Origin of the sequence: Nonomuraea africana (genome assembly GCF_014873535.1) — a bacterium.
Classification (GTDB): Bacteria; Actinomycetota; Actinomycetes; order Streptosporangiales; family Streptosporangiaceae; genus Nonomuraea; species Nonomuraea africana.
Map to the genome: position 1 here is coordinate 5,139,425 of NZ_JADBEF010000001.1, position 225,937 is coordinate 5,365,361.

A 225,937-nucleotide genomic window follows, 5' to 3' on the forward strand; every position below is an offset into this window, starting at 1 on the left:
CTTCGCCCCCGCCAGGCCCGACCGGCGTGAGTGGCTGATCGGCCTCATGGAGGGCGTCGAGGACATTCCCGGCACCGCCCTCTCCGAGGGGATCGCCTGGGAGTGGGAGAGCTTCCCCGAGTTCCTCGACGCGCTGGAGCGGCACCCCCACGTCCTCGACATCGGCACTCAGGTGCCGCACGGCGCGCTGCGCGCGTACGTGATGGGAGAGCGCGGCGCGCGCAACGAGCCCGCCTCGCCTGACGATGTCGCCAGAATGAAGCAGCTGGTCAAGGAGGGGATCGAGGCCGGCGCGCTGGGGTTCTCGACGAGCAGGACGCTAGCGCACAAGGCGATCGACGGCGAGCCGGTACCGGGCACGTTCGCGGCGGAGGACGAGCTGTTCGGCATCGGCGAGGCGCTGCGCGAGCTCGGCAGAGGCGTCTACGAGATCGCACCGGCCGGAGCGGCGGGCGAGGACGTCAACGCGCCAATGAAAGAGGTCGCCTGGATGAGCAGGCTGGCCGAGGCGATCGACCGGCCGGTGACCTTCGCGCTGCTGCAGATCGACTCGGTGCCCGACCTGTGGCGTGAGCTGCTGCGCGAGTCGGCCAAGGTGCCGAGGCTACACCCGCAGGTGGCCTGCCGGCCGTTCGGGATGCTGATCGGCCTGGAGGCGCTGCACGCCTTCGCCGATCACCCCTCATATCAGGAAATTTCCACCTTGCCGCGCCACGAGCGTGTCCACCACATGCGCGACCCCCAGGTCAAGCACCGCATCCTCAACGAGGTCCCGCAAGAGGAGGACATGCTCGCGGCCCTCTGCCGCGGCTTCACCGACCGCCTCTATCCGCTGAATCCAGAAAATCCGGACTACGAGCCGCACCCCAACACCTCCGTCAAGGCCCAAGCCGAGCGCCAGGGCCGCGAGCCGCTCGATCTGCTGTACGACCTCATGATGGAGGACGACGGCCAGGCGATCTTCCTTCTGCCGATACTCAACTACGCCAACGGCGACCTGGATCCCCAGCGCGAGATGCTGCTGCACCCGCAGGCCGTGCTCGGGCTCGGCGACGGCGGCGCGCACTGCGGCTTCATCTGCGACGCCTCCATGCCCACCACGATGCTCTCCCACTGGGCGCGCGACCGCTCGCGCGGTGCGCGGCTGCCGCTGGAGCACGTCGTCAAGCTGATGTCGCGCGACACCGCCCGGCTGTACGGCCTGCACGACCGCGGCACGATCTCCCCCGGTATGAAGGCCGACCTCAACCTCATCGACTTCGAGCGGGTCGGCAACTACCGTCCGCGAATGGTGCACGACCTGCCCGCGGGCGGACGCAGGCTCATCCAGCGGGCCGACGGCTACGTCGCCACCTTCGTCGGCGGCATCCAGACCTTCTCTCACGGCGAGCACACCGGGGTACTGCCCGGCCGGCTGATCAGGGGCGGAGCATGAGCGAACTGTTCAGGACCACGGAAGCGGCGATCGCCGACAGGAAGGACATGGCCGGGCACCGGACCGGCATCGACCTGCTCGACGGCGACATGTACGCGGACGATCCCTGGTCGCTGTACGCCTGGCTGCGCGAGCACTCCCCCGTCCACTACGACGAGGCGAACGACCTGTGGGGCATCTCCCGCCACGCCGACATCTCCGCCATCGAGCGCGATCCCAAGCTCTGGACCAGCACCGGGGGCTACCGTCCGCAACTGCCGTCCGACCCCTCCATGATCGGCATGGACGACCCGCAGCACGCTGAGCGCCGACGCCTCGTCTACCGCCGCTTCACCCCGCGCTACGTGCACGAACGCTACGCCGAGCGGATCAGGGCGGTGGTGGTCGAGCAGATCGGCCAGGCGCTGGAGGAGGGCACGGTGGACGCGGTGCCCGCGCTGGCCGCGCCCCTGCCCGCCCGGATGATCGGGTGGCTGCTCGGCTTCCCCGACTCCGACTGGCCCAAGCTCAAGCACTGGTCGGAGACGACGATCGCGGCAGGGGGCGGCCTGCGCTACGTCACCCACGAGGCCGCGGTGGCCGCCGGCGAGTTCGGCATGGCCGTACTCGACCTGGCCGCCGAGCGCCGCACGTGCCCGCACGACGACCTGATGTCGCTGTGGTCGGCGCGGCCTGACTACGACGACGAGCACCTGGCCAACGAGGCGCTGCTGCTGCTCGACGGCGGCGCGGAGACCACCCGCACGGTGATCGCCACCGCCATCGACGCGCTGATCAGGCACCCCGACCAGTGGCGGCTGCTGCGCGAGGACCCGTCGCTGGTGGAGAACGCGGTCGAGGAGTTCATCCGCTGGACCACGCCCATCCTCAACATGTGCCGCTCCGCCACCCGCGACACCGAGCTGCACGGCCACACCATCAGAAGGGGCCAGCAGGTCCTGCTCATGTACGGCTCGGCCAACCGCGACCCGGCGGTCTTCGCCGACCCCGACGTGTTCGACGTGACCAGGAAGCCCGGCGGCCACATCGCCTTCGGCCTGGGCACGCACTTCTGCCTCGGCGCGGCGCTGGCCAGGCTGGAGCTGAAGATCTTCTTCGAGGAGTGGGTGGCCAGGGTCGACTCGGCCACGTGGGCCGACGCGGAGGGGCCGCGGCTGATGCGCAACTCGTTCGTGCGCGGCGTCACATCCTTCCCGATCGTCCTGGAGGCGCGGTGATCAACCTCGCGGACGTCTTCGAACGCGCCACGGACGCAGTGCCCGACCGGCTCGCGCTGGTCGCGGGCGAGGTCCGGCTGACCTACCGCGAGTTGGACGAGCACGCCAACCGGGTGGCGCACTGGCTCCAGGTCCAAGGGGTACGGCCGGGCGAGCACGTGGGCATCCTGTCCTGGAACCGAGCGGAATGGCTGGAGAGCATGATCGGTTGCTTCAAGGCCAGGGTGGCGCCGGTCAACGTCAACTACCGTTACGTCGAGCGGGAGCTGACCCATCTGCTCGGCGACGCCGACTGCGTGGCGCTGCTGGGCGAGGCCGACCTGCTGGCCAGAGCACCTTTCGACGGTCCCGTGCTGGCCTTCCGCGAGCCGTACGAGCGGGCGCTGGCGGGCGTGCCGGGCGGCAGGGACTTCGGGCCGCGGTCGGGGGACGACCCGTACATCCTCTACACCGGCGGTACGACCGGGCTGCCCAAGGGCGTGTTGTGGCGTTCGGAGGACATCTACCTCGCGGCGATGAGCGTCTACTCGGGGCCCATCGAGGATGTTTCGGAGTTGCGCTTCGGGCCCGAGGGGCTGCGCTTCCAGGTGCACGCGCCGCTGATGCACGGCAACGGACAGTGGAGCACCTGGATCTGCCTGTCGGCGGGCGGCACGGTGGTCCTGTGGACGGGGCGGCACTTCGATCCGGCCGCGGTGCTGGAGCTGGCCGAGCACGAGCGGTCGCAGGTGCTGTCGTTCGCAGGGGACGGCATGGCCAGGCCGGTCGCCGACGAGCTGGGGCGCCGGCCGTATCGTCGCGGGCTCCTCAGCTCCGCATACAAGCTGGAGGTCTTCTCGGTGGGGTCGGGAGGGGCCCCGCTGTCGGCGACGACGCGCGAGAGGATCCGCGCGGCGCTGCCCGACGCGATGATTGTCGACAACTACGGCGGGTCGGAGACGGGCGCGGTAGGGGCCGCCGCCGAGGAGGAGCGCCCCAGGTTCGCGCTGGGTCCTGGCTTCGCCGTGCTCGGCCCCGATCACCTGCCGGTACGGCCAGGCGAGCAGGGCGTGCTGGCCAGAGCAGGAAACATCCCGCTCCGCTATTACAAGGATCCTGTGAAGTCGGCGAGCACCTTCGTCACCGGGCCGGACGGCACCCGCTGGGCGCTGCAGGGCGACCACGCGATCCTGCAGGAGGACGGCACCGCGCTCATGCTGGGCCGGGGATCGATGGTGATCAACACCGGCGGGGAGAAGGTGTTCCCCGAGGAGGTGGAGATCGCCGTGCGCAGCCACCCGGGAGTGTATGACGCGCTGGTGGTCGGTACGCCCGATCCACGGTTCGGCCAGCGGGTGACAGCAGTGGTCGCAGGTGAGGTGACGCTGGAGGAGCTGGCCGAGCACTGCCGCGGGCGGCTCGCGGGCTACAAGATCCCGCGAGCGCTGCGGATCGTGCCCGAGATCAGGCGGACGCCCGTAGGCAAGCTCGACTACGCGTGGGCGCGGACGTTGTTCGCGTAGTCCTTCAGCGTGATCGAGTCGTGGAGGCGGAGGCTCGAGGCGTTCAGCCAGGCGGCGGGTCAGCGGGGGTGGGAAGGCCGTTGATCAGCCGGGGTGCCAAGAACGCGGCTACCTACGCGACCTGCGCGTATTCGAGGATCAGCCCACCGAGACGGTCACGTCGGATGACCTTGATATCGCCGGCCCTGGCTGCGGCGCTTGAAGGTCCAGCGCCGCCGTACCAGATCGGCGTGCCAGCTCAGCAGCGTGCCCAGCGTCACGAACGACCCCGGCGTGGGAGGACGACGTCGGCGTCGTGGCCGCGACTGTCGCGGCCCTCGGTATCGGCGCCCTTGGTGCTTCGCGAGTCGCTGATGCCCGCCGCCGGCTCGTCCTCCTGGCCAGCCGGGCGACGTGCCTTGAACGCGCAGTTCGGCCAGCAGCACCGGCCTGCTCCCCCACACCCGGCGCTGGTCTACATGCCAAGGTCAGCTGTTCCGCCGCGCGCTGACGGCGCGTATCTTGGTCGAGCCGCGGAAGCGTACTGGGTACATAAGATTCTCGGGGGCGTCGCCGGTCGGCACGAGCGCCAGGGCTGGCGACTCCACAACGATCCACCACTTGTCGGGAACGCATTTCTCCGGAATCGCACGTCGGGTGTGCCGGAGGGACGCTGCCCCGTCTTCCGCGTTGATCGTCTTGCTCGCCCACCTTTTCCTGGTAGGCCTTAAGGACCAGCGCCTGGATCGCGGCCCGGTTCATCCGTCTCTCAAGGTCGCCGGCCCTGGGCGCGGCGACCGCCTCCCGTCCCCGGGCGATCAGAGCACGCAGGCCGGTTGGGCGAGGGGGTATGTCCGGCCAGGTCTCGGGCAGCGGTTGCAGCAGTAATCGCAGCACCATGTGAACACGGTAGCTCCAGGCAACGACAATCGATCTTGTCTCGGCAGTCCGGTGCTAACTGACGCGATTTCCGGCCTCGACTGAGATTTTCCCCGCGCCCAACAGTCCCGACATGTCGCCGAATCTCCGGCATGTGATCATTTGTCTATGAGTAAAGTCACCGGACCCCCGATCGCGCGGGTGGACGTGGTGCGCGACACCCTCCACGGCATCACGATCGAGGATGCCTACCGATGGATGGAGGTGGGCGGCGAAGAGTTCCGCCACTGGCTGGACGGTCAAGCCAGGCACGCCCGCCAGGAGCTGGACGCCCTGCCACGCCGGTCGGAGCTGCTGGCCCGGATCCGCGAGCTGGGCGGCGCGCTCACGTAGGTCTCGGATCTGGCGATGGCGGGCGACAGGATCTTCTCCCTGGTGCGCGAGCCGGATGCCCGCGTGCCCGTGCTGATGGTGCGCGAGCCCGACGGAACGAGCAGGGTCCTGTTCGACCCGGACACCCTGCCCGGCGAGGCGCACCACGCCATCGACTGGTACGTCCCCTCCCCCGACGGCCGGCACGTCGCCTGCGCCGTCTTCCCCTCCGGGTCGGAAGACAATGCCATCCAGGTGATCGACGCCGACTCCGGTGCCCTCCTGGACATGATCCCGCCCACGACACGCTTCGCCTTCCTGAGCTGGCTGGAGGACGGCCGGACGTTCGTCTATCACCGCTACGCGGAGCAGCACCTGTTGGACAGCCGTACCTTCCTGCATCAGCTGGGCACCGACCCCGCGCAGGACGCGGTGGTGCTTGCGCGCGGCCTCAATCCCCACATCGAGTTGACCTCGCGGGACCGGCCTTTCCTGGTGGTGCCGCCGCGAGGCGAGTGGATGCTGGCGATCGTCTCCCACGGCGCGCTCGGCCCCGGGACCACTGAGTACCTGAGCGACTGCACGGTGTACGTGGCGCCACGGACCGGACTGGCCAACCCGGCGACCTGCCCGTGGCGGAAGGTCGCGGGCGTGGCCGACGGCGTGACCGCCTTCGCCACCAGCCACGACACCCTCTACCTGGTTTCCCATCGGGACGCGCCGCGCTCCCGCGTGCTGGCCGTTCCGCTTGCCGAACCAGATATGTCCAAAGCCCGGGTGGTCGTGCCCGCGGGCCGGCGTGCGGTGGAGGCGGTGCGGGTCGTGGGCGACCGGCTGCTGGTGCGCGATCTCGACGGTGGTGTCAGCCGGGTACGGCACGCGCCCCTGTCCGGCGGCGAGCCCACCGACCTCCCGATGCCGGGGGACGGCGCCATCCTGGAGTGGACCACCCACCCCGAGCGGCCCGAAGCCCTGCTGCTGGTGGCCGGCTGGACCGACGCGCCTCGGCTTTACCGCTACGACGGCCAGACCCTCCAGGACACCGGGCTCGCGCCCCGCTCACCGGTGGACTTCGGTGACGTGCAGGCCCGCACTCTGCACGTGCCCGCGCGGGACGGGACGCTGATCCCGCTCACCGTCATCCACCACAAGAACCTGAAGCTGGACGGCGACAACCCGGCCGTGCTCACCGGCTACGGCTCTCACGGGATCCCCGACCTGCCACAGTTCCATCCCGAGCTGCTCGCCTGGTACGAGCGTGGCGGCGTCTACGCAGTCGCCCACCTGCGCGGCGGCGGTGCCTACGGCCGCGAGTGGCACGAGGCCGGGCGCGGCCCGCGCAAGGAGGCCACCATCACGGACTTCATCGACTGCGCCGAACACCTCATCAAGCTCGGCTACACCCGTCCGGGACGGCTGACCGCCGAGGGCTCCAGCGGCGGCGGCATCCCCACCGGCGGCGCGCTGGTGCGCCGGCCCGAGCTGTGGGCGGCCATGGCGATCCAGGTGCCGACGGTGAACGCCACGCGGAACGAGTTCAGCGAGAGCGGGCCGATCAACGTGCCCGAGTTCGGCAGCATCACCACCGAGGAGGGCCTGCGCGCCCTGCTGATCATCGACGCCTACCTGCGGGTTCGCGACGGCGTGCCATACCCGGCGGTGCTGCTGACCACCGGCCTGCGCGACTCGCGGGTGGCGCCGTGGCAGCCGGCGAAGCTGGCTGCTCGCCTACAGGCGGCCACGGCCTCCGGCCGGCCGGTGCTGATGCGCGTCGAGGAGCACGGCGGGCATGGCGCCGGCTCCACCCGAGACCAGGAGCACGAACTGCTCGCCGACGTGCTGGCCTTTGTCCTGCACGCGTCCGACGGGTCATGATGACGACAGACATGTCGGGTACGGCACGCGCCCTCGGCCACGTCGCCGCCCTGTCCTCCGGCGGCCGCTCGATCCAGCCTGCGCGTGACGCGGATGGTGCCTGGTGACTCACTGACATTAAGTCCGCGCAATCCACTGACATTTTCGGGCTCTGGCCCACTTTCGATGATCAGTGACTCAGGGTGATGCTGAGCGTGAGCGGGACGTCAGTGGCCCTGGGCGTCGAAGACGGTCCTGGAGAAGTCGCGGGCGGCGAGGTGGTCGCGGCGTATTCCCCAGGTGATGTGCGCCCCGTCGCCCCAGATCATGTGCGGCGTCTCATCCAGCTGAAGGAGCAGCACCCACTGGCGGGCTTCGGCATAGAACGACTCCTCGTCGTACCAGCCCGCGCCTTGACGTTCGGCGGCTACGGCCTCGAACGGTGACTGCAGGACCATGGCGTGGCCGCCGACCTGGTGCCGTGAGCCGTGGTGGCGGTGCCCATACTCGCCGACCACTTCCATGAACTCGCGTCCGGCTGCCACATGGTGCCACACCGCCGGAATCACCGCCGAGCCGCCGCCGAAGGCTTGGGCGAGCTCCGGCTGGACGTTGTCCGGCCAGGTGAGCACGGTCTGCGCGGTAAGCAGTTCTTCCGGGTGGACCCAGCCTTCGGACTGTCGAAGCGTGGGCGTCCCGGCAGGCACGTAGATCACGGCATCGCCGTCCCCGCCGAACGCGACGAAGAACAGCAATGTGCCATCCTCAGGCAGCTCGATGTCGACCTCATAGGCGGCCAGCTGTGCACAGTCGAGAGTGGCGACCAGCGACAGCGGACGCGAGTCCGGACCGACCGGCCAGGACAAGCCGTCCGGCAGGTCCGCGGCTCCGCCCAGCCGCCCGACCACCGGCTGGCCATCCTGAGCAATCGATAGCTGGATTGTCGGGCGCAGCAGCGCGAGCAGCCGGTCGGCGGTGTCAGTGGGTAGATGGGCTCGGGCAAGATCGGCGAAGTTCGTCATGCTCGGGGATCATGCCATCGCGCACCGACATTCAGACCGCGTGAGGATCTTCCGTCCGCCCCTACATCAGGGTGAGGCCAGTGAGGGACTCTAGCGCGCTTCTCTGTTGGGTCGCGATCTTGTTACGAGGGCCACACGGAGGCAGCCGCTCGTCAACGATCTGGCTTGTCGAGAACCCGATCATCAACGAGCGGCCGTGAGGTTCATTGTGCTGCATGCCCGGCGGGCGAGGATGCCTGCTGCCTTCGTTGTTCTGCCCTGCTCTCAGGGAGGCGGATGTCCTGGAGGTTGAGGACGTCGGTGACACCGTGCTGATCGCGGCGCGCACCGTGGCCGCCAAGGCCTCGTGCCCGGAGTGTGGTCTGCCCTCGGCCCGGGTGCACAGCCGGTATCGCCGGACCGTGTGGGATCTGGCGACGTGCGGGCGGCCGGTCAAGGTCGAGTTGGAGGTGCGCCGCTTCTTCTGCGGCGAGCCCTCTTGTGATCGAAAGATCTTCACCGAGCAAGTCGACGGGCTGACCCAACGGCATGCCCGTCGCAGCACCGACCTACGCGCGCTGCTCACCTCAATCGCCATAGCGCTGGCCGGACGAGCCGGCGCGCGCATGGCCTGCTTGATCGGCGCGCCGATCAGCCGATCCACACTGCTGCGGATGGTGCGGGCATTGCCTGATCCGGAGGTCGGGCAGATCACCGTCCTGGGTGTCGACGACTTTGCCAAGAAGCGCGGAAACTCCTACGGCACCGTGCTGGTGGAATGGACACCCATCGTCCCGTCGATCTGCTGGACGGCCGAACCGCCGAGGACTTAGTCGCTAGTCGCTAGTCGCCGTTCCGCGGCGGACCGAGCGGGGCCTCGGTGCTGTCGACGAGCTCGCAGGGTGCCACCGGCCCGTTCGAGACGCGGGACCATGACCCGACGACGGTCCCGCCACCGTCGAGTTCGCTGATACTAACCTCCAGCACCCCCGTCTGGCCCTCCTCGATGACGGACGGATCGACCCTGAAGACCGGCTTTCCGTATTCGTGGTCGGACGGGCCGAGGAGGAACTCGACATCGGGCCCCCAGTCCTGGCTACGGGGCTGCGGCGAGCACTTCTTCCCACGGGGGATGTAGTCAACGACGATGTCGACCCCGCGTTCGCGCAGTGAGCCCGCCAACGCCTTGGCATCCTTGAACTCGTTGATCTCGATCGTGATCGTCCCGTCCGGGTTGTCGGTCACGGCGTAGGCGGGACTTCCGCCACCGAGGACGGCGGGCACGGCGACCGCCAGCGCGGCGGCGGCCGCGAGTGCGGGGGCCAGGACGGCGGGCCGCAGGAGCCGCCGCTTCGGCTTGACGTCGTGGTGGATCTCGGTCATGACGAACTCCTTGAGGTGCAGCCGCCGGGCCGCCGGAAGATCGCGCTCCTCCGGGAGCGGCAGCAGCCGGGCCAGTTCGTCCCGCTCGTCTGCGTTCATCGGTCGTCCTCCTTCGCGGACCGGACCGCGGGACCGCGGTCACCATCTACCTGTCTGCGGCCAGGTGGCGGTTCCCGCCTTCGCTCGGCGAGTTTCTCCAGCTTCTTGCGCGCCCGTGACAGCCTGGAGCGCACCGTGCCCACCGGGATGCCCAGCGCCTCGGCCGCCTCGGCGTAGTCGAGCCCCGACCACACGCACAGTGCGAAGACATCCTGTTCCTGGCAGCGCAGAACGCCGTACGCCTCCTGGATCGCGACCAGCCGTTCGACGTCGTCGATGCGGCCGATCAGCTCGTCGGCGAAGTCCGGCACCACCTCCGACCGGGGCAACCGGACCAGCACGTCGTCGTACCTGCGGGCGGCCCTGCGAAGGTTGCGCGCGACGTTCGTGGCGATGCCCAGCAACCAGGGCCGCACCGACCCGCCGTCGGCGTCGAGCCGCCCGCGCAGCCGCCAGGCCTCCAGGAACGTCAACGACACCACGTCCTCGGCCGCCGTCCAGTCCCCCGTCAGCCGGAAGGCATGGTTGTACACCGATCGGGCGCACTCGTCGAAGAGCTCTTCGAACGCCGCCGGATCCCCGTCACGTACTCGGGCACGTATCGACATGTCCACACATAGGGACTGTCCGCAGTGCGCCCCGAGTTCCCGCTACATCCACTCCGTGATCGGGACGTGGTGGTGCCGATGGAAAAAAATCGGGCCGCTCACATGCGACCCGATGACGACTCAGCCGAGCAAGGTGCGCGCCCACCGTGCATCCAGCGCGGCCGCGTCGACGCCGACGAGAACATTGGCCAGCAAGCCGTCACCGAAGAACCGGCGGATGCTCATCGGAGGCACCCGAGGCCGCAGGCACATACTCGACCTGCTTGGCATAACACGCCCGCACCGCCTCCTGTCAATCCCCTGAAATCGTGGAGACTTGGTTATGCGGCGACGGTCTCCTGAAGCCTCTCCCTGGCCGCTATACGAGCGGTCATGATCTGCTGTTCGTAGACGATCGGGGGGAGCCCGTCAGCGGCGCTGTGTCGGCGGCGGGCGTTGTAGAAGTCGGCGATCCACGTCGCGATCTTCAGACGGGCTTCGGCCCGGGTGTGGAAGCGGTGCCGGTGGACGTATTCGATCTTGAGGGTGGAGTTGAATGCCTCAGCGGCGGCGTTGTCGAGCGCGCAGCCGACCCGGCCCATCGACTGGATGACGCCCCAGTGCCGGCACGCGGCCTGGAAGCGGGCGGCGGTGTATTCGCTGCCGCGGTCGGTGTGGAAGATCACCCCGTCGACGTTCCCGCCGCGGGTGACGGCGGCCATCTGCAGGGAGGCGATGGTCAACGCCGCGTCGTGATGCTCCGACATCGCGTAGCCGAGCATCCTGCGGGAGAACAGATCCTCGACGGTGGCCAGGTACAGTGTGCTCGTCCGTGACGATCTCGGTCACATCGCCGCACCACAGCACGTCCGGTGCGATCGCGGTGAACGTGCGCCGTACCAGGTCGGTGGCGGCGGGCCGTTTGCCCTGCCGGGTCAGCGACCGGCGTTTCTTCGGCGCTCTGCCGGCTAAGCCAAGCTCGGCCATGCGCCTGGCGACGGTGTTCTCCGAGATCCGCCATCCTGTTCGTGCAGGTCACGGGTGATGCGTGGGCTGCCGTAGGTGCCGCCCGAGGCGGTGAACTTCGCCTCGATCACCGCGTCCAGATCCGCGCGGCGCTGCTGACGGGCCGTCGGCGCCCGATCGCGCCACTTGTAGTACCACACCTGCGAGACGCCCAAGGCCCGGCAGGTCAACGCGTGGGGCACGCCGTAGTCGGTCTTCTGGGAGCTGATGAAGGCCGCCACGTCTACCGGCCCATCGCCTCTCGAACCCACAAGACCACCGAGCGTTTGAGGACATCCCGCTCCATCTCCAGCTCGGCGCGCTCCTTGGCCCACTCCGCCCGCTGCCTGCGCAGCCGGGCGAGCTCCTCCCGCTCGGATTCGGCCAGCTCCCCGCTGCCGGCGTCTTGCTCGCGGGCCAGCCGGTCCATTTGCACCCAGTTGGCCAGCGTGCCCGCGTTGATGCCCAGATCCTTCGCGACTTGAGCGATCGGTTTCCCTGTCTCCCGGACGATGCGGACCGCGCCCGCCCGGAACTCCGGCTCGAACCTGCGTCTGGTCTCTCCCACGACCCAACCTTCTCCTTAGGTCAGATCTCCACGCTAGAAGGGGAAGGCCACACTATGTCCCGTATGTCCGGATCGCGGATGCGTAGTACGGCCAGGGTCAGGGCTTCTTCTTACCGCGGTTGAGGATGCGGGCGGGGATGTTGTGCTTGTGACACAGGGCGAGCAGGCCAGCGCCGTCGATCAGCTCCAGGGGCTTGCCGTTGGCGAACTTGTAGCTGTCAGGTCCGTAGCCAGATGTTGTGATCATGATGCCCTTGGTGGCGCCTTCATGTTGCACGGTTCCGTACAGGTCACGAACATGAGTGGGTTGGACGGTCTTGGTGTAGAGCTTGGCCTGGACGATGAACTTGCCGCTCGCGATGGGACGAGGATCGTAGGCAACGCAGTCCACTCCCCCATCGCCGCTGGCCTGATAGAGCTTGGTGTCGAAGCCCATCTTGGCGAACAGGTTCTGGATGAAGGATTCGAACTCCTTGGGGTGAAGGTCGAGCAGGTTGGGGCGTTTGTCGATGTCGGAGATGATGTCCACGGGATCGACAATGCGGGGGTCGGCCATGCTGAACGGCATGACAGGCTCGACGGGGACCAGTTCGTCCGGATGGGCGGAAACGTCGGCGTAGAAGTGACGGCGAACGCATTCGACGGGCTTGAACTTCGGTTCGTTGAGCACCAGCGCGGCGAACTGTTCCCGGGTCGCCCGCATGGTGATCAGGTAAGGCTCGATCTGCTGACCTGTCACCGGATCGACAGTGCGAACCAGACCATTGAAGACGATCGTGGTGATCAGTTGGCCTCGGTCGGCGTCGAACACTTCACGCAGCGTGCGCAGGGCGATCTGCGAGATCACGCGCTGATAGATCTGGCGAGCCTCCGGTACAGGCCGGAGAGTGGGCTCTACAACTTTGCGCGACTTGATGTGCTTGTAGAGCTTGTGCTCGGGGATGATCTCCGGCAGCGGCAGATACCACTCGACCGCGAGCAGGGACGACTCGGGAACGTAGCCGGTTCTGCGCTCGGTGGGGAAGCCATCTGGGTACGGGGACGCTTGCAAGACCAGATCCATGTACTCGCTGACCGCATGACGGTCGCCAGAGCGCAGCCCGGCCTCCATCGCATCAACCCTGGAGTTGTACTCGAAAGTTGTGCGCTCGACTTCAGCGACCTTCTGCTGATGACTGCGACGGGCTTCGACCACCTGCCTTTGTCGCTGCGTCTCGCGCTGCTGATGGTCGGACTGGGCCCGGGCGAAAGCTGCCTCCGCCTGCTGCAGTTCTGTCTCGTAGCGCTGGGTCGCGCCGAGTTTGCGCTGCAGCCAGCCAGGAGGGGCCGGAGCGAAGGCCTCCCACAACGGAGCCGGTTCGGGAACAGCGAGGCGGCCCAGGTCGAGCGGGGGCACGTCCGGGCTGCGGCGTAGGGAGGCAAGGTGAATGCGTGGATCCCGGCGCAGGGACGAACGCAGGAGCGTCTCCAACTCCTCGATGCGCGCTTCGAGGCGGCGCGTGCGATCGGCCGCCTCCGCATCACGCGCGGCCGCCTCAGATTGCAGTTGCTGTTGTTGCTGCGCCTTGCGCTCACGCTCTCGCTTCTGCCGAGCTTGCTCGGCCGCACGTTCCTGCCTGCGCCGCTCGGCTTCCCAGTCTCGAAAAGACCCCGACGAACGAGAACCTCGAGCCACTCCGCACCTCGCCGATTCCGGTGGACAACAGGGCTCACCGCTCGAACGTTAACCCGGCAGGCTGGCCGCGACAACGGCTTGATAAACCCTGTGCCGAAGTGACCTCAGCGTCACCAGAGCGCACAATGCAAGGCCAACTCCGTCCATCGGCCCGCCGTGCGGGACCCTACGTCAGGGGGTGTAGTCGAGCAGAGCCGGCGGCCAGCGCGCCTCCTCGTCCACCATGGCCTGCGGCTCGTAGGTGCGCAGCTCCAGCACGAGGTCCTCGACGCACCAGTAGGCCGCGTCGGGATGCGCGTCCTTGCCGCACCACAGCGCGCACTCCCAACGACCCGGCTTCGGACGCGCCGCCTGACGCCTTCAGAATGCGCGAGTCCTGCTTCAGGTGGCGAAGATGATCCGCTTCGAGCGATTGGCGTCCATGATGAGATCCGGGTGCCCTCGGTAGAGGGCGCGCAGGCACTTGAGCCCGACCGCGAGCAGGAGTTCCCCGCCCCGGAATGAGGGGACGGGTGCGCACCGCTGACCAGCCCATATCCACCGGATTTGAGCTGGCGTCACATCTAGAGGCGTAACGACACCGGTTTCTCGCGTATACCTTCTCGTCTCGCTCACCGGGCCCGGCCCATCCGGTAGTGCTGGGCCGACCCGACTTTGTCGAGGCTGCTCCCGCCCTCCCCAGCGATTCCAGGGTTGGGCTGCCTCCAGCTTTGCTCCGCCACCACGACGACAAAGCAACGGCGGTCTTTCACCTCCGTACGGACAGATCAGCGCTTCGTGGCGCACTGGGGCTGGTGACATGGGCGTTACCGGCACCCCAACAACCGGCCGTAAGCGCTCACCCACCGTCGCACGGCTCGACGAAGCTCCCGCCGGCCAGTCGCTCCCTCATGCTGACCAAGCCAGCCGTCGAATCCTCCGCGATCTCCGCGCAGGCATCCCGGAGCGGATCGCCGCTAAGCCCCGCGACGTCCATGAACAGCGCCCCGCCTTCGGCGCTCACCGCCAGCACCGTCCCGCCGTCCCCGCTCACCATCGCTGATCCTGGCGATTCCTTGACGTCGTACATCGTGAGGTAATCCATGTCCAGTTCCCCCACTCCGGCGACTTCGGCGACCTTGACGGGCCGCGCCGGGTCCGCGATCCGCGATCCGCGATCCGCCACAGCGTCGCGCTCCCGGCGCCGTCTGTGGTCAGAGCGACTTGCCCGTCCGAGGAGAGCGAGACGCCATCCACCTCCTTGGCCACGGGATTCACCAGCTTGGGCCGGGCCGGGTCCGATAGGTTCCAGAGCTGGCCACCGATCATGGCCGTCCGGCCGTCCGCACTGAGGTCGAGCCCCTCCCCGTCGACTCCTGTCCGCGGGATAGCGCCGACCCGGACCGGACTCCTCCGATCGGCCAGATTCCAGATATATCCGCTGCCTCGGCTGATCGTGACCGCGACCCGTCCGTCGTCGCTCAAGGCCACCCCGCCGATCCACGAGCTGTGCCCCGGGAGCGTGGCCAGCTGTTTCCCGCTGGACAGATCCCACAAGAGCACGCTGCCACGCTCGTAGCCTGCCAGGACTGTCCTGCCGTCCGGAGCGAGCGCCACGCTCGCGACCATGAAGGAGTTCTGGCCCGGCACCTTGGCCACCCGCACCGGCCTGGCGGAGTCATCCAATTGCCACAGGCCGAGCGACCCGTCAAGAGCCCCGATGTGGGCTTGATCCGGTTTGACGGACATCTGAGATCAGGGGTTCGCCCCCGGAAGGATGTCCATCATGGAGAGCATGGGGAAGAAGAAGCGTCCTCGCCGCTCGTTCACGCCGGAGTTCAAGGCCGAGATCGTCGAGCTGTGCCAGCGCGGTGACCGCTCGATCGGCCAGGTGGCCAAGGACTTCGATCTGACCGAGACCGCCGTGCGTGACTGGGTCCGCCAGGCCGAGGTCGATACCGGCCGACGGGACGGGCTGACCAGCAGCGAGCGAGAGGAGCTGGCAGCACTGCGGCGGGAGAACCGCCGACTGCGTGAGGACGTCGACATCCTCAAGCGAGCCACGGTGCACTCAACCCATCAGCGCAACAGTGCAGCGAGTCTAGCGGCCGGGGTGTCGAACTCCAGGGTCTTGCGGGGGCGGGTGTTCAGCTTGTGGGCGATCCGGTCGAGGTCGTCTTGGGTGAGATCGGCCATGCTGGTGCCCTTGGGCAGATACTGACGCAGCAGCCGGTTGGTGTTCTCATTCGTGCCTCGCTGCCAGGGACTGCGTGGATCGGCGAAGTAGACCTGCAGCCCCGTCGTCGCGGCGAGCTCCTTATGGCCGGCTAGCTCCATCCCGCGATCCCACGTCAACGTCTTGCGGATCTGCTCGGGTAGCCGGGTCATCGTCGCGGCCAGGCCTTTGGTGACGGTGTGCATGTCGCGGCCGTCGAGCTGGACCAGGACGGTGAAGCGGGTCGTGCGTTCCACCAGCGTCGCGACTTGGGTCAGGCCTCGGCCCAGCAGCAGATCGCCCTCCCAATGCCCAGGGATCGCACGGTCGTCAACTTCCGGTGGCCGCTGACTGATCGGGATGGCGTCCTTGATCTGGGAGCGCCATTGTCCGGTGACGGTGTTGTGGATGTTTCGGCGGGTGGGCCGGCCCGAGCGCAGGTGCTTGGTCAGTTCCTTGGCCAGCACGCCACGGGCCTGGATGAACAGCGACTTATAGATCGTCTCGTGGCTCACCCGCATCCCCGATCCCGGCCGGTAGGTCTTTGCCAGATACCCGGCGATCTGCTCGGGTGACCAGTCTTGGGCCAGTTTCTCCGCGACGAGTTGCCGTAACGCCGGATTGCGTGCCAGGAGGCATCGCTTGGGACGCCGGGCTCGATCCCAGGAGCGGTCTTCGGCGTCGATGGCCCGATAGCGGGTGATGCCTTTGTTGCGGGCGATCTCCCGGCTGACCGTCGAGGCCGGCCGTCCCAGGCTGCGGGCGATCGAACGCATCGACTCGCCTCGCGCCAGGCCGCGGGAGATCTCCTCACGCTCGGCGAAGCTCAGGGTTCCAGGCCGCTTGCGCCGCAATGGCGGAACGTATCCGCCGTTGGATTTGAGGACCGTGAACACCGAGCCCGGCGGCTTGTCCAGTGCTCTGGCGATCTGGCTGATCGACTCGCCGGCCTTCCACCGGTCCCACAGCTCCCGCTTCTGCGCATCCGACATGCCCGGACGGCCCATCCTCGCCACGCAACACCTCCGCGATCATCATCCCGAATGGTGTTGCGCTGATGGGTTGAGTGCACCACGGCTTTCTTCGCGAAGGAGACCCGGTGAGCGTTCACCCGTTCATCGCGGCGGAAAAGCAGGGCGGCCACAACGTCAAACGGGCGTGTGAGCTGCTGGGAGTCTCCCGTGCCGCCTTCTACGCGCGCCGCCAAGCCGTGCCCGGTCCTCGCGCGGTGCGCGACAGGGAGCTCGGCGAGCGCATTACTCAAGTGCACCGCCACTCGCGTGGCACCTACGGCGCCCCTCGCATTCATGCGGTCTTGCAGGGTGAGGGTGAGCGGTGTGGCCTGCGGCGGGTGGCCCGGCTGATGCGCGCGGCCGGGCTGCGCGGCCGTCATCGGCGCCGCCGTCCGGTGACCACGATCGCCGATCCTGGTGCCGGAACCCGGCCCGATCTGATCGGCCGGAACTTCGATCCGGACGCGGCCGCGGTCGATACCCGCTGGTGCGGCGACATCACCTACATCCCGACCGATGAAGGCTGGCTGTATCTGGCGACCGTGATCGACATCGCTTCACGCCGGGTGGTCGGATGGGCCACCGCCGACCATCTAAGGACCGAGCTGGCGGCTGAGGCTCTCCAGATGGCTTGGTCGCGCCGCCGTCCCACTAAACCGGTGATCTTCCATTCGGATCGCGGCTGTCAGTACACCAGCGCCGGCTACGCCCAGCTGGCCGAGCGGCTGGGCGTCCGCCTGTCAGTCGGTCGCACAGGTCAGTGCTGGGACAACGCTCTGGCCGAGTCGTTCTTCGCGACGTTGAAGGGTGAGCTGCTGGCTGGGCGCGCCTGGCCCAGCCGGGCTGCCGCTCGCAGCGCGATCTTTGAGTTCATCGAGAGCTGGTACAACCTGCACCGGCTCCACAGCAGCCTCGGCTACGTTAGTCCCGCCGCTTACGAGGCCGCCATCGCGGCTTGACCACCACACCGACGGTGTCCGTCAAAGCGGAACAAGCTCAATGACCGCCTGTCGTCCGTCGGACGACACCTCCAGTGCGGTGGCTCTGGCCTCGCCCTCCAAGGGGATGCTCGCCACGAACGGGGCCTCCCGTTTCCGGCCCTCCTCTTCAATGGAGGCCTCCAGCGCCTCCTCATCAAGGCCAAGCTTCAGGGGGACCTCCTCCTGGATGGGAGAATCCAGGCTCCGCCAGGTGACCCCCTGGTCGACGATCGACATCAGGGCTGTCCGACCGTCGTCGCTCAACGCCATCGCCCGTATGGCCCCGGCCGGCGCGGCGACGCCACGGCGCCCGGACAGTAGGGTCTCCCCCAAGGCCGATCGGTTGAGCTTGTCCGGGTGGGCCGCCACCGCCGCCGCGCCCAGCACCACCGCAGAGGTCCGATCATCGCCCCTGGCTGCCACGCCGCGCAGCGCGAGCTCACGGGCCGAGGAAATGCCCCGCACATTCCACCACTTGCTCACCCCGACCACCGCCACCACCCCCACGGCGAGAAAGGCCACTGCCACGCCTATGGCAACCAGGCGCGCACCTCGGCCAAGCCGCCGCGATCGCACTTCGGGAGAATCGGTTTCCGACATCAGGACTCCAGCTCAGGGATGAAAGGTCCTATATAGCGGATCGTCCTATCCCCTGCCTACCGGATTCGCCGTGGCCCCTGGACCTATCGGCCAACTGCGTCATTTACTCGACCGCCCAGGACATCACGGACGCGGCCAACGCCATCGCCGCCGACGGCCACCCCGTCGACCTCGATGACCTGGCCACCATCTCGCCCTACATCACCCACGTCATCCGCCGGTTCGGCAACTGGATCCTCAACCTGACCCCGCCGGCCGCCAACCCCACCACCCGACTCGACCTCGAGTCCCAAGTCCTCTTCGCCCCATAACCGGCGGCTCGCTCGCCGCTGCGGGTGTTCTTCGGCACCGAAGGGCTGCGGATGACCCAGCAGGCCTACGCCGAGCGGCTCAAGACGTGGGCCGACTGGGAGGAGCTGTCAGCGGCGGCTCACTGACTGCTTGGCCTCCTGACTGTTCGGCCCGGACGCCCCTCGGCGTCCGGGCTGCGGTCAGCCACAGGCCGGTGAATACGGCGCAGGCCAGCGTCACGGCACCCGCCGCGAGGAAGGCGCTGTTGAGGCCGGATTCGAAGGAGGCGCCGCCGGACTCCCGCGTGTGGACGATCGCCCCGAGCACCGCCACGCCGAGCACCGCGCCGATCTGCCGGGTGGTGCTGCTGACGCCCGAGGCGAGGCCGCCCTCCTGCGGGCTGACCGCCTGGATTGCGGCCCCGGTCAGCGGCGACATGGTGAGAGCGAACCCGACGCCGACGACCGCCAGCCGCCACCACACGTTCCCGTAGCCGGTATCGGCGTGGACGAAGCCCAGCGCCAGCAGCCCCAGCCCGGCCAGCGCCAGGCCGATGCTGACGACGACACGGAAGCCGTACCTGGCCGCGAACCGGCCCGCGTACGGGCTGACGATCACCATGGCCAGCGAGACGGGCAGGGTCCGCAGCCCGGCGACCAGGATCGAAGCGCCCTGGACGTAGACGAAGAACTGGGAGAAGAAGAACGACGACCCCATCAGCGCGAACCCGACCACGACCATCGTCGTGTTGGACACCGTGAACAGCCGCTGACGGAACAGCCGGAGCGGCAGCATCGGCGTCGACACACGACCCTCGACCACGACGAACGCGGCCAGGAGCACCAGTCCGGCGGCGAAGCTGTCCAGGATCACCGGCGAGGTCCAGCCTCGGGAACCGCCCTCGATCAGGCCGTAGGTCACAGCGCCCACGCCCGCGACGGACAGGACCGTGCCGGGGATGTCGATCGGCGGCGCGCTCGGGTTGCGGGACTCCCGCAGCACGCGCAGCCCGGCCAGCAGCAGGACCGCCCCGATGGGCACGTTGACCAGGAAGATGGCGGGCCAGCCGAAGGACTCCACCAGGATCCCGCCCGCCAGTGGTCCGGCGGCCAGGCCGATGCCGCTGAACCCGGCCCACAACCCGATCGCTCTGACGCGCTCCCTCGGGGCGGGATACGCGGCGGCTAGCAGCGCTAGTGAGGCGGGGCTCAGCGCCGCGGCCCCGACGCCCTGCAGCACCCGCCCGGCGATCAGCCAGCCGATCGAGGGCGCGAGCGAACACACCACCGACGCGGCCGTGAACACCACCACCCCGGCCAGGAACACCCGCCTGCGGCCGAACCGGTCGGCGAAGACGCCGCCCGACAGCAGCAGCATGGCCACCAGCAGCACGTAGGCGTCGACGATCCACTGCAGGCCGGTCAGCCCAGTGTGGAGCCGCTGCTGCATGTCGGGCAGGGCGGCGCCGACGATCGTGTTGTCGAGCAGCACCATGAACTGACCTGCGCAGGTCAGGGTGAGCAACGCTTTCACGCACATCCCTCCTAAAAGCAGTTAATGACTGCGTTAATAGAGACTCTAACGCAAGTCTCTACTGCGTTAAGGTGGGGGTATGGATGAGCAGGGGCGGGCCAGGCGGCCCGGCGGGCGCAGCGCCCGGGTCCGCGCGGCAGTGCACCAGGCCGTTACCGACCTGGTCAGCGAGCGCGGCTACGGAAACTTCACCGTCGGCGAAATCGCGGCCCGCGCGGGCGTGGCCGACACCAGCCTCTACCGCCGGTGGGGCAACCTCCAAGCCCTGCTCAGCGATGTGCTGCTGACCCGGCTCAACGCGCAGGCGCCGATGCCTGACACCGGCAGCCTGGCTGGCGACCTGCGGACCTACGCCGCCATCGTGGCCCGCGAGGTCACCGGACCCGACGGCCTGGCGGTGGTGCGGCTGACCATCGCGCTGTCAGGCGAGGGTCAGCAGGGCCTTCAGGCGCGCGACGAGCTCCTGGCCGACCGCACCAGGCAGTTGCAGGCCATGCTCGACCGTGCCCGCGACCGCGGCGAGGACCCGCCCGACGCACTGGAGGTGCTGGACCATCTCCTGGCGCCGATCTACATGCGCGTCCTGTTCGGCGCGGGCCCGCTCACCCCTGACTACCTCGACGGGTTGGTCGACCGGTTGCTCGCCTGATCCAGTCCGTCGCGCTGTGGAACAGCCGCTACCTGTCGACCGCCGTCGACGAGCTACGCGCCCAGGGCGTCCCGGTCAAGGACGAGGACGTCGCCCGGCTCAGCCCCCTCGGCCACGCCCACCTCAACTGCCTGGGGCCGCTACGCCACCGCCTCCTTCGGCCCCACCCAAGGCCTGCGCGCGCTCGGGCAGATCCCCGACCTTCCCGACCCCGAGGGCGCCGAGGCGGGGAACGGGACCTGACCGCAAGGTCCGAGTCCCGCGACGTGTTCAGACCCCACTCAATCAACGAGCATGCCAGTGTCGCTGGCCGGTTGGTGAGGAGGCCGGTGAGGGCGGCCTTCGCGATGGCTTCCGCCTCGGTGGGTGTGAGGGGGGGCGTGGCCGCTGACGAGGCGGAAGATGATGGAGCCGAACAGGCGGTTATGTCGTCCCGCAGCCCGTTTCCGCCGTATTCCGGTGGCACCCGCTGGACGCGCTCGGCTCGGCGTGCGCGTGGTGGCGCGACCAGCACTGGCTGGCCGGCGATCCGCTGCGCCGCATCCGCCGCCGCGCCCGCACTCCCGACCGCACCCGCACCCTATCCCGTGCCGACGTCGAGACGCTGCTCACCCTGCCGCGCCTGGCCCTGCGCGAGCGCACCCTGTTCCGGCTGCTGCACGAGAGCGCCGCCCGCGCCCAGGAGGTCCTGGCCCTCGACGCCGGTGACCTCGACCTGCGCAACCGCCGCGCCCGGGTACGGCGCAAGGGCGGCGCCGTCGACGTCATCGTCTGGCGCACCGCCACCGCCCGGCTCCTGCCCCGACTGCTGGACGGCCGCCGCACCGGGCCGCTCTTCCTCACCGGCCGCCGCGCCCGCGTCGAACTGCCGCCCGGCGACCTCGACCCGGCTTCCGGTCAGGCCCGGCTGTCCTACCGGCGCGCCGCCGAACTCTTCGAGACCGCCACCGCTGGCCTGCCCGGCGGGCCGTACACTCTGCACCAACTGCGCCACAGCGCCCTGACGCACGCTGCTGAGGATGGCGCCAATACCTCCACCCTGCTGGCCTACTCCGGCCACACCTCCGTCACCTCCCTGGCCCGCTACGCCCGCGTCTCACCTGAGGCGTTGGCCCGCTGGCAGGAGGGCCGCGACCCGGCCAGCCGCCGCGGCGGACAGTAGCGGTACACGGCGTCGGCCAGAGAACAGGACCCGGGGGCGCTTAAGCCAGGCGGTGGGGTTCAACCCCCTTAGTCGGGACATGCGAGTTGGATGCAGGTTCGACTCATGCCGGGGCCGGCTCTTACATCAAATGCCCTTCAGCACACGATCAAGTGCCGCGCGGCCTGCAGGTCCCCAGCGCGGCTTGCCGCCGGGAAGGCCCCGATCTCCGTTCTGCCCCATGAGCATCAGGAAGAGGCTCTTCATAGCGGCCAGCCCGCGGGCGCGCCGGATCGCCGCCTCGTCCGCGTGCCCGTACGCGTCGAAGAACCGTGAGGCCGCGCCCGCGGGGAGCAGCACCCAGGCGGCGCCGAGGTCCCACGCCGGATCGCCGGCGAACAAGGCACCGAAATCGATCACGCCCGAGAGCGTCCCGTCCGAGACGACGACATTCGCGGGATGGAGGTCACCGTGCACCCACACCGGCGGGCCCTCCCACTCGGGGGCCGCGACGGCATCGGCCCAGACGGCCCGGACGGCGCGGACATCGCCGACGGCGTCGGGGTCAATGGCCTGCAAGAACTGCTCGAAGCCGCCCGTGCACCTCTTGGGGTGAGCGCCGAGGTCCGAACTGGCCGGGGCCTCGGCGGGCGCCTCCACATGGAGCGCCCTGAGGAAGTCCGCCAGTGTGTCGGCCGCGTGGGCGCCGCGGCTGATCGAGCCGTGGTCCAGCGGCTCGCCGGGAACCCACGTCATCACGGTCCAGTGCTTGGGGAAGCGCTCGGACGGTTCGCCGAACCGCACCGGGGTCGGCACCGGGAGCGGCAGGCGCGGAGCCAGCACAGGTAGCCACCGCCGCTCCTTGAGCTGGAGCTCCGGGGTGGGGTCCATGCGCTGCATGCGCACGGCCAGCTCGTCTCCGAGGCTGCGCCTGCCGAAAATTACATCCGCCCAGGTCATGGCCATGTGAGGACTTCGCGTGGCGGTGCGAGCTCCGGCCACCCAGAAGACGGAACGCGTGCGGCAGGATGATCAGCCGTGCTCCTTCGCCTGGCCTACCTCACCGTCACGAACACGTTCGCCGCGCTGCGGTTGCTGCCCATGGGCGATCGGGATAAGGACGTGGAGATACTCGCCCTGCGCCACCAGATCACCGTCCTTGAACGCCAACTCGGCGCCGACACCAGAGTGAGATTCGCACCCGAGGACCGGGCCTTTCTCGCCGCGCTCCTGACCTCGCTGCCCCGCGAGATCCTGCGCCGACTGCAACTCCTCGTCCGCCCGGACACCGTCCTGCGCTGGCACCGCGACCTGATGAAACGGCGTCACGCCCGTACCTGCCGGCCGAAGCGGCCTGGGCGCCCGCCCACGGTCCGCTCCATCCGCGCTCTCATCCTGCGCCTGGTTCGGGAGAACCCCGACTGGGGATATCGGCGAGTGCATGGTGAGCTCGCCACACTCGGCATCAAGGTCGCACCGTCCACGGTCTGGGAGATCCTCAAGCAAGAAGGCCTGGATCCAGCACCCAGCGGGCATCCACCACATGGGCCGACTTCCTGCGCTCGCAAGCCGACGCCCTACTGGCTTGCGATTTCATCGAAACCGTCACCTTAAACGGGCAGCGCCAGTACATCCTGGCCGTCATCGAGCACGCCGGCAGGCGCATTCGCGTGTTGGGCACCACCGCTCACCCGACCGCCGGCTGGGTGATCCAGGCGATCAGGAATCTCGTGATGGACCTGGAGGATGCGAACTGCCGGGCACGCTTTCTGATCCGTGACCGGGATGGGAAGTTCCCCGCCCTCATGGAGGAGATTCTGGCTGAGGCCGGCATCCGGACCGTGCTCACCGGTATCCGGATGCCGCGAATGAATTCCATCATGGAGCGATGGGTGCAGTCCTGCCGCCACGAACTCCTGGACCGCTGCCTGCTCTGGAACGAACGCCACCTGCGGCACGCCCTACGCGAGTACGAACTGTTCTACAACCGGCACCGAGCCCATCAAGCCCTGGCCCAAGCCGCCCCGCTGCGTACCGTCCCGGACCCGATCACGGATCCAGAGCGAATCACCGACCTGAACATACGCCGACGAGACCGGCTTGGCGGCGTCCTTCACGAGTACTCGCATGCCGCTTGACCTGCATGGATGGAATTTTCGGCAGGCGCACTGCTGGCCGGGGTTGAGGCGCCGTCGGGTGGATCTGATCGCCGCGCGGTGCCGCCGCAGCACACCGGCCAGGTAGCTCAAGGTCTGGGATGACAACGGCAGCGCGGCACGGTAGAACAGCACACAGGCCCCTGGTGGAGATGGTTGCTCTTGGTCGACAACCCTTCTACCAGGGGTCTTCCTGCTTCTGGATCAAGAACGATGATCCTCAACGAAGCCGTGACCTGCGGCGTCACGGTGGAATGAGCTCATTGATCCGGCGCCCCGCCGGGCCGGGCCGACCTGGCGGCAGTTCCTGACCGCTCAAGCCGACGCGATCATCGCGTGTGACTTCCTGGTGGTCGAGACGGTGCTGCTCAAACGGCTGTATGTGCTGGTCTTCATCGAGCACGGCACGCGAAGACTTACCTGGCCGGAGTGACCGCGCACCCGACCGGAGCATGGACGGTGCAGCAAGCCCGCAATCTGGTCATGGATCTGGGTGACCGCATTGCTGGGTTGCGGTTCGTGATCCACGATCGGGATCCGCTCTTCGCCTCCAGGGAGGTCTTCACAGCTGAAAGGCTACGGATCATCACCACCCTGCCGCGGACACCAAGAATGAACGCCATCTGCGAGCGGGTCATCGGCACCATGCGCCGCGAACTCCTCGACCGGGTCTTGATCCTCAGCGCACGCCACCTGGAGCTCGTGCTCCAGGAGTATCTGATCCACTACAACGGGCACCGGCCGCACCAGCCAGGCAACAACGCCCACCGGACATCGCAACGCAGCCCGCCCGGCACGTGACCGAACTCAACGACCTGCGCTCCATCCGTCGAAAGCCCGTCGTTGCAGGCACGATCAACGAATACCACCACGCGGCGTAACCGCAGCTCAGGTCACGCAACTCAATATTCGAGCGGCACACCCTACCTGGAAGCACTGCTGGCGGACTGCGCGGCGGCCGGCTTCCGCCCGGAGTTCGCGGTCGACGGCGAGGACTACGCCACCGCCCAGGGCTTCCTCGCCGCCGGTCTCGAGGTCACGCTGATCCCGCGGCTGGCCCTGCCCGGCCCTCATCCCGGTGTCGTCGTCCGTGAGCTGTCCGATCCGGCTCCGGTCCGTTCGATCCACACCGCATACGCGAGACGTCTCTCGGCCAGCCCGCACTCACCGCCCTCCTGAACGCCCTCCATGACCGCCCGCGAGAGGAGGGTTCATGAGCGCGCCCGGGCCGCCGAGTTCCTCGCCTGGACGAACCCGCCAGGGCCTGGGATTTCCGGTTACCGGGCAGAATTCGGGGTCGACGGCGCGCGTCTTACATGCCACCAGTTCTCCCCAGTCCGCCCGGCAACTCCTTTCGGTCATCCCGAGCTGTCGCATGCAGTCGAGAAATATGATGCCCAGCTCTTGACATGACAGAGGGGAGAGATCTCGCTCGACGCAACTCAGATAATCGGAGCTGAGAGCCGCACAGGTGGACGCTCCCGCACCGTCGACGTCGACGCGCGCACACCGGTCGACGACATGGAGAGCGCCCGCACAGATGATTTCTCCCCAGCGTCCGGATCCTTGCCGGCATTCGGAGACCATGACGCGTGCCTGCGTGCATCCGGGGGATGCCGAATGCACGCCGTGGCACCTCTCGAACACCGGCCGCTCGGCCGCCGCTGATCCGACCAGCGCCGCCATCAACAGGATGGTGGCGCCCAGCATGGCCAGGAGCGGCCGCACACCGCTCCTGGGTGTACTCGTCGATCGCATCGGAATCAATGACAATCAGGTTTGAACTTCGGGTTCAACACGCCCGTACCGCCAGATCGAGCAGAGTCCGTGTAGGTGACCCAGGCACCACAGCCCGGATACTGGTCGCGGAAATCGGAGAATTTACTGTTGATCCATTCTATGCCCTTTTGGATGATGGCGTCTCCGACCAGTCCGACGAGGCCGCAGATGGCTTCGGCCTTCTCGTTCTGCGTGACGATGCTACTGAACTCGCAAGGAGTGCCCAGCCCTCCCTCCCAGTCGCCCAGCACGTTCTGCATCAGCCACAGCTCAGGCGCATAGTAGTAGTCCGTGCAGTTCAGTACACGACCACCCGCCTGCGGCTCACACGGTTTGCTGTCCGGCTTGCCGTCGCAGTACTTGTGCTTCGGATTCGACAGACACCAGGCGAACTTCTCGGCAAGGCCTTCGCACTGCTTGGTGGTTCCCTTTTCTTTCGCCAGACACTCGGACTGGATCAGGCCGAGATACGCGCAGTCGGGTGCCGCGTGGCCCGCCTTCACGCGGTCCATGTACTGGTCGGCGACAGTTCCGCACTCATCGGCGGACTGCTCGAACCTCTTCTCCTTCTTCTTGGCGTTCCCGATTCCGCCCGTCGACCTGCAGCGCACATAGGTGTCCCGCTGTTTGTGACAGACGGGTTCGGCGTCCATGCCTTGCTGCCGGCAGTCCTCATACTCTCGGGTCGCCTCGGCGCAGACTCCCTTGTTGGGGCCGGTGTTGTCGGTTGTCCCTCTGCAGACCCCATACTCATGCGTGCCTTCTATGCAGATCGTCCGATCGATATCGCCCTTCCGGCATGCCTTGTAGCCGGGCATCGCCTCGTGACAGTAATCCGGCCCCTTGAGCGGGCGCTCGCTACAGGCCGTCTCGACCGCCTTGTTCTCGCATTTCTGGTACTTGCCAGACTTGAAGTAGCACTGGCTGAGCTGGCCGTACCCATCCTTGCAGGCATCAGTTGCGTCGCCGTATCCGTTGTACCCCTTCTTGCAGTCCTTGTAGAAGGTGGCGAGATCGTGCTCGTCCTCGCAGTCGAGCCCGTTCTTGTTCTTGAATTTCTGCTTCTTGCAGGCGGCGTATTCCTGCTTGGGCGTCAGGTCCTTCTTTTTGTTCGTCTTCGTGCTGGTCTTCTTGTTCGTGGACTTCTTCGCGTGACCGGTCGGGTCGGTGTTGGTGAGGGGGTTGTCGTTGGTGTAGGTGTAGCGGTTGAGCTGGACGCTGGGGTCGGGGTTCTGGGTGAGGGTGTCGCGGCTGATGAAGCTGCCGGTGTTGGGTTGGTACCAGCAGGCGGCCATGTTGATCTTGCCGGTGTTCGGGTCGGTGTAGCCGCCCTGGTAGCCGAGGGTGTGGGCGGCTCCGGTGCGCGTGATGACCTCCCCGAACGGGTTGTAGGCGACCGAGTCGATCAATGAGGTACCGGTGGCGGTGAAGGCCCCGACGAGGTCGCAGCGCAGGTCGCAGAACGCGAGCTGGGCGCCGACGCCGTCCGACAGGCCGAGGGTGCGGCCGAGGGCGTCCCGGCCGAACATCGCGGTCTTGGCGCCGGTGGCGGTGTCGGTGACGGTGACCAGGTTGTTGCCGACGCCGTCGTAGGTCATGCGCTGGGTCTTGCCGCCGTAGGCGCGGGTTTCGACCCGGTCGAGGGCGTCGTAGTCGTGCTGCACGCCGTCGTCGCTGACCAGGCGGTCGAAGGCGTCGAACTTGGTGATGCGCACCATGCCGCCGCCTTCCTCGGCCAGGGTGCCGCGGGCGGTGTAGGTGTAGGTCCGCCCGTCACCGGCGGTGAGGCGGTTGCGTTCGTCGTAGGTGTAGGTCTTGTCGCCGGCCTTGACGCGGTTGCCGGCGGCGTCCCAGCCGTAGTCGGTCTTGACCCCGTCGGGCCCGGTTCAGGAGGTGAGCCGGTTGGTGTAGGTGTTCTTGCCCGCGCCTGCAGTTCCGGCGGTGGTCTTGGACGTCATGTTGTCGTCCAGGTCGTAGCCGTACTCGATGGACGCGATCGGCGCCGCGGCCGGGGTGGTCAACATGTCCTTGGTGAGCCGGTTCAGACCGTCGTAGTCATACGTACGGCGAGCGCCGTTAGCTCCGTATGACATCCCGACCAGGCGGTTCGCCTTGTCGGAGCTGTAGCCGATGGTCGTGGCCGACACTGGGTCCACCGACTGCGTGAGCCGATCGGCGTCGTCCCAGCCGAAGGTGGAGGTGCCGGTGCCGTCGATGCGCTCGACCAGCCGCTTGTTGGCGTCGTAGGCGTAGACACTCTGGTCGCCGGTGGCCGCGCTGCTGGTCTTCAGTAGCAAACCGCGGTCGTTCAGCGTGAAGGTCAGGTCGTTGGCGGCGATCACTCGTCCGGCCAGGTCGTAGCCGAACGCCTTGGCCTCGGTCTCCGCCTCCGCGCCTGAGCCGACCTGCTTGACGAGCCGGTTCAGCTCGTCGAAGGTCCGCTCCCCTTGCCGGACCAGATCACGCCCGTGCCCTGTCCGGTGGCGGCCGGGTCGTGCTCGATCTCCGCGCCCAGCACCAGCTTCGACCCACCGGCATCGCTGACCTTCGCATACAGCCACGGCGTGACCGAAGCAAGCGTCCAGGAATCAGCACCACGCGTAGCCGGCACCGCACCCAGGCCGTTTCCCGCGGTCCCGCTCACCTCGACCGTGGCTGCCTGCCACTCCGACCACGGACCCGCCACCCCAGACGAAGTGGAAGTGCGCACCCGCCAGCGGACCAGTCACCCATCCTGCAACTTGCCCGACGACACCACCGGCGTCTGCAACCAACACCTACTCGACGTCGAACAACCCGACGTCGACAAAGCACTAGAAGCGGACCAGATCAGCCCCGCACCCTGCCCAGCAGCCGACGGATCATGCTCAACCTGCGCCTCCAGCCGCAACTGCCGCCCCTCCGGATCAACGCCATAGGCGATGAACGACGGCTGAGTCGACGGCAACGTCCACAACCCCGACACCGACTGCCCCGGGTAAGCCGACAGCTCCGACACCACGGGTAGGGATGAGGCGGATCGAGCATCGCCTGCGCTACGCCGGAAGGACGCGTTGCTGCTCAGTGCGGAGACTCTGCTGAGCCCCGCAGTTTGCGCTCGCACCCCAGGAGCCTGGGAATCGCCGGATTGCGCTTCCCAAGACAACGGAGGCGGAGAGTTCAGTTCGTTGGTCGCTGGCTTGTCGCTCACGCTAGGCATCTTCTCCAGTGGCAGCGAGCCCTTCGGCCGCTTGCTGTCGCCGGGCTTCCCTACGCCGTCAGGCTGCGTTGTCGCCGAATCCACGAGGTGAGGAAGTCCGTTGGCTGAGCCCGAACTCTGGCTCGGAACGGCCGTCGAGGAGCCAGAAATCGGTGACCTCGGGATGTCCAGCCGCGCCGGAGTGGGGTCGGCGGTGACCGCCATGGCTTCCAGCGCGAGGAAGCTGGGCAAGAGCGCAATCACCACGGCGGCAGCCGTACCGGCTATCCAACGTGAGGGACCGCTTCGGCCGAGCCCGAAGTGGCTCCGGCCCAGCACGCTCTCAGAGTGCGTTAGGTGAGCTGACGCCCTTTTCGTCGTTGCGGTTGGATGAGGTCTGCTGGTCGATGGGTCGCCGCTCGGTCTGTCGTCACGGCTGAGTGAACAAGCCGGGCTCGGTTTCGATGAGGATGCCGCGGCTGGTCAGGCGTTTGAGCTTGGCGCGGACGTTTTGGATGCCGTTGGGCGTCAGGGGCAGGTCCATCGCCAGAGCCAGGTCGCGGGCGCGCAGCGAGCCGCCGGTCTCGCTGAAGACGGTGAGGATCTGCTGGTAGTCGGGATGATCGAAGCCGACCAGCGGCGGCGCGTCCGGTTCGGCCGGAGCGGGGTCCGCTTCAGCGAGGGACAGGAGCGTCTTGCGGCTGATCCGCAGATGCTCGGCCTCCTGGCTGAGTTCACTGAGCCGCGCGGTCAGGGAGTCGATGTCGGTCTGGGTCTGCTCGATCTGGCGGGTCAGGGCCTGTTCGCGGGTATCGAGGCGGTCCAGAAGCCAGGTTCCGGGATCGGGCGGGCGGGCATCGGGCCTGGTCATGTCCACCGCCAGGACGGCGTCGAAGGGGTCAGACGCCGGGACATCACGTCCGTCATCGCCCAGTACACCCGTGATTCGGAACTCGATGGGAGATGTTCATAGTCGCGGACCAGGCGCCGGTGGAACATCAAGATCCCGTAGGTCTGCTCGACGACCCATCGTTTCGGCTGGGGCACGAAGCCTTTGTCGGCGGGGTTGCGTTCGACGATGTCCACGGCGATCCCCAGGCTGGCGCCATGGGCGACGACCGCGTTCTTGAATCCCTGGTCGACCAGCGCCTTGGTCACGGTTCCCTCGGTGACGGCGGCGACCCGGTCCAGCAGGGCGATCCCGGCGGCGTTCTCGTGAGCTGAGGCCGCGAGCACGACGACCGCGATGACCAGCCCCAGCACGTCTACGGCCAGGCCTCGTTTGCGGCCCGGCACCTTCTTGGCGACGTCCCGGCCGGTCGTTTCGGCGGGAACCCCGGCCGCGACGTGGACGCTTTGGGTGTCCAGCACGACCAGGCTCGGGTCGGCTAATCGCTTCTTCTGCTCGCGCAGATGCCAGCGCAACAGGTCGTGGATCGTCTTGTCGGTGCCGTCGTCGCGCCATTTGGCGAAGTAGTAGTACGTCGCGCCCTTGGGCGGCAGGTCATGGGGAAGATAGTCCCATTGGACGCCGGTTCGTCCCTGGTAGCGGATCGCGTTGACGATCTCCCGCAGCGCATAGTTGCCTTCGTGGCCGCTGACCGAGGGGTGCGCGGCCTTCCATGCCGTGAGGACCGGTTCGATCAACGCCCACTGAGCGTCGGTTAAGTCGCTCGGGTACGGCTGGCGCTCAGTCACCGCGCCATCCCAGCACAACTGGACCCGCAGACTGGCGGTAACACCACAAATCCACACGATCACATAACGACATCACGGATGGAGGCTCACGTAGGCACTCTCAGGGGCTCGAGGGCGGCTAGGACGAGGTTGAGGCCGAAAATGAACTCCTCCGCCGGGTCGAAGCCGGCAGCGACGAGCACCGCGGCGGACTCGTTGAGGTAGGGGAACTCGTCAGGAGGAAGCTGGGGCAGGAAGACATCCTCGGCCATGTCCGCGAACTCATCGGCGGTGTCGAACGGCAGGCTGGCTTCCTGCAGGGCGAAACCGTAGACGTAGCTGTCGAGCAACCAGTTGGCGTGCGTCGCCATCAAGACCGGGAAGCCAGCCCTCCGCAGGCAGGCGGTGACCGCTTCGCGGTGGCGGAGGTTCGAGGGCCCCGGCGATGTCCGCGACTCCATCAGGCCGATCGCCCACGGGTGGCGTGCGAGAACCTGTCGGGCGGATACCGCCCGACGTCGCATCGCTGACTGCCAGTCGGTCTCTTCAGGCGGGAGCTCGATCTCCTCGAACACGACGTCGATCATGGCGTCCAGCAACTCCTCCTTGCTCGCCACGTAGTAGTAGAGCGACATCGCGCCCGCGCCGAGCGCGCGAGCCAGCCGGCGCATGCTCAGCTCGCCGACCCCCTCGCGGTCGGCGAGCCGGACCGCCTCGACCACCACCCGCTTCTTGCTCAGCCCCGCATCTGACGCGACCTGGCGTCGTTCCCTCGCAGACAACGGGTCTCCTCGCTCCCTCGAACGGCTTGACAATCGTCCAGCGTACGGTCATGGTACAGCGTACGATCGTAGTACAGCGTACGACGTACGATGTACGAACCAGCGAGAGTCGTAGCTCGGACGTGAGGAGGCTTCTGTGGGAATCGAACAGCGATCGAGTGCCGGAGCACGCCTGGTGCCGGGGGCGAGTCCGGCCGGGGCGACGACGATGCGGGCCGCCGACCAGCACCGCTACGGCCTGCCCTCAGCGCTCGAGTCGTCCGAGGTCCGGGCTACCGCTGCCCGGTCGAGGCGATGTGCTCGTCCAGGTGGGCGCGGCCTCGGTACATCCCTGCCGCCACTCCGGCGGAGGGACCGCTCCTCTCGAAAGAAGAACCGATGACCATCCGAACGAAAACCCCGAACCTGCTCGACAACCCGCCGGTCCCCGTGCAGGCCAAGCTCGCCGCCGCGTGGACCAGCTTCATGTTCCTCTACATCTACGTCGACTACTTCCACCTCCACAAGCCCGGCGTCATCGACAACCTCCGCGCCGGCGTCGTCTTTGAGTTCGACATCAGCCCGACGTTGTTGACCATGATGCTCGCGTCCGTGGCGATCCCGGCCCTGATGGTGATGCTCTCCATGACGCTGCCCGCCCGGGTGAACCGCGCCACGAACCTCGTCGTTGCATTGCTCTACATCCCCTACTCGGCGGTCAACGCGGCAGGGGAGTCCTGGGACTGGGCCCCCTTCTACGGCCTCTCCATCGGAATCGAGGTGCTGCTCCTGGCCTTCATCCTGCGCTCCGCCTGGACCTGGCCTCGAACCCCCGCCGTCCCAGCCGGTCCCGCGACGACCGACCTTCGACAGGACCTCCGACAGTAGGTATCCGTGTAAAGCCCTACGGCGTGAAGCCCGCCGCCGCGGACACCGGGCCGACCGTGGCCAGCTCAGTCGCGGTATACGCAGAGAACCTGCTCACGAGCGGTCCGGTGTCCGCGCCAGCCGCGCCCGTAGGCCGAACGGCGGCTGACCGACCAGCAGACCTCATCCAACCAACCGCAACGACGAAAGGGGCATTAGCTCGCTTAACGCACTCTCACGACCCCGTGCACGCAGCATCGCCACGCCTCGCAATTCGTAAAGAAGAAAGCCCCGTGTCGACCCTGGTGAGCGCCATAAGCCGTATATAAAGACAGGCGCAGTTGTATCGGAATCTGGATCTTTCAACTAGGCCTTGACAATCCCGACATGACGATTACGCAGGCGCGGCTTGACCTACAGGGAAGTAGGCGCTGGTCACGGCATCAGCAGCGGGACGATAACCCCTTCAAAGTGACGCAAATCACATCAGTCCCAGGCGGCGGAACAGCGGCACGGTCATCTCGTGGCGATCAACGCCATGAGCACGAGCACGGTGAACGTACTCGGGCTGATGACCCGATGCTCAGCCCGGTGCTCAGCACTACGATCTCGGTCACTGCGCCTGCCGAAAACCCCATCCACGCAGTTCAAGCGGCATGTGCGCCGACATGAGGGTGGAGGTAATCGCGGGCAGAACGATAGAAAGCGGCACGTGCCGGCAGCGAGCGACACTTACCCAGGACTCTCATAATCCGTAGGTGCCGCATACCAAGTTGATGCGTCCGCCTATGTGGACCGCCTCCCAGAGCCGACCCCACCGACACCCAACGACCCCGGTCGAATCCCGAACGGGTAGGCCAGCCGTGCTCGGTCCGTGCTCGTCTGTCCCGGAACGGGGCGTCAGGACGCATCACAGACGGGCACCTAGGCGCAGAAATGTACAGCCTCACAAAGGCGATTCTCTTCAGCCTTGCGTTAGTGGTGCTATCAGCTCCTCCATACTGGTAATGATGAGATCAGCACCAGCGTTGGCAAGCCGCTCGTCCTTCCCCGGCCGGTTGGCATAGCCGACCGCGATCACTCCAGCGAGCTTGGATGCCTCGACATCCGTCACTGAGTCCCCAACCAGTAGGGCGGACGACGGATCTGCGCCCAAGCGAATAAGCGCCTGGTCAAGAAGATGAGGATTTGGCTTCATCAAGCGTGTCTACGACCTGCGCCACGCGTGCGTCTCGACCTGGCTCAACGCAGGCGTGCCCGCCACGCAGGTGGCCGAGTGGGCAGGTCATAGCGTGGAAGTCTTGCTCAGGATCTACGCCAAGTGCATCGTCGGTCAGGATGAGGCCGCCAAGCGGCGCATAGACGATGCACTCAACAATGACACTGATCCATGATCCGGAGTATGCCCGGAATCGTGGGCAAGCATTGGGCGCAGATCCCCGCAAACGATCAGTGAGAGCCATAGACAGCCGGACACACGAAACCCCCGCTGTGCCACATCAGTGCAGTTCAAGCGGGGGTTTCCGCTGGCAGTGAGAAGTAGGGCGGGTGGGACTTGAACCCACGACCCACGGATTATGAGTTGGCTTGATCAATGCCGTTTGCTGCCGCGCGGTGCCACGTTCTGTCACTCTGCCCGCGATTGTCCATGCCGTCGTGCCGGACTGTGACCGTGCGTGCTGGGTCGTGTCGCAGACATGCGAGCAACCGCCGTGCAACCACACGCCCTTGACCCACAGTTCTGGGACCGATTGTGAATCACCGGGCAGGTCAAGCTCCACGTGATGAGTCTCGGAGCGCTACAGGCTTCCCTCCTGTTCCTGCGTGGCAACCTCAACGTCCACCTTGGGAGTGCGTCGTCCTCGGACGATGGCCACCGATGCCAGCGACAGCAGCAGCCCTCCCCCGCCGATCGAGCCCGCGAAGCCGGTCAGCCCTGCCTTGTCGTGCCGCACGGCGACGATCTTCTGGACGGGAACACCACCGCCGATGGCCGGACGTTCGCGGTCTGCGCCGCCGCCTGCACCGCTGGTCGCGCCTGGATCGAATGGCTCCGTATCGGCCCCTCCCCTCACCTCCTGGGCCTGCGCCTCAACGACTGGACCGCCCTGCTTTGCTTCAGGCCGCGGTCGCCTACCTCACCGTCAACCGGCCGCGGTCGTCTACCCCGTCGTGAACCGGCCGCAGGCCATGCAACGCCTACTGCGTGCCGCCTCCTGGGACGCTGATGCCGTCCATGACGACCTGCGCGCCTATGCCGCTACTCCGCTCAGCGGTGCCCCGACTGGTCGGTAGGAAGGTGGCTGACGTCGTCTTCGAGGTCGGTGTGGGTGGGAAGGGTGTAGCGGCGGGTCGTGTCGAGTCGGGCGTGGCCGAGTAGCTCGGCGACGATGGCAATGTCGACGCCGGCGCGGAGCAGGTTGGTGGCCAGGGTGTGCCGCAGGGTGTGGGCGGACAGGGCGAGGGCACCTGCTTCGTCGACGATGTCGGCGTCGGTGGCGAGTTCGTCCACGAGCTGGTCGTCGGCGTCGAAGACGGTGGAGTCGGTCGTGCCGGACAGCAGGCCGTGTGCCAACGGACCGTAGACCAGCACGCCAATATCGTGCTCGGCCGCATAGGGCAGGATCGCCTCCTCGATGCCCCGGTGGAACGGGTGGCGGGGCGGCTGGAGCGTCTCCACGCGGCTGAATCATCCCAGCTCGCGCATCTGCGGGACGTCGTAGTTCGACACGCCCACGTGGAGGATCCTTCCCTCCGTGACCATCTCCGCCAGCGCCCCAGCGGTCTCCTCCGGCGGGGTGTGCGGGTCGGGCCAGTGCACCTGGTACAGGTCGATGTAGTCGGTCCCCAGGGCGTGCAGGCTGTACTCCACTCCCTCGCACAGCAACCGCCTGCCTGCGTCGCGTACCAGGCAGTCGCCTTCCAAGCGCAGCCCGCCCTTGGTAGCGACGACCACCTCCTCGGGCGCGCTCGTTCCCGCAGCTCCTGGCCCAGCAGCCGGTCGGCGGCGCCGGGCCGCACCCAGCCGCGGACGCAGCAAATCCGGCTCAGGCCGTGGCGCCCGTCCCGAATCTGGAGAATGTCGATCCGTAGATATGTCCATGCGGTCGGCCGTTATGCGGGCCAGCCTGTGGTGGCGCCCTGCGGGTCGGCCCAGCCGATCGTGTGGGAGAGCGGATGGGCGAAGGAGCCGGCGGCGCCGCCGTGGCCGAACAGGCCGGCCAGGTGTGCGGGCGCGTGATCACGGCTCGTACGGCGGAAGCCCCAGACGCGCGCGGATCTCGCGCTGCACCGAGACTTTCTCGGGCCTGGCGTCGACGGTGACGACGTACTCCTTGCGGCGGAACAGGTCCAGGACTGGGTTCGTCTTGTCGTGGTAGTCGCGCAGCCGGCTGGCGAGCGCCTCGGGCGTGTCGTCCTCCCGGGGCACGAGCTCGCCGCCGCACACGTCGCACCGGTCGCTCTCCTTGGGGCGATGGGCGATGAGGTTGTAGTCCATGCCGCAGCGGGCACACAGGCGGCGGGCCAGGACGCGCCGCCGTACCTCCTCCTCGGGCAGGTCGAGGTGCACGACGCCGTCGATGTCGTAGCTCTCCAGGAAGAACTCGGCCTGGCGGCGGTTGCGCGGGAAACCGTCGATGATGAACCCGTAGTTCCAGTCGTGCTGTTCCAGCCGGTCACGCACGACCTTCTCCACCAGGTCGTCGCCGACGAGCTCCCCGGCGGCCATCACGCGCCGGGCCTGAGCCCCGAGCTTGGTGTGGCTTTGCACGTGCCATCGGAAGATGTCGCCGACGCTGATGTGTGCCAGATCGAGGTCGCGGGCGAGCAGAGTGCTCTGGGTTCCCTTGCCGCTGCCCTGGACGCCCATGATGACGTACTTGCGCATGCTGCACTCTGACACATGGCCGGGCACTGACCGGAGGGGCAACCCGGCCTGCCGCCACTTGGCGACCGGGGCACCACCCGCTGCCGTGCGCCGGGGTGCGGCCGCACGCGGGGCTATAGCCGCGACATCGCCCCGTGCGCCGAGCCCCCCACGCACCGCGTCATCGACCCCACCGGAGAGGTGCGCGACGGGCAGGAGACCGACTGCGCCTGCTACCTACACGACCCCGAGCACCGCACCGATCCCATTGCGTCGGGGGCGTGCCTACCGCGATCTGGACCGCGTGCCATCGGCGATGACGTCGCGGGCGGACACCGCCGCAGCGCTGCTCATCACCGCGGGTGACAACCCTGACCGGCTCGCCAGCGAAGCCGCCTTCGCCGCCTTGTGAGGTGTCAACCCGATCGAGGCCTCCTCCGGCAAGACCGTCCGGCACCGGCTCAACCGCGGCGGCGACCGGCGCAGCAACAGCGCCCTCTACACCATCGTCGTGACCCGCCTCGGCCGTGATGCGCGCACCCGTGCCTACGCCGAACGCCGCACTAGCGAGGGCAAATCCAAGAAAGAGATCATCCGCTGCCTCAAGCGCTACGTCGCCCGCGAAGTCTTCCCGATCATCACAGAAGCACTCTCACCTGCGCGTACTCCGTCCGCTGCGGCTTGACAAGCATAGGGGCGTCATCCCGCTCCATCTCGAGCTCGGCGCGTTCCTTGGCCCATTCGGTCCGCTGCCTGCGCAGTCTGGCGAGTTCCTCCCGCTCCGACTCGGCCAGCTCACCACCGTTGGTGTCCTGCTCGCGGGCCAGCCGGTCCATCTGCACCCAGTTGGCCAGCGTGCCCGCGTTGATGCCCAGATCCTTAGCGACCTGCGCGATCGGCTTTCCTGTCTCCCGCACGATGCGCACCGCACCCGCCCGGAACTCCGGATCGAACCTGCGTCTGGTCTCTCCCACGACCCAACCTTCTCCTTAGGTCAGGTCTCCACGCTAGAAGGGGAAGGCCAGACTCGACTGCAGCCCCGATACGGACAGATCATTATGAACCAAGATCAGATGCCCTCTTAGGCAGCGCGCGGGCCTTGACCGCCAGATGATCGTTGATCAACTTCATATCGCCAACGCTAATCCGGGCTCTCCTTTCGCCGCCTCCGTCACTTGACTGATCCTGTCCCTGTCACACCAGCAGGCTGACTGTGATCAGTTCCTCACCCTGATCACCGGATACCGTGATCGTCACCTCCCACACGCCGTCCATGGTGAACACGTCCTGTGTGGCGACGAAGCGGCCGGGGTCGGGCTGGACGGTGCCGACCGGCGGCAGCGCGTGGCCCATGCCGGGCATGGCCGCCGCCAGTGTGACCGTGTCGGCCTTGCCCGAGGTCACCCGCACCTCGACACGATCGGCCGCCATGACGGTGACGGTGTAGTGCGTGCCTGCCGCATGCACGCTCTCGGGGCTGCCGCCGAACCAGCGCGAGGTGACGGCGAACAGCACACCCGCGATGAGCAGGCAGACGCCCGCGTACTTCATCGTTCCACGTCCATGGTGAAGGGCCTGGTGATGAGGCGGCCTCCGGCGGCGTACTGGACCCAGGCCAGGTAGCGGCCCGGTTCGGGGAGCGTGAGCGTGAAGTGCAGTGCGGAAGGACCGGCCGCCGTCCCGTGGGCGTGCGCCAGGTGGGCGCCGTCGCGGCTCCGGACGACCAGGTGGCCGGGCATGCCCAGCCAGGGCTGGATCGGCGCCTCCTCGCGGACCTCGATGGTCACCGGGCTTCCGGCGACCGGCGCGGCGGGGGTGAGGCGGGGTGTGATGCTCTCCTGCGCGTCCGGCTGTGCCGTACCGGAGACTTCGAAGGTGCCGGTGAGGAGCTGCCCGCCCGACTGCTGCCGCTCGATCTCGGCGTAGGTGAGGTAGCGGCCCGGTCGCGGGAGGCTCAGCCGTACCGCCAGGACACCCGGCGCGGTCCGCAACGGGTGCACGTGCCGGAAGACCGCGCCGTCCTGGCTGGTGACCACGAGATGCGCCGGGGCCTCGTGGTGGACGGCCAGGTCGTCCACCGGCCGTCCAGTGGAGCCGTCCGTCAGGCGTAGGGTCAGCGTGAAGTCGGTGCCCGTGGCAGGCCGGGCGGGCATTGTGGAGAACCGGCCTTGCGCGTAGGGCCTGCCGGACTCGGGTTGAGGTGGGGTGCCCTCCGGCTGGGCGGGCGGAAGGTATGGCAACAGCAGCATCACGGTGACCGCGACTGCTCCGGCAGCACTCGCACCGCTCACGAGGAGCCGAGACCTGCTTTTGGCGAGTATGCCGCCCACCAGCAGCAGCCCAGTAACCAGGAAGGCTCCGTCCATCACCATCGTCCAAGGAGCGCTGGCAGGCACCAGGACCTGGAACGGGATCACCGAAACCTCGTCACCGGCGCGCACATGAAGCTCATGCAGGCCGGCGTGGGTAACCCGCAAGGCGGCGGGATCCTGCCCGACTCCCACCGAAGCGGCCGACCTGCTTGCGTCGGTCAGCGAGCGCAGCTCCAACTCCAGCCTTGTGGGCTGTACGGCTTGCGCGCTCACCCGCAGCGGCGCCGGTACCTGTGAGACTCCCGCGATGACGAGCGTCACCTCGCCCGCTCTGAAGGTCTGCGTCACCCGCAGATCCGCTCCCGCCTGGACGACGTGCGCCTTCGCCGGGACGGTCAGCGACAGCACCAGCAGCGATGCGACAGCCAGAAGCCGGATCGCGCCATTGATCACCTTCATGAATCAAAACGCTAGGCAACCGCTGCTGCAGCCCGCCTCCGTCAGGTGACTGATATGCGCCGCACGCTTATCAGTCACGTGACAGAGGCGGCCATCGCCGTGATCTTCCTAGGGTTCCGGCTATGACCAAACGACCTGAACCCTATTCGGCGATCGTGATGGGGATCCTCGCCCTGGGCTTTTGCGCTTGGGCCTTGCTCACGCTGCCCATCCAGGGCGCGGTGGTCCTCGTGGTGGCCAGCGTGCTGGGCTGGAGCGGCTGGATGGCCTTCAGTTACGCCAGGCCGGTGAAGTCGAGGAGGGTGATCGCCGTCTACCTGTGCGCGGTGGGTTTCCAGCTCATCCACATGGCCGAGGAGTACACCGGCGGCTTCCCGCACGAGATCGTCGAGCTGTTCGACTCGCCTCGTGACTGGCCGGAGAAGGAGTTTCTGCTCGTCTTCGTTTTCGGTTTCGGCGCGCTGTACTTCTTCGCCGGCGCGGGCGCGCTTTACCGGATCCGGGTGGCCAACTTCTTCCTGTGGTGGTACGCCCTGGGCGCGGGCCTGCTCAACGGCATCGCCCACTTCGTCTTCCCGATCATCAAGGGCGGCTACTTCCCCGGCCTGTACACCGCCGGCGGGCACCTCATCATGAGCGGACTGCTGATCTACCTCCTCATCAAGGAGAACCGGCAGCTCAAAGCCGACGAACAGGCAGCTCAGCCGCTGCTGGTCAGGTAGCACCGAGAGGAGCAAGACAATGTCGAAGACCGTCCTGGTGACCGGCGCCTCCACCGGAATCGGCCGTGCCACCGCCCTGCTGCTGGTCCGCGAGGGCTTCACCGTCTACGCCGGCGTACGGAAGGACGCCGACGGCCAGGCCCTCGGCCCCAGCGTCACCCCCATCCAGCTGGATGTCACCGATGCCGGGCAGATCGCCGATGCCGCCGAGCGGATCGGTCATCTCGACGCCCTGGTCAACAACGCCGGCATTGGCGTCACCGGACCCCTGGAGTTCGTCTCCCTGGACTCGCTGCGCTGGCAGTACGAGGTCAACGTCTTCGGCCAGGTGGCCGTCACCCAGGCCATGCTGCCCAGGCTGCGCGCCTCCCGCGGCCGCGTGATCACCGTCGGCTCGGTCGGCAGCTGGATCACCCTGCCCTTCGGCGGCCCGCTGTGCTCCTCCAAGCACGCCATCCGCTCCCTCAACGACGCGCTGCGCATGGAGGTCAAGCCCTGGGGCATCCGCGCGGTCCTCATCGAACCCGGATCCATCCACACCGCCGCCGTCGACAAGCTCGAAGGCGAGGTCGAACCCCGCCTGGCCGCCATCGGCGAACAGGGCAGGCAGCTGTACGGCCAGGCCTACCGCACCATGACCACCACCGGACTCAAGGAGGAACGCTCCGGCTCCAGCCCCGACGTCGTCGCCCGCGCCGTCCTGCACGCCCTGACCGCCCGCAAGCCCCGCTCCCGCTACCCCGTGGGCAAGAAATCCAGGCTGATGAGCACCCTGGGCCGCATCGTCCCCCAGTACACCCTCGACCGGCTACGCCTGCGCGCCCTCGGCCTGTCCTGATCCCATTCCGAACGGAGCCCCACCATGCCACCACTCGCCGGCGCCGACGCCCTCACCGCACTCGACCCCGTCTTCGCCCAGCTCGCCGTCGGCGCGGGCCACAACCTGTGGGGCTTGGCCCATCTGACCATGCGCGAGAAGGCCTTCATCTGCCTGACCGCCGACCTGTGCCACCCCCACCTGGACCTACCGCTGGCGATGCACGTGCAGATGGCTCTGGCCAACGGCGTCGAGCCCGAGGCCATCCGCGAGCTCTACCGGCACCTGGCCCCGTACGTGGGCTACCCGATCGTGGTCACCGCCTTCCAACGCTTGACCGAGCTCGGCCTGCCCGCGGCGCAGGACGACAAGCCTGTCGAGCCCACCCCGCCGACCGGACCGCTCGCGCGAGCCGTACGCGCCCTGGAGGACATCGGCCCCGGCCTGGCCACCTTCACCGAGGACCAGCTCGCCCAACGCTGGACCCGCCCCCACCTCAGCATCCGCGAACGCGCGCTCGCCTGCCTGGTCGTCGACGTCTTCTACCAGACGCTCGGCCCATCCCTGCGCCTGCACGCCGAGCTGGCCAGGTCGGCCGGAGCCACCGACGAGACCCTGCGCGACCTGCTGCGCGGTGTGGCCGAATTCGGCATGCCACGAGCCTGGGCCGCCGCGCAGGCGCTGCTGCCGCAGCCGAGGGAGGGCGCATGAACGTGGTGATAGCCGGCGGTGGCCCGGCCGGGATGATGCTCGGCCTGCTGCTCGCCTGTGCCGGGATCGAGGTCACCGTGCTGGAGAAGCACAAGTACTTCCTGCGCGACTTCGGCGGCGACACCGTGCATCCCTCCACCTTGGAGGCGCTCGATCAGCTGGGCTTGTCGGAGCGCTTCCACCAGCTCGACCATCGCAAGGTCACCAGGCTCAACGTGCCGCTGGGCGGCGGGCTCGCCCCCATCGAGGCTTTCGCCGGGATGAAGGTGAAATTTCCGTACATCGCCTTCGTGCCGCAGTGGGACTTCCTCAACCTGCTCGCCGAGGAGGCCCAGCGCCATCCGAACTTCACCCTGCACCTGAGCACCCCGGTGCGCGACGTCGTCCGCCGGGTCGGCAAGGTCGTCGGAATTCGCTGCGAGGACGGCCGAGAGTTCCGCGCGGATCTGGTCATCGGGGCCGACGGCCGGAATTCGGCGGTACGGCAGGCGGCCTGGGATGGGTGCACGAACTCGGCGCGCCCATCGACGTGATCTGGTTCCGCCTGACCCGGCATCACGACGACCAGGAGAATCTGATCTTCCAGCTGGCCCGCGGCCGCGGCATGGTCGCCATCGACCGCGGCGAGTTCTGGCAGTGCGGCTACCTCATCGGCAAGGGCGGCTTCGACGCCTGGAAGGCTAGGGGCATCGAGGCCTTCCGCCGGGACGTGGCCGAGGTGGCCCCGATGTTCACCGACCGCACCGGCGAGCTGGCCTCCTTCGAGGCCATGGGCTTCCTGGAGGTGCGGGTCAACCGGCTGCACACCTGGCACCAGCCCGGGCTGCTGTGCATCGGCGACGCCGCGCACGCGATGTCGCCGGTCGGTGGGGTGGGCATCAACCTGGCCGTCCAGGACGCCATCGCCGCCGCCAACATTCTGACCCGCCCGCTTTGGACGGCACGCTCGACGACGCCCACCTGCCCGCCGTCGAGCACCGCCGCAAGTGGCCCACCGTCCTCACCCAGCGGGTGCAGGGATTCCTGCAGCGGCAAGCCTTCGACGACAAGCGCCAGGACGGCCAGCTGCCCGCCCTGGCCCGCTTCCTGATCCAGCGCACCGCCATCCCCCGCTACCGGCCGGACGCTTCCTCGCCTTCGGCTTCCGCCCCGAGCACATCCAGGAGGTCCCGAGATGACCGTCGCCATCTCCGGCGGCGGCCCGGCCGGACTGATGCTGGGCCTGCTGCTGGCTCGTCAGGGCATCGAAGTCACCGTGCTGGAGAAGCACGAGGACTTCCTGCACGACTTCCGGGGCGACACCATCCACCCGGCCACCATGGAGCTGCTCGACCAGCTCGGCCTGCATGACCGCTTCCACAAGATCCCTTACGGGAAGTTCCAGGACGTCGGCTTCGGCAAGGACCTGCAGATCGGCTCGCTGACCGAGCTGGGGTTGCGTTACCCGTTCGTGGCCATCGCCCCGCAGTGGGACTTCCTCAACCTCATCGCCGAGGAAGCCCAGCGCTATCCGGGTTTCACGCTGAAGATGCGGGCCGAGGTCGTCGATCCGCTGCCGGAGGGCGGGGTGCGCTACCGCGACCGCGATGGTGAGCACGAGCTGCGGGCCGACCTCACGGTGGCCTGCGACGGCCGCGACTCCCTGTTGCGAGCAAGGGCCGGGCTGCCGGTGCGGAACATCGGCGCGCCCTTCGACGTGGCGTGGTTCCGCCTGCCCAGGCGGGACCCTGAAGTCGAGGAGTTCTACTACCGGGTCGCGCCGTACAAGTGGATCGTCGGATTCGACCGTCGGACCTATATCCAGCTCGCCTACGTCTTCGACAAGAACAGGCGGGAGAAGCTGATCACCGACGGCATCGGGGCCTTCCGCGACGGCGTGGCGCGAGCCGTACCGGAGATCGCCGATCGCGTAGCGCTGCTGCGTTCCTGCAAGGAGGACGTGAGCTTCCTCGACGTGCAGGTCAACAGGGCCATCAGGTGGTACGGCAAGGGCCTGCTGCTGATCGGCGACACCGCTCATGCGATGTCCCCGATGGGCGGTGTGGGCGTCAACTACGCCATCCAGGACGCGGTCGGAGCCGCCAACATCCTCTGCGACGCGCTCAAGAGCGGCGGGCCGATGCCGGAGCACCTGCTGCGTGCCGTACAGAAAAGGCGCGAGCCGCCCATGGCGGTAATGCAGCGGCGGCTGGTCGAGCCCGCGCTGAGAGGAGAGGTCGCGAACGTGCCCAGGATGGCCACCCTGATGCGGCGCGTCCATCCGGTGCGCCGGGCCTTGATGCGGCTACTTGCAGTCGGACTCAGAAAAGAGAACATTCGATGAACGTCGTAATCGCGGAGCAGAGGCCATGACGGCGGTGGCCACGCCCGAACGCCTGGATCCCGCCCTGCTCAAGCTCGCTGGCATCGTGGTGGTGGGCGCGCTGGCCTCGTTGCTGAACACCACGATCCTCAGCGTCGCCATCGACGGCCTCGGGCGGCACTTCGACGCGCCCCTGCCGACGGTGCAGTGGGTGGCGACGGGCTACCTGCTGGCCATGGCGATGGCGATCCCGCTCACCGGCTGGTCGGTGCAGCGGTTCGGCACGAAGGCGATGTGGTTGTCGGCGCTGTCGCTCTTCCTCACCGCGTCGGTGCTGTGCGGCCTGGCCTGGTCGATCGAGACTCTGATTGCCTTCCGGGTGCTGCAGGGGCTGGCGGGCGGCATGATCCTGCCGCTGGCCCAGACGATCCTGGCTCAGGCCGCCGGACCGTCGCGGTTCGGGCGGGTCATGGCGCTGGTGGCGATCCCGGGCCAGCTCGCACCGATCATCGGCCCGGTCCTGGGCGGCGTGCTCATCGACGGCGCGGGCTGGCGCTGGGTTTTCTTCGTCAACGTGCCGGTGGTTGGCCTGGCGTTGCTGCTTGCCTGGCGCGCGATGCCCTCCAGCCGGCCGCAGGGCCGTCCGCCGCTGGACGTCCTGGGCCTGGTCCTGCTGTCACCCGGCCTGGCCGCCCTGGTGTACGGCCTGACGCAGATCGGCGGTGCCGGAGGCAGGGGCTTCGGCAGCACCGTGTCGGTCATCAGCCTGGTGGCCGGGGTGGGACTGGTCACGGTGTTCGCCCGGCACGCCCTGCGGACCAGGGCCGCCCCCCTGCTCGATCTCCGGCTCTTCCGCCACCGCTCGTACACGCTCGTGACCACCCTGACGTTCCTGTCCGGAGCCTCGATCTTCGGGCCGATGTTCCTGTTACCGCTGTATTACCAGCAGGTTCACGGCCTGACGACCGTCGAGACCGGGCTCATGCTCGCCCCCCAGGGGATCGGCACCGCCCTGTCGCTGCTGATCGCCGGGCGGCTCAACGACCGCATCGGCGCCCGTCCCCTGGTCGTGGTCGGGCTGGTCGTCACCGTCGCGGCGACGATCCCATTCACCCAGTCCGGCACCGGCGACCTCTTCCAGATCATCACCCTGCTGATCCGCGGCATGGGATTGGGTACGGCGGGCGTGGCCATGATGGCCGGCGCCTACCAGGGACTGCGTCCCGACCAGATCCCCGGCGCGACCGGCCTGACCAATGTCGTCCAGCGCGTCGGCGGCTCGCTGGGCACCGCCGTCCTGGCCGTCGTCCTCCAACGGGCCACCCAGGACCACGGCACCCCCACCGCGCTGGAAGGCGCCTTCGGCGAAACCTTCTGGTGGACAGTCGGCTTCGCCCTCATCGCCCTCATCCCCGCATGGCTACTGCCCCGATCACGACCGGCCCCGACCGGGCCAGGTGCGCGTGGTGGCCGCGGAGCGACTCACTAACTGCGTCGTCGAGTGCGACGGTGACGCTGTGAGCTAGATCACTCACCGTGTATGTCACGGTTCGCAGCGTCAGCCCCGTCCAGACCCATGAACGCTTCCCAACCGCACCAAAGGATCACCATGGTTGCCCCTGCCAACAACACACCTCAGAACACCATCGCCCAGCCGGTGCGCAAGCGGCGCTGGCGCCGCTGGCTGGCGGCTGCGATAGCGCTGCTGGTGGCCGCGATGCTGTTCGGCGCGTACGGCTGGCAGCCGGCCGAAGACGGCCGCGCTTTCCGCTCGCCGTACCTGGCCCAGGTCGGCTCACGCTACGCCGACACCCCGATGGCCCGCTTCCACTACGTCCAGGCCGGATCCGGCACACCGGTGATCCTGCTCTCGCCCGGCGGCACCTCGGTCATCGGCTGGAAGGATCAGCTCAACGTGCTCGCCCGCGACCACACCGTGTACGTGGTCGACCTGCCAGGCCAGGGCTACACCCAGCTGAAGGACTCCGGCTTCGCCTTCGACCTGGATGCCATGGTCTCCGCCGTCAGCGCGTTCATGGACGGCCTCGGCGTACGGCAGGCCGCCCTGGCGGGCAACTCCTGGAGCGGCGGCTGGGCCCTGACCTTCGCCCAGCGCCACCCCGACCGCGTCACCAAGCTCGCCCTGCTGGACGCCACCGGACTGGACCTGCCGGGCACCCTGATGTGGGAATCCCTGAAGCTCCCCGTCATCGGCGAGCTGGCCGTCAAGCTATCCACCGGCAAGTCCACCGTCCGCAGCCTGGCCGAGGGCATGATGGTCAACAAGCAGCGCCTCACCGAGCAACTGCTGGACGAGTGGTGGGCGCCGATGACCTTCCATGACAACATCCGCGCCACCTACCTGCTCGAACGCCGTCTGGACTGGGCACAGACCGAACGCGCCCTCCCCGCCACCAAGACCCAGACCCTGGTGCTGTGGGGCAAGCAGGACACCATCCAGCCCGTCGAACGCGCCCACCGCTTCGCCGAACTGCTCCCGAACGAACAGCTCGTGATCCTGGATGGCTGCGGCCACGCTCCCCAGCTGGACTGCCCGGACCCGGTCAATCGCCACCTCCAAACCTTCTTCGCCGACTCACGGTGACCGGCGGCACCACCCGCACCCGCTCCTCATCCACCGTGAACGGTACGGCGATGAACTCGGCCACCGCGCGCCGTGCCTGCTCGTCCCCGCCGAGGGCCACGGCGACCGATTCCGCCCATTCCTGCTCGCTGATCAGGCCGAGTGTGGCCGGCCCGAGGGCCGGGGGGAGCGACCTCCGGCTCCCGCAGGTCAGGCCGGTATCGCCGCGGCCGCTTCGGCGCGGGCGGGAACCGGACGCAGGATCTGGTCCAGGCCGGTGCGGTGCAAGATATGGGCGCATCGGCCCTGCGCTCCGGCCAGCACCAGCCGGGTTCCGAGCTGCCTGGCTCGCCGATACGCTCCGACCAGCGCAGCCACACCGTCGAAGTCGCAGAACGCCACCCGGGACAGGTCCACCACGACCACGTCGGGCCGGTCGGCCAGGACGCGTCCCATCTGGGCGAAGAAGTCGCCGACGGTCGCTGCCTGAAGTTCATTCACCCTGCAAGCCGATCACCGGGCACACCTCGGAGTGCCACATCCCGATTGTCAGTCCGTCCTTCTGACCCTGGCCGCGCTCCACCGGAATCACCTCGCGTGAACCCCTGCCCGGATTCGCGTCGATCATGTGCCGGACGCCTACGCTGCCCGCGACGTCTTGAGGCACCACGGGATGCGCTCCCGCATGACCCCACAGCAGGAACAGGAACTCGCCGGCGTGCTCGCCGCCTCGGGGTTCGGCGCCGGAAGCCTCCCAGCAGCCCACTTGGACGCCCTTACCACCGCAGTCCATCAAGGCGAGGCAGCTTGCGCGCCATGCTCGGCACGGCCACGAGCGTCATCAGTGGGCGCGCGCGGACATAGGAGCCATCCCGGCCGTGGTTGGGAAGCCCGCGGATCAACCACGGCGTGAGCCTGTCATCACGTGAACAGCTGGCCGCCGTTGACGTCGATCGAGGCCGCGGTGCGGGCGGCCACGACCACCCTGGCGCCCTCCTCGCTCAGCAGACCCGCCAGAGTCCGCCCCAGTCCCGGGCCCGCACCGGTCACGACCGCCACCTTGCCATCCAGCAGCACCCGCCTACCTTACCAAGCGTTTGCTCGACAAGCCGGGCGGCGCGGCGGGCCTCGTCCGCGTCGGCCGGTGCGCGCTCATGCCCGGGGGATCGCCACTCCTCTGACACGGCTGGCGGGCAGCACAGCCGCCAGCACCGCCAGCACGAAGCAGAGGGCGATCACTCCGGTGACCGGTTCCCACGGGACGTCGATGGGGACGGAACCGGCCAGCTGCACGAGCGCGGCGTACAACCCGAGCAGCCCGAGCGCGGTGGCGACGGCCGCCAGCACCACCCCCACCGCCACCACCAGCAGCGCCTCGCCCATGACGTACCCCAGGACCTGGCGCGTGGTCGCGCCGAGCAGGCGCAGCCCGCCGCGTTCCGCCGCCCGGTCGGAGGCCGCCATCAGCAGCGTGTTGACCAGCGCGATCACGGTATAGCTGAGCATGATGCCGAGCACGGCCAGCATGCCGAGGCGGCTGGCGGAGGCACGGCGGTCGGCGGCGGTCACGGCCCAGTCAGCCTTGGTTACCGCGCGGGCGTTGTGTCCCCGGGTGGCCCGCTCGAGTGCTTCCTGCACGTCGGCGGTGGAGACGCCGGGGCGCAGCTTCACGTACGCGGCCGAGGGCAGGGCGGAGAAGGCGTGCACCTCGGTGACGTAGGAGTCCGCGGTGGAGTCGGCGTCGAGGAGCGCGACGACCTTCAGCGTGGCCTGGCTGCCGTCGGCCCGCCACAGCTTCACCCGCTGCCCCAGGCTCAGCTCCCAGGTGAGGGAGACCGCGATCGTGTCGTCTCGCAGCTCCGCGAGCGATCCGGCGGCCACGGGCACCGACAGAGCGGCCGTGAGCGTGGCCGGATTCACGGCCTCGGCAGGCCGCTTGATGAGCTGGGTGCCCCCGCCTTCGAGTGTGTAGAGGCTGGTCGACGTCACGGGAGTGACGTCCGCGCCGCGGACGGCGCGCAGACTTGCCACGAGTTGCCGGTCCAACCCGGCCGCGCGGGTGGGCAGCACCAGGTAGTCGGCGCGTACGGGGGTGGTCTGCGTCGCCGCCTTGGTGGCGTCGGTCATCGCCGCGGCGCCGAGCAGGGTCGCCGCCAGCGCCACGGTGACCAGCACCGGTGCGGCCGTGGCAGCGGTGCGCCTCGTCGATGCGATGGCGCCGGCGGGGACCACGAGGGCGCCCGCGCCGCGCAGCCGTCGGAGCGGGGTGGCGAGCAGGCTCGTGACCGGCCGGACGAAGACCGGGGCGAGCAGCCCGACGGCGGCGATGAGCAGCATGACGATGGGCATGAACGTCTTGTTGTTGGTCGCGCCGGACGGGTCGCTGACGGCGTTGACGATCATGCTGGCGACCGCGGTCGCGAGCAGGCTGCCTCCGGCGATCCAGCGCCCGGCCGTCATGGCCCTAGGCTCCAGTGCCGCCTCACGCAGCGCCTCCGCGGGCCGCACCCGGCCCGCGCGCCGGGCGGCGACGATCACGCCGAGCACGGCGACCAGCACTCCAGTGCCGAAGGCCACGTACGAGGGCGCCGCGGAGGTGGAGGGCACCAGCCAGGCGGGCGCCATTCCGAGCGCGCTCAGCCGGTCCAGGATCGGTCGGGTGGCCAGCGGGCCGATCAGCGCGCCGAGCGCGGAGGCGGTGAGCGCGACAATGATCGCCTCCCCGTACACCATGCGCCTGACCTGCCTGGCCGTCGCGCCGATGGTGCGGAGCAGGGCGAACTCGCGCTGCCGCTGCCCGACCGCGAAAGCAAAGGTTGACGAAACCACGAATATGGCGATGAATGCCGCGAAACCGGCGGCAATGCCGACGATCGTGTTGGCGTTGTTGCGGGCCTGCTCGTCAGCCTCGCGGAACGGGTCGAGCAACGCCCGTTCTTGGCCGGTCAGCACCTTGACCTTGGTTGAGACCGCAGGGGTCGCGGCCTTGCCGGCGGCCGTCTCGGACGCGCCCAGGGCGGCGCGGACCTCGGCGGCAGGCCTCCACAGAGCCAGCGCGTCGATCCGCGGGGACAGCGCGGCTGCCCGGCGGTCGGTGAAGAACACGGTGTGCTGCGGGCCCGCGGCGGCCAGCCCCACCACCCGGTACGCCTGGGCCCCCGCCGCGGTCACCACGTGCACCCGCCGGCCCACCTGAGCGCCGCCGGTGACCACGATCTCGTCGTCCCTGGCGGGTGCCCTTCCCGACGACAATGGCTGCGGCGCCGTACGGGCGGCCGACCAGGGACGGCCAACGGCGGGCGGGCCGCCGGCGAGCTGGGCGGGAAAGACTCGATCCACCACGGCCCCGGGCAGGCGGGCAGCCAGCTCGGGAGCGAGCCCCCGTGGCTCGGCCAGCGGGGCGCTGCTCTCTCCCAGCCAGTTCTTCACGCTGAGGCGCTCATCGGGCACAACCACGACGGGCGCGGCGGCGTACCGCTGCGGAGCCCGGTCAGGCGAGGAGATGCTGGAGGTGAGCACCTGACCGAGCGCGGCCATCAGGGCCGCGCCGAGCGCCAAGGCGACGAACGTGCCCGCGAAGGACAACCACCGGGTACGCAGCGTGGACCACGCGATTGTCAGCACGATGCCTCCAACTGCAGCATCCGGGTGGCGATCAGCTCGGCGCTCGGGTCGTGCAACTCCCCGTAGACCCGGCCGTCGGCCAGGAACACCACGCGGTCGGCGTAGGAGGCCGCCACCGGGTCGTGGGTGACCATGATGATCGTCTGCGCCTGCCTGTCGACCAGGTCGCGCATCAGGCGCAGCACGTCGCGGCTGGTGTTCGCGTCCAGGGCGCCGGTGGGCTCATCGGCGAACAGCACGGCGGGGCGGCTGACCAGCGCCCGGGCGATGGCGACGCGCTGCTGCTGGCCGCCGGACATCTCGGCGGGGCGGTGGTTCATGCGCTCGGCCAGGCCCACCGCGGCCAGGCCGTGGCGTACCTGCTGGGGATCGGGCCGGCGGCCGGCCAGGCGCAGCGGCAGCGCGACGTTCTGGGCGGCGGTGAGCGAAGGCAGCAGGTTGAAGGACTGGAACACGAACCCGATCCGATCGCGCCGCAGCAGCGTCAGCTTCCTGTCGTTGAGCGTCGCCAGGTCCCGGCCGTCCACCACGACCCGCCCCGAGCTCGGCCGATCGAGTCCGGCGGCGCACTGCAGCAAGGTCGACTTGCCCGACCCTGATGGTCCCATCACAGCGGTGAACGTGCCGGCGCCGAAGCCGATCGACACGTCCTCCAGTGCCGTGACGCCGTGCGCGTAGTGTTTGGTGACCGCGATCAGATCGACCGTTTGCATGGGATTCATGGCTGACGACGCTATGAAGGTTCATAGCCGGGCGGTATCGGACAAGCGACTAGGATTCGTCGGGTGCTTCGAGGGCGGGAGTCTGATCAGCAGGCCATTGACGTGCTGCTCGATCAGGCGCGGGGAGGACATTCCGGCGTTCTGGTGATCGAGGGGGAGCCGGGGATCGGCAAGACCGCGCTGCTGGCGTACGCCGAGGAGCGCGCGCAGGACATGGACGTGCTGCGCGGTCTGGGCATCGAGACGGAGGCCGACATCCCGTTCGCCTCGCTGCACCTGCTCCTGCGCCGCCGGCTCGACCGCCTCGACACCCTGCCCGGACGCCAGGCCGCGGCTCTGGCGGGCGCTCTGGGCGTGGCGCCCACGAGAAGCGACGATCATTTCCATGTCGGCCTGGCGGTGCTGTCGTTACTGGCGGAGCTGGCCGAAGACCGGCCCCTGCTGTGTCTGGTCGACGATGCGCACTGGCTGGATCAGGCCTCGGCGCGCGCGCTGCGCTTCGCCGCGCACCGGCTGCACGCGGAAGGCATCGTGATGCTGTTCGGCACACGCGGCGGCTTCGACTCCGCGGGCCTGCCCGAACGACGGCTGACCGGCCTCAACGATCAGAGCGCCGCCCAGGTGCTCGCCGACGCCGCACCAGCACTCACCGGCCCGATGCGCATGCGGATCATCAAGGAGAGCGCGGGCAATCCGCTCGCGCTGCTCGAACTACCCCACACCACCGGCTTGCCGGCCTACGACCACAGCCCGCTGCCGTTGCCGGAGCGCCTACGTCTGGCCTACGCCGCCCGGATCGGCCTGCTGCCGCCGGACGCCCAGACCGCGCTGCTGGTCACCGCCTTGGCCGACGACGGCGATCTGGACGTGATCAGGAGGACGTGCGCCGAACTCGGCATCGAACCCGCCGCCCTGGGAGCGGCCGAGCGCTCCGGGCTGGTCAGGATCGCCGGACGGCACGTGTGGTTCGCCCACCCGCTCATGCGTGCGGCCTCCTTCCAGCTGAGCACGTACGACCAGCGGTCAGAGGTGCACAGGATCCTGGCCGGCCTCCTCGCGGACCGGCCCGACCGGCAGACCTGGCACCTGGCCGCCGCCGCCACGGGACCGGACGAGACGGCCGCGGGGGCTCTGGAGGAGATGGCCCGGCGGGCCAGGGACCGCGGGGCGAACGTCAGCGCCGCCGCCGCGTTCGAGCGGGCGGCGGAGCTGAGCGAGGATCCGGAGCTCAAGGGACGCAGGCTGCTCGCGGCCGCCGTGGACGCCACCGAGGAAGGACAGCTGCAACGAGCCCAGCAGCTCATCGAGGCCGCCACCGGCCTCGTGCCGGACGCGTCGGCCCGCGCCACGTTCCCCATGCTGCGGGCCAGGATCGCCTTCGGTCGGGGCGACCCGAACCTCGCCCACGACCTGCTGCTCAAAGGGGCGGCCGACGTGACCGCCGACGACCGCGCCGCCGCCGGTTTGATGGTGGTCGAAGCCGCACGCAACGCCCACAGGCTCGGCGACGCCGACCGGCTCGTCGAGGCCGCGGCCCGCCTACGCGCGCTGGACCTGCGCGCGGAAGACGACCTCGACCTCGCCAGGCAGTCCGCCCTGGGAACGGCACTGCTGCTGACCGAAGGCCCTGGGGCCGATCATGCGTGAGCTGGTGACCAAAGGCCGCCAGATCACCTCCGACATGCACTCACGCCGGATCAACGCCTCCTACTTCGCCCTCCAGACGGGTGACTTCCAGGCTGCGTGGGAAATCGCCCGCGCCGCCGCCGACGAATGCCGGGCCAATGGAGAGATCGGCAAGCTCGCCGTGCTCTACATCACGCTCGCCACCAGCGAGATCTTCCTCGACAGGTTCACGGACGCCATGGCGACCGCCAGTGAGGGACTGCAACTCACCGCCGAGACCGGCAGGCCGAGCCGGGCCGGTTGCATGCACGGCATCCTCGCCTGGATCGCCGCCGCCCGTGGGGACGCGGACCGGTGTGCCGAGCTGGCGACCGCCGCGCACCGCCACTACGACGCCAACGGGATCGTCAACGGACTGGCCTGGGCGCAGTGGGCGCAGGCGCTGCTGGATCTGGGCCAGGGCCGCTTCGCCGAAGCGCTGGACCGGCTGGAGGGCGCTCTGGCCGGGCCCGTGGGCCACCGGTTCCAGGCCGTTCACTTCGCTCCCGACCTGATCGAAGCCGCCGCCCGGCTGGGACTGCCCGCCGACGGGCCGCTGCGCCACTACGAGACGTGGGCCGCGGCCTCCGGCCTCGAGTGGGCCCAGGCCGTCGCATACCGCTGCCGAGCCCTGCTGGAACCCGATGGGGATCGCGCACACGAGTACTTCCGCGCCGCCGTACGACTGCACGCCGGCAGTGGCCGCCCTTGGGAGTCGGCGCGCACCGCGCTGGTCTACGGTGAACGCATGCGCAGGGAACGGCAGAAGAGCGCCGCCCGCACCCACCTGCGTGGCGCGCTCGAAACCTTCCAGCGCCTGGACGCCCGGCCTTGGGCGGAACGCGCCACAAACGAACTCCGCGCGGCCGGCGACACCAGCCTCTCCGCCGCCGGCGCCGATTCCCTCTCGACGCTGTCCCCGCAGGAACTGCAGATCGTCCGCCTGGCCGCCGCCGGCCGCACCAACAAGGAGATCGGCGCCCAGCTCTTCCTCAGCCCCAAGACCGTCAGCTACCACCTCTACCGCGCCTTCCCCAAGCTCAACGTGACCAGCCGGGCCCAGCTGGCCGGACTCGATTTGGGGGTCGTCCCGTAGGTCCGCGAGGCCTCCTGCGGGTCGACGCCGCCAAGGGCGAACGCAACGCCGCGCTTCATCCAGGCGGGGCAGCCGAGACAAGGTCCGGTTCACCATCGGCAGACTCGAGGCCCTTCTCTAGCTCTTCTGCGGGCACCCGGCATACCAAACCCCTGTAAGGTGCTCCTTATTACTGCACAAGGCTCGCAATAACGAAGGGGACGCATATGTCGGATCCATCGTTATCTGGGGTAGTTAGCCTCTTCCTGCAGGATCGTCCGGGGGACGTTTGCATGGGGGGTCGTTCGTGAAACACCCGGCCGCGCGACAACGCACCTGCAGCGACTGTTTCATGAGTTGTTGCAAAACGGCTGACACCCACATGAAACAGTCCGGGTCGCGAGCGACGACTCAAGCACGTGGAATCGCACGACTGCCCGATGTCCACCTGCGCCGCCCCCACGGGCTCCCCCATGCCGAACCGGCAAGGGCAAGTGGCGATCCAACTCGCCAAGGCACTCAACGTGCCGAGCCCTCCCGTACGGAGGCCGGGCTCGGTGTGGATCGGCAGACTCAGCGGCACGTCAAGTCGACGGCCAGGGCGGCCACCGCCGCGCAGAAGAAGAGGGTCCAGGGGGCGAAGTGGTGGTCGTCAGCCCGTAGGTGTGCTGCGAATGCGCCGAGGAAGTACAGTACGAGGCCGCTGGCGGCGAGCGTGCCCAGGATCGGTACGGCGATTCCGGCCAGCAGCCCCAGCGCCCCGGCGGCCAGCAGCACGCCCAACGGGCGTATCCAGGACCGGGGCACGCCCAACTTGTCCGCCTGGCTCTTGGGGTAGTCGTGGCTGATGAGGTTGGCGATGGCTGCCATGCCGTTGAGCGCCGCAGCGAGGAGCGTGATCGTGAGATAGACGGCGAACATCGAGGTTTTCCCTTTCCATGAGAACGATCGGCTGGTTGATCGCCTCACGGACGAGACGGCTGCCCAAGGAGTGACGGGTCACCGTGTGATCTGTGTTACAGCGCGACGCTGGTCAGCTTCTCCGGATTGCTGACCACATGGATCACCTCGATCGCCCCCTTTACCAGGTGGAAGGTGACCGCCAGCACCGGTGTGCGCCCCGCGTGGATGATGATTCCCGGGCCGTCGTTGACCTGGAATACCTGCGCCCGCGAGCCGTGCGGCCGGTGTGCCGACAGGATGAGGACGGCGCGGGCCACACGCTCGCGGCCGTGGATGGCTGTGCGGGGGGCGCCGGTGAATCCGCCGCCGTCGCTCACCATGGTCACATCCGGCGCCAATACCTCCATCAGGGCCTTCAGGTCGCCGCCGAGACAGGCTGCCAGAAACCGCTCGGTGGCCTGCCGCCTGGTCGCTTGATCGGTGTCATAGCGGCGGTGCCGCGTCTCCACCGCCTTCCTGGCGCGGAGCGCTATCTGGCGCACCGTCGCATGTTTGCGCCCGACGAAGTGCGCTATCTCGTGGTGGCCGTACCCGAAGGCCTCGCTGAGCACGAATACCGCGCGTTCCACCGGGGAGAGCGTTTCGAGCACCAGCAGCATCGCGGTCGACACCGACTCCTTAAGGAGCACGTTCTGCGCGGCATCCGAATCAGTCAGAATCGGCTCGGGCAGCCACGATCCCACATAGGACTCTCGGCGCACGCGTGCACTTCGAAGCCGGTCGATCGCCAGCCGGGTGGTCACCCGGACCAGATAGCCTTCGGTGTCCGCGACGGTCGCCACATCGACGCGGCTCCAGCGCAACCAAGCGTCCTGCACCACGTCTTCGGCTTCGGTGACACTGCCGAGCACCCGGTAGGCCACAGCGTGCAGCAGACTGCGGTGCTCGGCGAACGCCCGCTCGATTGGTGACGAGTGGACCTCTGGGCGGCCGTGCATCGCAGTCCTTCCTGTGCCGCGCCCTCATCTGGGCGTCTTGGCGCCTGCCGTCGGCGAGTTCTTACCAGCGGTCATGTGCTGCGTCTGCTCGGCCGATCGCCCGGGCGGCCGCGGCGGCGGGCCGCCGAGTTCATCATCGCCCGTGTCACGGCGTCGTGCAGCAACCGCAGTGGGGCGTAGTAGAGCGTGCGGGGCCAGCCCTTGAGCGTGACCGCGGTCGTCACGTGTATCAAGCCGGGTGTGACGCCGACCGTGACGGCGAAGCGCAGGTGCCGGTCCGGTCATCGGTGTCGATGACCGGCACGCCGTCGATCACCCGCTGACCGCCAGCATCGCCGGATCTCCGGGCGGGAGTCGCAGCGCTCTCGCGGCGAGCTCAGGCACCGCGAACAACCCTTTAACCCATGGTCGTCGAGCGGGACGAGGAAGTGCGTGGAGAGCGTTCTGGCAAGCTCGTCTGCGTCGCCGATCGTGCGGGACGTCCCGCCGTCGGCGCCCAGCCGGCGCAGCGTACGTGGCAGCAGGACCAAGGTGTGCCCGGCGATCGGCCGGGCGGCCACGAGCGTGGTGACATACGTCGACTCGGCGGAGGTGGACAGTTCCCGGGAGCGGGCGGCGAAGTCGGCGATCTCGCGCGGCTGCAGCCGGAAGTCGTAGGAGGCGATTGTCCCGCCGGGGTGGTGGTGGAAGCGCCAGGTGTCCGGATCGAGCCGCTCCAGCCGGTAGGTCAGGCTCCCCTGGGCGTGCGGCCCCTCGCGCAGCGGCAGCGGCTCGACGAAGCCGTCCCCGATGCCTGCTGAAGATCCTCGACCGGGTGGTCCGCCGTGCCCAGGCCGACGGTGACCTGCGCGACGACGTGGACGCCGGCGACCTGGCGCTGATGATGGCCCTGCTGCTGCGGCCGATCCCCGGCCTGCGTGCCGAGCTCACCCAGCGCAGCGTGGACCGCTACCTGGCGCTCATGCTCGACGGCCTGCGTGCCGGCCCGGACATCCAGCGCCTGCCCGACAGCGGCATCGGCCTGGCCGACTTCGGCGGCGCCTGATGGCCACCTTCACCAGTGGTCAGCCCTGATCCATCCGGGTCAGCGCGCCCCGCCGAACTCATCACGAGGTAGGACCCGGTGCCGGTCTCGATGAGGTTGCCGCCGAGGGTGAGCCGGTCACAGCCGCTACTCGTTCTACCGGCACCAACTCGGCGGGACCCGGCGCCCGCTCCGCGATCCCGGCACTGATGATGCAGACGAGAACGGGGATGACGAAAGCCCGACCGACCGCGAGCCGGCGCCGTTGTTGTCCGGGTCCAGCCCCACTCCGACGGTTGGGACGCCGACATCACCGAGGGAGCGGTAGATCTAGCACAACCTTTCTCTGGATCGCACGGACCTGAGCGGGCGGCCTACAGGCTGAGGCCGGACTCCAGGTGCGCCAGCGCCCGGTCGATCTCGGCGGGCCCGTCCAAACCGGGATTCTGTGCCCACTGCGCCCAGACCATGGCCACGACGCCGAAGACCGCGCCGATGGCGTTCCGTATCCGCGGGTCGTCCCCGGCACATCCGGCTCTGTCCGCCACGACGGCGCAGACCTCGCGGATCAGGCCCGGACTCTTGCGCAGGTTGGCGACCAACAGCTCGGGCACGGTGGCCGCGAACACCTCCCGCTCGTGCCCTGCGGCGATCTCTTCGGCGGACAGGGTGGCGAACGCCGCACGGAACGCGCCGCGCAGCACGGTGACCGGTGCGCCCGGCGGCTGTGAGGCCAGCGCCTCGACCAGAGGTGGGAAGCGGTCGAGCGTGACCAGGTCTTCCTTGGTCGGGAAGTAGCGAAAGAAGGTGGCCGGGGAAATCTCTGCCGCCTCGGCGATCTGCTCGACAGTGGTGGCGTTGTAGCCGCGCTCGCGGAAGAGCCTGAAGGCTTCGCGCAGGATCGTTTCCCGGGTCCTGGCCTTCTTGCGTTCGCGCAGCCCACTGTCAGTCATGCAAGAAATCTTACTCTACACCCAAGTGATGGTTTACTCTCTTTAGCGAGTCATTTCTCAAATTGGAGCGGGGGAACCTTGTCTGTTCGCAACGCCCGAAGGTGGTGGTCGCTAGGAGCCGCTCAACCTCGCGGTCCTCGCCGTTGGTCTTCCGGTCACCCTGCTCAACCTGCCGACCCTGGCCGACGCTCTGGGCGCCTAGCCGCGGATCTGCAATGGTTCGTCGCGGCCTTCCTGCTGACTGCTGCTGACAGGGCCGCCGGGCGACCGTTTCGGCCGCAAAAGGATGCCGGTCGGCGCTCTGGCGGTGTACGGGGCGGGTTCGGTCGCGGCCGCGCACGCTCCGGCGGCGGGCGACGCCTCCTCGCCGAAGGGCTTACCGGAAAGCGCGTCAATGGCTAGACGTCGCCTCCGGGCCACCTGATCGAACGCTTTCACCTATGACCACGGAGGTAGCCCGTTATGGGCGATGACATCAACGGCCTGCACCATGTCGGCCACATCGTGCGGGACATGGACCAGGCGATGGAGCGGTACCGGCAGCTCGGCTTCGCCGTGCCGGCGCCCGCCTATCCCGTCCTTCCGGCCGTCGGCGGAGGCCCCGCCGAGCCGTTCGGGGTGGCCAACACCCACGTGCACTTCCCCGGCAATTTTGTCGAATTGGTGACCGTCATCGACGACACCGGCCGCATGCCCGGCGAGGCGCGCCCCATCCCGCTGCAGGTGCCCGACGACAAGCTGCCAGGGCTGATGGCCGCCATCCGCGCCACCGCCGCGAACATCACATCCTTCCTCCAGCGCTTCCAGGGCGTGCACATCATGATCGCCGATACGCCCGACATCGACAGCGTCGCCGCACGGCTGACGGCCGTCGGCGTCAGCCACGGCGGCGTGCACAACATCCAGCGACCCGTCGAGACCAGCACGGGGACCAGGATGGAGCCTGCCCGCTACCTGGAGATCTCCGATCCCCAACTGCCTCCGGGGCGCGTGCCAGAAGGCAGGATCGGGTTCGCCGAGAACACGCCGGTCGAGGCGCCCCAGGACCAGCGGCACACCGACCACCCCAACGGCGCGACCGGGCTGGTCGAATGCGTGCTGTGCGTCGCCGACACGGCGTTGCCCGAGCTGGAGCAGCGCTACAGCACCTACTTCGGCCAGGCACGGGATGGCAAGGTGACGCGTTTCGACCGGGCGAGCGTCACCGTCGTGGCCGCATCAGCGCTCGCCGACCTACTGCCCGGCGAGCGTCCAGCGCCCCTTCCGGCGTTCGTGGCCTACGCGGTGTCCGTACGCGACATCGCCGCCACCGAGCGGCTCCTGCGCGACAACGACGTCCCGGTCACCCGAACTGGTCCCGAAGAGATGTTCGTGCCGGCCGACGCCGCGCTGGGTGTCGCGATCATCTTCCGTCAGGATGGCTGAGGCCACCTCCGCACACATGCTGGCCGAGTCGAGGTCCTGGCCGTCTTCGCAGCGCTGATGGTGGGCCCGGACCAAGGTGGGCGCGATCAGCGCATCCGCACTGACCGCGCTGCAGCGCGGCGACGGACCCGACGAGGTACGGAACGCCATGCGGCAGGCCATGGCCTTGGTGGCGCAATCCGTCACATGACCGCGTCCATTCCAGCCAGATTGGCTCGGTCGGTCCTCCTCCTCTCCGTCGTGGCCGAGGGCGGGTGAGCGCCTTTGCGTCAACACTGGTTACATTTCCGGACAACCGTTTTCTTGGAGTGCCATGTTGTACGGGCGTCAGGCGGAGCAGTCGGTCATCGGCGGGTTGCTGGAGGGTCGGTCCGGCGCTCTGGTGGTGCGTGGCGAGGCGGGCATCGGCAAGTCGGCTCTCCTGGAGTCCTCCGCAGCGAAAGCGCGGGCGCGGGTACTGCGGGTGACCGGTGTCGAGTCCGAGGCGGATCTGCCGTTCGCCGCCTTGCACCTGCTGCTGCGCCCGGTCGTCGATCACATTGAGGCGCTGCCGCCGCAGCAGGCGGAGGCGTTGCGCGGCGCGCTTGGTCTCGGTGGCGCCACCCGGGGCGACCCTTTCCTTGTCGGGCTGGCGACGCTCAGCCTGCTTGTGGAGCTGTCGGCGGCGGGCCCGGTGGTGTGCCTGGTTGACGACGCGCAGTGGCTGGACGGTGAGTCGGCCGACGCGTTGCTGTTCGCCGCGCGCCGCCTGCATGCCGAGCCCGTCGTCGTCCTGTTCGGCGCGCGTGAGGGCGACTTCCCCGCGCGGGGTCTGCCCGAGCTGCGGCTGGGCAAGCTGGACACCGAGGCCGCTCAGAAGCTTCTCGCCGAGCAGGCGGTGGATCTGCCGCCGGCCGTACGCGACCAACTGGTGGCCGAGGCCGGGGGTAACCCGCTGGCGCTGGTCGAGCTGCCACGCATGCTCACCGCCGAGCAGCGCAGGGGCGCCCTCGTCCCGCTGTCGTTCTCCCTCGGTACGGCGCAGCCGGTGACGGACAGGGTGCTGACCGGTTTCCGCGATCGGATCGCGGCGCTGCCCGACGCCACCCGCTCCTGCCTGCTGGTGGCGGCCCTCGATCACCACGACGAGCTGGACGTGCTCGCGCGCGCCGTCGGCCTGCTCGGAGCCTCGCTGGCCGACTTCGCCGAAGCCGAGCGAGCGGGCCTGGTGCGGGTGGGCTTAGGGGGCGTGGCCTTCCATCACCCGCTGGTGCGTACCGCAGTGCTGCTGGGCTGTGACATCGCCGCCCGGATGGCCGCGCACCGGGCGCTGGCCGAGACGGTCGACGACGACCGGCGAGCCTGGCACCTGGCCGCCGTCACCCGGCAACCCGACGAGGAGGTGGCCGGGAGAATGGAGGACCTGGCGCTGCGCGCACGACAGCGCGGCGGGCAGACGGCGGTGTCGGCGGCGTACGCACGCGCGGCCGAACTGTCTGCCGACCCCGCCGAGGCTGTACGCCGGTGGACGGCCGCAGCCGGGGCCGCGGCCGAGGCAGGCCTGTGGCAGCGCGCGGGTGAACTGGTGGACAGGGCGCGCCACCAGATCGGGACGACGACGCCGACAGGCACCGTCCTGGCAGAGCTCGCCTACGTGCGCGCGAAGCTGGAGATCGAGGCAGGCCGGCCGCTGCAGGGGGTGCGGCTGCTGCTCGATGGAGCCGAGGCAACCGACGATCTGAGCGTCAGGCTGTCGCTGCTCAGCATGGCGGGCTTCTACACCTGGGCCAGCGCGTCCCACCCCGACCAGGTCGCGCTGGCCAGACGTACCGAGGAACTGTGCCCGGACGGCGACGGGCTGGCCGCTATGGTGCGCACGATCAACCACGCCTTCCGCCTGATCCTCGAGGGTGACGCCGTGACCACGCTCACCTACCCCATGCCGGACCAGACCGAACGCATACCGTTCGAGGTGCGCTTCATCATCGCCTACCAGAGCATGGTCCGAGCCGACCTCGACGGCATGCTGGATGGCTCGGCCCAGCTCGTCGAGGACTGCCGGGCCGAGGGACGCCTGGGACGCATGCCCCAGGCCATGACGATCTTCACCATCGCGCAACTCCTCAGCGGACACCACCGCTCCGCGCGAGCCACCGTGGCCGCGGGTCTGGCCCTGGCCACCGACGTCGGCCAGCCGCAGTGGCGCAGCTACCTGGCGGGCGTGCACGCCTGGCTGTCGGCGGTCGCCGGCGCGCAGGAGGAATGCGTGGCGATGGCCGCGCAAGCCATCCGGGACGCCGACCACCGCAGGTGGATGCCGGGATCCTGCTGGGCCGAGTACGCCCTCGCGGCACTGGACTTCGGGCTGGGCCGCTACGATGCGGTGCTCGACCGGTGGGACCGGGCCATGTCCGGTCCCACCCGCCATGCCTTCCTGTGGCGGTATTCCTGGCCGGACTACATCGAGGCCGCCGTCCGGGTCGGGGATCCGCAGCGTGCCCGGGACCAGCTCCGTCGCTACACGGAGTGGGCCGAGGCCACCGGCCGGTCCAGGCCGCTTGCCGTACTGCACCGGGTCCGTGCGCTGCTGGCCCCGGACAGCGCGGCAGGCGGACTGTACGAACGAGCACTGGCCCTGCACGCCGAAGGCGACCAGCCCTTCGACGAGGCACGCACCCGCCTGGTCTATGGAGAGTGGCTGCGCCGCCACAAGCGCCGCGCCGAGGCACGTACTCACCTCCAGGCCGCCATGGAAGCCTTCGACCGGCTCGGCGCGACCCCGTGGGCTGCCCGCGCCACCGCCGAACTGCGCGCCACCGGACTCTCCCAGCCGGACCGCTCCCGTGCCGGAGATCCACTGGACGTGCTGACACCGCAGGAGCTCCAAGTGGTACGGCTGGCCGTCACCGGCGCATCCAACCGCGAGATCGGCGCGCAGCTGTTCCTCAGCCCGCGCACGGTCGCCTCTCACCTGTACAAGGCCTTTCCCAAGCTGGGCGTCTCCTCGCGCGCCGAGCTGGCCAGGCTGGAGCTGGCATAGGTCAGACCCGGCGGTAGATGATCGGCTGCGCGGCGATGCCGTTGGCCTTGAAGTTGGCCAGCACGAAAGTGCGGAAGGTGGGCCGGAAGATCAGGCTGGGCAGAAAGGTCCGCCAGTTCGGCCAACTCGCGTGGTTGACGAGCCCGTAGTCGGCGGGCTCACCCTCCACCGGCCGCATCAGCGCGGAGTTGGGCAGCGCGGTCTTGGCCTGGAACCACCCGGCGGTGTACTCCCACACCTTCAGCAGGGTCTCGCGGTCGTCGGCGTAGAAGTAGTTGAACAGGAAGCAGTGGTCCTGGCTGTGGTCCACGTCACCGAGCCGTCCAGCGTTGTCGGCCACGATCTGGTGGGTACGGCGGGAGGCCGCGCGGAGCGTCTCGGCGAGTTCCTGGTAGGCGGCACTCTCGCGGAGCTCCAGCGCGGCTTCCACGGACGCGGTGCGAATCAGCACGACGACGTCGAAGCGCGCCGGCCGGATGCCCCGGGCGGCCAGCACCTCCTCGCCCTCGCCGGGCGGCCGCAGGACCGCGCGGAACACGTTCGCCTCGCGTGCCTCGATCCCCGCGACCAGCGCCTTGAGCCGGGCGGCTAGTCGTGTGGGAGCAGACGCGAAGGGGCCACGCCAGGAGCCGACCTCGCCAGCCAGCATGACGAAGCCGTCGCCGGTTGCGGGCAACGCCTGGGCCTTGACGGCCAGATGGTCATTGATCAGCTTCATGGCGCCGACGCTAGCCAGAGGCCCTCGGGGATCGCCTCCGTCATCTGACTGATGTTCACCGGCCAACTACCGTGCTGATGCTGATCGTCTCCTGTTCCTGAGCCCCGGAACGGTGATGGACAGCTCCCACACGCCACCCATGACCAACACGTCCTTTGCGGCGACGAAGCGGCCGGGATCGGACTGGACGGCGCCGACCGGCGGCAGCGCGTAGGCCCAAGCTCCGACTTGACCGCTGCCATGGCGACCGTGTCGGCCTCGCCGGAGACCTGCGCGCCCGAGTCCTACTGCTCGATCTAGGCGTAGGCGGGATAGCGGCCAGCCCGGGGGAAGGCGCAATCGTACTCCCAACACGTCTCGGGGATCGGCCTGCGCCTGCGGCGTGGACACGACGAGGCGGCGATGCCGTCTCATCGGGAAGTGTCTGCGTAGGGTCTGGCGGCACAATCGGGACCCACCCCGCGCGCTCATGGCGGCCCTGCCGCCGAGGGGTGCGGCGCGCGACCTCCACGACCTGCCAGGCATTGTTCAGGTGACCGAGTTGGCCGCGAGCCACAACATGGTCGCGGAGCAGCCCGGCAACCTCGCCGATCTGATCACCCGGTTCCCCGCGAGCTCCAGGAAGGTATGAGCAAGCGCAGGCCTATGCGACTACTTCTCAAGCGGCTCGTCTGCCGCCAACAGAAATCCTGCGATAAGCGTCTCGACGAGGGCACGGGTGTCCATGCCAGGAACGCCGAGGGTGAGGCGGTCGAAGGTCACTCCGGTCAGCAGGGAACCCAGGGCGTCGAGCTGCTCGTGAGTGGCTTCGGGATGGATGGCGCGGAGCTGGGCGGTGCGGATGCGCAGGGTCACGGCGCGCAGTTCGCGCATCAGGGCGGCCAGCCGGGCATTGCGGGCGGCCTCCAGGGACAGCTCGAACCGGGCCAGGTACCGGTTGCGCGCCGGGCCGTCGCCTGCGTCGATGGCGGCTGTGAGGCTGTCGATAAGGCTGTCCCGATCCATTGGGGTCACCGGTGCGGCCTGCAGAGCGGCGAGCTGCTGGTCCAGGATCCGGTGGGCGATCGCCTCGTAGAGGGCGGCCCGAGTGCGGAAGTAGTTGGACGTGGTGCCTACCGGAACGCCGGCGGCCGCGTCGATGGCGCGGTGGGTCACCCCGGCCAGGCCGACCTCGTCGATGAGCCGCATCGCGGTGTCGGCCAGAAGCTCCCGTCGATCGCTCTCCCTCGGCATGCCCTTGACTCTACTACATTGTCCTACTACAACGTAGTACTACAAAATAGTAAGGAGGTTCGGATGACTAAAGTCCTGATCGCGGGCGCCGGCCCGACCGGGCTGACCCTCGCCGTGGAACTCGCCCGCCGCAGAGTCGACCACTTGCTGGTCGAAGCGGATCAGGCGCCCGCGATCGGATCACGCGGCAAGGGGCTTCAGCCACGCAGCCTGGAGGTGCTGGACGACCTGGGCGTGATCGACGAGATCCTGGCCAACGGCAGCATCGGCTTACCTCTGCGTCTCCACCAGGGAAACAAGCTCCTCGTCGAACTGGCCACCGCCGCAGGGCAGCGGCCGGGCGTGCCGTACCCCGACCTGGTGATGCTGCCCGAGTGGCGGGTGGAGCAGATCCTGCGCGACCGGCTGGTCGCCCTCGGCGGGAAGGTGCTGTACGGCGCCGCGTTGAACAGCTTCACCCAGGACGACGGCGGCGTCACCGCCACGCTGGCCAACGGCCAGACGGTCCGGGCCCGCTACCTAGTCGGCAGCGACGGCGGGCACAGCGCCGTCCGGCACCTACTCGGCGCGACGATGGACGGGCACACCCAGGAGGACCAGGTCTTCTTCGTCGGCGACGTGAAGATCCACGGCCTCGCCGCGGACGCCTCCTACGCCTGGTTCGGCGAGGACGGCTCCTACCTGGCCATCGCACCGCTGCCGAACGCCGACGGCGCCTGGCAGTACCAGGCCGGCGCGCATCCCGGGCCCGACGACGAGCCCACCCTGGAGCTGTTCCACGAGCTGTTCCGCGACCGATCCGGCCGCAGCGACGTGACGCTGACGGACGCGACCTGGCTGTCGCGATACCGCTTCAACGCCCGCATGGTCAGCAGCTACCGCTTTGGCCGCGTCTTCCTGGCCGGCGATGCCGCGCACGTGCACTCCCCGGCAGGTGGCCAGGGCATGAACACCGGCATCCAGGACGCCTACAACCTCGGCTGGAAGCTGGCCGCCGCCCTCACCGGCGCGCCCGAGGAGATCCTCGACAGCTACGGCGCCGAGCGCATCCCTATCGCCGCCAAGGTCCTGGCCGACAGCTCGCGCGGCTTCGAATCCATCTTCTCGCTCAAGGGCGTCCGCCGCTTCCTGCGCGACCACGTGCTCTTCCCGCTCGTCAAGCAGCCCGCCATCATGAACCGCCTGCTGGCCATGACCAGCCAGCTCGACCTCGCCTACCCCGACTCGCCCCTCACCGTCCCCGGCGGCCCGCGCCGCGGCCCCAAGCCCGGCGACCGCGCCCCCGACGCCCGCGGCACCACCCCCGCCGGCGCCCCGACCCGCCTCTTCGACGTCACCCGCGGAACGCACTGGACCCTCCTGGGCTTCGGACCGCAGACCACCCAAGCACTTTCCACCATCCAAAGCCCACACGTCAGAGTCCTGCAGGTCGTGGCCTCCGGGCGGGCGGACTTCCCGCAGGCCCTCATAAGCAAGGAGATGTCCCGGCTCTACCGCGCCCGCCCGGGCACCCTGCTCTTGATCCGCCCCGACGGCTACATCGCGCTTCGCACCGAGGAGCCCCGAATCGTGGACGCTTACTTCGACCGGATACTGCCTCCCACCCGCGCGGCAACCCCGAGCGCGACCTGATGTTGTACGGACGTCAGGCAGAACAGGCCACCGTCGATGAGCTGTTGGAAGCGCGCTCCGGCGCTCTGATCGTGCGCGGCGAGGCAGGCATCGGCAAGTCGGCGCTCCTGGACTACGCCGCCGCGAAGGCGCAGGCACGCGTGCTGCGAGTCAACGGCGTCGAGTCCGAGGCCGACTTGTCGTTCGCCGCCCTGCATCTGCTGCTCCGCCCGGTACTCGACCACGTGGGAGCGCTGCCGTCCCAGCAGGCTGAGGTGTTACGCGGTGCGCTCGGCCTCGGCGGCACGACCCGGGGCGACCGCTTCCTCGTCGGCGTGGCGACGCTCAACCTGCTCGTGGAGCTGTCGGCCGAGGGTCCGGTGGTGTGCCTGGTCGACGACGCCCAATGGCTGGACGGCGAGTCGGCCGACGCGCTGCTGTTCGCCGCCCGCCGCCTGCATACCGAACCCGTCGCCGCTCTGTTCACCGCCCGGGAGGGCGACGCGGCCTTCCACGCGCGAGGGCTAACCGAACTGTGGCTGGGCGAGCTGGACGCCGAGGCCGCCCGCGGCCTGCTCACGGAGCAGGCCGCAGACCTGCCGCCGGCCATACGCGACCAACTCCTCACCGAGGCCCGCGGCAACCCGCTGGCCCTGGTCGAGCTGCCTCGCATGCTCACCACCGAACAGCGCAGGGGCGCACTCAGCCCGCTGTCCTTCTCCCTCGGCACGGCGGGACTGGTGACCGATCGGGTGCTGTGCGGTTTCCGTGACCGGATCTCGGCGCTGCCTGGCGCCACCCGCTCCTGCCTGCTGGTGGCGGCCCTCGATGACCGTGCCGAGCTGGGCGTGCTCGCGCGGGCGATCGGCCTGCTCGGCGCCTCGCTGACCGACTTCGCTGAGGCAGAGCGGGCTGGCCTGCTCCGGGTGTGCCCGGAGGGTGTCGCCTTCCGCCACCCGCTGGTGCGTACCGCCGTGCTGCTGTCGTGTGACATCGGCGCCCGGATTGCGGCGCACCAGGCGCTGGCCCATGCCGTCGACGGCGATCGGCGGGCCTGGCACCTGGCCGCCGTCACTCTCCAGCCCGACGAGGAAGTGGCGCACGAGCTGGAGCGCCTGGCGCTGCGGGCCCGGCAGCGCGGCGGGCAGACGGCGGTCTCGGCGGCCTACGCGCGCGCGGCCGAGCTGTCCGCCGATCCCGCCGAGGCTGTACGCCGGTGGACGGCCGCAGCCGGGGCCGCGGCCGAGGCAGGGCTCTGGTTGCGCGCGCATGAGCTGGTCGACAAGGCGCTGCGGCTGGCCGAGGAGGAGGCGCCGGCGGGAGCCGTGCTGAGCGAGCTGGCCCAGGTCAGAGCGAAGCTGGAGGTCGAAGCCGGCCGGCCGCTGAACGGTGTCCGGCTGCTGCACGAGGGCGCCGAGGCGGCCGGTGACCCGTCTGCCAAGCTGTCGCTGCTGAGCCTGGCGGGCTTCTACACCTGGGCCAGTGCGCCCCACCCCGACCAGCTCGCGCTGGCCCGCCGCACCGCGGAACTGTGCCCGGACGGCGACGGGCTGGCCGATGTGGTGCGCACGTTCAACCGCGCCTTCCGCCTGATCCTCGAGGGAGACGCTGTGACCACGCTCACCTACCGGATGCCGGACCAGGCCGATCGCATTCCCTTCGAGGTGCGCTTCATCATCACCTACCAAGCCATCGTCCGCGCCGACCACGACGCCATGCTGGACAGCGCCGCACAGCTCGTCGAGGAATGCCAGGCGGAGGGACGCCTGGGACGCATGCCCCAGGCCATGACGATCTTCACCATCGCCCAGCTCATCAGCGGACGCCACCGGTCCGCGCGAGCCACGGTGGCCACGGGCCTGGCGCTGGCTTCCGACGTAGGCCAGCCGCAGTGGAGCAGCTACCTGGCGGGCCTGCACGCCTGGCTGTCGGGCGTCGCCGGCGCGCAGGAGGAGTGCGCCGCAATGACCGAGCAGGCGATCCGCGAAGCCGACCACCGCAGGTGGATGCCGGGAGCCTACTGGGCGGAGTACGCGCAGCTGATGCTCGACCTCGGAGCGAGCCGCTACGACGCGGTGCTCGAACGGATGGACCGGGCAGCGGCCGGCCCCACACGCCATGCCTTCCTCTGGCGATACGCCTGGCCCGACTACGTCGAGGCCGCCGCGCGAACGGGAAATCCCCAGCGTGCGAAGGAACCGCTGCGACGGTATGCCGAATGGGCGCAGGCCACCGGCCAGGCCAGGCCGCTTGCCGTTCTACATCGGGCCCATGCCTTGCTGGCCGCCGACCACGAAGCCGAGGAACTGTATGAGCGGGCGCTCGCTTTCCACATCGAGGGCGAGCACCCCTTCGACGAGGCACGCACCCGCATGGTCTACGGCGAGTGGCTACGCCGCCAGCAACGGCGCACCGAGGCGCGCGCCCAACTCGAGTCCGCCATCGAGGCCTTCGACCGGCTCGACGCCGCCCCATGGTCCGCCCGCGCGGCAGCCGAACTGCGCGCCACCGGCGCCTCCCTGTCCGACCGGGCCCGCGCCGGGGATCCACGGGCTGCGCTGACCCCGCAGGAGCTTCAGGTGGTACGGCTGGCCGTCACCGGGGCGTCCAACCGGGAGATCGGCGCCCAGCTGTTCCTCAGCCCCCGCACCGTCGCATCCCACCTGTACAAGGCCTTCCCCAAGCTGGGCGTCTCCTCCCGCGCCGAGCTGGCCAGGCTGGAGCTGGCATAGGTCAGACCCCGCGATAGATGATCGGCTGCGCGGCGATGCCGTGCGCAGCCGGAGCTTGCCCTCCTTACGCAGGAAGTGGAAACGCCAGCCGGACAGCGCGGCCGTCAGCGCGGCCGCGGCCTTCGGGGTCATCGGTTGCGTCCACGGACGTGGTGTACGAGTTTTCGCTGGTGACAGGCGTGGCGCCGTGAAATGAGGACGGCCATCGCGTGACGCTTCTATGTTTGTCAAGCCGCTCTCTTCCTCTGGCAGGCAGGTGGACCGCTTGTGAGGTCTTTCCCTGGGGTGAGCGCCGGCGGCGTCAGCACCGGCTCCAACGCCTGCCTGTTTCACGGGGCTCCGGCGCTGGAGTTCGTGCTCGGCCGTGCTGGGCGTGCCGACCGGACCGTCCAGGCCGCCGTTGACCGAGTCGTGGCCGCTCGGCTCGCCGCGGCCCGCCGGCGGCGAGCGTCGACCCGGCTGCCGACGCTGGCGGAGTTCGACCTCATCAGGGGACTCACCGGCCTGGGAGCGCTGCTGCTCACCCGCCCAGGCTCGCCGCCGCCGCTGCTGCACGAGGTGCTGACCCATCTGGTGACGCTGGCGGGCCTGGCCGAAGCCGATAGCCGGGGCCTGCCCGGGTGGTGGTCACCGGATAGCCCCACGCATGAGGAGATCGCCGGTGGCCACGCGAACAACGGTGTGGCACACGGCATCGCCGGCCCGTTGGCGCTGCTGTCCCTCGCCGCCCACCGCGACATCCTCGTGGAAGGCCAGACGACGCCATCGAGACCTGGACCAGCGCGGCGAGCTCGTCATCGGCGGCGTGAATCTCGCTGGTCAGGTCGCGGATGCGGCGGGCCAGGCGCTGCATGACCAGGCGACGTGTTCGCTCTTCAGGGTCGGTGGTGGCCGAGGGCCGCAGCGCCAGGCAGGCGTCGATCAAGGCGGTTCTGGTCAGGCCGCGCAGTCGCTGACGCTGCTGTTCGGGCGCGGTCAGCACGAGCGCCTTGAGCTGGTTGACCGCACCGGTGCGGGCATGGATGGCGCTTTCGCGGGTGACCAACAGCATGCGGACCGCCTCGCGCGGACCATCGGCGCGGGGCACGGCGGAATGCTCGCGGCCCAGCGCTTCGCGAGCGGCGCGACGGGCATCTAACGCATCGCTCTTACCGCCGACTCGGCGGGTGATGCGCTTGGGGCGGTCGGACTCGATAACGTGCTGTCCAGCCTGCCGCAACGCGCGGACCAGTCCGGCGCCGTGGCTGCGCGTGTCTTCGATCGCCCACACGATCCGCGGGCCGGGAGCGTGGTCGTTGGCCCATTGCGCTAACTGACGGTAGCCGTTGGCATCGGCCGTGATCGTGATGGCCGACAGCTCGCCACCGACCGGGTTGACCAGGCAGGCGCTGTGTGTGTCGCGGTGGGTATCGACTCCGATTACGGCGTCGACGGTCTGGGCCAGCATCGTCATGGCGGCTCCCGTGGTGATGGCGATCTGCCGGAACTACGGCGCCGGCCTGGTGGAGACACCACGCGGACATATCTGTGATGAGTCACGCCTCAACGGCGGACAGGCTTCTGATCAAGTCAGTGTGGTGGGCCAGGCGGGTGGTGGCGGTTCCGGGGACAAGTCAGGCGCAGGGCACACCATGGTGGCCAGATCCTTCGAGAGTCACCCGAGATCGCCGACACCGAGCCTGGCAGCGCTCCACCTCGCAGCGCCACTGTCAGACTCACAGATCCTTCGTGATTGCGGGTCAAGATCGAAGGAGAAAGAAAGCGATGGCCGTGAACAACAGTGTGGACCCTGCCGCATGGCTGGCTCAGCAGCTCGAGAGCGGGGATCCGGATCTGTTGCGATCCATGGTGAAGACCATGGCCGAGACGTTGATGTCGGCCGAGGCTGACGGCCTGTGCGGCGCCGGGTACGGCGAGCGTAGCGAGGATCGCATCAACCGGCGCAACGGCTACTGGTCCTGCGACTGGGACACCCGGGCCGGCACCGTGGCTGTTGCTTTGGAACACGATCTTCTGGAGCGGCGGTTCCGGTGGTCTGGATGGTCGTTGGATGGCCGGGTGGCGAGGGGTTTCCGGCGGGTTGATCGGGATCAGCAGTTTCTCCTGCCAGTGGATATGCGCGAGTGGCTTCCCGACGATCACGTGGGGTGGGTGCTGCTCGAGGTGGTCGAGCATCTGGACGTCAGTGAGCTGGAGGCTCGGTATGCGCAGGCCGGGCCCGGTCGCCGCGCCTACGATCCTCGGATGCTTCCAGGCGCTCGGTTCCGGCAGCGACCTGTCGTCCCTTCGCCAGGCGGCGAAAAACGGGGAGGCGTTCTACGAGGACAGCGGCCTCCCGGCGTCGATGGTCAAGGCCAAGGACGCGCGCACCTGGTACTCCTTCGCGGTCGCCTACGTCCACGCCTGGTGGCCCCATGCGGCGGCCAAGTCCCGCGAGGGCATGACGGACACCCTGGCGAACATCACGCCTGTACTCACGCACGACCTGTCCGGGCGTCCGGACGACGCGATCATCCGCCGTGCCCTACGCGAGTACGCTTTCGTCCCCGAGGACCGTCGCCCCGAGCCGACACCCGAGATAGCCGCTGCCATCCGCTGGCTGGAGGCGGCTTCGCTCCCACTGAGCGCCCTGGAAGATGCCAGGCACGTACGGGCGGTCCTGGAGGCGCTGGCGCTGCTCATGGACGGCTCAGCGGCGGCCACCTCGACCTACCGCCGCAAGCGGGCCGTGTTCCATCACGTGTTGGAGTACGCCGTGGAGCTGGAAGAACTTTCGGCAAATCCGCTGCACAAGGTGAAGCTTCGCAAGGCCAAGGTCACAGGCGATGTGGACCGTCGTTCGGTGGTCAATCCTCAGCAAGCCCGTGAGCTCCTGATCGCGGTCTCCTACGTCGGCCGCACCCGTGGTCTGATGCTGGTGGCCATGTTCGCGTGCATGTACTTCGGCGGCCTACGTCCCGGCGAGGCTGCCGGCCTCCGGATGAAGGACTGTTTGCTTCCAAAGCAGGAGTGGGGCGTGCTCACCCTCGAAAAGACCCGTCCCGAGAGCATCAAGCGCTACACGGACTCAGGCGAGACCCACGACGAACGCGGTCTCAAACACCGCGACGGCAAGGCCACCAGGCACGTTCCCATCCCTCCCGAACTCGTCGCTCTCCTGCGTGCCCACATCGAGAGACACGGCGTAGCGGAAGACGGTCGGCTGTTCCGCACGAGCACGGGACGCACCTTCTCCGGCTCGGCCATTTCCAATGTCTGGAAGGAGGCTCGCACCTACGCCTTCTCCCCCGACCAGGTCGGCTCGCCACTGGCGGCCAGGCCGTACGACCTGCGGCACGCGGCTGTCTCCCTCTGGCTTAACGCGGGCGTGCACGCACCTGAAGCGGCTGAGCGAGCCGGACATGGCGTCGATGTCCTGCTTCGCGTCTACGCCAAGTGCATCGACGGTCAGCGTGAGGTCGCCAACCGGCGCATACTCAAGGCTCTCGCCGCATGACAGTCCAGCCCAAAGGACCTTGGGGACTCCCCCCGAGGTCCTTCGTCATGTAGCCGGAAACCTGATGTCAACCTGCGGAAACGCCCCAAGATTCATTCCGTGTATATTCCGCGACCACTGGCATACGGCTGCTTTCGGCCGCCTTCCGCTGCATGGGTGGCGCACCCTGGATGAGGCAGAAACCCCAGCTCAGCGACGGGATCCCTGGTCAATCTGAGTAGGGCGGGTGGGACTTGAACCCACGACCCACGGATTATGAGTCCGATGCTCTGACCGGCTGAGCTACCGCCCCCTGCGCGAGTGCAGTCTCCCATATATTCGCGCGCTTGCCAGCATAGATCGCCCCCGTCCCCAGATGCCTTCACTCACCGCGAAACCCCTGCCGCAGACCGTTCCCGTCCCCCGGGAACCACTCTAAGGTCGTCCAGGTGGCGATCAAGCTGATCTACGAGACCCATTCGATCACCGTCGACAACGAGTCCGGCGTCGCGACCGGCTGGCTGCCCGGTGAGCTGTCCGACGCGGGCCGGGGCGAAGCCGTCAAGCTGGGCGAGCGCAGGCGTTCGGGCGTCGACGTGGTCTACAGCTCCGACCTGCGCAGGGCCGTACAGACCGCGCGGATCGCCTTTTCCGGCAGGGAGATCAGGCTGGACGCGCGGTTGCGGGAGTGCGACTACGGGCGCTACAACGGCAGGCCCGTCGCGGAGCTGGCGCCGCTCAGGCGGGCGCACATCCGGCGGCCGTGGCCCGAAGGGCAGAGCTACGAGGAGGTCGTGGCGGCGACGGAGGCGTTCCTGCGCGATCTGCGGGCGGAGTGGGAGGGGCGGACGGTGCTGGTCGTCTCGCACTCGGCCAACCGGTGGGCGTTGCAGCACCTGCTGGAGGGCGTGCCGCTGGAGGACCTGGTGGACGCGCCGTTCAGCTGGCAGCCGGGATGGGAGTACACGCTCTCGTGAGGCGCTGGTTGTGGCTCCCGGCGTTCGTGCTCTCGCTGATCCCCTACGCGGTCACGACCGGATCCCTCATCCTCTTGTGGACTCCGCGGCAATGTCCTGGCTGGGCTTTCTATCTCGACCTGCCAGGCGTCCGCGTTCCCGCTCCGCTGACGGTCGCCGTCGGGTTCGTGGTCTGGGCGGTGCTCGCGCACCGAGGGCTGCTGCGGTTAGGCAGGGTCGTCGGGTGGCTGGCGGCCGCGGGAGTCGGCTGGTCGTCGGTGGCCGCCCTGGGAGCCGCCCTCTACGACACGTCGGCGGGCGGGAGGTGCGGCGAGCTCTGGGGCAAGATGCTGAGCCCTCCATGGCAGGCGCTCGATGTCCTGATCGCCGTCCTCATCGTGCTGGCCGTGCGCACCGAGCGGGGCCTGGTGCTGCGTACGGCGTCAGCCGTCACCGCGCTGGTCTTCCTGGCCACGCTCCCCACGGGAGCGGCGGTCCTGCCCCGGGTCACTCCGGCGGAGGCGGAGGGGTGCGAGAGCGCCGAAGGCGAGCGGGCGTTCGTCTGCGCCGTCAGGGAGCTGCTCCCCGCCTCCTACGCGAGCCTTCCCGATCACCGGCTGGTCGCGGAGGGACGCACCTGGTGTGAGGTGATCATGCGTGACAGTCCCGAGGAGCTCTCCCGTGTCGGCGGGTCCATCGGGCAGTCTCTGTACTCCGGTTCGATTCCCGACGCGCTCACGGCGATCTGTCCCGAGCTCGGGCGGTGGAGGGCGAACAAAGAACTGCGCGAAGAAGAGGAGAACGACCGGTTCGTCACCGCCGCCGAGCGCCGCTGCGCCGGCCTGCCCCCGCACCGGCCGCTCGCCAGGACGGTAACCCGGGCGCGCGCGACGGCCGTCTGGTCGGACTACGGCGCGATCGAACTGGCCGAAGGCGAGATCGACGTCGCCGCCGCGCTGGACGACGCCTTCGAGAACGGAGTGGTGGGCACCTCGCCCGGACAGGTCGCCATCCTCACCGCCGACGAGGCCATGCACGTCTGCGTCGCCGTCGAGGTGTACGGCAGGCGGCCGCCGGTCGAGACCAGAGGCTGGCGCAAGGTGGTGGAGACGGGCTACACGAGCCGAAGCGGACGGCTGGCCTTCGACGACGAACGCACCGCGCTGAGCACGAACGGCCCAGGGCGCTACCGGCTGAGGGTCCACATGCGGATCCACGACGAGGAGGACGCGGGACAGGAGTTCCTGATCATGGTCTTCCCCGGAAAGGGCGGCGGGACGACTCGGTTGAAGTGAGCGGAATGGATGCCGGCCGCTCGTGGTTACATCCATCGTGGCCGGTGTGCCCAGTGTCCCCGGGCCTCACCTATTGCCTTCACGGAATACCGTTCGGCTGGAGCCGTGTTGCGCCTTTCGCCGAGAGGCGACCTGCACACCGGTTCGCACACGTGGAAACGCCCGTCCGATCTCCCGATCGGACGGGCGTTTTCGTTCGGCCGTCAGCCCGTATCGCTGGCGTTCCAGGTCATCGACTGCCATCGCACGGGGTCCAGGAAGCACCGGGATTTCGTCCACACCTCGAAGGGTGTCTCCTTCGCGAGATCCTCCCGGGCTCTCCTGTAGGCCTCACATCTGGCTTCGAGCTCCCGCTCCTCCTCTGTCATGCCCGGCATCCTGACCGAGAGGCGCGGCCGTCATCCGCGACTTGGCAGAACCTCGACCGTTCCGCGCTCGCCGTCGACCCTGACGCGGTCGCCGTCCCTGATCCGCATGGTCGCGTTGCCGGTTCCGACGACGGCGGGGATGCCGAGTTCGCGGGCGACGATGGAGGCGTGCGAGAGCGGCGCGCCCAGGTCGGTGACCACGGCGGCGGCGCGGGGAAACATCGGGGTCCAGCCGATGTTGGTCAGCGTCGTCACCAGGATCTCGCCCTGCTTCAGGCGGTCGCCGTCCTCGGGCCCCGCGATGACTCTCGCGGTGCCCTCGACCACGCCGGGCGCGCCGGGGAAGCCGGTGACCTCGTCGCCGGCCGCGACGGTGGCGCCGCGCGCGTCGAAGAGATCGGCCCGCCGGTCCGTGGACGCGGCCCAGCGCACGGGGTCGAAGTACCCCACGATCAGGGCGGGGTACGGCGGGAGCGCCGCGTAGCGCTCGTAGGTGGCCCGCCGTACCGCGACGCGGGTGGGCGGGGCGCCGCGCAGCACGTCCAGGATCTCCTCGACGGGCAGGAAGAACAGGTCGTCGCCGTGGCCGGTCAGCGCGCCCGCCTTCAGGACGAAGGCGCGCAGCGCCCAGAACGCGCGGATCACCTCCGAGCGGGTGGACTCGCGGTCGCGCACGACGGCGTTCCACCGGGCCACCCGCGCCCGCATCGCGGCCACCTTGCGCGGGTGGCGCCGGGCGAACTCGGCCCACGCCGCGTCGCGGGCGGCGGCCTGCCTGCGCAGCAGCGCACCGGCGTCGGCGTGGGCGCCGGCCAGGCCCGCGAGCTGCGCGTCGATCCAGGCGGGGTCCTCGCCGGGGCGAGGGAGCGAGACCTCGAACTCGTGCGGGCCGCGGTGCCCGTAGGCGCGGGCGAACTCGTCGCGGGAGATCTCGCCCCTGGCCAGCCGGTCGAGGCCCGTGACGGGGCCCAGGCTGGCCAGCTCGCCGTCGGCGTTCACACCGGTCAGCATGGCCTCGGCGGCGACCTCGCCCATCATCCTGCGCAGCTTGTCGCGGGTCCAGACGAGCGTGGCGCCGCCCTGCCGACCCGCCGCCTCGAGCATCTGGCAGGAGGTGGCGAAGTACGGCAGCAGCTCGCGCTCCCACAGCTCGGCCAGCTCGGCGGCGCTCCCGGCCGCGTCGATACGGGCGCGCAGTTCCTCGTTGCGCCGCCGGGCGGTGGAGAGGAAGCCAGGCATGTCCTTGAGGTTGGCCGCGACGCGCCGCCTGATGCGGACGGCCATGGGCAGGACGCTCTTGATGATCTTCCAGCGCGAGACGCCGACCATCGGCACGTCCAGGCCCGGCGGGATCCTGCCGAACACCTGCTCCACGGCGGCGAGCCTGGAGCCCATGCCGAGCGCCCTGGCGACGGAGACGGTGGCGCTGAGGTTCATGTAGAAGCGGCCGCCGATGTTGCCGACCAGGTCGAAGCCGGGCATCGTGGAGGCCGACATGGCCTCGTGGATGAAGATCTGGACGAACGACCAGGTGGCGGGCGTCATGACGTCGGGGATGGCCTCGCCGAGGTTGCCCGCGGTCCAGAGGTAGTCGCCCCTGCGGCTGTCGTTCCACTCCTCGACCTCCTGCTGGAGGCCGGTGACGGGACGGGCCTGGAGGATGAACAGCTCGCCGTCGCGCGCCGCCCACTCCACGTCCATCGGCGTGCCGTACAGGCGCTGGATGCGGTCGCCGAGGCCGGCCAGCCGTACGGCCTGCGCGTGGTCGAGCACGGGCAGGCGGCGCCGTTCCTCGGGAACCGGCTGCTCGGCCGTGCCGCCGGGGGTGCGGACGGTCATGACCGTCTTGTCGGCCACGCCCTCCTCCGCCACCCTGCCGTCCTTGATCACGAGGGAGTCGGGGTTGACCTGGCCGCCGACCACCGCCTCGCCGAGACCCCACGCCGCGTTGACGACGATCTCGTCATGGGCGCCGGTGACGGGGTTGGCGGTGAACATGACGCCTGCGGCGTCGGCCGCCACCAGCTCCTGGACGACGACGGCGAGCGCGACGTCGTCGTGCGACACCTGGTTGCGGGTCCGGTAGGCGATCGCGCGCTCGGTCCAGAGCGAGGCCCAGCACCGCCTGACCGCGTCGAGGAGGGCGGGGCCGCGGATGTTCAGGTAGGTGTCCTGCTGCCCCGCGAAGGACATGCCGGGCAGGTCCTCGGCGGTCGCGGACGAGCGGACCGCGACGGGCACGTCGTCACCGAGCGCCGCGTAGGCGGCCATGATGGCCTTCGCGCTCTCCTCGGGCATCGCGTGCCCGGCGAAGAGGCCGGCGATCGTCGCGGGCTCGTCCAGGCCGGCGAGGATGCGGTCGTGGAACGGCGCGACGAACTCGCGGTAGGCGTCGGTGGTGACATGGAAACCGTCCGGCACCGGCAGGCCGGCTCTGGCCAGGCGGGCGAGCGACGCGCCCTTGCCGCCCACGACCTCCAGTGCGGCGGCGGTGTCGCCGAGAGGCAGAACCCTCACGTCGGATACTCCTTGGTGCCGAGCGAGGCGCGCAGTTTGGCGTGCGCGACCTCCACGGCGGCGTCGAGGAAGTCTTTGGTCGCCCTGGCGATCGCCTGGGCGTCGCCGGGCGCGCCCGAGCCGACCGCCCCGCCGCCGACGTCGGCGACCAGCTCGGCCAGCCGCTCGTCCGGCAGCCTGACGTCGTCGGGCAGGTACCGCTGCGCGATCAGGAACCCGTAGAGCGTGGAGGTGAGCACGGTCAGGTGCTCGATGGCGGTGAGGTCGTCTCTCAGCGCCCCGTGCTCGCGCAGGGTGTCGAGGTAGACCTCGAACTGCCGGCCCAGCGGGAAGGCCGAGCCGCTCTCGCGCTTGCGCCGGGCCAGCTTGCCGAGCACCGCCGAGTCACCCAGCAGGCTCGCCTTCATCAACGGCCTGCGCAGCAGCTCGGCCGCCAGCCGTTCGAGCAGGTCGTGGTGGGTGGCGGGGGCGCTTTGCCGTACGTCGTCGAGCAGGCGGGCCCGTTCGCGGCGCAACAGCGCGGCGAACAGCGCGTCGCGGGTCTTCCAGTGGAGGTAGATCGTGCCCTTGGCGACCCCCGCCGCCCTGGCGACGTCGTCGATGGTGGTCTTGTCGTAGCCGAAGCGCAGGATCAGCTCGGCCGCGGCGTCGAGGATGCGATGCGCGCGCTCCAGCTGCCGCGCCGGATCCGCTGCCGGTCTCGCCATGCCCCTCCCGTCACTTTCCCTTAAGCCGTTGTTTGACCAAATATACACATTTGGTCATTCAACTGCTACTGCCTCGCGGCACGGCCCGGCGGCGTACCTTGGACGGGTGGCCAAGGCGTTCTGGATCGACCAGGAACTCGACAGGGACAGGGACGGCCGTTACGGCGCCCACGTCCGCAAGCACGTCGAGGAGTTCGCCGACTCCTTCGGCGACATCGCTCCCGTGACGTTCGCGTGCGTCGCCTGGCGGATGGCGGTGCCGCCGGCCATGTCGCCCGGTCACGTCCGATGGGACCGGCGCATCCTCGAGGCGAGCTGCGTGCGCAACACCTGGGACGGCACGCTCACCGCCGAGGTGCGCATGGTCTCCCCGCTCCCCGAGCAGCTGACCAGCTCGAGGGAGTGGTGGAGGGACAGGGGCTGGCGCGGCTGGCAGGAGATCTTCGGCCAGTTCGTCGAGCCGACCCAGGAGGACCTCACCCGCGGGCCGTTCGTGCGCGCCTCCCTCCTGGTGCAGGCGCCCATCCCGCTGGAAGAACTGCCGCCCGCCCCGCAGGGCCCGCACGACGGGGTGGAGGAGGCGGCGCACCGTGCGCTGGCGGTGCTCGTCAAGGAGCTCAACGCCCTGCTCGCGCCCGTGCTCGACCGGTTCTAGCCGCCCTTCACCCCGTCGACCAGCTCCCTGACGATGTCGAGGTGGCCGTTGTGCCTCGAGGTCTCCTCGATCAGGTGGCCGATCACCCAGCGCAGCGTGAAGAGGTCGCCCTGACGGCCCAACTCCCCTCGCTTCCCACCTGTCATTCTGGGTAGCTCCCAGCGGTATGAGGCCCGTCATCGTCGTGTTCGCGCTCGTCATGGCCGCCGGATGCTCCGTCGACACGGGCCCGCCCGCTCGTACCGCCGAGCGGTTCTCCGCCGCGGTGGCCGCGGGACGCGGCGAGGAGGCCTGCAGGCTGTTGGCCGCCAGGACCATGAAGAAGCTTCCCGACCCGGGCCAGACCTGCGGGGAGGCGCTGACCGAGCTGGCGCTGCCCAACGGTCCCGTGCTCTCGGTCTCCCTGTGGGGCGACGACGCCCAGGTACGGCTCAACGGCGACACCCTCTTCCTGCACCGCTACGACGGCGGATGGCGGGTCAGGGCCGCGGGGTGCACGCCCACGGGTGCGGGTCTCCCCTACGACTGCGAGGTGGAGGACTGATGCGCACCGTCTTCGTCACCACGCTTCTCATCATCGCCGTGGGTCTGAGCTGGTTCTTCGCGATGGGGCTGATGCACCGATGACACGCTTCATCAAGGAGAACTCCCTCTCGCTGTTCTTCCTGCTGATCTTCCTGCTCGCGCTGTTCGGGCAGGCGATCGCGGGTCAGGCCAAGTTCAACGACCAGCAGCTCGTGGACGACGGCCAGCCGGTCTCCGTGTGGCGGTACATCGCCTCGTCGGACTTCGCGGTGGACGTGGCCGAGAACTGGCAGTCGGAGTACCTGCAGTTCCTGCTGTTCATCCTGGCCACGGTCTGGCTGGTCCAGAGGGGCTCGCCCGAGTCGAAGGAGCTCGGCAAGGAGGGCGCCGAGTCCGACAAGGACCAGATGATCGGCGAGCACGCCCGGCCGGGCTCGCCCTCGTGGGCGACCGCGGGCGGGCTGCGCAGGGCGCTGATCAGCAACTCGCTCGGCTGGGTGATGGGGCTGGTGTTCGCGCTGTCGTGGCTGGCCCAGTCGGTGGCGGGACTCGCGGCGGGCAACGCCGAGCGCCTCACCGACCTGCGCGACCCGGAGAACTGGGGGTCCTACGTGATCGGACCCGAGTTCTGGAGCAGGACACTGCAGAACTGGCAGTCGGAGTTCCTGGCGGTGGCCTCGATGGTGGCGCTGTCGATCTACCTGCGTCAGCGCGGCTCGGCCGAGTCGAAGCCGGTCGGCGCGCCCCACGGCGCGACGGGAATCGAGGGCTGACCGGTGACCACGGCGACGACGCGGGAGCCTGGCGCGAACGCGCCGCGCCCGGCCAGGTCGAGGATCCCGTAGATCATCTTGGCCACGTAGACCTGCTCGAAGGCGGGGTCGAGCTCGGGAGAGAGCTTGGCGTAGCCGCCGAAGTGGTAGTCGAGGTTGAGATGCCAGTTGGTCATCACGCGGCCGTACGCCTCCCGCTGCAGCCGCGCCACCTCGTCGCGCAGGAAGCCCGCCCCCTTCAGCACGGCGAAGCCCAGCGCCCGCCGGCCGAGGGCCAGACCCGCCGAGATCCCCGCGAGCGTGCCGCCGGTGCCGACGGGGCAGCAGATCACGTCGTAGTCGAGGCCGATCTCCGCGGGCAGCTCCGCGCAGCCGCGCACCGCGGCCGCGTTGCTGCCGCCCTCGGGCAGGATCGTGACGTCGCCGAACCGCGCGCGCAGCTCGTCCAGCACCTCGGGGGTGTGCTTGCGGCGGTAGGCGGCCCGGTCGAGGTAGACCAGGCGCATGCCGCAGGCCCGCGCGTAGGCCAGCGACGGGTTGAGCGGCAGGTGCTCCTCGCCGCGCACGACGCCGATGGTCTCGAAGCCCCGCTCCATGCCCGCTCGGGCCAGCGCGCGCAGGTGTCCCGAGTAGGCGCCGCCGAAGCTGAGCACGCGGGCGGGGCCGAGGTTGTACCTGAGTTTGCGGGCCTTGTTGTCGTCGTGCTTGAGGAAGAGCCGCACCGTGCCGAGACGGGGATCCGTCACCTCTTCCATGGCGCTAGTCTACGGACGAACCGTTGTTGAGGAGTGTTCGATTATGCGCGTTGTTGAAGCTTTCCGTCAGGCGTACGACGCCGAGCCGACGACCGTGTGGCGCGCGCCGGGCCGCGTCAACCTCATCGGCGAGCACACCGACTACAACGACGGTTTCGTGCTGCCGTTCGCCGTGCCGTGGGGCATCACCGCCGCACTCAGCCCGCGCAGGGACCGCACGATCCGCCTGCTCTCGCTGCAGTCCCCCGGCGCGCCCGCGGTCATCTCCGACTGGGACAGTGCCCAGGGCTGGACCCGCTACGTCGTCGGTGTCCTGGCCATGCTCGGCGAGCAGGTCCAGGGCGCCGACATCGCCATCGACGGCGACCTGCCCGCGGGCGCCGGCCTGAGCTCCAGCGCGGCCCTCGAGGTCGTCATCGGCTCGGCGCTCAACGAGGTGTACGGCCTGGGCCTGACTCCCATGGAGATCGCCCTCCTCGGCCAGAAGGCGGAGAACGACTTCGTCGGCATGCCCTGCGGCATCATGGACCAGGCCGCCTCGGCGCTGTGCGAGGAGGGCAAGGCGCTCTTCCTCGACTGCCGCTCGCTCGGCTCGAGGACCATCCCGCTCGATCTCACCTCACGCGGGCTGCGAATCCTCATCATCGACACGGGTGTGCACCACGAGCTGGCCGACGGGCAGTACGCCAAGCGGCGCGCCGACTGCGAGTCGGCCGCCCGCAAGCTCGGCGTCGACGCCCTGCGCGACGTCACAGACCTGGCGGGCGCGCTGTCGCGGCTGCAGGGCGACGAGCGCAAGCGCGTCCAGCACGTGGTCACCGAAAACCACCGCGTCGAGGCGGTGGTCGGCCTGCTGCGCGCGGGGGCGATCGCGGAGATCGGCACGCTGCTGAACGCCTCGCACCTGTCGCTGCGCGACGAGTACGAGGTGTCGTCTCCCGAGCTGGACGTCGCGGTGGAGGCGGCGCTGCGCGGCGGCGCGCGGGGCGCCCGCATGACCGGCGGCGGGTTCGGCGGCTCGGCGATCGCGCTGGTGGCCGAGGAGCGGGTGGCGACCGTTCAGGAGGCGGTGCTCGCGGCGTACGCGGAGCGCGGCTGGAAGGAGCCCCGCTTCCTGCCCGCCACCCCCGCCGCGGGGGCGCACAAGATCTAGCGGAAGGGTCAGAGAGCGGGGAAGTCGGGGGCGCGGCGCTCGAGGAAGCTGGCCACGCCCTCCGCGAAGTCGGTGCGACCGAACGAGGCCATCATCTCGCGCACGGCGTTGGCCGCCGACTCCTCCAGCGTGCGGTTCCAGTCGCCCCACACCTGACGCTTGATGACGTCCATGGAGGCGGGCGAGCTGTGGCGGGCCAGCTCGCGGGCGTACGCCTGGGCCTCGGGGAGCAGCGACTCCGCCGCGACGGCCCTGTTCACCAGGCCCATCTCGAACGCCTCACGGCCGGTGAACACGCGTCCAGAGAGCAGCACGTCCATGGCGCGCTGCTGGCCCATGAGGCGGGGAAGCACCCAGGACAGGCCGTACTCGGCGACCAGCCCCCTGCGCGGGAAGGCGGTCGTCCACTTGGCCTCCTCGGCCGTGAACACCAGGTCGCACACCAGCGCGTGGACCATGCCGAGGCCCGCGCACGCCCCGTTGACCGCCGCGATGATCGGCTTGCGGATCGTGGTGGGAAAGGTGTTGGGCCTGGGATCGGGCTGCTCGGCGTAACTGCCGGCCTGGATCGCCGACAGCGTCTGGAAGTCCGCGCCCGAGCAGAAGCCCCTGCCCGCGCCCGTCACCACGATCGCCCGCACCGAGGGATCCTTCTCGGCCTCTTCGAGCAGGTCGAAGTAGCGGCGGCCCATCGCGTCGGTCCAGGCGTTCAGCCGCTCGGGACGGTTGAACGTCAGCGTCAGCACGCCTTCGTCGATCGACGACAGCACCAGCTCCGACATCGCGCCCTCCCGGTTCGTTACAGAACAACGTTCTACACCAAGCCCCGCCCGTTGGCCATACGAGAGCAGGGTCACGCTCCGGAGTGCCATGGTCACGGATTTTCCTGATTTGGGGGACAAAGAGGGTGAGCGAAGGTGAAGATGTGATCTGCTGCGGACTCGACAGGGGCGGCGTGGTGAGGACGCCGCCGGAGGAACGCGTCACCGACCCGGAATCGGTCCCGCGATCCGTGAACCGGAATGCGCTGGTTGCTGCGTGCTTACGTGGATGAGAGCTTTGCGTCCGTTCGATGTGCACACCGTCATGGAGAAGACCGTCGACTTCCGCGAGGCGGAGCGGTTCATCCGCCTCTTCCACGCGGAGAACCCCGGCGCCGGGGACGTGCAGGCGCGACTGCGGGAGGTGGCCAGGGACGCCGCGAGGTTCGGCACCTACACCCACACCGCGCAGGAACTGGAGTTCGGCGCCAGGGTGGCCTGGCGCAACAGCAACCGCTGCATCGGGCGGCTCTACTGGCGCTCGCTGAAGGTCAGGGACCGGCGAGACGTCTCCAGCGCCGAGGGGGTCGCGCTCGAGTGCGTCGAGCACCTGCGGGAGGCGACGGGACAGGGCCGGATCAGGCCGACGATCACGGTGTTCGCCCCTGACCACCCGGCCTGCCCCGGGCCGAGGATCCTGAACGAGCAGCTCATCCGCTACGCCGGCTACCTGCGCGCCGACGGCACGGTGGTCGGGGACCGGCGCTACGTGGCCTTCACCGAGCAGGTGCGGCGCATGGGGTGGAGGGGCGGCGCGGGGACCAGGTTCGACGTGCTGCCGCTGGTGATCCAGCCGGCCAAGGGACGCCCCCTGTTGTGCACGGTGCCGGGTGACGCGGTCATGGAGGTGCCGATCGTCCATCCGGCCTACCGGTGGTTCGAGGAGCTGGGGCTGCGCTGGCACGCCGTACCGGCGATCTCCAACATGTGCCTGGAGATCGGCGGCGTCTGCTACCCGTGCGCGCCGTTCAACGGGTGGTACATGGGCACCGAGATCGGGGCCCGCAACCTGGCCGATCACGACCGCTACGACCAACTGCCGGTGATCGCCGCGCGGCTGGGGCTCGACACCTCCAGCGAGCGCACGCTGTGGCGCGACCACGCGCTGGTGGAGCTGAACGTGGCCGTGCTGCACTCGTTCGAGGCGGCTGGGGTGACGATGACCGACCATCACACGGAGTCACGGCGGTTCCTGACCCATCTGGAGCGGGAGGAGCGCGCGGGGCGGGTCTGCCCGGCGGACTGGTCGTGGATCGTGCCGCCGCTTTCGGGCGCGGCCACTCCCGTCTTCCACCGCTACTACGACAACCGCCAACTCACCCCGCGCTACGCCGCCCCCCACACCTGACCTTTTTCTGATCGCCTTCCTCTGGTCTCCCTGGCCGCCGTCCCCCGGTTCCCACCGGCCCGTACGGCAAGCCCACCCCAGCGCCTCCGCCCGGCACGTGGTCCCCTCCGTCCAGGGGACGCTCCTCGAGCGCACGTGGCCTGGCGTGGCAACGGAAGGCCAAGGGCGTCACGTCGTCGCGCACCTGGAGCCCTCGACGCGCAGTCCGCTGAGACGGAGGGGAAGAAGGATAGGTCGACGGGTGTAGGGCGACGGCGGTCTGGCGGGGACGCCGTCCGAGAGGTCGCGAGAACGTCGGCGGGTCGGGCGTGGCGTGGCGGCGGAGTGGCCAGGAAGCGGGGGCGGGCCGCTCGCTCTGTGGCGGCGACGTCCGAGAGGGCGCAGAGGCGCGAGGACCTACGCGCCATCTGGTGGTGGCTCCCGGAAATCACCCTCGTCCTGCTGCTGATCGGCGGCTGGGTGTACCTGCAAGACCGGACCGACCCGATTATCACGGGTGTGGCCTACGGGAGCATTATCGCCGCCGTTGGTCTCTCCCCCATGCTCCGCCGCTTGGCGGTGGCCCTGGTCTGGTGCCTGATCGTCCGGCACCGCCTGCGTACCTGCTTCAACTCGTTCCTGCCCACCGACCGGCACGGCCACTTGCCGTTCATCGGGTGGGCCAAGCCCATCCCGGTCGGCGAACGCGTGTGGGTCTGGCTTCGTCCCGGCCTGTCCCTGGAGCAGATCGAAACCCAGCTCGGCAGAATCGCCGTTGCCTGCTGGGCCGCTTCGGTCACAGTGACCAAGGCCCGCACATCCAACTCCGCCGCCATCTACCTGGACATCAAACGCCGTGATGTCCTCGGCGGCCTGGTCGGCTCGCCCCTCACCGACGACCTGCCGACCACGTCCCGGCCCTACCTCGGCCGGTCAGCGCTGTCCCGGTTCAGCTTGATCTGGCTGACGTGCCGGAAATCGACGACACCGAACCCACTGAGCGTCCGGCCAAGAGAATGGCCGACCCCCGGCCGTCAACGGCGCCTCCGCCAAGACGGCTACCGACAACCCTGACCTCGACTGGATCTGACGCGTCGTCAGCTACCGGGAGGACATCTGACTCTCGTCCTCCCGGCGGCACCTCTCACTTCGTCCTGAACACGTAAGAGGTGACGCTGCCATGCATGCGGCTCTATCCGACCCATCACCCTGTCCGCCTCCGGCGACGCCCTCGACGACCAGGCCGTCGCCGCCTACCTCGCCAAGTACTCCACCAAAGGCACCGAAGCCACAGGCCACGCCTCCCGGCGACTCCCCCCGACACCATCGACCTGTACGCCAACCCCCACGGCACCCACCCCGAACGCCTCATCGCCGCCGCCTGGACCCTCGACCAAGCACCAGGCTGGACCCGACTGCGCAGGTGGGCCCACATGCTCGGCTTCGGCGGACACTTCCTCACCAAAGCCCGCCGCTGACGAACTCAAACGGCACCGAGCACGCCAGGCCGCTCAGAAGCGGGTCGCTGGCGAGGCGTGGCAGGAGCACGGTCTCGTCTTCACGCGCGACGACGAACCCTGCTCGATCCCATGCGCGTACTGCGTGGCCTGCGAGTGATCACGAAGAAGGCTGGCATCGGGAACTGAGACATTCCTTCGTCTCGATCCTGAGCGACGGGGACGTCTCGGTGGAACGTATCGCCGATCTTGTCGGCACTCGACACCCACCACGCAGACCGTCCACCGGCACCAGATCAGGCCGCTCATCGTGCATGGAGCTGAAACCATGGACGCCAGCAACGATGATCAAACCGGGTAGCGGCTCCCCTACTGGCTCCCGGTACGACTCAGGCCCCCTCCCTGCAATCCAGGAAGGGGGCCTGAGCTGTGTGTCCGTCAGGACTACGAAGCTCCCGCGATAGGACTCGAACCTATAACCTGCCGGTTAACAGCCGGCTGCTCTGCCGATTGAGCTACACGGGATCGGACTTTCGCGCCTTCCGGTCGGGCTGTTTGGCCCTTTCCGTTTGGCGCACGAATAGATTATCGCACATCCGGAGTGCGTGTCGCATCGTCATCGGGGTAGGCCCGGAGACAGCGGAGGTGGATTATGCGATATCGGGTGATGTTCGCTGTCGGTGTGGCTGTCGGCTACGTGCTGGGCAGCAGGGCAGGCCGCGAACGCTACGAACAGATCAAGCGCACGGCGCGGAGGGTCGCCGACAGCCCGACGGTCCAGGAGGCCGCGGGGCTGGTGGGGGCGCAGGTGTCCAAGGTGGCAGGGGCGGCGCGGTTGAAGGTCGGCGACAAGCTCGTCGACAAGATCCCGTTCCTGGGCAAGAACGGGCGGGTGGACGACCACCTCGACACCGGTACGGGCTGGCCCGAGTCCACGAAGGACAAGGAGACCGCCAAGATCGACGACACCGGCGTGCCGTACTAGGCGCACCGCGCGGAAGGGGGTCCGGAGGAATCCGGGCCCCCTTCTTCACACGCCCATGCTGCGCCTGAGGCCTTCCAGCGCCTGCTCGGCCTGGGCGCGCAGGCCCGGGTCGTCGGGGTCGAGGCCCTCGTCGAAGTGGAAGCTCCAGCTGAAGGTGTCCGCGCCCGGCGCCCGCCGGGCCACGAGGCGCACGCCGCCCCTGCCGGGCAGCTCGACGTACTTGTTGACCACGATGGTGGAGTTGACCCGCTCGCGCACCGCCTCCGGCAGCCGGTGCGGCGAGGCGACCCTGGCCGACAGGCGGCGCCCCTCCGAGGTGGTGAGCCGGAGCCCCTCGTCGTCCCACCCGGCCTGCTCCACCTGCTCCCACGGCACGCGCGTGCCGTCCGGCAGGAACAGCGCCTGATCGGTGGCGACCACGTAGCCGTCGGCGGCCTCGGCGAAGGTCAGGACCCGCTCCCCCCGTGCGGTGGCCAGGCCCTTGCGGACGGCGGAGGGCAGACGGCGGAAGATGCTCATGCAGCCAAGGTATCGGCGAGCAGGTCCAGGGTGAGCGCCGCACTCCAGGAGAAGTCCCTGCATCCCCTGCCGCTGCCGTCGAAGGGGTCGAAGCACTCGCGGAAGCCCGCCTGCCGGACCAGCCGCAGGGTGCCCGTGGTGAGCTGCTGCGCCAGGTGGGGCAGGTCGTGGATGGTGGCGGCGCGGCGCAGCAGCCAGTTGGTGTTGACCCACGACGGGCCGCGCCAGTAGCGGGTGCGGTCGAACTGCGGCGCCCTGATCTCGCAGCTGGGCACGGGATAGCCGGTCGCGCCCATGAAGCGGGCCGACTCGAGGATCTCCACCAGGGCGGTGACGATGTCGCGGGGCAACTCGGGGTCGAGCAGCGGGCCGAAGGCGGCCACGGTGGTGACCGGGATGAGCCGGCCGGTGCGCAGGTCGCGGGCGTGGAAGCAGCCGTCCCACAGCCGGTCCATCAGCGCGGACCTGATCAGTGCGGCCTGCTCGACGTGGGGCGCGGGGTCGAAGCCCGCCACGGGGGCCAGCGCGGCCAGGGCCTGGCAGGAGGCCAGCCAGACGCCGTTGAACAGGGGGTCCTCGATCGCGAACGGATGCTCGTCGCGCAGGTACTCCGCCCGATATCCGGCGTCGCGGTAGCGCAGGGCGAGCCAGACGTAGCGGTCGTGGTCGCTGGCGGGATGGCGCTCGTCGAGGCCGGGGGTGCGGTAGCCGTACCTGATCTCGGGGAGGGCGGCCAGCGGCTCGTCCCACGCGGGGCTGTCGTCCATGCCCGACTCCCACGGGTGCACGATCGCGGCGAGCCCGCCGCCGCCCAGGTCGCGGGCGGTGGCGAGGTAGGCGTGCTGGGCGGCCAGCGCGGGGAAGACCCGCCGGACATACCCCACGTCGGCGGTGTGCCGCCACAGCCGCCACACCGCCAGCGCGTGCAGGGGCGGCGCGGTCAGTCCCGACGTGAGGATGGCCGAGGGGGCGGCGGGGTGCTCCGACGAGCGCCAGACCGACGGCCCGGGAAAGTACGCCTCGGAGGTGTGGAAGACGATGTGCGGGATCATCCCGGTCGCCCACTGGCCCTCGAACAGGCCCTCCAGCTCGGCCATCGCCCTGGACGGCAGGCGCCTGGCCAGGCCGATGGCGACGAAGACGGAGTCCCAGCTCCACTGGTGCGGGTAGAGACCCGGGGCGGGCACGGTGGCCGACCCCATCCAGTTCGACTCGAGCACGTGCATGGCCTCGCGCCCGAGCGCGGCGTCATCCACCGCGGGCCGCGCTTCCATCTGCCCACTATGCGCCGGACTGTCCCTACCTGACCAGACTAGGAGCGACTGCGGTCCTCCGACTTGACCCACTTGGCGACGAACATCACCGCGAGGGCGACGCCGCCGATGATGAGTGCCCACTTCAGGAGCGTGAAGGCGAAGCCGAGGATCGGGCCGAGGAGCATGAGACCGACGATGACCAGAGCGACGATGAAGAGGATGCGTGCCATGTCACCCACGCTAGGGTCGCGGCGCTCGCGGCGACATGGTCTGAGCTCCGGATCAGGGAGAAGTCAGGGAGACCCTCTCAGGGTCAGGAACCTCCCTGGACATGTCCGACGTTGACCCGGTAAATGAGGGTTCGGGGGGTCACATTCGACGTTCACATTTCGACGGGGGAGACGTTGACGCAACCAGCCGGGCCGCCGATGAGCCGCGAAGGCGCCGACCACGCGCTGCGCACCCGCGTCGAGGAGCGGGACCGGATCTCCGGTGACCTGCTCGACCTCGAGTCGCACACCTCCTACCAGCTGCTCAAGACGACCGCGTTACGCGGGAAGACCCTCGCCAGGTGGACCGCCGCCCAGCAGGCCATGGCGCGGATGTGGTCGCTCTACGACGCCTACAGGATCGTGCTGCGCCAGGCAGAGGAGGTCAGGGCCCGCAGGGCCCGCCCCGGCCCGGCCGAGCTCGACGAGCTGACGTTCCTGCTCGCGGGCCCCTCCGTACGGCCGGCGGCCGAGGCCAGGCCCGTGGAGCAGCGCTCGTTACGCCCCGAGCAGGGCGAGGCGCTCAGCCTGGACGAGACCGTCGCGCAGATGGACCAGGCCTTCCGCACGGTGGGCAGCACGCTGACGGAGATCGACACCGCCTGGACCGCCCTGCTGCCCCGCCTCGAGCTGGCGGCGACCGCCCAGCGGCAGATCGCGCGGCTGACCGCCGCCCTCGGGGAGACCCCGTCAGGGACGGGGCACCAGGCCGAGCTCGACCGCCTCCGCTCCGCCGTCACCGCCGACCCCCTCGACGCCGCCTCGGCCGAGGCCGCCCTCGACAGACTCTGCGCCGCCCTCGACTCGCTGCTGGCCGACCTGACGCGCGCCGACGCCCTCAGACGCTCGTACGGCCCGCAGCACGCCGCTCTCCTCGAACTGGTCGACAAGGTCGGCGTCGCCGAGGCCGAGGCGCGCAGGACCCACACGGTGGTCGCCGCCAAGATCCTCTTACCTTCGTCCAGCCGGCCGCGCGCCGCCGCGGACCGCCTCTCCGGCGAGGCCGCCGCCCTGGACCCACCCACCGGCAGGCCGGGCCCCGGTTGGGTGGAGCGGGCCAGGCGCCTGGAGACGGTCGAGCGGGCGGCCGATGCGGCGCTGAACCGGGCCCGCGCCACGACCTCGGCGCTGCTGGGGCTGATGGCCCGCAGGGACGAGCTGCGCGGCCGGCTGCTGGCCACGCAGGCCAAGGCGGTCCGCGTCGGCCTGGCGGAGGATCCCGAGGCCACGGGGCGTTTCGCGCGGGCCAGACAGCTGCTGTGGACCGCCCCGTGCGACCTCAACCGGGCGGCGGAAGCGGTGGAGCACTACCAGGACGCGATCCACGGAGGGCCCCGATGACGACGTGCACGCGGCAGGACTGCGCGGGAACGATAGAGGACGGCTACTGCGACCTGTGCGGTCACCCGGAGAGCCCGCCCGCCGCGGCCGCCACGACGGGCTCCGGCTCGCCGATCGGCGCCAGCGGCGCCGGCTACTCGGGTGGCGGCGGCTACTCGGGTGGCGCTGTTCATTCGGGTGGCGTGCCGAGCGGGATGATGACGGCTCCGAGCGGTTCCAGGCCGTCGTCCGGCCGGCGGTCGAGGGGAGTGCTCGGTCACGGCCTGGTGGACGTGCCGCCGACGCCGTACCGCGACCCCGCCGACGCGATCATGGACAACCCCGAGGTCCCCGAGGACAAACGGGTCTGCTCCTCCTGCGGCAACCCGGTGGGCCGCAGCCGCGAGGGGGTGCCCGGCCGTACCGAGGGGTTCTGCCCGCACGACGGCACCCCCTACAGCTTCACCCCCAAGCTCGCGCCCGGCGCGCTGGTGGCGGGGCAGTACCGGGTGCTCGGCTGCCTGGCGCACGGCGGCCTCGGCTGGATCTACCTGGCCGCCGACGAGAACCTGGACGGCCGGTGGGTGGTGCTGAAGGGCCTGCTCAACGCCGCCGACACCGAGGCGCTGGCGGCGGCGGAGGCCGAGCGGAAGTTCCTCACCAGCGTCGACCACCCCAACATCGTCAAGATCTTCAACTTCCAGCGCCACGAGGGCGCGGGCTACATCGTGATGGAGTACGTCGGCGGGCCGTCCCTGCAGGACCTGCTCAGGGAGCGATTGCGCGAGGGGCACGCGCTGCCGGTGCGCCAGACGATCGCCTACACGCTGGAGATCCTCAAGGCCTTCGACTATCTGCACGCGAACGGGCTGGTCTACTGCGACCTCAAACCGGCCAACGTCATCCAGGTCGGACAGCAGCTCAAACTCATCGACCTGGGCGCGGTCCAGCGCATCGGGGCGGGTCTCGGCAGCTCCTACGTCACGGCCGGCTACCACGCGCCGGAGATCTCCACCCGTGGACCCTCGATCGCCTCCGACCTCTACACGGTCGCGCGGACGCTGGCCGTGCTGAGCCATCCGTTCAGCCCGGCGCGCGGCGGCGTGGAGCAGCCGCTGCCAGGACTCGAGGCGTGGGGCAACGAGTCCTTCCACCGCTTCCTCCTGCGCGCGACCGACCCCGATCCGGACCGGCGCTTCGCCGACGCGGCGGAGATGGCCGAGCAGCTCACCGGGGTGCTGCGGGAGATCAGGGCGGCCGAGGACGGCGTGCCGTACCCGGGACAGTCGGGTGTCTTCGGGCCCGAGCGGGTCGCGGAGGGCGTCACGGAGGTGTTCGAGCCGCTGGACCCCGCGGCGGCGGTGGCGGCGCTGCCCGTCCCGCTGATGGACCCCGCGGATCCCTCCGCGGGCCTGCTCTCCGGGCTGATCGCGCGCGATCCGCAGGACCTGCTGGCCGCCGTGGCGGCGCTGCCGGTCACCACGGAGACGCTGCTGACCAGGGCGAGGGTGGCGGCCGAGCACGATCTCGGCGAGAGCGCGCTGGAGGAGGCCGACCGCGAGCTGCCGGGCGAGTGGCGGGTGACCTGGTACCGGGCGGTGCGGGCGCTGGCCACGGGCAAGCCCGATCAGGCACTGTTCGACCGGTGCTTCAGCCTGCTGCCCGGCGAGCCCGCGGTGAAGCTGGCGCTGGGGTTCGCCCACGAGCTCGCGGGCGACCACGCGGCGGCGGCCCGCTGGTACCAGACGGTGTGGCGGACCGACCAGAGCTACGTCAGCGCCGCGTTCGGGCTGGCCAGGACCCGCCTGACGGCGGGCGACCACCAGGGCGCGGCCGCCGCGCTCGACCAGGTGCCCGCCTCCGCGAGCCAGCACGTGGCCGCGCAGCTGGCGCTGGTCGCGGTGACCGCGAGGCGTCCTGTGGCCGAGGTCGGGCCCGAGGAGCTGGTGGCCGCGGGCGAGCGCCTCGACCGGCTCAACCGGGTGGACGGCAGGCGGCGCGGCGAGCTCTCCGCCGAACTGCTGGAGGCCGCCCTGGAATGGATCGCGGCGCAGCCCGCATCGCCCTCCCCCTCCACCGTCGTGCTCGGCGCGCCGCTCACCGGCCGCGGGGTCCGGACCAGGCTGGAGTCGGTCTACAGAGAGCTGGCCAGGGCCGCGCCCACCAGAGCGGAACGGCACGCGCTCGTCGACCGCGCCAACGCGGTCCGGCCGAGGACGTGGCTGTGAACTGCCCGGCGTGCGCGGCGCCCGTCCTGCCCGGCCACGCCTTCTGCGAGCAGTGCGGCATCCGTCTGGAGGGCTTACCCCCCTGTACGGCCTGCGGCGGCGCCTTCGAGGAGGGCTATTGCGCCCAGTGCGGCCGGCGCGCGCCCGCCGCCTCCGACCACGTCGAGCTCGTCCTCGACTCCGGCTCGGCCGGGGCCAGCGACAGGGGCCTGCGGCACACCCACAACCAGGACGCGATGGCGCTCGGCGAGGCCGAAGGGCTCCAGCTGGCGGTGGTCTGCGACGGCGTGACGCAGTCGCCGCGCCCCGAGACCGCCTCGACGCTGGCCGCGCAGACCGGCGTGACGATCCTGGCCGAGGAGCTCAAGGCGGGCTCCACCCAGGAGAGCGCCACCAGGGCCGCCTGCGCCCGGGCCGCCCTGGCCGTCGCCGCCCTCGCCACCTCCCTCGACGACGCCCCGGCCTGCACCTACGTGTCGGCGGTGGCCGGGCCCGATCTGGTCACGGTCGGCTGGGTCGGGGACAGCCGCGCCTACTGGCTGCCCGACGACGGGCCCGCCGTCCTGCTGACCGACGACGACGTCGCCTCGGCCGGCGTGCTCACCGCCTGGCTGGGCGCCGACGCCAGGGACGCGGGGTGCAGGGCGCTGAGCTTCGTGCCCGACTCCCCTGGGCTGCTCATGGTGTGCACCGACGGGCTGTGGGGCTACCTCGACGAACCCGTCTCCTTCCGCGCCGCCGTCCCCCTGGAGGGGACGCGGGCGCTGGTCGAACACGCGCTCGCCTCGGGCGGACGCGACAACGTCACTGTCGTACTGATACCGGTCAGGAGAGCGTGATGAGTGATTTCACCCTGCAGGTGGACCAGCACAAGTACCTGCCGCTCGGGGGCAGGGAGGTGCACGCCATCCTCACGGTCACGGGCACGGTCGCGCAGGCGCCGCCCACGGAGGCCGCCGAAGTGATCATCATTGACACGTCGGGGTCGATGACCGGTGGCAAGATCAGGGAGGCCAGGCAGGCGGCGAAGGCCGCCGTGGACGCCCTGCGCGACGGCGTGGAGTTCGCGGTGATCTCGGGTGACACCTCGGCGCGCATGGTCTATCCGAGGGGACGGAAGCTGGCCAAGGCCGGCCAGAGCACCAGGGACAATGCCAAGAAGGCCATCGACACCCTCGACGCCAACGGCGGCACCTCGATCGGACAGTGGCTCCTGCTGGCCTGCGACCTGCTGGAGAGCAGGCCGGGCGCGATCAGGCACGCGTTGCTCATGACGGACGGCCAGAACAACGAGGGCGAGGAGGCGTTCGCCAGGGCGCTCAAGCAGTGCGAGGGCAGGTTCGTCTGCGACAGCCTCGGCGTCGGCGACGACTGGGTGCCCGACGAACTGCGCAAGGTCTCGAACGCGCTGCTCGGCGCCTTCGACTTCGTGCGCGACCAGAAGGACCTGGCGGAGTTCTTCACCAGGATCACCGAGGCGTCGATGGGCAAGACCGTCGCCGAGCTGGCGCTGCGGGTGTGGATCCCGAAGGACGCCACGCTGAAGTACATCAGGCAGGTCTCCCCCACCCTGCTCGACCTGAGCGGCAAGCGCACCCCGGTCAACCCGCTGACGGGCGACTATCCGACGGGGTCGTGGGGCGCCGAGGAGCGGGAGTACCACCTGTGCGTCGAGGTGCCGCCCGCCGCGCCGGGCCAGGAGATCAGAGCGGCGTGGATCAAGCTCGTCCGCCCGGACACCGGCGACGTCCACGCCAGCGGCAACGTCCTGGCGCACTGGACCGAAGATCTCGCTCTCTCGACGCGCATCAACAGGAAGGTCGCGCACTACACCGGGCAGGCCGAGCTGCACGAGCTGATCCAGGAGGGGCTGAGCGCGAGGGCGGCGGGTGACACGGCGACGGCGACCGCGCGTCTGGCCAAGGCGAAACAGCTGGCGGACTCCTCGGGGCGGGAGGACACGGCCCGGCTGCTGGCGAAGGTGGTGGAGATCGATCCGGGCACCGGCACGGCGCGGCTGCGCAGGCATGTCGAGAAGGCGGACGAGATCGAGCTGGACACCGGGTCCACGCGGACGAGCCAGCTCCGTCAGGAGGGCTGACATGACGCTGACGTGCCCTCAGGGGCATTCGTCGGGGGACGCCGAGTACTGCGACGTATGCGGCACCCCGATGCCCACTCCCCCACCCCAAGCCGCCACCCCCGGCTCACCCGGCAACCCCGGATCTCCCCCCGGGCCCCTGGCCTCCTCCCCCGAAGCACCCGGCTCGCTCTCCGGCCCTTCCACCTCCTCTCCTGGAGCGCCTGGCATCCCCGGCTCCTCCGCGGCTTCCGTCTCGCCGGGATCTGCGGCCGGCTCAGCCGAGACCTCCGCTGGGGCTGCTGGAACCCCCGATGTGTGCCCGATCTGCCAGACCCCCAGGAGCGGGCGGTTCTGCGAGATCGACGGGCACGACTTCGAGGCCCCTCCGCTGGATCCCGTCGCCCCGCCCCTGTGGGAGGCCGTGGTCGAGGCCGACCGTGTCCACTTCGACGAGGTCATCGCCCAGGAGGGCCCCGACGCCGGCACCGTGGTCTTCCCTCCCTACTGCCCCGAGCGCTCCTTCCCCCTGGTCGGACGGCAGGTGCGGATCGGCCGCCGCAGCAGGTCCCGCAACTCCTTCCCCGAGATCGACCTGGGTGAGCCGCCCGCCGATCCGGGGATCTCGCACCTGCACGCCGTCCTCATGGCTCAGCGGGACGGCACGTGGACGCTCGTCGACCCGGGCTCGGCCAACGGCACCATGGTCAACGGCAAGCCGCTCCAGATGAACGTCCCTGTGCCGGTCGGCGAAGGCGACCGCATCCACCTCGGCGCCTGGACGCTCATCACGCTGCGCCGGAGCGCGCCATGATGTTCCTGGCCCGCCGTACGGTGCCGGGTCGGATCAAGGTGATCTCCTCGGTCACCGTCGCCGCCCTCGGCCTGCTCTTCGCCACCCTCGCGTACGGCACCGCCGCCGCCCGCGAAGGGCTGCGGGTGATCGGCCACGACGCGGGACCGCAGGTGGTCGCGACGGCCGGGCTGTATCTCGGGTTGAGCGACATGGACGCCCAGGTCGCCAACGCGCTGCTGCTCGGCGACCGGCGGCAGGACGCCCTGGCCCGCTACGAGCGGCGGCGCGCCGAGGTGGGGAGCGCGCTCCTGCAGGCGCACACCCTCGCGGGAGCCGACGCCGCCGAGCGCCGCACGATCGCCTCCGTCCTCGAGGGACTCGGCCGCTACGAACGCCTGGCCGCCGAGGCCCTGCTCCTCAGCACTCTCGACACCTCCGGCTCCCCCGAGTCCGGCGACAGGGCGCTGGCCACCTATCGCCAGGCGACGGATCTCATGACCCGCGAACTGCTCCCCCAGGCGTACAACCTCACGCTGGAGAGCGGCACCATCGTCAGGCACGCCTACGAGGAGGGCCACTCCACCGTCGTCACCGTACGGCTGATCGCCCTGCTCTGCGGCGCGCTGGCGCTGGGCTGCCTGGTCTGGCTGCAGATCTTTCTGGCCCGCAGGTTCCGCAGGGTCTTCGGCCTCGCCCTCATGGCCGCCTCCCTCGCCACGGCGGCGTGCGGCATCGCCGGGGCGGTCATCATGGAGCGCGAGGCGGCATCGCTCGCCACCGCCAAGCGCGACAGCTTCGACTCGGTGCTCACCCTGGCCAGGGCCCGGGCGATCAGCAACAGCCTGCACGCCGACCAGAGCCGCTACCTGCTCGACGGCGTCCGCGCCGACACCTACCAGCACACCTTCTTCGACAAGTCGCAGTCGCTGGTCTATGTCACGGCCAAGAACCTGCCCGACTACCAGCGCGCCGTCGTCTCCCTCAAGGACGGCCGCTTCCTCGGCATGCTGGAGGGCCGGGACGTCACGACCGCCTGGCAGCGGTTCCAGCAGTCCGACCGGTCGCTACGCGCCCAGTCGGGCGCGTCGGCGATCGCCACGCTGACGGGTCCGGTGCGCTCGGCCTTCGACGCCTATGACGCCACCCTCGTACGGCTGGCGGACCAGCACCGCGCCACCTTCGCCAGGGCCATCGCGGACGGGGAGGGCGGGCTGAGCGGCCTGTGGACGCTGATCCCCGCGGGGATCGCCGTCATCGCGGGCGGCGTGCTGGCCGGGGTGTGGCCGCGGCTGAAGGAGTACCGATGACCCTGCTCCGCACCTCACGGCACAAGTCCCCACCGAACGAACTCAGCCGACCCCAGGACTTGGCGGTAGGGCGACGCCCGATCGGGTCCCCGAGCCCGCGTGGGAGGTCTCCAGACCCGCACAGGCACTCCACACACCGCGGCACCCCGCTGAGACAGGGTCCGCCCACCGGCCCCCCACGGGTCCATTCGCCCGGACAGAAGCTTTCGCCCTCTCGAGGGGAAACGTTGGATCGGTTCGCCAGTGGTCGAGGTCGAGGGTTCGTCCGGGCGGGGAGGGGCGCAGGTGACACGGATGCGGAGTAGCCGGTTCGGCAAGTCGTTCGCGGTGGGAGTGGCGGCCTGCCTGGTCGGGCTGCTCGCGGCCGGCGGGTGCGGCACCGGCGGGATGTCCTCGATCGTCGGCAAGGAGACCCTGGTCATCGGGGTCAGGTCAGACCTGCCCGGCCTCGGCCTGCGCACGGCGGACGGCCGGTTCGAGGGGTTCGACGTGGACGTCGCCACCTACGTGGCGGGCAAGCTCGGCGCCAAGACCAGGTTCGTCCCCGCGCTGGCGGCCGACAGGGAGAAGCTGCTGCTGTCCGGACAGGCCGATCTGGTGCTCGCCACCTTCTCCATCACCCAGGAGCGCAAGACCCGGGTCGCCTTCGCCGGGCCGTACCACCTGTCCTACCAGGACATCCTGGTGCGCGACGGCACCTCGGACATCGCGAACGTGCGCGATCTCAAGGGCCGCCGCATCTGCGAGGTGCAGGGGTCGAACGCGGCCCAGCGCGTGGTGGACGAACGGCAGATCGACGCGTCGGTGGTGCCGGTGGCGACCTATGACGAGTGCATGGCCATGCTGAAGTCGGGCCGGATCGACGCGATCAGCACCAACGACGTGATCCTCGCGGGGCTGGCGGCGCGCGAGGATGGTGGGGTCCGGCTGGTGAACACGCAGTTCAACGAGCAGCGCACGGGGGTCGGCATGCGCCGGGGAGACGTGGAGGGGTGCGAGCGCGTCAACCGTGCCATCACCGACATGTACCAGGACGGCACGGCGGCCCGCCTGCTCGACAAGTGGTTCGGCACGTCGGGCCTGACAATCGGCAAGGCAACGGTCCCCCAGTTCGAGGGCTGCTCATAGACCTCAGGATGCTCGCCAGAGGGGCGCGCCTTGCCCCCTGCGAAGGGTGGGGTGTGGGCTCGGGGGCGCCGTTGCGGCGGGGACTGTCGACGCCGACATACGGGCCGGCGGACGGAGAGCCGAGCACCGCACAACTGGCGGACAGCTGGGCACCCGCTGATGCGGACTGGCGGAGAGGTGAGTGACCGGCTGATGCGGACGTGCGGCGGGACAGGTCCCGGTAGGCCCGGGCCTGTCCCGCGGGGTGGCAGTCGAGGCGAGTGGTCAGTCGAGGTAGTCGCGGAGCATTTGGGCGCGGGTCGGGTGGCGTAGCTTGGCGAGCGTCTTCGACTCGATCTGCCGGATTCGCTCCCTCGTCACCCCGAACTCCCTGCCGACCTCCTCAAGCGTGTGCGGGTGCCCGTCGGCCAGGCCGAAGCGCAGCTGGATGATGCGCTGCTCCCTGTCGGACAGCGTGGCCAGGATGTCGTCGAGCTGGTCCTGCAGCATGATGAACGCGGCCGCCTCCATGGGCACCACCGCGTCCGCGTCCTCGATGAAGTCACCGAGGTCGGAGTCCTCCTCGCCGATCGGCGACTGCAGGGACACCGGCTCCTGGGCGATCCGCTGGATCTCCACCACGCGGTCGACCGGCAGGTCCATCTCGAGCGCGATCTCCTCGGGCGCGGGCTCACGGCCCAGGTCCTGGTGGAGCTGGCGCTGCACCCGAACCAGTTTGTTGATCGTTTCCACCATGTGCACAGGAATGCGAATCGTGCGCGCCTGGTCGGCAATGGCACGAGTGATCGCCTGGCGAATCCACCACGTGGCATAGGTCGAGAACTTGTAACCCTTGGTGTAGTCGAATTTCTCGACCGCGCGGATGAGCCCGAGATTGCCCTCCTGGATCAGGTCGAGGAACAGCATGCCACGCCCGACATACCGTTTGGCTATCGAGACCACCAGTCGGAGGTTGGCCTCGATCAGGCGCTGCTTGGCCCTGGTTCCCTGCCAGACCAGCTCCCTGAACTCGGGGAAGGCGAGCCTGGACACGCCCGCGGCGAGCTTGTCCTCGGCGAACAGCCCCGCCTCGATGGACTTGGCGAGTTCGACCTCCTCTTCCGCGGTGAGCAGCGGGACCCGGCCGATCTCGCGCAGATAGATGCGGACCAGATCGCTGGTCGGCGCCCGTTTGCCTACGTCCTCCTCATCGGGGCGGGCGGGCTCCTCGTCGCCCTGCGGCTCGAGAACCTCCACCCCGTTCTCGGCGAGCATCCGCACAACGCGTTCCAGCGCGTCGGACGGCAGCTCGGAGCGGTCAAGCGCGGCGGCTACGTCATCGACGGTTACGCTTCCGCGCTCTCTTCCTTTCGCGACGAGGTCCGCCACCTGGTCAACGGATGGCGGCCCACTTGGCAGCACCGATGTACCCACGGGACACAGTCTGCGGTATTGCTTCCATAAAATGGCAGACCCATTTTTGTCACTTGAGGTAAGGCATGCATCATTACCAAACCGAGATCTTATATGTGTTTGGCCAGAGTTTGATCAGGAAAGTAAACTCAATTACGCGATCGAGTTTGTCACGGGTGACGCCGATTGCGCATGAGGGCTGCGGTCCACCCAACTCGCCTGCACGCAGGGTAATCAGGCCATAGCATTCCGCACATGGCCTCCCTCTACCATGAGGCGCTCCACCGGATCTTCCAGGAGGACACCTCTCTTGTCGCCCGAGCCTTCGACCGGCTCCTGGGCGCCGCCATCCCCGAACCCCGCAAGATCAGCGTGGTCGACAGCGATCTCAACGAGTGCAAGGCGATCGTCCGTCGAGGTGACACGCTGCTCCTGGTCGAAGCTGATCCAGACCGCTACGTGGTGATCGTCGAGTCGCAGACGGAAACGGCCGACGACAAGCCCTTGGCCTGGGCGTACTACCTGAGCCACGCGGCGGCCAAGTACGACGCCCTGCCCGCACTCCTGGTGATCTCCCGCAGCCGTTCGACGGCCGGCTGGTCGCGCCAGTTCCACCGGCTCGGCCTGCCCGGCCTGCCGTCCCTCATCGTCTGCCCGCTCGTCCTCGGGCCGGACAACGTGCCGGTCATCACGGACCTGGCCGAGGCGTGCCAGGACGTCTCGCTCACGATCCTCACCGCGCTCATCCACGCTTGCGACAGCGAGGTGGGTGGCATACTGAACGTGCTGGCTCCGGCACTGAGCACGATCGATCCCGACATCGCGAAGGACCTAGCCGAGTTCACGGAAGCGGGTCTGCAAGGAACACCCGCCCAAGCGCTTTGGAGAGCCCTCATGTCCGCCATGACCTTCCCTTACCAGTCCGAACTCCGCTCCCTCGGACACGAGGAGGGGCGGGCGGACGAGGCGGCCAGGATGGTGCTTCGCGTGCTCGAACGGCGGGGCGTCGCCGTTTCCGACCAAGTCCGCGACCGCGTCCTCGACTGCACCGACTCGGCCGCCCTCGAACGCTGGTTCGACCGTGCCCTCGAAGCCACCACCGCCGACGAGATCTTCGACTGACGCGATCCAGCCAGTCACCACCCAAAGCCGCCCACCGCCCAGGGCGCGTGTGCCCGGTGGCCTGGACGCGCACGTGCACAATGGCCACTGTTCTCCGAGCAGGCGGCTCGGTGGTTCACCGAGGAGGGGCTAGCTGCCCGCCGCGCGGTCGCGCAGGACGCGGCGCTGCTGTTCGAGCGCCACCAGTTCGCCGAACAGCTTGTTGTACTCGGCCTGCTCCTCCACCGGGTTGAGCCGCTGCATGCGGGTCTTCGCCTGGTGAATGGCCCGGTCGACCGCCACCGCCTCGATGGCCACCAGCATGGCCGCGCCGTAGCGCTGCTCGGTCTCGGCGTCGGCCTGGACCGGCTCCACGGCGAACCTGGTGATCAGGCTGCGCGCCGCCTCGTCGGGGGCGTGCTCGATGAGCCGGTCGACCCACTCCCTGCCGCCGTGGCCGCCCGCCGAGGTGCCGCCCGCCGCCATGATGACGGAGTGGACGGTGACGTGGTCGGGCGTGGTGAACGCCTGGCTCTCCAGCGCGTCGAAGCGGGGCCCCAGCAGGGCCGGGCGCTGCACGGCCAGCTTGAGCAGCTCACCCTCGACCCTGACGTGCGGGTCGATCGGCGCCGCCTTGGGCGCGCGCTGGGGACGGCCCGCCTGCGCGCCGCCGACCTCGGCGATGCGCTGGATGACGAACCGCTCGTCCATGAAACCGAGCCAGCGGTCGAGGTCGATCGCGTAACGCTTGCGCAGCCCCGCGTCCTTGATCCCGGCCACGATCGGCGCCGCGGCGTCGAGCGCGGCGATCTTGCCCTCGTTGGTGCGCAGGTCGTAGCGGGAGATGGTGCTGCGGATGGCGAACTGGAACAGCGGCTCGCGGCTGGCCACCAGGTCGCGCACCGCCGCGTCGCCCTGCTTGACCCGCAGGTCGCAGGGGTCGAGCCCGTCGGGCTGCACGGCGACGTAGGTCTGCGTGACGAACTTCTGCTCGTCGGCGAAGGCCCGCAGGGCCGCCTTCTGGCCCGCCGCGTCGCCGTCGAAGGTGAAGATCACCTCGCCGGTCGTCGAGGACTGGTCGAGCAGGAAGCGGCGGAGCATCTTGATGTGCTCCTCGCCGAAGGAGGTGCCGCAGGTCGCCACCGCCGTCGGCACGCCCGCCAGGTGGCAGGCCATCACGTCGGTGTAGCCCTCGACGATCACCGCCTGGGAGCGCTTGGAGATCTCCCGCTTGGCCAGATCGATGCCGTAGAGGACCTGCGACTTCTTGTAGAGCGGGGATTCGGGGGTGTTGAGGTACTTGGGGCCGTCGTCGGTGTCGAGGAGCTTGCGCGCCCCGAACCCGATCACGTCGCCCGTCGCGTCGCGGATCGGCCAGATCAGCCGGCCGCGGAAGCGGTCCATCGGGCCGCGCCTGCCCTCCTTGGCCAGGCCGCCCTTGACGATCTCCTGCGCGGTGAAGCCCCTGCCGAGCAGGTGGCGGGTCAGCGCCTCCCACTCGTTGGGCGCGTAGCCCACGCCGAACAGCTCGGCGTCGGCCCGCTCGAAGCCGCGCTCGGACAGGAACCTGCGCCCGGGGGCGGCCTCCGGCGCGAACAGCCGCTCGACGTAGAACTCGGCGGCCACCTTGTGCGCCTCGATCAGCCTGGCCCGCTCGCCCTGGTCGCGCTTGGGGACGTAGCCGCCCTGCTCGTACTGCAGCTGGATGCCCGCCCGCTGCGCCAGCCGCTCGACCGACTCGTGGAAGGACAGGTGCTCGATCTTCTCGACGAAGGTGATGACGTCGCCGCCCTCGCCGCAGCCGAAGCAGAAGTACATCCCGCGCTCGGGGGTGACGTTGAACGACGGGCTCTTCTCGTCGTGGAAGGGGCACAGGCCCTTGAGGTTGCCACCACCGGCGTTGCGCAGCTGGATGTGCTCGCCGATGACCTCGGCGATCGGGGAGCGCTCACGCACGAGAGCGATGTCGACGTCACGGATCCTGCCTGCCACGCGGCGAGTCTAACCTCGCCCCCCGACACTTTCCGCCCATCCCCATCCCAGTGCTCCCACCCGCCGCCCCCTGCCTCTGCCATTGTTCACACCCGCGCCCCTCCATCCCGGCCTCTGCCGTTGTTCACCCGGTGCCCGTCCATCCCGGCCTCTGCCGTTGTTCACCCGGTGCCCGTCCTTCCATCCCGGCACCTGCTGTAGGGCGCCCCCGGCGTCCGTCCTTCCATCCCGTACGGCAAGCCGCCCCAAGCGCCTCCGCCCGGCACGGGGACCTGCCCGTCCAAGGGACGCTCCTCGAGCGCACGTGGCCGGGGCAGGCAACGGCGCCCGTAAACCAACCCCGTCGTGAAGCGACTCCGCCCCCTTCATCCGCGGCGCAACGCGGGACTGTACGGTTTTCGGTGTAACTCCTGATCAAGGAGAACGCACCTGATGAGTACTGTGATCCAGGCATCGACGGAGATCGACCTGGAGGACGCCGCGGTGGCGCGCAAGAAGCCGGACAACTCGACGGATCGGGAGCTGGTGGCCAAGCTGGTCGACCAGGCGCGGGCCGAAGGAGTCGAACTGGTCGGGGAGAACGGGCTGCTGGGCCGGCTGACCAAGCTGGTACTGGAGTCCGCTCTCGAAGGCGAGATCACCGACCATCTCGGCTACGACAAGCACGAACGCTCCGGCGGCGAGACGGGCAACACCCGCAATGGCAGCCGGGCCAAGACCGTCATCACCGACGTCGGGCCGGTGGAGATCACCGTCCCCCGCGATCGGGACGGCAGCTTCGAGCCGAAGATCGTGCGCAAGCGGCAACGACGGCTGTCCGGGGTGGATGAGATGGTCATCTCGCTGGCCGCCAAGGGCCTGACCACCGGCGAGATCTCCGCGCACCTGGCCGAGGTTTACGGCGCTGAGGTCTCCAAGCAGACCATCTCCACCATCACCGACAAGGTGCTGGAGGGGATGGCCGAGTGGCAGAACCGGCCGCTCGATGTCGTCTATCCGGTGATCTTCATTGACGCTATCCACGTCAAGCTGCGTGAGGGCCAGGTCGCCAACCGGCCGATCTACGTGGCGATGGCGGTCACCGTCGACGGCGAGCGTGACATCCTCGGGCTATGGGCCGGCGACGGCGGAGAGGGCGCCAAGTTCTGGCTGCACGTGCTGACCGAGATCAAGAACCGCGGCGTCGCTGACGCGCTGATGGTGGTCTGCGACGGCCTGAAGGGGCTGCCTCAGGCCATCGAGACCGTCTGGCCGCAGGCGGTGGTGCAAACGTGTGTCGTTCACCTGTTGCGCGCCAGCTTCCGCTACGCCGCCCGCCAGCACTGGGACGCCATCGCCAAGGCCCTCAAGCCCGTCTACACCGCCCCGACCGAGGCCGCCGCGCTCGAGCGCTTCTACGAGTTCGCCGAGACCTGGGGCGGCAAGTACCCGGCGATCGTGAAGCTATGGGAGGACGCCTGGGCCGAATTCGTGCCCTTCCTCAACTTCGACACCGAGATCCGCCGGGTGATTTGCTCCACCAACGCCATCGAGTCGGTCAACGCCCGCATCCGGCGGGCAGTCAAGGCCCGCGGCCACTTCCCGAACGAGCAAGCCGCGCTCAAGTGCGTCTACATGGCCATCATGAGCCTGGACCCGACCGGCAAGGGCCGCAAACGCTGGATCACCCGCTGGAAAGCCGCTTTGAACGCCTTCGCCATCACCTTCGAAGGCCGCCTGAACCCGACCACCCGATAACTAATCAAGATCGAGATACACCGTTAACTGGACACACCCCGCAACGCCTCACGTGCGGGATGTCGGCTCGAGGGCGGGGTGCTCAAAGGCGACGTGTCGACTCGAGGGCCGGGCCCTCGGGGGCGACGTGTCGACTCGAGGGCGGGATAGTCGAGCGTCTCCTCCGATGGGTGAGATCTCGACTTCCGGGAGGGGTCGCCGACGATGGGTGGGGTCGTCTTCTGGGAGGGGTCGCCGAGCTGCACCTTCCCTAACGGGCGGCGTAACGGTGGGAAGTGTCGCGCCCGAGGAGCGTCGACCGGGCAGGCGGGGCGCGGTGACCAGCGGTGAGCTTACGTTGGCTTGCCGTACGGAATGGAGAGACCACAGCAAGCCGGACCGGATGGCAAGACCACAGCACGCCGGACGGGATGGAGAGACAACGGCACGCCATGGGAGGGGAGAGACCACAGGAAGCCGGATAGAGCACCGCCGGATGGAGGGAGAGCACCGGTGAGCCGGACGCGGGGGGCCGTGGAGAGCCGAGACCGGGGATGGCCAGGGAGCGGGTGGATAAGTGGAAAGCGGTCATGGCGGCTGGCCCGGTCGGTTACAAAGGTAAAGGTTGTCATTGGATACGCTGACACAGGTGGAGATCATGCGATCGGGGCGTCTAAGTGCAGTCGTGGTCGGCGCCGTCCTGTTGGCCGGAGGATGCGGGCAGGCCACCGGTGTGGCGGGAGTGAGCATGAAGGCGCCGGCCGAGGCCACCGACCCCAGTGCCGCCCCGAGCGGCGCCGAGAGCGCGGCCCCGGGAACCGAGCAGCAGGCGGGTGTGCGGCGGCCCGCCGCCGCCGATCCCGTCAAGGTGCCGCCGCCGGAGGTGTCCAAGTACGACTACGCCTTCCCCGTCAAGGGCTGCGACACCAACTACCAGCGCAAGCTGCTCATCATCCCCAAGACGACCATCTGGGCCGCCAAGGGATGCTCGTTCGTCGCCCCCGTCGACGGGGTGATCGACGAGGTGAACCTGAGCAACCGCTGGAAGCCCTCCACCGACCTCGGCGCCGAGCGTGAGGGCCGGTTCGTCTCGATCATCGGCGAGGACGGCGTCCGCTACCTCGGCGGCCACCTCGACTCCGTCACCGAGGGGCTCGCGTCCGGCACGAAGGTGAAGGCGGGACAGGTTCTCGGCAAGATCGGCAACTCGGGCAACGCCCGCGACACCGCCCCGAACCTCTACTTCGCGATCTCGTGGAAGACAGGCCCCGCCTACTGGTGGGTGCGGCGCGGCATGGTCGAGCCGTGGGACTACCTCGACGCCTGGCTGAAGGGCAATCGCACGCTGTCTCCCAAGGAGGAGACCTTCAAGCTGCGCCGCAAGCTCGGCGAGACGCCCGCCTGCACCACGCTGTGCGCCGCCAATCCCGTCAGCCCGCCTGAGGAGAAGGAGAAGGAGCGCAAGAAGAAGCCGACCACTCCCACGGCCGAGCCGACCCAGCCGCCGCCCCTCAACGACACCGGAACGCTCTAGCCCATCGGCCGTCTCCACCGACGGCCGAGGATGGGGCCGCCTGAAGCCTGGCCCGTAGAGCGCGATGACGGGGTCAGGCCGAGGGCGGCTCTCAGAGCGGACACCGCAAGAGCAGGTCGAGAGACCACCGGAAAGCGCGCTACGAGGTGTCGTCGAAAGACCGGGCGAAAGAGCACGCCGCGAGGGCAGGATGAGAGACGGCACCGGAGGGCGCGCCCCTGACGTCTCGCCGGGGAAAGGCCCTTGAGGGCGCGTCGAGAGGCGGCGACCGGGTCAGGCGTGGAGCGAGTGATCAAGGGGAACAGGGCAGTTCGGTTGGTAGCAGGTCAGTCCGGTGGTGGGAGTGGGCTGCCGGAGCGGATGAGTTGTTGGATGTCGTCGACGACGTCCCAGACGTTGACGTTCATCCCGGCGATCACCCTGCCCTCGCGCAGCCAGTAGGCGATGAACTCCAGGCCCTCGCCCCTGATGACGACCTCGTCATAGCCCAGGGTGTCGCCGCTGAACTCCATGCCGAGCTCGAACTGGTCGGTGTAGAAGTACGGCACGCGGTCGTAGACGACCTCCAGCCCGAGCATCGACCTGGCCGCCGCCGGGCCGCCGTTGAGCGCGTTGGCCCAGTGCTCGACGCGCAGCCGCCGTCCGTACAGGGGATGGTAGGACTCGGCGACGTCCCCCGCCGCGTAGACGTCCGGGTGGGAGGTGCGCAGCGCGGCGTCGGTGCGGATGCCGTCGCCCACCTCCAGTCCCGCCTCACGGGCCAGCTCCACGTTCGGCGCGGCGCCGATGCCCGCGACGACCAGGTCGGCGGGCAGCCGCTCGCCGTCGCCCAGCCGTACGGCGGCTGCCTCGACCTCCTCGGCGGCGACGCCGAGCCGCAGGTCCACGCCGTGGCGGCGGTGGAGGTCGGCGAAGACCTCGCCGAGCTCGGGACCGAGGACCCGGTGCAGCGGACTGGGCTCGGGTTCGACGACGGTGACCTCGCACCCGGCCAGCCGGGCGGCCGCGGCGGTCTCCAGGCCGATCCAGCCCGCACCGATGATCACCACCCTGCCGCCCGCCGCGAAGCCCGCCTTGAGCGCCTCGCTGTCGGCCACCGTCCGCAGCGTGAGCGCGGCTCCCGGCAGCGTGCGGGCGCTGGCGCCGGTGGCGATGAGCAGCTTGTCGTAAGGCTGGCGGGCACCGTCGTCGAGGGTGACCTCGTGCGCGTCCAGCGAGATGCCGGTCACGGTGGTGCCGAGGCGCAGGTCGATCGCCTGGTCGGCGTACCAGTACGGCGGCTGGACGAAGATCTTCTCCCGCTCGCTCTTGCCCTGCAGGTAGCCCTTGGACAGCGGCGGCCGTTCGTAGGGCCGCTCGTTCTCGGCGCCGATGAGCACGACCTCGCCGGTGAAGCCCTCTTCCCGCAGTGTCTGCGCCGCTTTGGCCCCTGCGAGCCCCGCGCCGACGATCACAAAGGTTGCCATGTTCGGAGTATCGCCTCTCGGCCTCCCGAAGTCTGGACCGACGCACGGAAGACGGGGTCAGCGGGAGAGGCGGCGGTGCCAGGCGACGGCCGACGTGTCGGTGAGGGAGGCGATCTGGTCGATCACCACGCGGACCCTGGCGGCGTCGTCCTTCGCGCCGGTGAAGGCGGGTCTGAGGGCCGGCTCGAGCGTGTGGGGCGCGCCGAGCGTGATGAGCGAGGCCAGCTCCGAGATCAGCTCGCGCTGCCTGGCCTGGTTGGCGTGGTGGTCGTCGGTGGTCATGACGTAGTGCGCGGTGACGCCCTTGAGCAGCGCGCACTCCAGCCGCGTCACCCGCGGCACGACCAGGTCGGCGCGGTGGCGGTAGCCGAAGGCCTCCTTGGTCGCGGCCTGGGCCGAACGGCAGAAGCGACCGATGAGCCCGCTGGTCAGCGCCTTGAGCCCGGCCAGGTCGGCGAGCGTGGCCGCGAAGTGGCGGGGCCAGAGCGAGAACGAGAGCAGCCGGTCGAAGGCCTCCTCGAGCTCGGCGCAGGTGGCGTCTGGAACGTACCAGGTGCGGGTCAGCCGGCAGACGGCCTCGCGCTCGGTCGGCGAGCGCAGCGCCTCTGGGGTGACGTGGCCGGAGTGGAGCGCGTCCTCGAGGTCGTGGACGGAGTAGGCGACGTCGTCGGCCCAGTCCATGATCTGCGCCTCGAAGCTCACCCGCTTCGAGGGCGCGCCGTCCCTGATCCACTCGAAGACCGGCAGGTCGTCGTCGTAGACGCCGAACTTCCCGCCGCCGGCGCGCGGCCACGGGTACTTCACCGAGGCGTCGAGCGAGGCCCTGGTGAGGTTGAGGCCCGCGCTGCTGCCGTCGCTGGTGAGCACCTTGGCCTCGAGTCTGGTGAGCAGGCGCAGACTCTGGGCGTTGCCCTCGAACCCGCCGCAGGAGGCGGCCAGCTCGTCGAGCACGGTCTCGCCGTTGTGGCCGAAGGGCGGGTGGCCGAGGTCGTGGGCCAGGCACGCGGTCTCGACCAGGTCGGGGTCGACGCCGAGCGTGGCGCCCATCTCCCTGCCGACCTGGGCGCACTCGAGGGAGTGGGTGAGCCTGGTGCGCGGGATGTGCTGGCCGCCACCGAGCGTCTCGGCGGGCCCGACGACCTGTGTCTTGGCCGCCAGCCTGCGCAGGGCCGCGCTGTGGAGCACCCTGGCCCGGTCGCGCTCGAACGCGCCCCTGTCGGGGTTGCCAGGCGGTTCGGGAACCCATCGTTCCTGGTCATGGTCGGTGTATTGGCCCATAAGTGCTGTGAGTGTACCCACCCGCACCGCGAAGTCTCACTCCAGCTGGCTGTACCTCCGCCGCGGCAGGTGGCCGGATTCCGCTTCCTTGATCGTTTTTCTAGCGTCGTCGTCATGAGAATCAAGATGATGTTGTGGGTGGTGCTGACGGTCTGCCTGGCTGTCAACGTGGTGGCGGGCACGGTCGGGGGCGGGAACCTGTTGATCGGCCTGCCGTCGGGACTGATCGCGGTGGGCTGCGCCGCCGGTCTGGTCGCGCTCCACCTGAAGGAGCGGCGTTCGTGAACGACGTCGTCACCCTGGAGCGGGTCACCAGGTCCTACGGGAGTGTCACCGCGCTCGACGATGTCTCGCTCGGCTTCCCCCGTGGCCGGTTCGTGGCCGTGATGGGCCCGTCGGGCTCGGGCAAGAGCACGCTGCTGCACTGCGCCGCCGCGCTGGACACCCCGACGTCCGGCACGGTGACGATCGGCGGCGTGACGGTCAGCGGCCTGAACGAGACCAGGCGCACGGAGCTCCGCAGGAAGCGCGTCGGGTTCGTCTTCCAGTCCTACAACCTGCTGCCGTCCATCACCGTCGAGGAGAACCTCACGCTGCCGCTGCGGCTGGCGGGCGTCCGCCCGGACCGGGCGTGGCTGGCGGAGCTGGTCGAGAGGGTGGGGCTGGGAGGGCGGCTGCGGCACCGGCCGGCCGAGCTGTCGGGCGGGCAGCAGCAGCGCGCCGCGCTCGTCCGCGCGCTGGCCGCCCGTCCCGACGTCGTCTTCGCCGACGAGCCCACGGGGGCGCTCGACCTGCGCAGCGCGGCCGAGGTGCTGACGCTGCTGCGCCGGCTGGTCGACGAGCTGGGCCAGACGGTGATCATGGTCACCCACGATCCCGCCGCCGCCGCGCGGGCGCACGAGACGCTGGTGATGGCCGACGGCAGGGTGGTCGAACTGCTGTCGGCGCCGGCTCCCGAGGACCTCGCGGTACGGCTGACGCGGCTGAACGGAGCGCTCACGTGATCAGGACGGCGCTGGCCATGTCCGGCCTCGGCGGGCTCGTCGTGGCGTTCTTCGCGGTCTTCGGCGGCATGGCGCTGGTCACGGGGACCGGTGTGATCGTCGAGTCGGGGCTGCGGTCGGAGGTGCGCTCGCCGCGGCTGAGCGAAGCCGACGTGGTGGTCTCGGCACGGCAGCGGATTCCCCGGAAGGAGGACCTGTCCGTGGCGCTTCCCGAGCGTGCCACGCTGCCCGTGTCGCTCGTGGACCGGCTGGCGGGGCTGCCCGGCGTCGAGTCCGCCGTGGGCGACCTGAGCTTTCCCGCCGCGATCTTGCCCGGCGCGGGCGACCGTACCGGCCGGGCCGATCCGGCGGGGGCGGGGCACGGGTGGGGGTCGCTGGCGTTCACCGGCGGCCGGGCGGTCGGCGGCGTCCCTCCGAGGCGGGACGGCGAGGTGGCCGTGGCGGGCGCGCGCGTCGGGCAGGAGGTGCGGGTGGTCGCGGGCGGCCGTCCAGGCCGCTACCGGGTGACGGCCGTGATCGACGCGCCCGGCCTGTACTTCGCCGACTCCACGGCCGCCCGGCTGGCGGGAAGGAGCGGCAGGGTCGATCTGGTGGCGCTGCGCGCCGAGCCCGGCGTCACCGCGCAGGCCGCGGCGGACGCGGCAGGGCGGCTGCTCGGCGACCGCTACGAGATCTCCACCGGCGGGGCGCGGGGCGACGCCGAGCGCCCAGGCACCGCCGCCGCGCGCGGCCTGCTCATCGCGCTGCCGGCCTCGATCGGCGGGATCAGCCTGATCACGGTCGGGTTCGTGATCGGCGGCGGCCTGTCGCTCTCGATCAACAGGCAGCGCCGTGACCTGGCGCTGCTACGCGCGGCGGGCGCCACGCCGCGCCAGGTCAGGCGCCTGGTCGCGGTCCAGGGCGGGGTCGCCGCACTGGCCGCGCTGGCGCCGGGGGCCGCGCTCGGCTACTACCTGGCGGCCCGCCTGGGCGAGCTGCTGGCGGACACCGGCATGCTGCCGACCGATCTGCCCCTCACCTACGGGCCGCTGCCCGCCGTGGCCGCCGCCGTCCTGCTGCTGGGGGTGGTCAGGGTCGCGGCGTGGACGGCTTCGCTGAGGGCGTCGCGGATGCCGCCCGTCTCGGCCGTCGCCGAGTCGAAGGCCGAGCCGCGCGAGCCGTCCAGGGCGCGGACAGGGGGCGGCCTGCTGCTCATGCTGGGCGCGCTGGTGCTGTCGAGCGCGCCGCTGGTGGTGCGCACCGAGATGGCCGCCATCGGCCCGGCCACCGCCGCCCTTCTCGCGATCATCGGGCTGGCCCTGGCGGGGCCGCGGCTGGTCCAGGTCGTCACCGGAGCGCTGGCGCGGCGGCTGCCGCAGGGGCTGTCCGCGCCCCTGTGGCTGGCGATCACCAACTCCCACGGCTACGCGCTCAGGACGGCCGGCGCCGTCGCCGCCCTCGGCATGGTCGTCACGCTCGGGCTCAGCGTCGTGCTGACCCAGACCACGATCAGCCGGGCCAAGGCCGACGAGGCGCGGGCGGGCCTGGCCGGCGTCGCCTCGGTCTCCGCGCCGGGCCTCGGCGGCATCCCGCACGGCCTGCTCGACGACGTGCGCGCCCGGCCCGGTGTCACCGCGGCCGCCACTGCCTCGACGACCACGGTGCTGACCCGCTCGCTGGCCATCGGCGACGATCCCGAGCTCCACTCCAGGACCGCCATGGTCCTCGGCCCCGACGCGCACGGCGTCGTGGACCTCGGCGTGGTCGACGGCAGCCTGGCCGAGCTCAGGGGTGACACGGTGGCCCTCGACGCCCGCCTCGGCGAGGTCGGTGAGCGGCTCGACCTCCTCATGGGCGACGGGACGCCGGTGCGGGCGCGCGTGGTCGCGACGTACTCGCGGGCGCTCGGCTTCGGCCAGATCGTCGTCTCCCGCGACCTCGCCGCCGGGCACACGACCACGGGCCTCGACTCGGAGATCCTGGTCCGGCCCGCCACGGCGGACCTCGCCGCCCTGGTCGAGGCATGGCCGGGAGCAGAGGTGTCGAAGCGGGCCGCCACGGCGGTCGCGGGTGAGGCGTCGGCCCAGGGGCTGGTGAACATCGCGGTGCTGGCCGTGTTGATCGCTTACGTGCTGGTGTCCGTCGCCAACCGGCTGGTGGCCACGACCACGGGCAGAGGCGAGGAGCTGCTCGCGCTGCGGCGGCTGGGCGCGACGCCGGAACAGGTCAGGCGGATGCTGCGCTGGGAGTCGCTGGTGATCGCGCTCCTCGCGGCCGTCTCGGGCCTGGTGCTGGCCGGCGTGCCGCTGGCCTTGCTGAGCATCGGCTTCCTCGGCAGGCCGTGGCCCGCGGGGCCGCTGTGGCTGGTGCCGGCGAGCGTGCTGGTGGTCGCGATGGTGGTGTGGCCGGCGGTCAACCTTCCGGTCAGAAGGCGGCATCTCGCCCTATAAGGTCATCGGGGTGACCACCGCGTTCCGCGCCGTGCTGGCTTTCGCCCTGCTGGCCGGCTTCTACGTGCTCGTCGGCCTGATCCTGGCCGCTGCCGTCTTCTTCGACGTCCTGCTGTTCGTCGACTTCCACGCCAGGGGCATCCAGATCGCGATCGTGCTCACGCTCGCCGCGGGCGCCCTGGTGCGGGCGCTGTGGATGGTCAGCCGCAGGAGTCAGGGCGAGGAGCCCGGCCTGGCGGTCGGCAGGGACGAGGAGCCCGAGCTGTGGCGCACGGTGGAGGAGCTGGCGCAGCGGGTCAAGACCGCGCCGCCGGACGAGATCAGGCTGGTCGCCGAGGTCAACGCGGCCGTCTCCGAGGACACCCGCTTCCTCGGCCTGTCGTCGTCCAGGCGGCGCATGTACATCGGGCTGCCGCTGCTCCAGACGCTCACGGTGGACGAGGCGCGGGCCGTGCTCGGGCACGAGCTCGGGCACTACTCCGGCGCGCACACCCGCCTCGGCGCGCCGGTCTACCGGGGCAGGGTCGCGCTGATCGCGACCGTGCAGGGGCTCGGCAACCACCCGTTCATCCGGCGGCTGTTCCTCGCCTACACCAAGCTCTACCTGCGCATCTCCCAGGCGGTGTCGCGACGGCAGGAGCTGGAGGCCGACGCCTTCGCCGTCGCGATCGCGGGACCGGCCGCGATGGCGAACGCCCTCACGAAGGTCCGCGACACGGCGCACGCGTGGCACCTGTTCACCGAGAGCTACCTGTCGATGGCCGGCATCGCGGGCAACAGGCCCGCCTCCGTCTTCGGCGGCTTCCGCGCCCTCGTCGGCGACCCCGTACGGCAGGCGGAGCTGGCCAGGCTGGCCGAGCAGCCGGAGGAGACCTCCCCTTACGACTCGCACCCGAGCCTCGGCGAGCGCCTGGCCGCGATCGCGCGGCTGCCCGAGCCCGCGCACGTCCCCGACCCTCGTCCCGCCACCATGCTGCTGCGTGACGCCACGGTGGCCGCGCACGCGCTCGAGCAGTCCTTCTGGACGCGGGAGGCGCTGGCGATGCGCCCGGTGTCGTGGGAGGACCTGATCGCGCGCGGCATGTACACGGCGGTGAACGAGGAGGCGCTGCGTGACCTGGCCGTGGCGGGGCAGCGGGTGATGGGGGCGGCGCTGCCGTACCTCGACGCGACCTTCGAGGCGCTGGCCCGCGGGCAGCACGCCGCGCTGGAGGCCGAGCTGCTCGGGCTCGGGTGGAACCCCTCGGAGAAGCTGCTCGCGTCGGTGCTCGGCAGGGCGCTGGAGGCGACGCTCATCCAGCACGACCAGGCGCGCTGGGTGCTGTCCTGGTCGGGGCCGGCCAGGTTGCTGTTCGCGGACGGCGAGGAGGTGCTCGTGGCCGAGTACGCCGCCCAGGTGGTCGCCGACCCGTCCGGGGTGCCGGGGATGCGTTCGTGGCTGGCGGGCATGGGCGTGAAACCCGACTTCGTCCCCGCCTGAGTAGGCCCTACTCTGGCCCCGCCGCCCGGGGCGGCCGCAGCATGGGCGCCATGATGGGACGAATCGCGGCGGCCGCGCTCATCGGCTGGGTGATCACGTGGTGGGGCCCCGTCCACGCCGGCACCTCCCTGGTGGAGGCGTCGGGGACCTACGAGGAGGAGTGGTACCAGCGGCCCGTGGTCAGGGGCGAGCTGTTCACCTTCGCGGGCCAGTGCGGGCGGGTGACCGTGGAGATGACCTACCAGACCAACCCGGCCTACTACATCAAGCAGTGGCGCTCCTCCGGCGACGTCTGCTCCTATCCGGCCGCGAGCCAGACGACGCCGTTCGCGATCGAGTTCGACGCGCCGACCCCGTCCGTCGACACGATCACCGTCACCGTCTGCCGCTGGACCATGTGGGAGCCGGTGGCCTGTGGCGCTCCGTCGACCATCTACACCAGGCCCTGACCGCCGGACCCTCTAGGGAGGGCCCGGCGGGGCGGAGGTCAGCGGGTGTCGGAGGCGTTCTGCTCCAGGGCGGCGCGGGCCGCCTCCAGCCGGGCGACCGGGACCCTGAACGGCGAGCACGACACGTAGTCGAGCCCCGCCTCGTGGCAGAAGTGGACCGAGTCGGGGTCGCCGCCGTGCTCGCCGCAGATGCCCAGCTTGACGTCGGGCCTGGTCTTCCTGCCCTCCTCGGCCGCGAGCCTGACCAGGCGGCCGACGCCGTCCCTGTCGAGGGTCTCGAACGGGGAGACGCCGAAGATGCCCAGCTCGAGGTAGCGGGAGAAGAAGGAGGCCTCGACGTCGTCGCGGGAGAAGCCCCACGCCATCTGGGTCAGGTCGTTGGTGCCGAAGGAGAAGAACTCCGCGGCCTCGGCGATCTGTCCCGCCGTGAGCGCGGCCCTGGGCGTCTCGATCATGGTGCCGACGAGCGCCTCGACGCCGATCTCCGCCAGGATGCCGACCGCCTCCTCGCGTACCGCCTCGAGCTCCTGGACGGCCGCGACCAGCGGGATCATGATCTCGGGCCGGGCGCCCGGAACCTCGCGGGCGGCCTCGGCGATGGCCCTGACCTGCATGGCGAACAGGCCGGGGATGACCAGGCCGAGCCGTACGCCCCTGAGGCCGAGCATCGGGTTCCGCTCGTGCAGCCGCTTGACGGCGGCCAGCAGGGTGCGCTCCTTGTCCGAGGCCTCGCCCTTGGCCACCTTCACCGACAGGTCCACCAGGTCGGGCAGGAACTCGTGCAGCGGCGGGTCGAGGAGCCTGATCGTCACCGGCAGGCCGTCCATGGCCTTGAAGATCTCGATGAAGTCGCTCTTCTGGAGGGGTTCGAGCGCGTCGAGGGCGGACTGCCGCTCCTCGTCCGAGGCGGCGAGCACCAGGTCCTCGACGAGCTGGCGGCGGTCACCGAGGAACATGTGCTCGGTACGGCACAGCCCGATGCCCGAGGCCCCGAAGCGCCTGGCACGCGCGGCGTCCTCGGCGCTGTCGGCGTTGGCCCGCACCCCCAGGCGGCGCACCTCGTCGGCGTGCTTCATGATGCGGTCCACCGCGCGGACGAGGTCGTCCTGCGGGGCGGCGCCCTCGAAGTACTCGACCACCGCCGAGTCCATCACCGGCACCTCGCCGAGGAAGACCTCGCCCGTGGTGCCGTCGATGGAGATGACGTCGCCCTCGTTGACCGTGACCCCGCCGGGCGCGGTGAAGCTCCGCGAGGAGGTGGAGACCTCCAGTTCCTCGGCCCCGCACACGCACGTCTTGCCCATGCCGCGGGCGACCACGGCCGCGTGGGAGGTCTTGCCGCCGCGGGAGGTCAGCACGCCCCTGGCGGCGATCATGCCGGACAGGTCGTCGGGGTTGGTCTCGCGCCTGACCAGGATGACGTCCTCGCCCTGCCCCGCCAGCTCGATCGCGCGCTCGGAGGTGAAGACGGCCTTGCCCACCGCGGCGCCGGGCGAGGCGTTCATGCCCTTGGTGAGCAGCCTGCGCTCGCCCTCGGCCGAGAAGCGGGGGAACATCAGCTGCGCGAGCTGGTCGCCGGTGATCCGGGTGACCGCCTCGTCGATGCTGATGAGGCCCTGGTCGACGAGCTGGGTGGCGATGCAGAACGCGGCGGCGGCGGTGCGCTTGCCGACCCTGGTCTGCAGCATCCAGAGCTTGCCCCGCTCGATGGTGAACTCGATGTCGCACAGGTCGCGGTAGTGGTTCTCGAGCTTCTCCATGATCTGCAGCAGCTCGTCGTAGGAGCGCTTGTCGATGCGCTCCAGCTCCTGCAGCGGGATGGTGTTGCGGATGCCGGCGACGACGTCCTCGCCCTGGGCGTTCTGCAGGTAGTCGCCGTAGAGGCCCTGCTGGCCGGAGCCGGGGTCACGGGTGAAGGCCACGCCCGTGCCGGAGTCCTCGCCGAGGTTGCCGAAGACCATGGCCACGATGTTCACCGCGGTGCCCAGGTCGGCGGGGATGCGCTCCTGGCGGCGGTAGAGGACGGCGCGGGGAGCGTTCCACGAGTCGAAGACGGCCATCACGGCGAGGCGCATCTGCTCGCGCGGGTCGGCGGGGAAGTCCTTGCCCGTCTCCGCGCGGACGATGCCCTTGAAGGTCTCGACCAGTCCCTGCAGCTCTTCGGCCGACAGGTCGGTGTCCTGGCGGGAGCCCTTGAGCGACTCCAGCGCGTGCTCGAACAGGTCGCCGTCGATGCCGAGCACGGTCCTGCCGAACATCTGGACGAGCCTGCGGTAGGAGTCCCAGGCGAACCGGTCGTTGCCGCCCGCCTGCTTGGCCAGCCCGTGCACGGACTCGTCGTTGAGCCCGATGTTCAGCACGGTATCCATCATGCCGGGCATCGAGAACTTGGCCCCTGAGCGGACGCTGACGAGCAGCGGGTCGTCGGCCTGGCCGAGCTTCTTGCCCATCGCGGATTCCAGCGCCGCCAGGTGCTCGGCGACCTCCGCCTCGAGCCCGTCAGGCACCGCGCCCTCCGCGAGGTAGTGGCGGCACGCCTGAGAGGTGATCGTGAATCCAGGGGGGACGGGCAGTCCGAGATTGGTCATCTCGGCCAGATTGGCGCCCTTACCCCCGAGAAGATCCTTGAGATCCTTGTTGCCCTCGGTGAAGTCGTAAACGTACTTGGCCACCAGAACTCCTTTGTGAACGCCTCCGTTCCGGACTCTACCGATAAAGACCGACTTGAAACTGCACCCCTTGGTTAAGTCCACGTTTCACCAGGTCAAGGTTAGTGCACCGGTCTAATCCACTGAAATTCCATTGGTTTATACCAATTGGTGTAAACCAATTTCTTGAACCGCCAGGATATGGGGCGCACTATCGCGACCTGGCCTTGAAGGGCCTCCGCGCGCGCCGCCACGGCAGCGCGAGCCACCTGGACGCCCGGCCCGCCTTCTTGACCGCGCCGCCGCTCTGTCCCTCGCTGGAGCGGCGCCGCACCGGCGACCGCGGACGCACGACGTGCCCTGCTCGACCCACCGAGCAGGGCACGCTCCGCACCGCGCCGGGCGTCGCGATGATCGTCTTCTTCACGGTGCTCCGGGCGGCCGCGTGGACCGGGCCGGGAACCGCTAGCGCAGGCCCGCGCTCTTGAGGAAGTCCGTCAGCGGGCCGTCGTCGAGCTTGCCCTTGCGGCTGTCCTTGTACAGCTCGCGCGTGAGGTCGAGGATCTTCTCCTGCGCCCCGGACTCGTCGCCCGCGATCACCGCCTTGGCCGCCTCGCGGATCCGCTCGTGCGCCTTGGCGGCCGTCTTCGGGTCGATGCCGCCCTTGGCCTCCTGGAGGAGGACGGCCCGGTCGAACTGGCCGAGCCACTTCTGCCAGCCGCCGGAAGGCGTGTATCCCCCGCGCTCGTCGTCATCGTCATCGTCGTCATCGGGCGGCGGCGTCACCGCCTCCGTCAGCTTCCCCACGGTCTCCGAGGGCGCCGGCGTGGGCTCCGGCTCGGGCGCGGAGGTGACGGGCGTGGAGGCGACGGCCACGGGCGTGGACGACGGGTTGGGCGTGCCCGAGGGCCCGTTGACCAGCGTCACGCCGAGGGCCACCGCCGCGATCACCGCCACGCCCGCCACCACCTGCAGGACCAGCCGCCGGTTCGGCCGGCTCGGCCCGGCGGGCCGAGTGGGCCCGGCGGGCTCGGCCGTCCAGGCGCCGGTCACCGGCATCGGGGCGGCCCTGCGCAGGTCCGCCGTCGGCACGGCGTCGGGCGACGGCATGACGGCCGTCGGGTTCGGGCCGCTCGCGGGGAAGGCGAAGGCCGCGAAGGCCTGCCGTACCTGCTCGGCGTTGGCGGGACGGCCGGCAGGCTCCTTGGCCAGCATGGCCACCACGAGCCGGTCCAGGGCCGGCGGCACGTCGGGCCTGATCCGCGCGGGCGGCACGGGCGGCTCGAAGATGTGCTTGCGCATCAGGTCGGCGGCCCCGCCGGAGAAGGGCGGCTGCCCGCACAGCAGCTCGTAGGCGACGCAGCCGAGCGCGTAGAGGTCGGAGGCGGCGGTGCCCGCCTCCCCGTTGATCTGCTCGGGCGCGAGGTAGGCCGCGGTGCCGACGACGGTGCCGACCGTCGTGAGGCGGGAGGTCTCGCTGGCCACCTGGGCGATGCCGAAGTCGAGGATCTTGAGCGTGCCGTTGGCCGTCCTGTGCAGGTTGGCGGGCTTGATGTCGCGGTGGATCACTCCGGCCTTGTGCGCGGCGTCGAGGCCCGACGCGGCCTGGCTCATGAGGCGGCAGACCTCGGCGACGCCGTACCTGTGCCCGTCGGCCAGCTCCTCGGCCAGGCTGCGGCCCGTCAGCAACTCCATCACCAGGTAGGGACGGCCGTCCTGCTCGCCGGTGTCGAAGACGGTGACCACGTTGGGGTGCACGATCTGGGCCGCCGCCCGCGCCTCACGGGCGAACCGCTCGCGGGCGGCGGGCTGCGTCACCTGAGGGGCGAGAATTTTGACGGCCACCGCCCTGCCGGTCCGCGGGTCGTGTCCCCGCCAGACCTCGCCCATACCGCCGCGCCCGATCGGCTCGTCCAGCTGGTAGCGCCCGTCCAGCATTTCCGGCATATTTCCCGCCAATGGCTCAGATTCCTCGTATTTCCGAGCCAACCTATATGTTCGCGACACCCGCGAGGGGATTGATCGTCGGCACGGGGCTCTCGGCGCCCTCACGTGACGGCAGCCAGAGCACGAACGTGCTGCCCTCGCCCAGCTGGGAGAAGACGGCCACCCGCCCGCCGTGCGACTCGACGATCTGCCTGACGATGGCCAGGCCGAGCCCGGTGTGCCGGTCCCTGCGGCTGGCCTCGCCGCGCCAGAACCTGTCGAAGACGCGCGGCCTGTCCTCCTCCGAGAGGCCGGGGCCCACGTCGCGGACGGCCGTCCAGAGCCAGCCGCCCTCCCTGCCCGCCGCCACCTCGACGGTGCCGCCCGGCGGCGAGAGCCGTACGGCGTTGGACAGCAGGTTGGCCACCGCCCTGCGCAGCGCGTCGTGATCGCCCGTCATGCCCAGCTCGCCGCCCAGCGCGCGGGTCAGGGTGAGGTCGCGGGCCTGGGCCAGCGCGGCGTACTCCTCGGTGGCCTCGGCGGCCACCTGGGCCAGGTCGAGGTCGGTGTCGGCGAAGGCGGTCCCCTGGCGCCTGGCGCTGGCCAGCAGGTCCTCCACCAGCCTCGTCATGCGCGTGGTCGCGCGGTCCACGATGGTGACGGCGCGGGCCCGCTCCTCCTCGGTGGCCTCAGGTGAGGCCAGGACGGCGTCGATGTTGGTCCTGATGATGGTCAGCGGGCTGCGCAGCTCGTGTGAGGCGTCGTCGATCAGCTGGCGCTGCGCCCTGAACGCCTCCTCCAGCCGGTCGAGCATCGTGTCGACGGTGTCGGCCAGGTCGCGCAGCTCGTCTTTGGGTCCCTCGAGCCTGATCCTCCTGGACAGGTCGGTGGCCTGGATCTCGTCGGTGGTGCGGGTGATCGCCCGCACCGGGCGCAGCACCCTGCCCGACAGGATCCAGCCGATGAGGAGGCTGGCCACGAAGAGGAAGGCGAGCGTGGCGAGCGAGTAGTCGCGCAGGGTGGCCATCGTCTTGACGTTGATGGCGTTCTCGACCTCTTCGACGAAGACGACCTGGGCCTTGCCCACGTACTCTCCGTTGCTGCGGTAGGTCTTGGCGTACTCGGTGGTGTAGGGACGCTGCTCGGTCGAGACGGACACCGCGTAGTAGATGCCGCCGAGCACCACCGCGGCCAGCAGGAACAGCAGGGCCGAGTAGAGCACGGTCAGCCTGAACCTGATCGTGTGGATCACGCGTCCTCCCTCAGCCGGTAGCCCCTGCTGATCACCGTCTCGATCAGGCCCTCCTCCTGCAGCTTGCGGCGCAGGTTGCCGACCGTGACCCGGACGGTGTTGGTGAAGGGGTCGGTGTGCTCGTCCCACACGTGCTCCAGCAGCTCCTCGCTGGAGACCACGTGGCCCGGCTTGGTCATGAGGTAGTGCAGCACGCCGTACTCCTTCGGGGTCAGCGCCAGCGACCTGCCGCCGAGCGAGACCTCCATGCGCGCGGTGTCGATCCGCAGCGCTCCCACCTCGAGCACGGAGGTCCCGCCGGTCTCTCTGCGCAGCAGCGCCCGCACCCTGGCCAGCAGCTCGGGGAAGGCGAACGGCTTGACGAGGTAGTCGTCCGCGCCCTCGTCCAGGCCCCTGACCCGGTCGTCGAGGCGGTCACGGGCGGTCACCATGATGATCCGCACCCCGCTGCCCGAGGCCCTGGCCGTACGGCAGAGCTGGAACCCGTCGCCGCCCGGCAGGTTCAGGTCGAGCAGCACCAGGTCGTAGGTGTTGACCTGGAGCTTCTCGGACGCCGACGGGGCGTCGTAGGCGACGTCCACGGCATAGCCGGCGCGGACCAGGCCGACACGGAGCGCGTCGACCAGGTCCTCCTCGTCTTCGACGACCAGCAGTCGCATGCTGTGCACCCTAGTTTCGGATGATGCTTTCCGCGATGGGGGCGGCTCTGTCTATGGGAATCGCGAAACCGATCCCGATGTTCCCTCCGCCCCTGCTCGTGGCGATCGCGGTGTTCACTCCCACCACCTCTCCTCGAGCGTTCACCAGCGGGCCGCCGGAGTTGCCGGGATTGATCGAGGCGTCGGTCTGGACGGCCGTGCGCCTGCTGCCGCCGAGGCCCACCTCCCTGTCGAGCGCGCTGACGATGCCCGCGGTCACCGTGCCCGACAGGCCGAGCGGCGAGCCGATGGCCAGCACCTGCTCGCCGACGGCCAGCCGGCTCGACCTGCCAAGCCGCGCCGGGGTCAGTCCCGTGGCGTCGTCGACGGCCAGGACCGCCAGGTCCTCGTCGGCGTCGGCGCCCACGATTCTGGCGCCGAGCCTGCGCCCGTCGTTGAGCACCACCGTGGCTCTCGTGGCGGCGCCGATGACGTGGGCGTTGGTCAGGACGTGGCCGCGGTCGTCGACGACGAACCCGGAGCCGCCACCCCGCCCGGTCTCGACGGAGACGACGCTCGGCAGCACCTGGGCGGCGGTGGCGCTGAGCCCCTGCCCCTGCCCCTGTCCCTGAGACTGGCCCGGGCTCGGGGCCTGCGCCGCGGGGACGCGGGGCAGGGCCGCGGGGGCGGGCTCGGACCCTTCGATGAGCCGCGCCCCCGCGACGCCCGCCGCCCCGCCGGTGAGCGCGGCGACGAGCGCGGCGGTCACCAGGAGGCGGCCTCTGGGGGCGGCCGCCGCCCCGCCGCCCGCGGCGACGGGTGGCGGTGGCGGCCCCTGCCGGAACTCGGGCCGCGCGCCCGGACGGAAGTCGGGCCCGCGCGGCTCGCCCAGGCCGGTCATGGCGTGTTCCCTCATGGTGGTCATGGCAGCCTCGAGAACCACAGCATCGAGCCGATCGCCGCCAGGGCTGCGAGCAGCAGGCCCGCGCCGACGAACCAGGGCCAGATCTCCTGCCGCTCCATCCGGTAGCCGACGGAGGTGCCGATGTCGTCGTAGACCGCCTGCAGCTCGTCGCCACTGGCCGCCTCGTAGAAGCCGCCGCCCGCCGACCGGGCCAGCTCCTGCAGCGCGGGGGCGTCGACGGGCACCGGGATCTGGTTGCCCTGGATGTCGATGGTGCCGGTCTGCGTGCCGTACGCGATGGTCGTGACGGGCACGCCGCGCTCGGCGGCGGCCCGCGCGGCCTCGGGAAGCGGGCGGCCGGTGGTGTTGGAGCCGTCCGACAGCAGCACGATGTGCGCGGGCGGCGGCTCCTGCTCGGTGTCGAGGTCCTGGATGGCCTCCAGCGACGAGTGGACGGCCTCGCCGATGGCGGTGCCCGAGGCGGTGGTGAGCCTGCCGAGTGCGGCGAGCACCGCCTGCCGGTCCGTGGTCGGCGGCACGGCCACCGACGCCTGTCCGGAGAAGGTGACCAGGCCGAGGTTGAAACGCGGGGGCAGGCCCTCGACGAACTGCCGGGCGGCCTCGCGGGCGGCGGTGAAGCGGTCGGGCGCGACGTCCGTGGCCTCCATCGAGGCCGACACGTCGAACGCGACCATGATCGTCGCACGCTCCCTCGGCACCTGGACCTCCGCGGTCGGCCTGGCGAAGCCGACGACCAGCAGCACGAGCATCGCCAGCAGCGCCGCGGCCGGGGCGTGCCTGCGCCAGCCCGGGCTCTTGGGGGCGACCTTGTCCAGGAGGTCGAGGTTGCTGAAGCGGACGGCGTAGGCGCTGCGCCGCATGGACATCACGACGTAGGTGACGGCGATGAGCGCCACGGGGATGAGGAGCAGCAGCCAGAGGGGTGCGAGGAGACTCATGCCGCCTCCCCTCCCGGCCCGCTCCCCCACGGCCCGGGCTTCCCACTCCCTCGAACACCACCGCCCCCGACCCCGCCGACCACCCGCGCCCCCGGAGAGCTCTCGGGGGCGGGTCCGTCGACCGCTCGCGAACCCAGAGCGTCTGGACCATCGGGGAGCGCAGCGCCCCCAGAGGAATCTCGGCCGCCGATCGGGGTCAGCCGCGAAGCGGCGCCCGCCTCAGAGCCGGCGCGCGTGGCCGGGGAGCCGGGAGCGGGGGCCAGACGGGCGAGTCTGCGCTGGCGCAACACGTGCTCGACCAGGTCGCGCACCCAGTCCCCGTCCGTGCGCAGCCGCAGATGCGTGGCGCCCGTCCTGCGCAGCGCCGACGAGATGGCCGCGCGCTGGGCGGCAGCCGCCTCGGCGTACCGCAGGCGCAGCCTGGCGTTGCCCGTGGACACCTCCCTGCGCCTGCCGCTCTCGGGGTCGATGAGCGTCAGCACGCCGACGTCGGGCAGGGTCAGCTCCCGAGGGTCGACCACCTCGACGGCCAGCACCTGGTGCCTGACCCCCAGGCGGCGGATCGGCCTCTCCCACGTCTCCGGATCGTCGAGGAAGTCGGAGACCACCACGACGAGGCCGCGGCGCCGGACCACCCTGCCGAGCTGTTCCAGCGCCGCCCCCAGAGGCGGCTCGGCCACCCCGGGAGAGGTGCGCGGCAGCCCGAACATCGCCTGCAGGACCGCCATGAGGTGCGGCCGCCCCGTCCGCGCGGGCAGCCTGCGCACACCGCCGCCGTGCAGCAGGTGCGCGCCGATCCTGTTGCCGGTGCGCTGGGTCAGGAAGCCCACCGCCGCCACCGCGGCCAGCGCCAGCTCGCGCTTCTCCATCTTGGCCGTGCCGAAGTCCATGCTCGCGGTGGCGTCCAGCAGCGTCCAGATCTCCAGTTCCCTGTCCACGATCAGGTCCCTGACGTGCGGCGCGGTCGTGCGGGCGGTGACGTTCCAGTCGATGCGCCGCACGTCGTCACCTGCCTGGTACGGCCTGGCCTCGGCCGGCTCGCTGCCCTGCCCCGGCACCAGCCCCAGGTGCTCGCCCTGCAGCAGGCCGTCCAGGCGGCGGGTGACGACCAGCTCCAGCCTGCGCAGGGCCGGCTCGGCGGCCAGATACCCTCTCATGCCGCCTCCTGCTGCGGGGCGATCACGGGCAGCGGCACGGCCTCGACCAGCCTGTCCACGATCTGCCGCGCCGTCGTCCCCTCGGCGAGGGCGTCGAACGACAGCACGAGCCGATGCGCCATCACGTCGTGCGCCAGGACGCGCACGTCGTCGGGCAGGACGTAGTCGCGCCCCCTCAGCAGTGCGAGGGCCCGCGCCGCCGCCAGCAGCCCGAGCGTCGCCCTCGGCGAGGCGCCGAACGCCAGCGACCGCTCGACGTCCTGCAGGCCGTACCGCGCGGGCTCCCTGGTGGCGTGCACAAGCCGCACCGCGTACTCCGCGATCGCATGGTGGACGAACACCTCCTCCGCCCGTCGCTGGAGCGCGACGATCCGGGCGGGGTCGAGGACGGGCTGGGGAACGGGCGGGTCCACGCTCATCCGGTAGACGATCGCCAGCTCCTCCGACTCGCTGGGATAGCCCACGTCGACCTTCATCAGGAAGCGGTCCCGCTGCGCCTCGGGCAGGTGGTAGACGCCCTCGGACTCGATCGGGTTCTGCGTGGCCAGCACCAGGAACGGCGCGGGCATCGGGTGCGTGACGCCGCCGATGCTGACCTGGCGCTCGGCCATGATCTCCAGCAACGCCGACTGCACCTTGGCGGGCGCTCTGTTGATCTCGTCGGCGAGCACGAGGTTCGCCATGACGGGCCCGAGCTCGACGTCGAAGCTCTCGGTGGACGGGCGGTAGATCCTGGTGCCGACGATGTCGGAGGGCACCAGGTCAGGGGTGAACTGGATGCGCGCGAAAGACCCGCCGACCACGGTGGCCAGCGTCTCGGCCGCGAGCGTCTTGGCGATGCCGGGCACCCCTTCGAGCAGGCAGTGCCCCTTGGCGAGAACCGCGACCACCAGGCGTTCGACCATGTGGTCCTGCCCGACGATCACCCGCTTGACCTCGAACAGCGCCCGCTCCAGCAGATCCGGCTCGGTCATGGCGTGACCTCGTCCGGGCAGTCGTCGACCACGACCCTCAGTTCGAGCGCGGTGGGGTCAGAACCGGCGAACGACGGCGCGCTCCCCGTCATGACGAGCGCGACACCGGCCAGTACGACGGCCCCCACCTTCCAGCGTGATGTGCGTGCCATGGATCCTCATGTCCCTTCGTAGGTTCACGAGGAATGTCATCAAGACAGCGCGAAAACCGGCGTAACGCTCGTCTTTATCTGAATTTTCGGTGTCTCACGCGGAGCCTGGCTTTACCCGGTCTTTCGGCGGCGCGACCTACGATCCGGGGCATGATGTCACCCTTCAAGCGCTACCTCGCCGAGGAGATCGCACTCGACCACGTCGAAGGGCTCATCTCGCGCAGGGAGGCGCTGCGCAGGCTGGCCCTGCTCGGGCTCGGCCTGCCCGCGGCCACCGCGCTGCTGAGCGCGTGCGGGGCGGACGCGCCGGCCGCCGCGCCGAGCGCCGCCGCGGCCAGCCCCACTCCCAGCGCGCCCGCCTCGCCCGCGGGCCCTTCGCCACTGCCGACCGAGGCCGTCACCTTCGCGGGCCCCGAGGGCGCGCCCCTGCGAGGGGCCTGGGCGGCGGCGCCGAACGGCAAGGGCGCGGTCCTGGTCATCCATGAGAACCGCGGGCTCAACGACCACACCCGTTCCGTCGCGGGACGGCTGGCCGCCAGCGGCTACTCCGCACTCGCCCTCGACCTGCTGTCACGCGAGGGCGGCACCGACTCCTTCAGCGACACCGCCCAGGTCACGGCCAAGCTCGGCGAGATCCAGCCCGAGCGGTTCGTCGCCGACATGAAGGCGGCGCTGGACGAGCTGGCCGTCAGGGCGCCCGGCACCAAGCTCGGCATGGTGGGTTTCTGCTTCGGCGGCGGCATGACGTGGTTGCTGCTGTCGAACGCCGAGCCGCGCCTGGCCGCCGCCGTGCCCTTCTACGGCCCGCTGCCCGAGGGCGCCGACTTCACCGGAACCAGGGCGGCCGTCCTCGGGATCTACGCCGAGCAGGACGACCGGGTGAACGCCACCCGCGACGCGGCGCGGGCCGCGCTGGAGAAGGCGGGGCTCCCGCACGAGATCGTCACCTTCCCCGGCGTCGGCCACGCCTTCTTCAACGACACCGGCCAGCGCTACAACGCGCAGGCCGCGGCCCAGGCCTACCAGCGGGTCCTCGACTGGTTCGGCAGGCACCTGGCCTGATCACCGCGCTCACGCGTAGGTCGACACCGAGATCGTCCATCCCTGGCGGCAGACGTCGCCCAGCGGCTTGTCGTCGCAGCCGCGCACGCGGAAGGTGAAGTAGCCGTCGGGCCCGTGGAAGGAGGCCGACCCGCGGATCCGCTGGCCGGTGCGCTGCGTGTAGGTGCCGTTGGCCAGGTGCGTGGACCGTACGAGGATCTCGAAGTAGTCGTAGTGGAAGGGGTTGGTCGGGCCCCACCGGACGACGGCGTCGCCGCCCTTGCCGTAGCCCGCCACGATCATCTTGCCTCCCTGGTCGGGGGACCAGGCGATCTGCCCGTTGGCGAAGGTCTGACGGCGGCCGTTGCTGTTGGCGATGCCCTTCTCCGTGGCCTTGGGACAGCCGAACACGCCGTTCTCGCCGCCCATGGTGCGCCAGTAGTCGCCGATGAGGCCGTAGGGCTGGATCTCGCAGGCGCTCGTCTTCGCCTGGGCGGGGGCGGCCGCTCCCGCGAAGACGAGCGCCGCGGCCAGACCGAGGGTGACTGCTCTTCTCATGAGCGCAACGTAAGTCGGCCCCCACACGGCACACATGAGTACGGGGGTACTCAGAACGGACACCCGCCCTGCTCTGTGCGCTGTGTCTGGAATGATGCGCCTGGTGAACTTCGCACCCCCCGACAGCTATGACTGGACGCCGCCCAGGCCGGTGTCCGCCAGGAGGACAGAGCCCTTCGCGATCGTCGCGCTGATCCTCGGCGTGCTCGCGTGCTTCCCCATCGCCATCCCCTTCGCCGCCGCCGCGCTGGTGCGCATCAAGCGCTCGGGCGACGCGGGCCGGGCCCTGGCGATCGCGGGGCTGGTGATGAGCATCGTGTTCCCGCTGGCGGGCGCGGGCGTAGTGTACGGCGGGGTCAGACTCTACGAGTCCTTCGTCAGGCCCGACGGGTACGTCGCCGTTGACCACGCCGAGGTGGGCGACTGCGTCAACGGACTGCACGGCGCCGACTACTACCTGCCGCTGGTCTCGTGCGACTCCCCGCATGAGGGCGAGTTCCTGGGCACCGTGCTCGCCCGCGACGACGACAATGCCGAGGAGGGCTGCGCCGACCTCTTGGAGGACACGACGGCCGACGATGAGCTGAGCTTCCTCTACTTCGCCCCCGCCGACGGCCGCTCGCCTTGCTACATGGTGCACGGCGTCAGCGGCGGCAAGCTGGTCGGCTCGGGCGCCTCCGCGCGGCCCGCCCCAAAGGTGGAGGAGCAGATCGAGGGCAAACTCGTCCACGCGACCGCACTCCCCGAGGGAAGGTGCGCGAAGGAGCTGTGGGACGGCGACAAGGAGGTCCGCGTCGTCTCCTGCGCACAGTCGCACGAAGGCGTGCTTCGAGGGGTGTTCGACCTGTCGCCCGGCCCCTGGCCCGGCGAGGAGCGAATCGAACGGCTGGCTGCCGAGGGGTGCGAGGAGCGCTTCGGCGACCAGATCAAGGGCGAGCTGTGGGCCTACCATCCCGCCAGCTACCACTGGATCGACGAGCAGCGGGTCGCCTGTTACGACACATGAGAAAAGGGGGGCGGTGCGGCCGCCCCCCTTTTCTTCGCTCCAGCGTCAGTCGTTCAGGTGCCGGCGCAGGTAGGACTCGACCTGGTCGAGCGAGATGCGCTCCTGCCCCATCGAGTCGCGCTCGCGGATGGTCACGGCGTGGTCCTCGAGGGTGTCGAAGTCGACCGTGATGCAGAACGGCGTGCCGATCTCGTCCTGGCGGCGGTAGCGGCGGCCGATGGCGCCCGCGTCGTCGAACTCGACGTTCCAGCGCTTGCGCAGCTGGGCGGCGAGGTCCTTGGCCTTGGGCGACAGGTCGGCGTTGCGCGACAGCGGCAGCACCGCGACCTTGACGGGGGCGAGGCGGTGGTCGAGGCGCAGCACCGTGCGCTTCTCCATGACGCCCTTGGCGTTGGGCGCCTCGTCCTCGGTGTAGGCGTCGAGCAGGAACGTCAGCGTGGCGCGGTCGACACCGGCGGCGGGCTCGATGACGTAGGGCACGTAGCGCTCGCCCGTGTCCTGCTCGAAGAACGACAGGTCAACGCCCGAGGCCTTGCCGTGCGCGGTCAGGTCGAAGTCGGTGCGGTTGGCGATGCCCTCGAGCTCGCCCCACTCCGAGCCGGTGAAGTTGAAGCGGTACTCCACGTCGACGGTGCGCTTGGAGTAGTGTGACAGCTTCTCCTTGGCGTGCTCGTAGAGCCGGAGATTGTCCTTGTTGATGCCCAGGTCGGAGTACCAGCGGAAGCGCTCGTCGATCCAGTACTGGTGCCACTCCTCGTCGGTGCCGGGCTTGACGAAGAACTCCATCTCCATCTGCTCGAACTCGCGGGTGCGGAAGATGAAGTTGCCGGGCGTGATCTCGTTGCGGAACGACTTGCCGATCTGGCCGATGCCGAAGGGGATCTTCTTGCGCGCCGACTGCTGGACGTTGGCGTAGTTGATGAAGATGCCCTGCGCGGTCTCGGGGCGCAGGTAGGCCAGGCCCGAGTCGTCCTCGACCGGGCCGAGGTAGGTCTTCAGCAGGCCGCTGAACTGGCGCGGCTCGGTGAAGGTGCCCTTGTTGCCGCAGTTGGGGCAGGTGAGGTCGGCCAGGCCCCCGGCGGGCGGCTTGCCGTGCTTCTCCTCGTACGCCTCCACCAGGTGGTCGGCGCGGAAGCGCTTGTGGCAGGACTGGCACTCGGTCAGCGGGTCGGTGAAGGTCTCGACGTGGCCGCTGGCCTGCCACACCTCGGGGGCCAGGATGACGCAGGAGTCGAGGCCGACCACGTCTTCCCTGGCCTGGACCATCGACAGCCACCACTGCCGCTTGACGTTGTTCTTCAGCTCCACGCCCAGCGGACCGTAGTCCCACGACGCGCGCAGGCCTCCGTAGATCTCGCTCGACGGGTAGACGAGCCCCCGTCGCTTGGCGAGGCTGACGATCGTGTCCATGACGTCGGTCCGGCGTGCCATTGGCTGAATCTCTTTCCGGCTGGAGGTCGGCGAGTGGAATGATGAGATCCCAGCTTAGGGGACATCTGGCCGCCGCCGCGCGCGACTAATCGTCTCGCCCGGAAACGTACACATCCTCGAAGGCGCTGGGCTCGTTGACCATCAGGATCATGAGGGGGTACATCGCCATCCGCGCGGCGGACAGCGCGCGGCGATAGAAGCCCGCGCCCTCCCACTCGCTGACGAGCGCCCAGAGGTTCGGCTCGTCGACCGAACGGCACAGGCGTCCGCGCAGGTAGCCGGGCTGGGCCGCCAGCACGTCGATGATCTCCTGGCCTTGTTTGAGGAACTCTTGGGAGCGTGCCTCGGGAACGGTGTAGCGAATCAGTGCGAGCACGTGATCCAGGATGTCAGACAGAGGGCCTGTCCCGATGCGTCCTCTCGAGGATCCGGTGCTCCCGGCTCGCGCCCGGCCCCGGCCGCTCGCCGGACCTGCCGGGTTCCGTGGCGAGGCTTCAGCGGCGGGCGCGTGCCGCGCTAGGCTCGTGAGGTGGCCACTCGAAAGCCTCTTCCGCCCGGCGAGCAGTTCTTCACGCCGGGCGCCACGGGCCTGCGCAAGACCGTCGAACAGCGCAGCGCCCTGCCCCTCACCTTCCTGTTCACGCAGGTGCCGCGCTGGGTGGCGCCCGTGGTGCTGGTGATCCTGCTGCTGGCCGGGTTCGTGCTCGACAGCTGGCTGGGCGGCCTGGCCGTGCTGCCGGTGGTCGCCTTCGTGGGCTGGCTGGCCTATCTGTCGTGGCCCTCGCTCGGCGCGGGCGGCAAGCTGCTGCGCGTGGCCATGCTGACCTTCCTCGTCCTCGTGGTGGCCGACAGGTTCGGGGCCTTCTGATACCCAGGAGTGATCGGCGGATCCGACCTGCGCGTGACGCGGACGGTTCGCGGCGTCGCGTAGCGTCCAGAGTCATGCGGTTTCCCACACGAACGCTCCTCGTCGCGGCCGTCCTGCTGACGGTCTCGGGCGCGGGCTGCCTGCCGGGTTCCCAACCGCTCGACCTGCCCGCGATGACCGAGTCCGCGCTGGCCGAACGCTACGCCGCCACCAGGGCGGTCTCGGGCGGCGACCGCCGGCTGCTCGCCTACGACAGGGCGGGCGACGGCAGGGCGATCGAGGTGGTGGGCGACCTCGCCGCCGCCCGGACGGTGATCGTCTTCGTGCCCGGCACCGGATTCGGCCTCGACGACTTCGACGGCACCTCCGCCTCCCCCGCCGGCGCGGCCAGGGCGATCCACGCCAGAGCGGCCGCGCTCAGGCCGGGCGAGCCGGTGGCCGTCCTCGGCTGGCTCGGCTACGACGCGCCCGAGATGACCGACTGGCAGGTCGTCACCACGCTGCCGGCGGCCAAGGGCGCCATGGCGCTGCGCAGGCTCGTCACCGCGCTCGGCGGCAAGGACCGGCTCAGCCTCGTCTGCCACAGCTACGGGTCGGTCGTGTGCGGGCAGGCCGCGCCGGGCCTGCCGGTCGACGACATCGTCGTGCTGGGCAGCCCCGGCATGGGCGCCGCCACCAAGGCCGAGCTCCGCACACCCGCGAGGGTCTGGGCCGCGCTCGGCGCGAAGGACGACGTCCTCAGACCCGGCGTACGGCTCGGCCCGATCGGCTACGGCGCCGACCCTGTCACTCCCGCCTTCGGCGCCAGGGTGTTCGACGGCGGCCCCGGTGGCCACAACGACTACCTGAAAGCCGGCAACCCCGCCCTCGACCAGGTGGTCTCGATCGCGCTCACCGGGGAAGCAGCGTGTAGCCAGGGAAGTTGCCCGGCAGCCGCTCACCCGGAGGCCCTTGGGTGACCGCCCGCACCAGCAGCTCGCCACCGACGAACGCCCCGCGCCACGAGGCGCCGAGCCCGCCGAACAGCTCCTCCCTGTCGCCGCGCGAGCGGGGCTGGTTGATCCCCACCTTGAACGCCCGCACCTCTGGCGCCAGCCGTTCGGCGGTCTCCGGGACGTCGCAGGAGATCGTCGCGACCAGCGCGCCGTTGCTGGCGTTCATCGCGGCCAGCAGCTCGGCCTCGGTGTCGACGAGCACGACCGTGTCCACCGGGCCGAACGGCTCGGCGTGGAACAGCGGCGAGGAGCGCGGCGGATCGAGCAGCGCCACCGGGGCGAAGTAGGCCTCCCCCTCCACCGCGGGGCCCCGGTAGAGCGGCACCGCGCCCTTGGCGATCGCCTCCTCCACCTGGTCGGCCAGCTCCTTGGCCTTGGCGGCGTTGATCAGCGGGCCGAAGTCCAGCTCCGGCAGCGGGTCGTCGGGGGCGGCCACCTGGAGCGGGTGACCGTACCTGAGGTCTCCGACCGCCGACAGGTAGGCGGCGAGAAAGTCGTGGAACAGCTCCCGCTGCACGACGAAGCGCGGGTAGGCGGTGCAGCGCTGCTTGCCGTAGTCGAAGGACTTCGTGATCTGCGTCGTGAGCAGCTCCCACCCCGAGTACTCCCAGACGCCCCAGCAGTTGAGCCCCTCCTGCTCCAGCACGTGCCGGCGGGAGCGCAGGCCCGGGCGATCGGCGAGCGAGGTGGCCACCTGGGCGCCCGCGTCCCTGCCGCCGACGAACGAGACGCAGCCCAGCTCGGGGGCGCCGACCAGCACCGGCGACAGCTCCGCCCCGCCGCCGCTGACCAGCGTGAACGGCAGGCCCTCCCTGACGGCCAGCGCCGTGGCCAGTGTCAGGCACGACAGGCCGCCGTCGGTGGGCGTCTTGGCGATGACCGCGTTGCCCGCCAGCGCCTGCACCAGCATGGCATGCATGAGCACGCTCATCGGATAGTTCCAGCTGGCGATGTTGCTCACCGGCCCCGGCAGTGGCGTCCGGCCGGCGAGCATGGGCTCGATCTCCTCCAGGTACCAGCGCACACCGTCGAGGCAGCGGTCCACGTCGGCGCAGGCCGTCCGCCATGGTTTGCCGATCTCCCAGACCAGCAGCAGCGCGAGCAGGTCGCGGTGGGCCTGGAGCGCCTCCACGGCCGCGGCCACCCGCGCCCTGCGCTCCGGCAGCGGAAGGTGGCGCCACTGCCCGTGCTCGTCGACGGCCGCGTGGACGGCCCGCGCGGCGCCCGACCTGTCCAGGCGCGGAGGCCCGGCGATCGCGGTGCCGTCCACGGGCGAGAAGACGGGCACGGGACGGCCGTCGCGCTGCCAGATCCCGCCCCAGTGGTTGAGCACCCTGTCGTCGTGGAAGGCCTCGGGCGCCGCCGCGCGGCACCCGTCGTAGGCGTCGGACCAGGCGGTCCTCGGCTTCAGCATGAGCGCTCCTTCAGTCGGACCAGTCGACGGTTTCGGCGGCGCGGGCGGGCAGCGGCTCGAACTCCCTGATGGCGTCGAGGGCGGGGCCCATGGCGGCGTTGGCCTCCCGCTCCACCATCACCTCGACCAGGACCGGCAGCCGCTCCTTCTCCGCCTCCTTCGCCGCCCAGGCGAGGGCGTCGCGGATGTCGCCGGGCGCCTCGACGCGCCGCCCCGGGCAGCCGAAGGCCTCCATGACCTTCACGTGGTCGACGCCGCCCAGCTCGACGGCGAAGTTCATCCCGTACGGGAGCTCCGCCTGCCTGATCAGCCCCAGGTACTCGTTGTTGATCATCACGATGACGAACGGGATCCGGTACTGCGCGGCGACCGCGACCTCCTCCATCAGGAACTCGAAGGAGTAGTCGCCGACGACCGCGACGACCTGGCGTTCGGGGTGGGCGACCTTGACCCCCATCGCGGCGGGAACCTCCCAGCCCAACGGCCCCGCCTGGCCGCAGACGAGGTAGCGCCTGGGCAGGTAGGTCTTCTGGAACTGGCCCGACCAGATCTGGTAGAGGCCGATGGCGGTGACGAAGGTGGTGTCCCTGCCGAAGAAGTCGTTGATCTCCCTGAAGATCCTGGGCGGTTTGATCGGCACGTCGTCGAAGTCGTCCCTGCGGGGCAGGCTCTCCCTGAGCGTGGCGACCCTGCGCGACCACTTCTCCCTGGCCTTGGACGGAACGTCCTCCTCCCGCGCCGCCTCGGCGAGGGACTTCAGGAACGGCCTGGCGTGCGAGACGATGCCGAGGTCGGGCTCGAAGACCTTGCCGAGCTGGGTGGGCTCGATGTCGACGTGGACGAACGTGCGGCCCTTGCGGTAGACCTCCAGATCGCCGGTGTGCCTGTCGCCGAACCTGGCGCCCACCGCCAGCACGAGGTCGCTCTCGAGGAAGGCCGCGTTGCCCCATCTGGTGTGCGTCTGGACCCCCGCCATGCCCGCGAACAGCGCGTGGTCCTCGGGGAAGGCGCCCTTGCCCATCAGCGTCACCTGGACGGGGATCCGCAGCCGCTCGGCCACCTGCCGCAGCTCCTCGGCGGCGTCGCCGATCACCACCCCTCCGCCGGCCAGGATGATCGGACGTTTGGTTTGCCGGATGGCCTCGAGGGCCTTCCGCACCAGGCTCGGCCGCGGCCCCGGCACCTCCACCGGCAGCGGCGCGTCCAGCGCGGGGTCATAGAGGCAGGTGCCGCGCTGCACGTCGATCGGCAGGTCGATGAGGACCGGCCCCGGACGGCCCGACCTGGCGATCCTGAACGCCTCGCGGAACACCCACGGCGCCTGGGCAGGCTCCTTGAGCTGCACCGCCCATTTCGTCACCGGCTTGGCGATCTCCACGATGTCGACCGCCTGGAACGCCTCCTGGTGCAGCTTGTCCGTGGCGGCCTGGCCGGTGACGCAGATCATCGGGATGGAGTCCGCCAGCGCGGTGTAGAGGCCGGTGATCATGTTCGTCCCGGCCGGGCCGCTCGTGCCGATGCTGACGCCGACGTTGCCCGTCACCCTGGCCCAGCCGTCGGCCGCGTGCGTGCCGCCCTCCTCGTGTCGGACCGTGATGTGGCGGATCGAGCTGGTGCGCAGCGCCGCGTAGAGCGGCAGGATGGCGGCGCCGGGGATGCCGAAGACGGTGTCGACGCCCTCCGACTCCAGCACCGCGACGACCGCCTCCATGCAGGGGATTCGTTTCATGCCGCGTTGATCCTTTCGATCACCTTCAGCAGGGCGGAGTGGTCGAGCGAGCCGTGCCCCTGGGCCCTGGCCGCGGCGATGAGCTGGGTGACGAGGGCCGTCATCGGGAGCGAGAGCCCCGCCTGCCTGGCCGCGGCCGTGGCGATGCCCATGTCCTTGTGGTGCAGGTCGATACGGAAGCCGGGGGTGAAGTCGCGGGCCACCATGGAGTGGCGTTTGAGCTCCAGGACGCGGGAGCCGGCCAGCCCGCCCGCCAGCACGTCGAGGCCCTTGCCAGGGTCGACGCCCGAGGCCTCCATCAGCATGATCGCTTCGGCGACGAGGGCGTAGGTGCCGCCGACGACCAGCTGGTTGGCGGCCTTGACGGTCTGGCCGGCGCCGGGCGGGCCGACGTGGACGATCGTCCGGCCGACGGCCCGCAGGACGGGTAAGGCGGCGTGGAAGTCCGCCTCGGCGCCGCCCACCATGATCGAGAGGCTGCCTTCGATCGCGCCCCGCTCTCCGCCGCTGACGGGCGCGTCGAGGGCGCGGGGCAGGCGTTGCGCAATCCCCATCGACGTTTCCGGATTTATCGTGCTCATGTCGATGTAGAGAAGGTTGTCCCCGCCGTACTCGACGATCTCCGGGAGCACCTCCTCCACCTGCGGCGAGTCGGGCAGCATCGTGATGACCACGTCGGCGCCCGTGACCGCCTCGGCCACGCTCGCGACCGTCCTGCCTTCGGGTCTGAGGTCGTACCCACGGACCTCGAAGCCCGCCTTGCCGAGGTTCGCGGCCATGGGCGCGCCCATGATGCCGAGACCGATGAAGCCGATCTTCATCCGTTCCTCCAGTCGAACGCGCCCTGACCTTCGTGCCGGTACTCCAGCCCGACGTGGCGCGCGTAGGCGCCGAGCCTGCTGAAGATCTCCCTGTACGGCATGCGTCCGCTGCCCGGGTACCCGCGTCCCGGGTCGTCGGCGATCTGCACGTGGCCGAACCTGTGGGCCTGGGTGTCGAGGAGTTCCAGCACATCCTCGCCCATGCGGTGCAGGTGGTAGAGGTCGGCGAGGAACTTCACGTTGTCCACGCCGACCTGGTCGATCAGCTCGAAGGCCTGGCGGGAGGAGGTGAGGGGGTAGCGCGGGTTCTCGTGGCTGTTGAGCGCTTCGACGACGACGGTGGCGCCTATGTCGGCGGCCTTGCGGGCGGCGTGGGCGAGGTTGGCGACCGCTACCTTCCGCCGACCGGCATGGTCTGTCTCGGTGGTGCCGGTCGCGGCGTTGCCGTACAGGGCGTTGAGGATCCGGCAGCCGAGGCTGCCCGCCAGCTCCACGGCCACGTCCACGTTGGCCAGGAACCTCTCGGTCTGGGTGAGCACCCCCCTGTCGCCGTTGGCCATGTCGCCCGCGTCGAAGTTCAAGGCCACCAGCTGGACTCCGGCGTCCTCGATGGCGGAGCGGAGGGCGCGGAGGGCGCGGGCGGGCGGGGTGGGCCCATCGAACGGCCACCACATCTCGACGGCCGTGAACCCGGCTGCGGCCGCGGCGGCGGGGCGGTCGAGGAGGGGCAGCTCAGTGAACAGAATGCTCAGATTCACATCGAACCGCAGCCCCACCCCAGACGCTCCTCCTAAGCCCACCCCTCCCTCACCGGTAGCGACGCCCGCCCCACCGAACCCCGCGACGCCCGCGTCTCCCCCGCTGGAGACGACACCCGTCGCACCGCCGCCGCCGCCCATCCCGGTGGACGCGGCACCTCGTCGGGCCGGTCCTCCCCCGCCTCCGACAACACCCGCGCCACTGCGGCCCGTGGCGGGGCCGATGGCTCCGGGGGCGGTCATGAGGCCTCCCTTGTGGGGCGGGCGAGGACCGACCTCATGAGGCGGGCGGTTTCCGAAGGGGTCCTGCCGACCTTGACCCCCGCGGCCTCCAACGCCGATTTCTTGGCCTGCGCCGTCCCCGACGAGCCCGACACGATCGCCCCCGCGTGCCCCATCGTCTTGCCCTCCGGGGCCGTGAACCCCGCCACGTACGCCACAACCGGCTTGGTCACGTTGGCCTCGACGAACGCCGCCGCCCGCTCCTCCGCGTCGCCGCCGATCTCCCCGATCATCACGATCGCGTCCGTGGCCGGGTCCTCCTCGAACGCCCGGAGGCAGTCGATGTGCGTGGTCCCGATCACGGGATCGCCGCCGATGCCCACCGCCGTCGAGAACCCGAGATCCCGCAGCTCGTACATCAGCTGGTAGGTCAGCGTGCCCGACTTCGACACCAGCCCGATCCGCCCGTGCCCGGTGATGTCCGCGGGGACGATCCCCGCCGACGCCTGCCCCGGGCTGATGAGTCCGGGACAGTTCGGTCCGATGATCCTCGTACGGCGCGCCTTGGCCAGGAACCGCACCGTGTCGTGGACGGGCACACCCTCGGTGATCACCACACAGAGAGGCATCTCCGCCTCGGCCGCCTCCTCCACCGCGGCCCCGGCGAAGCGCGGCGGCACGAACACCACCGACACGTCCGCGCCCGTCTCGGCCATCGCCTCGGCCACCGTGCCGAACACCGGCACCCTTCGCTCGCCGAAGTCCACCGACGTGCCGCCCTTGCCCGGGGTCACGCCGGCGACCACGTCGGTGCCCGCCGCCAGCATCCTGGCGGTGTGCCTCGCGCCCTCCGCGCCGGTCATGCCCTGCACGAGGACTCTGCTGTCCTTGGTCAGAAAGATCGCCATCATGTACCCGCTTTCATGAACCGACGCCTTGTCGCCGGGAGCCGTATCGCACCCAGCCCGTCCCCCCGACCCCCGAACCAGCGCCTCCCCCAACCTCAGAACCGGCGCAACTATCGACCCCAGAACCGGCACGCCCTTCACCTCCACAAGCGGCGCGTCTTTCGACCCCATCACCGGCGCACCCTTCACCCCCAGAAGCGGCGCGCCCATCACCCGCAGAACCAGCGCGCCCTTCACCCCCAGAAGCGGCGCGCCCGTCACCATCCCCCGGCCCCAAAGCCAGGGCACCTCCAGAGCCCGAAGCCAGACCATCCCCAGGCACCGAAGCGAGGCCCGCCCACACTGACCGCCGCAAGCCCCCGCGACCCGACAGTGTCGGATCGCCATCACGCGCCCGCCTTGGCCAGCCGGGCGGCCAGCTCCGCGGCGCCGTCCATCGTGGAGACCTGGCGCACGGCCGGATGCCGGGCGTCGCTGAGGATGCGCCGCCCGACCTCCGCGTTGTTGCCGTCCAGCCGGACGACGATCGGCCGCGTCGCGCCCCGCTCACCCAGGAGCTCGAGCGCCGAGACGATCCCCGTGGCCACCGCGTCGCAGGTCGTGATCCCGCCGAAGACGTTCACCAGCACGGAACGGACGTCGGGATCGGACAGGATGATCTCCAGGCCATCGGCCATCACCTTCGCTGACGCGCCACCGCCGATGTCGAGGAAATTCGCGGGCCCCGCACCTGCCTGGGCGACGACGTCCAGCGTGCTCATCACCAGTCCCGCGCCGTTCCCGACGATGCCGACCTGGCCGTCGAGCTTGACGTAGTTGAGTCCGCGCCGCCGCGCCCTGGCCTCGAGCCCCTCCCCTTGGTGCTCCCCGCCGGCCCACTCCGCCACGAGGCATGCGCCCTCGCCGTGGGAAGAGCCGTCGTGTCTGAACAGGGCGTTGTCGTCCAACGTGATCTTGCCGTCGAGGGCGACGATGCGCTGGTCGGTGGTGCAGGCGAGGGGGTTGACCTCGACGAGCAGGGCGCCCTCCTCGTCCATCACCCGCCACAGCCGCTCCAGGACCGGCCCCGCCGCCTCGGGCAGTCCCGAACGGCGGGCGAGCAGCGCTCCATCCACCCCGGCAAGGGGGTCGATCGCCACCTTGACCAGCGCCTCAGGCCTGGTCGCAGCGACGTCCTCGATCTCCATGCCGCCCTCGGTGGACGCCATTGCGAGGAGACAACCGTTCGCCCTGTCGACGAGGAAGGCCGCGTAGTACTCCTCGAAGGGCACCGTCGCCTCCTCCACGAGGACGGTGTGCGCGATGTGTCCCTTGATGTCCATGCCGAGGATGCGTCCCGCCTGCTCGTGCGCCGCGGCCGGGCCCGGTGCCGGCCGTACGCCTCCGGCCTTGCCCCGGCCTCCGGTCTTGACCTGCGCCTTGATGACAACTGGGGTACCCAGCTCCGCCGCGATCGCCCGCGCCTCGTCAGGGGTGGCAGCCACCCCGCCGCGCGGTACGGGGACACCGTGCCGTCTGAAGAGTTCCTTCGCCTGGTACTCGTACAGGTCCATCGAGACTCCCTATGCGGTTCTTGTAGACGGTATACCGTATGGAATATGACTCGTCCAGGCCCTCGACAGAACGCCGCCTACCGGATATTCCATACAGTATGGAAAGTGCCTACGTCCGGGACTGGCGCGGCCGCGCCTACCTCGTCTCCGCCCCGCCGCCCGACCGCCGCCGGATGTTCGTACTGGCCTGGGCCTCGATGCTGGCCATCGCCCCCATGCAGTACGGCTACGCCGCGGCCGTACCCGCCTTCCTCGCCGGAGGCCGCACCCTGGTGACGGTCCTGCTACCACTGGCCGCCTGGATCGTCGTCCAGGCCATCACCGCCTTCCTCCTCAGCACCCACCTCCTGACCACACCTCCGCCCAACGGCCACCCCACCACCCCACGAAAAGGCGTGAAGAGGCTCGAGGACAGCAACCCTCAGGTACGTGCAACCGCCGGTCGCCAGCCACGGACCCGGACGGCCAGGGCGTCACAAGCGGGCGAGTCCGATAGTCGTAGGCTGCGGATGCGGGCACAGGTGGCAGAGAGCCCCTCGCCTCACAGGCGTGAAGCCGACGACCCCGGGCCCCGGTCACGGACAGCCGAAGAGAGGGAACCCCGGGCGAGCGACGCCGATGGTCGAGGACCGCGCACGCGGACGATCGAAGACCGCACGCCCCACACGCGAGACCCCCACACGCGGACCGCCGAGGACGGGGTGCCCCTCAGGGGTGGGTCCGATGGGCATGGGGTGCGGATTCGGCTGGTGTTGGGGGCGGGGGCCGGTTTGAGTGGGATCGGGTTGGTCACTGTGGCCGTCAGTGAGGAGCTCTGGGCGCTGCTCCTTGGCTTCTCGTTGCTGGGTGGCGTCGGTGGCGGGCTGGTGTATGGCGTATGCAGTCGGCTGGTCGCCGGTTGGTATCCGGAGAGGTCGGCGGCCCGGGTGGGCTATGTGACCGGGGCGTTCGGATATGGAGCGCTTCCCCTCGCGGTGGTCGCCGGTGCGACGGCTGCCGGTGGTGACGGGCCTTGGGCGGTGCAGGTGGCTTTCGCGGTGTGTGCGGTGGTGGCCGTGGTGGCGATCGGGCTGGCGGCCCGGTTCGTACGGCTGGCGCCGCGCCGGTGGTGGCCCGCGACGGTCGACCCCAGGAAGCACGCCCTGGACGCCACACAGTTGCGGAGGACACCTCCCGCGGTACGCGAGTTCACGCCCGGACAGGCGCTGCGGACTCCCGCCTTGGCCGTCCTGGTGGGGATCCTGCTCTGTGCCGGGACGATCTCCATCTTCGACGTCGTGATGGTGGCGGCCCTGGGGGAATGGCCGGCGCTCGCGCTCCTGATCGCACTGAACGGGGCGGGGCGGTCCGGTGCGATGAGGGTCTCCGAGGTGCTGGGGCGGCGGCGGACCCTTGCGCTGGTGCTTGCGGTGCTCGGGGTCGGCCAGGTGGTGCTGGCGAGCGGCTCGATCATGGGGGGCGCGGTGGTGGCGGGCCTGGGCGGGGGCGCGTTCTATCCGCTGGTGGCCGCCCTGGTGCGGGAGTACTTCGGTGAGGAGCGGGTGAGCGAGATCCACGGCGTGGTCTACAGCGCCAAGGCGTTGGCCGGTATCGCGGGTGTCGGTCTCGCGGGAGTGATCCTGGCGGGATCGGCCTTGCTGGGCGGGACCGGCACGCATGGGGGCAGCCCCTCGCCAGGCGGAAACAGTGTGATCGGTGGAGGCGGCCCGGTGCGGGGAACGGTACTGATGCCTGATCTGCTCAGCGGGGTCGGCCATCTCGGCGGGGCCGGGCTGGGTGGGATCGGTCTGCTGGCCGGGTGCGTGGCGTTCGGGGCGGCGGCGGCGAGCCTGCGGTTGCGGGTGCCCGGCAGGCCCGTCACGATCCCCGTCTGACCCGAGGAACGAGAAGTGGCGCACGACGGGCAGCTGCCGGTGGCCGGAGGGCCTCGGTCGAGGCGGCCCGCGGCCCCGAGGGGATGCTCGAGGCTCGTCTGCCGGAACGACCGGCGCGAGACAGCACCTGATCTCGCGGGCTCGCCGCCACTCTGCTGATCTCAGCGGTCACCCAAGCCGGCGAGATCGTTCACCAAAGAGGTGCGCCGCCACCACGGCACCAGCTGAACGACGCCGAGCGCCACCTCGACGACGAAGAACAGCCACAGCACCCCCGTGGCGCCGTGGATCAGCGCGTACGCCTGCCACATCGCGAACAGCGTCCGGGCGACGCCGTCGAGCAATCCGTGCAGGGGCAGGGGCCTGACGATGCGCAGGATGGCCCAGACGACTATGACCGAGCCCATCAGGTTCGCGTACAAGGTCTGCATCGGGTCGAGGGCGGGCATGACGCCCAGCCCGAGTGCGCCGCCCAACGACGACAGCGCCCCGTGCACCAGGGTGTACGTCCACGGCGTCGCGAATCCCGCCGTGACGACGAGGTCGTACCAGGCGCTCGCGCGTACGACGCGAAGGTAGGCGTGGCGGGAAGGGGCGAGAAGACGGATCACGAGGGGCCTCCTGTGGGTCTCACGGCAACGAAGGCTCACGGTAAACAGTGGAGTACGCTCCAATGTCAAGCCCGTAATCCGACGGAGGGTCATGCGCATCGGAGAGTTGGCCGCGCAAGCGGGGATGACCAAGGACACCATCCGGTTCTACGAGAAGGTCGGCCTCGTCACAGCTCGACGGCTGGCCAACGGCTATCGCGACTTCCCGCCCGAGACAGTGGCCTGGCTGCACTACGTCCGCACCGCGCAGACGCTCGGGTTCTCACTGGCGGAGATCGCACGGCACGGCGAGGAACTGCACGACGCGCCGGACTCCGCGGAAAGGCTGTCCGCGCTGTTCGAGGAGAAGATCCACGTCATCGACGCGCGCATGGGCGAGCTCGCCGCCCTACGGGCCGAGCTCACAGCGCGGGTCGGCACCGGATGCCCCCTGCGGGCGGTCGGCCAAGCCGTCTGAGCCCGGGACGCAGCGGAGCACCCGGTCAGGTCAGCTGCGCGACGTTGAACCCGGCCAGCAGCTCGCCGTTGGGCGGGATGACGCCGTAGCTGCTCTCCGGGAGTTCGTTCCAGGCTCCCGGCAGGTCGCCGAGCGGCTCGGACACGACCAGGCGCGTGTCTCCCGACAGCCCGCGCAGCCACGCGACATCGGGGTACAGCGCGCGCAGGGACTCGACGCTGGAACTGTAGAACAGCGTGCGCGACTCGCGCCGGCTGGAGTAGCGGAAAACCCACACCCGCTCGCCGTTCGACGTCGCGACCGTCATCTGCAGCGGGAACTCGACGTCGTTGTCATGGCCGAGCTGCTCGACCAGGCCGGCCATCCGGCCCACGGCCCCCGGCGGATCGTCGTCCAGGCCGAACGTCAGCGCCAGGTAGAACATCACCTCCGAGTCCGTCGTGCCCTCGATGCGGGAGAACAGCGCGGGGTCGACGGCCATGCACAGCTCCCGCCGGAGCCGCTCGAAGCCTGCGACCACGCCGTTGTGCATCCACAACCAGCGTCCGTGACGGAACGGGTGGCAGTTGGTCTGCTGCACCGCCGTGCCGGTCGACGAGCGGATGTGGGCGAAGAACAGCGGCGAGCGGACATGGTTGGCGATCTCCCGCAGGTTGCGGTTGTTCCACGCCGGGCCGGTGTCCCGGAAGATCGCCGGAGTGGCGATGTCACCGGTGTACCAGCCGACGCCGAACCCGTCGCCGTTCGTCGTCTGCACGCCCATCCGGGAGCGCAGACTCTGGTCGATCAGCGACGGCTCCGGACGGTACAGCACGTCGCACAGCAACAGGGGCGTCCCCGAGTAAACGAGCCATCGGCACATGAGCCACGCCTTTCCTCAGCAGGTCGTACAACCTCAGCCGTACCCTCTCGGCCGGGTGGTATGGCGCGCCGGGTTCAGCACGTGGCGTCGATGAGGAGCAGGTCAGCCCAACGTTCGCTGGTTTCTGACACCTCCTGCCGGTGGCCGGCATGAAGGCAGCGGCGACGAACGACGTGCGTGTCCTGCCGAGACCGCCTACGGCGGCGGTGCGGCGGTAGAAGCCGAGCGCCTGCGAGGGGTGTGCGCGACAGCACGGAGGGGCCGAACTCGTGGGCTTCCCTCCTGAGGACGCGCGCCGGTTCAGTCTTTCGGGCGCGCGAACAGTTCTAGGTGCGAGCACTCGACACAGCGGAAGGCTTCGACGATCCAGCGGGTCTTCCCCATACGCCTGGCGCCGCCGAAGATCCCGCGCTCCAGAGGGCCCTTGATCCAGCGGGCGTACCCTTGGGAATGCTCGCCGGCATCCTCGATGAAGCCCGGCTCGAGGTCCACGCCGCCGCATTGGGTGCATCGCATGCCCGTATTGTGCCAGTGCAGCGATCAACAAGGACTCGCGGGCGATCGCTGCTGGTCAGGTTGCGCAGGAGCACGGTCATGTCGACCCTGTCCACCAGGGGGCCCACGCCTTGGGCTCCCGCAGCATCGCGTTGGGCAGGAAACTCCCATGACACCCTCGGCTCGCGGATCACGTCCACGGCCTGGTCGACGAGGGATGGCCTTCGCGGTCGTCCACGGCGTGCTCGACGAGGGGACGGCTTTCGCGGTCGTCCGCGGCTTCGCGGTTGTGATCGGGGTCACCGGGCAGGTGGAGCCTGGAAACTGTATGCTGTAGGCAGTCGACCACAAACAGTTGAGGGTGCGGATATGTTGCAGTCTGATTCGGGGGCGGCGGCCAAGATTCCGCGTCCCGTGCCGCTCAGGGAGAGCGTGTTCGAAGCGCTGCTCGAGCTCATCGTGTCCGGGCAGCTTCGGCCCGGGCAGCATCTGGTCGAGAGCGAGCTGGCCGAGTTGCTCGGGGTGTCGCGGCAGCCGGTGCGCGAGGCGTTGCAGCTGCTCAGCGGCGAAGGATGGGTGGATCTGCATCCGGGCCAGGGGGCCTTCGTGCATTCGCCCAGTGTCGAGGAGGCCGACCAGCTGCTCGCCGTACGAGCGCTGCTGGAGACGGAGTCCGCGCGGCTGGCCGCGCGGCACGCGGACGAGGAGGGCGTGGCCGCGCTGCGCAGGCTGTGCGCGCGGGGAGCCTCGGCGGCTCACGCGGAGGACACCGACACGGCGGTGGCGGCCAACTCCGAGTTGCACGCGTTGATCACGGCGCTGTCGGGCAACAAGGTGCTGGCCGAGCTCGCGGCACAGGTGGCGCGCCGGGTGCGGTGGTATCACACGCCGGTGGCGAGACAGCGGGGGCTCACCTCGTGGCGGGAGCACGAGGATCTGATCGACGCCATCGCCGACGGGAACGAGGAGATGGCGGCGCAGATCATGCGGGAGCACACCGAGCACACGAGGGTGTCGTACCTGGAGCAGCGCAAGAACCAGCCGGAGGAGCCGGCGCCCCAGCCGGTACGGCGACGCCGCATGCGGGCGGCACCGGGGAGATAGGCCATCCGACTTCCGGGAGGCGCCGGTCATCGGGGGTTGACGGCCACCTCGGGAAGGTGGGTGGCCATCTGGAGGGTTGAGCGGCTTCCCGGTTTCGGGAAGCGCCCGAGGGCCGGCCGTCGTGTGGAGGTTCGTCCGTAGGGTCGGGCCGACGTTGACGCGGAGTTCACTCGGTGCCGTTTTCAGGTAACACCGCGGGTAGACGATGGAAGAGAGGTGATGACCAATGAAGGCGATTGCCCGCTTTCTCCTTAGTGATCCCATCGGCAACTCCGCCGACGGCCGCATGCTCGGCCTGGCCGTCGGCCTGGCGACGAGGCAGCACTACTCGGCCGACGAGGCCGACCGCTACCTGCGCGAATGGACTGCCGAGGCGACCGCTCACGACAAGGCCGCGGGCGGGGCCTGAAGCCCCACCCGCGGAAAGTCAGCGCCGCTCGCCCTCAGAAGAGGACGAGGACGACGAAGAGGACGAGGCCCCCGAGGAGGCCGCTGACGAACCTGGGGAAGGCCCCGACGAGGACGACTTCACCAAGCTGGCCACCGTTGTCACCGCCAGCGTCCCCACGATGACCCCCAACGACACCAGGATCGGGATCTCGGGCGCCCACGTCACCCCGTCGTGATGCAGCGCCTCCAGCACCAGCTTGACCCCGATGAACGCCAGCACCACCGACAGTCCCTTGCTGAGGTACACGAGCCGGTCCAGCAGCCCGCCGATCAGGAAGAACAGCTGCCTGAGTCCCATCAGCGCGAACGCGTTCGCGGTGAAGACCAGGTAGGGATCCTTCGTCAGCCCGAAGATCGCCGGGATCGAGTCGAGGGCGAACAGCAGGTCCGTGGTCCCGATGGCGACCATGACGATCAGCATCGGGGTCACCATGCGCCGGCCGTCCAGCCGTACCGTCAAGGACGCCCCGTGATAGGCAGAGGTCGTCGGCAGCAGCCGCCGCGTCGCCCTGATCACCGCGTTCTCCGCGAACTCCTCCGACGAGGAGTCCGAGGAGGTGGAGATCAGCTTCCACGCGGTGTAGACGAGGAAGGCGCCGAAGACGTAGAAGAGCCAGTCGAAGCGGGCGACCGCCTCCGCGCCCAGGGCGATGAAGACGCCCCGCATGAGCAGCGCCACCACGATCCCGACCAGCAGCACCTTCTGCCGGTACCGCATCGGCACCCGGAACCTGCTCATGATCAGCAGGAAGACGAAGAGGTTGTCGACGCTGAGGGAGTACTCGGTGATCCATCCGGCGAAGAACTCCCCGCCGCGCGCGGGCCCCGACAGCAGCAGGAGCCCCGCGCCGAAGACCCCCGCGAGGGCGACGTAGAACGTCACCCAGCCGACGCACTCCTTGAACGACGGCTCGCGGGGGTTGCGGGCCACCAGGTAGAAGTCGACGGCCAGCACGAGCACGAACCCCGCGATCGTGGCCAGCCAGATCCAGGGAGGCAGGTTCACACCGATGCCCTCCGTACGTAGTGGGCGAGCAGTTCGTCAGCGCGCGGGTTGCGCCGCCGCGCGCGCACCCGCAGCAGCCAGTACGGCATGAGCCGCTCGTGCAGCCAGAGGAAGCCGATGGCGAATCCCAGGCTCACCATGGCCTGGTAGGCCAGGAAGGGCAGCACGCCGTCGGCCATCCCACCGGTGGGCGCGACGCTCTCCTGGGCCAGTCTGGACAGCGGGAAGGCGAGCAGCCATAACAGTCCGGCGGGCGCGAAGGTGCCGGGACGGAACGGGCCGTGGCCGAGCAGCATGCCGTACAGGCCGCCGAAGAGAGCCAGCGGTAGCGCGAGCAGCGCCGCCCCGCCGGGCTGACCCGCGAAGAGGGTCAGCCCGCCCGCCATGGCGCCGGCGAGGGCGCCGACGGCGAGCCCGGGGACGGCCAGTTCGAGGCTGTGACGGGCGACCATCAGCCCACCACCACGCCGAAGGCGACGAGGCTGTAGAACAGCATCCCGAGGTAGAAGACCGCGCCGAAGCCGATGATCGCGTTCGACCACCATCGCGGTCTGATCGGCTTGGGCAGCATCCTGTTGTTGACCAGGAGCAGCGTCACGCAGTACGCGCCCATCGCGAACGTCGACAGGAACGCCAGCGTGTCGAGGATCCCGCTGGGCCCGTCGGCGGGTCCGAAGAGCAGGATCAGGATGCCGAAGACGATCACTCCCCAGAGGAAGCCGGCGTAGAGGTGCGCCATCTTCAGCCGGCGCGCGCCCGGCACGAAGTTGTAGGTCATGTCCGCCTGGCCGCGCGAGAAGGAGTCGAACAGCCCGAGCGTCGCGTTGAGCCCGATCAGCGCGATGAACCCGAGGAACACCACGCCCAGCACCGAGCTGCCGGCCGAGGAGACGGCGTCGGCCATGGCGCTGAGCGCGACCTCCCTGTCGTCGCCCTGGATGGCCGCGCGCACGCCGGGGTTCTGCCTGGCCGCGGCCTGCGCGATGACCGTGAACGAGATCGTCACGAGCATCGTGACGCCCCAGAACAGCAGGAGCGCGTCGAAGGTGACCCAGCGCCGCCATCCGCGCCACTTGGCCATCTCGGCGGGGTCCTCGGTGTCGAACATGAAGCCGCGCGAGGGCATGGCCTCCTCCTCGCCGGCGTGCCGCAGGCCGCGGATGCGCGGGATGTGCGCGCCCATGCCCGCTCCCGAGTCGCGCAGGTGCAGGGTGTACCACATCTGCTGCATGCCGGACGGCCCCGCGAAGGCGCAGGCGCCGACGATCACCGGGAACCAGGCGGCCGACAGCGCCTCTGGCGGCAGGTAGCCGATGGAGAACATCCCGGTGATCGTGCTGACCACGTCACTCCAGGAGCCCACCATGGCCGCGATCACAGCGGTGCCGATGACCAGCGCGCCGATGAGCACCGAGAGCAGGTTCTCCAGCACGTTGTAGATGACCTTGGCCAGGCTGAAGACCACCCCGACCAGGATCAGTCCCGTGACCGCGGTCACGGTCCACGGGATGCCGGTGATCTCCTCGAAGGCCGCCGCGCCCGCCGAGAGGTGCCCAGGCCAGATGTAGACGAGGATCGCGACCGCGAAGAAGAACCACATCAGCGGCTTGAAGACGCGGGCGGCGCCGGAGAAGATGCTCTCCCCCGTCGCCATCGCGTAGCGCGCCATCTCCAGCATGACGACCGCCTGGAGGGTGACGCCGATCAGGAACAGCCAGCGGATCTCGGGCCCGAACAGCAGCACCAGGCGGGGCCACATGTACGACTCGCCCATGCCCACGCCGAGCGCCACGAGGAACACGGTGGGACCGAGGATGTGCACCGAGGGCGGGGCGTCGGGCAGCTTGCGGATGGGCATCGGCTCGAGCCGGCCCGCTTTCCATACTCGTTTGTCTTCTACCGGCGTGGTGGTCACCGGTGTCTCGGACGTGTCCAACTGACGGACCTCCTGGGGGGTGGATGTGCAGTTGCGATGGGCCCCCTTCGGCGGCTCGGCTCAAGCCACCGTCAAAGCAGTCCTGCGGCGCGCGCCCAGCGGTACTTCGCACCGAGGACCGCGACCGGCTTCTCCGTCGTGTACGGGTAGGCGACCACGCCGTGGTCGAACAGGTACTCGCAGGCCTCCTCCACCTCGGTGTCGCCGGCGAGCGAGGCGACGACCGGCTTGACGTTCCCCTTCTCGCGTTCCTCCTGGACGACTCCGGCGATCAGCTCGGCGAAGACCATGGGAGGGGTGACGATCGTGTGCCAGTAGCCGAGGACCAGCGCGTGGATGCGCGGGTCGGTCAGGCCGAGCCGTACGGTGTTCTCGTAGGTCGAGGGCGGCTCTCCCCCGGTGATGTCGATCGGGTTGCCCGCCGCGCCGAACGGCGGGATGTAGGCGCGGAAGGCCTGGTCGAGGTCGTCGGGGATGTCCATGAGGGTCAGTCCGGCGTCGACGCAGGCGTCCGAGAGGAGCACGCCCGAGCCGCCCGCGCCGGTGATGATCACGACGTTCTCGCCTTGGGGCGTGGGCATGAGCGGCAGCGAGCGCGCGTACTCCAGCATGTCGTTCAGTCCCGGCGCGCGCACGACGCCGGCCTGGCGCAGGATGTCGTCATAGACCTTGTCGTCGCCGGCCAGCGCGCCGGTGTGCGAGCCCGCGGCTCTGGCGCCCATCGCGGTACGGCCCGCCTTGAGCACGATGACGGGCTTGTGCCTGACCACCCTGCGCGCCGCCTCGACGAAGCCGCGCCCGTCCTTGAGGTCCTCGAGGTGCATGGCCACGGCGCGGGTGTGGTCGTCCTGCTCGAAGAAGGTCAGCAGGTCGTCCTCGTCCACGTCGGCCTTGTTGCCGACGCCGACGATCGCCGACACCCCCATCTTGGTCGTACGGCTGAAGCCCAGGATGGCCATCCCGATGCCGCCGCTCTGCGAGGTCAGCGCCACGCCGCCCTTCACGTCGTACGGCGTGCAGAACGTCGCGCAGAGGTTCTCCGGCGTGTAGTAGTAGCCGTAGATGTTGGGGCCGAGCATGCGCACGCCGTGCCTGGCCGCGATCTCCACGATCTCCGCCTGGCCCTCGACGTTGCCCGTCTCGGCGAAGCCCGACGGGATCATGATGGCCCCCGCCACGCCCTTCTCCCCCACCTGCTCCAGCGCGGGAGGGACGAAGGCGGCGGGGATCGCGAACACCGCGACGTCCACGTCGTACGGCACGTCGGCCACGCTCTTGTAGGCGGGCAGGCCCATGATGTCGGCGGCCTTGGGGTTGATCGGGAAGATCTGGCCCTGGTAGCCGCCGTTGATGAGGTTGCGCATGACCGAGTTGCCGATCTTGCCCTGCTCGGCCGAGGCGCCGATCACGGCGATGGAGCGCGGCTTGAAGATCCGCGTCATCTGCTCGAGGATCTTCTCCCTCGGGATGCGCGTCTTCTCCCTGGGCGGTTCGCCGATGAGGATCCGCACGTCGGCGGCGACGGCCCCGTCAGGTCCCGCGAAGACGGGGTTGAGGTCCACCTCCGCGATCTCGGGGAAGTCGCCCACCAGGGCGCCCACGCGCTCGATCATCTGGGCCAGCGCCTCCCTGCTGGCCGGTTCCGCACCCCGAGCACCGCGAAGCACCTCCGCCGCTCTGATGTCGTCCAGCATCCCGAGTGCATCATCACCCGAAAGTGGGGCGAGTCTGAAGGTCACGTCCTTCAGGACTTCGACCAGGACACCGCCGAGGCCGAACGCGACGACCTTGCCGAAGGTGGGGTCGGTGACAGCGCCGATGATGACCTCGTGGCCGCCGCCGACGAGCTGCTGCACCTGTATACCGTCGACAGACGCCTCCGGATCGTATGCAGTCGCGTTCGCGAGGATCTGCGCGTAGCCGCTCGCGACCTCCTCCGCGTTCCTAAGGCCGACCAGCACGCCGCCGGCGTCGGTCTTGTGCAGGATGTCGGGCGAGACGATCTTCAGGACGACGGGGAAGCCGAGCTCCTCCGCCAGCCGTACGGCCTCGTCGGCGGTCGTCGCCAGGCCCTCGCCTGGGGTGGCGATGCCGTACTCCTGACAGATCCGCCGCCCCTCGGGAGCGGTGAGCGCCGCACGCCCCTCCGCCAACGCCTTGTCGAGAATCTCCCTAATGGTCACCTAGATGACTCCGTTCGTCTTCAGCTCGGCCAGTTCGTCGGCGCTCACGCCGAAGGCGCCGTAGATCTCCTCGTTGTGCTCGCCCAGCAGCGGGGGCGTGCGGACCTCGACCGGCGAGTCCGACAGCTGCAGCGGGCTGCCCACCGTCACGAACGCGCCGCGCTCGGGGTGGTCGACGCTGACGACGATGCCCTCCTCGCGCAGGCTGGCATCCTCGACCAGCTCCTTCGTGGACAGGATCGGACCGCACGGGATGTTCTGGGCGTTGAGCGTGTCCAGCACGGTCCACTTGTCGTGCGCGATGCTCCACTCCTCGATGAGCTGGAACATCTTGTCCAGCTTCGGCAGCCGCGCCTCCGGGGTGGCCCACTCGGGGTCGTCGGCCAGCTCGGGCCTGCCGATGATCGCCGACAGCGGCTTCCAGCCGACCGGCTGCACGATCACGTAGATGTAGTCGTTGGGACCGCCCGGCGCGCACCGCACCGCCCAGCCCGGCTGCCCGCCGCCGCTGGCGTTGCCCGAGCGCGGCACCTCCTCGCCGAAGGTCTTGTTCGGGTACTCCTTCAGCGGCCCGTGCGCCAGCCGCTGCTGGTCGCGCAGCTTCACCCGGCACAGGTTGAGTACGGCGTGCTGCATCGCGACCTGGACGCGCTGTCCCCTGCCGGTGCTCTCCCGCTGGTAGAGGGCGGCGAGGATGCCCGCGACCGCGTGGATGCCGGTGCCCGAGTCGCCGATCTGGGCGCCGGTGGCCAGCGGCGGGCCCTCCTCGAAGCCCGTGGTGCTCATCGAGCCGCCCATGGCCTGGGCGATCACCTCGTACGCCTTGAACTTCGCGTACCGGCCCGCGCCGAAGCCCTTGATGGAGGCGTAGATGAGGCGCGGGTTGAGCTCCTGCAGGCGCTCCCACGTGAAGCCCATACGGTCGACCGCGCCGGGGCCGAAGTTCTCCACCAGGATGTCGGAGTTCTTCACCAGCTCGGCGAACAGCTCCTTGCCGCGCTCGCTCTTCATGTTGAGCGTGATGCTGCGCTTGTTGCAGTTCAGCATCGTGAAGTAGAGGCTGTCGATGCCGGGCAGGTCGCGCAGCTGCTGCCGGGTGATGTCGCCGGTCGGGGCCTCCAGCTTGACCACGTCGGCGCCGAGCCAGCCGAGCAGCTGCGTGGCCGACGGGCCGGACTGGACGTGGGTCATGTCCAGGACGCGGACGCCTTCCAGTGCCTTCATGACCGCTCCCTACTTGTACATCGTCTGGTTCATGGTCCCGGGGGCGTAGACCTCCGGATCGACCCACACGTTGATCAGCGAGGGCTTGCCCGACTCGCGCGCCCTTTCCATCGCGGGGCGGATGTCGGCCGGGTCGCGGACCTCCTCGCCGTGACCGCCGAGGAGCTTGGCGAACTCGTCGTAGCGGACGTCGCCGAGGGTGTTGCCGATGCGGGCGCGGTCCTCGCCGTACTTGGCGGCCTGGCCGTACCTGATCTGGTTCATCGAGGAGTTGTTGCCGATGACGCCGATGAACGGCAGGTCGAAGCGGACCATCGTCTCGAAGTCCCAGCCGGTGAGGCTGAAGGCGCCGTCGCCGAACAGCGCGACGACCTCCTTGTCGGGGCGGGCCTGCTTGGCGGCCATCGCGAAGGCGACGCCGACGCCGAGCGTGCCGAGCGGGCCCGGGTCCATCCAGTGGCCGGGCGACTTGGGCTGGACGACCTGTCCGGAGAAGGTGACGATGTCGCCGCCGTCGCCGATGTAGATGGAGTCCTCGGTCAGGAACTCGTTGATCTCGTGGACGAGCCGGTAGGGGTCGATCGGCCGCGAGTCGGAGTGCTGCCGCGGCAGGCGCTTGGTGTATGCCTGGGTCTCGACCGTGCGCAGCTCCTCGATCCACTCCTTGCGCCTGGTGGCGGCGTTCTGGACGCGTCCGGTGGCGGCCTGGGTGACCGCGGACAGGACGGCGCCCGCGTCGCCGACGATGCCGAGGTCGATGTCGCGGTTCTTGCCGACCGTGCGGTAGTCGAGGTCGATCTGGACGACGGTGGCGGTGGGCGAGAGGCGCTTGCCGTACCCCATCCTGAAGTCGAACGGCGTGCCCACGATGATGATCAGGTCGGCCTCGGTGAAGGCATACCTGCGGCTGAGCTGGAAGTGGTGCGGGTCGCCCGGCGGGAGTGTGCCCCGGCCCGAGCCGTTCATGTAGGCCGGCACGTTGAGCGCGCGGACGAAGTCGATGGCGGCGTCTGTGCCGCGGCAGGTCCAGACCTGGCTGCCGAGCAGGATGCACGGCTTCTCGCTGTGGGCCAGCAGGTCGGCCAGGCGCTCGATGGCCTCGGGGTCGCCCGCCTGCCTGGTCGAGGCGCGGTAGTTCGTGGGGATGCGGGCCTGGTCGAGGGGCACCTTGGCGTCGAGGACGTCGCGCGGGATCTCCAGGAACGACGGGCCCGGCGCGCCGTGGTAGCACTCGCGGAAGGCCATCGACACCAGGTCGGCCACCCGCTCTGTGCTCGGCACCGTGGCGGCGAACTTGGTGATGGGGGTCATCATGTCGACGTGCGGGAGGTCCTGCAGCGAGCCCATCTTGTGCTGGCTCAGGGCGCCCTGGCCGCCGATGAGCAGCATCGGGCTCTCGGCACGGAAGGCGTTGGCCACGCCCGTCACCGCGTCGGTTGTGCCGGGGCCCGCGGTGACGACCGCGCAGCCGGGCTTGCCGGTGATCCTGGCGTAGCCGTCGGCCGCGTGCGCCGCGACCTGCTCGTGGCGTACGTCGATCACCTCGATGCCCTCGTCCACGCAACCGTCGTAGATGTCGATGATGTGGCCACCGCAGAGCGTGTAGATGACGTCCACGCCCTCCGCCTTGAGCGCCTTGGCCACCAGGTGACCACCCGAGATCAGTTCCGACATCGCTCACCCTTCCAGGATGCTGTCTTCTCCATACTGCATACCGTATGAGCCACATGCTTACTCGGCTATCACGGGCCTGTCTAGCCCCTTCTCAGTCCGGCAGGTCGAGCAGTTCCACCGGCTCGCCGTCCCAGCCGGGCGGGAGCACGGCCAGCGCGTCGGCCAGCGCGGCCCCCCAGAGCGAGCCGGGCCGATCACGCCCGACGGGCACCGCCCCACTCCCCGACCTGCGCACGGGCACGAGCCGCGTGTCCCTGGGATGGGCCGGCGTCGCGCGCTCCCCCGGCTGGAAACGCTCGGACTTCTGGGATGGCCGGGCCAGGGTCGCGTGCTCGCCCGGCTGGTAGCGCTCGGACTCCTGGGATGGCCGGGTCAGGGTCGCGCGTTCGCCCGGCTGGTAGCGCTCGCCCTTGAGCAGCGGGACCAGCAGCGTCAGGGCGGCGGACAGGGCGGCGAACGGGTTGCCAGGCAGCCCCACCACCAGGCGCCCACCGGGCAGCCTGGCGAGGAGCTGGGGATGGCCGGGCCGTACGGCGACCCCGTCGACGAGCACCTCGGCCCCCACCTCGTCGAGAACCGCCCGCAGGTGGTCGGCGGGCCCCTTGGACGAGGCCCCGCACACCACAACGATCTCCGCCCTGCCTTGTCCGAGCTGCTCCTCCAGGACGGGCGCGGCCGTGTCGACGCCGGCGGGCGGGCTGGGGGTGGGTCCGGCGGTGGTGCCGGGAGGCTGAGGGGCGAGGGCGGTGCGGAGAGGTTCGGGGCCGTCGGGGAGCGTGAGGCACGGGCCGACCCGGCCGCCCGCCCATTCGATCAGCCCGGGCAGGAAGGGTCCGATGGCGTCGCGCACACGGCCGGGCTCGGGCAGTCCCTCATCCACCACCTCGTCGCCCGTCACGAGCACCGCCACCTCGGGGCGCCGGTGAACCGTGAGCACGTCGTGTCCCAGCGCGGCGGCCAGCCCCAGAACCATGGGCGTCACCCGCGCCCCGGCGCCGAGCGCCATCTCGCCGAGCCCGACGTCCTCACCCCGCCGCCGCACATGCCGCCCGTCCTCCACCACCCCGGCGACCCAGCCACCACCCCTCTCCCGCTCACCCGAACGATCCGACCAGGCCCGCGACTCGGCTTCCCGCTCACCCGAGTGGTCCTGCCTGGCCCCCGACCCCGCGCCTCGCTCATCCGAGTGGTCAGGTAGAGCCCGTGGCACGGCGTTCTGTTCGCCGGACGATCCTGCGTCCATACATCGGGCGGCCTCGTATGGCAGGACCGCTCTCGTGCCCTCGGGTACCGGCGCACCGGTGGCGATCTCCACCGCCCAGCCCGGCTTCAGCACCTCGGCGTGCGCCTGCCCGCCCGCCAGCACCTGTCCGACCACCTGCCACGGCCCCTCCCCCGCGACCGCGTACCCGTCCATCGCCGACACGTCCGTTCCCGGCACCGCGACGAGGGCCCGCAGGGGCAGGGCCAGGCGGCAGCCGTGCGCCATGGACAGCGGCACCTCCTCGGCAGGTGAGGACGGCGCCGCGCGCAACGCGATGGCGCGCGCCTCTGCCCACGTCACGTGTCCACCCGACGCCCTGTCCACCTTGCGGCCCCCGCCATCCGTCTCCACGCGCGACTCCACCCGACGAACCCTGCCATCTCCATCTGACCGACCCTGATGCCACCCCACCACGCCATCCCTTTCCAGGGTCTCCGGTAACCGCGGTCCGGCCCAACCGAGAACCCCCGCTCCCCGGGGAAGCCTGCCGTCCCCTCCCTTGACCCGAATTTTTCCATACTGTATACCGAATGCACTGTCGACGCGAGAACGGAGCTCGGTATGAAGGTCGCTGTTCTCGGCGCCGGCGCCATCGGCGCGTACGTGGGCGCCGCCCTCCACAGGGGCGGCGCCGAGGTGCATCTCATCGCCAGGGGCGAGCACCTGCGGGCGATACGCGAGGCCGGTGTGCGGGTGCTGAGCCCGAGGGGTGACTTCACCGCCCACCCCCACGCCACCGACGACCCTCGCGAGGTCGGCCCGGTGGACCACGTGTTCCTCGGACTGAAGGCCAACTCCTACGCGGCCGCGGGCCCGCTCGTCAGGCCACTGCTGCACGAGTCCACCACGATCATCGCCGCACAGAACGGCATCCCGTGGTGGTACTTCCACGGGCTCAAGGGCCCCTACCAGGGCTACCGCATCGAGAGCGTCGACCCGGGCGGCACGGTCACCGCCGCGCTCCCGCTGGAACGCGCCATCGGCTGCGTCGTCTACGCGGCGACCGAGATCGAGGAGCCGGGCGTGATCCGCCACCTCGAAGGGACCCGCTTCTCGATCGGCGAGCCCTCGGGCGAGCTCACCGCCCGCTGCGCGAGCTTCGGCGCGGCGATGACCAGCGGCGGGTTGAAGTGCCCCGTGGAGCAGGACCTGCGCAAGGACGTCTGGATCAAGCTGATGGGCAACATCGCCTTCAACCCGATCAGCGCGCTGGCCAGGGCCACCATGGCCGGGATCTGCCGCCACGACGGGGCGAGGGAGCTGGTGGTGGCGATGATGCGCGAGACCGTCGAGGTGGCCAGGCGGGTGGGCTGCGATCCAGGCGTCTCCGTCGAGCGCAGGCTGAGGGGCGCGGAGAGGGCGGGCGAGCACAAGACCTCCACGCTGCAGGACCTGGAGAAGGGCAAGCCGCTGGAGCTCGACGTGCTGCTGGCCGCCGTGGTGGAGCTGGCCGACCTGACGGGCGCCGAGGTGCCGACGCTGCGGGCGATCCACGCGGTCAGCGATCTGCTCAACGAGGGCCTCGCGAGCTGACGCAAAAAGACATACCGTAGGCTGTATACAGAATGGAGGGATCATGAGCTATGACCGCCTGACCCATCCACTGGTTCGTGAGGACGGCGTGCTGCGCAGGGCGAGCTGGGACGAGGCCCTCGACGCCGCGGCGGAAGGCTTCCTGCGCAACATCGCCAGGCACGGCCCCGACAGCTTCGCGATGCTGTCGTGCGCCCGCTCCACCAACGAGATGAACTACGTGGGCCAGAAGTTCACTCGCGTCGTCGTCGGAACGAACAACGTGGACTCCTGCAACCGCACCTGCCACGCGCCGAGCGTCGCGGGCCTTTCCGCGGTGTTCGGCAGCGGTGGCGGCACCTCCTCCTACCAGGAGGTCGAGGACACCGACGTGATCGTCATGTGGGGTTCGGCCGCCCGCAACGCCCACCCGATCTTCTTCCAGCACGTGCTGAAGGCGATCCACAAGGGCGCCCGGATGTTCGCGGTCGATCCCAGGCGCACCGGGACGGCCCAGTGGGCCGACCGCTGGCTCGGCCTGAACGTGGGCACGGACATCCCGCTCGCCCACGCCATCGCCCGCGAGATCATCGACGCGGGGCTGCACAACGAGCCGTTCATCCGGCGGGCCACCACCGGCTTCGACGAGTTCGCCAGGAAGGTCGAACCCTGGACGCTCGGCGTGGCCGAGCAGGTGACGGGCGTGCCCAGGGCGGCGATCCGGGAGCTGGCGCACACCTACGCCCGCGCCGACCGGGCCCAGCTGTGCTGGACACTCGGCATCACCGAGCACCACAACGCCACCGACAACGTGCGCGCCCTCATCAACCTGGCACTGCTGACCGGCCACGTCGGCAGGTACGGCTCCGGCCTGTCCCCGCTGCGAGGCCAGAACAACGTGCAGGGCGGCGGCGACATGGGCGCCATCCCCAACCGCCTGCCCGGCTTCCAGGACATCCTCGATCCCGAGGTCAGGCAGCGCTTCGAGACCGCCTGGCAGACGCCGATCCAGCCGCGCTACGGCCTCAACCTCACCCAGATGCTGGAGGCGATGGCCGAGGGCGAGGTCACCACGTGCTACCTCATCGGCGAGAACCCGGTGCAGTCCGAGGCCGACTCGCTGGCCTGCGTCAAGCGCCTCAGCATGCTCGACCACCTGGTCGTCCAGGACATCTTCCTCACCAAGACCGCCCAGATGGCCGACGTCGTGCTGCCCGCCGGCGCCGCCTGGTGCGAAAGCGAGGGCACCTTCACCAACAGCGAGCGCAGGGTCCAGCGGGTCCGCAAGGCCCTCGATCCGCCAGGAGAGGCCCGTGACGACATCTGGATCATGTGTGAGATCGCCCGCAGGATGGGCCACGACTGGCACTACGACGGCGCCGAGCAGGTGTGGAACGAGCTGCGCAGCCTCTCCCCCGTGCACACCGGCATGACCTATCGGCGGCTGGAGGAGCACCAGGGCATCCAGTGGCCGTGCCCGTCCGAGGACTCCATCGAGCCGCCCTACCTGCACGGCCGGCTCTGGGAGCAGGACCCGGGACCGCGGGCTCCATTCGCGGTGCTCGAGCACTCGCCGCCGGTGGACCTGCTCGACGAGGAGTACCCGTTCAGGCTCACCACGGGCCGCCGCCTCGATTCCTACAACACCGGCGTGCAGTCCTCGGGCTTCGCCTCGCCGCTGCGCAGGGGCGAGACGATCGAGCTGTGCCCGGAGGACGCGTCCCGGCTCGGCCTGGTCAGGGGCGAGGAGGTCAGGATCAGCTCCAGGCGCGGCACGGTGGTCGCCCCCGTCCACATCGACCCGGCGCTGCGGCCCGGTCTGGTGTTCATGACCATGCACTTCCCCGACGAGGTCGACACCAATGCCCTGACCATCGAGGCCACCTGCCCGATCGCGGGAACGGCCGAGTTCAAGGCGGCAGCCGTACGCATCGAGAAGGTGAGCTAGTGGACCTGCACTTCGGCGACGCCGAGCCGACGGCGGAGGAGCGCGCGGCGGTCGACGCGCTGCTCGGCCCGCCCGCGACCGCGTGGGAGGGCGGCGACCGCACCGCGGCCGACCTGCGCTCGGCCGCGCGGGCCGAGCAGGCCCGCGACCGGCTGCTGCCCGCGCTGCACGCGGTCAACGACAGGGTCGGCTGGATCAGCGACGGCGCGCTGACCTACATCTGCCGCCGCCTGACGATCCCGCCCGCCGAGGCGTACGGCGTGGCCAGCTTTTACTCGCTCTTCTCCCTCGAGCCGCGCCCGCCGCGGGTGCTGCATGTCTGCACGGACCTGGCGTGCCTGGCCAAGGGCGTGCGGGAGGTCCGCGACGGCGTGCCGAGCCCGTGCCTGGGGCTGTGCGAGCGGGCGCCGGCCGCGCTGGCGTTAGAGGCGGGCGAGACCCCGAAGGCGGTCGTGTACGGCGGGAGCACGGCCGAGGACGAGACCCCGCATACCGTCGAGCGTCCGGAGCCGCCGGTCGAGGACGCGGTTCCACAGGCAGGCTCCCCCGGCCTCGTCCTGCTCGGCAGGATCGGCGTGGTCGACCCGGCGAGCCTGGACGACTACCGGGCCAACGGCGGCTACCAGGCGCTGCGCCGCGCCTTCGAGCTGGGCCCGGTGGGGGTGATCAGGGAGGTCACCGAGGCGGGCCTGGTCGGCAGGGGCGGCGCCGCCTTCCCCACGGGCCGCAAGTGGGACGCGACCGCCCGCCAGCCCGACCAGCCGCACTACCTGGTCTGCAACGCCGACGAGAGCGAGCCGGGCACCTTCAAGGACCGCGTGCTCATGGAGGGCGATCCGTACGCGCTGGTCGAGGCCATGACGATCGCCGCCTACGCCACGGGCTGCCGCAAGGGCTACCTCTACATCAGAGGCGAGTACCCGAGGGCCACGCGAGCCCTCGAAACGGCCATCGAGACCGCCAGGGCCAGGGGGCTGCTGGGCCCGCGCGTCCTGGGCCACGACTTCGCGTTCGACATCGAGCTCAGGAGAGGCGCGGGCGCCTACATCTGCGGCGAGGAGACCGCGATCTTCAACTCGATCGAGGGGTACCGGGGCGAGCCGCGCACCAAACCGCCCTTCCCCGTCGAGAAGGGCCTGTTCGGCAAGCCCACCGTCGTCAACAACGTCGAGACCCTGGTCAACGTCCTGCCGATCCTGCTGACCGGCGGCTCGGACACCAAGCTGTTCTGCGTCTCGGGCAGCGTCGGCCGGCCGGGCGTCTACGAACTGCCGCTCGGCACGCCGCTGCGCGAACTGATCGACCTCGCGCGGCCGGCGGGCACGCTGAAGGCGGTGCTGCTCGGCGGCGCGGCCGGCTCGTTCGTCACCGACCTTGACGTCCCGCTCAGCTTCGAGGGCACCAGGGCGGCCGGCGCGACACTCGGCTCCGGTGTGGTCATGGTGCTGGACGAGGAGGTGGACCTGCCCGCCTTCCTGGTCAGGATCGCCGCCTTCTTCCGCGACGAGTCGTGCGGGCAGTGCGTGCCCTGCAGGGTGGGCACCGTACGCCAGGAGGAGGCCCTGCATCGCCTCGGCAGGAGGCGCAGCGAGGCGGACCTGGTGCTGCTGCGCGAGGTCGGCCAGACCATGCGCGACGCCTCGATCTGCGGCCTGGGACAGACCGCCTGGAACGCCGTCGAATCGGCCATCGACCGCCTGGGAGCGTTCAAGTGATCCCTTTGCAGCCACCGCGTCGCCTGATCGACGTGGAGATCGACGGCGCGGCCGTCCGCGTGCCCGAAGGCTCGACCGTGCTCGACGCGTGCCGTACGGCGGGCAAGGACATCCCCACCCTCTGCCACGGCGACACGCTCACCCCCAAGAACGCCTGCAGGGTCTGCGTCGTCGAGGTCGAGGGGTCGCGAACCCTGGCCCCCGCCTGCTCCAGGACGGCGGAGGCGGGCATGGTCGTCGCCACGGACACCGAGCGGGCCAGGCACAGCCGCAAGGTGGTGCTGGAACTGCTGGCCTCCTCCACCGACCTGTCGACGACGCCGAGGGCCAAGGAGTGGATGGCCGACTACGGCGCCGACCCCGCGCGCTTCGGCGAGGAGGCGGCGACCGTCGCGCAGCCCCCCAAGGTGGACAACGACCTCTACGTCCGCGACTACGGCAAGTGCATCCTCTGCTACAAGTGCGTGGACGCCTGCGGCGAGCAGTGGCAGAACAGCTTCGCGATCAGCGTCGCGGGCAGAGGGTTCGACGCGACGATCTCCACGGAGTTCGACGTCGCGCTCACCGACTCGGCCTGCGTCTACTGCGGCAACTGCGTCGAGGTGTGCCCGACAGGGGCGCTGTCGTTCAAGACCGAGTTCGACATGCGCGCCGAGGGCACCTGGGACGAGTCGGAGCAGACCACCACGACGACGATCTGCAGCTACTGCGGCGTGGGCTGCAACCTCACGCTGCACGTGCAGGACAACAAGATCGTCAAGGTCACCTCGCCGCACGACAACCCGGTCACCCACGGAAACCTCTGCATCAAGGGACGCTTCGGGTACGGCTATGTATAGAACGAAGAAACGCCAGATCACGCAGATCACGGCGCACGTCTCGACGCGGAGGCGCGACTCGCTGGCCACCGAGGAGCCCCTGGAGATCAGGGTGGACGGCCAGGCGCTCACCGTCACCATGCGCACTCCCGGCGACGACTTCGACCTCGCGGCCGGGTTCCTGGTGAGCGAGGGCACGATCGCCGCGCCGCACGACCTCTCGACCATGCGCCACTGCGCGGACCTCGACACCTACAACGTCCTCGACGTACGGCTGGCGCCCGGCGTCGAGCCGCCCCAGGCGCGCAACTTCTCCACCACTTCTGCCTGCGGCGTCTGCGGCAAGGCCTCCCTGGAGGCGGTCCGCACGGTGGCCAGGTGGAGCGCCCGCGACGACCCCGCGCGGATCGGCAGTCACGTGCTGCGGGAGCTGCCCGACCGGTTGCGGGCCGCCCAGCGGGTCTTCGACCGGACCGGCGGCCTGCACGCGGCGGGCCTGTTCGACCTCGAGGGCGGCGTGCTGTGCGTCCGCGAGGACGTCGGCAGGCACAACGCCGTCGACAAACTGGTCGGCTGGGCACTGCGCGAAGGACGGCTCCCGCTGGCCGGGACCGTGCTCATGGTCTCGGGGCGGGCCTCCTTCGAGCTCGTGCAGAAGGCGGTCATGGCCGGGATTCCCGTCCTCGCCGCGGTGTCCGCGCCCTCCTCCCTCGCGGTGGAGCTGGCGGCGGAAGAGGGGCTGACGCTCATCGGTTTCCTGAGAGGCGACTCGATGAACGTCTACACCGGCGAGCACCGGCTCACCCTGACGGGCTCGGGCCACGGCTCGGCCAGGGCCGCGACGTCGGGGTGACAGGGATGCCGGTCGGCGCGCGAGCCCCCTGCCGCCACCGGCATCCCGAGGGATTTTGACAACCATTTTCATTCTGGGCCATACTTGTGGGCGTGATGCCCTATAAAGCCCGATTCTTCTCGCTCCTGGCCGGCGGAGTGCTGCTGGCCACCACCGCCGCGTGCGGGTCAGGCGCCGCGCAGACCGCGGCCGCGCCCGGCGGCGCCGCCGGCGACAAGCCCACGGTCCTGGCCGCCTTCTACCCGCTGCAGTGGCTCACCGAGCAGATCGCGGGCCCGGACGTCACGGTCCAGACGCTGACCGCGCCCGGCGTGGAGCCGCACGACCTCGAGCTCACGCCGCAGCAGGTCGCCGGCATCGGCGGGGCCTCGATGACCGTCTACATCAAGGGCCTGCAGCCCGCCGTGGACGAGGCCATCGAGCAGAACGCCGCCGACAAGGCGTTCGACGCGGCCGCCGCCGTACAGACCCTGCCCGCGCACGCGGAGGAGGAAGAGGAGGGCGGCGAGGCGGGCCACGAGCACGAGCACGAGGTCGCCTACGACCCGCACCTGTGGCTCGACCCGAACCGCTTCGCCGGAGTGGCCACCAAGCTCGGCGAGCGGCTGGCCGAGGCCGACCAGGCGCACGCGCAGGCCTACAAGGACCGCGCCGCCAAGACCGTCGCCGCTCTCGGCGCCCTCGACCAGGAGTTCGCCAAGGGGCTGGCCACCTGCTCCACCCGGTCGATCGTGACCGCGCACGAGGCGTTCGGCTACCTGGCCGACCGCTACAAGCTCAAGCAGGTCGGCATCTCGATCGACCCCGAGGCCGAGCCCTCCCCCGCCCGCATCGCGGAGGTGGCCAAGGTCGCCAAGAGCGAGAAGGTCACTACCATCTTCACCGAGGCCCTCGTCAGCACCAAGGTCGCCGAGGTCCTCGCCACGGAGGTGGGGGCGAAGACCGCGGTGCTCGACCCCATGGAGAGCCAGCCGTCCGGCGGTGACTACCTGTCGGCCATGCGTGGCAACCTCACCACCCTGCGAACCGCACTGGGATGCACAGCGTGACAGCAGTCTTCGACATGACCGGCGGCCAGGTGACCCTGGACCGCCGGTCCGTGCTTCGCGGCGTCGATCTGACCATCGGCGCGGGCGAGGTCGTGGCCGTGCTCGGGGCCAACGGCTCGGGCAAGTCCACTCTGATCAGGGCCCTTCTCGGCCTCACCCCGCTGTCCGGCGGACAGACCCTCCTGTACGGCAGGCCGCCCGCGAAGTTCCGCCAGTGGTGGCGCATCGGCTACGTCCCCCAGCGCCTGCAGGTCGGCGGCGGCGTGCCCGCGACCGTCCGCGAGGTCGTGACCTCGGGCCGGATCGCCCGCCAGCGCCGCCTGCGCCCCACCACCGCCGCCGACAGGCAGGCCGTGGAGCGCGCGCTGGAGGCGGTGTCGCTGGCCGACCGGGCGGGCGACTCGGTGCAGAACCTCTCGGGCGGGCAGCAGCAGCGGGTGCTCATCGCCCGCGCGCTCGCCGGCGAGCCCGACACCTACGTGATGGACGAGCCCACCGCGGGCGTCGACGCCGGCAGCCAGCACCTGCTCGCCGACACCCTCTCCACGCTCGTGCGCGACGGCAAGACGATCGTGCTCGTCGCCCACGAGCTCGGCCCCCTGGAGCCGATCATCACGCGCGGCGTGCTGGTCCGCGACGGCGTGATCGCCCACGACGGCGTGCCGCCCCGGCCCGAGGGCGAGTGCGCCAAGCCGGGTCACGAGCACGTCCACCCCCACGCCGAGGAGCCTGTGGCCGGTCCGCTGGCGGGATGGCGGGCAGAGGCATGATCGAGATCCTCCAGCTGCCCTTCATGCAGCGCGCGGTGATCGCGGCGCTGCTGGTCGGGCTCTGCGCGCCGCTCGTCGGCACCTTCATCGTGCAGCGCCGCCTCGCCCTCCTCGGCGACGGCATCGGGCACGTGGCGCTGACCGGCGTCGCGCTCGGCTTCCTCACCGGCACCGCTCCCGTGCTGACCGCCGTCCTGGTCGCGGTCGTCGGCGCCGTCGCCATCGAGATCGTGCGGGCCCGCGGGCGCACCAGCGGAGACGTCGCGCTGGCGCTGCTGTTCTACGGCGGCATCGCGGGCGGCGTGATGCTGATCTCCATCGCGCCCGGCGGCAGCAACGCCAAGCTGACCTCCTACCTGTTCGGCGCCATCGCCAGCGTCACCGAGGAGGACCTGTGGGTCATCGGCGCGCTGGCCGTCGCCGTCATCGCGGTGGTGGCGATCTTCGGCAGGGAGTTGTTCGTGCTGTGCCAGGACGAGGAGGTGGCCAAGGCCAGCGGCCTGCCCGTGCGCTTCCTCAGCCTGCTCATCGCGGTGACCGCGGCGCTCACGGTCGTGATCGCCATGCGCGTGGTGGGGCTCCTGCTGGTGAGCGCGCTGATGGTGATCCCGGTGGCCACGAGCCAGCAGTTCACCAGGGGATTTCGCGCCACCATGCTGCTGTCGATGGTCTTCGGCGTCGTCGCCGCCGTGGGAGGGCTGCTGAGCTCGACGTTCTCCGTTAAGGTGCCCCCTGGCGCAGCCATCGTCCTTCTCGCTCTCGCCGGCTTCGTGCTGGCCCTCGGGGTCGGTAGATTCGTACGGCGAGGCCGAACCCGGGAGAGCCACTCATGACCAATCGACGCGATGCCGTTCACGACACCCTTCGCCGAAGCGAAGGTTTCCGCAGCGCGCAGGACGTCTACGCCGAAATGCGTTCCGACGGCGCCAAGATCGGCCTGACCACGGTCTACCGTGCGCTCCAGGCGCTGGCCGACGGCGGCAAGGTCGACGTACTGCGCACCGACGACGGTGAGTCCGTGTACCGGGCCTGCGCCAGCGGCGACCACCATCACCACCTCGTCTGCCGCCGCTGCGGCCGTACGGTCGAGGTGGCCGGTCCCGACGTCGAGCGCTGGGCCGAGGCCGTCGGCGCCGACCACGGCTTCACCGACGTGACCCACACCGTGGAGGTCTTCGGCACCTGCGCCACCTGCTCGGCGGCGGTGCGCGCCTCCTGACCACGGGGCGAAAAAACGGCTGTCCGCCCCCGCGGAAGGCCCCGTGTGCGCCGTACGAGAGATACGCTGTGCCCCCACGCTGGAGTAGGCCACGATCGGAGCTGACATGCCGTTTGGCCATGACATGGTGTACTCGCTCGCCACCGTCGTCGACCTGGTGAACACCTCACCGGCGACCGGAGGCGACGAGGGCCTCGGCGATCTCGACGATCTCGCCGAGTTCGTCAGGGTGCGCCAGGTCAGCGGCATCCAGACCCTCACCCCCAAAGACCTGGGGCAGGTCAGGATGCTGCGCGACGACTTCCACCGGGTCTTCACCGCCCCGGACCAGGCGACCGCGGTGCGACTGCTCAACGCGCTGCTCGCCGACACCAGGATCACCCCGAGCCTGACCGAGCACGACGGCCATCCGGTCCACATGCACTACTTCGCCCCCGACGCCTCGCTGGCCGAGCACCTCGCGGCCGACTGCGGCGTCGCGCTGGCGCACCTGCTGGTGGAGGGCGAGTGGGAGCGCCTGCGCACCTGCTCGGCGCCCGACTGCGCCAGGGTCTTCGTCGACGAGTCGCGCAACAGGTCGAGGGTCTACTGCGACAGCCGCACCTGCGGCAACCGCATGCATGTCGCCGCATACCGGGCAAGGCGCAGGGCATGATGATCCGGTGACCACCGACGAGGTCAGGGACGACGTCGCGCTGACCAATCTCGACCAGCCCCTCTTCGACGACGCCGGCGCCACCAAACGCGACCTGGTCGACTACCTCGACGCCGTGCGCGACCGCCTCATTCCCGCGCTGCGGGACCGGCCGCTGTCGGTGCTGCGGGTACGGCAGGGCCAGGCGCCCTTCATGCAGAAGAACGTCCCCTCCTACGCCCCCTCGTGGATCACCACGGTCACGCTGTGGGCCGAGACCTCGCGGCGAGAGGTCTCCTACGCCCTGTGCGACGACCGCAGGACCCTGCTCTGGTTCGCCAACCAGCGCGCCGTGGAGTACCACCCGGCGCTGGTGCGGGCGGGTAACTGGGAGCACCCGACGCACCTGGTCCTCGACCTCGACCCGCCGGGCGACGACGCGTTCCCCGCCGTGGTGCGCGCCGCCCACCTGGTCCGCCAGGCGCTGGCCGACGCCGGCATGGCGGGCGCGGTCAAGACCAGCGGCGCCAAGGGCCTGCACGTCTTCGTCCCCCTGAGCGACGGCCTGTCGATGCCCGACGTGGCGGCCGCCACCCGCGCCCTGGCCGCCAGGGCCGAGCGGCTCGACCCCGCCCTCGCGACCACCGCCTTCATCAGGGAGGACCGCCAGGGCAAGGTCTTCCTCGACTCCACCCGAGCGGGTGGGGCGACGGTCGTGGCGGCCTACAGCCCGCGCGTCAGACCGGGCGTCCCCGTGTCGTTCCCCGTGGCGTGGGACGACCTCGACCGCGTGACACCCGGCGACTTCACCGTGCGCACCGCCGTGGGCCTGCTCGGCGACGGCGATCCGTGGGCCGAGCTGATGCCCGCTGCGCAGGCGCTGCCCGACGACCTCGTGGCCGAGGGTCACACCATCCCCATCGCCAGGGTGGCCGCCATGCACGAGGGCAAGCGCCGCGCCCGGGCCGCCCGCAAGGGTTAGCCGGCTCAGCGAGCGAGCAGCGCGCGAAGGGCCGTCGTGACCGTCTCGGGGCTCTCCTCCGCGACGAAGTGCCCTGTCGTGATCGTCTGGTGCTCCAGGTCGGCGGCCCACTCCCGCCACAACCCCACCGCGTCGTACGGCAGGACGTCGCCCCAGTCCTGCTGCAGCACGGTGACCGGCATGCCGAGGCGGTTGCCCGCCGCCCTGTCCGCCTCGTCGTGCGCCTTGTCGACGGTGGCGCTGGCGCGGTAGTCGGCGACGATCGAGGGGATCGCCTCCCTCGACGCCTTGAGGTAGGCGGCCCGCACGTCCGGGGGGATCGCGTCGGGGTCCCTGGTCCACAGGTCGAGGAAGTGGCCGAAGAACAGGTCGGGGGCCGCGGCGATCAGCTGCTCGGGCAGCCCCGGCGGCTGGGCCATCAGGTACAGGTGGAAGCCGATCGCGCCCAGGGTGCCGCGCATGACCTCCCACATGTCGAGGGTGGGCAGCACGTCGAGCGCGGCCAGGTGGGTGATCGTCGCGGGATGGTCCATGGCCGCTCTGAAGGCGACCAGCGCGCCCCTGTCGTGACCGGCCAGCGCGAAGCTGTCGTGGCCGAGCGCCGCCGCCATGGCGACGATGTCGTCGCCCATGGTGCGCTTGGAGTAGGTCTCGCCGTCCTGGTCGGCGGGCTTGTCGCTGTCGCCGTACCCTCGCAGGTCGGGCACGAGCACGGTGTGGTCGGCGGCCAGGTCCGCGGCGACGTGCCGCCAGATCAGGTGGGTCTGGGGGAAGCCGTGCAGGAGCACGATCGGCGGCCCTGAGCCCGCCATGGCGACGTTGAGAGCGACGTCGCCGTCCACGGCGACACGGGAGTAGTCGAATCCGGAGATCTGCATGCCGTCGATGCTGCACGGGCGCGATTGAATCCGGCATGAGCGCTCATATACGCAGCGCCGCCATGGCCTCCTCTGTCGCGGGGTCGCCCTCGCCGAGCGCGATCAGCCCGCGGACCAGCGCCTCCTGGGAGTCGCCGCCGCCCACCTCGCGCAGCGCGCGCGCGACGGCGAGCGTGCTGCCCTGCCTGCGGCGCGGCAGGGGCTCGCCCTCGTGCCTGCGCAGCGTGCCCACCAGGCAGGCGGCCTCCTCCGCCAGCCACGCGCCGGCCTGAGGGGAGCCGTCTCGGCTGGCGGCGGCAGCGGCGCGCACCTGCCGGAGCCAGTCGCCCGTCAGTCTGGCCAGCGCCTCGTCGCGTTCCTCGTCGGCCACCTTGCTCCGCGCGAAGACCCTCAGCAGGTCGTGGTAGCGGTAGCGGCCGGGCGCGGGCGATTCGAGCAGGTTGAGGTCGACCAGCGACTCGCACAGCGGCTCGGGGTCGTCCACGCCGAGGACGACGGCGGCGACGCGCAGGGTGAGATCGGGCGCGTCGGCGACGGCCAGCAGCCTGAAGGCCCGCGGCTGCTCGGCGGCGAGCTGGTCGTATCCGAGGTCGAAGGTGCGCTCCACCGCCAGGTCGCCGATCGCCAGCTCGGCCAGCCTCCGCTCGCCCGCGACCTTGTCGCGAAGGACCGCCACGTTCCAGCCGGGCCTGGCCGCCAGGCGGGCGGCGGCGATCCGTACGGCCAGCGGCAGGAACGCGCACGCCTCGGCCACCGCGACGGCGGCCTCGGGCTCGGCGGCGATCCTGGCCCTGCCCGCGACGGCGCCCAGCAGGCTGAGCGCCTCGGGCCTGGTCAGCACGTCGAGGTCGTGCGTGCGGGCTCCGGCGAGGGCGGCCAGCCTGGAGCGCCCCGTGACGATCACCGCGCACTGCGAAGTGCCCGGGAGCAGCGGCCTGACCTGCGCCTCCGACGCCGCGTTGTCGAGCAGGACCAGCATCCTGCGGCCGTCGAGCAGCGAGCGGTAGAGGGCGGCCCTGTCGGCGAGGCCGGCGGGCGGGCCGCCGACGCCGAGCGCGCCGAGGAGCCTTTCCAGCGCGTCGGCCGGCTCCATCGGGTCGCTGCCTCCGCGCAGGTCGATGGCCAGCTGGCCGTCGGGGAAGCGGTCCCTGACCCGGTGGGCCACCCGTACGGCGAGCGCGGTCTTGCCGACGCCGCCGATGCCCGCGATGACGTGGACGGGCAGGGTGGCGCCGGGGGCCAGCTCGGCGGCCAGGGCCTCGACCAGTTCGGCCCTGCCGGTGAAGTCGGCGAGATCGGCGGGCAGCTGGGCGGGCCGCACGGCCGTCCTGGGAGGGGGAAGTTCGCCCGACAGGACGCGCAGGTGCAGCTCGGACAGCTCGGGCGAGGGGTCGATGCCCAGCTCGTCGCTCAGGAGCCCGCGGAGGTCCGTGTAGACGGCCAGCGCCTCGGCCTGCCGTCCCGACCTGTGCAGGGCGAGCATGAGCAGGGCGCTCAGCCGTTCGCGCAGCGGGTGGGCCGCCACCAGCTCGCGCAGCTCGGCCACCGCCTCGGCGTGCAGGCCCGCCTCGAGGTCGGCCTCGATGGCGCGTTCCAGCACCGTCAGGCGGCGCTCCTCCAGCCTGGCGCGCTGCGCGGCGGCGTAGCCGCCCTCGAGCCCCGCCAGCGCCTCGCCGCGCCACAGCGCCAGCGCCTCGCGCGGCCTGCCCGCCGCCAGCGCCTCGAACTCCTCCACGTCGGTGGTGACCCCGCTCAGCGCGTATCCGTCACCGACCAGGGTGATCGCTCCAGGCGGGAGCACGGCCCTCAGCCTGGAGGCGTAGGTGCGCAGCACGTTGAGCGCGGTGCGGGGCGGGTCGTGCTCCCACAGCGCGTCGAGGAGCGTGTCCCTGCTCAGCGCCCTGCCGCCGGCCAGCGCGAGGGCCGCCAGCAGCAGGCGTTGCCTGGCCCCGCCGAGGTCGGTGTCCCCCGCGCGGACCTGGCCGAGCAGCTGGAGCCTCATACCTGGTTGGGCACCGCCCCGCCGTAGCGTCTGTCGCGCTTGGCGAAGATCTCGCAGGCCTCCCACAGGTCTCTCCGGTCGAAGTCGGGCCAGAGCCTGTTGAGGAACACCATCTCGGCGTAGGCCGACTGCCACAGCAGGAAGTTGGAGAAGCGCTGCTCGCCCGACGAGCGGACGAACAGGTCGACCTCGGGGATGTCGGGTTCGTCGAGGTAGCGGGCGAAGACCTTCTCGTTGACCTTGCCCGGCTTGACCTTGCCCGCCGCGATGTCGTGGGCCAGCTTCACCGCCGCGTCGACGATCTCGGCCTGCCCGCCGTAGTTGACGCAGAACTGCAGGGTGAGCGTGCGGTTGTTCCTGGTCATCTCCTCGGCGTCCTGCAGCTCGGAGATGACGCTCTTCCACAGCCGGCCCGGCCGGCCCGCCCAGCGCACCCGCACGCCCATCGCGTGAAGCTCGTCACGGCGGCGGCGGATCACGTCGCGGTTGAAGCCCATGAGGAAGCGCACCTCGTCGGGCGAGCGCTTCCAGTTCTCCGTGGAGAAGGCGTAGGCGCTCAGGTACGGGACGCCGAGCTCGATCGCGCCCTCGATGACGTCGAACAGCGACGCCTCGCCCGCCTTGTGCCCTTCGGTCCTGGGCAGGCCGCGCTGCTTGGCCCAGCGGCCGTTGCCGTCCATGACGATCGCGACGTGCCTGGGCACCAGGTCGCGAGGGATGGCCGGAGGCACCGCGCCCGACGGGTGCGGCGCGGGGGGACGGACGTTCAACGTGCTGGCTCCCTTTCAACATGGCGGAGAGAACGAATGCCGTGCTCGAGGTGCCACTGCAGGTAGGCGGCGACCAGCCCGCTGCACTCGGCGCGATGGCGGGACTGGGAGGCGTCGGCAGCGGTCCAGTCTCCGCGCAGCAGCGCCGTCATCAACGCCAGAGTCTCTTCCGCGGGTACGGCGGCGCCCGCGGGGCGGCACGTGCCGCACACCGCCCCGCCCGCGACGATCGCGAACGCCCGCACCGTGTCGGCCCTGCACCTGGCGCACTCCTGCAGCGCGGGAGCGTATCCGGCCACGGCGAGCGAGCGCAGGAAGTAGGCGTCGAGCACCAGGCGGGCCTCGTGGCTGCCGTCGGCCAGCGTGCGCAGCCCGCCCACCAGCAGCAGGAACTGCTTGAGCGCGGGCTCCTTCTCGCCCTGCGTGAGGCGGTCGGCGGTCTCCAGCATCGCGCTGCCCGCCGTGTAGCGCGGGTAGTCGTGGGCGAGCGCCTCGCCGTACGGGTGGATGGTCTCGGCCTGCGTCACCACGTCGAGCGTGCGGCCCACGTGCAACTGCAGGTCAACGTGGGTAAAGGGCTCGAGCCGCGCGCCGAACCTGGAGGTCGTGCGGCGGACGCCCTTGGCCACCCCTCGCACCTTGCCGGTGCGCTTGGTGAGGAGAGTGACGATCCTGTCGGCCTCGCCCAGCTTCTGCGTGCGCAGGACGACACCCTCGTCACGGTAGAGACTCACTCGTCCAGTCTAGGGTGAGCATCGGGTGACCCGGCTTTACCGAACTCTCACTAGACTTTGACGACTGCCCCCGGTTCACCAGTTGTTCCGCCCCCCGCAACCACCTCGAAAGGGTGACATGACCCGCGTGGTCCTGCTGGGCCCCCCGCCCGGCCCCGACACCGCTCCGACCGGCCTCCGGCTGGCCGCGCTGCCCGGCGCCCCCACCGTGGGCGAGCGCCTGGGCGCCCAGGCCCTCTCGCTGGACCCCCAGCCGGCCACCATCGAGCGCACCGATCTCGCCACCGCCCTGCGCGCTCTCGCCGACGTCGCCGAGTCGGCGCAGGAGAGCCTGCTCCTCCTGCCAGCCAACTCGGTCATCCACGACGAGCTGATCTACCAGATCACCAAGGCCAAGCGCGGCGCCATCGCGCTCGTGGCCAAGGAGCCGCGCCCGGAGGACGAGAACGGCGACAGGATCGTCCCTGACGTCCCGATCGAGGAGGCGGTGCCGGAGATCGGCGCCAACAGCCTCGAGGGGCTCATGGTCCGCGCCCGCGTCGGCAAGTCGAGGGTCATCTCGGTCGGCACCGCCCACCACGCCGTCACCCGGCCCAACGCCGTCCTGCTCGGCCCGCTGCACGTGAGCACCCGCAACGCCCCCGTGCTCGCCGAGGTCTGCCGCGAGCTGGCCGAGCTCGCCCACCTGTTCGGCCCCGAGGACGACCTGGTCCAGCTCATCGTCTTCGGCCTGGTCCGCAAGGGCGTCTCGGTCGGCATCCGCGGCCGCCGCGACCTGTTCTACCGCCGGATCACCACGCAGGCCGAGGCCACCGAGGCCGCGACCGAGATGTCCGGCATGGACGAGGACCGCGCCCGCCTCAACAACGCGGTCAAGGGCGCCGACGGCTTCTTCACCACCTACTTCGTCAGCACCTACTCCCGCTTCATCGCCCGATGGGCGGCCCGGCGCGGTCTCACGCCCAACCAGGTCACGCTCATCTCCATCGCCCTCGGCGTGGCCGCCGCGGCCTGCTTCGCCACCGGCGAGCGGCTCGGCATGGTCGCGGGCGGCGTGCTGATCTACTTCGCCTTCGTCTTCGACTGCGTCGACGGCCAGGTCGCCCGCTACGCCCGCAAGTTCGGCGTGCTCGGCGCGTGGCTCGACGCGACCTTCGACCGGTTCAAGGAGTACGTGGTCTTCGCCGGCCTCGCGGTCGGCTACGTCGTCGCGGGACACAGCGACGACATCTGGATCCTGGCGCTCGCCGCGCTGGCGCTGCAGTCGATCAAGCACCTGCTCGACTTCTCCTTCGGCGCCGCCAACCGGCGCAAGCCGCCCTCCCCGCTGCCCTCCACCCCGCTCACCGCGCCCGACGACCGCGACCTGCGCAAGGCGCTCGAACGGCGCAAGGTCGAGCGCAGCACCGGCATCCGCGGCGTGCTGAAGATGTGGAGCAAGGCGGGCAAGTTCCGCTTCGTCTACTGGGCGCGCAAGATGGTCGTCTTCCCCATCGGCGAGCGGTTCGCGGCCATCGCGATCACCGCCGCCCTCTTCGACGCCCGGGTCACCTTCATCACCCTGCTGATCTGGGGCAGCGTCGCCGCCGTCTACACCGTCACCGGACGCGTCATGAGGTCGCTCGCATGATCACTCAGCCGCAGGCCACCGCCGCCACCGCTCCCGACCCCGACGAGGAGCGCCGTCGCATCCAGACCGCCAGGTTGCTCGCCTACCGCGACGACGGCCCCCTGGTCCACGCCCTCGCCCCCCGCCTCGGCAAGGGCCTCCCGCCCGTCGCCACCCTCCTGGTCACGCTGCTCGCGACCATCGTGGTGGCGGTGGCCGGGCTGTCCCCGCTCATCTCGGTGGGCGTCATGCTCGTGCTCGTCCTGCCCACCGCGGCCCGCGACCACCTCGGCCGCCTCGACTGGCTGGTGCCGCCGATCCTGCGCGGCACCGAGTTCCTCGCCGTCATCCTCATCGGCCTGAGCGCCAACGCGCCCAAGTGGCTGCTGTTCGTGCTGCTCTACGTGGTCGGCTACCACACCTACGACACCGTCTACCGCACGCGCCAGAGCATCTGGCCGCCCACCTGGGTCTTCATGGCGGGCCTCGGCTGGGAGGTGCGCCTGCTGATCATCGCGGCGGGCGCGGCGCTCGGCATCCTGACCCCGGTGCTGTACGTCCTGACGGCGTACCTGCTGGTGCTGTTCGCGGTCGAGAGCGTGACCAGCTGGGTACGGCTGGACAAGGCCTCGGCCCAGGCCAGCGCCGACGCCGAGCAGGACCTCGAGGCCTCGCCTGAGGAGGCGCTCGAGCAGGCGACCGGCGAGGCCGAAAAGGCCTGACGCCCACGGGCACGGACCGCCCAGCCGTGCCCGCTTCCAACGGCATGGGCCTGCGCTCGGGGCGCGCTTCGCGCGAGCCGCGCTCCGGGCCGGCCCGTCGGGGGAGCTCAGCTCCCCCGCACCCCTCGCCGGTTGCCTGCCGGCCCCCGGCCACGGTAGCGAGTTGCCCCGGAGGTTCGTTTCGCGGTTCGACCGAGCACCTTCGTCAGGCGGTCAGAAGCTCCGCCCGATCATGTATGGCGACCAGATGAAGCCATGCTCAGCTGAAGGCGCTCAGGGGCGAACGACAGTCGCGGGGCAGTCGGGGTCTCATTTGCGGTCTGACGACTCGCCAATCGAACCGCCATGCACTGGGACCCCGCCTCCAATGGTCCGCCCCGAACAGAGTTTCTCCTGGCCGAGATGACGAGCCACACACGCGAGCTTCTCATGTCTGGGCGTAGGGGCGAGGCCGCAGCCCTGTTCGGCTTCGCGGTCCAGCAGTGGCCAGACGATTCCACCGCCCACAACAATTTGGGCTTCTGCCTCATCCTGGATGATCCAGCCAGAGCGCTGAGCCATCTCACCACGGCCGCTCGGCAAGGGTATGAGCCGCTCGTCATCAACATCTACAACCGAGTTTGCTGCCACGTCGGACTCCGTCAACCGCGTGCGGCACTCGAGGTAGCTGAGGAGTTCTGGCAGACACGACCGCCGGACTGGAACGATCCCGGCTCTGGCACGCTGTGGCTCAGATCAGGTGAGACATGGGAACTGGCCTTGGAGGCGGACGCTCGTCGAGCGCTGCTTGACCTGCTCCTCGACACGGCTCGCGCACAGGGCTGGCACGACGACGAGGAGAGGTGGAGCGCGAGACTGGCGCGAAGCTGATCGAGAAGATGACTTATCACCTTGCGTCACTCGCGCAGGGATTGCTGGCGCGGTTCCATGCCGCGCGGCGGAGCAGGCGGAGGCCGTTGAGGCCGACCAGCACCGTCGAGCCCTCGTGGCCGGCCACGCCCAGTGGGAGCGGCAGGTGGCCTACCAGGTCCCAGACGACGAGCACGGTGATGAACGCTCCGGCGATCACCAGGTTCTGGACGACCAGGCGGCGGGCGCGTCTGGCGAGGGCCAGCGCGGCGGGGACGGCCGACAGCTCGTCGCGGACGATCACTGCGTCGGCGCTCTGCACCGCGAGGTCCGATCCCGCACGGCCCATGGCGAGGCCGACGTGGGCGGTGGCCAGCGCGGGCGCGTCGTTCACGCCATCTCCGATCATCAGCATCCTGCGGCCGGTGTCCTGCAGCTGCCGTACCGCTGCGACCTTGTCCTCGGGGAGCAGCTGGGCGCGTACGTCGGTGATGCCTACCTGAGCCGCCACGTCGGCCGCGGCGCGCGGGTTGTCGCCGGTGAGGAGGACGGGGGCGGCGCCGGTGAGCGCGGTCAGGCCGGCGGTGGCCGCGGCGGCGTCGTCCCGCAGCCGGTCGGTCACCGCCAGGACGCCGACGGGCACGCCGTCGGTGAGTACGACCACGGCGGTACGGCCGGCTCGCTCCAACTCGGCGCACACCCGGAGCGCCGCCACCCTGCGCGGCTCCCCCTCGGAGCTCAGCCGAAGCCCCTCCTCCTCCCGCTCGGAGCGCACCCCGAGACCCTCCGTCCTCTGCTTGGGGCTCGTCACAAGCGCTTCCGGCTCCTCAGAACCCGCCCGAAGATCCTCCGCCGCCCGCTCGGAGCTCGATCCGGGCTGCTCGGAGGTTCGGCCATGGCCGTCTGGATTCTCGTAGCCGGGCAGGAGGCGGGCGGGGCTGCCTACGGTGACGGTGACTCCGTCCAGTTGGGCGCGCACGCCCGAGCCCGGCGTGGCCGTGAACGCGGTCGCCGTCCCCGAGGGCAGCCCCCGCTCCCCGGCTGCGGTGACGATGGCCCGGGCGATGGGGTGTTCGCTGGCGTGTTCGACCGACGCCGCCAGCGACACCAGGGCGTTGTCGTCGAGCCCGCTGCCGGGCAGCGGCCGTACGTCGGTCAGGTGGGGCGTGCCTTCGGTCAGGGTGCCGCTCTTGTCGAGGGCCACCGCGTCGACCTGGGCCAGCCGCTCCAGCACGACCGCCGACTTGATGAGCACGCCGTGCCGTCCCGCGTTGGCGATCGCGGCGAGCATGGGCGGCATCGTGGCCAGCACCACCGCGCACGGCGAGGCGACGATCATGAAGGTCATCGCCCTGAGCAGGGTCTCGCTCAGCTCGGCGCCGAACGCCAGCGGCACGGCGAACAGGCCCAGCGTCGCCACGACCATCCCGATCGAGTAGCGCTGCTCGATCCGCTCGATGAACAGCTGGGTGGGCGCCTTGGTGGCCGCGGCCTGCTCGACCATGGCCACGATGCGGGCGATCACCGAGTCGGCGGGGTCGCGGATCACCTCCACGCGGAGCACGCCGGTGCCGTTGAGCGTTCCCGCGAACACCTCGTCGCCCGCGTGCTTGGGAACCGGCATGCCCTCGCCGGTGATCGTGGCCTGGTCGACGTCGCTGGACCCGTCGAGCACGCGGCCGTCGGCGCCGATCCGCTCCCCCGGGCGCACCAGGATCACCTCGCCGACGCGGAGGTCCGCGGTGGCGACGACCTCCTCGTCCGGCAGCCGGGTGGCGGTGGGCGGGGCCAGGTCGAGCAGGGAGCGCACCGAGTCCTCGGTGCGGGCGGTGGCCAGCGACTCCAGCGCGCCCGACGTGGCGAAGATGACGATCAGCAGCGCCCCGTCGGTGACCTGTCCGATCGCGGCCGCGCCGACGGCGGCGGCGACCATCAGCAGATCGACGTCGAGCTTCCGGTCGCGCAGGGCGCGTAGGCCCTCGAGTGCGGGCTCCCAGCCGCCCGCCGCGTAGCAGGCCAGGTAGAGCGTCCACCACAGCCAGACGGGGGCGCCGGACAGCTGGGCGGCCAGGCCGGTGGCGAACAGGGCGACGGCCGCCGCCGCCCAGCGGACTTCGCCCAGCGACCAGATCCTGGTTCGGCTGGAAGACATGGGACTCCTCGTGGTCGTGGTCGACGGATGCGGACGCCACCATACATGAACACATGAAGATTCATTCATGTGTATGATGCGGTCGGTAGGATGCCGCCATGGGGCATGGAGTTCAGGGGCGCGAGGCTCCTCCCGCGGCTCTCGACGCCGAGTCCGCCGCGAAGGTCGCCGCCACCCTGCAGGCGCTGGCCACTCCGAGCCGCCTGCTGATCCTCGCCAGGCTCAGGCGGGGACCGTGCGCGGTCACCGAGCTGGCCGAGTCGGTCGGCATGGAGCAGTCCGCCGTCTCGCACCAGCTGCGCCTGCTGCGCAACCTCGGCCTGGTGACCGGGACGCGCACCGGGCGGAGCATCGTCTACAGCCTGTACGACAACCACGTCGCGATGCTGCTGGACGAGGCGGTCTACCACACCGAACACCTAAGGCTGGGGATGCCCGACGCCCTCTGACCCCCGCACCCATTTGCTATGGGCGGGTTTTTCGCGCTATGGGCGGCGGATGACCGATTAGTGTGGGGATCTAGGGACACTCGGGCGGCGGAGCCGGGAGACGCGGATGGCGTTCTTGTCACGCCTGTTCAAGCGGGGGTCGGGCGACCCTCTCGCCGAGCGTGACCGTGAGCGGGACGACGCTCACCGGCAGGGCCTGAAGGACGCCCGCGAGCTCCCTTTACCGCACTTCACCGATCCCGACTGCGAGCCCGCCTTCCTCTCCGAGGTGCGGGCGCGGGCGCGGGAGCGGATCGCCCGGGTCGACCAGGGGCTCGCCGCCCGCCGTACGGACCTGTTACGGGAGGTCAGCGAGGCACGGGAGACGGTGTTCAGGGAGACGGGCCGGGCGGACCTGTACCCGGAGGCCCGCCCCGGCGCGGCGCGGGGCTCCCCAGAAGCGGCGCCGAACGGCAGACCCGCTCCCGCGCCGTTCCCGGCGGCGGGCGCCCGTCCAGACGTCCCCCTCCCTGCCGGTACGGCAGGCGCACATCCGAGCGCCTCGCTCCCGGACGCCGGTACAACGGGCGCACATCCGAGCACCTCCCTCCCGGACGCCGGTACAACGGGCGCACATCCGAGCACCTCCCTCCCGGACGCCGGTACGGCAGGCGGTGGAGGCGGGGAGGGAGATCCGTTCATCTCGATCGCGGAGGCCCGGTGGCGGCGGGCCGAGCGGGCGCGGGGGGCGGCGCTCAGGGAGGCGTCGGACCGAGTCCACCGGGCGCGGGCGCGCATCGAGCAGCTGGCGCGGGAGTGGGACGGCGTGCTGGTGGAGCGCAACCACGAGGTGGAGGCCGTCCACGCGTGGGCGCAGCAGGTGATCGCCGCCTACCGGCGCGGGGTGATGGCCGCACATCCCCGCAGAGAGGAGATCCCCTCGCTGTGGAAGGGCGAGGTGGTGGCGATGGACTCCGTGGGGGACGGGATCACGTCGGCCGCCGCCAGGGAGGAGCTCGGCGGACTACTGGAGGAGGTCGAGCACAGGATCGAGATCTGGCACAGCGAGGTACGGGAGGCGCGGGGGATCACCCAAGCGCGGGGCAGGCGCGAACTCGGGCCACGGAGCTCGGAGGAGGACGAGGACCCCGGCGATCCGGCGCGCACCGACGCCGATGCGGGCGCCGTCCCCTGGGGTGAGGCGAACGAGAGCGGCGGCAGAGAGACGGCGATGCGGCGCGGGGATCCGGCGAGGGCGGCTGAGCCGTCCACGACCAGCGAGACAGCCACCACCGGCCAGATGGCCGGGGCGGGCGAGACACACACGACCGGTCAGACGACGCGTGGGAGCGAGACGGCAACCACCGGCGAGACGGCGGGAGAGCGGTGAGGCGGCGGTGGGCGGCGGCGGTCGCGTCGCTGGGGCTGGTCGGCATGGGTGTCACCGGGTGCGGGACCGAGGCGAGGGCGGTGTGCGGTGTCGTCGTGGACTCCACCAGTTACGCCGACCCCGCCGCCTCCCGCACCGACCTGACCTCCAAGCTCCCCGGCTTCGTCGACGGCTGCGACTGGGTCGGCTTCGCCGCCGTCACCGGGGCGTCGGAGAGCAGCACGTGCCGCGAGGACCCCGTCGCCGTGGCGGCGACCGACAGGGAGAACCCGAACGACAACCCGGTCGTGGAGGAACGCGTTCGCAGGCACCGCCTCACGCAGGTGCTCCCCCGCGCCGGCAAGCTGTTCGACTGTCCGACCGAGGGCGAGGGGTCCGATGTGCTCGGCGCCCTCCGGTACGTGGTGAAGCAGATGGACGCCAGGCGGCAACCGGATCAGGCCCACAGGGTGATCGTGTTCAGCGATCTGATCAACAACAGGGGCGAGCTGCACGTCAACAAGCTGGACCTGTCGGAGGTGGCCAGACAGCGGAAGATCAAGGAGCTGAGGGATTCCAGGCTGCTGCCCGACCTGACCGGCTACGAGGTGGTCGTCCACGGCTTCCTGCGGAAGAAGGGCTCGAACCCCGACCGCTTCCCGCTGCTGGAGAGCTTCTGGACCGAGGCCCTCGAGTCCGCGGGCGCCGTCTCGGTCGACCTCCTCTAGACGCGAGAGCGCCAAGGGCGCCGTCTCGAGCCCGCTCTGCGGTGCGAGAGCGCTCTCTCCGTTGACACCGCTGAAATGCCGTGTTCACATCTCTTCTAGAGAGCGCTCTCCCACCCACACACCGCCGCAGGGAGAATCCGCCATGTACCTCAGACCGCTGATCGCGACCCTGGTCGCCCTGTTAGGCATGGGCGCGCTCGTCGCCGCCGTGCCGCCCACGCCGACCGGATGGAGCCTCGTCTGGTCCGACGACTTCAACGGCCCCGCGGGGTCGCCGCCGTCCTCCGCCAACTGGATCGTCGACACCGGCCATTCCTACCCGGGCGGCCCGGCCAACTGGGGTACGGGAGAGATCCAGAACTACACCGCCGACCCCGCCAACCTGAGCCTCGACGGCTCGGGCAACCTGCGCATCACCCCGCTCGGCAGCGGGCAGAACTGGACCTCCGCCCGCATCGAGACCCGCCGCGCCGACTTCAAGCCCGCCGACGGGCGCATCCTGCGCATCGAGGGCAGGATCCAGATGCCGAACGTCACGGGGGACGCGGCGCTCGGCTACTGGCCCGCCTTCTGGGCGTTGGGCTCGCCGTACCGGGGCAACTACTGGAACTGGCCGGGGATCGGCGAGTTCGACATCATGGAGAACGTCAACGGGATCAACGCGGTCTGGGCCGTGCTGCACTGCGGCGTGAACCCCGGCGGGCCGTGCAACGAGACCACCGGCCTCGGCGCCAGCCGGGCGTGTCCAGGCTCGACCTGCCAGTCGGCCTTCCACACCTACCGCTTCGAGTGGGACCGCAGCGTCTCGCCCAACCAACTGCGCTGGTACGTCGACGGACAGCAGTTCCACAGCGTCAGCCAGGCCCAGTTCGACGCCACCACCTGGGCGAACATGACCGGCCACGCCGGCTACTTCCTGCTGCTCAACGTCGCCATGGGCGGCGCGTTCCCGAACGCGCTCGCGGGTCAGACGCCTACCGCGGCGACCGTGTCGGGCCGGCCGATGGTGGTCGACTACGTCGCCGTCTGGCAGAGCGGCGGCGGCACGCAGCCCACCGACCCGCCCACGAACCCGCCCGGCGGCGTCGACGCCCGCTCCACGATCCAGGCCGAGCGCTACCAGGCGCAGTCCGGCACCATGGTCGAGACCACGACGGACACCGGCGGCGGCCAGAACGTGGGCGCGATCGCCAACGGCGACTGGCTGCGCTTCGACGGCGTCGCCTTCGGCGCCACGCCCGCGCGGCAGTTCAACGCGAGGGTCGCCTCCGGCGCCGCGGGCGGGGTGAGCGGCCTGGTCCAGGTACGGCTCGGCAGCCCCACCGCGCCACCGATCGGCGACTTCGCGATCGCCAACACCGGCGGCTGGCAGAGCTGGCGGACCGTCCCCGCGAACATCGCGCCGACGACCGGCACGCACACGGTCTACCTGACCTTCAGCAGCGGTCAGCCCGCCGACTTCGTCAACGTCAACTGGTTCACGTTCGCGTCCTAGCCGCCCTGCGCCGTACCAGGATGCGCTCGGCCCAGCTGGCCGCCTCCGGGTCGCCCAGGCCCTCGACCACGCCACCGAGGTAGGCCGTGGCCAGGCTGTCGAAGCCGTTGTCCACCTGGCGTACCCTGCTGGCCCTGCGGCGGTCGGCGGCCTGGAGGTGCTGGCCGATGCTCTCGGCGAATCCGGTGTCGCGCTGGTACTCGCGCTGGGCCTCGACGAAGGCGCGCTGCTCGTGGTCGCGCTTGGTGCGCAGCTCGCGCAGCCGCCTGTCGTTGGGGTTGTGCATCCGGCGACCCAGGTCGGCGGCGATCAGCGCGGTGGCCACGAGCAGGGCGAGCAGCAGGATCATGGTGGGCAGCCGGCTGACGCCCTCGGCGGTGGGGCCGATGTCCTGCCCGTCCACGACCAGCGGCTGCACCAGGGCGTCCCTGCGCAACACCGCCACCGCGACGATCAGCCCCGCCCAGACGAGCGCGACCGCGATCAGCAGCCATCTCCCGCGTGCGGGGCTGCCGTTCTCCTGCCAGGTGCGGAAGGCCCTGCCGTACATGTGGGGGGCGACGAGCATGATGAGCGCGGCGCCCGTGGCGATCAGGGCGGTCATCTCCACGCTGTCGCCCCAGGCCAGGATCACCTGGTACAGGATCGGCACCTCGACGATCACCAGCAGCAGGAGCAGCAGCGCGGCGGGCAGCCAGCGCCTGACGGACGGCCAGCGGCTGCCGGACAGCGCGATCGAGCTCGGCCTGCCGTCGCCGGGCCGTCTGCTCGGCTGCTCCAGCTCGGCGACGCGGCGCTGGCTCTCGTCGAGAGTACGGCGGGCCTCGGCGAAGTGCCGCTGCGACTCGGCGAGCTTGATCTTCTGCGCCTCGAAGGCGGCGCGGTCCTGCTGCACCTCGCGTTCGGTGGCGTCCTCGATCCGGCCGAGCTCGGCCAGCCGCTCGTCCTCCAGTTCGTGGAAGCGGGGGACGCTGCCGGTCTCCAGCGTGAGGGTGTCGAGGTGACCGCCCTCCGCGTGGGCGCGGCCCAGCTCGCGCTCCTCGCGGCGGCGCGCGGTCCAGTCGGGCAGGTGGTAGAGGTCGCCGTCGTAGGCCACGGCGGGCGCGATGCGCGTGACCTCTCCTTGCTCGGCAGGCTGGTCCTTGAAGCGCATCAGGCCTCCAACGCGGTCCGCGTAACTTGATGCTAAACGCTGACTTTGGAGCCGTGACGGATTTGCCGCAGGTATGAGCGAACCTCGCCCGGCCGGGAGACACGGCCGAGCGAGGGACGGAGACGGCCGGGGCGGCCTGCCGTACAGGACAGGCTGTATACAGAGGGCGTGGAACTGGATCGGTTGGATCGGGACATCATCGGGGCCCTCGTCGAGGATGCCCGGGCGACATATGCGGAAATCGGGCATCGGATCGGACTGTCGGCCTCGGCGGTGAAGCGGCGGGTCGATCGCCTGCGGCACGCGGGAGCGATCACCGGATTCAGCGCCCGCATCGCGCCACAGGCGCTCGGCTGGACCACCGAGGCCTACGTGGAGCTCTACTGCCAGGGCAAGACCTCCCCCTCGGCGATCGGCCTCGCCGTCGCCCAGCACCCCGAGGTCGTCTCGGCGTGCACGATCACCGGTGAGGCCGACGCGCTGCTGCACATCAGGGCCACCGACGTGCGCCATGTCGAGCGCGTCATCGAGCGGATCGCGGCCGAGCCCTTCGTCGTCCGCACCAAGAGTTCGATCGTGCTCTCCCGCCTGGTGGACGACGCGCAACGGATCGGCGCAACCCGGGCAGAAGACGCAACGGACCCGCGCCAACACGCAATATCAGGCGCTTGGCCTGCGTAAACGCTGTTCCTAGGCTTGCCGCGTCCCCCTTCGACGGTTGGAGCCGCAGCATGCCCAAGCACTACCTGATGTGCCGCCCTGACTTCTTCACGGTGGAATATGCGATCAATCCGTGGATGGACCCCGAAGCGGGCGCCGACCGCGACCTGGCGGTCAGGCAGTGGGAGGGGCTGAAAGCGGCCTACGAGGCGCTCGGTCACACGGTCAGCCTGATCGACCCGATCGAGGGCCTGCCCGACATGGTGTTCGCGGCCAACGGCGCGCTCGTCGCCGGCGGCAGGGTGTACGGCGCGCGCTTCGCCTTCCCCGAGCGCGCCGCCGAGGGCCCCGCCTACCTGAACTGGTTCGCCGAGCGTGGCTTCCCGACGCACGAGGCGGTCCATGTGAACGAGGGCGAGGGCGACTTCCTCGCGATGGACGACGTGATCCTGGCGGGCACCGGCTTTCGCACCTCACGTGAGGCGCACGGCGAGGCGCAGGAGTTCCTCGGCCGCCCCGTCGTCTCGCTGACGCTGGTCGACCCGCGTTACTACCACCTGGACACCGCGCTGTTCCCGCTGGACGGGCGGAATATCGCCTACTACCCCGGAGCGTTCTCCGAGGGGAGCCTTCGCGTCCTGCGCAGGATGTTCCCCGACGCCGTGATCGCGGGCGCCGACGACGCCGAGGTGCTCGGTCTCAACGCGGTCAGCGACGGCGAGCACGTTGTGATCAACGCGGAGGCCCACGACCTCCAGCTGGACCTCAAGCGGCGCGGATACGAGGTCATCCCTGTCGACCTCGCCGAATTGCGCAAGGCGGGCGGCGGACCCAAGTGCTGCACACTGGAAATCAGGGGGGAGAACTGACTATGACCACCAGCGCAGAGCACATCGAGGTAAGCGAGCGCCGCAGCGCCCACAACTACCATCCGCTGCCCATCGTCATCCACGAGGCGCACGGCGCCTGGGTGACCGACGTGGAGGGCAAGCGCTACCTGGACTGCCTGTCCGGATACTCCAGCCTCAACTTCGGCCACGGCAACCCGAAGATCATCGAGGCGGCGCACGAGCAGCTCAACAACCTCACGCTGACCAGCAGGGCGTTCTACCACGACCAGTTCGCCACGTTCTGCGCCGGGCTGGGCGACCTGACCGGCAAGGACATGATCCTGCCGATGAACACCGGCGCCGAGGCCGTCGAGACCGCGATCAAGGTCGCTCGCAAGTGGGGCTACCAGGTCAAGGGTGTCGCCCCCGAGCAGGCGAACATCATCGTGATGGAGGACAACTTCCACGGCCGCACCACCACCATCATCAGCTTCTCCACCGATCCGGACGCGCACGACGAGTTCGGGCCCTACACGCCCGGCTTCACGGTCGTGAAGTACGGCTCGGCCGAGGCGATCCGCGAGGCGATCGACGCCAACACGGTGGCGGTGCTGGTGGAGCCGATCCAGGGCGAGGCGGGAGTGCTGGTGCCGCCGGACGGCTACCTGCGCCAGGTGCGCGAGCTGTGCACCGCGCAGGGCATCCTGATGATCGCTGACGAGATCCAGTCGGGCCTCGGCCGCACGGGCAAGACCTTCGCCTGCGAGCACGAGGGGGTCGTGCCCGACATCTACATCCTCGGCAAGGCCCTCGGCGGCGGCGTGGTCCCGGTCAGCGCCATCGCGGCCGACGAGGACGTGCTCGGCGTGATCAAGCCGGGCCAGCACGGCTCCACGTTCGGCGGCAACCCGCTGGCGTGCGCCGTGGGCAACGCGGTGATCGAGATCCTCAACACCGGTGAGTTCCAGGCCCGTGCCGCCCAGCTCGGCGAGGTGCTGCACGCCAGGCTGCGCGAGATGATCGGCCACGGCGTGGTCACCGTACGCGGGCGCGGGCTGTGGGCGGGCGTCGACATCGACCCCTCGCTGACCACGGGACGCGAGGTGTCCAAGGCGCTGATGGCGCGCGGCGTGCTGGCCAAGGACACCCAGGGCTCCACGATCAGGCTCGCTCCGCCGATCGTGATCTCGCAGGAGGATCTCCTGTGGGCGGTCGACCAGCTGGCCGACGCGATCGCCTCGTTCAGGTAGCGGCTCGAGGGGTAGGGCGCGCCGCGAGGCGGCGCGCCCTACCCCTGAAGTCAGCGCGTCGGGGTGGGCGTGACCGTGGCTGTCGCGGGGTCGCTCGGCGTCTCGGTGGGAACGAGCGTCACCGTGACGGTCGGGATGGGCGTGGGCTCGACCGACTCCGGCGCTGAGGGGTCGGCCGAGCGCCTCGGCTTCGCGGGATGCGAGGGAATGGGCGTGGGCTCGGCGTCGGGCGTCACGGTCCCGGTCGGGGTCGGCTTCACCGGCGCCGCCGGCTCCGTGGGCTGCGGGTCGCACGAGCCGTCGTGACCCGCCGCCGGAGCGTCCGGCAGCGTGTCCACGACAGAGACCCCCGTCTGGGCCGTCAGGGCCAGCAACGAACCGACGGGAGCCCCCGCGATCTTCTCGTCGACGACCGTGCCCCGCTCTCCCATGAACGCGAACGTCTCGGGATCGAAGATGAGCTGTTCCAGCATCCCCTGTTCGGCCGCCGCCCGGCCGAGCGCGGTTCCCTTGCGCCCCGCCGCGTCCGCCACGCCTTCGGCCACCTCCACGCCCGGCAGCTGCTTCACCGCCGCGAAGAGCGCGGTTCGCTGCGCCTTTGGCACGTAGGTCTCCCTGATCAGGTCGGCCGCGGCGCGGAAGGGGTCGTCGTTGGTGGTCTCGGCCCGCTTGCCGAGGAAGTCCTTCATACCCTCGGGGTCGGTGGGCAGCGTGGAGAGGAAGGCGTGGTCGTTGCGGAAGGAGCCGAGCCGGTCGGGGCAGGACGCCAGCCGGTGCCAGTCGGTCCCCTGCCACTTCTCCGCCTCCTTCGGCAGCGGCCAGCCGGGGAACTGCCGGGGCTCCTGGCCCTCGATCGCCATCAGCCCGTCGGCGCCGGCGTCGGCCGAGCGCCACAGCTTCCGCTTGGTCCGGTAGAGGTAGCGGGTCTCCTGCTCGCCGATGGCGAAGGCGGGATACATCGTCTCCGACTCCACCAGGACGAACTGGCCAGGCTTCGGGTCGAGCTCGCCGCTCACCCCCACCGTGACCGCTCCCGCGGGACGGGCCACCGTGCCGTCCCGCGGGACGGACGACAGCGTGAAGGCCACCCCGCCGACCAGCGCCGCCGTCAGCCCGAACGCGCCCACGGCCTGCCAGCCCGTGCGCGGCAGCCGGAAACCCCGCCGCCTGGTCCTGGTCTCGTCCAGCAGCCGCCGGCGCGCCGCCTCGCGCGCCTCCTTCGGGTACGGCGGGACGCCGGGGCGTCCCTCGGCGAAGATCCTGATCTCGTCATCCATGCTCGGGCTCCTCTCGGAAGGGGTCTGCGCCGCCGAGGGCCCTGCGCACCTTGGTCCTGAGCCGGTGCAGCCGGGAGCGGACCGTGCCGACGGGGATGTCCAGCGCGAGCGCCACATCCTCGTACGTCAGGTCCGCCCACGCCACCAGCAGCAACAGGTCCCGCTCGGCCGCCGAGAGGCGGGTGAGCGCCTTGGCGAGCCTGGGCTGAAGCTGCTCGGCGGTGACGCGGTCGGCGCTGCGCTCGTCGAAGGATCCGGGCCGGTCGGGCGCCAGCCGTGCCATGGCCTGGGTACGGCGGCGCTCGGCCCTGCGGTGCTGCGCCACGACGTTGGTCGCGATGCCGTACAGCCATGGCCTGGCGTCCGGTCGCGTCCGGTCGTAGCGGGCCCTGCCGCGGAAGGCGGCGAGGAACACCTCGCCCACGGCGTCCTCGGCCAGCTCGGGGCCGAGCCGCCGCGCGGCATACCTGAAGATCTCATCGGCGTGCCGGTCGAACAGCGTCGCGAACAGCTCCGGTTCGCTCATCGACTGCCCGACCAGCGTCGCGTCGTCCAACGCCTGCGCCATCACCACGGGAGGGAGTCCTTTCTGCGGTCACCCTGTACTTGGCCGCAGCCCGCAGTCCGGTTCCACCTACTTCGCCAACCTCCACACGAGCAGTCCTTCGGGCGCCTCCTCCGGCGTGAAGCCCGCCTCGGTCAGCTCGGCGCGCAGGGTGTCGCCGGAGGGCCGGTGGGTGACGGTGTCGACGACGTCCTCGCTGATGACGACGCCCTTGTGCCTGACCAGGTAGCGGAAGCGGGCCGACACCCGCTCGCCCTCGACGTCGAGGGTCCTGCCCCACAGCTCGTAGGTGTGCCTGCCGACCCGGTAGGAGCCCAGCTCCGCCTCGTCGCCCGGGGCGGGGGCGGGGCGCTCGGTGAAGTTGAACACCAGCCGTCCTCCGGGGACCAGCTGCCTCGCGAGGGTCGCCCAGAGGGTCTCGCGGTCGTCGATCGCGTAGAGGACGGCGATCATCACGATCAGGTCCACCGGCTCGTCGAGGTCGACGTCGAGCGCGCCGTACGGCAGGACCGTCACCCGTTCCAGCAGGTCACGACGGCGAGCGAGCCTCGACAGCAGCACCGAGCGCATGCCGAGCGAAGGCTCCAGGGCGAAGACCTCGCCGTCGGTGGTGTCGGCGATCAGTTCGGTGACGAGGCCGGTGCCCGCGCCGATCTCCAGCACCGACCCCTTCAGCAGCGGGGGGAGCTTCTCCCGTATCTCGGGCACGTGGCCGTCCTCGTGCCACAGGTCGTAGAAGGGGACGGCGACGGCATACTGGTCAGAGGTCATGCACTGTTTCTAGCGGGTCCAGCGACTCGCCGTACCAGATCACCGTCACTCCCTTCGAGAACTCCAGCGCCGCAATGGCGTTCTGGAACAGCGGGCCCTTGGTCACCCGCCAGCGGAACGGCGGCCGGGGGATACGGGCCAGCCGGGTCAGCGTGCCGCCGATGAGCGTGGCGATGCCGAACTGGGTGAAGATGTTGGCCAGGCGCAGCGACCTGCTCAGCGGGTTGCGGATGGGCGAGCAGACGATCTGGTAGATCGGCCCGGGAGCCTGCGCCAGGTAGGAGTAGTGCACGTCGCCCGACAGGATCAGCACCGGCTTGCCGGCCTTGAGCAGGAGCCTGGCCAGGTCGTCGAAGGAGCGCCGGAAGGCTCCCCAGTGCTCCAGGTCGAAGGACTGCCTGAACGTCTCGGACGCCCTGGCGACCAGCCTGCCCCACTTCCCGTCGCACAGGGCCTCGTTCCAGTTCTGCACCAGGTGGACGCCCTCGGGCAGCAGGAACGGGATCGACGAGCCGATGATCAACCGGCCGCTCGCCCCCTCGATCTGCTCCTTCAGCCAGGCCCACTCCCCCGGGTCGAGCATCCTGCGGTCACGAGGGGTCAGCTGCCGCGCGCACCTGGTGTCGATCATGATGAGCCTGGAGTGCCCGAGGTCGCGGGCGAAGCTCCACCTGTTGGTGCTCGGCTCGGCGTCGGCCCTGGCGGCGAACTCGTCCAGCGCCTTGGCGCCCTCACCCGCACGCAGCGCCGCCAGCAGCGGGTCGTCGGCCCGCTCGTCCGGCGACAGGTTGCCGAGGTGCTGGTAGACCCAGTACGAGCCGAGCCCCGCCACCACCCGCCCGTGCCACCAGCTCGTCCGCGCCATCTGGGCGCGCCAGTCCCTGGAGGTGTTCCAGTCGTCGCGCAGGTCGTGGTCGTCGAAGATCATCGCGGTGGGCACGGTGGACAGCAGCCACCTGATGTCGGGGTCGCTCCAGGCGGTCCGGTAGAGCTCGGCGTACTCCTCGAAGTCGGCGATCTCGTCGGCGGGCTCCTCGCCCGGCTTCCTGCGCCCCGCGATGAACTCCAGCATCTTCGGCGAGGGCTTGTCGGCGTAGACCTGGTCGCCGAGCATCAGCAGCAGGTCGGGCAGCGGCCGGCCGCTGCGGGCGTAGGCGCGCAGCACGTCCACGCCGTGGGTGGCGGTGTGCGCGGCGTCGTGGGGCACGCTGGTACGGCACGAGCCGAACATCACGCGCTCGGGACCCTCGGGCGGCAGCAGTTTGATCCGGCTCGGCCGGTCTTCGGGCCACACCTGCTCGCCGTTCAGCTCGACGGTGTACTCCCCCTCGAACCCCTCCAGATCGACGATCGCGTAGTGGTGGCCGTGCACGGTGAACGTCGGCGTCTTCCACCCCCCGCACACCGTGACCACGCAGGACTCGGACGTCTCCACCCAGATGGAGGCCCGGGTGGAGTCGACGTAACGCAGCATCGGACCGACGACCAGAGAAGACATCCGCGTCCTTCGTTGTGACAGTTCGGCGTGGTTGCACCCTCAAGACTGCCAGAGTGGCACGTTCCCATAGTGCCGCTCTGCGGCTTGGATTCTGGCTAGGCTGATCGCCTACAGAACCGCCCACGGGTTAAGCAATGGCGCTTTTCCCTGAGATGGGCGTACATAACAGGAGGAACTCCTTCCATGAGCGTCATGGTGCCGTCAAGGACGCCGGCCCTGATCACCCCTGGACAACAGGCCCTCGACTCCGCTCTCCACCAGCTCGGGCAGGCGGCCGAGCAGCTCGGCCTCGACGACGGGCTGCGCACGATGCTCGCCACGCCGCGCCGTTCGCTGACCGTCTCGGTTCCCGTCCGCAGGGAGGACGGCAGGATGGACGTCGTCCAGGGCTTCCGCGTGCAGCACAACGTCTCGCGCGGCCCCGCCAAGGGCGGTATCCGCTTCCACCCCTCCACCGACATCCACGAGGTCACCGCGCTGGCCATGTGGATGACGTGGAAGTGCGCGCTGGTGGGCATCCCGTACGGCGGCGCCAAGGGCGGCGTCTCCGTGGACCCCACCGCGCTCACCACCCGTGAGCTCGAGCGCCTGACCCGCCGCTACGTCAACGAGATCCTGCCGCTCATCGGCCCGGAGAAGGACATCCCCGCGCCCGACGTCGGCACCGACGAGCAGACCATGGCGTGGATCATGGACACCTACAGCGTCAACGCCGGCTACTCGGTGCCCGGCGTCGTCACGGGCAAGCCGATGACGCTCGGCGGGTCGCTGGGCCGTACCGGGGCGACCTCGCGCGGCGTCCAGATCGCGACGCTGACCGCGCTCGGCCGCTCCCCCGAGGGCGTCACCGTCGCCGTCCAGGGCTTCGGCAAGGTGGGCGCGCTGGCCGCGCAGTACCTCGCCGACGCAGGGGCGCGCGTGATGGCGGTGTCGGACGTCACCGGCGCGGTGTACAACTCCACCGGCCTCGACGTGGCCGACCTGCGCGCCTGGGTGGCGGAGACCGGCAGCGTCGCCGGCTACCGCCACGCGGACGCTCTCGGCCACGACGAGCTGCTGGAGCTGGACGTGGACGTGCTGGTCCCGGCCGCGCTGGAGGGCGCCATCACGGCCGCGAACGCGCCTCGGGTCAGGGCCAGGCTTATCGTCGAGGGCGCCAACGGGCCCACCACGCCCGAGGCCGACGAGATCCTCGCCGCGCAGGGCACCACGATCGTTCCCGACATCCTCGCCAACGCGGGCGGGGTGATCGTGTCGTACCTGGAGTGGGTGCAGAACATGCAGGCCTACTCGTGGAGCGCCAACGAGGTCGAGGTCAGACTGCGGGACCTGATGGAGGGGGCGTTCTCGGAGGTCAAGTCGGTCGCCGCGGCGCGCGGGCTGACGCTGCGCCAGGCCGCCCACGTCATCGGGGTCGGCCGCGTCGCCGAAGCCCACCAGATGCGCGGCCTCTACCCCTGACCCTCTCTTCGTGAGGTCTCTTCGTGAGGCGCGGCCCCTGTCGTTCATCTCGTACGGCAAGCGTCGGGGCCGCGCCTCCGAAGGCGCGGCGTCCCCTCCGTCGAGGGGACGCTCCTCGTGCGGCGACGCCGCGCCACCCCAACGGACGGCGGGGCCGTGTCAGCCGGAGCTCCGTAGGATCAGGCGCATGACATATCCCGATCCGATCTACTTCGGCGACAAGGGCGAGTCCAGCGCCGTCTACCGTCCCGCCGGTTCCGAGCCCGACCTGGTCTACCCGACCGGCAACACCGTGGACTACCTGGCCACCGGCGCCTCCACCGGCGGTCTGTTCGGCCTGTACAAGTGGAACATGGGGCCGACGCCCAGCGGGCCGGGCCCGCACTTCCACAAGACGATCACCGAGTCGTTCTACGTCCTCGAGGGCACGATCAAGATCTACAACGGCGACCGCTGGATCGAGACGAAGCCCGGCGACTGGGTGCACGTCCCCGCGGGCGGCACGCACGGTTTCCGCAACGAGTCGGGCGAGCCGGCCTCGATGCTGCTGCACTTCTCGCCCGGCGCGCCGCGCGAGGGCTACTTCGAGGGCCTGCTCGACGTCGCCACCATGAGCGACGAGGAGAAGGCGGAGTTCTTCCTCCGTCACGACAACTACTGGCTCTGACGCTCACGCGTAGGGCGCGGTGATGACCTCCATGTTGTGGCCGTCGGGGTCGTCGAAGTAGACGCCGCGCCCGCCGTACAGGTGGTTGATCTCACCCTCCTTGCGGTGCCCGGGGTCGGCGAAGTACCGCAGGCCCCGCTCCTTGATCCGGCCGAAGATCTCGTCGAACTCGGGCTCGCTGACGATGAAGCAGTAGTGGATGGGCCGGAACTCCGTTGAGTCCATGTAGTCGAGCGTGACGCCGTTGGCGGTCTCGACGGGGACGAACGGCCCCCACTGCGGCCCCGCCTTCAGCCCGAGGATCCCGGCGAGGAACTCCGCCGAGGCCTGCTTGTCCCTGCTCGGCACGATCGTGTGGTTCAGGTCGACAGCCATGTCTCCAGCGCACCACCGTCCGGCTCTCCTGGCAATGGCGGAGCGGCGGGACCCGCTCAGGTGCGCGTCTCGCGGCCGGAGGGTGCGGCGTCGAGCGCCTCCACCAGGGCCCCCAGGGCGGACATGAGCTGTTCGGTGTTCGTCGCCGTACGCGGCGGCGATGAGCGAGTGGTGTTCGGCCACCCAGCCCTCCACCCTGGCCAGCAGCTCCCCGCCGCGCTCGGACAGGAAGACGGCCACGCCAGGCAGGGGCACGGCGACGCCTACCGCATCAGCCAGCACGACCTGGTCACCTGATCGGCCGCGCTGACCGGGCTGGACGAGCTCGACGCCTACCAGCTCGTCAGCCAGGCGGGCGAGGCGCCCGTGGGCAACGTCTGCGACACCAACTACACAATGGTGGCGAAGCCGCCCAAGGCGGTGCTCCACCATCCCGAGGTGTAAGGCTCGGCCCACGCCATGCTGCGTGACCTGGCCGAACGTTACACGGCACGGGGCGCCTGATCCTCTAGGGTTGGAAGATCAACTCAAGGGGGACGGGTGTTCAGGCTGGTGCTCGCGGCGTGTCTGCTCCTGGTGACCGGGCCGACCGGGCCGACGCCCACCAGGGACTCGTGGGAATCGCGGGACACCGTCGGCTACTGGAGCCGCGAACGGATCGTCAACGCCCAGCCGGCGGACCTCCTCCCCTTCCCTCGGCACGACGTGGCACCGCCGGACTCCGCGCCTCCGGCGGTGCCACCCGGTTACGGCGCCCGCCGTACCGTGCCGGGCAGGAAGGTACTCACTCCGGGCGGCGACCGCCTCGGCTACTCGCCGGTGACCAGGCCCTACACAGGGGCGCACCGGCTGACCGGGATCCTGCTGAGCCATGACCCGGTCGCGCGCAGGGACATCGCGTGCGGGGCCGCCGTGGTCAGGTCGCGCAGCCGCAGCCTGGTGCTGACCGCCGCCCACTGCCTGTACGCCGGTGGCCGTCCCCTTACCCATGTGGCCTTCCTGCCCGCCTACAACGGCCAGCGCAGCGGCCAGCAGCCGCTGGGCGTCTGGCCCGCGATGCGCGTCTGGGTGCCGAAGCGCTGGAGGGAGCGGCCCTACTCGCCCGCGCAGCTGCCCTACGACTTCGGCCTGGCCGGGGTGATGCGGGACGCGAAGCTCCTGGAGGAGGTCACCGGACCTGGGCTCCGGCCGCTGCTGACGCGCAGGAGGAGCTCGATGTCCGGCCTCGAACTGCTCGGGTACCCGGTCGGGCGGTCCTATCCGGGCACCGACATGTACCGGTGCCTGGGCGACGCCGTGGACGGTGGCGCGGCGGGGCCGGGCGTCCTGGTCACGCACAACTGCCAGGCGGCCAACGGGACCAGCGGCGGGCCGGCGGTGCGCGGAGACGCGGTGGCGGGCGTGGTCTCCTCCTCGAGCCCCCTGAGCGACGCCTCGGGATACACCGTGCTCACTCGCCTGACCCCCGAGCCATTCGGCCGCCTCCTCGCCAAAGCCGACCACGTGATGCGCCACTGACCGACGCCGACGCCCTGCCACGACGCTGACGGCCCGCCTACGACGGCCTGAAGCTGACACCTGCCCCGGCGGCCCGCCCCCCGATTACCAGCCCCTGACCACCTGACCCTGCGGGTTCGTCAGTCGGCGCAGGCGGCGACGATGTCCTCGCAGATCTCGTGGCTGACCAGCGCGTCCGCCGCGCTGATCATCTCTCCGGCGCGCACCGCCGACAGGAACGCCAGGCACGCCTGCTCGATCCCCCGCTGCCGCGAGACCGGCACCCAGTCGGGCCGCCGCACGAGCCGCTCCCCCTCGCCGGTGTGGTCGATCACGTCCCCCAGGTTGACCACCCGCCGCTTCACCCCGTCGCCGAGCACCTCGACGCTCTCCTCCGAGGCGGGGCCGATCCTGTTCATGACGCCGTGGGCCATGAAGCCCTCCCCCGCCAGCTCCAGCACGAGGTGCTCCACCAGCCCGTCGCGCGTCCTGGTCCTGATGCGCCGCTCCGTGACCGGGCCGGGCGCCAGGAAGCGGAGCGTGTCGACCACGTGGATGAAATCGTCGAAGACCGCCCGCCGGGGCGTGTCGGGCAGCGCGGGACGGTTCTTCTGCATGAGGACCAGGTGCCTGGACAACTCCGTCAGGGCCGTGTAGCCGGGCGCGTAACGCCGGTTGAAGCCGACCATGAGCGAGACGCGCTCGTCCGCTGCCAGCCGTACCAGATGACGGGTTTCTTCCAGGGTGTAGGCGATGGGCTTGTCCACGTAGACCTGCACCCCCGCGGTGAGCAGCGGCTCCACGATCTCGCTGTGGGCCTCGGTGGCGGCGTGCACGAAGGCGGCGTCGACTCCTGCCTTGATCACCTCCTCGACCGACGTGGACCGCTCGGCGACGCGGTGGGCGTCACCGAGCCGGTGCAGCGTCCGCTCGTTGCGCGTGCACAGGTGCAGGTCGAGGCCGGGCTGGGCGGACAGCACGGGAAGGTAGGCCTTCTCCGCGATGTCGCCGAGTCCGATCATGGCAATCTTCATGCTCCGAGCGTAGTGCGGAGCGCCTCGTCCATCGGCGTGGGCCGGACGCCGAAGGTGGCGGTGAAGGCGGAGGAGTCGACCTCGTACGGCGCGACGAACTGGTAGCGGATGTGCCGCAGTTCGCCGATCATCGGGTTGAACAGGCCGACTGCGCGCACCACCGGCCACGGCAGCTGGGCCAGCTTGGGCTCGGGCCTGCCGAGGACGGCCGCCATCCGCGCGCCCATCTGCCTGAACGTCTGCGGCTCGCTCGTCGGCACGTGCCACGGCCTGCCCCACGCCCGCTCGTCCGCCGCCGCGACGACCAGCGCCTCGGCCACGTCGGGCAGGTACGTCCAGCTGTGCGGGATGTCGGCGGGCCAGACCAGCTGCACGGTCTTGCCGGCCTTGAGCGGCACGAGGAACCTGTCTCCCAGGTACGACTGGTCGGTGGTGCCAGGGCCGAAGTAGTCGGAGCCCCTGACCTCGACCGCCCTGATCCTGCCTGCCTTGTGCGCGGCCAGCATGTCGTTCCACATCTTGGCCCTGATCTGCGCCTTCGGGTTGGTGGACGCCAGCGGCAGATCCTCGGTCATCGGGCCGCGCACCGGCCCGTAGGGGTAGAGGTTGCCCAGCGCCACCAGCACCGCCCCGCTCGCCTCGGCGGCGGCCATGAAGGAGGCGGCCATGGGCGGCCAGTCGGTGAGCCAGCGGTGGTACTTCGGGTTGACGCAGTTGTAGATCGCGTCGGCGCCCTTGGAGATCTCGATCATCCTCGCGCTGTCGGTGACGTCCGCCGCGATTCTCGTGGCCCCCTCGGGGCCACTGCCCGAACGCGTGACGACGACGACGTCGTGCCCCTGCTCGATCAGCTTCCGCGCCACGTGCGGCCCGACCTGCCCTGCTCCGACGACGACATGCTTACCCATGATCCAACCTGCTTTCCGTACGAGATTTAGACGATGAACCATTCACCCGACCAGAGAGGGAACCGCGACCCGCCAAGCGGGACCAGAACCCCCTCGGGAGCGGGACAGAACTCACACCGGCCGTCACGCATCCGGGAGGGCCCCACCAGCCCTCGAACCTGATCAAGACTCCCACCACGCCGACCCCCGTTGTCGAGGGCCGGACTTCCGCCACACCGGTCCGTCGTCGGCCGGAGTCAGGACTGCTGCCACAGCAGGCGGAGGGCCGCGTTGACGACGAAGGCAGCGGCCAGGAAAGCGGCGGGAGTGGCGGCGCCCGCGAGGTAGAGGGCCAGCGCCCCACCACCGAACCAGGCGACCTCGAACAAACCCCTGGCGATCCCGGTGAGCGGGTAGGTGGCGTTGGTCCCGCCACCGGCGGCGAACAGCCCCCACAGCACCGCGAACAGGACGGGCCCGCCGATCCCCGCGAGCAGCCGCACTCCCCAGTTCGAGCTGAGCGTGAAGCCCCAGTACCCGACGGAGATCAGCACGCCGAGCTCCAGGAGGAACATCAGGAGCATGTTGGCGCCCTTGGCGACGGCGAGCATGTGCACCCCTTCGTGATTGCCGTTCCCTTACGAGAGCAATGCTCTCCTACGAGAGCGGCATTCGTCAAGAGCGATGCTCTCGTTTCTATGCACCGCTCTGGTAGCGTGAACGCATGAGCACCGCTAGCCGTACCGCCAGAGAACGTGTCCGCGCGGAGTTGATCAAGGAGATCACCGACATCGCCAGGCGGCACCTGTCGACCGAGGGCGCCGCGGGCCTGTCGCTGCGGGCCGTGGCGCGGGAGATGGGCATGGTCTCCTCCGCCATCTACCGCTACTTCCCCACCAAGGACGACCTGCTGACGGCGCTGATCGTCGACGCCTACAACGCGGTCGGAGAGGCGGTCGAGGAGGCGGACGCGGGCTGCGCCAGAGACGACTTCACCGGGCGCTGGCTGGAGATGTGCAGGGCGGTCAGGGCGTGGGCGCTGGCCCATCCGCACGAGTACGCGCTGATCCACGGCACCCCCGTACCCGGCTACCAGGCGCCCGCCGACACCGTCGACCCGGCCTCACGCGACGGGGTGATGTTCGGCCGACTGATCGCGGACGCCCATGCGGCGGGCGCGATCACGGTGCCGCAGGACACGCCGACCCCGGAGGAGTTCCAGGGGGACGCCGCGGTGCTGCGCCAGGCGATCTTCGCGGGGGTGCCCGACGAGGTCATCCTCCGCGGGCTCCACGCCTGGACGTGGGTGTACGGGGCGGTCAGCTTCGAGCTGTTCGGGATGTACAACAACGTGATCACCAAGAGAGCGGCCACGTTCGAACACGGTGTCCTCTCGATGGCCCACTACGTCGGCCTCAGCTGACCCGACTGTCGGCCCGGCAGGACCTGTGGAGGCGCGCCCCGTGTGAACCCCGACCCCAAGAGACACGACGCAAAGAGACCCGCCCGAAGAGACGAGACCTGGGTGGGCGAGAGCCTTGGGAGGCGAGGACGCAGGGAGACCTGCCCCAAGGCCACCCGACCACGGAAGGCCCGCCACGGACAGACGGGCCACCCCTCGGAACGCCGGCGGTCAGCGGGAGGCGCGGTTGATCGCGGAGATGATCGCCTTGAGCGAGGCCGTCGTCGTGTTGCCGTCGATCCCGACCCCCCACAGCACCTCGCCGTTGACGTCGCACTCCAGGTACGACGCCGCCTTGGCGTCGCTGCCCGCGCTCATCGCGTGCTCCACGTAGTCGAGCACCCGCACCTCGAACCCGACCGACGAGATCGCGTCGATGAACGCCGAGATGGGCCCGTTGCCCGTGCCCTCGACCTCGCGGATCTCCCCGTCGATCCGCACGTCGGCGCTGATGCGGTCCTTGTCGTCGACGGTGGACTCGTGCCGGTGGGCCATCAGGCTGAGGCGGCCCCACCTGTTGGCCGGGTTCGGCAGGTACTCGTCGGTGAAGATGTCGTACATCGCCGCGGGAGAGATCTCGCCGCCCTCGGCGTCGGTACGCGCCTGGACGACCTTGGAGAACTCGATCTGCAGCCGACGCGGCAGGTCGAGCTGGTGGTCGGCCTTCATGATGTAGGCGACGCCACCCTTGCCCGACTGGCTGTTGACCCTGATGACCGCCTCGTAGGTGCGGCCGATGTCCTTGGGGTCGATCGGCAGGTACGGCACCGCCCACGTGAACGAGTCGACGGGCACGCCCGCGGCGGCCGCGTCGGCCTCCAGGTGCTCGAAGCCCTTCTTGATGGCGTCCTGGTGGGAGCCGGAGAAGGCGGTGTAGACCAGCTCGCCGCCCCACGGGTGACGCGGGTGCACGGGCAGCTGGTTGCAGTACTCGGTGACCCGGCGGATCTCGTCGATGTCACTGAAGTCGATCTCGGGGTCGACGCCCTGCGAGAACAGGTTCATGCCGAGGGTCACCAGGCAGACGTTCCCGGTGCGCTCGCCGTTGCCGAACAGGCAGCCCTCGATGCGGTCGGCGCCGGCCATGTAGCCCAGCTCGGCGGCGGCCACGGCGCTGCCGCGGTCGTTGTGCGGGTGCAGCGACAGGATGATGGAGTCGCGGTGGGCCAGGTTCCTGTGCATCCACTCGATCTGGTCGGCGTAGACGTTGGGGGTGGCCATCTCGACCGTCGCCGGCAGGTTGACGATCACCTTGCGGTCGGGGGTGGGCTGCCACACCTCGTTGACCGCGTTGCACACCTCGACGGCGTACTCGAGCTCGGTGCCGGTGAACGACTCGGGTGAGTACTGGTAGTAGACGTCCACGTCGCCGGCCTCGGCCAGCTTGCGTACCAGCTTGGCGCCCTCGACGGCGATCGCGGTGATGCCGTCGCGGTCCTGACCGAACACCACGCGACGCTGCAGCGTGGAGGTGGAGTTGTACAGGTGCACGATGGCCTGCTTGGCGCCCTGGATGGACTCGAAGGTCCGCTCGATCAGCTCGGGCCTGGCCTGGGTCAGTACCTGGATGACGACGTCGTCGGGGATGCGGCCCTCGTCGATGATCTGCCGGACGAAGTCGAAGTCGGTCTGCGAGGCGGCGGGAAAGCCCACCTCGATCTCCTTGTAGCCCATGGAGACCAGCAGCTCGAACATCTTGAGCTTGCGGTGGGAGTCCATCGGGTCGATCAGCGCCTGGTTGCCGTCCCGCAGGTCGACCGCGCACCAGCGCGGAGCCTTGGTGATGACCTGGTCGGGCCAGGTGCGGTCGGTCAGCCTGATGGGCTCGAACGGCTGGTAGCGCTGGAAGGGCATGGAACTGGGCTGCTGAGCGGTCATCGGAGAGATCCCTCGTCGGTCGGAACGAAGCGGCCGACGCGCATGGCTCGCACCGCGGCGAGGGAGCCGGCCTTTAGAGGCCCCCGCCGCGGCAGCTAAGAAGCAGCCCATGCAGCATGTCAAGCACGCTACCAGACCGTGGGGAGCGGAAGTGTCAAGGTCTCACATCGCGAGATCGAATGAGCACGGACAGACACGTCACACATCCTTCGAGCTTCTCGAACTCCGAGATGTCGACCCGCACCACCTCGAGACCTCGATGCGCCAGCGTGGCGGCGGTCGACGGCGCCGAGGCCGCCATCAGCACGCGGTCACCGCCGAGCAGCACCACGTGGGAGCCCGCCTCCTCCTCGGGTACGAGCAGGTCGGGCAGGTCCACGTGGGCGGGGTCGCCGATGAGCGTGCCGTCGGGCAGCGCGGTCACCGCCGACTTGAGGTGCAGCACGCCGCGCAGCTCCACGGGGACCACCTCGCGCTCGGGCAGGTGCGCGGCGAGCTGCGCGATGCCCTCGTCGTTGGTCCGCGCCGACCTGCCGACGTAGACGCGCGAGCCCACCTGGAGGACGTCGCCGCCGTCGAGAGTGCCAGGCCCCTCGATGCGCCTGATCTCCAGATCCAGTTTCCGTACGGCCGCGGCCACGCTCTCCACCTCGGGCCGCCGCTCGGGCGCTCCGGGCATGGTGAGCACGGCCTTGCCGGCGCAGACCACGACGGTGTCCTCGACGAAGGGCCCGTCGGGCAGCTCGTCGGCGCGCTCGACGTGCTCGGCGCGCCAGCCGTTCTCCTCCAGGGCGCGCACGTAGGCGGCGTGCTGACGGGCGGCCAGCTCCGCGTCCACGGGCTCCCGCTCGATATTGGTGACGATTCCCTCGGCCAGCCGGGGTCCTGGCGTTCTGACCAGCGCAATACCAGACATGGGAGGCTTTCTACCACGTGGTGGCTAGAGTCGACCCATGCAGGACAACGAGATTCTCAGCAGGATCAACCGCCTCGTCACCGAGGAGCACGAGTTGCGCGGCAGGCTCGCCTCCGGCGAGGTGACCACCGACGAGGAGAACGCGCGCGTCAAGGAGCTGGAGGTGGCGCTGGACCAGTGCTGGGACCTGCTCCGCCAGCGCAGGGCGCGTCGCGGCGTCGGCGAGGACCCCGACAACGCGGCCCCTCGTCCTGTCGGCGAGGTGGAGAACTACCAGCAATGACGTGCCCCGCGCCCTGAGCCGAGGGCTTCCACGCGCATCGAGCCCTTCCAGCCCGACCGGCTCCCCGCGCTCCTCGACCCCCACACCGCCGCCTCCGACGTGCAGGGCCACGCATGTCGAGGGCGACCGACGGCTGCGGCCACCGATGATCACGGTGAGTCGTGCGGACAAGAGAAGATCAGGCGGTGGCCGCAGGTCACAGCGCAGTGCCTGCCCGGTACATCGAGCCCGGGCCCGCGATTGCCACTACCGACGGCAGGCGGCCGCGCAGTTATGACCAGGTGCTTCAGTCCGCCGGCAGGGCAGAGCTCACTGCTTGCGAGGCTGGTTGAAACGCAGCATGTTGCCGGCGGGATCGCGGAAGGCGCAGTCGCGGACGCCGTACGGCTGGTCGATCGGCTCCTGCAGCACTTCGCCACCCGCGGCGCGGATGCGCTCGAAGGTGGCGTCGCAGTCGTCGGTCGTGAAGATGACAGCGCGCAGCAGGCCCTTCGCCAGCAGTTCCGCCATGGCCTCCTTGTCGGCGGGCGAGGCGTTCGGGTCCGCGAGGGGCGGTTCGAGGACGATGTCCACATCGGGCTGCGACGGCGCGCCGACGGTCACCCAGCGCATCCCCTCGAACCCGACGTCGTTGCGCACCTCCAGGCCGAGAACGTCCCGGTAGAAGGCGAGCGCCTTGTCGTGGTCGTCGACGGCGATGAAGCACGTTGAGAGCTTGATGTCCATGCGTTTCACGCTACGGGCCGGGGGCAGGTTTCGCTTCTCCATTCCTGACGGGTCGCGTGTAGATCTTGGCGAAGCAAGCCGGGATGGCGGCGCCCTCGTCATGGCGGCGGGCCCGGTATGAGCTGGGGCTCTCGCCGACCAGCTCGGTGAACCGCGAGCTGAACGACCCAAGCGATGTACAGCCGACCGCGAAGCAGACCTCCGTCACCGTCAGGTCACCCCGCCGCAGCAGCGCCTTGGCCCGCTCGATCCGACGCGTCATCAGGTAGCTGTACGGCGTCTCCCCGAAGGCGGCGCGAAAGCTGCGGGAGAAATGGCCCGGCGACATGAGGGCGACGCGCGCCAGCGCCGGAACGTCGAGCGGCTTCGCGTAGTCGCGGTCCATCAGGTCGCGGGCCCGGCGCAGCCGGACGAGGTCCTCCAACGTCACGTGACCACCATCCCACAGCCCCAGGCGCCGGTGCCGGCGCAGCTAGTAGGGGTTTCGCGACACCAGCCGGACGGAGATCGACCGCCGGAGCCGCGAAACTCTCGTGAACCTCCATGGACGAGCGCACGGGCAAGCGGCATGGTGATCTCCCGCGAAGACGGCAGGCGGAGACGCCTCCCCACCATGGTCACGAAACGCACAATGAACATTACCCTGAGTTGACGAAGTGCCGTGGGGTGCGCGACAGACCCAGAGCCCAGGCCGGAGGGCGTGCCCTCTCGGAGAATGCGCGCACCCGCGTTGCCGCAGAGGACCCCCGGCCTGTCCAACGCCCAGTGCACACAAGAGGTGCCAAGGGCCCCGAGGACCCCGTCTACCGGCGGGTGGACCCGCCTGGCGGCACATGGTGGCCCGATCTCGCACTCGAAAGGATCAAAAGAGCAGATCTTCCCCTGCGTTGATTTCCCCTGTGTTAAGCGGACGTTAGATAACCGGCCATCCCCCTGGACGGAACAACCTTCCGCGGAGAGCCTACGACCTGCAACGACTCTCGCTGGAGGTCCCCCTTGACGACTCACGCAGCCGCGCGCACGCCCTGGAAGGCGGTGCTCGGCGGTTCGATCGGCAACCTGGTCGAGTGGTACGACTGGTTCGTCTACAGCAGCTTCGCCGTCTACTTCGCGAGCTCGTTCTTCCCGAAGGGCAATGCCACCGCCCAACTCCTCAACACTCTGGGCATCTTCGCGGTCGGCTTCCTCATGCGGCCGGTAGGCGGCTGGCTGCTCGGCCGCTACGCCGACAGGAAGGGCCGCAAGGCGGCGCTCACGATGACCGTGACGCTGATGTCGGCCAGCGCGCTCCTGATCGCCATCGCCCCGACGTACGAGACGGTCGGCTACTTCGGCGCCGTGGTCCTGCTGGTGGCCCGTCTCCTGCAGGGCATCTCGGTCGGCGGGGAGTACGCCGCCAGCGCCACCTACCTGACCGAGGCCACCCCCGCGGGCAAGCGCGGCTTCGCCTCCAGCTTCCAGTACGTCTCCATGACGGCCGGTCAGCTGGTCGGCCTCGGCCTGCAGATCATCCTGCAGAACACGATGTCGGAGGAGGCGCTGAACTCCTGGGGCTGGCGCATCCCGTTCATCATCGGCGCGCTCGCCGCGGCCGTGGTGTTCTACCTGCGCCGCAGCCTCATGGAGACCGAGGTCTTCGACGAAGACAACAAGGGCACGCAGCCCGAGCGCGGCACCCTGCGCCAGCTGTTCACCCACAAACGCGAGTTCTTCCTGGTCATCGCCCTCACCATGGGCGGCACGGTCGCGTACTACACCTACACGACCTACCTCACGACCTACCTGTCCAACACCGCGGGCCTGCCGAAGTCCACCGCGACGCTGGTCAGCTTCTGCGCGCTGTTCATCTTCATGTGCGTCCAGCCGCTCGCCGGAGCGCTGTCCGACCGGATCGGCCGCCGCCCGCTGCTGATCACCTTCGGGTTCGGGTCCATGCTCGGCACGGTGCCGCTCATGTACGCGCTGTCGAGCGTCAGCGGCTTCGGGGGCGCGCTGGTGCTCTCCCTGGTCGGCCTGCTCATCATCACCGGCTACACCTCGATCAACGCCGTGGTGAAGGCCGAGCTGTTCCCGACGAACGTGCGGGCGCTGGGTGTGGCGCTGCCGTACGCGATCGCCAACGCGGTCTTCGGCGGCACCGCGCCCTACGTGGCGCTGTGGTTCAAGGACTCGGGCATCGAGTCCGGCTTCTACTGGTACGTCGCGGGCTGCGCGGCCGTCTCCCTGGTCGTGTACTTCACGATGCGCGAGACCCGCGACGCCGCCCTGTCGTCCAGCGAGAAGACGGGACCGGAGCTCGTCCGCGCCTAATACCCTGAACGACATGCGAGTTCTCCTGGTCGAAGACGACGACCGGCTCGCGGCCGCCCTGACCACGGCCCTGTCGCGGCACGGTCACCAGATCGTGCGCGCGGGGCTGGCCGTCGACGCCCTCCGCCTGGCGGGGGGCGTCGACTTCGTCCTGCTCGACCTCGGCCTGCCCGACATGGACGGGCTCGAGGCGCTGCGCCGCGTCCGCCGGGTCTCCGCGGTGCCGGTCATCGTGGTGACCGCGCGCACCGAGGAGCGCGAGGTCCTGCGCGGGCTGCGCTCGGGCGCCGACGACTACCTCATCAAGCCGTTCCGTACGGCGGAGCTGATGGCCCGCATGGAGGCGGTCGTGCGCAGGGGCACCCGCCCGATGCCGGCCCGCGACCACGTGGTCACCGTCGGCGACGTCCGCATCGACCTCGAGACGCGTCAGGTCAGCGTCGACGGCGAGACCGTGACGCTGACCAGGCGCGAGTTCGACGTGCTGGCGCTGCTGGCCAGGCAGCCGGGCGTGGTCCGCAGCCGCGAGGAGATCCTCGACGAGGTGTGGGGCGACCCGCTGCTGTCGGCCTCCCGCTCGCTCGACGTGCACGTGGCGGGGCTGCGCGCCAAGACGGGCCGCCCCGGCCTGGTCGAGACCCTGCGCGGCACGGGCTACCGGCTGGGCGGTCAGTGAACGTCAGGTTGGTGGTCACTTTCACCACGCTGATCGTGCTCATGATCGCGGCGCTGGCCGTCCCGCTCGGCCTGGCCTATTCCTCGCACCGCACCAACCGGCTGCTGCTGGACCGGCGCGCCGACGCCACCCGCTTCGCCGAGCTCGCCGACCAGGCGGCCCGCGAAGGTGACCGTACGGCGCTGACCGCGGAGGTCACCCGCTACAGCGACCTGTACGGCGCCGCGGTCGTGATCAAGAACCGCGAGGGCGAGAGCCTCGTCGACGCCGGCGACATGAGCGTCGACACCTCGGCGGCCGTCCGTCTGGCGCTGGCCGGGCAGACCACCGAGGACCTGCCGACGATCAGCCCGTTCGGCCCCTCCCACGTGCTCGTCGCCGAACCGGCCGGCCGCGACGCGCAGCTGTCGGGCGTGGTGCTGCTGCTCGCCCCGACCGCGCAGGCGCGCGCCGACGTGTCGCTGGTCTGGGCGGGTCTCGCGCTCGGCGCGCTGGTGGCGCTCGGCTACTCGGTGCTGGCGGCAAGGGGTCTGGCCAGGTGGATCCTGCGTCCCGTCACCGAGCTCGACCGCACCACGCAGGCCATCGCCGAGGGCCACCTCGACGCCCGCGCGCACCACGGCGTCGGCCCGTCGGAGCTGCGGCGGCTCGAGGAGCGCTTCAACGCGATGGCCGACGCCGTCTCCTCCACGCTCGACCGGCAGCGCGCCTTCGTCGCCGACGCCTCGCACGAGCTGCGCACCCCGCTGACCGTGCTGTCGCTGCGGTTGGAGAACCTGGAGCCGCACCTGCGCAGCGAGGGCACGGCCGAGTTCGAGGAGGCGCTGGCCGAGGTCGACCGGCTGGCCGGGCTGGTGGAGGACCTGCTCGCGCTGGCCAGGGTCGAGGCGGGCGCGGTCACGGGCGAACTCGACAAGGTGACCGAGCTGGCCCCGCGCCTTTCGGGGTGGCGGGAGGTCTACGCCGCCAAGCAGCTCACGCTGGAGCTGCCCGAGTCGCTGGTGGCGCCGGAGGCGGTGGCCAGGATCGCCGACATCGCGCTCGACAACGCCCAGAAGTTCGTCCCCGCGGGCGGCACGGTCACCGTGACCCTGCGCGAGGGGGTGCTCCGGATCGCCGACGACGGGCCGGGCCTGCCCGAGGAGGAGCGGTCACAGGCGGTGGGCAGGTTCTGGCGGGCCGGCGCGCACGCGAACGTGCCGGGCAGCGGGCTCGGCCTGGCGATCGCCGCCGAGCTGGCGAAGGCCTGCGGGGCGACGCTCGCGCTGGAGCGCAACGAGCCGCACGGGCTGGTGGTGGAACTGCGACCGGCCCAGCCGTACACGGAACGGTAGAACCGGCCCAGCCGTACACGGAACGGTAGAACCGGCCCAGCCGTACACGGAACGGTAGAACCGGCTCAGCCGTACACCGAGCGGTAGTAGCGGACGGCGCCCTCGTGCAGGGGCACCGCCCCCGTGCCGATCGCGTAGCGCCGGTCGAGCCGGCCGCCGGGCGCGTCAGGGGCCTCCAGCCGGTCGCGGCTGGCGAACACGGTCTCGGTGACGGAGAAGGCCACGTCGCCGGGGAGCCCCATCCGGCACACGAGGTAGCTGGGCGTGCCGATGGTGGGCACCGGGCCCGGCAGCTCGTACTCCTCGGCGGGGACGATGGCGCTCTCGTACAGCGGGCCGTACGCCCTGCGCAGCGGGGCGACCAGCGAGTCGAGCGGCAGCAACCTGATGGAGCGCCTGGCCCGCGCCAGCGCGGGCGTGGGCACGCCGCCCGACCAGAAGAAGGCGTCGACCCCGCCGGCCGCCAGCGTGGCGAGCGACTCGTCGAGGCCGAGCCTGAAGGTGCGGGCGGGCTCCCCGATCGGCGCCTTCGCCAGCACGCGCTCGGCGGTGAAGGCGGTGCCCGAGCCCTCCGCGCCGATCGACACCGCCCGCCCGGCGAGGTCCTCGATCCGCTGGATGCCGGAGTCCGTGCGCACGACGAGATGGACGTAGTTCATGTACATCCTGGCCAGCGCGGAGACGCGGGTGCGGCGCACCCGCACCGCCTCGTCGGCGCTGTCGGCCAGGGACAGGCCGAGGTCGGCCCGGCCGTCGGCGAGCATCGCGAGGTTCTCGATGCTCGCGGCCGTCCTGACCACCCGTACGGCGAAGCCGCGCCGCCTCAGCTCCGTGGCGAGCCTGGCACCGAGCACTTCGTACGGGCCGCCGCTGGGCCCGGTGGCGAAGCGCAGCTCCGCGGGTGCGTCCGAACCCGTCGCGCAGCCCGCCACGCACCCCGCGGCCAGGCCTGAGGCCATGGCGAGGAAGGCGCGGCGGGTGGAGGGCATGCCCTCCAAGGTATCCGCTCAGACGGCCAGCAGGCGGCTGACCTCCCCTCCGCGCAGTTCCTCCGCCGTGCCGGCGCGCACCACCTGGCCCGCGTCGAGGATGGCGAACCGGTCGGCCAGCCGCAGGGCGAGGTCGAGGTACTGCTCCACCAGCAGCACCGACAGGCCCGAGGCGTGCAGCCGGTCGATCGCCTCCTCGATCTCGATGACGATCGACGGCTGGATGCCCTCCGTCGGCGCGTCGAGGATCAGCAGGCGGGGCCTGGTCACCAGGGCCCTGGCGATGGCCAGTTGCTGTTGCCGGCCGCCCGAGAGGAATCCGGCGGGCCGCTTGAGCAGCGGCTTGAGCCTCGGGAAGATCTCCAGCGCCTCGTCGAGCGCCTCCTTCGGCCCTTTCGCCGCCTCCAGCGTGACCAGCAGGTTGCCGAGGACCGAGAGCTGGGGGAAGGTGTCGTGGCCCTGTGGGACGTAGGCCATGCCCAGCCGTACCCGCTCGTGGGGTTTGAGCCGCGTGATGTCGCGGCCCTCGAAGGTGACCGATCCGGCCGTGGCGGGCAGCACGCCCATCACGGTGTTGAGCAGCGTGGTCTTGCCGACGCCGGTGCGTCCCATCACGCAGACGAGCCGGCCTGGATCGACCTGGAGCGACACTCCGAACAGGACGCGTGCCCTGCCGTACCCCGACTCAAGATCCTGCACCGACAGCATCGATCGGCCTCCTTCCGGGATGGACCTCCTGGACGCGCGGGTCGGCGCGGACGATCTCGTGCTCCTTCCTCCCCACCAGGCACTGCCCCGCGAGAAAACGTGCCCCGCCGTCGGCTCGGTCAACCCGGTGACCACGTCGATGAGCGCGACACACACCGCCCTTTCCTCCTCACCGAGATATGCCCAGGAGGGGGATCGGGCCTGATTTCGCAGGTAGGTCGCGAACGTTGATGAAGCATGACGCAGGCCTGCGCGCACTTGTCCAGACAAGCTGTGCACGCTTGTCCAGCTGGAGATGGCAACGGGCTAGCCAGACTGTGTACATCTGGTCTTTACTTGCCCGCGAGACGCTTCTCCCGCTCATCTACGGACAAGGAGCCTCCATGCGCCTCGCCATCGCCGCCCTCACGGCTCTGGCCCTCACCGCCACGCCCGCGGCCGCCTGGGCCGCCCCCGACGGCACGCTGACCCCCGCCTCCGCCTCGGTGACGGCGGGCGATCCGATCACGTTCACCTACTCCACCCCCGCGCCCGACCCGAAGAACTGGATCGGCCTCTACACCGACCCGGGCAACGGCCCCGTCGACCAGAAGTACGTCGGACCCTCGCTGAAGTGGGTCTACATCCCAGGCGGCAGCGGCACGGCCAAGCTCGACACCGACGGGCTCGAGCCCGGCGACTACGTCGCCTACGCCCTGGCCAAGGACGGCTATGCCTGGCTCGCCCAGCCCGCCAAGCTGAGGATCGTGAGCAACGAACCCATCCGCTTCGTCACGCGGTCGATCCCACTGCGCAACGCCCGCGCCAGGAGCCCGTACACGGCCACCGTCCGCGGGCTGGTCAGGGGCGCGGTCTCCGGCTTCCGCAAGGTCGCGGGCCCCGACTGGCTGACCGTCGGCCAGGACGGCACGATCACCGGCACCCCGCCCGCCGCGGCCGCGGCCAAGACGGCCACCGCCACCGTCGAGGTGAAGGGCGCCGCGGGCGACAGCGCCACCGCGGACGTCAGCCTCGAGGTCAGGCCGCCCGGCGCGCCGCTGGTGCCCGAGCTCAAGACGCTGAGCTGGAACCTCTGGCACGGTGGCAGCCAGGTGCGCGGCGGCAGGGAGAAGCAGCTGAAGTTCCTGCTCGACCGCGACGTCGACGTGGTCGGCTTCCAGGAGAGCAGCGGCACCTCGGCCAAGGATCTCGGCGAGGCGCTCGGCTGGGACTACTACCAGGCAGGCGCCGACCTCGGCTTCATCAGCCGCTACCCGATCACGTCGCGCGGCCCGCTGCCGTCGGAGTCGGGCCTGCCCGGCTCGAACGTGAAGATCGCGATCGACGAGCGCCGCGGCACCGAGGTGTCGGTATGGAACGTCCATCTCGGCTACACCCCCTACGGCCCCTACGACGCGTGCTTCGGCAAGTACTCGATCGACCGGCTGATGGCCAGGGAGGCGCAGTCGGGCCGCACCCCGCAGATCCAGAACGTCGTCAAGGCGATGGCCGCCGACCTGGAGTCCGCCGACCGCACCCCCGTGCTGCTCATGGGCGACTTCAACGCCCCCTCGCACCTCGACTGGACCCCCGCCACCAGGAAGTGCGGCTACGACTCGGTGGCCTGGCCCACCTCCGTCGTCCCCGAGCAGGCCGGGCTGCGCGACTCCTTCCGCGTCGCCCACCCCGACCCCGTCGCCGAGCCCGGCATCACCTGGTCGCCGGTCTACCCCACGTTCACCGGCGGCTACGGGCACGACTCCCACAAGGGCGAGCCCGAACCCCAGGACCGCATCGACTTCATCCACTACAAGGGCGGCCTCGAGGTGGCGAGCTCGGCCGCGGTGGTCGAGGGCACGCCCGCCGCGATCCCGAACCACAAGGACAACGCCTGGACCTCCGACCACGCGGCGGTGCTGACGGTGTTCACGCTCTCGTAGCCCGAAACCTCGCCGACATGGTCGCGCAACGCCCAGGAAACCGCGCGTTCCTAGTGTCCGGCCATGCGGCTTACCCCACACGAGCAGGAACGACTGCTCATCCACGTCGCCGCCGGCGTCGCGCGCGACCGCCGGGCCAGAGGCCTGCGGCTCAACCACCCCGAGGCCACCGCGCTCATCGCGTCGTTCCTGATGGAGGGGGCCAGGGACGGACGCACCGTCGCCGACCTGATGCAGGCGGGCCGGCAGGTGCTGGCCCGCGCCGACGTCATGGACGGCGTGCCGGAGATGCTGGAGTCGGTGCAGGTCGAGGCGACCTTCCCGGACGGCACCAAGCTGGTCACCGTCCACCGGCCGATCCCGTGATCCCCGGCGAGTACGAGCACCCGTCAGGCGCCCTCCCGCTGAACCCGGGACGGCCGCGCCTGACGGTGCGCGTGGTCAACACCGCCGACCGGCCGATCCAGGTCGGCTCGCACTACCACTTCTCCGCGGCCAATCCCGGGCTCGACTTCGACAGGAAGGCGGCCTGGGGCATGCGTCTCGACGTCCCCGCCGGCACCGCGGTCAGGTTCGAGCCCGGCGTCGAGCGCGACGTGACGCTCGTGCCCCTGGCGGGGCGGCGGATCGTGCCGGGACTGCGTCCCGAGTGGGCGGGGCCGCTCGATGTCTGAGATCTCCCGCGCCCGCTACGCCGCGCTGTACGGCCCGACCACGGGCGACCGCATCAGGCTCGCCGACACCGACCTGTTCATCGAGGTCACCGAGGACCGCTCGATGGGGCCCTCCGGCGCGGGCGACGAGGCGGTGTTCGGCGGCGGCAAGGTGATCCGCGAGTCGATGGGCCAGGCCCGCACGACCCGTGCGGAGGGCGCCGCCGACCTGGTCGTCACCGGCGCCGTCATCCTCGACCACTGGGGGGTGATCAAGGCCGACGTCGCGATCAAGGACGGCCGGATCGCCGCCATCGGCAAGGCGGGCAACCCCGACACCATGGACGGCGTCGACATCGTCATCGGCCCCTCCACGGAGATCCTCGCGGGCAACGGCAAGATCCTCACGGCGGGGGCGGTCGACTCCCACGTCCACCTGATCTGCCCGCAGATCCTCACCGAGGCGATCGGCTCGGGCGTCACCACGATCGTCGGCGGCGGCACGGGACCGGTCGAGGGCACCAAGGCGACCACGGTCACCGGCTCCTGGTACCTGCGCCACATGCTGGAGTCGCTCGACTCCTTCCCCGTCAACGTCGCGCTCCTCGGCAAGGGCAACACGGTCAGCACCGAGGGCCTGCTCGAGCAGTTGCGGGCCGGTGCCTCCGGCTTCAAGCTGCACGAGGACTGGGGCACCACCCCTGCCGCGATCGACGCCTGCCTCTCGGTGGCCGACGCGACGGGCGTGCAGGTGACCATCCACACCGACACGCTCAACGAGGCGGGCTTCGTCGAGTCGACGCTGAAGGCTATCGGCGACCGGATGATCCACGCCTACCACACCGAGGGCGCGGGCGGCGGGCACGCCCCCGACATCATCCGCGTGGCCGCCCACCGCAACATCCTGCCGTCCTCCACGAACCCGACCAGGCCGCACACCGTCAACACCCTCGACGAGCACCTCGACATGCTCATGGTCTGCCACCACCTGAGCCCGTCGATCCCCGAGGACCTGGCCTTCGCCGAGTCGCGGATCAGGCCGGCCACGATGGCCGCCGAGGACGTCCTGCACGACATGGGCGCGATCTCCATGATCGGCTCGGACTCCCAGGCCATGGGCCGCGTCGGCGAGACGATCATCCGTACCTGGCAGACCGCGCACGTCATGAAGAGCCGCCGCGGCGGCCTCGACGACAACCTCAGGGCCCGCCGCTACGTCGCCAAGTACACGATCTGCCCGGCGATCGCGCACGGCCTCGACGCCGAGGTGGGCTCGGTCGAGGTGGGCAAGCTGGCCGACCTCGTGCTGTGGGAGCCCGCGTTCTTCGCCGTGAAGCCCGCGCTGGTGCTGAAGGGCGGCGTCGTCGCCTGGGCGCAGATGGGCGACGCCAACGCCTCCATCCCCACGCCGCAGCCGGTCATGCCCCGGCCCATGTTCGGCGCCTCGCCCGTCACCGCCGCCGCCACCTCGCTCCACTTCGTCTCGCCCCTCGCGCTGGAGTCGGGGCTGGCCGACCGGCTGGACGTGCGCCGCCGCCTCGCCCCCGTCGCCGACGTACGGCGGCGCGGCAAGGACGCCATGCCGCTCAACGACGCGCTGCCACGGATCGAGGTCGCGCCCGACACGTTCGAGGTGCGGGTCGACGGCGAGCTGATCGAGCCCGCGCCCGCCGTGGAGCTGCCCATGGCCCAGCGCTACTTCCTGTTCTGATGCGCGGGTGATGAGCTTCCGATGAGCGCCGCCACCCTGCTTCTGCTCGCCGACTCGCGCCTGCCCGCCGGTGGCCACGCCCACTCGGGCGGGGCGGAGCAGGCGGTCAGGACGGGGGCCGTCCACGACCTGACGTCGCTGCGCGCCTTCTTCTCGGGCCGCCTCCACACGGCGGGCCTGATCGCGGCGGGCCTCGCGGCCGCGGCCTGCCGTACCGCCCAGCTTCCGGCAGCCTCCCCCGAAGAACCCCAGCCAGCCTCCAGCGGGGTGGGCTCCCGGCCCACGACCACGTCGGCTGGGCAGACCGGGCCGAGCGGCGCCCCATCCGCCCCCATGACCTGGCCCGACCTCGACGCCGAGGCCGACGCGCTCACCGCCTCCCCCGCCCAGCGCGAGGCCAACCGGCAGCAGGGCAGGCTCCTGCTCAGGGTCGCCAGACGCGTGTGGCCGTCACCGGTGCTGGAGGAGCTGGCGCGCGCCGTACCGAACCCCCATCACCCCGTCGCCCTCGGCGCGGTGGCGCACGCGGCGGGGGCGACGCCGGCCGAGGCCGCCCTGGCGGCCGCCTACCACGCGGTGGCGGGACCGGCCACGGCCGCGGTGCGCCTGCTCGGCCTGGACCCCGTCGAGGTGCACCGCCTGCTCGCCGACCTCGCCCCCGACCTGGAGGCCGTGGCCGGAAGGGCGGCGGCGGCCGACCGACCGCCCGCCACGTCCGCCCCGGCACTCGACCTGCTGGCCGAACGGCATACGCGGGCCGACCTCAGGCTCTTCGTCTCCTAGGAAAGGATCGCCATGGGCGCCAACCACGAGGATCACCACCACGCACCCGACGGCCACGGTCGCGCCCTGCGCCTGGGCGTCGGCGGGCCGGTCGGCAGCGGCAAGACGGCCCTGGTCGCGGCGCTCTGCCGGGCGCTCGGCCCTGAGCTGCGCCTCGGCGTGGTGACCAACGACATCTACACCACCGAGGACGCCGACTTCCTGCGCAGGGCGGGCGTGCTCGACCCCGAACGCATCCTCGCCGTGGAGACCGGCTGCTGCCCGCACACCGCGATCCGCGACGACATCGCCGCCAACCTCGACGCGGTGGAGACGCTGGAGGAGCGGTTCGGCCCACTCGACCTGGTGATCGTGGAGAGCGGCGGGGACAACCTGACGGCGACGTTCAGCAGGGGGCTGGCCGACGCGCAGATCTTCGTGCTGGACGTCTCGGGCGGGGACAAGGTGCCGCGCAAGGGCGGCCCGGGCGTCACGACGGCCGACCTGCTCGTGGTCAACAAGACCGACCTGGCGCCGCTGGTGGGCGCGGACCTCGGCGTGATGGAGCGAGACGCGGCGGCCGTACGGGAGGGCAGGCCGGTGCTGTTCACCTCCATCAGGCGGGACGGCGGCGCGAGCGAGGTGGCGTCGTGGGTCGCGGAACGGGTCCACGCCTGGTCCCACGAGCACACCCCTGTCGCCTGATGCAACCCACCCCGGCCACCCGACCCCCTCACCCCCCTCCGGCCGCCCAGCCGACACCCACCTTCGCATCGGACCCGTCTTCGAAACCGGGACTCGCGTCGAGCCTGCGGGTGGCGTCAGGCGGCGGGGTGGGGCGGCGGGCGATGCGGGCCAGTGCGGTCGTGGCCACCGCGTTGTCAGGCGGACGGACCATCCTCCCCGTCCTGCGCTCCGACCCGCCGCTCACGCTGCGCCAGACGGACCCGCACACCGTCCATCTGGTCTCCACGGCGGCGGGCCCGCTCGGCGGCGACCACCTCGCACTCGACCTGGACGTCGCGCCCGGCACCCACCTCGAGATCGGCTCGATCGCGAGCACGCTGGTACTGCCGGGCGAGGGCGAGTCGCTCTTCGTGGTCACCGCCCGCGTCGGGGAGGGCGCGCTCCTGTCGTTCACCCCCGAACCGACCGTGCTGGCCGCCGGTTGCGCGCACCGGATGGAGGTGCGCCTCACGCTGGCCGAGGGCGCGCGGGTCCGCTGGCGCGAGGAGATCGTCTTCGGCCGGTACGGCGAGGCGCCCGGCCGCTGCGTCGCCAGGTTCGACGCCACGGTGGAGGGACGCCCGTTGTTGCGCCAGGAGCTCGCCATCGGCGACCCCGCGCTCGACGGCTCCCCAGCGGTCTACGGTCCAGCCCGCTGCATCGGCACCACCCTCCTCACCGCTCCCCCACACCGAACCACCCCGGAGATCTCCCCTACCGCACTGCCCATAGAGAAAATCCCCGCCGGGGACGCCGCCTCAGCGATCATCTCTTCGGAGGACATCGCCTGGGGAGGTGTTGCTCCCGAGGGTGTTGCTCCGGGGAGTGCCACACCGGGGAGTGCCATCACACCGGGGAGTGCCACTTCGGGAGGTGTCGCTTCAGGGGGTGTCGCTTTGAAGAGTGGCGCCGGGGGGAGCGTCGTCGCGGAGGGCGTGGCCGTGCTGCCGTTGGCGGGGCCTGGGGTGCTCGTCTCCGCCCTCGCCGCCGACGCGGTCGAGCTGCGCCGCCGCCTAGACTGGGGCGAGGCTCAAACCGCCTGGTGACCCCCCAGACGCCCAGCCCACCGCTCACGCGAACCCAAAGCATGGCAACAGGAGGCGGCTCCCGGAAGATCCCCAGGAGGCGGTCCCGAGAGAGGGTCAGGAAGCGTCCAGGTGGTGGCTCAGGGTGCCATCCCCGGAGGTTGCTCAGGCCGGGGTGGGGAGCTGGGGCCAGGTGGAGTCCAGGGCGCGGACCGCTGCCACGAGTGGTGCCAGTTCCGGGTGTCGTTCGGCCTCGTCCAGCGCCTCCTGCAGCGCCTTGTCGTTGGTCGGACGCGCCCTCTCGAGCAGCTCCCGCCCCGAGGCGGTCACATCGGTGTAGATGCCGCGCCGATCCGTCGCGCACAGGTACCGCGTCAGCAGCCCCCGGTCCTCCAGCCGCGCCACCAGCCTGGTCGTCGCGCTCTGGCTGAGCCCCAGCGCGTCGGCGAGCTGGTTCATTCTCAGGTGCCCGCCCTCCCCCGAGTGCTGCCCGCTGAGCAGCAGCATCGCCGAGAACTCGCGCACGCTGAGCTCGTGCGCCGTCTGCAGAGCGCGCTCGACATGGGCGTCGATCCGGTTGTGCAGCGCGGACAGCGTGCACCAGCTCTGCGCGAGAAGGTTCGACATGCCTCCAGGATACCTCCACCACGCAAAAGCACGCGTTTGCATTAACCCGCGTGTGCAATTATTGTGAGCGCATTCCACTCTTCTACTCGGGGGATCTGACATGCCCATCGCACTCCTGGCCCTGGCCATCGGCGCCTTCGGGATCGGGACGACCGAATTCGTCATCATGGGGTTGCTGCCCCAGGTCGCCGCCGAGTTCGGCGTCTCCATCCCGACGGCCGGATACCTGGTCACCGGATACGCCATGGGCGTCCTCATCGGCGCTCCCTTCATGACCCTTCTCGGCACCCGCGTCTCCCGCAAGCACATGCTCATGGCGCTGATGGGCATCTTCGTCGTGGGCAACCTGCTCTCGGCCATCGCCCCGGCCTACGGCGTCATGCTCGCCGGACGGATCGTGGCCTCCCTGGCCCACGGCGCGTTCTTCGGCATCGGCTCGGTGGTCGCGGCCAACCTGGTCGCGCCGCAGAAGCGGGCCAGCGCGATCGCGCTGATGTTCACCGGGCTCACCGTGGCCAACGTCGTCGGCGTGCCACTGGGCACCCTGCTCGGACAGCAGGCCGGATGGCGTCTCACCTTCGCCGTCGTCGCCGCGCTCGGCGTGATCGCGGTGATCGGCGTCGCGCTGCTCGTCCCCGCCGACAAGAACCCCGGCACCCTGAAGACGGCGCGTACCGGACTCGTCCGCCGCGAGGTGGCCGCCCTCCGCGACGTCCAGGTGCTGCTCGCCATGGGGATGACCGTGCTCGGCTTCGGCGGCGTCTTCGCCGCCATCACCTACATCGCGCCCATGATGACCGAGGCCGCCGGGTTCGGTGAGTCCGGCCTCACGTGGATGCTCGTCCTGCTCGGCGTCGGCATGGTGATCGGCAACCTGGTCGGCGGACGGCTCGCGGACCGCGCGCTGATGCCCCTCCTCTACGTCTCGCTGGCCGCGCTCGCGGTGGTGCTCGGACTGTTCACCTTCGCCGCGTACTCCCAGGTCGCCTCGGCCGTGGCCGTCCTGCTGATCGGCACCCTCGGCTTCGCGACCGTGCCGCCGCTGCAGAAGCGGGTGCTCGACCTGGCATCCGGCGCGCCGACGCTCGCCTCGGCGGTCAACGTGGGCGCCTTCAACCTCGGCAACGCCCTGGCCTCGTGGCTCGGCGGACTCGTGATCTCCGCCGGGCTCGGGATCACCGCCCCGAACTGGGTGGGCGGACTGCTGGCGGGCTCCGCGCTCGTGCTGGCCGTGATCTCGGGGCTGCTGGAGCGCAGGCAGGCCCACCGCCCGGTCAGCACCCCCGCCGGGGTGGCCGCCGTCGAAACCGTCTGACCGGCGAAACCCTCCCGCCCGCGGCGGCCGCCAGCACCGGCCGTCGCGGGCGGACCGCTGTGACGCCACAACAGCAAACCCGCCACCCGAGCGAACAACCCACCACCGCAGCCGGCCCCAACGAACCCCTCACCACAGGCCGACCTCAACGAACCCGCCACCGCCACGGCGCCGCCCGCCGTGCAGGCGAGTGGCGCCCTGACGGTGGTGACGGTCGTGTGATCGGGATCTGGTGGCGGTCCCGGCGTATCGTGAGGGCGTGGCCGACACCCATCCTCGCCCCCGCAGGCGGGGCCTCGCCGTCGCCGTCGTCCTCTCGGGCCTGCTCCTCGCCTTCACCGCGCTGCTCCCCTGGGCCGGCATCGACGCCAGGCTCGACCTGCTGGGCGCCGGGCTCAGCCAGGACGTCCGTGGCGTCGACGACCCGTTCGGCGTCTACACGCTCGTCGCGGGACTGGCCGCCGCCGCGTTCGGCGTCGCCGGCCTGCTGCGCGGCCGCTTCCTGACCGCGCTCGCCGCCCTCCCGGGGGCGACGGCGTGCGCGCTGCTGGTGGTGTACGTCGCCGACCCGCGCGGCATCGGCGACCGGGTGGCGGTCGATCTCGGCGTGCTGTCGATCGAGCCGGGCCTGCGCGCGGGCTGGTTCGCCGCCCTGGCCGCCGCGCTCGCGGTGACCGTCCTCGCCCTGCTCTGCCTCACCCGCGCGCCCCGGCCCGCGCCCGAGTCCCCATCCCGCCGCGCCTGAGTCCTGACCCCCATCCCGTACGGCAAGCCACCGATAGGCCACCGTGGTCACCGCCGGCCACCCGTCCATCACGCCACTCCAGCAGAACTCCGGCGCGCCGCCGCAACGTCGCCCGCAAAACCACATGGTCGATCTCCTCGAACACCGCGCCGGCGAACTCCGGACGGGCCTCGAGCCCCGGCCACACCCATGTGACCTCGGTGCCGGCGCTCTCGGTGCCGGCGCTCTCGGTGGTAGCGCCGTGCATCCCGACCAGGTCGGACGCGCAACGCCCAGAGAGACCCGAGCGCGACGCCCGGCAGAAACCCGAGAGAGACACCCCGCAGAGAGCCGAGCGAGACGCCCGGCAGTGAGCCGGGCGTCTCGCGGGTCGGCGGCCCGCCGGAGCGGCCTACCCCCTCCCGACGTAGGCGCGCAGATGTCTGGCCGTGAGCGAGTCGCCATTCTCGACCAGGTCCTCGGGCGGGCCAGAGAAGACGACCCGCCCGCCGTCGTGGCCCGCTCCAGGCCCGAGGTCGATGATCCAGTCGGCGTGGGCCATCACCGCCTGGTGGTGCTCGATGACGATGACCGTGTTGCCGTCGTCGACGAGCCGGTCCAGCAGGGCGAGCAGCTGGTCCACGTCGGCGAGGTGCAGGCCGGTGGTCGGCTCGTCCAGGACGTAGGTCGTGCCGTTCTTCGCCATGTGGATGGCGAGCTTGAGCCGCTGCCGTTCCCCGCCGGACAGCGTGGTGAGCGGCTGGCCGAGGGCGATGTATCCGAGACCGACCGCCGCGAGGCGGTCGAGGATCGTCCTGGCCTGGCCGGTGGGGAAGAACTCGCGAGCCTCGGCCACCGACATGCCGAGCACCTCGCTGATGTTCCTGCCGCGCAGCAGGTATGTCAGCACCTCGGGGGTGAACCGCTTGCCCTCGCACTTCTCGCACACCGACGCCACCTCGGCCATCATGGCGAGGTCGGTGTAGATGAGGCCGATGCCCTTGCAGGTGGGGCAGGCGCCCTCGGAGTTGGCGCTGAACAGGCCCGGCTTCACGCCGTTGGCCTTGGCGAACGCGGCGCGGATCGGGTCGAGCACGCCGGTGTAGGTGGCCGGGTTGCTCCGGCGGGAGCCGCGGATGGCCGACTGGTCGGCAACGACCACGCCGTCCCTGCCCGCGACGTAGCCGTGGATCAGCGAGCTCTTGCCCGAGCCCGCCACGCCGGTGACGACCGTGAGGACGCCAAGGGGGATGTCGACGCTGACGTCCCGCAGGTTGTGCAGGGTGGCGCCGGTGATCGGCAGCAGCCCCGTGGGCTGGCGCACCTTGTCGCGCAGGGTGACGCGGTGGTCGAGGTAGCGGCCGGTCAGGGTGTCCGACTTGCGCAGGCCGTCCAGGTCGCCGGTGTAGCAGATGCTGCCGCCCGCCGCGCCCGCTCCGGGCCCCAGGTCGACCACGTGGTCGGCGATCGTGATCGTCTCCGGCTTGTGCTCGACGACGAGCACCGTGTTGCCCTTGTCGCGCAGGCGGCGCAGCAGGTCGTTCATCCGCTGGATGTCGTGCGGGTGCAGCCCCGCCGTGGGCTCGTCGAAGACGTACGTGACGTCGGTCAGGCTGGAGCCGAGGTGCCTGACCATCCGCACCCGCTGCGCCTCGCCGCCCGAGAGCGTGGACGACTCCCTGTCCAGGCTCAGGTAGCCGAGGCCGATCTCGACGAGGGAGTCGAGGGTGTCGCTCAGCGTCTCGAGCATGGGGCCGACGGACGGGTCGTCGATGCTCCGGACGAACGTGGCCAGGTCGTTGATCTGCATGGCCGAGCACTGCGCGATGTTGAGACCGTTGATCAGGGACGACCTCGCGGCCTCGTTCAGCCGGGAGCCGCCGCAGGCCGGGCAGCCGGTGAGCTTGACCGCCCGATCGGCGAACGCGCGCGCCTGTGTCTGCATCGACTCGCGGTCCTTGGCCAGGTAGAGCCGCCTGACCTTGGTGACCAGTCCCTCGTAGGTGAGGTTGGTCGAGCCGATTTTGATCTTGGTGGCGGGCTTGTGGAGGAAGTCCTCCCACTGCTCGGGGGTGTAGTCCTTCAGCTTGGCGTCGGGGTCGAACAGGCCCGAGTGCGCCATCAGCTGCCAGTACCACGTGTCGACCCCGAACCCGGGCACCTTGATCGCCCCGTCGTTCAGCGAGAGCTCCCTGTCGACCAGCTGGTCGACATCGATGTCGGAGACCTTGCCGAGCCCCTCGCACGTGAGGCACATGCCCTCCGCCCTGTTGAAGCTGAAGGCGAAGGCCGGGCCGACGTAGGGGCTGCCGATCCGGCTGAACATGATCCGCAGCATGGTGTGGGCGTCGGTGGCGGTGCCCACGGTGGAGCGCGCGTTGACGCCCATCCGCTCCTGGTCGACGATGATCGCCGCGCTCAGGTTGCGCAGCGCGTCGACGTCGGGACGGCTGAGGCTCGGCATGAAGCCCTGGAGGAACGCCGTATAGGTCTCGTTGATCAGGCGCCGTGAGTCGGCGGCGATCGTGTCGAAGACGAGTGAGGACTTGCCCGAGCCCGAGACGCCGGTGAAGACGGTGAGCCTTCGCTTGGGGAGGTCGAGGGAGACCCCTCTCAGGTTGTTCTCCCTCGCGCCGCGGACCTCGATCACGTCGTGGCTGTCGGCGGCGTGGTGCCGGACATCGCTTGTCTGGTCGATGGAGACCACGTATCCCTTTCCCTAGTCACTTGATGAGTGTTCGTGTGGTTCGTCGCCCGACTGGATGGCTCTCTTGTCGTGACACCCGACGCACGGATGTCCCCGGCCTGTTGCCGCCATCCATGCCTTCAAGTTTCTCATTGAACTAAGCTGTCGAGACTTTTCGTCGTTGACGACCGTCCCACCTGGAATCAAGAGCCGATAACCTTCAAGTCGCTGGTGAACCCTGCCGGAGAGAGGAGCACCCTTTGGAGCGCGCGCTTCGCCCCATCGACCTGGCCCGGTTGGCGGGGATCTCCACCCAGCAGATCCGCAACTACGCCGACGCCGGCATCCTGCCGCCCGCCCCGCGGACCCCCGCCGGCTATCGCAGGTTCGACGAGGCGCATCGCCGCGCGCTGTTCACCTACCGCGCTCTGGCGAGGGGATACGGGTGGGAGACCGCGCGGTCGATCATGCAGGCCGTCCACGCGGGGGACGTGCCGCTCGCGCTCGCCCTGCTGGATGCCGGCCATGCCGCGCTCCACGAACAACGGCTCTCCCTGCGAGCGGCCGGCGAAGCGCTCGAAGCGGTCGCGGAACAGGACGTCGACGGCTCTGTGGCGCCGCCGTCAGGCATGCGCATCGGAGAGGTGGCCGCCTACCTCGGCGTCCGCACCTCGGCCCTGCGCGTTTGGGAGTCGGCGGGCCTGCTCACCCCGCAGCGGGCTCCTGGCACCGGATACCGCACGTACGGCTCGGCGGACGTCCGCGACGCCCGGATGATCAACATGCTGCGGCAGGGCCGCTACCCCATGACCCAGATCCAGCCCATCCTCGACGGCCTGCGCCGAACCGGCAGCAGCGACGCCCTCCGCGCCGCCATCGCCCAACGCCAGTCAGACCTGACCCACCGATCAACGACCATGCTCGAGGGCGCCGGCGCCCTGCACCACTACCTCACCGGCAGAGACCCAGCCGCCTGCCACGACCACCCACCACTACCAGAACGCGGCACCACCGGATGCGAAGCCGCCGAAGGCGAAGGCGCAGGACGCGAGGACGCCGGATGGGATGCGTGACAAACGCCAGTCCCACAGGGGAGCCTGACAAACGCCGGACCACAGGTAAGGCACCCGGCTGCGGCGCCGTGGGTTCACCACCCAGGCGTCCGACGATGCGCCGTTACCACGACCACCGAAGTCCCGCTGGAGCAGCGCCGTCAACGGACGGCACCCCGCACCGGACGGAGGCGCCAACCCGGCCCGCCGTACCAGAAAGAAAGAAAATCAGTCGTAGAACCCGAGCCTGCGGAGTTGCTTCGGGTCGCGTTGCCAGTCTTTGGCGACGCTGATGCGGAGGTCGAGGTAGACGCGGGTGCCGAGCAGCGCCTCGATGTGCTTGCGCGCCCTCGTGCCCACATCGCGCAGCCGCTCGCCCTTGTGCCCGATGACGATCGCCTTCTGCGAGGGACGCTCGACGAACATGTGCGCGTAGATGTCGAGCAGGTCGTCGCGCCCCTCGCGGGGCAGCATCTCGTCGACCACCACCGCGATCGAGTGGGGCAGCTCGTCGCGCACCCCTTCGAGCGCCGCCTCCCTGATCAGCTCGCCCACGAGCACCTGCTCGGGCTCGTCGGTCAGCTGGCCGCCCTCGTAGAGCGGCGGCGACTCGGGCAGCTCCGAGATCAGCACGTCGGCCAGCGGGCCGAGGTTGTCGCCGTTCTCGGAGGAGACGGGCACGATGTGGGCGAACTCCGCCAGCTGCGACAGCGCCAGCAGCTGCTCGGCGATCTGCTCCTTGGTGGCCAGGTCGCACTTGGTGACCACGGCCACGACCGGCGTCTTCTTCACCGCGGCGAGCTTGTCGGCGATGAAGCGGTCGCCCTTGCCGATCTTCTCGTTGGCGGGCACGCAGAAGCCGATGACGTCGACCTCGGTCAGCGTGGACAGCACCAGGCTGTCGAGCCGCTCGCCCAGCAGCGTGCGCGGCCGGTGCAGCCCGGGGGTGTCGACGATGACCAGCTGCGCGTCGGGACGGTGCACGATGCCCCTGATGGCGCGCCTGGTGGTCTGCGGCTTGGAGGAGGTGATCGCCACCTTGGTGCCGACCAGGGCGTTCATCAGCGTGGACTTGCCGACGTTGGGGCGGCCGACGAAGCAGGCGAATCCGGCGCGATGGTTACTGGTCACCTTAGAATTCTCGCCTATGCCGACCAGCGCTCTCGCCACCAGGCGAACGCCTGCGGCAGAACACGGGGGCTCCAGGCGGGCAGCGGCAGGCCGGCGAGCTCCGCCTCGGTGGCGAACCGGGCATCGGTGATCTCCTCGCCGTCGGGGTTGAGCACGCCGCCGACCAGCGCGCAGCCGTAGACGGCGTTGACGTAGGCGACCTGGTGGCCGTTGGCGTAGGTGGTGCGGAACTCGGGCCCGCCGAACACCCCGATCAGGCCGCGCACCTCGATGTCGACGCCGAGCTCCTCGTGCAGCTCGCGCACCACCGTGTCCTCGGGACGCTCGTCGGGGTCGATGCCGCCGCCGGGCGGCGCCCACACCTCGGGCTCCCCGGCGTGCCTGGCCACGAGCAGCCGCCCCTCGTCGTCGAACACGCAGCCGGTGGCCGCGGGCAGCATGAGCAGCGAGTTGCCGACCAGCTTGCGCAGGTCGGCCAGGAACGGCGACATGGGCATGTCAGTTCCTGAGCGTGCCGTCAGGGCCGGCCACGAACAGCGTCTTGGCGCCGAGCTCGCGCACCACCGCCTCGTCGGCCTCGCCCGCGCCCTCGCCCGCGGTGACCAGCGCCGCCGCCTCGAGCGACTGGGCGCCGCTGGAGACCGCCATGGCCACCGCCACCTGCACGGCCGACAGCCGCAGCGAGGCGAGCTCGACGCTCGTCGCGGAGTAGGTGCGGCCGGTCTCGTCGCGCACCGCCGCGCCCTCCTTGGCGTCGTTGCGGGCCCTGGCCGCACGGGCCAGCGTAATGATCTTGGAGTCTTCGGGATCGAGAGTCACGACCCCAGGTTAGCGAGCCACGCCGGCGAAGGCCTTGGCGAGCTCCACCGTGCGCCTGGCGTCGACCGTGCCGATCCCCGTGTGCACCAGCGAGACCAGCCGGTCACCCTGCCGGACCAGCACGAGGTCGAGCGCGTAGGGGTAGCCGTTCAGGCGTCCGCGCAGCTGCCTGCTCACCACCTCGTCACCGAGCCTGGGCAGCGCGAGCTCGGAGAGCCTGAGCCGCGTGCCGCTCGCCGGGTCGGCCCCTCTCAACTTCGGACAGCTGTCCAGGGCCCGGCCCAGTTCCTCGAGGTGGCCCTGCGCCTCGCCGCCCGCGTAGACGGCCATCCCCACCGCGGCCAGCTCGCCGAGCACGTTGCCCTGGAAGCTGACCGCCGCGTGGCCCTCCAGCGCGCGCGTGGGCGGATGTCCCGTGGCGGCGTCGAGTACGGCCCTGCAAGCTTGGCTCGCCGTCGTCAGCGGCGAGCGCCACGCCGCGCGGGCCCGGCCGGAGAAGCCGTCGGGCAACACGGGCTCCTTGCTCAGGAGCGCCCTCAGCCTGAGGCTCTGCTGAATCTCTCCCCCGTCGGAGACCGCCTCCTGCCCACCACATCGCGTCAGACCGGCCGCGAGCAGCCCGCAGGCCACGGCCACACCGATGATCCCCACCTTGCCGATCAGCGCCATGATCTCCCCCGATGATCGCTCACGCCGACGGGATATCTGCCCCGTCCCTGAGCGAATGAAGCGTCTTCGCCGCAACCCTGGGAAAATCCGCACATAAGTTAAGGGTGCTCTCGCCCGGTCGAGGTCGACCCGGGCGAGAGCACCCTTCACGAAATGCAACGCCTGGCCGCGGCTAGCAGGCCGGGCGTCGCGTTCCCCCCGGAGCTTCCTTCGCGCCGCGAACCCCTTCCGGCGCTCCGGTTGCTCCCTCCGACACCCACCGCACAGGGTGTCGAGAAACATGGTGGAGGGGCGGCCTTGCAAGTCACTTGTAGAACGCTTGCGCCTTTGACGGAGTCCGTCCACGCCTAGGGTGACCTGGGAGAATTTGCCGAGGTCAGTCCTGTTCGGCCGCCGCCGGGACGCTCTCCTCCTCAGGGGGGACGGCCCGCCGCACCACCACGGTGCTGATGCGGTTGCGCCGCCCCGCCAGGCTCTCGGCCGTCAGCTGCAGCCCGGCCACCATCGCCTGGGATCCCGCGATCGGCACCCGTCCCAGCGCGTGTGCCAGCAGGCCGCCCACCGTCTCGACGTCGTCGACCTCGATCTCGGTGTCGAACAGCTCGGCGAGCTCGTCCACCGGCATCCTGGCCGTCACCCGCATCGACCCGTCGGGCTGGACCTCGACCCTGGGCGCCTCCTGGTCGTACTCGTCGGTGATCTCGCCGACGATCTCCTCCAGGATGTCCTCGATGGTGACCAGGCCCGCCGTGCCGCCGTACTCGTCGATGACGATCGCCAGGTGGATCTGGCGCGCCTGCATCTCGCGCAGCAGCTGGTCGATCGGCTTGCTCTCGGGCACGTAGGTGGCGGGGCGCATGATCGACTCGATCCTCGCCTCCGCGTCGTCGGACGACTCGTGCACCCTGCGCGCGATGTCCTTGAGATAGGCGATGCCGACGACGTCGTCCTCGTTCTCGCCGACCACCGGAACCCTGGAGAAACCACTCCGCAGCGCCAGGGACATCGACTGGTTGAGCGTCTTGCCCCGCTCGATGAACACCATGTCGGTGCGCGGCACCATGACCTCGCGCACAAGCGTGTCGCCCAGCTCGAAGACCGAGTGGATCATCTCGCGCTCGTCCGGCTCGATCACTCTGCGCTCCTCGGCCAGGTCGACCAGGTCGCGGAGTTCGGCCTCGGAGGTGAAGGGGCCGTCGCGGAAGCCCTTGCCTGGCGTCAGCGCGTTGCCGAGCAGGATGAGCAGCTTGGGGAGCGGACCGAAGATCCTGGTCAGGCCGTAGACGATGGGCGCGCTGGCCAGGGCGATGGGCTCGGCGTGCTGACGGCCGAGGGTGCGAGGGGAGACGCCGACGATCACGTAACTGACCACGATCATGACGGCCGCCGCCGCGGCGTAGGCCAAGCCCTGGTCGCCGAGCAGGTCGATGAACAGCAGCGTGGCGATCACCGTGGCGACCAGCTCACAGCTCAGCCGGAGGAGCAACAGCAGGTTGAGGTAGCGGGGCGGGTCGGCCACGACGGCCTGGAGCCGTTCGGCGCCCCTGCGCCCCTCGCGGACGAACTCCTCGGCGCGCACCCGGGATATGCGGGACAGGGCCGTCTCGGCACTGGCGATCACTCCACCGATCACCACGAGCACGACGGCCGAAGGTAGCCACGCGTTCACCGCTGGGTGCGCACCTCCTGCCACGACCCCAGGAGCTTGGCCTGCAGGCCGAACATCTCCTTGTGCTCCTCGGGCTCGGCGTGGTCGTAGCCGAGCAGGTGCAGGATGCCGTGGGTGAGAAGCAGGTCGAGCTCGTCCTCGGTGCTGTGGCCCGCGGTCTCCGCCTGCCTGGCCGCCACCTGCGGGCACAGCACCACGTCGCCGAGGAGCGCGGGGTCGGTGGCGGCGTCGCCGTCACCTCGCGCGCCACTGCCGGGACGCAGCTCGTCCATGGGGAAGGACAGCACGTCGGTCGGCCCTGGCTCGCCCATCCACTTCTCGTGGAGGTCGGCCATGACCGACTCGTCGACCACCAGGATCGACAGCTCGGCGAGCGGATTGATGCCCATCTCGCCGAGGACGTGCCCCGCGAGGGCGGCGAACGACTGCTCGTCGACCTCCACCCCCGACTCGTTGTTCACTTCAATGCTCATGCGTCCTCCTTCGTCGGCCGCCCGAGCATGAGATGGCTGTGTTCCCTGCGCTCGCTCACGGCCGCTTCCCCCGCCGCTGCTGGTGGAACTGCTTCGGCTCCTGGAGGGCGTCGTAGCGTCCGTAGGCGTCGACGATGTCGCTGACCAGCTTGTGACGCACCACGTCGGAGCTGGTGAGCCGGGCGAAGTGGATGTCGGGGATGCCGTCGAGGATCTCCTGCACCACCCGCAGGCCGCTGACCGTGCCGGTGGGCAGGTCGACCTGGGTGACGTCACCCGTCACCACGATCTTGGAGTTGAAGCCCAGTCGGGTGAGGAACATCTTCATCTGCTCGGCCGAGGAGTTCTGCGCCTCGTCGAGGATGATGAACGCGTCGTTGAGCGTGCGTCCGCGCATGTACGCCAGCGGCGCGACCTCGATCGTGCCCGCGGCCATCAGCTTGGGGATGGAGTCGGGGTCGAGCATGTCGTGCAGCGCGTCGTAGAGCGGGCGCAGATAAGGGTCGATCTTCTCGTAGAGCGTGCCGGGCAGGAAGCCGAGCCGCTCTCCCGCCTCCACGGCGGGCCTGGTCAGGATGATCCGGTTGACCTTCTTCTCCTGAAGCGCGCGGACGGCCTTGGCCATCGCGAGATAGGTCTTGCCGGTGCCGGCGGGGCCGATGCCGAACACGACCGTGTGCTTGTCGATGGAGTCGACGTAGCGCTTCTGGTTGACGGTCTTGGGCCGGATCGTGCGCCCGCGCGAGGAGAGGATGTCGAGGGACAACACCTCCGCGGGGCGCTCGGAGGTCATCTTCAGCATGGCGATGCTGCGCTCGACGGCGTCGGCGGTCAGCTCGCCGCCGTTGCGCAGCACCTCCACCAGCTCCTCGAACAGGCGCACGACCGCGCCGCTCTCGTCTGGGCTGCCGGTGACGGTGATCTCGTTGCCACGGACGTGGATGTCGGCGCGGAAGGCGCCCTCGATGACGCGCAGCAGCTCGTCGCGAGAGCCCAGGAGGCCGACCATCGGGTATTCGTCCGGAATCAGCACCTTCGCCTGAGTGCGCGTGGGTGGTGCCGTTCTGCGGGATTCGTTTAGCTCGGACATGGGCAGGCCTGGCGGCCTGATGCCTCCCGGTCTCGGTCGGGTGTTCTCACTTCATGGTAGCCGTGCACACCCGCCTGACTCGCGCCATTATCAGCCGGGTGGCCAGGTGAGGTTGCGCCCACCGAGAACATGCGCGTGCACATGGAAAACGGTCTGGCCGGCGCCCGGCCCCGTGTTGAAGACGACGCGGTAGCCGGAGTCGGTCACACCGTCCTGGAGGGCCACCGCGTGCGCGGCCTTGAGCACGTCGTCGGCGAGACCGTCGTCGGCGGCGGCGAGCGCGGCAGCGTCGGCGTGGTGCTCCTTCGGGATCACCAGCACGTGCGTGGGAGCCTTCGGGTCGATGTCGCGGAAGGCCAGCACCCTGCCGGTCTCGTAGACGATCTCGGCCGGGATCTCCTTGGCGACGATCTTGCAGAAGAGACAGTCGGTCACGGCAGCACCCTACCGGCACTTCTCCCCCGCGCCCGGCCGGCCGGCGACCGCGTCGGGCAGCGCCGTCGCGAGCGCGCGCTCGACCGCGTCCGCGAACTCCGCCCCGCTGGCGTGGTCCTTCTCCAGGACGGTGCGCACGCAGTCCCTGAGGGTCTGGCTGAACTGCGCGTAGTGCACGAGCGCGGGACGCTCGGCGGCGGCGAGCGCCTGATGAACGGTCTCGAGCAGCCGGCCCAGCTCCGCCGGTGTCGCCGACGCGGGCGCGGAGCCGTCCTCGCGCAGCATCTGGCACGAATCGACCCGCTCGTAGGCTGCCTCGACGACGGGCGCGTAGCCGCCGCAGGAGAACAGCTGCCGCTGGTTGTCGGCCCGCGTGAGGTAGTCGACGAACGCCCTCGACTCGGCGGCCAGCTCGGACCTGGCCGCGATCGCCAGGTTCGAGCCGCCGAGCGCGCCGCCGCCCGGCAGCGGTGACACCTCGACCTTCACCCCCGCCTCGGCGAGGCGCAGATAGGCGTAGGGCCAGTGGCGCAGGTAGCGGGCCGATCCCGTGACGAACTCGGTCAGGCTCTCACGCTCCCTGAAGGGGCCCTCGACGATCTTCTGGGTCTCGCGGGCGTGCCACCACGCGGCCAGCCCCTCCTTCGCCCGCGCGTCCACGACCACGCGCTCGCCCTTCAGCACGCCGCCCGTCACCTCCAGCAGGGTCACCGTGCCGCCCTCGTAGTCGTCGTTCTGGGTGACGAAGCCCTGGAGCGCGGCGTTGCCGTACAGGTCGCGCCAGCCGGCGGGCGCGGGCCCGCCGGCGCGCCGGAAGAGCAGGCCCACGTCGGTCGCGAACGGCAGCGCGTACTGCGTGCCCTTCCACTGTCCCGTGGCCAGCGCCGCCGGGACGAACCGCCCGGACGGCACGCCGGTCATGGGCTCCAGCAGTCCGGCGGCGGCGAACTCGGCGGTCCACGCCGCGTCGAGGATCACCACGTCGTAGCGGGGGCAGCCGTCGCCCTGGAGCGCGGCGAGCATCTCGCTGCGCTTGACGTCGGCGACAGGGGACAGCTCGATGACGTCGACGTCCTTGTCACTGGGGGCGTTGGTGGCGTTCCAGTTGGTGAAGAGCCTGCGGCGGTAGCCGTTGACGGACACGTCGCTGCCGGTGGCGACCTGGATCCGCTCTCGCCTCGGGCAGTCGGGCGGGGCCTTGCCCTGCGGCGGCATCGCCGCGAGGGGCGCCGCGACGCCGAGGAGGACGCCCACGCACAGCGCCGTCCGGTGCCGCCGCAGCCAGCCGCCGAACCACCCCGCCGCGCCCGTCATGTCACGGCCTCCAGAGTCGGTCGAGGAACCTGTCCGCCGCCACGACGGGGTCCTGGTTCACCCACACGCAGCCGGTCTGCTCGCCGTCCAGCAGCATCTCGAGGGCGGGCAGGTCGCAATCTTCCTCCCCGACCAGGACGACCTCGACCCGCACGCCTGGCAGGTCGATCCGGCCGGTGGGCAGTCTGGTTCCGTCGGTGAGGATCACCACCACCGGGTCGTGCCAGGCGCCCGCCGTCTCGGCCGCCTCGCGCGCCACCTGGTCGAGCGGCACGTCACCGCGCGACAGGGGCAGGTTCCGCAGCGACACCGCCGCGGCTTCGGGCGTGTCGGCCGTCTGGGGAGTCGGGGGCGGGCGCACGGTCCCCTGTGAGAAGAGCCTGAGCCGCACGGAGTCGGTGTCGCCGTGCAGCCGCCCGAGCAGAGCGGTGCCGAACTGCTGGGCCCTGCGCAGCGGGCTCACGCCGTCCAGCAGGGCGTTGTCCATGGTCAAGGAGGTGTCGACGGCCAGGACCACGCTCGTCTCGGGGTGGGCCATGAGCAGCCTGTCGAGCATGGCCGCGTAGTCGCCGGGGCCGGCCGGCACGACGTCGTCGTTGGTGTCGGCCAGCGACAGCCCAGGGAAGGAGCCCTTCCCCTCGGTGTCCCTGAACCCGTTGCCCGGCGCCCACTCCTTCTCCAGCCAGTCCTTGTACCTGGCCACCCAGGCGCTGCGATCGGCGCTGTGGTCGGGCCACCTGACCGAGATCACCTTGTACTCCAGGCGCGGGCCGCCCTCCAGGGTGTACGGCACAGCCGCCGGTCCGCCCGGCTGACCGGGGCAGCGGCCGAAGCGCTCACCCCTGCTGAACGCGGCGAAGAGGTACTCAGGCACCAGCAGGGGGCGCCTTTCGAGCTCGAGGCGCGCGCCGAGCCTGCACAGCAGTGACGCCGCGTCGCGTCCGGCCGCCTCGGGCAGCGTGAGCTCCCGCTCGGTGGCCGCGTCGGCGGATCGTGCGGCGCCCCGGTAGAGGGCGAGGCTCCCGGCCAGGGCGCTCTCCGACAGATCGGCCCGCGGACGCAGCAGGTGCGCGGCCTTGGCCATCTCCGCCGACACATGAGTCTCACCATCAGGGAAGGCAGGCGCCGCCTGCGGTGGCACCGCGATCACCAACTCGGAGGTGGCGAACGTCCCCAGGTCGTCCAGGACCACCTTCGAGGCGACGTTCTCGACCCGCTGCTCGGCCAGGCGCACCGAGGCGGAGGTGGCGGCGATCCAGGCGTCGGGGCGCGGGCCCGTCAGCTCCAGGTAGCCGGGCGCGCGGGGAACGGCCCACTCCCTGGCGAACCCCGCGTAGAAGTCCTTCAGCGGTGGCATCGCGTCGGTGCTGATCCTGATGGGCGAGCAGCCGGACTCGTCGGCGACGTCGCGGGCGAACTCCCTGCCCGCCCGGTCGAACAGCTCGACGCCCTCGGGCGCCGTGACGACCCTGATCTGCAGCGTGGGAGGGCAGATCCCGCCGGTCCCGCGCAGGGAGCCGTCGGCGGCCAGTGGCACGGAGGCGGCGGCCAGCACCAGCACGCCGACCACGAGACCCGCCAGGCCCGCGGCGCCGCTGGCCACCACGCCACCCGCCCAGGCGAGGAGCTCTCCCGCGGCCTCCCGTGGCTTCCTGAGCGCCCGCGCCACCTTCTTCCTGGCCACCCACGCGGCCGCCAGCAGAGCGCATCCGATGAGCCCGGCGCCCCAGAGCGGGCGGTCGGCGACGAAGGTGGCGAGTGCCACCAAGGCGGTAATAAGGGCGGTAATCTCCGGAACGCGAGTGTTGGGAATGGTGTTGCGCCGGCCACTTGTGGTGTCAGAAGGTGTCGGTGGGTTCTCCTCTGCCATGACCTCGCCCAAAGATCGCCCGTCAGAGTAGTCCGCGCATTCTATGAATCCCGCCTCGGAATCACCAGCAGAACGAGTGACTGGTGAGAAACGTGCCAGCGGTCCGTTGCCAATCGGTAATCGCTCATGCCGTGCGCGCAAAGATCCGCACAGTTAGGGTGTGTGTGCGACAATCCTCCGGAAACTAAGACGATTCAGGGTCGGGCGAGGCCACCTGGCGAGGACACGACTGGGTCATGCCCCCTAAGGAACCGCAAGAGCGTAAACCCTCCGGGAAGGCTGAGCGTCCCACTGATGTGACCACCGAAACCCTTCTGGCCGACAGGTCGTTAGGGGCGGTGCCGGTCGGGTGGGATGCCGACATGGCCGTGACTGCGCTCTACAGCGCGCACTTTCGGTCATTGGTGCGTCTCGCTGTGTTGCTGGTGCGCGACATAGCAACAGCGGAGGAAGTCGTGCAGGATGCGTTCGTCGCCATTCATGGCGCATGGCGCAGACTTCGCGACCCCGACAAAGCACTCGCCTACCTTCGTCAGTCTGTCGTCAACCGGTCCCGTTCCGTGCTGCGTCACCGCGCGGTCGTCGAGAAGTACGCTCCCAAGGGTCTGCCCGACGCCCCGAGCGCCGAGAACGGCGCGATCGGCGAGCTCGAACGCTCGGCCGTCATCGAGGCGCTGCGGGCCCTGCCCGCGAGACAGAGAGAGGCGTTGGTTCTTCGCTACTACGGGGACCTGTCCGAGGCCGAGATCGCCCATGCCATGGGCATCAGCAAGGGCGCCGTCAAGAGCCACACGGCACGTGGCATGGCCGCCCTGCGTTCCGTTCTGGAGAAGATGTCATGACCCTGCCCCCGGACGAGCACGGCGACATCCTGCGCCGAGTGCTGCGCGCGGAGGCCGACGCCGTCGTGCCGTCTCCCGAGGGTTTGGAGATCATCCGCGCGCGCATCGAACGGCGTGGGCTACGAGGGCTTTTCTGGCTGCGCGCGGGCGCCGCGGCGGCGGGCGCCGTCCTCGTAGCGGGGACGATCGTGATGGTCGTCCCGGAGCTTCGCAACAGGGTGATGGACGTCCAGCCCGTCACTCCGATAGACGACACGAGCAGCCTGCTGCCCGACAAGTCGGCCACCTCCAGGCCGCCCACGTCACCGCCGCCCACCGAGCAGCAGACCAGACCCGCCGTGCCACCGCCGCCCGTGAGCGTCCCGCCGACCAAGGAGACGTCAGAGACTCACGCGCCGACCAGGAAGGCGAAGCCGACGCCCACTCCGACGCCGTGCGCGTCGGAGAGCGCCCAGCCGCCGGAGGAGTGCCTCGACGGCACCCCGACCCCCACCCCGTCGGCCACGCCCTCGGAGCGCGCCGAGAACCCCGACAACCCCGACTGCGGCGCGGACCAGTGCTCG

At 70.2% G+C, this 225,937-nt stretch carries 218 protein-coding genes, 2 tRNA genes and 10 pseudogenes (2 of these 230 cut by a window edge); 113 read left to right on the forward strand and 117 right to left on the reverse strand.

Annotation, left to right across the window (positions count from 1 at the left end; translation table 11 throughout):
- The 5 genes from H4W81_RS24320 to H4W81_RS24340 all read left to right on the forward strand — a co-directional run.
- Positions 1-1,435, forward strand: the 3' portion of a protein-coding gene (locus H4W81_RS24320; protein WP_192776931.1) for an N-acyl-D-amino-acid deacylase family protein. The gene continues 290 nt to the left of window position 1, outside the view; only the last 1,435 of its 1,725 coding nucleotides appear in the window; its start codon lies beyond the left edge, outside the window; its stop codon occupies positions 1,433-1,435.
- On the forward strand, positions 1,432-2,652 hold the full coding sequence (locus H4W81_RS24325) for a cytochrome P450 (protein WP_192776932.1): 1,221 nt from the start codon (positions 1,432-1,434) through the stop codon (positions 2,650-2,652). Before H4W81_RS24320 ends, H4W81_RS24325 begins: the two co-directional genes overlap by 4 nt.
- Complete coding sequence (locus tag H4W81_RS24330; protein WP_192776933.1) at positions 2,649-4,154, forward strand: AMP-binding protein; 1,506 nt, start codon at positions 2,649-2,651, stop codon at positions 4,152-4,154. Before H4W81_RS24325 ends, H4W81_RS24330 begins: the two co-directional genes overlap by 4 nt.
- Before the next feature lie 1,026 nt (positions 4,155-5,180).
- Positions 5,181-5,405 (forward strand): hypothetical protein, encoded by a 225-nt coding sequence (locus H4W81_RS24335; protein ID WP_192776934.1) that lies wholly within the window; start codon positions 5,181-5,183, stop codon positions 5,403-5,405.
- A 15-nt stretch (positions 5,406-5,420) separates the two neighbouring features.
- Complete coding sequence (locus H4W81_RS24340) at positions 5,421-7,259, forward strand: prolyl oligopeptidase family serine peptidase (RefSeq protein WP_192776935.1); 1,839 nt, start codon at positions 5,421-5,423, stop codon at positions 7,257-7,259.
- Between the two features lie 206 nt (positions 7,260-7,465).
- Here H4W81_RS24340 and H4W81_RS24345 read toward each other — a convergent pair whose 3' ends face one another.
- A complete protein-coding gene (locus H4W81_RS24345; protein WP_192776936.1) occupies positions 7,466-8,260 on the reverse strand; it encodes a YwqG family protein in 795 nt (264 codons plus the stop codon).
- Between the two features lie 215 nt (positions 8,261-8,475).
- Between H4W81_RS24345 and H4W81_RS24350 the strand changes: the two genes are divergently transcribed.
- Positions 8,476-9,072 (forward strand): transposase family protein, encoded by a 597-nt coding sequence (locus H4W81_RS24350; protein ID WP_192776937.1) that lies wholly within the window; start codon positions 8,476-8,478, stop codon positions 9,070-9,072.
- A gap of 10 nt (positions 9,073-9,082) precedes the next feature.
- Here the strand turns inward: H4W81_RS24350 and H4W81_RS24355 are convergent, their stop codons facing one another.
- The 8 genes from H4W81_RS24355 to H4W81_RS50105 form a co-directional block, all read right to left on the reverse strand.
- The gene (locus H4W81_RS24355; RefSeq protein ID WP_192776938.1) at positions 9,083-9,721 is read right to left on the reverse strand and encodes a hypothetical protein; all 639 of its coding nucleotides are present in this window, start codon (positions 9,719-9,721) and stop codon (positions 9,083-9,085) included.
- On the reverse strand, positions 9,718-10,329 hold the full coding sequence (locus H4W81_RS24360) for an RNA polymerase sigma factor (protein WP_192776939.1): 612 nt from the start codon (positions 10,327-10,329) through the stop codon (positions 9,718-9,720). Before H4W81_RS24360 ends, H4W81_RS24355 begins: the two co-directional genes overlap by 4 nt.
- Positions 10,330-10,649: 320 nt before the next feature.
- Positions 10,650-11,129, reverse strand: a complete 480-nt coding sequence (locus H4W81_RS47530; protein ID WP_225960084.1) for a DDE-type integrase/transposase/recombinase — start codon at positions 11,127-11,129, stop codon at positions 10,650-10,652.
- A 147-nt stretch (positions 11,130-11,276) separates the two neighbouring features.
- A complete protein-coding gene (locus H4W81_RS47535) occupies positions 11,277-11,555 on the reverse strand; it encodes a hypothetical protein (protein WP_225958383.1) in 279 nt (92 codons plus the stop codon).
- A 2-nt stretch (positions 11,556-11,557) separates the two neighbouring features.
- Complete coding sequence (locus H4W81_RS24375; protein ID WP_192776940.1) at positions 11,558-11,881, reverse strand: transposase; 324 nt, start codon at positions 11,879-11,881, stop codon at positions 11,558-11,560.
- Between the two features lie 97 nt (positions 11,882-11,978).
- A complete protein-coding gene (locus tag H4W81_RS49445; RefSeq protein ID WP_192776941.1) occupies positions 11,979-13,556 on the reverse strand; it encodes a restriction endonuclease in 1,578 nt (525 codons plus the stop codon).
- 838 nt (positions 13,557-14,394) lie between these two features.
- On the reverse strand, positions 14,395-14,640 hold the full coding sequence (locus H4W81_RS24385) for a hypothetical protein (RefSeq protein WP_225958775.1): 246 nt from the start codon (positions 14,638-14,640) through the stop codon (positions 14,395-14,397).
- On the reverse strand, positions 14,586-15,284 hold the full coding sequence (locus H4W81_RS50105) for a WD40 repeat domain-containing protein (RefSeq protein ID WP_420538724.1): 699 nt from the start codon (positions 15,282-15,284) through the stop codon (positions 14,586-14,588). The genes H4W81_RS24385 and H4W81_RS50105 overlap by 55 nt, the downstream gene beginning before the upstream one ends.
- A gap of 46 nt (positions 15,285-15,330) precedes the next feature.
- Between H4W81_RS50105 and H4W81_RS50110 the strand changes: the two are divergent.
- Positions 15,331-15,561: pseudogene (locus H4W81_RS50110) on the forward strand (transposase); the annotation flags it as partial.
- A gap of 53 nt (positions 15,562-15,614) precedes the next feature.
- Here H4W81_RS50110 and H4W81_RS24390 read toward each other — a convergent pair.
- Positions 15,615-16,766, reverse strand: a complete 1,152-nt coding sequence (locus H4W81_RS24390) for an IS30 family transposase (RefSeq protein ID WP_420538725.1) — start codon at positions 16,764-16,766, stop codon at positions 15,615-15,617.
- Between the two features lie 83 nt (positions 16,767-16,849).
- Here H4W81_RS24390 and H4W81_RS24395 point away from each other — a divergent pair, with 83 nt between their 5' ends.
- Entirely contained in the window at positions 16,850-17,722 is an 873-nt protein-coding gene (locus H4W81_RS24395) for an IS3 family transposase (protein WP_192776943.1), read from the forward strand.
- Positions 17,723-17,743: 21 nt separating this feature from the next.
- Here the strand turns inward: H4W81_RS24395 and H4W81_RS47550 are convergent, their stop codons facing one another.
- Positions 17,744-18,343, reverse strand: a complete 600-nt coding sequence (locus tag H4W81_RS47550; RefSeq protein WP_225958777.1) for a hypothetical protein — start codon at positions 18,341-18,343, stop codon at positions 17,744-17,746.
- Positions 18,344-18,420: 77 nt separating this feature from the next.
- Between H4W81_RS47550 and H4W81_RS50115 the strand changes: the two genes are divergently transcribed.
- Positions 18,421-18,654 carry a transposase gene (locus H4W81_RS50115; RefSeq protein WP_225960087.1) on the forward strand — a complete coding sequence of 78 codons (234 nt, stop codon included), beginning with the start codon at positions 18,421-18,423 and terminating at the stop codon, positions 18,652-18,654.
- Positions 18,655-18,733: 79 nt separating this feature from the next.
- Here H4W81_RS50115 and H4W81_RS24405 read toward each other — a convergent pair whose 3' ends face one another.
- Positions 18,734-20,167, reverse strand: a complete 1,434-nt coding sequence (locus H4W81_RS24405; RefSeq protein WP_318781924.1) for an MFS transporter — start codon at positions 20,165-20,167, stop codon at positions 18,734-18,736.
- Positions 20,168-20,246: 79 nt separating this feature from the next.
- Here H4W81_RS24405 and H4W81_RS24410 point away from each other — a divergent pair, with 79 nt between their 5' ends.
- The 3 genes and pseudogenes from H4W81_RS24410 to H4W81_RS50125 all read left to right on the forward strand — a co-directional run bounded on the left by H4W81_RS24410 (position 20,247) and on the right by H4W81_RS50125 (position 21,978).
- Entirely contained in the window at positions 20,247-20,816 is a 570-nt protein-coding gene (locus tag H4W81_RS24410; protein WP_192776945.1) for a TetR/AcrR family transcriptional regulator, read from the forward strand.
- Positions 20,817-20,848: 32 nt separating this feature from the next.
- Positions 20,849-20,893, forward strand: a pseudogene (locus H4W81_RS50120) (hypothetical protein); the annotation flags it as partial.
- Positions 20,894-21,444: 551 nt separating this feature from the next.
- The gene (locus H4W81_RS50125; RefSeq protein ID WP_420538755.1) at positions 21,445-21,978 is read left to right on the forward strand and encodes a tyrosine-type recombinase/integrase; all 534 of its coding nucleotides are present in this window, start codon (positions 21,445-21,447) and stop codon (positions 21,976-21,978) included.
- 126 nt (positions 21,979-22,104) lie between these two features.
- Here H4W81_RS50125 and H4W81_RS24425 read toward each other — a convergent pair whose 3' ends face one another.
- A complete protein-coding gene (locus H4W81_RS24425; protein WP_225958778.1) occupies positions 22,105-22,923 on the reverse strand; it encodes an aminoglycoside phosphotransferase family protein in 819 nt (272 codons plus the stop codon).
- 72 nt (positions 22,924-22,995) lie between these two features.
- On the opposite strand from H4W81_RS24425, the gene H4W81_RS47560 reads away from it, so the two are divergent.
- Positions 22,996-23,571: a helix-turn-helix domain-containing protein gene (locus H4W81_RS47560; protein ID WP_318781925.1), complete on the forward strand. Its 576-nt coding sequence runs from the start codon at positions 22,996-22,998 to the stop codon at positions 23,569-23,571.
- A gap of 56 nt (positions 23,572-23,627) precedes the next feature.
- Positions 23,628-24,095 (forward strand): integrase core domain-containing protein, encoded by a 468-nt coding sequence (locus H4W81_RS47565; RefSeq protein ID WP_318781926.1) that lies wholly within the window; start codon positions 23,628-23,630, stop codon positions 24,093-24,095.
- 30 nt (positions 24,096-24,125) lie between these two features.
- Here H4W81_RS47565 and H4W81_RS47570 read toward each other — a convergent pair.
- A pseudogene (locus H4W81_RS47570) lies at positions 24,126-24,248 on the reverse strand (IS5/IS1182 family transposase); the annotation flags it as partial.
- Between the two features lie 294 nt (positions 24,249-24,542).
- Here H4W81_RS47570 and H4W81_RS47575 point away from each other — a divergent pair.
- The 3 genes from H4W81_RS47575 to H4W81_RS24445 all read left to right on the forward strand — a co-directional run bounded on the left by H4W81_RS47575 (position 24,543) and on the right by H4W81_RS24445 (position 25,896).
- Positions 24,543-24,914, forward strand: a complete 372-nt coding sequence (locus H4W81_RS47575) for an integrase core domain-containing protein (protein ID WP_318781927.1) — start codon at positions 24,543-24,545, stop codon at positions 24,912-24,914.
- A 42-nt stretch (positions 24,915-24,956) separates the two neighbouring features.
- The gene (locus H4W81_RS24440) at positions 24,957-25,292 is read left to right on the forward strand and encodes a LysR substrate-binding domain-containing protein (RefSeq protein ID WP_192776946.1); all 336 of its coding nucleotides are present in this window, start codon (positions 24,957-24,959) and stop codon (positions 25,290-25,292) included.
- A gap of 361 nt (positions 25,293-25,653) precedes the next feature.
- On the forward strand, positions 25,654-25,896 hold the full coding sequence (locus tag H4W81_RS24445; RefSeq protein WP_192776947.1) for a hypothetical protein: 243 nt from the start codon (positions 25,654-25,656) through the stop codon (positions 25,894-25,896).
- Here the strand turns inward: H4W81_RS24445 and H4W81_RS24450 are convergent.
- The 6 genes and pseudogenes from H4W81_RS24450 to H4W81_RS24475 all read right to left on the reverse strand — a co-directional run.
- A pseudogene (locus tag H4W81_RS24450) lies at positions 25,877-27,745 on the reverse strand (RHS repeat domain-containing protein); the annotation flags it as partial. The gene H4W81_RS24445 and the pseudogene H4W81_RS24450 sit on opposite strands and share 20 nt — an antisense overlap.
- Before the next feature lie 33 nt (positions 27,746-27,778).
- A complete protein-coding gene (locus H4W81_RS49450) occupies positions 27,779-28,453 on the reverse strand; it encodes a hypothetical protein (RefSeq protein WP_192776949.1) in 675 nt (224 codons plus the stop codon).
- A gap of 164 nt (positions 28,454-28,617) precedes the next feature.
- Positions 28,618-29,337 carry a hypothetical protein gene (locus H4W81_RS24460; RefSeq protein ID WP_192776950.1) on the reverse strand — a complete coding sequence of 240 codons (720 nt, stop codon included), beginning with the start codon at positions 29,335-29,337 and terminating at the stop codon, positions 28,618-28,620.
- Between the two features lie 163 nt (positions 29,338-29,500).
- Positions 29,501-29,941 carry a hypothetical protein gene (locus H4W81_RS24465; RefSeq protein WP_192776951.1) on the reverse strand — a complete coding sequence of 147 codons (441 nt, stop codon included), beginning with the start codon at positions 29,939-29,941 and terminating at the stop codon, positions 29,501-29,503.
- Positions 29,938-30,831: an IS5 family transposase gene (locus H4W81_RS24470; RefSeq protein WP_318781928.1), complete on the reverse strand. Its 894-nt coding sequence runs from the start codon at positions 30,829-30,831 to the stop codon at positions 29,938-29,940. Before H4W81_RS24470 ends, H4W81_RS24465 begins: the two co-directional genes overlap by 4 nt.
- A 23-nt stretch (positions 30,832-30,854) precedes the next feature.
- Positions 30,855-31,469 (reverse strand): TetR/AcrR family transcriptional regulator C-terminal domain-containing protein, encoded by a 615-nt coding sequence (locus H4W81_RS24475; RefSeq protein WP_318781929.1) that lies wholly within the window; start codon positions 31,467-31,469, stop codon positions 30,855-30,857.
- 438 nt (positions 31,470-31,907) lie between these two features.
- On the opposite strand from H4W81_RS24475, the gene H4W81_RS24480 reads away from it, so the two are divergent.
- A complete protein-coding gene (locus H4W81_RS24480; RefSeq protein WP_192776953.1) occupies positions 31,908-32,396 on the forward strand; it encodes a DUF6326 family protein in 489 nt (162 codons plus the stop codon).
- A 943-nt stretch (positions 32,397-33,339) separates the two neighbouring features.
- On the opposite strand, the gene H4W81_RS24485 is transcribed toward H4W81_RS24480, so the two are convergent.
- A complete protein-coding gene (locus H4W81_RS24485) occupies positions 33,340-33,573 on the reverse strand; it encodes an HAD family hydrolase (RefSeq protein WP_192776954.1) in 234 nt (77 codons plus the stop codon).
- 1 nt (position 33,574) lies between these two features.
- Between H4W81_RS24485 and H4W81_RS47585 the strand changes: the two are divergent.
- A pseudogene (locus H4W81_RS47585) lies at positions 33,575-33,769 on the forward strand (tyrosine-type recombinase/integrase); the annotation flags it as partial.
- Positions 33,770-34,174: 405 nt separating this feature from the next.
- Here the strand turns inward: H4W81_RS47585 and H4W81_RS24490 are convergent.
- From H4W81_RS24490 to H4W81_RS24500, 4 genes and pseudogenes are all read right to left on the reverse strand, one after another.
- Complete coding sequence (locus H4W81_RS24490) at positions 34,175-34,330, reverse strand: hypothetical protein (protein WP_192776955.1); 156 nt, start codon at positions 34,328-34,330, stop codon at positions 34,175-34,177.
- Between the two features lie 314 nt (positions 34,331-34,644).
- Positions 34,645-34,887: a site-specific integrase gene (locus H4W81_RS50335; protein ID WP_358529536.1), complete on the reverse strand. Its 243-nt coding sequence runs from the start codon at positions 34,885-34,887 to the stop codon at positions 34,645-34,647.
- Positions 34,888-34,920: 33 nt separating this feature from the next.
- A pseudogene (locus tag H4W81_RS50340) lies at positions 34,921-35,478 on the reverse strand (aldo/keto reductase); the annotation flags it as partial.
- Positions 35,479-35,616: 138 nt separating this feature from the next.
- Positions 35,617-36,264, reverse strand: coding sequence for an adenylate kinase family protein (locus H4W81_RS24500; protein WP_192776956.1), 648 nt, complete (start codon positions 36,262-36,264; stop codon positions 35,617-35,619).
- 316 nt (positions 36,265-36,580) lie between these two features.
- Between H4W81_RS24500 and H4W81_RS24505 the strand changes: the two are divergent.
- Positions 36,581-36,928 (forward strand): annotated as a pseudogene (locus H4W81_RS24505) (transposase); the annotation flags it as partial.
- On the opposite strand, the gene H4W81_RS24510 reads toward H4W81_RS24505, so the two are convergent.
- The 3 genes from H4W81_RS24510 to H4W81_RS24520 form a co-directional block, all read right to left on the reverse strand.
- Complete coding sequence (locus H4W81_RS24510; protein WP_318781932.1) at positions 36,882-37,217, reverse strand: transposase; 336 nt, start codon at positions 37,215-37,217, stop codon at positions 36,882-36,884. The pseudogene H4W81_RS24505 and the gene H4W81_RS24510 overlap by 47 nt on opposite strands.
- Positions 37,218-37,437: 220 nt before the next feature.
- Positions 37,438-37,794: a hypothetical protein gene (locus tag H4W81_RS24515; RefSeq protein ID WP_192776957.1), complete on the reverse strand. Its 357-nt coding sequence runs from the start codon at positions 37,792-37,794 to the stop codon at positions 37,438-37,440.
- The gene (locus tag H4W81_RS24520) at positions 37,791-39,014 is read right to left on the reverse strand and encodes a hypothetical protein (RefSeq protein ID WP_192776958.1); all 1,224 of its coding nucleotides are present in this window, start codon (positions 39,012-39,014) and stop codon (positions 37,791-37,793) included. Before H4W81_RS24520 ends, H4W81_RS24515 begins: the two co-directional genes overlap by 4 nt.
- A 194-nt stretch (positions 39,015-39,208) precedes the next feature.
- Between H4W81_RS24520 and H4W81_RS24525 the strand changes: the two genes are divergently transcribed.
- From H4W81_RS24525 to H4W81_RS24555, 8 genes are all read left to right on the forward strand, one after another.
- Complete coding sequence (locus tag H4W81_RS24525) at positions 39,209-39,736, forward strand: HXXEE domain-containing protein (protein ID WP_192776959.1); 528 nt, start codon at positions 39,209-39,211, stop codon at positions 39,734-39,736.
- A gap of 19 nt (positions 39,737-39,755) precedes the next feature.
- A complete protein-coding gene (locus tag H4W81_RS24530; RefSeq protein ID WP_192776960.1) occupies positions 39,756-40,574 on the forward strand; it encodes an SDR family oxidoreductase in 819 nt (272 codons plus the stop codon).
- Between the two features lie 24 nt (positions 40,575-40,598).
- Positions 40,599-41,264 carry a carboxymuconolactone decarboxylase family protein gene (locus H4W81_RS24535; RefSeq protein WP_192776961.1) on the forward strand — a complete coding sequence of 222 codons (666 nt, stop codon included), beginning with the start codon at positions 40,599-40,601 and terminating at the stop codon, positions 41,262-41,264.
- A complete protein-coding gene (locus tag H4W81_RS47600; protein ID WP_225958780.1) occupies positions 41,261-41,797 on the forward strand; it encodes an FAD-dependent monooxygenase in 537 nt (178 codons plus the stop codon). The genes H4W81_RS24535 and H4W81_RS47600 overlap by 4 nt, the downstream gene beginning before the upstream one ends.
- Entirely contained in the window at positions 41,767-42,354 is a 588-nt protein-coding gene (locus tag H4W81_RS49460; protein WP_318781933.1) for an FAD-dependent monooxygenase, read from the forward strand. The genes H4W81_RS47600 and H4W81_RS49460 overlap by 31 nt, the downstream gene beginning before the upstream one ends.
- 84 nt (positions 42,355-42,438) lie before the next feature.
- Positions 42,439-43,587, forward strand: coding sequence for an FAD-dependent oxidoreductase (locus H4W81_RS24545; protein ID WP_192776962.1), 1,149 nt, complete (start codon positions 42,439-42,441; stop codon positions 43,585-43,587).
- 25 nt (positions 43,588-43,612) lie between these two features.
- Positions 43,613-45,055: an MDR family MFS transporter gene (locus tag H4W81_RS24550; protein ID WP_192776963.1), complete on the forward strand. Its 1,443-nt coding sequence runs from the start codon at positions 43,613-43,615 to the stop codon at positions 45,053-45,055.
- Between the two features lie 120 nt (positions 45,056-45,175).
- Positions 45,176-46,171: an alpha/beta fold hydrolase gene (locus H4W81_RS24555; protein WP_192776964.1), complete on the forward strand. Its 996-nt coding sequence runs from the start codon at positions 45,176-45,178 to the stop codon at positions 46,169-46,171.
- 189 nt (positions 46,172-46,360) lie between these two features.
- On the opposite strand, the gene H4W81_RS24560 is transcribed toward H4W81_RS24555, so the two are convergent.
- The 5 genes from H4W81_RS24560 to H4W81_RS24580 all read right to left on the reverse strand — a co-directional run bounded on the left by H4W81_RS24560 (position 46,361) and on the right by H4W81_RS24580 (position 50,496).
- Positions 46,361-46,651, reverse strand: a complete 291-nt coding sequence (locus H4W81_RS24560; RefSeq protein ID WP_192776965.1) for an STAS domain-containing protein — start codon at positions 46,649-46,651, stop codon at positions 46,361-46,363.
- On the reverse strand, positions 46,644-46,916 hold the full coding sequence (locus tag H4W81_RS24565; RefSeq protein ID WP_192776966.1) for a hypothetical protein: 273 nt from the start codon (positions 46,914-46,916) through the stop codon (positions 46,644-46,646). The genes H4W81_RS24560 and H4W81_RS24565 overlap by 8 nt, the downstream gene beginning before the upstream one ends.
- 155 nt (positions 46,917-47,071) lie before the next feature.
- Positions 47,072-47,227, reverse strand: a complete 156-nt coding sequence (locus H4W81_RS24570; RefSeq protein ID WP_192776967.1) for an SDR family NAD(P)-dependent oxidoreductase — start codon at positions 47,225-47,227, stop codon at positions 47,072-47,074.
- 75 nt (positions 47,228-47,302) lie between these two features.
- Positions 47,303-49,774, reverse strand: a complete 2,472-nt coding sequence (locus H4W81_RS24575; RefSeq protein WP_192776968.1) for an ABC transporter permease — start codon at positions 49,772-49,774, stop codon at positions 47,303-47,305.
- Positions 49,768-50,496, reverse strand: a complete 729-nt coding sequence (locus H4W81_RS24580; RefSeq protein ID WP_225958781.1) for an ABC transporter ATP-binding protein — start codon at positions 50,494-50,496, stop codon at positions 49,768-49,770. Before H4W81_RS24580 ends, H4W81_RS24575 begins: the two co-directional genes overlap by 7 nt.
- Before the next feature lie 63 nt (positions 50,497-50,559).
- Between H4W81_RS24580 and H4W81_RS24585 the strand changes: the two genes are divergently transcribed.
- Positions 50,560-52,143, forward strand: coding sequence for an AAA family ATPase (locus H4W81_RS24585; protein ID WP_192776969.1), 1,584 nt, complete (start codon positions 50,560-50,562; stop codon positions 52,141-52,143).
- A complete protein-coding gene (locus H4W81_RS24590) occupies positions 52,136-53,257 on the forward strand; it encodes a helix-turn-helix transcriptional regulator (protein ID WP_192776970.1) in 1,122 nt (373 codons plus the stop codon). Before H4W81_RS24585 ends, H4W81_RS24590 begins: the two co-directional genes overlap by 8 nt.
- A gap of 552 nt (positions 53,258-53,809) precedes the next feature.
- Here the strand turns inward: H4W81_RS24590 and H4W81_RS24595 are convergent.
- The 4 genes from H4W81_RS24595 to H4W81_RS50130 form a co-directional block, all read right to left on the reverse strand.
- Positions 53,810-54,157 carry a DoxX family protein gene (locus tag H4W81_RS24595; protein ID WP_192776971.1) on the reverse strand — a complete coding sequence of 116 codons (348 nt, stop codon included), beginning with the start codon at positions 54,155-54,157 and terminating at the stop codon, positions 53,810-53,812.
- Between the two features lie 95 nt (positions 54,158-54,252).
- Positions 54,253-55,137: an RNA polymerase sigma factor SigJ gene (gene sigJ, locus H4W81_RS24600; RefSeq protein WP_192776972.1), complete on the reverse strand. Its 885-nt coding sequence runs from the start codon at positions 55,135-55,137 to the stop codon at positions 54,253-54,255.
- A 71-nt stretch (positions 55,138-55,208) separates the two neighbouring features.
- On the reverse strand, positions 55,209-55,361 hold the full coding sequence (locus H4W81_RS24605; RefSeq protein WP_192776973.1) for a hypothetical protein: 153 nt from the start codon (positions 55,359-55,361) through the stop codon (positions 55,209-55,211).
- 57 nt (positions 55,362-55,418) lie between these two features.
- A complete protein-coding gene (locus tag H4W81_RS50130; RefSeq protein WP_192781016.1) occupies positions 55,419-55,928 on the reverse strand; it encodes an arylamine N-acetyltransferase in 510 nt (169 codons plus the stop codon).
- Positions 55,929-55,951: 23 nt separating this feature from the next.
- Here H4W81_RS50130 and H4W81_RS24615 point away from each other — a divergent pair, with 23 nt between their 5' ends.
- Entirely contained in the window at positions 55,952-56,182 is a 231-nt protein-coding gene (locus H4W81_RS24615; protein WP_192776974.1) for an SbtR family transcriptional regulator, read from the forward strand.
- Between the two features lie 353 nt (positions 56,183-56,535).
- On the opposite strand, the gene H4W81_RS24620 is transcribed toward H4W81_RS24615, so the two are convergent.
- Positions 56,536-57,114, reverse strand: coding sequence for a TetR family transcriptional regulator (locus H4W81_RS24620; protein ID WP_192776975.1), 579 nt, complete (start codon positions 57,112-57,114; stop codon positions 56,536-56,538).
- Positions 57,115-57,576: 462 nt separating this feature from the next.
- On the opposite strand from H4W81_RS24620, the gene H4W81_RS24625 reads away from it, so the two are divergent.
- Positions 57,577-58,539, forward strand: a complete 963-nt coding sequence (locus H4W81_RS24625) for a VOC family protein (RefSeq protein WP_192776976.1) — start codon at positions 57,577-57,579, stop codon at positions 58,537-58,539.
- Positions 58,540-58,852: 313 nt separating this feature from the next.
- Positions 58,853-61,558, forward strand: a complete 2,706-nt coding sequence (locus H4W81_RS24630) for an ATP-binding protein (protein WP_192776977.1) — start codon at positions 58,853-58,855, stop codon at positions 61,556-61,558.
- A gap of 1 nt (position 61,559) precedes the next feature.
- On the opposite strand, the gene H4W81_RS24635 is transcribed toward H4W81_RS24630, so the two are convergent.
- Together H4W81_RS24635 and H4W81_RS24640 are read right to left on the reverse strand one after the other, a co-directional pair.
- Positions 61,560-62,276 (reverse strand): DUF1330 domain-containing protein, encoded by a 717-nt coding sequence (locus H4W81_RS24635; protein ID WP_192776978.1) that lies wholly within the window; start codon positions 62,274-62,276, stop codon positions 61,560-61,562.
- Positions 62,277-62,927: 651 nt separating this feature from the next.
- Positions 62,928-63,509, reverse strand: coding sequence for a TetR/AcrR family transcriptional regulator (locus tag H4W81_RS24640; protein WP_192776979.1), 582 nt, complete (start codon positions 63,507-63,509; stop codon positions 62,928-62,930).
- A gap of 63 nt (positions 63,510-63,572) precedes the next feature.
- Here H4W81_RS24640 and H4W81_RS24645 point away from each other — a divergent pair, with 63 nt between their 5' ends.
- The 3 genes from H4W81_RS24645 (at position 63,573) to H4W81_RS24655 (ending at position 68,707) form a co-directional block, all read left to right on the forward strand.
- A complete protein-coding gene (locus H4W81_RS24645) occupies positions 63,573-65,141 on the forward strand; it encodes an FAD-dependent monooxygenase (RefSeq protein ID WP_192776980.1) in 1,569 nt (522 codons plus the stop codon).
- The gene (locus tag H4W81_RS24650) at positions 65,141-67,852 is read left to right on the forward strand and encodes an ATP-binding protein (protein WP_192776981.1); all 2,712 of its coding nucleotides are present in this window, start codon (positions 65,141-65,143) and stop codon (positions 67,850-67,852) included. The genes H4W81_RS24645 and H4W81_RS24650 overlap by 1 nt, the downstream gene beginning before the upstream one ends.
- 354 nt (positions 67,853-68,206) lie before the next feature.
- Positions 68,207-68,707, forward strand: a complete 501-nt coding sequence (locus H4W81_RS24655) for a lanthionine synthetase LanC family protein (RefSeq protein ID WP_318782514.1) — start codon at positions 68,207-68,209, stop codon at positions 68,705-68,707.
- Between the two features lie 136 nt (positions 68,708-68,843).
- On the opposite strand, the pseudogene H4W81_RS47610 reads toward H4W81_RS24655, so the two are convergent.
- Positions 68,844-69,305 (reverse strand): annotated as a pseudogene (locus tag H4W81_RS47610) (IS110 family transposase); the annotation flags it as partial.
- A 311-nt stretch (positions 69,306-69,616) separates the two neighbouring features.
- On the opposite strand from H4W81_RS47610, the pseudogene H4W81_RS47615 reads away from it, so the two are divergent.
- A pseudogene (locus tag H4W81_RS47615) lies at positions 69,617-69,853 on the forward strand (transposase); the annotation flags it as partial.
- A 202-nt stretch (positions 69,854-70,055) separates the two neighbouring features.
- On the forward strand, positions 70,056-71,348 hold the full coding sequence (locus H4W81_RS24665) for a tyrosine-type recombinase/integrase (protein WP_192776982.1): 1,293 nt from the start codon (positions 70,056-70,058) through the stop codon (positions 71,346-71,348).
- Positions 71,349-71,566: 218 nt separating this feature from the next.
- Here the strand turns inward: H4W81_RS24665 and H4W81_RS24670 are convergent.
- Positions 71,567-71,640, reverse strand: a tRNA-Ile gene (locus H4W81_RS24670).
- Between the two features lie 136 nt (positions 71,641-71,776).
- Here H4W81_RS24670 and H4W81_RS24675 point away from each other — a divergent pair.
- Both H4W81_RS24675 and H4W81_RS24680 read left to right on the forward strand, forming a co-directional pair.
- Positions 71,777-72,304, forward strand: coding sequence for a histidine phosphatase family protein (locus H4W81_RS24675; RefSeq protein ID WP_192776983.1), 528 nt, complete (start codon positions 71,777-71,779; stop codon positions 72,302-72,304).
- A complete protein-coding gene (locus H4W81_RS24680; protein ID WP_192776984.1) occupies positions 72,301-73,578 on the forward strand; it encodes a hypothetical protein in 1,278 nt (425 codons plus the stop codon). The genes H4W81_RS24675 and H4W81_RS24680 overlap by 4 nt, the downstream gene beginning before the upstream one ends.
- A 203-nt stretch (positions 73,579-73,781) precedes the next feature.
- Here H4W81_RS24680 and H4W81_RS24685 read toward each other — a convergent pair whose 3' ends face one another.
- From H4W81_RS24685 to H4W81_RS24695, 3 genes are read right to left on the reverse strand one after another with little or no spacing between them, the layout of a single operon-like run.
- Positions 73,782-73,946: a hypothetical protein gene (locus tag H4W81_RS24685; RefSeq protein ID WP_192776985.1), complete on the reverse strand. Its 165-nt coding sequence runs from the start codon at positions 73,944-73,946 to the stop codon at positions 73,782-73,784.
- Between the two features lie 30 nt (positions 73,947-73,976).
- The gene (locus H4W81_RS24690) at positions 73,977-76,463 is read right to left on the reverse strand and encodes a PEP/pyruvate-binding domain-containing protein (protein ID WP_192776986.1); all 2,487 of its coding nucleotides are present in this window, start codon (positions 76,461-76,463) and stop codon (positions 73,977-73,979) included.
- Positions 76,460-77,170 (reverse strand): helix-turn-helix domain-containing protein, encoded by a 711-nt coding sequence (locus H4W81_RS24695; RefSeq protein ID WP_192776987.1) that lies wholly within the window; start codon positions 77,168-77,170, stop codon positions 76,460-76,462. The genes H4W81_RS24690 and H4W81_RS24695 overlap by 4 nt, the downstream gene beginning before the upstream one ends.
- Positions 77,171-77,276: 106 nt before the next feature.
- On the opposite strand from H4W81_RS24695, the gene H4W81_RS24700 reads away from it, so the two are divergent.
- Positions 77,277-77,825, forward strand: coding sequence for a hypothetical protein (locus H4W81_RS24700; protein ID WP_192776988.1), 549 nt, complete (start codon positions 77,277-77,279; stop codon positions 77,823-77,825).
- Here H4W81_RS24700 and H4W81_RS24705 read toward each other — a convergent pair.
- Positions 77,822-77,935: pseudogene (locus tag H4W81_RS24705) on the reverse strand (mycothiol transferase); the annotation flags it as partial. The gene H4W81_RS24700 and the pseudogene H4W81_RS24705 sit on opposite strands and share 4 nt — an antisense overlap.
- A gap of 56 nt (positions 77,936-77,991) precedes the next feature.
- Here H4W81_RS24705 and H4W81_RS24710 point away from each other — a divergent pair.
- Both H4W81_RS24710 and H4W81_RS24715 read left to right on the forward strand, forming a co-directional pair.
- Positions 77,992-78,369 carry a hypothetical protein gene (locus H4W81_RS24710; protein WP_192776989.1) on the forward strand — a complete coding sequence of 126 codons (378 nt, stop codon included), beginning with the start codon at positions 77,992-77,994 and terminating at the stop codon, positions 78,367-78,369.
- Between the two features lie 79 nt (positions 78,370-78,448).
- Positions 78,449-79,123 (forward strand): DUF6766 family protein, encoded by a 675-nt coding sequence (locus H4W81_RS24715; RefSeq protein ID WP_192776990.1) that lies wholly within the window; start codon positions 78,449-78,451, stop codon positions 79,121-79,123.
- Here the strand turns inward: H4W81_RS24715 and H4W81_RS24720 are convergent.
- On the reverse strand, positions 79,057-79,878 hold the full coding sequence (locus H4W81_RS24720; protein WP_192776991.1) for a 1-aminocyclopropane-1-carboxylate deaminase/D-cysteine desulfhydrase: 822 nt from the start codon (positions 79,876-79,878) through the stop codon (positions 79,057-79,059). The genes H4W81_RS24715 and H4W81_RS24720 overlap by 67 nt on opposite strands.
- Before the next feature lie 43 nt (positions 79,879-79,921).
- Here H4W81_RS24720 and galK point away from each other — a divergent pair, with 43 nt between their 5' ends.
- Positions 79,922-81,031 (forward strand): galactokinase, encoded by a 1,110-nt coding sequence (galK, locus tag H4W81_RS24725; protein WP_192776992.1) that lies wholly within the window; start codon positions 79,922-79,924, stop codon positions 81,029-81,031.
- A gap of 8 nt (positions 81,032-81,039) precedes the next feature.
- Here galK and H4W81_RS24730 read toward each other — a convergent pair whose 3' ends face one another.
- Entirely contained in the window at positions 81,040-81,813 is a 774-nt protein-coding gene (locus tag H4W81_RS24730; RefSeq protein ID WP_192776993.1) for an enoyl-CoA hydratase-related protein, read from the reverse strand.
- Positions 81,814-82,081: 268 nt separating this feature from the next.
- Here H4W81_RS24730 and H4W81_RS24735 point away from each other — a divergent pair, with 268 nt between their 5' ends.
- The 3 genes from H4W81_RS24735 to H4W81_RS50135 all read left to right on the forward strand — a co-directional run bounded on the left by H4W81_RS24735 (position 82,082) and on the right by H4W81_RS50135 (position 84,657).
- Positions 82,082-83,200, forward strand: a complete 1,119-nt coding sequence (locus H4W81_RS24735; RefSeq protein WP_192776994.1) for a nitric oxide synthase oxygenase — start codon at positions 82,082-82,084, stop codon at positions 83,198-83,200.
- Positions 83,201-83,557: 357 nt separating this feature from the next.
- Positions 83,558-84,253 carry a hypothetical protein gene (locus H4W81_RS24740; RefSeq protein WP_192776995.1) on the forward strand — a complete coding sequence of 232 codons (696 nt, stop codon included), beginning with the start codon at positions 83,558-83,560 and terminating at the stop codon, positions 84,251-84,253.
- A gap of 110 nt (positions 84,254-84,363) precedes the next feature.
- Positions 84,364-84,657: a replication initiator gene (locus H4W81_RS50135; protein WP_420538726.1), complete on the forward strand. Its 294-nt coding sequence runs from the start codon at positions 84,364-84,366 to the stop codon at positions 84,655-84,657.
- Between the two features lie 431 nt (positions 84,658-85,088).
- Here H4W81_RS50135 and H4W81_RS24745 read toward each other — a convergent pair.
- Positions 85,089-85,161, reverse strand: a tRNA-Asn gene (locus H4W81_RS24745).
- A gap of 127 nt (positions 85,162-85,288) precedes the next feature.
- Here H4W81_RS24745 and H4W81_RS24750 point away from each other — a divergent pair.
- On the forward strand, positions 85,289-85,621 hold the full coding sequence (locus H4W81_RS24750; RefSeq protein ID WP_192776996.1) for a YtxH domain-containing protein: 333 nt from the start codon (positions 85,289-85,291) through the stop codon (positions 85,619-85,621).
- Between the two features lie 45 nt (positions 85,622-85,666).
- On the opposite strand, the gene H4W81_RS24755 is transcribed toward H4W81_RS24750, so the two are convergent.
- The 3 genes from H4W81_RS24755 to H4W81_RS24765 are packed head-to-tail and all read right to left on the reverse strand — an operon-like array spanning position 85,667 to position 87,626.
- A complete protein-coding gene (locus H4W81_RS24755; protein ID WP_192776997.1) occupies positions 85,667-86,140 on the reverse strand; it encodes a hypothetical protein in 474 nt (157 codons plus the stop codon).
- Complete coding sequence (locus H4W81_RS24760; protein WP_192776998.1) at positions 86,137-87,414, reverse strand: amylo-alpha-1,6-glucosidase; 1,278 nt, start codon at positions 87,412-87,414, stop codon at positions 86,137-86,139. The genes H4W81_RS24755 and H4W81_RS24760 overlap by 4 nt, the downstream gene beginning before the upstream one ends.
- Before the next feature lie 38 nt (positions 87,415-87,452).
- Positions 87,453-87,626, reverse strand: a complete 174-nt coding sequence (locus H4W81_RS24765) for a hypothetical protein (RefSeq protein WP_192776999.1) — start codon at positions 87,624-87,626, stop codon at positions 87,453-87,455.
- A gap of 198 nt (positions 87,627-87,824) precedes the next feature.
- On the opposite strand from H4W81_RS24765, the gene H4W81_RS24770 reads away from it, so the two are divergent.
- The 7 genes from H4W81_RS24770 (at position 87,825) to H4W81_RS24800 (ending at position 96,524) form a co-directional block, all read left to right on the forward strand.
- Positions 87,825-89,006, forward strand: coding sequence for a coiled-coil domain-containing protein (locus tag H4W81_RS24770; RefSeq protein WP_192777000.1), 1,182 nt, complete (start codon positions 87,825-87,827; stop codon positions 89,004-89,006).
- On the forward strand, positions 89,003-91,213 hold the full coding sequence (locus tag H4W81_RS24775) for a serine/threonine-protein kinase (protein ID WP_192777001.1): 2,211 nt from the start codon (positions 89,003-89,005) through the stop codon (positions 91,211-91,213). The genes H4W81_RS24770 and H4W81_RS24775 overlap by 4 nt, the downstream gene beginning before the upstream one ends.
- On the forward strand, positions 91,210-92,052 hold the full coding sequence (locus H4W81_RS24780; RefSeq protein ID WP_318781934.1) for a protein phosphatase 2C domain-containing protein: 843 nt from the start codon (positions 91,210-91,212) through the stop codon (positions 92,050-92,052). Before H4W81_RS24775 ends, H4W81_RS24780 begins: the two co-directional genes overlap by 4 nt.
- The gene (locus tag H4W81_RS24785) at positions 92,052-93,314 is read left to right on the forward strand and encodes a vWA domain-containing protein (protein WP_192777003.1); all 1,263 of its coding nucleotides are present in this window, start codon (positions 92,052-92,054) and stop codon (positions 93,312-93,314) included. The genes H4W81_RS24780 and H4W81_RS24785 overlap by 1 nt, the downstream gene beginning before the upstream one ends.
- A gap of 295 nt (positions 93,315-93,609) precedes the next feature.
- Positions 93,610-94,107, forward strand: a complete 498-nt coding sequence (locus H4W81_RS24790; protein WP_318781935.1) for an FHA domain-containing protein — start codon at positions 93,610-93,612, stop codon at positions 94,105-94,107.
- On the forward strand, positions 94,104-95,396 hold the full coding sequence (locus H4W81_RS24795) for a hypothetical protein (RefSeq protein ID WP_192777005.1): 1,293 nt from the start codon (positions 94,104-94,106) through the stop codon (positions 95,394-95,396). Before H4W81_RS24790 ends, H4W81_RS24795 begins: the two co-directional genes overlap by 4 nt.
- A gap of 294 nt (positions 95,397-95,690) precedes the next feature.
- Positions 95,691-96,524, forward strand: a complete 834-nt coding sequence (locus H4W81_RS24800) for a glutamate ABC transporter substrate-binding protein (RefSeq protein WP_192777006.1) — start codon at positions 95,691-95,693, stop codon at positions 96,522-96,524.
- 264 nt (positions 96,525-96,788) lie between these two features.
- On the opposite strand, the gene rpoD is transcribed toward H4W81_RS24800, so the two are convergent.
- Entirely contained in the window at positions 96,789-97,892 is a 1,104-nt protein-coding gene (gene rpoD, locus H4W81_RS24805; protein ID WP_397126170.1) for an RNA polymerase sigma factor RpoD, read from the reverse strand.
- A gap of 279 nt (positions 97,893-98,171) precedes the next feature.
- On the opposite strand from rpoD, the gene H4W81_RS24810 reads away from it, so the two are divergent.
- Positions 98,172-99,038 (forward strand): hypothetical protein, encoded by an 867-nt coding sequence (locus tag H4W81_RS24810; protein ID WP_192777007.1) that lies wholly within the window; start codon positions 98,172-98,174, stop codon positions 99,036-99,038.
- A 129-nt stretch (positions 99,039-99,167) separates the two neighbouring features.
- Here H4W81_RS24810 and dnaG read toward each other — a convergent pair whose 3' ends face one another.
- Positions 99,168-101,009, reverse strand: coding sequence for a DNA primase (gene dnaG, locus H4W81_RS24815; RefSeq protein ID WP_192777008.1), 1,842 nt, complete (start codon positions 101,007-101,009; stop codon positions 99,168-99,170).
- 432 nt (positions 101,010-101,441) lie between these two features.
- Here dnaG and H4W81_RS24820 point away from each other — a divergent pair, with 432 nt between their 5' ends.
- Positions 101,442-102,746: an IS256 family transposase gene (locus tag H4W81_RS24820; RefSeq protein ID WP_192775003.1), complete on the forward strand. Its 1,305-nt coding sequence runs from the start codon at positions 101,442-101,444 to the stop codon at positions 102,744-102,746.
- Positions 102,747-103,473: 727 nt separating this feature from the next.
- The gene (locus tag H4W81_RS24825; protein WP_225958782.1) at positions 103,474-104,259 is read left to right on the forward strand and encodes a M23 family metallopeptidase; all 786 of its coding nucleotides are present in this window, start codon (positions 103,474-103,476) and stop codon (positions 104,257-104,259) included.
- A 326-nt stretch (positions 104,260-104,585) separates the two neighbouring features.
- Here the strand turns inward: H4W81_RS24825 and H4W81_RS24830 are convergent, their stop codons facing one another.
- Both H4W81_RS24830 and H4W81_RS24835 read right to left on the reverse strand, forming a co-directional pair.
- Positions 104,586-105,725, reverse strand: coding sequence for an NAD(P)/FAD-dependent oxidoreductase (locus H4W81_RS24830; RefSeq protein WP_192777009.1), 1,140 nt, complete (start codon positions 105,723-105,725; stop codon positions 104,586-104,588).
- A gap of 57 nt (positions 105,726-105,782) precedes the next feature.
- Positions 105,783-107,003 carry a deoxyguanosinetriphosphate triphosphohydrolase gene (locus H4W81_RS24835; protein ID WP_192777010.1) on the reverse strand — a complete coding sequence of 407 codons (1,221 nt, stop codon included), beginning with the start codon at positions 107,001-107,003 and terminating at the stop codon, positions 105,783-105,785.
- 114 nt (positions 107,004-107,117) lie between these two features.
- Between H4W81_RS24835 and H4W81_RS24840 the strand changes: the two genes are divergently transcribed.
- From H4W81_RS24840 to H4W81_RS24860, 5 genes are read left to right on the forward strand one after another with little or no spacing between them, the layout of a single operon-like run.
- Positions 107,118-107,288, forward strand: coding sequence for a hypothetical protein (locus H4W81_RS24840; protein WP_192777011.1), 171 nt, complete (start codon positions 107,118-107,120; stop codon positions 107,286-107,288).
- Positions 107,285-108,007, forward strand: coding sequence for an ABC transporter ATP-binding protein (locus tag H4W81_RS24845; RefSeq protein ID WP_192777012.1), 723 nt, complete (start codon positions 107,285-107,287; stop codon positions 108,005-108,007). Before H4W81_RS24840 ends, H4W81_RS24845 begins: the two co-directional genes overlap by 4 nt.
- Positions 108,004-110,436, forward strand: a complete 2,433-nt coding sequence (locus tag H4W81_RS24850; protein ID WP_192777013.1) for an FtsX-like permease family protein — start codon at positions 108,004-108,006, stop codon at positions 110,434-110,436. Before H4W81_RS24845 ends, H4W81_RS24850 begins: the two co-directional genes overlap by 4 nt.
- A 10-nt stretch (positions 110,437-110,446) precedes the next feature.
- Positions 110,447-111,916, forward strand: a complete 1,470-nt coding sequence (locus H4W81_RS24855; RefSeq protein ID WP_192777014.1) for a M48 family metalloprotease — start codon at positions 110,447-110,449, stop codon at positions 111,914-111,916.
- Positions 111,917-111,966: 50 nt separating this feature from the next.
- On the forward strand, positions 111,967-112,365 hold the full coding sequence (locus tag H4W81_RS24860; protein WP_192777015.1) for a hypothetical protein: 399 nt from the start codon (positions 111,967-111,969) through the stop codon (positions 112,363-112,365).
- 38 nt (positions 112,366-112,403) lie between these two features.
- Here the strand turns inward: H4W81_RS24860 and ppdK are convergent, their stop codons facing one another.
- The 10 genes from ppdK to H4W81_RS24910 all read right to left on the reverse strand — a co-directional run bounded on the left by ppdK (position 112,404) and on the right by H4W81_RS24910 (position 122,975).
- Complete coding sequence (gene ppdK / locus H4W81_RS24865; protein ID WP_192777016.1) at positions 112,404-115,037, reverse strand: pyruvate, phosphate dikinase; 2,634 nt, start codon at positions 115,035-115,037, stop codon at positions 112,404-112,406.
- A 187-nt stretch (positions 115,038-115,224) separates the two neighbouring features.
- On the reverse strand, positions 115,225-115,440 hold the full coding sequence (locus tag H4W81_RS24870; protein ID WP_192777017.1) for a hypothetical protein: 216 nt from the start codon (positions 115,438-115,440) through the stop codon (positions 115,225-115,227).
- Positions 115,441-115,478: 38 nt separating this feature from the next.
- Positions 115,479-116,960, reverse strand: a complete 1,482-nt coding sequence (locus H4W81_RS24875) for a serine/threonine-protein kinase (protein ID WP_192777018.1) — start codon at positions 116,958-116,960, stop codon at positions 115,479-115,481.
- Positions 116,961-117,003: 43 nt separating this feature from the next.
- The gene (locus H4W81_RS24880; protein ID WP_192777019.1) at positions 117,004-118,191 is read right to left on the reverse strand and encodes a sensor histidine kinase; all 1,188 of its coding nucleotides are present in this window, start codon (positions 118,189-118,191) and stop codon (positions 117,004-117,006) included.
- Complete coding sequence (locus tag H4W81_RS24885) at positions 118,188-118,850, reverse strand: response regulator transcription factor (protein WP_192777020.1); 663 nt, start codon at positions 118,848-118,850, stop codon at positions 118,188-118,190. Before H4W81_RS24885 ends, H4W81_RS24880 begins: the two co-directional genes overlap by 4 nt.
- Before the next feature lie 10 nt (positions 118,851-118,860).
- The gene (locus H4W81_RS24890; RefSeq protein WP_225958783.1) at positions 118,861-119,745 is read right to left on the reverse strand and encodes a S1C family serine protease; all 885 of its coding nucleotides are present in this window, start codon (positions 119,743-119,745) and stop codon (positions 118,861-118,863) included.
- 5 nt (positions 119,746-119,750) lie between these two features.
- Positions 119,751-120,692, reverse strand: a complete 942-nt coding sequence (locus H4W81_RS24895; RefSeq protein WP_192777021.1) for a VWA domain-containing protein — start codon at positions 120,690-120,692, stop codon at positions 119,751-119,753.
- Positions 120,689-121,849 (reverse strand): DUF58 domain-containing protein, encoded by a 1,161-nt coding sequence (locus tag H4W81_RS24900; RefSeq protein ID WP_192777022.1) that lies wholly within the window; start codon positions 121,847-121,849, stop codon positions 120,689-120,691. The genes H4W81_RS24895 and H4W81_RS24900 overlap by 4 nt, the downstream gene beginning before the upstream one ends.
- Positions 121,846-122,823: an AAA family ATPase gene (locus H4W81_RS24905; protein WP_192777023.1), complete on the reverse strand. Its 978-nt coding sequence runs from the start codon at positions 122,821-122,823 to the stop codon at positions 121,846-121,848. The genes H4W81_RS24900 and H4W81_RS24905 overlap by 4 nt, the downstream gene beginning before the upstream one ends.
- Entirely contained in the window at positions 122,820-122,975 is a 156-nt protein-coding gene (locus H4W81_RS24910) for a hypothetical protein (protein ID WP_192777024.1), read from the reverse strand. The genes H4W81_RS24905 and H4W81_RS24910 overlap by 4 nt, the downstream gene beginning before the upstream one ends.
- A 150-nt stretch (positions 122,976-123,125) precedes the next feature.
- Here H4W81_RS24910 and H4W81_RS24915 point away from each other — a divergent pair, with 150 nt between their 5' ends.
- Positions 123,126-124,037 (forward strand): dienelactone hydrolase family protein, encoded by a 912-nt coding sequence (locus H4W81_RS24915; protein WP_225958784.1) that lies wholly within the window; start codon positions 123,126-123,128, stop codon positions 124,035-124,037.
- A gap of 9 nt (positions 124,038-124,046) precedes the next feature.
- Here the strand turns inward: H4W81_RS24915 and H4W81_RS24920 are convergent, their stop codons facing one another.
- On the reverse strand, positions 124,047-124,574 hold the full coding sequence (locus tag H4W81_RS24920) for an LGFP repeat-containing protein (protein WP_192777025.1): 528 nt from the start codon (positions 124,572-124,574) through the stop codon (positions 124,047-124,049).
- Positions 124,575-124,677: 103 nt separating this feature from the next.
- On the opposite strand from H4W81_RS24920, the gene H4W81_RS24925 reads away from it, so the two are divergent.
- On the forward strand, positions 124,678-125,580 hold the full coding sequence (locus tag H4W81_RS24925; protein ID WP_192777026.1) for a DUF4190 domain-containing protein: 903 nt from the start codon (positions 124,678-124,680) through the stop codon (positions 125,578-125,580).
- A 45-nt stretch (positions 125,581-125,625) separates the two neighbouring features.
- Here the strand turns inward: H4W81_RS24925 and H4W81_RS24930 are convergent, their stop codons facing one another.
- Both H4W81_RS24930 and H4W81_RS24935 read right to left on the reverse strand, forming a co-directional pair.
- Positions 125,626-127,011 (reverse strand): glycine--tRNA ligase, encoded by a 1,386-nt coding sequence (locus H4W81_RS24930; RefSeq protein WP_192777027.1) that lies wholly within the window; start codon positions 127,009-127,011, stop codon positions 125,626-125,628.
- 85 nt (positions 127,012-127,096) lie between these two features.
- Positions 127,097-127,387, reverse strand: a complete 291-nt coding sequence (locus H4W81_RS24935) for an antibiotic biosynthesis monooxygenase family protein (protein ID WP_192777028.1) — start codon at positions 127,385-127,387, stop codon at positions 127,097-127,099.
- A gap of 153 nt (positions 127,388-127,540) precedes the next feature.
- Here H4W81_RS24935 and H4W81_RS24940 point away from each other — a divergent pair, with 153 nt between their 5' ends.
- Together H4W81_RS24940 and H4W81_RS24945 are read left to right on the forward strand one after the other, a co-directional pair.
- A complete protein-coding gene (locus tag H4W81_RS24940) occupies positions 127,541-127,879 on the forward strand; it encodes a DUF6703 family protein (protein ID WP_192777029.1) in 339 nt (112 codons plus the stop codon).
- 74 nt (positions 127,880-127,953) lie between these two features.
- Positions 127,954-128,838: an alpha/beta hydrolase gene (locus H4W81_RS24945; protein ID WP_192777030.1), complete on the forward strand. Its 885-nt coding sequence runs from the start codon at positions 127,954-127,956 to the stop codon at positions 128,836-128,838.
- On the opposite strand, the gene H4W81_RS24950 is transcribed toward H4W81_RS24945, so the two are convergent.
- The 6 genes from H4W81_RS24950 to sucC form a co-directional block, all read right to left on the reverse strand.
- Positions 128,771-130,288, reverse strand: coding sequence for an aldehyde dehydrogenase family protein (locus H4W81_RS24950; RefSeq protein WP_192777031.1), 1,518 nt, complete (start codon positions 130,286-130,288; stop codon positions 128,771-128,773). The genes H4W81_RS24945 and H4W81_RS24950 overlap by 68 nt on opposite strands.
- A gap of 10 nt (positions 130,289-130,298) precedes the next feature.
- Entirely contained in the window at positions 130,299-132,017 is a 1,719-nt protein-coding gene (gene gcl / locus H4W81_RS24955; protein ID WP_192777032.1) for a glyoxylate carboligase, read from the reverse strand.
- Positions 132,014-132,838, reverse strand: coding sequence for an NAD(P)-dependent oxidoreductase (locus tag H4W81_RS24960; protein ID WP_192777033.1), 825 nt, complete (start codon positions 132,836-132,838; stop codon positions 132,014-132,016). Before H4W81_RS24960 ends, gcl begins: the two co-directional genes overlap by 4 nt.
- Entirely contained in the window at positions 132,835-133,596 is a 762-nt protein-coding gene (locus H4W81_RS24965; RefSeq protein ID WP_318781936.1) for a hydroxypyruvate isomerase family protein, read from the reverse strand. Before H4W81_RS24965 ends, H4W81_RS24960 begins: the two co-directional genes overlap by 4 nt.
- Positions 133,597-133,835: 239 nt before the next feature.
- Positions 133,836-134,726, reverse strand: coding sequence for a succinate--CoA ligase subunit alpha (gene sucD / locus H4W81_RS24970; protein ID WP_192781023.1), 891 nt, complete (start codon positions 134,724-134,726; stop codon positions 133,836-133,838).
- A gap of 386 nt (positions 134,727-135,112) precedes the next feature.
- Entirely contained in the window at positions 135,113-136,279 is a 1,167-nt protein-coding gene (sucC, locus tag H4W81_RS24975) for an ADP-forming succinate--CoA ligase subunit beta (protein WP_192777034.1), read from the reverse strand.
- A gap of 509 nt (positions 136,280-136,788) precedes the next feature.
- Here sucC and H4W81_RS24980 point away from each other — a divergent pair.
- Positions 136,789-138,153 (forward strand): MFS transporter, encoded by a 1,365-nt coding sequence (locus H4W81_RS24980; protein ID WP_225960115.1) that lies wholly within the window; start codon positions 136,789-136,791, stop codon positions 138,151-138,153.
- A gap of 161 nt (positions 138,154-138,314) precedes the next feature.
- Here H4W81_RS24980 and H4W81_RS24985 read toward each other — a convergent pair whose 3' ends face one another.
- Positions 138,315-138,764: a hypothetical protein gene (locus tag H4W81_RS24985; RefSeq protein ID WP_192777036.1), complete on the reverse strand. Its 450-nt coding sequence runs from the start codon at positions 138,762-138,764 to the stop codon at positions 138,315-138,317.
- A 91-nt stretch (positions 138,765-138,855) separates the two neighbouring features.
- Here H4W81_RS24985 and H4W81_RS24990 point away from each other — a divergent pair, with 91 nt between their 5' ends.
- Entirely contained in the window at positions 138,856-139,221 is a 366-nt protein-coding gene (locus H4W81_RS24990; RefSeq protein ID WP_192777037.1) for a MerR family transcriptional regulator, read from the forward strand.
- Positions 139,222-139,246: 25 nt separating this feature from the next.
- Here H4W81_RS24990 and H4W81_RS24995 read toward each other — a convergent pair whose 3' ends face one another.
- Both H4W81_RS24995 and H4W81_RS25000 read right to left on the reverse strand, forming a co-directional pair.
- On the reverse strand, positions 139,247-140,035 hold the full coding sequence (locus tag H4W81_RS24995) for a class II glutamine amidotransferase (RefSeq protein WP_318781937.1): 789 nt from the start codon (positions 140,033-140,035) through the stop codon (positions 139,247-139,249).
- Positions 140,036-140,383: 348 nt separating this feature from the next.
- Positions 140,384-140,599 carry a hypothetical protein gene (locus tag H4W81_RS25000; RefSeq protein ID WP_192777039.1) on the reverse strand — a complete coding sequence of 72 codons (216 nt, stop codon included), beginning with the start codon at positions 140,597-140,599 and terminating at the stop codon, positions 140,384-140,386.
- Between the two features lie 348 nt (positions 140,600-140,947).
- On the opposite strand from H4W81_RS25000, the gene H4W81_RS25005 reads away from it, so the two are divergent.
- Entirely contained in the window at positions 140,948-141,682 is a 735-nt protein-coding gene (locus H4W81_RS25005) for a GntR family transcriptional regulator (RefSeq protein WP_192777040.1), read from the forward strand.
- Positions 141,683-141,908: 226 nt separating this feature from the next.
- Complete coding sequence (locus H4W81_RS25010) at positions 141,909-142,091, forward strand: hypothetical protein (RefSeq protein ID WP_192777041.1); 183 nt, start codon at positions 141,909-141,911, stop codon at positions 142,089-142,091.
- 18 nt (positions 142,092-142,109) lie between these two features.
- On the opposite strand, the gene H4W81_RS25015 is transcribed toward H4W81_RS25010, so the two are convergent.
- The 7 genes from H4W81_RS25015 to H4W81_RS25045 form a co-directional block, all read right to left on the reverse strand.
- The gene (locus H4W81_RS25015) at positions 142,110-143,138 is read right to left on the reverse strand and encodes a TerC family protein (protein ID WP_192777042.1); all 1,029 of its coding nucleotides are present in this window, start codon (positions 143,136-143,138) and stop codon (positions 142,110-142,112) included.
- The gene (locus H4W81_RS25020) at positions 143,135-143,590 is read right to left on the reverse strand and encodes a hypothetical protein (RefSeq protein WP_192777043.1); all 456 of its coding nucleotides are present in this window, start codon (positions 143,588-143,590) and stop codon (positions 143,135-143,137) included. The genes H4W81_RS25015 and H4W81_RS25020 overlap by 4 nt, the downstream gene beginning before the upstream one ends.
- The gene (locus H4W81_RS25025) at positions 143,590-144,996 is read right to left on the reverse strand and encodes an Nramp family divalent metal transporter (RefSeq protein WP_225958785.1); all 1,407 of its coding nucleotides are present in this window, start codon (positions 144,994-144,996) and stop codon (positions 143,590-143,592) included. Before H4W81_RS25025 ends, H4W81_RS25020 begins: the two co-directional genes overlap by 1 nt.
- A 149-nt stretch (positions 144,997-145,145) precedes the next feature.
- A complete protein-coding gene (locus H4W81_RS25030; RefSeq protein ID WP_192777045.1) occupies positions 145,146-147,257 on the reverse strand; it encodes an acetate--CoA ligase family protein in 2,112 nt (703 codons plus the stop codon).
- Positions 147,258-148,481: a formyl-CoA transferase gene (gene frc, locus H4W81_RS25035; RefSeq protein WP_192777046.1), complete on the reverse strand. Its 1,224-nt coding sequence runs from the start codon at positions 148,479-148,481 to the stop codon at positions 147,258-147,260. It abuts the gene before it with no gap.
- A 9-nt stretch (positions 148,482-148,490) separates the two neighbouring features.
- A complete protein-coding gene (locus tag H4W81_RS25040) occupies positions 148,491-150,155 on the reverse strand; it encodes a thiamine pyrophosphate-binding protein (RefSeq protein ID WP_192777047.1) in 1,665 nt (554 codons plus the stop codon).
- Between the two features lie 91 nt (positions 150,156-150,246).
- Positions 150,247-151,770: a molybdopterin molybdotransferase MoeA gene (locus H4W81_RS25045; protein WP_318781938.1), complete on the reverse strand. Its 1,524-nt coding sequence runs from the start codon at positions 151,768-151,770 to the stop codon at positions 150,247-150,249.
- Positions 151,771-151,980: 210 nt separating this feature from the next.
- On the opposite strand from H4W81_RS25045, the gene H4W81_RS25050 reads away from it, so the two are divergent.
- The 11 genes from H4W81_RS25050 (at position 151,981) to ligD (ending at position 162,919) form a co-directional block, all read left to right on the forward strand.
- On the forward strand, positions 151,981-152,952 hold the full coding sequence (locus H4W81_RS25050) for a 2-dehydropantoate 2-reductase (RefSeq protein ID WP_192777049.1): 972 nt from the start codon (positions 151,981-151,983) through the stop codon (positions 152,950-152,952).
- Between the two features lie 43 nt (positions 152,953-152,995).
- Positions 152,996-154,879, forward strand: a complete 1,884-nt coding sequence (locus tag H4W81_RS25055; RefSeq protein WP_192777050.1) for a molybdopterin oxidoreductase family protein — start codon at positions 152,996-152,998, stop codon at positions 154,877-154,879.
- Positions 154,879-156,594 carry an NADH-ubiquinone oxidoreductase-F iron-sulfur binding region domain-containing protein gene (locus H4W81_RS25060; protein ID WP_192777051.1) on the forward strand — a complete coding sequence of 572 codons (1,716 nt, stop codon included), beginning with the start codon at positions 154,879-154,881 and terminating at the stop codon, positions 156,592-156,594. The genes H4W81_RS25055 and H4W81_RS25060 overlap by 1 nt, the downstream gene beginning before the upstream one ends.
- 5 nt (positions 156,595-156,599) lie before the next feature.
- A complete protein-coding gene (locus H4W81_RS25065; protein WP_225960121.1) occupies positions 156,600-157,433 on the forward strand; it encodes a 2Fe-2S iron-sulfur cluster-binding protein in 834 nt (277 codons plus the stop codon).
- Entirely contained in the window at positions 157,426-158,265 is an 840-nt protein-coding gene (gene fdhD / locus H4W81_RS25070) for a formate dehydrogenase accessory sulfurtransferase FdhD (RefSeq protein ID WP_192777052.1), read from the forward strand. The genes H4W81_RS25065 and fdhD overlap by 8 nt, the downstream gene beginning before the upstream one ends.
- Positions 158,266-158,360: 95 nt before the next feature.
- Positions 158,361-159,314, forward strand: coding sequence for a metal ABC transporter substrate-binding protein (locus H4W81_RS25075; protein ID WP_192781025.1), 954 nt, complete (start codon positions 158,361-158,363; stop codon positions 159,312-159,314).
- Positions 159,302-160,084, forward strand: a complete 783-nt coding sequence (locus tag H4W81_RS25080; RefSeq protein WP_192777053.1) for a metal ABC transporter ATP-binding protein — start codon at positions 159,302-159,304, stop codon at positions 160,082-160,084. Before H4W81_RS25075 ends, H4W81_RS25080 begins: the two co-directional genes overlap by 13 nt.
- Positions 160,081-160,917, forward strand: a complete 837-nt coding sequence (locus H4W81_RS25085) for a metal ABC transporter permease (RefSeq protein WP_192777054.1) — start codon at positions 160,081-160,083, stop codon at positions 160,915-160,917. The genes H4W81_RS25080 and H4W81_RS25085 overlap by 4 nt, the downstream gene beginning before the upstream one ends.
- Positions 160,914-161,303 (forward strand): Fur family transcriptional regulator, encoded by a 390-nt coding sequence (locus tag H4W81_RS25090; RefSeq protein ID WP_192777055.1) that lies wholly within the window; start codon positions 160,914-160,916, stop codon positions 161,301-161,303. The genes H4W81_RS25085 and H4W81_RS25090 overlap by 4 nt, the downstream gene beginning before the upstream one ends.
- Positions 161,304-161,409: 106 nt before the next feature.
- Positions 161,410-161,958: a CGNR zinc finger domain-containing protein gene (locus H4W81_RS25095; RefSeq protein ID WP_192777056.1), complete on the forward strand. Its 549-nt coding sequence runs from the start codon at positions 161,410-161,412 to the stop codon at positions 161,956-161,958.
- Positions 161,959-161,965: 7 nt separating this feature from the next.
- On the forward strand, positions 161,966-162,919 hold the full coding sequence (gene ligD, locus H4W81_RS25100) for a non-homologous end-joining DNA ligase (RefSeq protein WP_318781939.1): 954 nt from the start codon (positions 161,966-161,968) through the stop codon (positions 162,917-162,919).
- A 5-nt stretch (positions 162,920-162,924) separates the two neighbouring features.
- On the opposite strand, the gene H4W81_RS25105 is transcribed toward ligD, so the two are convergent.
- From H4W81_RS25105 to recO, 4 genes are read right to left on the reverse strand one after another with little or no spacing between them, the layout of a single operon-like run.
- Complete coding sequence (locus H4W81_RS25105; protein ID WP_192777058.1) at positions 162,925-163,797, reverse strand: alpha/beta fold hydrolase; 873 nt, start codon at positions 163,795-163,797, stop codon at positions 162,925-162,927.
- Between the two features lie 43 nt (positions 163,798-163,840).
- Positions 163,841-165,799, reverse strand: a complete 1,959-nt coding sequence (locus H4W81_RS25110; RefSeq protein WP_192777059.1) for an AfsR/SARP family transcriptional regulator — start codon at positions 165,797-165,799, stop codon at positions 163,841-163,843.
- Positions 165,796-166,569: an isoprenyl transferase gene (locus H4W81_RS25115; protein WP_192777060.1), complete on the reverse strand. Its 774-nt coding sequence runs from the start codon at positions 166,567-166,569 to the stop codon at positions 165,796-165,798. The genes H4W81_RS25110 and H4W81_RS25115 overlap by 4 nt, the downstream gene beginning before the upstream one ends.
- On the reverse strand, positions 166,566-167,303 hold the full coding sequence (recO, locus tag H4W81_RS25120) for a DNA repair protein RecO (protein ID WP_192777061.1): 738 nt from the start codon (positions 167,301-167,303) through the stop codon (positions 166,566-166,568). The genes H4W81_RS25115 and recO overlap by 4 nt, the downstream gene beginning before the upstream one ends.
- A gap of 118 nt (positions 167,304-167,421) precedes the next feature.
- Between recO and H4W81_RS48780 the strand changes: the two genes are divergently transcribed.
- The 3 genes from H4W81_RS48780 (at position 167,422) to H4W81_RS25135 (ending at position 170,504) form a co-directional block, all read left to right on the forward strand.
- Complete coding sequence (locus tag H4W81_RS48780) at positions 167,422-168,933, forward strand: CDP-alcohol phosphatidyltransferase family protein (protein WP_192777062.1); 1,512 nt, start codon at positions 167,422-167,424, stop codon at positions 168,931-168,933.
- Positions 168,930-169,634, forward strand: a complete 705-nt coding sequence (locus H4W81_RS48785) for a DUF5941 domain-containing protein (protein WP_192777063.1) — start codon at positions 168,930-168,932, stop codon at positions 169,632-169,634. Before H4W81_RS48780 ends, H4W81_RS48785 begins: the two co-directional genes overlap by 4 nt.
- Positions 169,635-170,036: 402 nt before the next feature.
- On the forward strand, positions 170,037-170,504 hold the full coding sequence (locus H4W81_RS25135; protein WP_192777064.1) for a tetratricopeptide repeat protein: 468 nt from the start codon (positions 170,037-170,039) through the stop codon (positions 170,502-170,504).
- 16 nt (positions 170,505-170,520) lie between these two features.
- Here H4W81_RS25135 and H4W81_RS25140 read toward each other — a convergent pair whose 3' ends face one another.
- Positions 170,521-172,635, reverse strand: coding sequence for an HAD-IC family P-type ATPase (locus H4W81_RS25140; protein WP_192777065.1), 2,115 nt, complete (start codon positions 172,633-172,635; stop codon positions 170,521-170,523).
- Positions 172,636-172,733: 98 nt separating this feature from the next.
- Between H4W81_RS25140 and H4W81_RS25145 the strand changes: the two genes are divergently transcribed.
- From H4W81_RS25145 to H4W81_RS25160, 4 genes are all read left to right on the forward strand, one after another.
- On the forward strand, positions 172,734-173,084 hold the full coding sequence (locus H4W81_RS25145) for an ArsR/SmtB family transcription factor (protein ID WP_192777066.1): 351 nt from the start codon (positions 172,734-172,736) through the stop codon (positions 173,082-173,084).
- A gap of 106 nt (positions 173,085-173,190) precedes the next feature.
- Positions 173,191-174,453: a hypothetical protein gene (locus tag H4W81_RS25150; protein ID WP_192777067.1), complete on the forward strand. Its 1,263-nt coding sequence runs from the start codon at positions 173,191-173,193 to the stop codon at positions 174,451-174,453.
- The gene (locus H4W81_RS25155) at positions 174,450-175,160 is read left to right on the forward strand and encodes a hypothetical protein (RefSeq protein ID WP_192777068.1); all 711 of its coding nucleotides are present in this window, start codon (positions 174,450-174,452) and stop codon (positions 175,158-175,160) included. The genes H4W81_RS25150 and H4W81_RS25155 overlap by 4 nt, the downstream gene beginning before the upstream one ends.
- A gap of 142 nt (positions 175,161-175,302) precedes the next feature.
- Entirely contained in the window at positions 175,303-176,655 is a 1,353-nt protein-coding gene (locus H4W81_RS25160; protein WP_192777069.1) for a glycoside hydrolase family 16 protein, read from the forward strand.
- On the opposite strand, the gene H4W81_RS25165 is transcribed toward H4W81_RS25160, so the two are convergent.
- Positions 176,639-177,808 carry a hypothetical protein gene (locus H4W81_RS25165; RefSeq protein ID WP_192777070.1) on the reverse strand — a complete coding sequence of 390 codons (1,170 nt, stop codon included), beginning with the start codon at positions 177,806-177,808 and terminating at the stop codon, positions 176,639-176,641. The genes H4W81_RS25160 and H4W81_RS25165 overlap by 17 nt on opposite strands.
- Before the next feature lie 168 nt (positions 177,809-177,976).
- On the opposite strand from H4W81_RS25165, the gene H4W81_RS25170 reads away from it, so the two are divergent.
- The 3 genes from H4W81_RS25170 to rocD are packed head-to-tail and all read left to right on the forward strand — an operon-like array spanning position 177,977 to position 180,548.
- A complete protein-coding gene (locus tag H4W81_RS25170) occupies positions 177,977-178,489 on the forward strand; it encodes an Lrp/AsnC family transcriptional regulator (protein ID WP_192777071.1) in 513 nt (170 codons plus the stop codon).
- A 50-nt stretch (positions 178,490-178,539) separates the two neighbouring features.
- Entirely contained in the window at positions 178,540-179,337 is a 798-nt protein-coding gene (gene ddaH / locus H4W81_RS25175) for a dimethylargininase (protein ID WP_192777072.1), read from the forward strand.
- A 2-nt stretch (positions 179,338-179,339) separates the two neighbouring features.
- Complete coding sequence (gene rocD, locus H4W81_RS25180) at positions 179,340-180,548, forward strand: ornithine--oxo-acid transaminase (protein WP_192777073.1); 1,209 nt, start codon at positions 179,340-179,342, stop codon at positions 180,546-180,548.
- Between the two features lie 50 nt (positions 180,549-180,598).
- On the opposite strand, the gene H4W81_RS25185 is transcribed toward rocD, so the two are convergent.
- The 4 genes from H4W81_RS25185 to H4W81_RS25200 form a co-directional block, all read right to left on the reverse strand.
- Positions 180,599-181,825 carry a CU044_5270 family protein gene (locus H4W81_RS25185; protein WP_192777074.1) on the reverse strand — a complete coding sequence of 409 codons (1,227 nt, stop codon included), beginning with the start codon at positions 181,823-181,825 and terminating at the stop codon, positions 180,599-180,601.
- Positions 181,818-182,393, reverse strand: a complete 576-nt coding sequence (locus H4W81_RS25190) for an RNA polymerase sigma factor (protein WP_192781026.1) — start codon at positions 182,391-182,393, stop codon at positions 181,818-181,820. Before H4W81_RS25190 ends, H4W81_RS25185 begins: the two co-directional genes overlap by 8 nt.
- Before the next feature lie 66 nt (positions 182,394-182,459).
- Positions 182,460-183,161, reverse strand: a complete 702-nt coding sequence (locus H4W81_RS25195; RefSeq protein ID WP_192777075.1) for a class I SAM-dependent methyltransferase — start codon at positions 183,159-183,161, stop codon at positions 182,460-182,462.
- Entirely contained in the window at positions 183,151-184,659 is a 1,509-nt protein-coding gene (locus H4W81_RS25200; RefSeq protein WP_192777076.1) for an alkaline phosphatase D family protein, read from the reverse strand. Before H4W81_RS25200 ends, H4W81_RS25195 begins: the two co-directional genes overlap by 11 nt.
- Positions 184,660-184,842: 183 nt before the next feature.
- Between H4W81_RS25200 and H4W81_RS25205 the strand changes: the two genes are divergently transcribed.
- Together H4W81_RS25205 and H4W81_RS25210 are read left to right on the forward strand one after the other, a co-directional pair.
- On the forward strand, positions 184,843-186,120 hold the full coding sequence (locus H4W81_RS25205; RefSeq protein WP_192777077.1) for a Glu/Leu/Phe/Val family dehydrogenase: 1,278 nt from the start codon (positions 184,843-184,845) through the stop codon (positions 186,118-186,120).
- 187 nt (positions 186,121-186,307) lie between these two features.
- Positions 186,308-186,787, forward strand: coding sequence for a cupin domain-containing protein (locus tag H4W81_RS25210; protein WP_192777078.1), 480 nt, complete (start codon positions 186,308-186,310; stop codon positions 186,785-186,787).
- A 3-nt stretch (positions 186,788-186,790) separates the two neighbouring features.
- On the opposite strand, the gene H4W81_RS25215 is transcribed toward H4W81_RS25210, so the two are convergent.
- Positions 186,791-187,162, reverse strand: coding sequence for a VOC family protein (locus tag H4W81_RS25215; RefSeq protein WP_192777079.1), 372 nt, complete (start codon positions 187,160-187,162; stop codon positions 186,791-186,793).
- A 123-nt stretch (positions 187,163-187,285) separates the two neighbouring features.
- Between H4W81_RS25215 and H4W81_RS47625 the strand changes: the two genes are divergently transcribed.
- Both H4W81_RS47625 and H4W81_RS25225 read left to right on the forward strand, forming a co-directional pair.
- Entirely contained in the window at positions 187,286-187,459 is a 174-nt protein-coding gene (locus H4W81_RS47625) for a hypothetical protein (protein ID WP_225958786.1), read from the forward strand.
- 243 nt (positions 187,460-187,702) lie between these two features.
- Entirely contained in the window at positions 187,703-188,680 is a 978-nt protein-coding gene (locus tag H4W81_RS25225; RefSeq protein WP_192777080.1) for a trypsin-like serine peptidase, read from the forward strand.
- Between the two features lie 119 nt (positions 188,681-188,799).
- Here the strand turns inward: H4W81_RS25225 and H4W81_RS25230 are convergent, their stop codons facing one another.
- From H4W81_RS25230 to H4W81_RS25240, 3 genes are all read right to left on the reverse strand, one after another.
- The gene (locus H4W81_RS25230; protein WP_192777081.1) at positions 188,800-189,693 is read right to left on the reverse strand and encodes a Gfo/Idh/MocA family protein; all 894 of its coding nucleotides are present in this window, start codon (positions 189,691-189,693) and stop codon (positions 188,800-188,802) included.
- Positions 189,690-190,601, reverse strand: a complete 912-nt coding sequence (locus H4W81_RS25235; protein WP_192777082.1) for an NAD-dependent epimerase/dehydratase family protein — start codon at positions 190,599-190,601, stop codon at positions 189,690-189,692. Before H4W81_RS25235 ends, H4W81_RS25230 begins: the two co-directional genes overlap by 4 nt.
- Positions 190,602-190,837: 236 nt before the next feature.
- On the reverse strand, positions 190,838-191,191 hold the full coding sequence (locus H4W81_RS25240; RefSeq protein WP_192777083.1) for a YrdB family protein: 354 nt from the start codon (positions 191,189-191,191) through the stop codon (positions 190,838-190,840).
- Positions 191,192-191,304: 113 nt separating this feature from the next.
- On the opposite strand from H4W81_RS25240, the gene H4W81_RS25245 reads away from it, so the two are divergent.
- Entirely contained in the window at positions 191,305-192,003 is a 699-nt protein-coding gene (locus tag H4W81_RS25245; RefSeq protein ID WP_192777084.1) for a TetR/AcrR family transcriptional regulator, read from the forward strand.
- 210 nt (positions 192,004-192,213) lie between these two features.
- On the opposite strand, the gene leuA is transcribed toward H4W81_RS25245, so the two are convergent.
- Both leuA and ddaH (H4W81_RS25255) read right to left on the reverse strand, forming a co-directional pair.
- On the reverse strand, positions 192,214-193,920 hold the full coding sequence (gene leuA / locus H4W81_RS25250) for a 2-isopropylmalate synthase (RefSeq protein ID WP_192777085.1): 1,707 nt from the start codon (positions 193,918-193,920) through the stop codon (positions 192,214-192,216).
- 154 nt (positions 193,921-194,074) lie between these two features.
- A complete protein-coding gene (gene ddaH, locus H4W81_RS25255) occupies positions 194,075-194,836 on the reverse strand; it encodes a dimethylargininase (protein ID WP_192777086.1) in 762 nt (253 codons plus the stop codon).
- A 37-nt stretch (positions 194,837-194,873) separates the two neighbouring features.
- On the opposite strand from ddaH (H4W81_RS25255), the gene H4W81_RS25260 reads away from it, so the two are divergent.
- Positions 194,874-195,119, forward strand: coding sequence for a DUF2630 family protein (locus H4W81_RS25260; protein WP_192777087.1), 246 nt, complete (start codon positions 194,874-194,876; stop codon positions 195,117-195,119).
- Positions 195,120-195,428: 309 nt separating this feature from the next.
- Here H4W81_RS25260 and H4W81_RS25265 read toward each other — a convergent pair whose 3' ends face one another.
- Both H4W81_RS25265 and H4W81_RS25270 read right to left on the reverse strand, forming a co-directional pair.
- Positions 195,429-195,845 carry a VOC family protein gene (locus H4W81_RS25265; RefSeq protein WP_192777088.1) on the reverse strand — a complete coding sequence of 139 codons (417 nt, stop codon included), beginning with the start codon at positions 195,843-195,845 and terminating at the stop codon, positions 195,429-195,431.
- Between the two features lie 10 nt (positions 195,846-195,855).
- Positions 195,856-196,230 carry a helix-turn-helix transcriptional regulator gene (locus H4W81_RS25270; RefSeq protein ID WP_225960126.1) on the reverse strand — a complete coding sequence of 125 codons (375 nt, stop codon included), beginning with the start codon at positions 196,228-196,230 and terminating at the stop codon, positions 195,856-195,858.
- Positions 196,231-196,841: 611 nt separating this feature from the next.
- Here H4W81_RS25270 and H4W81_RS25275 point away from each other — a divergent pair.
- From H4W81_RS25275 to H4W81_RS25285, 3 genes are read left to right on the forward strand one after another with little or no spacing between them, the layout of a single operon-like run.
- Positions 196,842-198,155, forward strand: a complete 1,314-nt coding sequence (locus H4W81_RS25275; RefSeq protein ID WP_225958787.1) for an MFS transporter — start codon at positions 196,842-196,844, stop codon at positions 198,153-198,155.
- 13 nt (positions 198,156-198,168) lie between these two features.
- On the forward strand, positions 198,169-198,831 hold the full coding sequence (locus H4W81_RS25280; protein WP_192777090.1) for a response regulator transcription factor: 663 nt from the start codon (positions 198,169-198,171) through the stop codon (positions 198,829-198,831).
- Between the two features lie 11 nt (positions 198,832-198,842).
- Positions 198,843-200,165: a sensor histidine kinase gene (locus H4W81_RS25285; RefSeq protein WP_318781940.1), complete on the forward strand. Its 1,323-nt coding sequence runs from the start codon at positions 198,843-198,845 to the stop codon at positions 200,163-200,165.
- Positions 200,166-200,230: 65 nt separating this feature from the next.
- Here H4W81_RS25285 and H4W81_RS25290 read toward each other — a convergent pair whose 3' ends face one another.
- Both H4W81_RS25290 and urtE read right to left on the reverse strand, forming a co-directional pair.
- Complete coding sequence (locus tag H4W81_RS25290; protein WP_225958788.1) at positions 200,231-201,154, reverse strand: TAXI family TRAP transporter solute-binding subunit; 924 nt, start codon at positions 201,152-201,154, stop codon at positions 200,231-200,233.
- A gap of 18 nt (positions 201,155-201,172) precedes the next feature.
- The gene (gene urtE, locus H4W81_RS25295; protein WP_192777093.1) at positions 201,173-201,862 is read right to left on the reverse strand and encodes an urea ABC transporter ATP-binding subunit UrtE; all 690 of its coding nucleotides are present in this window, start codon (positions 201,860-201,862) and stop codon (positions 201,173-201,175) included.
- 383 nt (positions 201,863-202,245) lie between these two features.
- Between urtE and H4W81_RS25300 the strand changes: the two genes are divergently transcribed.
- The 7 genes from H4W81_RS25300 to H4W81_RS25330 all read left to right on the forward strand — a co-directional run bounded on the left by H4W81_RS25300 (position 202,246) and on the right by H4W81_RS25330 (position 208,679).
- Positions 202,246-203,781, forward strand: a complete 1,536-nt coding sequence (locus H4W81_RS25300; protein WP_192777094.1) for an endonuclease/exonuclease/phosphatase family protein — start codon at positions 202,246-202,248, stop codon at positions 203,779-203,781.
- A gap of 63 nt (positions 203,782-203,844) precedes the next feature.
- A complete protein-coding gene (locus H4W81_RS25305) occupies positions 203,845-204,147 on the forward strand; it encodes an urease subunit gamma (RefSeq protein ID WP_183657785.1) in 303 nt (100 codons plus the stop codon).
- Entirely contained in the window at positions 204,144-204,455 is a 312-nt protein-coding gene (locus H4W81_RS25310) for an urease subunit beta (protein ID WP_192777095.1), read from the forward strand. Before H4W81_RS25305 ends, H4W81_RS25310 begins: the two co-directional genes overlap by 4 nt.
- Positions 204,448-206,145: an urease subunit alpha gene (locus H4W81_RS25315; RefSeq protein ID WP_192777096.1), complete on the forward strand. Its 1,698-nt coding sequence runs from the start codon at positions 204,448-204,450 to the stop codon at positions 206,143-206,145. Before H4W81_RS25310 ends, H4W81_RS25315 begins: the two co-directional genes overlap by 8 nt.
- Before the next feature lie 21 nt (positions 206,146-206,166).
- Positions 206,167-206,928: an urease accessory protein UreF gene (locus H4W81_RS25320; RefSeq protein ID WP_192777097.1), complete on the forward strand. Its 762-nt coding sequence runs from the start codon at positions 206,167-206,169 to the stop codon at positions 206,926-206,928.
- A 12-nt stretch (positions 206,929-206,940) separates the two neighbouring features.
- Positions 206,941-207,612, forward strand: a complete 672-nt coding sequence (gene ureG, locus H4W81_RS25325) for an urease accessory protein UreG (protein ID WP_192777098.1) — start codon at positions 206,941-206,943, stop codon at positions 207,610-207,612.
- Positions 207,613-207,755: 143 nt separating this feature from the next.
- Positions 207,756-208,679, forward strand: coding sequence for an urease accessory protein UreD (locus H4W81_RS25330; RefSeq protein ID WP_192777099.1), 924 nt, complete (start codon positions 207,756-207,758; stop codon positions 208,677-208,679).
- Positions 208,680-208,823: 144 nt separating this feature from the next.
- On the opposite strand, the gene H4W81_RS25335 is transcribed toward H4W81_RS25330, so the two are convergent.
- Positions 208,824-209,285: a MarR family winged helix-turn-helix transcriptional regulator gene (locus H4W81_RS25335; RefSeq protein WP_192777100.1), complete on the reverse strand. Its 462-nt coding sequence runs from the start codon at positions 209,283-209,285 to the stop codon at positions 208,824-208,826.
- A 100-nt stretch (positions 209,286-209,385) separates the two neighbouring features.
- Between H4W81_RS25335 and H4W81_RS25340 the strand changes: the two genes are divergently transcribed.
- Together H4W81_RS25340 and H4W81_RS25345 are read left to right on the forward strand one after the other, a co-directional pair.
- A complete protein-coding gene (locus tag H4W81_RS25340) occupies positions 209,386-210,600 on the forward strand; it encodes an MFS transporter (RefSeq protein WP_192777101.1) in 1,215 nt (404 codons plus the stop codon).
- A gap of 259 nt (positions 210,601-210,859) precedes the next feature.
- Positions 210,860-211,345: a hypothetical protein gene (locus tag H4W81_RS25345; RefSeq protein WP_192777102.1), complete on the forward strand. Its 486-nt coding sequence runs from the start codon at positions 210,860-210,862 to the stop codon at positions 211,343-211,345.
- A gap of 391 nt (positions 211,346-211,736) precedes the next feature.
- Here H4W81_RS25345 and H4W81_RS25350 read toward each other — a convergent pair whose 3' ends face one another.
- A complete protein-coding gene (locus tag H4W81_RS25350) occupies positions 211,737-214,031 on the reverse strand; it encodes an excinuclease ABC subunit UvrA (RefSeq protein ID WP_318781941.1) in 2,295 nt (764 codons plus the stop codon).
- A 239-nt stretch (positions 214,032-214,270) separates the two neighbouring features.
- Here H4W81_RS25350 and H4W81_RS25355 point away from each other — a divergent pair, with 239 nt between their 5' ends.
- Positions 214,271-215,083 (forward strand): MerR family transcriptional regulator, encoded by an 813-nt coding sequence (locus H4W81_RS25355; protein ID WP_192777103.1) that lies wholly within the window; start codon positions 214,271-214,273, stop codon positions 215,081-215,083.
- A 207-nt stretch (positions 215,084-215,290) separates the two neighbouring features.
- Here H4W81_RS25355 and era read toward each other — a convergent pair whose 3' ends face one another.
- The 10 genes from era to H4W81_RS25405 all read right to left on the reverse strand — a co-directional run bounded on the left by era (position 215,291) and on the right by H4W81_RS25405 (position 224,427).
- Positions 215,291-216,193, reverse strand: a complete 903-nt coding sequence (era, locus tag H4W81_RS25360; RefSeq protein ID WP_192777104.1) for a GTPase Era — start codon at positions 216,191-216,193, stop codon at positions 215,291-215,293.
- Positions 216,194-216,207: 14 nt separating this feature from the next.
- Positions 216,208-216,690, reverse strand: coding sequence for an NUDIX domain-containing protein (locus H4W81_RS25365; protein WP_192777105.1), 483 nt, complete (start codon positions 216,688-216,690; stop codon positions 216,208-216,210).
- A gap of 1 nt (position 216,691) precedes the next feature.
- Positions 216,692-217,012: a cytidine deaminase gene (locus H4W81_RS25370; RefSeq protein ID WP_192777106.1), complete on the reverse strand. Its 321-nt coding sequence runs from the start codon at positions 217,010-217,012 to the stop codon at positions 216,692-216,694.
- A gap of 9 nt (positions 217,013-217,021) precedes the next feature.
- Positions 217,022-217,681: a hypothetical protein gene (locus H4W81_RS25375; protein WP_192777107.1), complete on the reverse strand. Its 660-nt coding sequence runs from the start codon at positions 217,679-217,681 to the stop codon at positions 217,022-217,024.
- A 376-nt stretch (positions 217,682-218,057) separates the two neighbouring features.
- Positions 218,058-219,350 carry a hemolysin family protein gene (locus tag H4W81_RS49465; protein WP_192777108.1) on the reverse strand — a complete coding sequence of 431 codons (1,293 nt, stop codon included), beginning with the start codon at positions 219,348-219,350 and terminating at the stop codon, positions 218,058-218,060.
- The gene (ybeY, locus tag H4W81_RS25385) at positions 219,347-219,823 is read right to left on the reverse strand and encodes an rRNA maturation RNase YbeY (protein WP_192777109.1); all 477 of its coding nucleotides are present in this window, start codon (positions 219,821-219,823) and stop codon (positions 219,347-219,349) included. The genes H4W81_RS49465 and ybeY overlap by 4 nt, the downstream gene beginning before the upstream one ends.
- Before the next feature lie 55 nt (positions 219,824-219,878).
- Positions 219,879-220,913, reverse strand: coding sequence for a PhoH family protein (locus tag H4W81_RS25390; RefSeq protein WP_192777110.1), 1,035 nt, complete (start codon positions 220,911-220,913; stop codon positions 219,879-219,881).
- A gap of 90 nt (positions 220,914-221,003) precedes the next feature.
- Positions 221,004-221,348: a histidine triad nucleotide-binding protein gene (locus H4W81_RS25395; protein ID WP_192777111.1), complete on the reverse strand. Its 345-nt coding sequence runs from the start codon at positions 221,346-221,348 to the stop codon at positions 221,004-221,006.
- Between the two features lie 9 nt (positions 221,349-221,357).
- Positions 221,358-222,662 (reverse strand): extracellular solute-binding protein, encoded by a 1,305-nt coding sequence (locus tag H4W81_RS25400; RefSeq protein WP_192777112.1) that lies wholly within the window; start codon positions 222,660-222,662, stop codon positions 221,358-221,360.
- A gap of 1 nt (position 222,663) precedes the next feature.
- Positions 222,664-224,427 (reverse strand): VWA domain-containing protein, encoded by a 1,764-nt coding sequence (locus H4W81_RS25405; RefSeq protein WP_192777113.1) that lies wholly within the window; start codon positions 224,425-224,427, stop codon positions 222,664-222,666.
- Between the two features lie 467 nt (positions 224,428-224,894).
- Here H4W81_RS25405 and H4W81_RS25410 point away from each other — a divergent pair, with 467 nt between their 5' ends.
- Together H4W81_RS25410 and H4W81_RS25415 are read left to right on the forward strand one after the other, a co-directional pair.
- On the forward strand, positions 224,895-225,374 hold the full coding sequence (locus H4W81_RS25410) for a SigE family RNA polymerase sigma factor (RefSeq protein WP_183660508.1): 480 nt from the start codon (positions 224,895-224,897) through the stop codon (positions 225,372-225,374).
- Positions 225,371-225,937, forward strand: the 5' portion of a protein-coding gene (locus H4W81_RS25415) for a hypothetical protein (RefSeq protein WP_192777114.1). The gene runs 57 nt beyond the window's last position; the window shows 567 of its 624 coding nt (coding positions 1-567); it begins with the start codon at positions 225,371-225,373; the stop codon falls past the right edge of the window. The genes H4W81_RS25410 and H4W81_RS25415 overlap by 4 nt, the downstream gene beginning before the upstream one ends.

Bases quoted from the DNA above. Each gene is read 5' to 3' on its own strand.
- H4W81_RS24325 (WP_192776932.1), top strand. From the start codon at position 1,432: ATGAGCGAACTGTTCAGGACCACGGAAGCGGCGATCGCCGACAGGAAG.
- H4W81_RS24335 (WP_192776934.1), top strand. From the start codon at position 5,181: ATGAGTAAAGTCACCGGACCCCCGATCGCGCGGGTGGACGTGGTGCGC.
- H4W81_RS24340 (WP_192776935.1), top strand. From the start codon at position 5,421: ATGGCGGGCGACAGGATCTTCTCCCTGGTGCGCGAGCCGGATGCCCGC.
- H4W81_RS24345 (WP_192776936.1), bottom strand. From the start codon at position 8,260: ATGACGAACTTCGCCGATCTTGCCCGAGCCCATCTACCCACTGACACC.
- H4W81_RS24350 (WP_192776937.1), top strand. From the start codon at position 8,476: ATGCCCGGCGGGCGAGGATGCCTGCTGCCTTCGTTGTTCTGCCCTGCT.
- H4W81_RS24355 (WP_192776938.1), bottom strand. From the start codon at position 9,721: ATGAACGCAGACGAGCGGGACGAACTGGCCCGGCTGCTGCCGCTCCCG.
- H4W81_RS24360 (WP_192776939.1), bottom strand. From the start codon at position 10,329: ATGTCGATACGTGCCCGAGTACGTGACGGGGATCCGGCGGCGTTCGAA.
- H4W81_RS24385 (WP_225958775.1), bottom strand. From the start codon at position 14,640: ATGGATTACCTCACGATGTACGACGTCAAGGAATCGCCAGGATCAGCG.
- H4W81_RS50105 (WP_420538724.1), bottom strand. From the start codon at position 15,284: ATGTCCGTCAAACCGGATCAAGCCCACATCGGGGCTCTTGACGGGTCG.
- H4W81_RS47550 (WP_225958777.1), bottom strand. From the start codon at position 18,343: ATGTCGGAAACCGATTCTCCCGAAGTGCGATCGCGGCGGCTTGGCCGA.
- H4W81_RS24410 (WP_192776945.1), top strand. From the start codon at position 20,247: ATGGATGAGCAGGGGCGGGCCAGGCGGCCCGGCGGGCGCAGCGCCCGG.
- H4W81_RS24425 (WP_225958778.1), bottom strand. From the start codon at position 22,923: ATGGCCATGACCTGGGCGGATGTAATTTTCGGCAGGCGCAGCCTCGGA.
- H4W81_RS24445 (WP_192776947.1), top strand. From the start codon at position 25,654: ATGATTTCTCCCCAGCGTCCGGATCCTTGCCGGCATTCGGAGACCATG.
- H4W81_RS24465 (WP_192776951.1), bottom strand. From the start codon at position 29,941: ATGACCAGGCCCGATGCCCGCCCGCCCGATCCCGGAACCTGGCTTCTG.
- H4W81_RS24480 (WP_192776953.1), top strand. From the start codon at position 31,908: ATGACCATCCGAACGAAAACCCCGAACCTGCTCGACAACCCGCCGGTC.
- H4W81_RS24485 (WP_192776954.1), bottom strand. From the start codon at position 33,573: ATGAAGCCAAATCCTCATCTTCTTGACCAGGCGCTTATTCGCTTGGGC.
- H4W81_RS24500 (WP_192776956.1), bottom strand. From the start codon at position 36,264: ATGCGCAAGTACGTCATCATGGGCGTCCAGGGCAGCGGCAAGGGAACC.
- H4W81_RS24515 (WP_192776957.1), bottom strand. From the start codon at position 37,794: ATGAAGTACGCGGGCGTCTGCCTGCTCATCGCGGGTGTGCTGTTCGCC.
- H4W81_RS24520 (WP_192776958.1), bottom strand. From the start codon at position 39,014: ATGAAGGTGATCAATGGCGCGATCCGGCTTCTGGCTGTCGCATCGCTG.
- H4W81_RS24530 (WP_192776960.1), top strand. From the start codon at position 39,756: ATGTCGAAGACCGTCCTGGTGACCGGCGCCTCCACCGGAATCGGCCGT.
- H4W81_RS24535 (WP_192776961.1), top strand. From the start codon at position 40,599: ATGCCACCACTCGCCGGCGCCGACGCCCTCACCGCACTCGACCCCGTC.
- H4W81_RS47600 (WP_225958780.1), top strand. From the start codon at position 41,261: ATGAACGTGGTGATAGCCGGCGGTGGCCCGGCCGGGATGATGCTCGGC.
- H4W81_RS24545 (WP_192776962.1), top strand. From the start codon at position 42,439: ATGACCGTCGCCATCTCCGGCGGCGGCCCGGCCGGACTGATGCTGGGC.
- H4W81_RS24550 (WP_192776963.1), top strand. From the start codon at position 43,613: ATGACGGCGGTGGCCACGCCCGAACGCCTGGATCCCGCCCTGCTCAAG.
- H4W81_RS24555 (WP_192776964.1), top strand. From the start codon at position 45,176: ATGGTTGCCCCTGCCAACAACACACCTCAGAACACCATCGCCCAGCCG.
- H4W81_RS24580 (WP_225958781.1), bottom strand. From the start codon at position 50,496: ATGAATCCCATGCAAACGGTCGATCTGATCGCGGTCACCAAACACTAC.
- H4W81_RS24590 (WP_192776970.1), top strand. From the start codon at position 52,136: ATGCGTGAGCTGGTGACCAAAGGCCGCCAGATCACCTCCGACATGCAC.
- H4W81_RS24595 (WP_192776971.1), bottom strand. From the start codon at position 54,157: ATGTTCGCCGTCTATCTCACGATCACGCTCCTCGCTGCGGCGCTCAAC.
- sigJ (WP_192776972.1), bottom strand. From the start codon at position 55,137: ATGCACGGCCGCCCAGAGGTCCACTCGTCACCAATCGAGCGGGCGTTC.
- H4W81_RS24620 (WP_192776975.1), bottom strand. From the start codon at position 57,114: ATGACTGACAGTGGGCTGCGCGAACGCAAGAAGGCCAGGACCCGGGAA.
- H4W81_RS24625 (WP_192776976.1), top strand. From the start codon at position 57,577: ATGGGCGATGACATCAACGGCCTGCACCATGTCGGCCACATCGTGCGG.
- H4W81_RS24630 (WP_192776977.1), top strand. From the start codon at position 58,853: ATGTTGTACGGGCGTCAGGCGGAGCAGTCGGTCATCGGCGGGTTGCTG.
- H4W81_RS24635 (WP_192776978.1), bottom strand. From the start codon at position 62,276: ATGAAGCTGATCAATGACCATCTGGCCGTCAAGGCCCAGGCGTTGCCC.
- H4W81_RS24640 (WP_192776979.1), bottom strand. From the start codon at position 63,509: ATGCCGAGGGAGAGCGATCGACGGGAGCTTCTGGCCGACACCGCGATG.
- H4W81_RS24645 (WP_192776980.1), top strand. From the start codon at position 63,573: ATGACTAAAGTCCTGATCGCGGGCGCCGGCCCGACCGGGCTGACCCTC.
- H4W81_RS24650 (WP_192776981.1), top strand. From the start codon at position 65,141: ATGTTGTACGGACGTCAGGCAGAACAGGCCACCGTCGATGAGCTGTTG.
- H4W81_RS24665 (WP_192776982.1), top strand. From the start codon at position 70,056: ATGCGCAGGCCGGGCCCGGTCGCCGCGCCTACGATCCTCGGATGCTTC.
- H4W81_RS24685 (WP_192776985.1), bottom strand. From the start codon at position 73,946: ATGACAGAGGAGGAGCGGGAGCTCGAAGCCAGATGTGAGGCCTACAGG.
- H4W81_RS24695 (WP_192776987.1), bottom strand. From the start codon at position 77,170: ATGGCGAGACCGGCAGCGGATCCGGCGCGGCAGCTGGAGCGCGCGCAT.
- H4W81_RS24710 (WP_192776989.1), top strand. From the start codon at position 77,992: ATGAGGCCCGTCATCGTCGTGTTCGCGCTCGTCATGGCCGCCGGATGC.
- H4W81_RS24715 (WP_192776990.1), top strand. From the start codon at position 78,449: ATGACACGCTTCATCAAGGAGAACTCCCTCTCGCTGTTCTTCCTGCTG.
- H4W81_RS24720 (WP_192776991.1), bottom strand. From the start codon at position 79,878: ATGGAAGAGGTGACGGATCCCCGTCTCGGCACGGTGCGGCTCTTCCTC.
- galK (WP_192776992.1), top strand. From the start codon at position 79,922: ATGCGCGTTGTTGAAGCTTTCCGTCAGGCGTACGACGCCGAGCCGACG.
- H4W81_RS24730 (WP_192776993.1), bottom strand. From the start codon at position 81,813: ATGTCGGAGCTGGTGCTGTCGTCGATCGACGAAGGCGTGCTGACGCTG.
- H4W81_RS24735 (WP_192776994.1), top strand. From the start codon at position 82,082: ATGAGAGCTTTGCGTCCGTTCGATGTGCACACCGTCATGGAGAAGACC.
- H4W81_RS50135 (WP_420538726.1), top strand. From the start codon at position 84,364: ATGCGGCTCTATCCGACCCATCACCCTGTCCGCCTCCGGCGACGCCCT.
- H4W81_RS24750 (WP_192776996.1), top strand. From the start codon at position 85,289: ATGCGATATCGGGTGATGTTCGCTGTCGGTGTGGCTGTCGGCTACGTG.
- H4W81_RS24755 (WP_192776997.1), bottom strand. From the start codon at position 86,140: ATGAGCATCTTCCGCCGTCTGCCCTCCGCCGTCCGCAAGGGCCTGGCC.
- H4W81_RS24760 (WP_192776998.1), bottom strand. From the start codon at position 87,414: ATGGAAGCGCGGCCCGCGGTGGATGACGCCGCGCTCGGGCGCGAGGCC.
- H4W81_RS24765 (WP_192776999.1), bottom strand. From the start codon at position 87,626: ATGGCACGCATCCTCTTCATCGTCGCTCTGGTCATCGTCGGTCTCATG.
- H4W81_RS24770 (WP_192777000.1), top strand. From the start codon at position 87,825: ATGAGCCGCGAAGGCGCCGACCACGCGCTGCGCACCCGCGTCGAGGAG.
- H4W81_RS24775 (WP_192777001.1), top strand. From the start codon at position 89,003: ATGACGACGTGCACGCGGCAGGACTGCGCGGGAACGATAGAGGACGGC.
- H4W81_RS24785 (WP_192777003.1), top strand. From the start codon at position 92,052: ATGAGTGATTTCACCCTGCAGGTGGACCAGCACAAGTACCTGCCGCTC.
- H4W81_RS24795 (WP_192777005.1), top strand. From the start codon at position 94,104: ATGATGTTCCTGGCCCGCCGTACGGTGCCGGGTCGGATCAAGGTGATC.
- H4W81_RS24800 (WP_192777006.1), top strand. From the start codon at position 95,691: ATGCGGAGTAGCCGGTTCGGCAAGTCGTTCGCGGTGGGAGTGGCGGCC.
- H4W81_RS24810 (WP_192777007.1), top strand. From the start codon at position 98,172: ATGGCCTCCCTCTACCATGAGGCGCTCCACCGGATCTTCCAGGAGGAC.
- H4W81_RS24820 (WP_192775003.1), top strand. From the start codon at position 101,442: ATGAGTACTGTGATCCAGGCATCGACGGAGATCGACCTGGAGGACGCC.
- H4W81_RS24825 (WP_225958782.1), top strand. From the start codon at position 103,474: ATGAAGGCGCCGGCCGAGGCCACCGACCCCAGTGCCGCCCCGAGCGGC.
- H4W81_RS24830 (WP_192777009.1), bottom strand. From the start codon at position 105,725: ATGGCAACCTTTGTGATCGTCGGCGCGGGGCTCGCAGGGGCCAAAGCG.
- H4W81_RS24835 (WP_192777010.1), bottom strand. From the start codon at position 107,003: ATGGGCCAATACACCGACCATGACCAGGAACGATGGGTTCCCGAACCG.
- H4W81_RS24840 (WP_192777011.1), top strand. From the start codon at position 107,118: ATGAGAATCAAGATGATGTTGTGGGTGGTGCTGACGGTCTGCCTGGCT.
- H4W81_RS24860 (WP_192777015.1), top strand. From the start codon at position 111,967: ATGATGGGACGAATCGCGGCGGCCGCGCTCATCGGCTGGGTGATCACG.
- H4W81_RS24875 (WP_192777018.1), bottom strand. From the start codon at position 116,960: ATGCCGGAAATGCTGGACGGGCGCTACCAGCTGGACGAGCCGATCGGG.
- H4W81_RS24885 (WP_192777020.1), bottom strand. From the start codon at position 118,850: ATGCGACTGCTGGTCGTCGAAGACGAGGAGGACCTGGTCGACGCGCTC.
- H4W81_RS24890 (WP_225958783.1), bottom strand. From the start codon at position 119,745: ATGAGGGAACACGCCATGACCGGCCTGGGCGAGCCGCGCGGGCCCGAC.
- H4W81_RS24895 (WP_192777021.1), bottom strand. From the start codon at position 120,692: ATGAGTCTCCTCGCACCCCTCTGGCTGCTGCTCCTCATCCCCGTGGCG.
- H4W81_RS24900 (WP_192777022.1), bottom strand. From the start codon at position 121,849: ATGAGAGGGTATCTGGCCGCCGAGCCGGCCCTGCGCAGGCTGGAGCTG.
- H4W81_RS24905 (WP_192777023.1), bottom strand. From the start codon at position 122,823: ATGACCGAGCCGGATCTGCTGGAGCGGGCGCTGTTCGAGGTCAAGCGG.
- H4W81_RS24910 (WP_192777024.1), bottom strand. From the start codon at position 122,975: ATGGCACGCACATCACGCTGGAAGGTGGGGGCCGTCGTACTGGCCGGT.
- H4W81_RS24915 (WP_225958784.1), top strand. From the start codon at position 123,126: ATGATGTCACCCTTCAAGCGCTACCTCGCCGAGGAGATCGCACTCGAC.
- H4W81_RS24920 (WP_192777025.1), bottom strand. From the start codon at position 124,574: ATGAGAAGAGCAGTCACCCTCGGTCTGGCCGCGGCGCTCGTCTTCGCG.
- H4W81_RS24930 (WP_192777027.1), bottom strand. From the start codon at position 127,011: ATGGCACGCCGGACCGACGTCATGGACACGATCGTCAGCCTCGCCAAG.
- H4W81_RS24945 (WP_192777030.1), top strand. From the start codon at position 127,954: ATGCGGTTTCCCACACGAACGCTCCTCGTCGCGGCCGTCCTGCTGACG.
- H4W81_RS24950 (WP_192777031.1), bottom strand. From the start codon at position 130,288: ATGCTGAAGCCGAGGACCGCCTGGTCCGACGCCTACGACGGGTGCCGC.
- gcl (WP_192777032.1), bottom strand. From the start codon at position 132,017: ATGAAACGAATCCCCTGCATGGAGGCGGTCGTCGCGGTGCTGGAGTCG.
- H4W81_RS24960 (WP_192777033.1), bottom strand. From the start codon at position 132,838: ATGAAGATCGGCTTCATCGGTCTCGGCATCATGGGCGCGCCCATGGCC.
- sucD (WP_192781023.1), bottom strand. From the start codon at position 134,726: ATGGCGATCTTTCTGACCAAGGACAGCAGAGTCCTCGTGCAGGGCATG.
- sucC (WP_192777034.1), bottom strand. From the start codon at position 136,279: ATGGACCTGTACGAGTACCAGGCGAAGGAACTCTTCAGACGGCACGGT.
- H4W81_RS24980 (WP_225960115.1), top strand. From the start codon at position 136,789: ATGCGGGCACAGGTGGCAGAGAGCCCCTCGCCTCACAGGCGTGAAGCC.
- H4W81_RS24990 (WP_192777037.1), top strand. From the start codon at position 138,856: ATGCGCATCGGAGAGTTGGCCGCGCAAGCGGGGATGACCAAGGACACC.
- H4W81_RS25000 (WP_192777039.1), bottom strand. From the start codon at position 140,599: ATGCGATGCACCCAATGCGGCGGCGTGGACCTCGAGCCGGGCTTCATC.
- H4W81_RS25005 (WP_192777040.1), top strand. From the start codon at position 140,948: ATGTTGCAGTCTGATTCGGGGGCGGCGGCCAAGATTCCGCGTCCCGTG.
- H4W81_RS25010 (WP_192777041.1), top strand. From the start codon at position 141,909: ATGAAGGCGATTGCCCGCTTTCTCCTTAGTGATCCCATCGGCAACTCC.
- H4W81_RS25020 (WP_192777043.1), bottom strand. From the start codon at position 143,590: ATGGTCGCCCGTCACAGCCTCGAACTGGCCGTCCCCGGGCTCGCCGTC.
- H4W81_RS25025 (WP_225958785.1), bottom strand. From the start codon at position 144,996: ATGCCCATCCGCAAGCTGCCCGACGCCCCGCCCTCGGTGCACATCCTC.
- frc (WP_192777046.1), bottom strand. From the start codon at position 148,481: ATGAAGGCACTGGAAGGCGTCCGCGTCCTGGACATGACCCACGTCCAG.
- H4W81_RS25040 (WP_192777047.1), bottom strand. From the start codon at position 150,155: ATGTCGGAACTGATCTCGGGTGGTCACCTGGTGGCCAAGGCGCTCAAG.
- H4W81_RS25050 (WP_192777049.1), top strand. From the start codon at position 151,981: ATGAAGGTCGCTGTTCTCGGCGCCGGCGCCATCGGCGCGTACGTGGGC.
- H4W81_RS25055 (WP_192777050.1), top strand. From the start codon at position 152,996: ATGAGCTATGACCGCCTGACCCATCCACTGGTTCGTGAGGACGGCGTG.
- fdhD (WP_192777052.1), top strand. From the start codon at position 157,426: ATGTATAGAACGAAGAAACGCCAGATCACGCAGATCACGGCGCACGTC.
- H4W81_RS25075 (WP_192781025.1), top strand. From the start codon at position 158,361: ATGCCCTATAAAGCCCGATTCTTCTCGCTCCTGGCCGGCGGAGTGCTG.
- H4W81_RS25080 (WP_192777053.1), top strand. From the start codon at position 159,302: ATGCACAGCGTGACAGCAGTCTTCGACATGACCGGCGGCCAGGTGACC.
- H4W81_RS25085 (WP_192777054.1), top strand. From the start codon at position 160,081: ATGATCGAGATCCTCCAGCTGCCCTTCATGCAGCGCGCGGTGATCGCG.
- H4W81_RS25090 (WP_192777055.1), top strand. From the start codon at position 160,914: ATGACCAATCGACGCGATGCCGTTCACGACACCCTTCGCCGAAGCGAA.
- H4W81_RS25095 (WP_192777056.1), top strand. From the start codon at position 161,410: ATGCCGTTTGGCCATGACATGGTGTACTCGCTCGCCACCGTCGTCGAC.
- H4W81_RS25105 (WP_192777058.1), bottom strand. From the start codon at position 163,797: ATGCAGATCTCCGGATTCGACTACTCCCGTGTCGCCGTGGACGGCGAC.
- H4W81_RS25110 (WP_192777059.1), bottom strand. From the start codon at position 165,799: ATGAGGCTCCAGCTGCTCGGCCAGGTCCGCGCGGGGGACACCGACCTC.
- H4W81_RS48780 (WP_192777062.1), top strand. From the start codon at position 167,422: ATGACCCGCGTGGTCCTGCTGGGCCCCCCGCCCGGCCCCGACACCGCT.
- H4W81_RS48785 (WP_192777063.1), top strand. From the start codon at position 168,930: ATGATCACTCAGCCGCAGGCCACCGCCGCCACCGCTCCCGACCCCGAC.
- H4W81_RS25135 (WP_192777064.1), top strand. From the start codon at position 170,037: ATGACGAGCCACACACGCGAGCTTCTCATGTCTGGGCGTAGGGGCGAG.
- H4W81_RS25140 (WP_192777065.1), bottom strand. From the start codon at position 172,635: ATGTCTTCCAGCCGAACCAGGATCTGGTCGCTGGGCGAAGTCCGCTGG.
- H4W81_RS25145 (WP_192777066.1), top strand. From the start codon at position 172,734: ATGGGGCATGGAGTTCAGGGGCGCGAGGCTCCTCCCGCGGCTCTCGAC.
- H4W81_RS25150 (WP_192777067.1), top strand. From the start codon at position 173,191: ATGGCGTTCTTGTCACGCCTGTTCAAGCGGGGGTCGGGCGACCCTCTC.
- H4W81_RS25160 (WP_192777069.1), top strand. From the start codon at position 175,303: ATGTACCTCAGACCGCTGATCGCGACCCTGGTCGCCCTGTTAGGCATG.
- H4W81_RS25165 (WP_192777070.1), bottom strand. From the start codon at position 177,808: ATGCGCTTCAAGGACCAGCCTGCCGAGCAAGGAGAGGTCACGCGCATC.
- ddaH (WP_192777072.1), top strand. From the start codon at position 178,540: ATGCCCAAGCACTACCTGATGTGCCGCCCTGACTTCTTCACGGTGGAA.
- rocD (WP_192777073.1), top strand. From the start codon at position 179,340: ATGACCACCAGCGCAGAGCACATCGAGGTAAGCGAGCGCCGCAGCGCC.
- H4W81_RS25185 (WP_192777074.1), bottom strand. From the start codon at position 181,825: ATGGATGACGAGATCAGGATCTTCGCCGAGGGACGCCCCGGCGTCCCG.
- H4W81_RS25190 (WP_192781026.1), bottom strand. From the start codon at position 182,393: ATGGCGCAGGCGTTGGACGACGCGACGCTGGTCGGGCAGTCGATGAGC.
- H4W81_RS25195 (WP_192777075.1), bottom strand. From the start codon at position 183,161: ATGACCTCTGACCAGTATGCCGTCGCCGTCCCCTTCTACGACCTGTGG.
- H4W81_RS25200 (WP_192777076.1), bottom strand. From the start codon at position 184,659: ATGTCTTCTCTGGTCGTCGGTCCGATGCTGCGTTACGTCGACTCCACC.
- H4W81_RS25205 (WP_192777077.1), top strand. From the start codon at position 184,843: ATGAGCGTCATGGTGCCGTCAAGGACGCCGGCCCTGATCACCCCTGGA.
- H4W81_RS25210 (WP_192777078.1), top strand. From the start codon at position 186,308: ATGACATATCCCGATCCGATCTACTTCGGCGACAAGGGCGAGTCCAGC.
- H4W81_RS25215 (WP_192777079.1), bottom strand. From the start codon at position 187,162: ATGGCTGTCGACCTGAACCACACGATCGTGCCGAGCAGGGACAAGCAG.
- H4W81_RS47625 (WP_225958786.1), top strand. From the start codon at position 187,286: ATGAGCTGTTCGGTGTTCGTCGCCGTACGCGGCGGCGATGAGCGAGTG.
- H4W81_RS25230 (WP_192777081.1), bottom strand. From the start codon at position 189,693: ATGAAGATTGCCATGATCGGACTCGGCGACATCGCGGAGAAGGCCTAC.
- H4W81_RS25235 (WP_192777082.1), bottom strand. From the start codon at position 190,601: ATGGGTAAGCATGTCGTCGTCGGAGCAGGGCAGGTCGGGCCGCACGTG.
- H4W81_RS25240 (WP_192777083.1), bottom strand. From the start codon at position 191,191: ATGCTCGCCGTCGCCAAGGGCGCCAACATGCTCCTGATGTTCCTCCTG.
- H4W81_RS25245 (WP_192777084.1), top strand. From the start codon at position 191,305: ATGAGCACCGCTAGCCGTACCGCCAGAGAACGTGTCCGCGCGGAGTTG.
- leuA (WP_192777085.1), bottom strand. From the start codon at position 193,920: ATGACCGCTCAGCAGCCCAGTTCCATGCCCTTCCAGCGCTACCAGCCG.
- ddaH (WP_192777086.1), bottom strand. From the start codon at position 194,836: ATGTCTGGTATTGCGCTGGTCAGAACGCCAGGACCCCGGCTGGCCGAG.
- H4W81_RS25260 (WP_192777087.1), top strand. From the start codon at position 194,874: ATGCAGGACAACGAGATTCTCAGCAGGATCAACCGCCTCGTCACCGAG.
- H4W81_RS25265 (WP_192777088.1), bottom strand. From the start codon at position 195,845: ATGGACATCAAGCTCTCAACGTGCTTCATCGCCGTCGACGACCACGAC.
- H4W81_RS25270 (WP_225960126.1), bottom strand. From the start codon at position 196,230: ATGGACCGCGACTACGCGAAGCCGCTCGACGTTCCGGCGCTGGCGCGC.
- H4W81_RS25280 (WP_192777090.1), top strand. From the start codon at position 198,169: ATGCGAGTTCTCCTGGTCGAAGACGACGACCGGCTCGCGGCCGCCCTG.
- H4W81_RS25290 (WP_225958788.1), bottom strand. From the start codon at position 201,154: ATGCCCTCCACCCGCCGCGCCTTCCTCGCCATGGCCTCAGGCCTGGCC.
- urtE (WP_192777093.1), bottom strand. From the start codon at position 201,862: ATGCTGTCGGTGCAGGATCTTGAGTCGGGGTACGGCAGGGCACGCGTC.
- H4W81_RS25300 (WP_192777094.1), top strand. From the start codon at position 202,246: ATGCGCCTCGCCATCGCCGCCCTCACGGCTCTGGCCCTCACCGCCACG.
- H4W81_RS25305 (WP_183657785.1), top strand. From the start codon at position 203,845: ATGCGGCTTACCCCACACGAGCAGGAACGACTGCTCATCCACGTCGCC.
- H4W81_RS25315 (WP_192777096.1), top strand. From the start codon at position 204,448: ATGTCTGAGATCTCCCGCGCCCGCTACGCCGCGCTGTACGGCCCGACC.
- H4W81_RS25320 (WP_192777097.1), top strand. From the start codon at position 206,167: ATGAGCGCCGCCACCCTGCTTCTGCTCGCCGACTCGCGCCTGCCCGCC.
- ureG (WP_192777098.1), top strand. From the start codon at position 206,941: ATGGGCGCCAACCACGAGGATCACCACCACGCACCCGACGGCCACGGT.
- H4W81_RS25330 (WP_192777099.1), top strand. From the start codon at position 207,756: ATGCGGGCCAGTGCGGTCGTGGCCACCGCGTTGTCAGGCGGACGGACC.
- H4W81_RS25335 (WP_192777100.1), bottom strand. From the start codon at position 209,285: ATGTCGAACCTTCTCGCGCAGAGCTGGTGCACGCTGTCCGCGCTGCAC.
- H4W81_RS25340 (WP_192777101.1), top strand. From the start codon at position 209,386: ATGCCCATCGCACTCCTGGCCCTGGCCATCGGCGCCTTCGGGATCGGG.
- H4W81_RS25365 (WP_192777105.1), bottom strand. From the start codon at position 216,690: ATGCCCATGTCGCCGTTCCTGGCCGACCTGCGCAAGCTGGTCGGCAAC.
- H4W81_RS25375 (WP_192777107.1), bottom strand. From the start codon at position 217,681: ATGGCGCTGATCGGCAAGGTGGGGATCATCGGTGTGGCCGTGGCCTGC.
- ybeY (WP_192777109.1), bottom strand. From the start codon at position 219,823: ATGAGCATTGAAGTGAACAACGAGTCGGGGGTGGAGGTCGACGAGCAG.
- H4W81_RS25390 (WP_192777110.1), bottom strand. From the start codon at position 220,913: ATGTCCGAGCTAAACGAATCCCGCAGAACGGCACCACCCACGCGCACT.
- H4W81_RS25400 (WP_192777112.1), bottom strand. From the start codon at position 222,662: ATGACGGGCGCGGCGGGGTGGTTCGGCGGCTGGCTGCGGCGGCACCGG.
- H4W81_RS25410 (WP_183660508.1), top strand. From the start codon at position 224,895: ATGGCCGTGACTGCGCTCTACAGCGCGCACTTTCGGTCATTGGTGCGT.